This is a genomic window from Brachybacterium horti, from assembly GCF_054777615.1.
This window is the reverse complement of sequence record NZ_BAAHAM010000001.1, coordinates 329,340-554,645: the sequence shown is the minus strand read 5'-3', so window position 1 is coordinate 554,645 and position 225,306 is coordinate 329,340. Positions and strand designations below refer to the sequence as shown.

Here is a 225,306-nt window from a genome sequence, read left to right as displayed (position 1 = left end):
CACCGGCACCGACCCGGTCGCGGTGACCGCGCACGGGGCGAACCCGTCGTGGAGCGTCTACGCCGGGGACGCGACCGTCACCTGCACCTTCGAGATGGCGGGGGCGGACGGCACGGGCTCGCTGTTCGTCTACAACGGGTCCTGGAACGCGCGGGGCCTGCCCACCTACTGGAACAGCGAGTGGCGGATCGGTGCGGAGCAGGGCTCGGCGACCTGGGACGGCACCGGTGCGCCCGTGCTCGGCACGGAGGACGAGGAGCGCACGCGGGAGCTGCAGTCCGCCCTCGAGCAGGCGCTCGCGACCCCGGAGCCCGACCAGATCGACGCCTCGATCATCGAGTTCGCGACCGCCCTGCGCGAGGGCCGCACGCCCCTGTGCGAGGTGCACGAGAACATCCTGAGCTTCGCGATGGTCGAGGCGGCGGTGGCCTCCGTGGAGCGGGACGCCCGGGTGGTCATCGACGAGCTGCTCGAGGAGGCCCGCGCGGAGGCGATCACCGCGGAGCTCGATCCGGACGCGCGGGCGATCATGCAGGGCTGGGGATCGGTGCGCGAGGCGCTCACGGCCCGCTGACGCTCAGCCCTCGGTCGCGAGAGCCCTTTCGCGGTCCTCGTCGGCCGGGACCCCGGGGGCGTCGGCCGGCGGGGCGGCGGCGAGCTCACGGCGGTAGGCGCGCACCGAGTGGACGACGGCCGCGGCCCAGACCACGGCGACGACGCCGAGGGACAGCAGTCGCACGTCGTCCGGCGCGTCGACGAGGTCGCTGCGGAGGATCGTGCGGACGTTGGTCAGCACGATGATGCCGCCGACGAGGGAGCCGAGCACACGCGGTGGGACGAGCCGCACGAGCCAGGCGGCGATCGGGGCCGCGATGAGGCCGCCCGCGAGCAGCGCGAGCACCCAGGTGAGGTCGATGCCCGCGGTGCCGAGGCCCACGAGGAAGCCGAGCGAGGCGGCGACGGAGATGACGAACTCGCTCGTGTCGATCGAGCCGATCACCTTGCGGGGCTCGATGCGACCGCTCGCGAGCAGCGCCGGGGTGCCGACCGGGCCCCACCCGCCGCCGCCCGTGGCGTCCATGAAGCCGGCGACGAGGCCGACGGGGGCGAGGAAGCGGCGACGCAGCGGCTTGCCGAGGTTGCTGCGGTCGATCCCCTTGAAGGTGAAGCGCACGAGCACGTAGACGCCGAGCGCCAGCAGGATCCCGGACATGACCGGGGCGGCGACCTCGGTGGACAGCCAGGTGAGGAACGTGGCGCCCGCGAAGGCGCCGATCGCCCCGGGCAGCGCGATGCGGCGCACGACCTTCCAGTCCACGTTCCCGAACTTCCAGTGCGAGAGGCCGGAGGCGAGGGTGGTGCCGATCTCCGCGAGGTGCACGGTCGCGGAGGCGGAGGCCGGATTGGTGCCGATCGCGAGGAGCAGCGTGGTCGAGGTGACGCCGTAGGCCATGCCGAGGCTGCCGTCCACGAGCTGGGCGCCGAGCCCTACCAGGGCGAGCAGGATGAGTCGTCTCATCGATCAGGTCCTTCCGGGGCGAGAGCTGTCCACTCGAGGGAGTCTCCTCGATGCGGCCCGATAGGACAATAGTGCAGACATGACGCGTCATAAAGAACGCTGATGGGGCGTGGGGCGCGGCGGGCGAGGCGCGTCCCTGTCGCGAGGAGTGCCCTGATGCGGGGCCCGGAATGCAGAGAACCCGGGACATCGTCGCCGATGTCCCGGGTCCCTCGTCGGTGCGCCCGGAGGGATTCGAACCCCCAACCTTCTGATCCGTAGTCAGATGCTCTATCCGTTAAGCTACGGGCGCCTGCCAGCTGCGCTGACCTGGAATACATTACCGGCCCGCCCGGGGCGGCGCCACTTGAGCGGCCATGAGTCGGCTCACATCCGCGGCGCCGCCCGGGTCCCGACCGCCGTCGGGACCGCTCAGGGGCCGGTCGCGGGGCTCAGGAGCCCCAGGTGCCCTGGCCGTTCCCGCCCTGCTGACCGTTCCCGCCCTGGCCCGGCTGGGGCGGGTTCTGCCACGGCTGCTGAGGGGCCGGCGGCGGGGACTGCTGGCCGCCCTGCTGCTGCCAGGGCTGCGCGCCCTGCTGGCCGGGCTGCTGGCCGAACGGCTGCTGCCCGCCCTGCTGGCCGAACTGGTCCTGACCGCCCTGCTGCGGCGGCTGCCCCCACGGCTGCTGACCCTGGGGGGCCTGCGGGGCCTGAGGCGCGGAGCCCTGGCCCACGGCCGGGGAGCCCGGGGCGGCGGGGGCGCCCGGGTAGGCGGCGGCGCCGAAGCCGGCGGGGGCCACGGGAGCCTGCGAGAAGCCGTTGCCGCCGCCGTTCTTCTTGCGGCGCGAGCGGACCACGAAGAACACGATCGCCGCGATCACGAGCAGGGCGAGGAAGCCGAGCACGACCAGGATGATGATGACGACGAGCCACGGGAAGCCGCCGGACTTCGCGGTGATGTCCACGCCCTGCGAGAGGTCGACGATGTCGGTGTAGACGACGGTGTTGCCGTCGATCGTGCCGCCCTGGGAGCTGGTGACCTCACCGGGGAAGGAGAAGACGACGTTCACCTGGAACTGGTCCGCCTCGGGGAAGACCGCGAGGTCCTCCTCGGTGATCGGGGAGCTGCCCATGTTCATGACCAGATGGAGCTCGCCGCCCTCTTCCGTGAGCTGGATGTCGGAGGTGAAGTCGGCGCTGGTCACAGTGCCCTCGATCGTGCAGCCCCACATGCCGTCCGCCTCGTACGGCTCCCAGGTCGCGGTGCCGAAGCCCCCGGACTCCTCGGACTCCGAGCTCGCGCAGAACTCCTCCGCCGAGGAGTAGTACTCCTGGACGACGTCGGTGTTGACCGCGAGGTCCATCGAGACGTCGATCGTGTCGACGTCCTTGACGTCGAAGGTCGCATCGAGCTTGCCGCAGCCGGCGAGAAGCAGGAGGAACGGCAGCATCAGCAGCGCGACCAGCCGCCGCCTGCGTGAGGAGAGGGTGTGCATGAGGAGCCCCTGGGGAAAGGTGTCGGCACGGACGCGCCGAGCGGCGGCCGCAGCCTCAGCCTAGCGAGAGACTCGCCACTTCGCCCTGGGGAGAACTCCCCATCATGGACAGGTGTCCACTCCTCGGGCTCCCGGGATCACTTCCAGAACATGAGCATGCCGCCGCCGGTGAGCATCACGCCGAAGCCCACGGCGAGGTTCCAGTCGCCGATCGGCAGGGGCAGCGTCGCCGAGGACAGGTAGTAGACCACCAGGTAGAGCAGGCCCAGGATCAGCAGGACGACCGCCGTCGGAGCCAGCCACACCGGGTTCGGGGCCACGGCGGCGACGCGGCGCCGGTTCGTGCGGGCGGTCTCCGCGGCGGCGCTGCGGCGGGGCGAGGAGGAGCGCGTGGCGTCCTTCGCCTCCTCGGGCACCTCGGGGACGGGGGCGCGGTCCTTGGCCTTCTTCGCGCCCCTGCCCTTCTTCGCTCGCGCGGCCTTCGCCGTCGCGGCGTCCTTCTCCGCGTCCTCGTCCGTCTCGGCGAGGTCGTCCACGTCGTCGGTGTCCACGTCATCGGCGACGTCGGCAGTGGAGTCGGCGTCGTCGGAGCCGGCGGCGTCCTCGGTGACCGTCGCACGACGGCGGCCGCGGCGCACGGGATCCTTGGCGGAGGCGGCGGTGGAGGCGGTACCGGACGCAGGGGAGGTCGTGCCCGACTCGTCGCCCGTGTCCGCGGCGCCGCCGTCGGCGGCGTCCTCGGCAGCGTCCGCGGTGTCCGCCACGAGGGCGTCCTGCTCCTCGGGCGCCGGGGCGGCGGTCCTCGCCTTCGCCTTCGCGCGGGCGGACTGCTTCCTCGTGCTCCTCGCCATCGGGCGCTGCTCCTCGGATCGGGGTCGTGCGGGCGTGCCGCGCGGGCTCGACGGGTGCGAGCCGTGACCTAGGGTAATGGGCGTGCCTGGAGGGCGCGACGAGAGGAGGCGGCATGGCGAGCGAGGAGAGCACCCCCGCACCGGACCCGGACGCCCCGCGGCGCCCCTTCGGCGGCCGGATCGGCGTGGCCCTCGTCATGGCGCTGTGCGGCGTGCTGTTCGTGACCACCGCCCGCCTCGCCGGCGGCGACTCCCTGCGCGACGACTCCGGGGACGTCGCCTCCGTGCTCCGCGAGCGGGACGTGGAGATCTCTCGCCTGGGTGACGAGGCGCGCACCAAGCGCGAGGCGATCGACGGCCTCACCGCGCAGGGCGCGGACGCCGAGACCGAGGCCCGCACGCAGGTGCTCACCGACGAGGTGGGCCTCAGCGAGGTCTCCGGTCCCGCCCTGCGGATCACCCTCACCGACGCGCCGACGGGCGTGCTCGGCTCGATGGACGGCGTCGAGCCCGACGACCTCGTCGTCCACCAGCAGGACATGGAGTCCTTCATCAACGCCCTCTGGGCCGGCGGCGCCGAGTCGATGATGCTCATGGACCAGCGCGTGGTGGGCGGCAGCGCCTTCCGCTGCGCGGGCAACACGCTCCTGCTCGAGGGCCGGGTCTACTCCCCGCCGTTCGTCATCACCGTGATCGGGCCGACGGACCGCATGCTCGCCGCCCTCGACGCCGATCCCGGCGTGACCGTGTACCGGGAATGGGTGGACTACGTGGGCCTCGGCGAGAAGATCGAGACGCTGGACACGACGACGCTGCCGGCCTACGACGGCTCGCTCTCCCTCGACGCCGCGACCACGACGCCCTGAGGCACGGGGCCGGGCCCTGCCGCGAGGCGCTCAGGAGGAGGCGAGCAGCGGGGCGAGACCCCGCGAGCGCTCCTCCGCGTCGATCCCGTCGCACATCTCCAGGAAGCGCGCGAGCATGAGATGCCCACCCTCGGTGAGCACGGACTCCGGGTGGAACTGCACGCCGTGCAGCGGCAGCTCCCGGTGCGAGAGGCCCATGACGACGCCGTCCGCGGTGCGGGCGGTGACCTCCAGGACCTCCGGCACCGACTCCGGCAGCACCGTGAGGGAGTGGTAGCGGGTGACCGTCAGCGGGCTCGGCTCCCCGGCGAACACGCCGTGGCCCTCGTGCTCGATGACGCTCGTGCGCCCGTGCATGAGCTGCTCCGCGTGCGCGACCGTCCCTCCGAAGCGCTCGCCGAGCGCCTGATGGCCCAGGCACACCCCGAGCATCGGGACCACCTGCTCCGCGCAGCGGCCGATCACGTCGAGGGAGCGGCCCGCGGTCCCGGGATTGCCCGGACCGGGGGAGACGAGCACGCCGTCGAAGCCCGTGAGGTCCACGGCGCCGTCGGCCGTCTCCGGCACGGCGTCGTTGCGCACCACGGTGCAGGTGGCGCCCATCTGCTCGAGGTAGCCGACGATCGTGAAGACGAAGCTGTCGTAGTTGTCGATCACCAGCACGCGCGCGCCGCGCCCGGGCTCAGCCGTTGCCATTGCCGTTGTTCCCGTTCCCGTTCCCGTTCCCGTTGCCGTTCCCGTTGCCGTTCCCGTTGTTGCCGTTCGACGTCGTGGTGGGCGCCTCGGTCGTCGTCGGGTCCGCCGTCGTCGGCTCCTCCGTGGTCGGGGTCTCCGTCGTGGGCGCCTCTGTCGTCGGCTCCTCCGTGGTGGGGGTCGGCGTCGGCGTCGCCTCCGGGCCCGTCGAGACGATCACCGTGATCGTCGAGCCCGCGTCGACCTTCTCGTCGGCCTGCGGGTCCGTGCGGATCACGCTGCCCTCGTCGATCGAGTCGGAGGACTCCGTGTCCCCACGCTCCACACCGAAGCCGGCGTCCTCGAGGATCGTCTTGGCGTCCTCGTAGGAGCGGCCCGTGACGTTCGGGACCGCGACCGGCCCGGGGGCCGTGGCGATCGTCAGCTGGATCGTCGCGCCCATCTTCGCCGAGGAGTCCTTCGGCGGGGTCTGGTCGGTGACCGTGCCGGCCGTCGCGTCCGAGGACTCCGCCTCGGTCGTCTCGACCTGGAAGCCGATGTCCTCCAGGCGCTTGGTCGCCTCCTCCTCGGTGAGGCCCTCGACGCTCGGCACCGTGTAGCTGCCGGTCGCGACCCACACCTGGACCTCGTCGCCGGGCGTCGCGGAGGAGCCGGCCTGCGGGCTCGAGCGGGTGACCGTGCCGGCCTCCGCCTTCACGGCGTCCTCCTCGCCCGCGACGGTCATCGTCAGCCCGACCTCCTCGAGGGCCGCGCGCGCATCGTCGCTCGACTTCCCCGTGAGGTCCGGGACGTCCACGGGGGCGGGGCCGGAGGAGACCACGACGTTCACCGTGGAGCCCTTCGTGACCTCCTGCCCGGCGCCCGGGTCCGAGGAGATGACGGTGTCCTCGTCGACGTCGGCGGAGGCCTCCTGGGTGTACTTCCCCTTCAGCCCCGCCTCCTCCAGGCTCTGCGCCGCCTCGTCCTGGGTCTGCCCCTGGAGGGTCGGCACGGCGACAGTGGCGGAGGCCTGCTGCGCCCACGGCTGCCAGAACCACAGCAGCACGCCGAGCACCGCGAGGACCGCGAGGACCACGAGCGCGATCAGCCACCACGGCTTGCGGCGCTCGTCCTCCTGGACCTCGTCCGCCGAGCGGGGCGTCACCTGGCCCGTGGCCGGGCCGGACGCGGCACCCGCCGCGCCCGCACCGGCGAGGGCGGCCCCCGCGGGGACCGCGGCCTGCGCGGAGGTCACCGCGGGCAGCGCCTCGGTCTCGTCGCCGACGGGCCCGAGGACCGTGGTCGCCGGGGTGTCGTCCCCGGGGCCGGTCGCCGCGCCCACCGGGACGGCGCCGTCCACGAGCTTCGGCTCACGACCGGCGACGGCCGCTGCGATGTCCCGCGAGAGCGCGACCGCGCTCGGGTAGCGCTGCTCGCGGTCCTTGGTCAGGCCCGTGAGGATCACGGCGTCCAGCGCCGGGGTGATGCTCGGGTTGATCGCCGAGGGCGCCACCGGGTGCTCGCGCACGTGCTGGTAGGCGATCGAAACGGGGGTGTCCCCCGTGAAGGGCGGGCGGCCCGTGAGCATCTCGTAGAAGACGCACGAGGCGGAGTAGATGTCCGAGCGGGCGTCGACCAGCTGGCCGCGCGCCTGCTCGGGGGAGAGGTACTGGGCGGTGCCCATGACGGCCTGGGTCGCGGTCATCGCGCTCGTGGCGTCCGCGACGGCGCGGGCGATGCCGAAGTCCATGACCTTCACGGTGCCCGCGTCGGTGATCATGACGTTGCCGGGCTTGATGTCGCGGTGCACGATCCCCGAGCGGTGCGAGTACTCCAGCGCGCTCAGCAGCGCCGCCATGATCTCGCCCGCGCGGTGCGGGTCCATGGGGTGCTCGGGATCGATGTGCTCGCGCAGCGTGGTGCCGCGCACGTACTCCATGACGATGTACGGGATCGTCACCTCGGCGCCCGTGACCGTGGTGTGGTGCTCCTCGCCGGTGTCGTACACGGCGACGATCGAGGGATGGTTCAGTGCGGCGGCACTCTGCGCCTCGCGGCGGAAGCGCTCCTGGAACGAGTCATCGCGCGCGAGGTCCGAGCGCAGCACCTTCACCGCGACGGTGCGGTGCAGGCGCTTGTCCTCCGCCAGGAAGACCTCCGCCATGCCCCCCTGGCCGAGGATCCGCCCGAGGGAGTAACGGCCCCCCAGAACCAGACTCTCTCCGCTCACTCCACACCCGTCCTCGTGCCGTGGCCGCTCCGGGCCGATCGTCCCATCGTAGTGCGTGGGCGCTCCGCCCCCGGCCTGTTCAGGCCCGGTGCGAGCAGGCCCACTGCGGCGCCCTGCGCCGCCCCCGCGGCGGGGACCGGCAGCCAGCCCATGCCGCCCGCGACCGCGGCCAGCACGACGACGAGCAGGATGAGGAGCAGCACGAAGCCCGGCAGGGACATGCCCATGACCTTGCGGCCCGTGACCGAGCCGCGGCTCGTGCGCTCCGTGCGGTCGGTGCGCTCGCGCCGACCCGCCTGGTCCTGACCGGCGGCGGCTCCCGCCCCCGACCGGCCGGCCCCTGCCGCCGGAGCCGCCGGCGAGGGCGAGGCCGCGGAGCGCAGGGCCGGCGCCGAGCTCGCCGAGGAGGCGGACAGCGCCGACGGACCCGAGGCGCCCGAGCGGTGGCGGATGCCGCGGCCGCGGCCCGAGAGCGGCAGCGGCATCGCGGCGGTGCGGGTGGGCCCCGTCGCGTGCGGGCCCGTGCCGGGGCTCCCCGAAGGTGAGGTGGCCGAGGCGGCCGCGGCGCCGCGACCGCGCGCCGCGGCGCCGGTCGGGTTCTCGCCCGTCCAGTCGTGGTCCTCGACATGGGTCACCGGGATCGCGCCGGTCGTGAAGCGGGGCTCCTCGCCGCGCTGGATCGCCTCGAGGATCCGGGCGACCGCCGCCGCCGAGCGGGGACGGTTCGCGGGGGCCTTCGCGAGGCACATCATCACCAGGCGGCGCAGGTCCGGGTGGATCCCCGAGGGGAGCTCCGGCGGCTGCTTCTTCACCTGGGCCATCGCGATCTCCACCTGGCTCGAGCCGGTGAAGGGGCGATGCCCCACGAGCATCTCGTAGGCGACGATGCCGAGCGCGTAGATGTCGGAGAGCGAGGTGGCCTGCTTGCCCATCGCCTGCTCCGGCGAGAGGTACTGGGCGGTGCCCATGACCAGGCCCGTCTTCGTCAGCCGCGCCTGATCGGAGCTGCGGGCGATGCCGAAGTCCGTGATCTTCATGGACCAGTCGTTCTTCTCGTCCACGAGCACGTTCTCGGGCTTCACGTCACGGTGCACCACGCCCTTGGAGTGGGCGGCGTCGAGCGCCCGGGCGAGGTCGATGAGCACGGGGATGATCCGCCGCTCGGGGAGCCCGCCGGGGTTCTCCTCGATGATGTCGGAGAGCGGCCGGCCGGGGCAGAGCTCCATGACGATGTACGCGCGGCCCTCGAGCTCGCCGTAGTCGTACAGCGCGGCGATCGCGTCGTGCGAGAGCGCGGCGGTGTGCCGCGCCTCCGCGCGGAAGCGCTTGAGGAAGCCCTCGTCGAAGGCGTACTCCTCGCGCAGCACCTTGATCGCGACCTCGCGGTCGAGCTCGGTGTCCACACCCCGCCACACCTGGCCCATGCCGCCGGTGGCGATCAGGCTCCTCAGCTCGTACCGTCCCTCGAGCACCAGTCCCGCTTCGGTCCTCATGGCTGGATCACCGCCTCCATCACGTCACGGGCGATCGGCGCGGCGGTCCGCGAGCCGTAACCGCCCTCCTCGACCACCACGGCCACCGCGACCTTCCTGTCGTCCTGCTGCGCGTATCCCACGAACCACGAGTGGGCGGTGCGGCCGTCGCCCCACTCGGCGGTGCCGGTCTTGCCGCCCACCTCGGCGCCGTCGATCTGGGCGGCGGTGCCCGTGCCCTCGCTCACCACGCCCTCCATCATCTGCCGCATGAGCGCGGCGTTCGAGGCGCTCAGCGGCCGGCCCAGCTCCTTGGGTGTGAGCTCGGAGATCGTGGAGAGGTCCGAGGTGCTGACCTTCTGCACGAGCTGCGGCTGCATGACCGCGCCGTCGTTCGCCATCGCGGAGGCCACCATGGCCATCTGCAGCGGCGTCACGCGGTCCTCGTACTGGCCGATCGACGTCGTCGCGAGCTGCGAGGCGTCGAGGTCATCCCCGATCGTCGAGGGGGTCACCGAGAGCGGGATCGAGAGCTTCTGCCCGAAGCCGAACTCCTCGGCCGTGGTGCGCAGCTGGTCCTCGCCGACCTCCTGGCCCAGCAGGGCGAAGGAGGTGTTGCACGACTGCTCGAGCGCCGCCTGCAGCGTCGAGGAGTCGTCCGGCCCGCAGGCCTCGGTGCCGCCGCCCGCGTGGTTGTTCATCACGGAGCTGGACTGCGGGAGCGTGTAGGTGCCCGGGCCGGGGATCTGCGTCTCCGGCGTGTAGCCGCCGGACTCGAGCGCCGCCGCGGCCGTGACGAGCTTGAAGGAGGAGCCCGGCGGGTAGAGGTCGCCCGCGATCGCCCGGTTGGTGAGCGGGCGGTCGGGGTCGTCGTTGAGCTCCGACCAGGCCGCCTGCACGTCCTTCGTGCTGTGCGAGGCGAGGTCGTCGGGGTCGTAGCTGGGGGCGGAGACCATGGCGAGCACGGCGCCCGTCTCCGGGTCCAGCGCGACCGCCGCGCCCTTCTTGCCGTCGAGAGCGTCGTAGGCGGCCTCCTGGGCCTTCGCGTCGATCGTGAGCTCGACCGTCGCGCCCTGCCCCTGCTTGCCGGAGAGGATGTCGGAGATGCGCTGGTAGAACAGGGCATCCGCGTCCCCGGAGAGGGTGTCGTTCAGGGCCCGCTCGAGGCCCGAGAAGCCGTAGACCACCGAGTAGTAGCCGGTGACCGGGGCGTACATCGCGCCCGGGTCGTAGCTGCGCAGGTAGCCGTAGGAGTCGTCGGAGCGCGCGGAGGAGGCGATCGCGGTGCCGTCCACGACGATCGGCCCGCGGTGGCGGCCGAACTCGTTGTAGATCGTGCGGACGTTGCGGCCGTCGGCGTTTAGGCGGCCCTGGGCGACCACCTGGAAGTAGGTGGTGGAGGTGAACAGCAGCACGAAGAGCACGCTGACCACGAGCCAGAGATGGCGCAGGGGACGGTTCATGCGATCGCCTCCGCGGGGGAGCCGCCGGCCGGGGCCGGGGAGGGGGCGCCCGGCACCTGCCGCGCGGCCGGGCGGCGCGCGGCGTCGGAGAGCCGCACGAGGATCCCGGCGATGATCCAGTTGCACACGAGCGAGCTGCCGCCCGCGGCGAGGAAGGGCAGGGTCAGGCCCGTGAGCGGGATGACCCGGGTGACGCCGCCGATGACGACGAACACCTGCAGCGCGATGACGAAGCCGAGGCCAGCGGCGAGCAGCGTGCCGAAGCCGTCGGAGATGCCGACGGCGGCGCGGAAGGCGCGCTCGACGAGCAGCAGGTAGAGCAGCAGCAGGGCGAAGGCGCCCACGAGGCCCAGCTCCTCCGCGAGTGCGGAGAAGATGAAGTCCGACTCCGCGAAGGGCACCACGTTCGGGCGCCCCTCGCCGAGGCCCGCGCCCGTGATGCCGCCGTTGGCGAGGCCGAACAGGCCCGCGTTGATCTGACCGCAGCGGTCGAAGTTCTCGCTCGAGAGCGGGTCCAGCCAGCAGGTCAGGCGCGTGCGCACATGGCTCATCTGGGTCGCGGCGATGACCGCCGGCGGCAGGAACAGGACCGCGCCGATGACGAGCCAGGAGAGGCGGTCCGTCGCGACGTAGAGCATCGCGACGAACAGGCCGAAGAACATGATCGAGGTGCCGAGATCGGTCTCGAACACGAGGACCGCCATGGCGAAGGCCCAGGCCACGAGGATCGGGCCGAAGTCCGCCCAGCGGGGGAGCCGGATCCCGAGCACCTTGGGGCCCGCGAGCGCGAGCGTGTCGCGGCGCGAGACGAGGTACCCGGCGAAGAACACCGCGAAGCAGATCTTCGCGAGCTCCGCGGGCTGGAAGCTGTTGCCGGCGATCGAGATCCAGATCTTCGAGCCGTAGCGCGAGGAGCCCAGGCCGGGGACGAGCGGGGTCAGCAGCAGCACCGCACCGGTCACGGCCGCGATCCAGGTGTAGCGGCGCAGCCAGCGATGGTCCCGCAGGGCCACGAGCAGCGCGGCGCACAGGATCACTCCGAGGCCCGCCCAGAGCATCTGGCGGTCCGCGACGGCGCTGCTGCGGTCCTGGTAGAGGATGCGCGCGGAGTCCACGCTCGCGATCACCGCGATGCCCAGCAGGTTCAGCAGCACGACGAGCGGCAGGATCACCGGATCCGCGTACGGCGCGCGCCACATGACCACGGCCTGCAGCACGACGGCGACCACGAGGGCGCCGACGGCGTGCTCGACCAGGCCCGGGGGCAGCTCGTCGAAGCGGCCGAGCCAGACGAGCGCGTAGGCGGTCACGCCGATCGCGACGGCGGCCAGCAGCAGCAGCGCCTGGGTGATGCGCCGCGGCCGTGCGGTGTAGGAGACGATCGTGGCCATGTCAGCCGGCCTCGCCGGAGTCGCTGCCGTCGGAGGGCGAGCCGGTGCCCTGCGGGTCCACCGGGATGTCCGTGATCGCGGACTGCTCGAGGCGGCCCACGATCTGCTCGGCGGCGTCGCGGTTCGCGGCGGTGATCGTCGCCTCGACCTGCTGGCGGGTCACCTCGGGGAGGTCCGCCATGGCGACGTCGGTGACCTCGACCTCGGAGGACAGCGAGATCGGGCCGAGGTCCTGGGAGAGGCCCTGGTAGACGACGACGTGCGTGCCGTCGGAGCCCACGTAGTACTGCCGCTGGCTCCACGCGTACCCGGCCCACAGGGCGCCGGCGAGCAGCGCGACGAGCAGGGCGACGGCGACGAGCACGGGCCACGGGCTGCGCCGCGGCGGCTCGTCCTCCGCGAAGTCCTCGTCGGCGTAGGGGAACTCGGGCTCGTCCCGCGTGAGCGCGGCGGCCTTCGCGGCCGGGCCGGAGGCGGTCGTCGGGGCGTGGCGGGTGCGTGCTGCGGAGCCCACGATCTGCGGGGTCGTCGAGGGCGCCTCCTCGCCGCGGGGGAGGTCGTCGAGGTCGATGACGTCCGCGATGATGCAGGTGATGTTGTCCGGTCCGCCGCCCTTGAGGGCGAGCTGGATCAGGGCGTCCGCGCACTCGCCCGGGTCCTCGATCTCCTGCAGGGTCGCGTCGATCGTGTCGAGGGAGACGAGTCCCGAGAGGCCGTCGGAGCACAGCATCCAGCGATCGCCCACGTGGGCGGGGCGCAGGGAGAGGTCCAGCTCCGGGTCCGCGTCGACGTCGCCGAGCACGCGCATGAGCACGGAGCGCTGGGGGTGGCGCTCGGCCTCCTCCTCGGTGAGGCGGCCCTCGTCGAGGAGACGCTGGACGAAGGTGTGGTCCTTGGTGACCTGCGTGGTCTCGCCCTCGCGCAGCAGATAGGCGCGCGAGTCGCCGATGTGGGCGAGCGCGAAGCGGCCCTCGAGCCGCAGCAGCGCGGTGATCGTGGTGCCGAGCCCGGCGAGCTGCGGCTCGTCCCGGGCGCGGCGCAGGATCTCCTGGTTCGCCTCGAGGACGGACTCCTCGAGGGTCGCGACGATGTCCGAGGCGGGGGTGTCCGCGTCGAGGCGGGCGAGGTGGCCGATCGCGACGGAGGAGGCGACGTCGCCGCCGGCGTGGCCGCCCATGCCGTCGGCGACCACGAGCAGGTGGCTGCCGGCGTATCCCGAGTCCTGGTTGTTCGAGCGGACCAGGCCCACGTCCGAGCGTGCGGCGTAGCGGAGGGCGATCGTCATCGGGGGCCTCGTCTCAGTTCGATCTCGGTGCGGCCGATGCGCACCTGGGCGCCGGGCCGGAACGGCACCGAGCCCTCGATGCGGCGGCCGGACACGAGGGTGCCGTTGGTCGAGCCGAGGTCCTCGACCACCCATTCGTCGTCGCGCTGGAACACGCGCGCGTGGCGGTTGGAGGCGTAGTCGTCGTCGAGCACGAGCGTGCACTCGGGCGCGCGGCCGATGAGCACCGGGGTCGAGCCGAGGGTCAGCGACGTCCCGCGCAGCGGGCCGGCGGTCACGACGAGCGTCGTCGCGGTCACCGCGGGATCGGTGCGCGTCGCGCCGCCGCCCGCGGTGGGCGGTGCGCCCGCCGCGGAGGGCCGCTGCTCACGGCGCGGGTCCTTGCTCGAGCGGGTCACGACGGTGGTGCCGAAGAGGTCCCCGCGCAGCACGATGACGACCGCGATGACGAAGAGCCACAGGGCCAGCACGAAGCCGAGCCGCAGGGCGACGATGGTCAGTTCGCTCATGCGTCGCTCACCAGCTCTCCGGCGCGCCGGCCGGGAGCAGGACGGTGAGCCGGGTGCGTCCGATCTTGACCAGCGAGCGGTCGTGGAGGACCACGGGCGTGCGGATGCGCTCGCCGTCCACATGGGTGCCGTTGGTCGAGCCGAGGTCGGTGACGACGAGCGTGCCGTCGGCCTCCGTGCGCAGCTCGATGTGGTGCCGGGACACGCCGGTGTCCTCGAGGATGATGTCGGCGTCGCCGCCGCGGCCGATCACGGTCACGGGACCGGTGAGCAGGTACTGCTGGCCGTCGATCTCGACGATCGGGTGGCCGCCGGCGCCCGCGCGACCGGCCGCCGTGGCGGGTGCGACGCTGCCGCGCTCGGTGCGGGACTCGGTCTCGAACCGGCCGGGACGCACGTCGTCGTCCTGCGCGAGGTCGACGTGGACGGGGCCGACGAACATGTAGCGCTGCTTCTCGGCGTGCTCCATGAGCACGCGCACGAGCTCCTCGACGAGGGTGTCCTGCCACGAGGAGAAGCGCTCGAAGTCCTGGCTGTGCAGGTAGACGGTGTAGGCGTTCGGCGCGAGGGTGCGCACGCGGTCCATGACCTGGATCTGGTCGTCGCACTCGCGCTTGAGTCCCTGGGCGAGGTCCAGCGGCTTGAGCTGTCCGCGCCCGGGGGAGAACACGCTCGTCACCCCGCGGTCGAGCCCGCGCTCGATCCGGTCCAAGATCCCCACGGTGAACCCTCGCTGTCCTCGTGCCATCGGTGCTCCGCCGGCCCGTGCCGCGCGGGGCTGTTCGCCCCCCGATCGTAGCGTGCAGGTGGGGGCGCGGAGCGGGGGCCGCGCGGCAGGACGGCGAGGGAATCGTGCAGGCCTCGTGAAGGAGGGGCCCCATGGAGGAGGAGCCCCGCCGTGCGGCGGGGCTCCTCCGGGTGTCCCTCGGCCCGGACTGCCGGGAACGGGGCGAGGGACGGTCGTGGCGCGGTCAGCGCACGAGGACGCGGCGGTCCTTGACGATCCAGTTCTCCCGCCACAGCAGATCCGTGGCGGCGGTCGAGATGCGGGCGCAGCCGTGGGAGGCGGGGTAGGGCGGGATCGAGGTGGATCCGTGGATGGCCCAGCCGCGATCGTAGTAGCCGGGACGGTAGAGCCGGCCCAAGGAGCCCGTCTGCCAGCCGGCGCTGTGGAGGCGGTACATGCGGAAGCTGCCCTTGGGCGTCGTCGCCGTCTTCCAGCGGCCTCCCGAGTAGTAGCGCTCGCCGCTGCCGGTGGAGGTGTTGAAGGTCCACTTCACGCGGCCGCCGGTGTAGCAGATGAGGATCTGCCGCTTGAGGTCGATGTCGAAGGAGGAGCCGCTCGTGACGGCGCTCCTCGGCTTCTTCTTCGCGGCGATCGCGGCCTGGGTCTTCGCGCCGACGACGCCGTCCTTGCCGAGCCCGGCGACCTTCTGGATCGCGTAGACGGCCTGCTCGGTGACGTGGCCGAAGCTGCCGTCCGCCGTGCCGCACCAGTAGCCGAGGCTGTTCAGGTTCTTCTGGAGCGTGGTGACGGCGGAGCCGCGGGAGCCTTTCCTGAGCACCGGGGCGGCGAGCGCCGTGCCGGTGCCGAGCGTGAGGCCCGCGCCGAGGGTGCCGACGCCGAGCAGGATCAGCCCGCGCCGTGACGTGACGGGGAGCTGATCGACCGGCGGGGCCGGGTCGGACTCCGACGGCAGCGGCCGCGCGGAGAGATGGATGAGCGGACGGTTCATGATGGTCTTCCCCCTGTGATGCCAGTATTGCCTGGGTCGTCCGGGATCTCCGGTCCCCTCGGACATCATGCACGAGGCGCACTCGGGTCAACAAGGGGTAAAAAGTTCCCGGTCAGCAGGTTTCTGGTCAGTAGTCGAGAATTCCCCAGGTGCGGGGCCCGAGCGAGCCCGGATCACGATTCGGCCACCGGCCGCCGCGCCCGCCCCGCCGTCTCCCGCTGTGCGATCATCGCCCGGTGGAGAACGTCGCGCCCCCGCCCCCCGAGCCGCTGCCCGCCCCGCACGAGCTCGGGCTGAGCGACGCCGACGCCGTGCTGTGCACGGAGGGCGACCCCGCCCGGGTCCGCCCCCTCGCGAGCGTCTCCAAGCCGATCACCGCGCTCGCCGCGCTCGTCGCGGTGGACCGGGCGCTGATCGACCTCGAGGACGCCGTGGACCGCGAGGGCGTCCCCGCCGGCGCGACCGTGCGCCACCTCCTCGCCCACACCGCCGGCCTTCCCTTCGAGGGCGCCGAGGCGATCGCCGAGCCCGGCACCCGCCGCATCTACTCCAACGCCGGCTTCGAGGTGCTCGGCGCGGTCCTCGAGGACGCCACCGGCCACGACCTCCCCGACTGGGTCGAGCAGACCGTCCTCGCGCCGCTGGGCCTCACCGACCTCGAGGTGGACGGCTCCCCGGCCGCCGGCTACCGGGGCAGCGTGCGCGACCTGCTCGCCGTGGGCCGCGAGCTGCTCGCCCCCACGCTCCTGCCGGAGGATCTCCACCGGGAGGCGACGACCGTGCAGTTCCCCGGGCTCGACGGCATCCTCCCCGGCTACGGCCGCCAGCGCCCCAACGACTGGGGCCTCGGGTTCGAGATCCGCGGGAGCAAGCACCCGCACTGGACCGGCTCGCGCAGCAGCGAGCGGACCTTCGGCCACTTCGGCCAGTCCGGCTCCTTCCTCTGGGTGGACCCCGAGGCGGGTCTCACCGCCGCCTACCTCGGCGCGGAGCCCTTCGGCCCCGCCCACGTCGCCGCCTGGCCCGGCCTGACCGACGCCCTGCTCGCGGACGCCCTGCCCGGGGAAGGCGGAAAGTGAGCACCGCGCTCGACCTCCTCGACCGTTTCGGCTTCGAGGCCGCCGCGATCGTCATCGGCCCCGAGGGAGTGCGCGCCGCCCGCGGCGACCTCGACCGCGTGCGCCCCTGGCGCTCCGTGACCAAGACCGTCACCGGCACCGCCTGCGCGATCGCCCTCCAGGAGGGGCGTGCGCACCTCGAGGACCCGGCCGGCCCGCCCGGTTCCACCCTGCGCCACCTGCTCGCGCACGCCTCCGGCTACTTCTACGAGTCGGACTCGACGCTGCAGGCGCCCGGGCTGCGCCGCCACTACTCGAACCACGGGATCGACGAGGCGGCCCGCCACGTCGAGCGCGCCGTCGGCCGCGACTTCGGCGACTGGGTGCAGGAGCGGGTCGCGGACCCCCTCGGCATGACCGGCCTCGACTGGACCGGCTCCGCCTCCGTGGGCGCCCACGGCGCGCTCTCGGACCTCGCCCTGCTCGCGGGGGAGCTGCTGCGGCCCACCCTGCTCGAGGCGCCGTGGATGCGCGAGCTCACCACCCCCCAGCTGCCCGAGCTCGTGGGCATCATGCCGGGCTTCGGCAAGCAGGACCCGAACCCCTTCGGCCTCGGCATCGAGGTGCGCGGCCACAAGTCCCCGCACTGGACCGGGAGCGGGAACTCCCCGGAGACCTTCGGCCACTTCGGCATGCGCGGCACCGCCTTCTGGGTGGACCCCGTCGCGGACCTCGCGCTCGTGGTCGGCACCTCGCACGACTTCTGCGACGCCCACCGCGAGGTCATGCCGCGGCTGGCCGACGCCGTGCTCGCCGAGCACCGGCGCTGACCTCAGACGTTGTGCACGAGCGGGCCCTCCGGGTCCCGCCACCCCCGGATCACCTCGAGCATCCGCACCAGGCGCACCGTCGCGGCGACGTCGTGCACCCGCAGCAGCCGGGCGCCGCGCTCGACGACCCAGGCGGCGGAGGCGAGCGACCCCTCGAGGCGCTCGGCCGCCGGGAGGCCCAGCGACTCCCCGATGACGTCCTTGCGCGAGAGCGCCGCGAGCACGGGATGGCCGAGATCGGCGAAGCGCTCCCAGCCGCGCAGCACCTCGAGGGTCTGCACGGTGGACTTGTTGAGGTCCGGGCCGGGGTCCACGACGATCCGCTCCGGGGCGATGCCCGCCGCGAGGGCCTGCTCCACGCGCACCGCGAGGAAGTCCCGCACCTCGGCGACGACGTCCCCGTAGACGGGATGCGGGTGCGCCCGGCGGGGCTCGGCGAGCGAGTGGGTGATGACGAGGGAGGCGTCCGTGCGGGCCACCACGCCGGCCAGGCGCGGGTCGGAGAGCCCCGTCGTGTCGTTGATGAGATCGGCGCCCACGGCGATCGCGGCATCCGCGACGTCGGCGTGGAAGGTGTCCACGGAGAGCAGCACATGGGGCAGCTCGCGGCGCAGGCGCTCGAGGACGGGGACCACGCGGTCGATCTCCTCGGCCACCGGGACCGGCTCGCCGGGCGCGAACTTCACGCCGCCCACGTCCACGAGGTCCGCCCCCGCCGTGCCCGCCGCGAGGCCCGCCGCGACCGCCTTCTCGAGGGAGTCGGTGCGGCCCTGGTCGAAGAAGGAGTCCGGGGTGCGGTTGACGATGCCCATGACGAGCACCCGGCGATCCGTGGACGGCAGCGGCCGCGGGCGGAGGGGGCCGACGTGGTCGGGGGTCGGCGCGGGCGCCGGCACGACGGTGACATCGGGGCGTCGGTCCTGGGTCATCGGTCATTCCTCTGCTGTTCATGACGGCGGGAGTCCGTCTTTGACGGCCTGTCGCCCTGCATTACGTTAAGAGCGGACGCTCTGCTCCTCGATCCGGCCGAGGGCGTCCCGCGAACGCCGGGAACCGACCTATCGGAGGTATCGAACCATGAAGATCGTCGTCGCCGGCGGAGACGGATTCTGCGGCTGGCCCACCGCCCTCTACCTCTCACAGAAGGGCCACGAGGTCACGATCGTCGACAATCTGGTGCGCCGCGAGATCGACGAGGAGCTCGGCTCGAACTCCGTGACCCCCATCCTCCCCCTCGAGGAGCGCGTGCAGGTCTGGAAGGAGGTCTCCGGGAAGGACATCGCCGTCGTCATCGGCGACCTCACCGACTACGAGACCGTCTCGCACCTGTTCGAGGACCTCCAGCCGGAGGCCTTCGTGCACTTCGCGGAGCACCGCAGCGCCCCCTACTCGATGATCGACCGCGAGCACGCGATCGAGAACCACCGCAACAACGTCGAGGGCACCCTCAACGTCCTGTGGGCGATCAAGGACCACGCGCCGGACTGCCACCTCGTCAAGCTCGGCACCATGGGCGAGTACGGCCAGCCGAACATCGACATCGAGGAGGGCTGGATCGAGATCGAGCACAAGGGCCGCAAGGACCGCCTCCCGTTCCCCAAGGCCCCCGGCTCCTTCTACCACCTCACGAAGGTGCACGACAGCGACAACATCATGTTCGCGTGCCGCGTCTGGGGCGTCCGCGCGACGGACCTCAACCAGGGCGTCGTCTACGGCCTCGAGACCGACGAGACCCGCCTCGACCCGCGCCTCGTGAACCGGTTCGACTACGACGCCGTGTTCGGCACCGCCCTGAACCGCTTCATCATCCAGGCGGCGATCGGACACGACCTCACGGTCTACGGCAACGGCTCCCAGACCCGCGGCTACCTCGACATCCAGGACACGGTGCGCTGCATCGAGCTGGCCTGCCTGAACCCCGCCGACCGCGGAGAGTTCCGCGTCTACAACCAGTTCACCGAGCAGTTCTCCGTGCTCGAGCTCGCGCAGAAGGTCCAGAAGGTCGCCCGCGACCTCGGGATGCAGGCGGAGATCGCGAACACCGAGAACCCGCGCGTGGAGAAGTACGACCACTACTACAACGCGGTCAACACGAACCTCCTGGACCTGGGCCTGGAGCCGCACCTGCTGACCGACGAGCACCTCGCCGAGGTCCTGAAGGTCGCCCAGCAGAACACCGAGCGCGTCAAGCGCGAGCTCGTCATGCCCACCGTCACCTGGAAGTGACGACCGCCCGGTGAGGATCGCGATCGTCACGGAGACCTTCCTGCCCTCCGTGGACGGCGTGGTGACGAGGCTGCGCCACGCCGTCGAGCGCTACGTGGACCTCGGTCACGAGGTCATGGTCATCGCGCCGGACCTCGGCGTGACCGAGCACCACGGGGCGCGGGTGGTGGGCGTGCGGCCGGTGACGCTGCCGTTCTACAAGCATCGGCGCTTCACCCTGCCGAGCCCCACCGTGGACGGCATCATCCGGGGCTTCCACCCGGACGTCGTCCACGCCGCCCAGCCGATCCTGCTCGCCTCCTCGGGGGCCTTCGCCGCGCACCGCCAGCGGATCCCGCTGGTCGCGAGCTACCACACCCACATCCCGCGCTACCTGGACCTGTACCGGGCGTGGCGGTGGGGCAAGCCCGCCGTGTGGTGGCAGATCCGCCGCAACCACGCCCTCGCGGACGTCAACATCGCGACCTCGGAGACGATGCGCGCCGAGCTCGCCGAGCACGGCATCGAGAACCTCCACGTGGTCCGACGGGGCGTGGACACCCACACCTTCCACCCCTCCTTCGCGAGCGACGCGATGCGCGAGCGGCTCACGCAGGGGCACCCGGAGAAGAAGCTCCTGGTGTTCGTGGGCCGCCTCGCCGCGGAGAAGGAGATCCACCGGCTGCGGCCGATGATGGACCGCCGCGACGACGTGGCCCTCGCGATCGTGGGCGACGGGCCGTTCCGCGGGGAGCTCGAGCAGCTCTTCCGCGGCACCTCGACCGTGTTCCCCGGGTTCATGGAGGGTGAGGAGCTCGCGAGCGCCTTCGCGAGCGCCGACGCCTTCGTGTTCCCCTCCGTCACCGAGACCCTGGGTCTCGTCATCCTCGAGGGCATGGCCTCCGGGCTCCCGGTGGTCGCCGCCCGCTCCGGCCCCACCCTCGAGCAGGTGACCGACGGCGTGGACGGGCTGCTCTTCGACTCCGGCGACGAGGCCTCCCTCGACGCCGCCCTCGAGCGGCTCGGCGACGGCGACCTGCGCACGCGGATCCGCGCCGCGGCCCGCGCCGAGGCGGAGAAGTACTCCTGGGAGGCGGCGTCGGACGACCTGCTCGGCTACTACGAGATGGCGATCGCGCAGCACGGCTGAGGCACGGAAAGAGACAGCACGGACCGAGGCCCGGCCCCGCATGGTGCGGGACCGGGCCTCGGTGGAGGGCGCCGGCGTGGGCCGGGCCGGGGGCAGGATCAGCGGAAGGTGACGAACCCGGTGGGGTTGCCCCAGATCTCGCGCTCGACGACCTGCTGCTTGGAGCCGGAGGCGTCGATGATCTCGCCGTCGCCCGCGTAGATCGCGACGTGGCCGGGCCAGGTGACGAGGTCGCCCGGCTGCGCCTCGGACTGGGAGATGCTGCGGCCCTGGTCGGCCAGCTGGCCGGCGGTGCGGGGCACGTCGATGCCCGCGGCGCTGTACGCGTAGTTCACGAGGCCGGAGCAGTCCATGCCGCCGAGCGAGGAGCCGCCCCAGGAGTAGGGGGTGCCGATCGCGGAGCGGGCGGCGTCGACGATCGTCGAGCCGCTCCCGCTCGAGTCCGAGGAGCTCGACGGCACGACGGTCGCGCCGGCCGGGGTGCCGTTCGTGGAGCCGGAGTCGGAATCGGCGGAGCCGCCGTCGAGCGCGGCCCGGGTGTCGGCGCCCACGACGCCGTCGGTCGCGATGCCGGCCCCGGACTGGAGGTCGATGACCGCATCGCGGGTCAGGGAACCGAAGAAGCCGGTCTCGGGGAGGTCGGCGCCCTGCGCGTTGAGGGCCTCCTGGAGGTCCTCCACGGCCCGGCCCGAGTCGCCCCGGCGGAGGGTGTCGGAGGACGCCGTATCGGAGGCCTGCTCCGCGGACTCGTCGGAGCCGGAGGCCTGGGCGGGGGCGGAGGTCGCGGTGACCGCGGCCTCGTCGGAGCCCGCGAGCGCGGAGTCGTCGGCCAGCGCGGCGGTGCCGCCGGCGAAGGCGGTGCCGACGAGGACGGTGCCGAGCACGGCGCTCCCGCCGACCGCGTGCGCCGCACGGCGGGAGGCGGTGAGCGGGGTGACGGCGCGGCCGGCGGCGCGGTGGGTGTTCTGGAGCGTCATGGGGGTGGTGATTCCTTCGTGGCGATGCTGTGGGTCTCTCGCGTCCCTCGACGCGATGCTCGCTCCGGTCACGGGCGACATGCGGTGACGTCGAGGGTGGGGCCCGGGCGTCCGGGGAGCGGTCATCCACGCTAGGAGCCGTGCCGGCGGACCTGAAGCGCGTTGAACGAGCCGCATCGAGCCGTTGAACGGGATTTGACCCGCAGCAGCCGCCATTGACGCGGCGGTGGTCCGGCTTGACCTCCCGGCATGGCGTGCGCCATACGGGGCGGCGTCCGGGCGGTGGGGGACAGGGGGAGGGGAGCGGCCCCGCCGGCGACTCCCTCGCGGGCCTCCCCGTCGTGTCGGACGTCGTCGACGTGCTCCGCGAGAACGCCCTCCGCGACGTGGTGATGGATCGCTGCGTGAGGATCGAGCTCGCGCGCTCCCCCGGCGGGCTGCGCCCGGCCCGAGCCGCGGGTCAGTCGGCGACGCGGATCCCGAGCTGCTCGGCGAGCTGCGGCGCGAGATCGATCAGCTGCGCGGGGCCCACGGTGGCCCCGCGCAGTGCGTCCACCCCGTGCACCACGCCCGGGCGCACCTCGCGCAGGTCCACGTCGACGCAGGTCGCGCGGTCCATCGTGAGCTCGTCGATGCGGCAGTCCCGCAGCGCCACCCGGGTCAGCCGCGCCTCGGTGAGGTCGAGGCTCGTGATCGTCGCGTCCTCGATGAGGACGTCGGTGAGCTCGGCGCCGCGCAGGCTCAGCCAGTCGACCTTGCCGCCGCTGATCAGCACCGAGCTGAGCGCGGCGCCGTCGAGGGCGAGCGCGCCCACCCGGGGCGAGAGCAGCTCGACCTCGCGCCAGGAGCCGTCGGTCGCCCGCAGCTCGGAGGCGCGAGGACGGTCCAGACGGCAGCCCACGATCCGGGACCCGCGCAGGTCGACGCCGGTGAGGTCCGTCCCCTCGAGGAGCAGGGAGTCGGCGAGCTCGTCCGACCGCAGGGCCTCGGGGCCCGCCGGCTCGAGGACGGTGGCGTCGAGGGCCGTGAGCGCGGGGGCGCGGAGGCGGGAGCGGGCGCGGCGGGGGAGTGGAGGCATGGGCCCGATCCTGCCATCCGGGCCCGACGGGACGCTCCGGCAGGATTCGAACCTGCGACGTACTCCTTATGGGGGAGCTGCTCTACCGGCCTGAGCTACGAAGCGATGCCACCACCGTGCCCGATGCCGGGCTCACCTGGCCAGCGCCCCGTCATCTTCTGTCGCGGACCCGGCGATCGTTCCTCCCCATCGCCTGCTTGTCCACCGTCGCGGGTGGTCCGCTGCGGGCGGGCGTGACCCGGCGGAGGCTGGGGACATGACCGAGCACGCGCAGGATCCCGAGCACCCGGCAGGCGAGCCGCCGCCGGATGCCGGCGGGAGCCTGCCCGGCCCAGCGCAGGGACCGGCGCCGCAGGATCTCGCCGCCACCCTGGGCGACCACGCGCATGCGCTGCTGGGCGTGCTCCTGGACAGCGAGGGCACCTTCGACGCGGGCGTCCACCCCAGTGCGCACTTCACGGCCCTGCTGCAGCGCATCGTCGAGCTCCGCGGTGTGCTCGACGCCCTGGCCCCCGCGGCGCAGACGGCGATCGCGGAGGCGACCCGGCGCGAAGAGCGGGACGCCCATGCCACCGCCGAGGGCGATCATGATCAGCGCACGATGCGCAGCACCGACCGCGGCGCGGACCAGGCCGCCGCGCGGGAGGTCTCGATGGTCACGCGGCAGTCGCCCGCGCGGGCCGTCTGGTCCCTCTCCGCCGCGCAGCGCCTCGTCCGCTCCCTGCCCTCGATCCACGAGGCGGTCGCCGTGGGCGGCATCGGCGCGGAGGCCGCGCTGCGGGTCGCGAGCGCCGTCCGGGTGCTCGACGAGGACGGTCGCGCACAGGTGGACCAGGCGCTCGCGGCGCGGCTCCCGTACCTCGACGCCGCCTCGACACGGCAGTGGGAGGACGAGGCCGCCGCCGCGGTCGAGGCCGCGGATCCGGAGGGTGCTGCCCGTCGTCACCTGATCGCGCGCCGGCGGCGGCATCTGAGGGTGCACCGGCGGCAGGACGGCATGGCCTCGGTGACCCTGCACCTGCCCGCCGTGGACGGGGCGCTGATCGGCAAGCGGTTCGCGCTCGAGGCGGAGCGTCGGCGGGCGTCGGGCGACCGCACCGGGCACGGCGCCCTCATGGCGGACCTCGCCTCCACGGTGCTGCTGGGCGGCCCCGTCGCGGTGCCGAGCGTGATGCCGTCGTCGGAGACGGAGATGGGACCGGAGGTGGAGACGGTACCGGAGGCGGGACCGGAGGCGGAGACGGCGCCGGAGCCGGTGTCCGCGCCGGAGCCGGTGTCGGCGGCGGTGGAGGACTCGGCGCCGGGATCGGAGCCGTCACCGGAGGGCACGGAGGGCACGACGGAGGCCGAGGACGAGACAGCGGCGCCGGGGGCGGGCCCGTCGGGCTCCCCGCCCCGGGTCACCCTGGAGATCGGCGTGCTCATCACCGAGCGCACGCTCCTCGCGCCCGAGTCCGGGGACGTCGCGCACCTCGAGGGCTACGGCGCCGTCCCTGCGGAGGCCGTGCGGGAGCAGATCCGACGGGCGCTGGACCCACCTCCACCCGGGGAGTCGGACCCCTTCGGGCTCGCGGGGGCGAGCGTGCGCACCGTGTTCCGGCGCCTGTTCACGCATCCCACGACCGGCGAGCTGATCGCGGCCGACTCCCGTGCTCGAGCCTTCCCCGCGGGGATGCGACGCTTCCTCACCTGGCGCGACACGACTTGCCGCGGGCCGTTCTGCGACGCGCCCATCCGTCACATGGACCATGTGCTGCCGTATGCGGAGGGCGGGGCGACGAGCCTGGACGACGGTCAGGGCGGCTGTGCGTACTGCAACCTCGGTCGTGCGGAGCAGACGAGGTCGGTGGCGCGCGCGGAGGACGGCTTGCCCGGGCACCGCGTCTCCTGGAGGAGCCGCAACGGGGTCACCCGGGTCACGGGACCGCGGGCGCTCACCCCGCCCGTGCAGGCGCCTCCGCCGTCCGGCCCGGACTGACCCTTTCCACGCGGACTGACCCGTCCCCGCGCGGGGAAGCCCTCACGAAGCTGCAACGTGTTTCAGGCAGACCATCGAGGGAAAGGGCTTGCCGACAGGCGCGAGGTATGGAAACGTTTGCAGTCCCAGGCTCCGCGGCACCACGCTGCACCCCGCGTCATCGAGGACACGAACAGACATGACCCTGCGCACCGATTCCCTCACCGCCGACGTCACCCGCACCAGCGACGGCAGCACGCTCCTGCTCCGCGCGAGCGACGCCGCCGCCCTCGCCGGGTTCGACGGCGAGCTCAGCGCGGACGGCGGGGACCACCTGCTCGCAGGCCCGCTCTCCCACGAGAACGCCGTCGCCCTGCGGGCCGTGATCCCCGCGCTCCGCCCGCAGCTCGTCACCGGTCACCGCACCTCCGTGGGCACCGGCGACCGGCTCGGCCTCGCCACCGCCGGCCAGGCCGCCGCCTTCGCCGCGGTCGGCGGGGACGTGCTGCCCGTGCTCGCCCAGCAGTCGATCCGCGAGATGGACCGTCTGGGCCGCAGCGCCCGCGAGGTCATGGACGAGGCGACCTTCGGTCTCGTCGAGGCGGGCTGGGACCGCGGCTACGGCGCGGACTGCGACCACATCAAGACCACCGAGGGCATCGACCGGGGCCTCGACGCGGGCTTCACGATGTTCACCCTCGACCCCGGCGACGCGGTCCAGGACGTCACCGTCGGGGCGACCCTCGAGCAGGCGCTCGCCCTGCCCTGGGATGTCCTCGAGGACACCTGGGAGGGCACCCTCGCCCGTTACGCCGGCATCCGGGTCGAGGTCGCGCCGGGCCTCGTCCTCGAGCCGGACGAGCAGGAGGTCCTCACCGCCGTCGTGAAGTACGCGGGCGCGGTCGCGGAGGCCATCGGGCTGTACCGCCACCTCCGCGAGGGCGCCGCGCGCGCCGGGTACGAGGTCGAGGCCGAGATCGCGGTGGACGAAACCGCGTGGCAGACCTCCTTCTTCGAGCACTACTTCCTCGCCGCGGAGCTCCGCCGGCTCGGCGCCGAGTGGTTCAGCTTCGCCCCCCGCTACGTCGACGGGTTCGAGAAGGGGCTGGAGTTCCTCGGCGACCACGAGGAGCTGCGCAGCAACCTCGCCGCGCACCACGCGATCGGCGAGCTGTTCGGCGGCTACAAGATCTCGCTGCACTCGGGCTCGGACAAGTACTCGATCTACCCGCTCGCCGTCGAGGCCACCGAGGGCCTCGTGCACCTCAAGACCTCCGGCACCAGCTACCTGTGCGCCCTCGAGGTCGTCGCCCGGCATGATCCGGAGCTGTTCGCGGAGATCTGGCGGATCTCGCGTGCCGCCTACGCCCGCGCCGCCGCGTCCTACCAGGTCTCCGCGCAGGTGGAGAACACGCCCGACTCCCTCGAGGGCGTGGACCTGCTGGCGCTGCTGGAGGGGGCCGACGGCAGGCAGATCCTCCACGTGGGCTACGGCGACGCGCTGACCACCGAGCTCGTGGACGGCACGCCGCTCGTGGAGCGTCTGCGCGCGGTGCTCCGTGAGCACCACGTGGACTACGCGGCCGTGCTGGTCCCGCACCTGAGCCGGCACCTCGAGGCCTTCGGGACCGTGGCCGCCCGCTGACCCTCAGCTCGCGGCGGCCGCCCGTGCCGCCGCGGGCAGGGCCTCGGCGATCCGGTCGATGACCTCGGGAGTGTGCGCCGTCGAGACGAACCAGGCCTCGAAGGCGGAGGGCGGCAGGTAGATGCCGCTGTCGAGCAGCGAGTGGAAGAACCGCGTGAAGGCGGCGGTGTCCTGCGCCTTCGCGTCCTCGTAGGTGCGCACCGGCTCGCTGCGGAAGAACACCGAGAACAGGGTCCCGGCGGTCTGGATCACGTGGGGGACACCCGCCGTCGTGAGCGCCTCGGCGACGAGCTGCTGGAGCGCCACGGAGGCCCGGTCCAGTTGGGCGTAGGCGGCGTCGTCGAGGCCCGCGAAGGTCGCGAGCCCGGCGGCGGTCGCGAGCGGGTTCCCCGAGAGCGTGCCCGCCTGGTAGACGGGGCCGGCCGGGGAGAGCAGGTCCATGAGATCCGCCCGGCCGCCGAAGGCGCCCACGGGGAGACCGCCGCCGATCACCTTGCCGAAGGTCATGAGGTCCGGCGTCCAGCCCTCGCCGTCGATGCCGTAGTAGCCCGCGGCGCTCGCCCGGAAGCCCGTGAGGACCTCGTCGCTGATGAGCAGGGCGCCGGCGCCGTGGACGATGCCCGCGAGCTCGCGGTGGAAGCCCTCCGGCGGGGTCACGACACCCATGTTGCAGGGGGCGGCCTCGGTGATGACCGCGGCGATCTCCTCGCCTCGGGCGGCGAACAGCTCGCGCACCGCGTCGAGGTCGCCGTAGGGCAGCACCACGGTGTCCTTCGCGGTGGAGGCCGTGACACCGGCGGAGCCGGGCAGGGCGAAGGTCGCGACGCCGCTGCCGGCCTCGGCGAGGAGGGCGTCGACGTGCCCGTGGTAGCAGCCGGCGAACTTCACGATCACGTCACGGCCGGTGGCGGCGCGGGCCACACGCAGCGCGCTCATCGTCGCCTCGGTGCCGGAGTTGACCAGGCGCAGCCGCTCGATCGGGCCCACGCGCCGCGCGATCTCCTCGGCGAGGGAGACCTCGCCCGGCTGCGGGGCGCCGAAGGAGAGCCCGTGTCCGGCGGCCTCGCGCACGGCCTCGACGACGGCGGGGTTCGCGTGACCCAGGATCATCGGGCCCCAGGAGCCGACGAGGTCCACGTACTCGCGGCCGTCGGCGTCGGTGAGCAGGGCTCCGGAGGCCGAGGTGAGGAAGGGCGGGGTCCCGCCCACGGAGCCGAAGGCCCGCACGGGCGAGTTCACGCCGGAGGGGATCACGCGGCGGGCGCGGGCGAAGAGCTCCTCGGAGAGGCCGGTGGGGGTCGAGGTCATGGCGGGCTCCTGTGTCGGGTGCGGCGGCGGGGTCGGGTGCGGTGGCGGGATGAGGCGGCGGGGTGCGGTGGCGGCCGAGCTCAGAGGAACTCGCGGAGCCCCTCGGGCAGGCCGTCGCGGAACCACCCGGCGACCTCACTCGCGTGGTAGGTCAGCACGGTGCTCGCGCCGGCGCGGCGGAAGGCCAGCAGCGACTCGAGGATCGTGCGCTCGCGGTCCAGCCAGCCGTTCGCGGCGGCCGCCTCGATCATCGCGTACTCGCCGGAGACCTGGTAGGCGCCGACGGGCACGGGGGAGGCCTGCGAGATCTCCTTGAGCACGTCGAGGTAGGGCATGCCGGGCTTGACCATGACGAGGTCCGCGCCCTCGGCGACGTCGAGCTCGAGCTCGCGCAGCGCCTCGCGGCCGTTGGCGGGGTCCTGCTGGTAGGTGCGGCGGTCGCCCACGAGGGAGGAGTCCACGGCCTCGCGGAAGGGGCCGAAGAACGCCGAGGCGTACTTCGCGGTGTACGCGTAGACGACGGTGTCCTCGTGGCCGGTCACGTCGAGCGCGTCGCGGATCGCCGCGATCTGCCCGTCCATCATCCCGGAGGGCCCCACGAGGTGCGCCCCCGCCTCCGCCTGGGCGACGGCCATGTCGCGGTAGCGCTCGAGGGTGGCGTCGTTGTCGACGCGGCCGTCGGCGTCGAGGACGCCGCAGTGGCCGTGGTCGGTGAACTCGTCGAGGCAGAGGTCCGCCATGACCACGGTGTCGTCGCCGAGCTCGGCGCGGAGCCGGGCGAGGCCCTGGTTGAGCACGCCGTCGGGATCCGTCGCGCCGGAGCCGATCGCATCCTTCTCGGTCGGGACGCCGAACAGCATGATGCCGCCGACCCCGCGCTCGACGGCCTCGGTCGCGGTGCGCGCGAGGGAGTCCAGGGAGTGCTGGGCGACGCCGGGCATGGAGGTGATCGGGCGGGAGTCGCTCCCGGTGAGGTCCTCGGCGACGAACATCGGCAGCACGAGGTCCGCGGGGCGCAGGGTGTGCTCGCGCACGAGCGAGCGCAGGGCGGAGGTGGAGCGCAGGCGACGGGTCCGCTCGACGGGCAGCGGGCCGGTGGGCAGGGAGGTGCGGGCGGCCGACGGGGTGCGGGGCTGGGACGGGGTGGTCATCGATCCTCCTGGGGGTCGTCGAGGGTGGTCTGTGATGCGGGGCCGGGGCCGCGCAGCGCCTGCTGCACGGCGGCGGCGAGGTGGGTGTCGTCCGGGGCGTCGGCCTGCACGCTCACCGTGAGGCCGGCCTCGCGGGCGGCGTCGGTGGTGGGCGCGCCGATGGTGACGACGGCGGTGCCGGGGCCCACCCCGATGCCGGCGACGTGGCGCGCGATCATCGGGCTGGTGAGGATGACGGCGGCGTAGTCGCCGTCGCGGAGCGCCGCCGCGACGGCGGGTGGTGGGGTGAGCTCCTCGGGGCGGTAGGCGGTGACCTGGTCGACCTTCTCGACCATGTCACCGAGCGCCTCGAGCCCTCGGCGCACGGTCGGGGCGGCGGCCGCCGAGGCCGGGAACAGGACCCGCGCGAGGGCGGTGCCGCTGTCGGTCGGCGATGGGCCCGTCGGCGTCGGACTCGCGAGCGTCGGGAACTCCGTCACGAGCGCGGCGCCGGCGCCCGCGGCGACGTGGTCCACGCGGATCCCCGCCTCCCGCAGCTCGGCGGCGGTGCCGGGGCCGACGGCGATGACCAGCGTGCCCGCGGGCACCACGATCCCTTCCGCCGCGCCCTGCCGCTCCCGGACGGTGAGCAGGGCGCCGACGGTGGTGCGGCTCGTGACGACGAGATGGGTGTACCGGCCCGCCGCGAGAGCGTCCAGGGCCGTGCGCAGCGCGGGGGAGTCCTCCGCGGTGAGCGCGAGCAGCGGGTGGTGGTCGACGCGCACTCCCTGCGCCCCGAGCAGCGCCGCGAGATCCCCGCCCCGCCCGAGGGGGCGGGGGAGGAGCACCGGGCGGGGCGTCACAGCGCGGTCGCCTCCGCGAGGATCGTGCCGGCGCCGCGGTCGAGGAGGTCGCGGGCGAGCTCCTCGCCGAGCTGCGCGGCCGACTCGCCGTCGCGGGCGCTCCGCTCGCCCTCCACGACGCGGGCGCCGTCGGTCGAGATCGCGAGCGCCCGCAGGTGCAGGGCGCCGTCCCGCTGCTCGGCGAAGGCGGCGACGGGGGCGGAGCAGCCGGCCTCGAGGGTGCGCAGCAGCGCCCGCTCGGCCGTCACGGCGTCACGCGTGGCGGCGTCCTCGTGCCCGGCGAGGGCCGTGGCGAGCCAGGGCTCCGTGCTCTCGCGGGTCTCGACGGCGAGGGCGCCCTGGGCGGGCGCGGGGAGCATGACCTCGACGGGCAGCAGCTCGCTGATCGACTCCTCCTTGCCCACGCGGCGCAGGCCGGAGGCGGCGAGCACGACCGCGTCGAGGTCCGCGTCGGCGCCGAGCGCGCGGGCGAGGCGGGTCTCGACGTTGCCGCGGATCGCGACGACCTCGAGGTCGGGGCGGGCCCGGAGCAGCTGCGCGGCGCGGCGCGGGGACCCGGTGCCCACGCGCGCCCCGCGGGGCAGCTGGTCGAGGGTGCGGCCGCCCGCGGCGCAGAGCGCGTCGCGGGGGTCCTCCCGCGCGGGCACGCAGGACAGGGCGATGCCGGGCGCGGGGGCCGTCGGCAGGTCCTTGCAGGAATGGACGATGACGTCCACGTCCCCGTCCAGGAGCGCCTGGCGCACGGCGGTGACGAACACGCCCGTCCCGCCGATCCGGGCGAGCGGACTCGTGCGGTCCACGTCGCCCTGGGAGCGCACGTGCACGAGCTCCACCTCGCGGTCGGTGCCGGCCACGAGGGCCTCGCCCACGAGCCCGGACTGCGTGAGGGCGAGGGACGAGGCCCGGGTGCCCAGGCGCAGAGGTGACCTTCCTGAATCTCCCGTCACCGTTCAGCGCCCGCCTGCTGCTGTCCGGCGCGCCGGACATCCTCGGCGGAGTCCACCCCACTCGTGGTGGGACGACACAGCCTCCCGACGCAGCAGTTCGCTCCGCAGACATCGGGGGTCGATCCGAAGTCCGTCACCTCCTCGCGCGGGAAGGCGGGATCCAGGCGCTCCTGGACGAGATCCGCGAGCGCGGACACGAACCGAGGATCGGTCCCCGAGGTCGCCACCCTGCGGAACGCGAGCCCGTGCTCGGCCGCGGTCTCCTTCGCCTCGGTGTCGAGGTCCCACACCACCTCGACATGGTCGGTGACGAAGCCGATCGGGACCACGACGACTGCTTCGACAGGGTGCTCCGTCCCGCTGTCGCCGGTCTCCGCGAGCCTGGTGATCACGTCGTTGACGTCCGGCTCGAGCCACGGGATGTGGGGAGCGCCCGAGCGTGACTGGTAGACGAGCTCCCACTGCGGCGCAACAGGCGCGTCGTCGTCGATCTGGTCCATGACCCAGCGGCACGCGGCGAGGTGCTGCTCGACGTACCAGCCGCCCGAGCCCTCGACGCGCGTCTCCTCCGGGCCCGAGGCCTCGGCCATGGACAGCGGGACCGAATGCGTGGAGAACAGCACCCGGACGTTCTCGGCATCGTGGCCCTGGGCGGCGAGATCGTCGAGCGCGCTGCGCAATCCGTCGAGCACGGGCTCGAGGAACCCGGGGTGGTTGAAGTAGACACGGGCCTTGTCGATGGTGACCTCGCCGGCCAGCCCGGTCTCCTGGAGGACCATCCCGAAGTCCTCGCGGTACTGACGGCACGAGGAGTAGGAGGAGTATGCGCTGGTGACCAGCGCCAGCGCATGGCGTCTGCCGTCGGCGTGCAGCGCGCGGACGGCATCGGCGTGGTACGGCTCCCAGTTGCGGTTGCCGAAGTAGACGGGCAGATCGATGCCTCGGCGCGAGAGCTCCTGCTCCAGCGCGGCGATGAGCTGACGGTTCTGCGCCGTGATGGGGGACCGCCCGCCGAGCGCACGGTAGTGCCCGGCGACCTCTTCGAGCCGCTCGTCGGGGATGCCGCGCCCTCGGGTCACGTTGCGCAGGAACGGGATGACGTCGTCCTGGCCGTCCGGACCGCCGAAGGAGGCGAAGAGGATGGCGTCGATGTCGCGCGGCTCGGCCCGGCGGGTGTGCGTCGCGGAGCGGGGATCGACGGTCAGAGGGGTGGTCAGGTGCTGATCGGTCTGGGACGGAGTGGTCACGGTGTCCTCGTGGGGGAGTGCTGGAGGTCGGAGGTCAGGCGAGCAGGGCGGCGACGTCCGCGAGGGAGGCGAGGCGGCGACCGGCGTGGAAGGGGAGCTCGTCGCGCACGTGCAGACGGGCATCGGAGTAGCGCAGGTGGCGCATCATGTCGACGAGGTCGTGGAGGTCGTCCGCCTCGAAGGAGAGCAGCCACTCGTAGTCGCCCAGGGAGAAGGCGGCGACGGTGTTGGCATTGACCTGAGGGTAGTCGCGGCCCAGGAGGCCGTGCTCGCGCAGCATGCGCCGGCGCTCCTCCTCGGGCAGGAGGTACCACTCGTAGGAGCGGACGAAGGGGTAGACGGTGATCCACTCCTTGCGGTCCAGCTCGGGGTCGATGAAGGCGGGCACGTGGCGCGAGGCGAACTCGGCGCGGCGGTCGACGCCCACGGCGGCCCACGTGCGCTCGAGGAAGCCGCCGGCGGCGGAGGACTCGAAGACGCGGATCGCGGCCTGCAGGGCGGCGGCGTCCTCGGAGCGGAGCCAGATCATGACGTCGGCCTCGGCGCGGAAGCCGGTGAGGTCGTAGTAGCCCAGCAGGTGCGCACCGAGCTCCTCGATGCGGGTGGAGACCGCGGCGAGGGCGTCCTCGATGCGGGCGGCGGTGGTGGTGCCGTCCTGGGTGAGGCCCGCGAGACGGCGGTAGACGGTGTAGCTCGTGTAGTTCGTCGTCGTGAACTGGTCCGAGGGACCCTCGGCCGTGGGAGCCGTCGAGGAGAGGGGAGCACTGGTCATGAGGGGTTTCCTTCCGCGGTGGTGGACGAGGACGTGGTGGACGAGGTGGTCGTGGTCGAGGTCGAGGCGCGGACGATCGCCGCGATGCCGGTGCCGGCGCGCCAGGTACCGGCGAGGCCGAGGCCTGCGTGCTCGGGACGGGCGAGCAGCGCGGTGACCTCGGTGAGGGCCTCGGCGTGGCCCGGCCGGGCCTGGCGCATGGCGCGGTCCCAGTCGATCACAGCGCTGCCGAGGAGGTCCTCCCGGCGCAGCCGCGTCCCGAGGATCACGCTCGCGTCCGCGAGGGCGAGGTCGACGATGTCCGACGGGTCGGGGAGGGTCTCGCCGGGCCGGCCGTAGGACAGGCGCAGCACGTGCGGGGAGCGGGCCTCGGGCAGGGCCGCGCGGGCGGCCGCCTGCACGTGCTCCCATTTCGCGCTCACGTGGGTGAGAGCCTTGGCGCGCACACCGGCGGTCCTGGGGGCCACCAGCGCGCCGGTGCCGGCGGGGAAGGCGTCGAGCGCGGGGGCGTCGACGACGAGGGCGACGAGGCGCACCGCTGCGGCGGGGGCCTGGGGGATCGCGGCGGAGAGCGTCGGGGCGGCACCGGCGAGCAGGTCGCGCGCGGCGTCCGGAGGGACGGCGAGCACGAGCTCCTCGGCGCTGACGGACTCGGTGCCGAGCGCGACCGTCCAGCCGCCGTCGGCCTCCCGGGAGATGCGCCGGGCGGGCGTCTCCGTGCGGATCTCGCCGCCGCGCTCCCGGATCTCCGCGGCGAGGGCCTCGGGCAGCGCACCCATGGTCGGAGCGAGCGAGCGGACCCGTGTGCCGGGGCTGCCGCGGCGGGCGGACTCCGCGGTGATCGCGCGCACGGCGGCGGTGAGCGAGACGTGCCGCGAGAGGCCGGCCGCGAGCTGCGGGGACGCGCTCGCGAGTTCGAGCGTGCGGGGATCGGCGGAGTGCACGCCGCCGACGATCGGGGCGACGAGCCGCTCGGCCACGCGGGCCCCGCAGCGGGCGCGGATCACGGCGTCGACGCTCGCGCCGGGGCGGGAGCCGATGCGGGCGGGGAGCAGCGGCTCGAGCGCCGCACGCAGCGAGCCCGCGAGGCCCAGCACGGCCCTGGCGTCCCGCGCGAGGGGGCGGGACGGGACGCCGAGCACGGAGCCCGATGGGGCGGGGTGGGTGCCGGCGTCGGAGACGATCCGGCTGCCGAGCCCGGCGCGCGGGGTGACGACCGCCGGGGACCCCGCGGCATCGGGCGCCGAGCCGTCGAGCCCCAGCTCGCCGAGCAGCGCGTCGACGTGCCCGCCGGCGACGGAGTACGCCTCCGCGCCCGTGCTGAGCGGGACCCCGGCGACGTGACCGGCCGCGATCGCCCCTCCGAGGGCGGGACCGGCCTCGAGCAGGAGGACGGAGCGGCCCGCGCGGGCGGCGGAGCGCGCGGCGAGCAGCCCCGCGAGGCCGCCGCCGACGACGACCGTGCGGGCCTCGCGGGTGCGGCCGGCCACCTGCCCCTGATCGGTCATCGCTGAGCGTGCAGGAAGGCGACGAGGTCGGTGAGGACCTGCGGGTCCGTCTCGGGCGGGACGCCGTGGCCGAGGTTCACGACGTGGCCGCTCGCGCCGGCGCCGGCCGCGAGCACCGCGCGGGCCTCCGCGAAGCGCACCTCCTCGGAGGTGAAGAGCACCGCGGGGTCGATGTTGCCCTGCACCGGGGTGCCCTCGGGGAGGATCTCGAGCGCCTCGTCGAGCCGCATCCGGTGGTCGACGCCGACGACGGTCGCGCCGGCCTCCTGCATCGGGCGCAGCAGGTGCGCGGCGCCCACGCCGAAGTGGATCCGGGGGACGGGGAGGTCCGCGACGGCGCCGAGCACCTCGGCGGAGTGGGGGAGCACGGCCTCGCGGTAGAGGTCCGCGCCGAGCGCGCCCACCCACGAGTCGAACAGCTGCACGGCGGAGGCGCCCGCGAGCACCTGCGCGCGCAGGAAGCGGCCGGAGAGCTCGGCGACCCACGAGGCGAGGCGGTGCCAGGTCTCCGGCTCGGTGCGCATGAGCGCGCGGGTGCGGAGGTGGTCGCGGCTCGGACCGCCCTCGACCATGTAGCTCGCGACGGTGAACGGTGCGCCCGCGAAGCCGATGAGCGGGGTCGTGCCGAGCTCGGCGACGGTCAGGCCGACGGCCTCGCGGATGGGGTCGAGCGCCGCCTCGTAGTCGTCGCCGAGCGGGGGCAGCGCGTCGACGTCGGCCGCGGTGCGGATCGGGTGGTCGAAGACGGGGCCGACGCCCGGTCGGATCTCGACGCCGAGCCCGGCGAGGCGGGCGGGGACGACGATGTCGGAGAAGAAGATGCCGGCGTCCACGTGGTGGCGGCGCACGGGCTGCACGGTGATCTCCGCGGCGAGCGCGGGGGTGACGCACGCGTCGAGCATCGCGGTGGTCCCGCGGGCCTCGCGGTACTCGGGCAGGGAGCGCCCGGCCTGTCGCATGAACCACACCGGGGCGGAGGTGTCCTCGCTCTCACTCCGCTCCCCGCGCAGATGCATCAGGAGTGGCGCATCGCTCACGCCGCCGTCGGCGACGGGTCGCGCGGCGGGATGGGAGGCGGGCGGGAGGGACGGGGCGGCCGTCCGGGAAGACGCCCCCACCTGCGGGAGCGTCGGGACGGGGGTAGGTTCTGACGCGCTGTCGCGAAAAATCTGCTCTGACGTGCTGTTCTGTGCCATGACGCCCCTATTGTGCACACCTCGGCGCGGGCATGCTCCCAGGGGCGCCCGGTCCAGGCCGCGGGCCTAGACTGCGGCCATGCTCGCTGCCCTCCGCGCCTCCCACGAGCACCTCGATCTCGATGTGCTCGACGCCCTCACACAGGACGCGGACACCCTTCCCGCCCGCATCGCGGAGCTCAACGCCGCGAGCGGGGCGCTCGAGGGATGGGCCGTCGTCTCCACCTGCAACCGCCTCGAGATCTACCTCGACGCCGTGCGCTTCCACGACGGCGTGGACCTCGTGATCGACGCCGTCTCCGCCGCGTCGGGCCTGGACCGCGAGATCGTCTCCCTCTGCTTCGAGGCCGCGATGGGCGACGCGGTCGCCCGCCACCTCGACGAGGTCACCTCGGGGCTGCGCTCCGTCGTCCTCGGCGAGGCGGAGATCGCCGGGCAGGTGCGCGCCGCCTACGAGGCCGCGCGCCGCACCGGCCACACCACCTCTCTCCTGCACGACCTCTTCCAGCACGCCTTCCGCTGCGCCAAGCGCGTCGCCACCCAGGCGCCGATCGGCGCGTCCGGCCGCTCCGGCGCCGCGGTCGCGATCGACCGCGCTGCCGCGGAGCTCGGCGGCATGGAGGGGCGCAGGGCGCTCGTGGTCGGCACCGGCGCCTACGCGCGCCTCGGCGTCGCCGAGCTGCTGCGCCGCGGCGCCGAGCGCATCCAGGTCCACTCGCCCTCGGGCCGCGAGCTCGGCTTCGCCCGCCGCCACGGCATCGAGGCCGTCGGCGCGGAGAGCCTCGAGCAGGCGATCGCGGAGGCGGACCTCGTCGTCGCCTGCTCCGGCCGCGGCACGAGCCTGTTCCCGGACCGCTTCCTCGGCGCGGGCCGCACCGTCGTCCTCGACCTGGCCCTGCACTCCGACCTGCACCCCCTCGTGCGGCACCTGCGCGGCGTGACCGTGCTGGGCCTGCGCGACCTCGAGGTGGGGACGGACGACGCCGACCCGGCCCTGCTGCTCGCCCAGGACATCGTCGAGGAGACCGTCGAGGCCTTCCGCGTGCAGCAGGAGGTGCGTCGCGTGGACCCGGCGATGGCCGCCCTCCGCCGCCAGGTCGCCGACACGGCCGATGCCGAGATCGACCGCCTGCGCCAGGACGTCGACGGCGAGACGGCCGACGTCCTCGAGCGCAGCATCCGCCGGATCCTCGCGAAGGTCATGCACGACCCCTCCGAGCGCGCCCGGCACCTCGCGCAGACCGGCCAGGCCGACGCCTACGTCGAGGCCTTCCACACGATCTTCGGCATCGACATCTCGGGCGAGGGCGTGAGCGCCGCCGCGGTGACCGGTCGCGCCGGCGCCGCCGAGGACGACCCGATGCACACCGCCGGGTGGATGCGCGTGGACCTCACGGTCCCGCCGTCCTCCGCGCGCGATCTCGCCCAGGCCGCCGTGCGCCGCGGGATCTCAGCGACGACGCCGGAAGAGGCGACGACGGCCTGAGCGCGGGGGTGCCGGCTCGTCCGGCACCCCGGGGTCGTCGGGCTCGTCTGCCTCGTCGGTCTCGTCCTGCTCCTCCGTCTCGATCCAGACGTCGGTCCAGCCCACGTCGCTCTCGTCCCGCGGGCGGTACTCGCCCCGCGGCGCCAGCTGATCGGCGACGTCCGCGATCTCGATCTGCTCGGGCGCCCGCACCTCCTCGCCGCGGTGCGGCACCGGGCAGGTCCAGAAGTAGGGACAGCCGGGGCATCCGGCGGTCTCCTCGCCGGGCGTCGCCTCACGCTGCTGCTGGACCGAGTCGACCTGCTGCAGCATCCGCAGCCGGGAGTCGTACGGGTTGATCTCCATGCTCAGGGCCTGCCCGTGACGGGGACGGCGGCGCGGACGGCCGCGTCGACCGCCGCCGCGAGCGCCCACGGGCTGGGCTCGGCCGCCTCGCCGTGGACGGTGAGGCCCTTCGCCTGGGCGGCGCCCGTGGCCTCGTGGTGCACGGTGATCACCCGGATGTCCCGGTGGATGCCGAGGTGCCCCGCGAGGGAGGCGAGCAGCGTCGTGGGCAGCACGACCGCGCTGTACCCCGCGAGCCGCAGGTCCCGGACGACCTGCGGGTCCAGGCTCGTGGTGCGGGGCCGGTAGCCGACGACCGCGGTCACCCGGTGCCCGGCGCGCTCGAGGGAGGTGCGCAGGGTCGGCGGGAGCAGGGCCGAGCCGAGCAGCAGCAGCTCGGACGGCCCGGCTGCCGCGCGGTCACCGGCAGCACCGCCGCCCGCAGGACCGACGGCCTGCGCGATCGAGGCCTCGGCGTCCGAGGCGGTCGCGGTGGGGGTGATGCCGCCCGCCCGGAGCGCCTCCGCCGTCTCGAAGCCGGCGGAGACGACGCGCAGCCCGGGCGGGAGCGCGGAGCCCGTCCCGAGCACGTCCTCCACGAGCAGCTGGGCCGAGAGCGGCCCCTCGACCACGACCTGCGCGTAGCGGCCCTCGACGAGGTCCTCGAGCGCGAGCCGGGTGTCCGCGTCCCGCTGCGGGCGCAGCTCGAGGAAGGGGCAGTGGTCGATCGTGTACCCGCGGGACTGCAGCGCCTCGATGAGCGGGACCCCGTGCCCCGCGGCGGAGGGGACGAGGACGGGGAGGGCGCTGGCGGCGGTCATGGCACCATTGTGCCGTGACCAGTCCCGCCCAGCGTGTCCACGACGCCACCCACCGCCTGCTCGAGCTGCTCGAGGCCGGCGAGTCCACGACCGAGGAGGCCATGGCCGTGCGCGGCGAGCTCGCCCTCGCCACCGCCGAGGCCGGTCACCTCGAGGACGCCTGGTACCAGGCGGAGGAGCTCGTCAAGGACGCCCAGCGCGGCAGCGGCGGCGACCCGGACCACCCGGCGATCGCCGAGGCCCGCGCGGTGCGCGACGAGGTCGAGCGGATCGCGATCGCCCGGGACCGGGAGAGGAATCCCACCTGAGTCCGGCCGCCGCCGTCCTCAGCCGCGCAGGAAGGCCGCGCAGGCCTTCTGCAGCAGCAGCGGGTCCTCGACCGCGCACATCTCGCGCGCGGAGTGCATCGACAGCAGCGTGATGCCGACGTCCACCGTCGTGATCCCGAGCCGGGTCGCCGTGATCGGGCCGATCGTCGACCCGCAGGGCATGGCGTTGTTCGAGACGAAGTGCTGGTGGGGCACGCCCGCGTCGTCGCAGGCGGCGACGAAGGCCGCGATGCCCACGGCGTCGGTCGCGTAGCGCTGCTGGGCGTTGATCTTCAGCATCGGCCCCTCGCCCAGCCGCGGACGGGTCACGGGGTCGTGGCGCTCGGGGTAGTTCGGGTGCACCGCGTGGCCGGCATCCGCCGAGACCACGAGCGAGGAGGCGAAGGCGCGTCGGCGCGAGGCGTCGTCCCCGCCGAGCGCCGCGTGCATCCGCACGAGCACGTCCTCGAGGAACGGCCCGGCGGCGCCCGAGCGGCTCGCGGAGCCCACCTCCTCGTGGTCGTTGGCGACGAGGAGCGCGATCGGGTCGCCCTCCTCGCGGGGGCCGTCGGCGACGGAGAGCAGGGCCTCGACCTCCGCGTGCACCGAGGTGAGGTTGTCGAGCCGCGCCGAGGCGAGGAACTCCTCGTGGGCGCCGAACAGCGCGGGGGCCTGTGCGTCGACGGTGACGACGTCGAACCCGGCGACGTCCTCCGCGTCCACGCCGGCCTCCGCCGCGAGGATCGCCATGACGTCGAGCCCGCCCTGACCGCCCTGGCCCGCCTGACCCGCCTGACCCTCGAGGCCCAGGACCGGCTGCAGGTGGCGCTGCGGGTCCAGGACCAGCCCCTCCTTGTTCACGGCGCGGTCCAGGTGCACGGCGAGCTGGGGGATGCGCAGCAGCGGGCCGGTCGCGGTGAGCACGGTCGTGCCGTCCCAGAGCGTCAGCCGGCCGGCGAGGCGCAGCTCGCGGTCCAGCCACGAGTTCAGCAGCGGCCCGCCGTAGACCTCGACGCCCACCTGGGCGACGCCCTCCCCGCCGCCGTACCGGGGCGTGGGCTTGAGCTTGAGGGCGGGGGAGTCGGTGTGCGAGCCGACGATCCTCCACGCGCTGCGGGAGTCGGACCCCTCGGGGGCGGACCACGCGATGATCGAGCCGTCGCGGATCACGTAGCGCTCGCCGGCGACGTCCTCCGCGGTCCAGTCCTCGGTCTCCAGCAGGCTCCGGAAGCCGCCGGCCTCGAGCCGTCGGGCGGCCTCGGCGACGGCGTGGTAGCTCGAGGGCGAGGCGGTGACGAAGGCGCCCAGGTCGAGGGCGACGTCGCGGGCCTGCGAGGAGGGGCCGGAGGGACCGGTGGAGCCGGACGGGCGTGCGGGATGCTCAGCGGTGGAGGTCACGACCTCATTGAACCATCGGTGCCGCGGCAGGGGAGCAGGCGCAGGAGCTTCGCGTCGCCCTCCTGCGCGACGACGACCCCGACGCCGGAGGAGGAGAGGTCCGTCATCCCGGACATCGTGTCGCGGCGGTCCCAGAGCTCCTCGGGCCCGAAGTCCAGGGCGTACTCGACGCCCTCCTCGTGCATCGCGTCGCACACCCGCGGGTCGTGCCGCGCCTCGTCCAGCCGGTCGTGCAGCAGCTTCGTGGAGCGCGGCACCTCCTCGGACATGTACAGGCTCGTCACCTCGCGGTCCGCGAGCGCGTAGACGAGGGAGCTGCCGTTCCAGGGGTTGGTCGCGACCACGGCGTCCGGAGGCACGATCCCCGGCACCTCCGCGAGCAGCGCGCGCTCGTCCGGGGAGAGCAGCTGTCGCCCCTGCCACTGCGGGAACGCGCCGCGCTCCGCCTGGCCGGTCGCGGGGGAGGCCCAGGAGACGGCGAGGACGAGCGGTGCGACGAGCACGCCGAGCGCCCCGATCGCGGTGAGCACGGACGCCGGCACGCCGCGCGCCGCCGCCCGGTCCCGGAGCGCCCGCCCGATCGCCTCGAGGCCCACGGCGAGCAGGGGCACGGCGAGCACCACGGTCAGCGCGGAGATCCGGTGGTTGTCGCTGTAGAAGGGCCCGGTGAGCAGGTAGCGCAGGTCCCCCTCGGGCAGGGAGCGGGCGGTGACGTCGGCCGCGACGGCGATCAGCCACGGGGCGAGCAGCCAGCGCGAGCGGCTCCGCAGCACGACCGCGAGGACGGCGGCGAGCAGGACCAGCGCGAGCGGAAGGAAGGCCTGCGCCGAGTTCGGGGTCAGGGTGAGCACCTGGCGCACCGCCTCGCCGGGGCGCGCGGTGGGGTCCCAGGAGGAGGCTCCGCGGGAGGGGCGCGCGATGCCCCACCCGACGAGACCGGCGGCGAGGGCCAGCAGCGCGAGGCCCGCGGTCGCCGCGAGCCCCGCGGGGGAGTCCGTGTCCCCGCGGCGGAGCGAGCGCACGCGCATCCCCACGGCGACGAGCGCCATCGGCAGCCCGAGCAGGATCGCCGCGAGCGCCCCCTGGGGGTGGGCGAGGGTGACGGCGAGCAGGGAGGCGATCAGGATCGCGGCGAGCTGCGCGGGATCGGGCCGGCGCGCGGCGGGGGAGAGCGCGAGCAGGTGCGCGGCCCCGAGCAGGAGCGTGGGCAGCAGCACGATCGAGAGCAGGTAGGGCAGCAGCAGTCCCCAGCTCATGAGCTCGAGCGGGAAGGCTCCGCTGATCCCGGCGAGGGCCCCGGCGAGGCCGCCGGCGGCCCGCCCGCCCGAGGTCGCGGAGGCGACGAGGGCCATCAGCCCCAGCGGCCACACGAGGCAGCCCGCCGCGAGCATGAGCACGTTCGAGGCGAGGGCGACGTCCTGCCCCGAGAGCTGGGCGACGAGGCTCGCGGCCTGGTGCCACAGCGCCGGGTAGTAGCCGGACTCCCCGGGCAGTCGGGTCATCCCGCCGACGACCCCGGAGGAGGCGTCGTGCAGGCGCATCACGTGCCGCACGGCGCTGAGGTGGAAGACGTTGTCGAAGGTCTGGCTGACGGCGTCCACCGACCCCATGCGCCGCAGCTGCAGCACCAGCAGGCTCCCGCCGCCGAGGAGCAGTCCCGCGGCGGGCGCGAGCGCGGCCCGCAGGCCCTCGCGCCCCGTCGGCAGGGGCGGAGGCGCAGGACGGCCTGCGGCGCCCAGGTGGCGGGGGCGCGGCCTCGCGCGCCGACGGTGCAGCTCGCGCGCCCCGAGCACGACCCCGGCGAGCAGGATCCCGAGGGCCAGCGGCACGAGCAGCGACCAGTCCGCCCGCAGTTCGTGCCCGACCTCCGCGGAGAGCGCGATGACGGCGAAGGAGAGTACGGGCAGCACCGCGCACAGCACGAGCCCGCGCATCCTCAGGGCGAGCGCGAGGGGCAGCCCCGGCAGGACCAGCACCGCGATCGTGGCCATCACGGCGAGGAGGGTTCCGGCGGGCAGGTCCATCTCAGGATCCTCCTTCCGCGCGCTCCTCTGCTCCGAGAGGGCCGCCGGGGCCGTCGAGGACCGCGGTCGCCGCGGGGGCGAGGGTCAGCTGCGTGAAGCGCTTGGTGAGGTGGTCGTCGTCCATGTACACGTAGGTGTCCCCGAGCACGGGGGAGCAGCGGCCCTCGGGGCAGATCTGCGCGCTGAGGTCCAGGAACGTGAGGCTGCCGCCGCCCTCGGCGGGGGTGAGGCCCGCCGCCGGGTTCTCCGGGGCGAGCTTCGCGGAGGCGTCCGCGCCGCACGCGGCGTCGGCCTCGAGCGGGGTGCCGTCGGCCCCGATCACCGCCTCCGCGCACGCGTACTGGTCCTCGGTCCAGCGCGGGGTGTCGCGAGCGCTGATGACGTCGATGCCGCGCGAGGTGAGCTCCTGCACCGCGGTGACCATGCCCTCCGGCGTGGTCTCCTCGGCGGAGTCCGGGACAGTGCGCGTGGAGGTCGTGAGCACCACGTCGGGCTGCACCGCGTCGAGGTAGGAGAGCACGTAGTCGTTGTACCCCGAGCAGTACCGGCTCTCCTCGGTGCCGGGCACGAAGTCGCAGCTGTCCATGTGGAGGTTCACGACCTGCAGGTCGTGCTCCTGGGCCCAGGGCAGGATCGCGGGGATGTACTGGCGGGCGTGGGAGCTGCCGACGACGACGAGCAGCCCGGCGTGAGCGGTGCCGTCGGGCAGCAGCTGCTGGCAGGGGACGTGCCGGAAGGTCGTCGAGGGGGCGAGGTCCCCGGCGCAGGACTCGGGCAGGTTCGGCCACTGCGAGCCGAGCTCCCAGCCCTGCGGCAGGATCTGGGCGGGCGCCTCGGTGAGCACCGCGTCGGTGGGCTCGGCGGGGGCGGCGGTCGTCGCGGGCTCCGCGGACGCCTCGCGCTGGAGCAGGCCCCACCAGGTGCCGGTCGTCCCGGCCACGAGCGCCACGCTGAGTCCCACGGCGGCGAGCGCGCGCCAGGGCCGGGCCTCGAGCCAGGCCGAGCGGCGGATCGGCGCATCCACGAGCCGGGTGAGGCCCCAGGCGAGGAGCACCGCGGCGGCGAGCAGGACCAGCCCGTCCAGCAGACCGGCGCGCTGGTGGCCGCTCACGTGCAGCCACAGCACGAGCATCGGCCAGTGGACGAGGTAGAGCGCGTAGGAGATGTCGCCGACGAACGCCGCGGGCCGGGTCGAGAGCAGGCGGTCCGCGCCCCACCGTGTGCCCGAGTGGCCGGCGACGACGACCGCGCCCGCCGCGATCAGCGGCACCACGGCGATCCAGCCGGGGAACTGCGAGGACACGTCCAGGACGATGCCGACGGCGAGCAGCCCCGCGATGCCCGCCCATCCGGAGAGCGCCCGCAGCCCTCGCAGCCGCGGGGCGGTGTCGTCCTCCGGTCGGGCCGCCCCGGTGAGGCGGTCGATCGCGGGCAGGGTGAGGGCGAGCAGGGAGCCGGCCGCGAACTCCCACAGCCGGGCCAGCGTGTCGAAGTAGGCGACCGGCTGCTGGATCGCCGTGGAGTGCACCGACCAGGCGAGCGAGGCCGCGCCGATCACGAGCATGAGCACCGTCAGGGGGCGCCGGACCCCGCGGCCGCGGCGGGCGAGCGGGAGCGCGAGGGCGAAGAGCAGCGGCCACAGCACGAACGCCTGCCCCTGCACGCTGAGGGACCAGAAGTGCTGCAGCGGCGAGGCGGCCCCGGCGTCCCGCGCCTGGTAGTCGACCTGCAGCTGCACGAGCACGAGGTTCTCGACGTAGCCGGCGGAGGCCACCGCCTGCTGCATGATCGAGGGCCAGGAGGAGGCCGGGAGCAGCAGGCCCGTCCCCAGGAGGACCAGCAGGATCGTCACCGCGGCGGGCGGCAGCAGCCGCTTGAAGGTGTGCAGCCAGTAGCGGGGCACGCCGAGCGGGCGGCCGCTCTCCAGGCGGCGCACGAAGGTGCCGGTGAGGAAGAAGGCGGAGAGGAACAGGAAGACGTCGACGCCGCCGGAGACCCGGCCGAGCCAGATGTGGTAGACGGCGACGAGCCCGAGGGCGACGGCGCGCAGGCCGTGCAGCTCGGCGCGGAAGGCGGGCCGGGCGCGGGGCCGCTCGGGGAGCCCCGCCGGCGCCGGGGCCGGGTCGTCCCGCGGAGCGGCTGCTCGGTCCGGCGTCTCCTCCCGCCCGGAGACCGACTCGGCGGTCGACCAGGCGTCCTGGGCCTCCTGCTCGACGTGCGCCTCGATCGGGCCCTGCAGCCAGTCCTCGAGCGCGGTGGCGCGCGGTGCGAGGGGCGGCGGGCTCAGCCAGTCCCCGAGCCGCGAGCGGGGCGCCGTACGGGGCTCGGGCTTCTGCTCACCCTGCGTCCAGTCCTCGAGCGCGTCACGCGGCGGGGCAGACCGATCGGGGCGCCCGCGCGGTGCGGGCGCCCTGTCGTCGTCGGGCGAGCGGATCGTCAGCTCTCAGGCGCGGGCCGGAGCGCAGGCGGGGCGGTGCCCGCCGCTCAGGGGCGGCCCAGGGACTGGTAGGTCCAGCCGGCGTCGCGCCACTGCTGGGGGTCCAGGACGTTGCGGCCGTCGATCATGTGCGCCGTGCCGACGACCTCCTTGAGGGCGACGGGGTCGAGCTCCTTGAACTGCGTCCACTCGGTGAGCAGGAGGACGAGGTCGGCGTCCTTCGCGGCGGCGTAGGCGTCCTCGGCGATGGCGAGGTTCGGGCGCTCGGCGTGGACGCGCTCGTTGGCGGCGGGGTCGGTGACCACGACGTCGGCCCCGCGGCCGGAGATCTTCGAGGCGATATACAGCGCGGGGGACTGGCGGGTGTCGTCGGAGTCGGGCTTGAAGGCGGCGCCCAGCACGGCGACCCTCTTGCCGGTGAAGCTGCCGCCCAGGGCCTGGCGGGCCATGTTCACGACGTGGTCGCGGCGGCGGTTGTTGACGTGGTCGACCTCGCGGAGGAACCCGAGGGCCTCGGTGACGCCGAGCTCACCGGCGCGGGCCATGAAGGCGCGGATGTCCTTGGGCAGGCAGCCGCCGCCGAAGCCGATGCCGGCGCGGAGGAACTTCGGGCCGATCCGGTCGTCCAGGCCGATCGCCTCGGCGATGACGGAGACGTCGGCGCCGGTGGCCTCGCAGACCTCGGCGACGGCGTTGATGAAGGAGATCTTCGTGGCGAGGAAGGAGTTCGCGGAGACCTTCACGAGCTCGGCGGTCGCGTAGTTGCCGACGACGAGGGGGGTCTCGACCTCGAGCATCGGCGCGTACATCTCGTCGAGGACCTCGCGGGCGCGTGCGGCCTCGGTGGGGTCCTCGGGCAGGCCGTAGACGATGCGGTCGGGGTGCAGGGTGTCCTTGACGGCGAAGCCCTCGCGGAGGAACTCGGGGTTCCAGGCGAGCGGGGCGTCGGAGCCGCCGGCGCGGAGGCGCTCGCGCAGGGAGGCCGCGGTGCCGACGGGCACGGTGGAGCGGCCGAGGACGACGGCCGTGTCCGAGAGGTGGGGGAGGAGGGAGTCGACCGCGGCGTGGACGTAGGTGAGGTCCGCGCCGGCGCCGTCGATCTGCTGGGGGGTGCCCACGCAGATGACGTGCGCGGTGTAGTCCGCGGCGTCGGAGTAGTCGGTGGAGAAGCGCAGGCGGCCGGACCCGAGGGCCTCGGTGAGGACCTTCTCGAAGCCGGGCTCGTGGAACGGGGCGATGCCCTTGTTCAGGTCGTCGATCTTCTTCTGGTCGACGTCCAGGCCGAGGACCTCGTGCCCGATCGAGGCCATCGAGGCCGCGTAGACGGCGCCCAGGTATCCGCATCCCACGGTCGTGATTCGCATGGGTGGAATGGTAGTCGCAGACGGCGACCGTACGATGTCACCGTTCCCGACCCGCCAGGGTCCCCGCCGCATCCCGACCTCGCCAGGAGCCCCGATGACCGTCGCCGACGCCCCTCCCTCCTGGCTTCCTTGGAGGACGGAGGGCCGGACCGACGGGCTGACGGGCCAGCGCGTCCCCTGGACCGTCCTCGCCGTGCTCGCTGTCCTCGCCGTCCTCGCCCTGAACAGCTACATCGCACTCGGAGCGGTCACCCCGTCCTTCCCTTTCGATGAGGTCACGCTGCTCGAGTACGCCAAGTACTTCGCCGAGGGCGGCGGGACGATCACCCCGGTCGAGGGGGCCGGATACTTCCCGGGATGGGCGATGGTGCTCGCACCGCTGTGGTGGCTCACATCGAATCCGGGCGTCTTCTACTCGGCTGTGATCTGGATCGGTGTCGCCGTGGCAGTGATCACGATCGTGCCGATCGCTGCGACGGTTCGTCGCTTCGGGCTCCCGTGGCAGGAAGCGGTCGTCGTCGGCGCGATCGTCATGAGCATGCCCTCGCGCGCCGTGCAGTCGGACTACACGATGAGCGAGAAGCCACTGTTCCTCGCCATCGCCTGTCTCATGCTCGCCGCGGTGCGGCTCTGGGAGCGTCCCACGATGTCGCGGGCCGCGGTGTTCTCGCTGCTCGCCGTCGCGACCGGGTTCCTGCACTCGCGCGCGACGGTGCTGCTCGTCGCCTGTCTCATCTGGCTCCTGCTGTTCGCCCTTCGCAGCTGGCGTGCGAGCCTCGCGGGGCTCGTCGTCGCGGCGCCCCTGGGCTGGCTCACCTACCGCTACGCGATGTCCCTGAACGAGGAGCTGCTGCAGGGCCGCTTCAAGCAGGGCCTGAACCTCACCGAGAACCTCTCCACCGCCCGGCCCTCGATCATCCTGCGCGTTGTGCTGGGGCAGAGCTGGAACCAGACCGTGGCCACGCTCGGGATCTTCGTGATCGGTGCGGTGGTGCTGCTGTGCCTCATCGGCCGGGAGCTGCGTCGTCACCGTGCGATCGGGCCTGCGAGCCTGCTCGGAGCCATGTTCCTGGGGATCTTCCTGGTCTCGGTCGCCTCGTGGGCGAACGAGGAGTCTTTGTACCTCGCCGACTGGCGGCGCCTGGACGCCTGGATCTACGGGCGGTACATGGAGCCCGTGACGGCGCTCATCGTCGCTGTGGGCCTCGCGGCGCTGCTGCGGGGCCTGCGCACCTCGGTGCTCGCCGTCGCTGCGCTCGCGGCCTTGGCGATCATCGTCCCCACCGTGTACTGGGTCGCACCCGACGCGCCCACCTGGGGATACGTGACCCCCGCTCACATCGGAGGCGTCATGCCCTGGTCCGGGCTGCTGCCCCAGTCGGACAAAGACTCCTGGACCTGGGGTCTCGTCCCCACGCTCACCAACGCCAATCGCTTCTGGGCGGTGCCCTCGCTGAGCACCGTGGTGGCGCTCGCGGTCCTGCTCGCGCTGAGCCTCCGCCCGGGTCGACGGGTGCCGACGGCCGTCACCGCGGTAGCCCTGCTCGTGGCCGCCGGGGTGGGCACCGTCGCCTCGGACCCGGCGACCGACCGCTTCCAGGAGCGGGAGGGCGGGGTCCCGGCGATCGCCGTGGAGGTCTCCGACATCGAGAGCACGTACGGGCCCCAGTCGATCGACTACGACCGCACCTGCAAGCCGAGGGGTGTGAACAACGCCGTGGTCCAGAACTACGTGAGCTACTGGATCCTGCCCACCTCGATGGACGTGGTCTTCGATCCGGCCGACATCGAGGCGGACGTCGTGCTCGGCTGCGAGGACTGGCCGCAGGCGCAGGCGCTGGGCGCCGTGCCCACCACCGGCGAGGTCACCGACGGCTTCCGCGTGTGGGTCATGCCGGGTGCGCTGCAGGACGAGATGCGGGCCGACGGCCGTCTCGCGACCTCGGGGTCCTGAGGATCAGGACGACCACCGTCACCGCGGTCACCGCCGCGGCGAGCACGGCGACGGCGAGCAGGGGCAGGGCAAGGTCCGGCCGCAGCTCCGCCTGGTCCGGGGCGGAGACATGCGGTCGCGCGAGCAGGAACGCAGCGACCTGCCACCAGGCCACGACGGCCCAGACGCCGAACAGCAGCGGAGCGGCGCGGCGGAGCCCGCCCAGCCCCCAGGCCACGAGCAGGCAGGTTGCCGTCAGGATCGGCAGCGAATATCGCGGGAACAGGTTGCCCGCCTCCTTGGAGACGTACACGAACTGCATGAGGAGGAGGAGCCCGGTCAGCGCGGCCAGCAGCAGCACCCCGGGCAGGAGGAACGCGGGGGCCGTGCCCGCGCTCTCCAGGTCGTCCCCGGGCACGCGGCGCCGACGGCGGTCCGCGACGGCGGCGGCGGCGGCGAGGAGCACGCCCAGCGCGGCGGGAGCCACGAGCAGTCCCCAGAGGGTGATTCCTCCCGGGGTGTTCTCGGGGGAGAGGACCCCCAGCAGCTTCGCCCAGTACACCGGGTCAGTGACGACCTCGGGCACGGAGGGGGGATCGGTGCGGTCGGTGTGCGCCATCGCCCAGTCGGGATGGCCGCCGGAGACGGAGCCGGTGAGGCGGAGGTTGCGCAGGTAGAACCACCCGGCCGCCGCGATCATCGCGAGGCCGGTGAGCGTGGGACGCAGCAGCCACGCGACCCGTGAGAGGGGACCGGGGGCGACGAGCCCGCGCAGCACGAGGGCCATGAAGACCACGAGGACCAGCGGCATCAGCGCGAGCCGCGTCGTCGCCGCGCAGACCGCCGCGATGCCGAGCACCCACCAGGTGCCGCCGCGGGCGGCGGCGTCCGCGGCACGGGGGAGCGTGATCAGGCGCAGTGCCGCCCCGATCACGATCGTGATCTCGAGGGCGGCCACGTCGTCGTTGTAGATCGCGCTTCCCACTCCCATCACCCACGGGGAGGAGGCGGCGACGAACCCGGCGATCCACGGGATCCAGCGGCGACCGCCAGCGAGCGGGCGGGCCGCCCACATGACGGCCGCGCACAGTGCACCGGCGATCACGGTGTTCATCACGCGCCCGGCCATGCCTGCCATGTAGGGGTGGCCCGCGTCGTACAGCGGCCCCACCACGGGGGCGAGCAGCAGGTAGAACAGGGGCGGGTGCTGCGAGGTCCACTGCACGGGCGGGCGCGTGCCCCAGGGCAGCTGCACCTGCAGGCCCTCTTCGAAGACCGGCAGGTCCCCGTGCCACACCTGCACCGCGTAGTCGAAGTGCGCCATCTCGTCCCCCGAGGAGAACAGCGGGGTGAGGAAGCTGCGGGCGGTGGTCGCGGCGAGCACCATGACCAGGATTCCCGCGGTCACGGCGGCGTCGGCGGACAGGAAGCGGCGCACGGGGTGGCTCCTTGGGCGGTACGGGGCGGGACCGGCTCAGCGTACCGAGCCCGGCGACCCCACTCGGTGGTGGCCGGGGTCACGACATGCGGGTGACGACCGCTACGGCGACCCCCTGGGGTGACCTGGATACACTGACCCGGTTCCGCGCAGTGCCGGGGGCCGTCGGCGGAAGCGCCCGCGGGACCCGGTCACGTCCACGACAAGGTGATGTCCCCATGAAGGTCTTCGTCCAGATCCCGTGCCTGAACGAGGAGCAGACGCTCCCGCTCGTCCTCGACACGATCCCCAAGGAGCTGCCCGGCGTCGACTCCGTCGAGGTGCTCATCATCGACGACGGCTCCACGGACCGCACGATCGAGGTCGCGAAGGCGCACGGCGTGAAGCACTTCGTCATCCACGCCCGCAACATGGGCCTGGCGCGCTCCTTCCGTGACGGCGTGGACTACGCCCTCGCCCACGGCGCCGACATCGTCGTGAACACCGACGGCGACAACCAGTACAAGCAGGAGCGCATCGCGGATCTCGTCGCGCCCGTCGTCTCCGGCGAGGCGGACATCGCCATCGCGGACCGCCAGACCAAGAAGATCGCGCACTTCTCGCCGTTCAAGAAGGTCATGCAGCAGGTCGGCTCGCAGGTCGTGAACATCGCCGCCGAGACCGAGCTGCCCGATGCCGCCTCCGGCTTCCGCGCCTACTCCAAGGCGTCCCTGCTCCGCCTCAACGTCATCACGCAGTTCTCCTACTGCATGGAGACGATCATCCAGGCCGGCAACAAGCGGCTGCGGATCGCCTCGGTCGCGATCGACACGAACCCCAAGACCCGTGAGTCGCGGCTGTTCAACAACATCTTCCAGCACATGGCGAAGTCCGGCTCCGCGATCGTGCGGGCCTACCTCATGTTCAAGCCGCACCACGTGCTGGGCTGGATCGCGGCGGTCACCGGGGTCATCGGCCTGATCCCGTTCGTGCGCTTCCTGGTCTACGCGATCATGGGTGAGGGCGGCGGCCACATCCAGTCGCTGATCTTCGGCCTGATGCTGCTCACCTGCGCGTTCATGACGCTCGTGCTCATGATCATCGCGGACCTCCAGCGCACCAACCGGGTGCTCGTGGAGGAGGCCCTCGAACGGATCAAGCTCGTCCAGTACGGGACGCCGAACAACCCGCTCGTCGGCTCCGGCGAGACGGTGCCCACCTCCACCGGGCCCGTCGCCACCGGCTGGGTCGACGGGGAGCCGCGCGAGCTCGACCCCGCGCAGCACACCGGACCCGTCACCGATGACGCGATCGTGGACCAGTGGGCGACGGCCGTGGGCCGAGAGTCCACGGCTCCCCGCCGCGACGCATGAGCCGCCTGCTCGGGTTCGGCACCTACGACCGTGACCAGCACCCCCGCGTCGGGGTGCTGCTGGACGGTCTGGCCGCGAGCGGCTGGGAGGTCACGGAGCTGAACCGCCCGCTCGGGCTGAGCACCGCGGAGCGGGTCGAGCTGCTGCGCAAGCCGTGGCTGCTCGGGAAGCTCGCGCTGCGACTGGGCTCCCGCTGGGCGGGCCTCGCGGCCGGCAGCCTGCGCCTGCGCGGCCGACGGGCGCCCGACGCGATCGTCGTGGGCTACCTGGGCCACTTCGACGTGCTGCTCGCTCGGGCCCTGTTCCCGCGCACCACGATCGTGCTGGACCATCTCATCTTCGCGGCGGGCACCGCCCAGGACCGCGGGGAGAGCGGCGGCCTCAAGCTCGCCGTGCTGCGGGTCCTGGACCGCCTCGCGACCTCCGCCGCCGATCTGGTCGTCGTGGACACCCCCGAGCACGGCGCGCGGCTCGCCCCCGCCGTCGCGGATCGCGGCGTCGTGGTGCCCGTCGGCGCCCCCGAGGACTGGTTCGCCGCCGCGGAGGCTCCGCGGGCCCCCGCCGGCGAGGAGCTCTCCGTCGTCTTCTACGGCCTGTTCACCCCGCTCCAGGGGACCCCCACGATCGCCCGTGCCCTGCGCCTGCTCCACGAGGAAGGGGCGCCGGTGCGCGCGACGCTGATCGGCGGCGGCCAGGACCTCGAGGAGTGCGAGGAGATCCTCGAGGGGGTCGACTCGGTGACCTGGAGCTCCTGGGTGCCCGCGGCGGAGCTCCCGGCCGTGGTCGCCGCCCATGACGTGTGCCTCGGCATCGTCGGCACCTCCGCGAAGGGGCAGGACGTCGTGCCCAACAAGGTCTACCAGGGCATCGCCGCCGGCTGCGCCGTGGTCACCTCGGACACCGCGCCCCAGCGCCGGGTCCTCGGGGACGCCGCCGTGCTGGTGCCCGCGGGTGACGAGGTCGCGCTCGCCGCGGCCCTGCGCCGCCTCGCGGAGGATCCCGCCGCCCTCGCGGCCGCGCACCGCGCCGCCGCCGCGGCCCGCGACGCCTTCCACCCCGCGGCCGTCGTCGCCCCGCTCCGGGACCGGCTCGCGGCGGAGGCCACCCGATGAGCCGCGTGCTCGAGGTGCTGCGCTCCCGCGCCGTGAAGGCCGGGTTCCTCGTCGTCGCGCTCGTGCTCGCCGTCTGGGCGGTCGTCTCGCAGTGGGACGAGATCTCCTCGGCGCTCGTCTCGATGGACCCGCTGCTCCTGGTCGCGGCGCTCGCCCTGGGGCTCGTCTATGTCGTCCTGACGATGCTGTCCTGGCGGGCGGTGCTCGCCGACCACGGCACGCCGCTGCCCATGAGCTCCGCGGCGCCCGTCTTCCTCGTCTCACAGCTGGGCAAGTACGTGCCCGGCGGGGTGTGGAACATCGTCGCCGCGGCGGAGATGGGTGCGGACCACCGGATCCCGCGCCGACGCAGCGTCTCCGCGATGCTCGTGACGCTCCTGATCTCGATGGTCACGGGTCTCATGCTCGCCGCGATCTCGATGCCCTTCTCCCCGCCGGCCCTCGCGGACCGCTTCGGCTGGGTGCTGGTGCTGCTGCCGCTGTTCGTCATCGTGCTGCTGCCGCCGGTGCTGGGCCGCATCGTCGCGCTCGCGCTGCGCGTGACCAAGGGGGAGCCGCTCGAGCGCCCTCTGCGCTGGCGCGGCATCGGCGCGGCCGTGGGCTGGCAGCTGCTCGCCTGGATCGTCGCGGGCCTGCAGGTGTGGGTGCTCGCGGTCGGAGTGGGCATGGAGGCGGACGCCCGCTCGGTGCTCCTGTGCATCGGCGGCTACGGCTTCGCATGGGTCGTGGGCTTCCTCGTCGTCGTGGTGCCCGCGGGCGCCGGGGTGCGCGAGTCGATCCTCGCGATCATGCTCGGCGCGAGCCTGTCCACGGGCGGGGTGCTGGCCGTCGTGCTGCTCTCCCGCGTCGTGCTCACCCTCGCGGATCTGCTCCTGGGCGGTCTGGGTCTGCTGCTGTCGCGCCGGGCGCGGGCCGCCCGGGAGGCGGCGGCGGTGGGGACGTCGGATCCGACGGGGCCGACGGGCGCGGACGCCCGCTGAGCCGGTCCGCGGCGGCGCCCGCCGCGAGCGCCCCCGCGGCGCCCGCCGCGAGCGCCCCCGCGACGCGGACGAGGGCGCCGTCGTCCCGAGGGCGGCCGCGGTCATCGGAGCGCGCCGCCGGCCCCCGCCGCACGCTCCACGGCGCGATCCCGCGAGCCCGTGCCGTGGGACCATGTCCCGGTGACCCCTGCAGACGCCACCGCCCCCGCGGCCCCGACGGGCGCCGCCTCCGCCGTCCCTCCGCCCTCGGCGCATCCCGGGCGCGCGGGCACCGGCTTCGCCGTCACCGCGCAGAACGGCGAGAAGGCCCGCGCGGGGGTCATCTCCACGCCGCACGGCGAGATCGCGACGCCCGCCTTCATCCCCGTGGGCACCAAGGCGACCGTGAAGGCCGTGCTGCCGGAGTCGATGACGGAGCTGGGCGCGCAGGCTCTGCTCGCGAACGCGTACCACCTCTACCTCCAGCCGGGGCACGACCTCGTGGACGAGGCGGGCGGGCTCGGCGCCTTCATGAACTGGCCCGGTCCCACGTACACCGACTCGGGCGGCTTCCAGGTGATGAGCCTCGGCGCCGGTTTCAAGAAGGTGCTCTCGAGCGAGTTCTCCGGCGGGGAGAAGGCTCGCACGGCCTCCGGTGAGGACGATGCCGTCGCCGAGGGCAAGGAGCGTCTCGCGCACGTCGACGACGACGGCGTCACCTTCCGCTCCTTCATCAACGGCGACGTGCACCGGTTCACGCCGGAGATCTCCATGCAGATCCAGCACGGTCTCGGGGCGGACGTCATGTTCGCCTTCGACGAGCTGACCACGCTCATGAACTCCCGCGGCTACCAGGAGAGCGCCCTCGAGCGCACCCGGCTCTGGGCGATCCGCTGCCTCGCCGAGCACGCCCGGCTGAGCGCGGACCGCACCCATCGGCCCTACCAGCAGCTGTGGGGCGTCATCCAGGGCGCCCAGTACGAGGACCTGCGCCGGAAGGCGGCGCGCGACCTCGGCGCGATGGACGTCGAGGGCTGGGGCTTCGACGGGTTCGGGATCGGCGGGGCGCTCGAGAAGGAGAACCTGGGCACGATCGTGGGCTGGGTGACCGACGAGCTGCCCGAGGCCAAGCCCCGGCACCTGCTCGGCATCAGCGAGGTCGACGACCTCTTCACCGCGGTCGCGGCGGGGGCGGACACCTTCGACTGCGTCTCCCCGTCCCGCGTGGCGCGCAACAGTGCGGTGTACACGCGCACGGGCCGCGTGAACCTCACCGGCTCCCGCTACCGCCGGCAGTTCGCCCCGATCGACGAGACCTGCGACTGCTACACCTGTACGCACTACACGGCGGCGTACGTGCACCACCTGTTCCGGGCCAAGGAGATGCTCTCCTCGACCCTCTGCACGATCCACAACGAGCGCTTCGTGGTGCGGCTCGTGGACCGGATCCGCGCGGCGATCACCGCCGGCGAGCTCGACGCCCTGCGGGAGGAGACCACCGGCGCCTACTACGGCACCCCGCGGTGACCGAGGCGGACGTCCCGGACCCCGGCAGCGCACAGGGGCCCGAGCGCTCCTGGGCATCCCCGGACGACGGCTCGTCGCGGCCGGACCCGGTCGCCTGGACGGGCGCGGCGGTCGTGCTCGGGGCGCTCGCCGGGGTGTGCGCCCTGCTCGGCGATCATCTGCTGCTGGGTGTGCTGCGCATCGCCGCGGGCGTCCTCGTGGGTCTCGCGGCCGGGGCCGGCCTGGTGGCGCTGCTGCGGGTCCGGGGTGCGCTGCTCCTGCCCGCCGCGGCGGTGCTGGCGCTCGCGGTCGCGACGGCGCTCACGGCGCCGGCGCTCATCGCCGCCCGCGCCCCGTCGCTGGACTCGGCCGCCCTCGCCCGGATCGCCCCGCTCGGCGACGGCGACACGGTCGTCGGCCTCGGCGCGGCGGGCGCCCCCGTGCTCGTGCGCCGCGCCGCCGGGGGAGGGCAGCTGCTGAGCGGCACCCGTGTCCATGCGGTGGAGTCCGGGGCCGGCGAGGCGCTCGCCCTCTCCGCGGACGGGACCCGTCTGCTGCGGACGAGCGAGGCGGGCACCACCGTGCTCGATGCCGGCGGGGGCGGGGAGCCCGTCGCCCTCGCGACGCTCCCGGGGCCGGTGCTCGCCCTGGCCGGGGACGTGGCCGTGGCGCGCGTGTGCGAGGCGGGGTCGTGCCTGCTCACCGGGTACGACCTGGCCGAGGCGCCCTCGGCGGATGCCGTGCCGGAGCCGCTCTGGCAGGTCCTCGACGGGGACGCCTCGACGACGCCGCGCGGGCCGGACCCGGGCACGGGCGGCCCTGCCGCCCCGGCGATCGCGGTCGACGACGCGCCCGCGGGTCTGCTCGACGCGATCACGGCCACGGGCGTGGTGCCCGCGGTCCCGCTGCGCTTCGAACGGGCCCAGGGATGGGTGCAGCTGGACCCGACGACCGGCTTCCCGGTGGGCCGGGTGCTCGCCGGCCCCGAGGACCCGTGCCGCATCGCCGCGACCGATCCGGTCCCCGGCGACACGGAGCCCGTCGTGCTCACCCTGTGCGCGGGGGAAGATGGCGCGCTCACCGCGACCGCGACCCGGGACGGCGAGGAGCTCTGGACCTCGGACCCGTCACCCGCGGGGGAGTGGACGGTGCGGATGGAGGACGGCCGGGTCCTCGCGAGCGGGACCGAGGCGGGGTCCGGCGCGACCGGCGAGATCGTCGCCTCGGAGGCGGGCGGGGCATGGTCCCGCCCCGGCGGGGCCGGGGTGGAGCAGGCGAGCGCGTTCACGAGCCGGGTGGGCATCGACGGCTCCCGCATGGTCGTCACGAACGATCAGGGCCAGCTGCTCGCCTACGACACCGCGACCGGGGAGAACACGTGGAGCGCGCCGCTCGCCTCCCCGCTCGAGGACCTGCGCGGCGACCTCGCGGCGGGCACCGTCGCGGTGGTGACGTCGGCGCCGCGGGAGCGGTCCCTGGACCCGCGCTCGGGGGTGCGGGTGCGCACGATCGACGCGGCGAGCGGACGGCTGCAGCTCGACCTCGTGGCGCGTGACGGCGACGAGGTCGAGGGCGTGCACGCGCTGGGTGACGGTCGGGCGCTCGTGACGACCGGGGATGCCGCCTACCTCCTCGGCCCGTGAGCGCGGGCCGTGGGGGCGCCGGGTGTCAGGCGCGCTGGGCGACCCAGCGGCGGATCATGATCGCGCCGGCGAGGAGCGCGCCGCAGATCACGAGCCAGCGGATCGCCTCGAGGACCGCCGAGATGATCGCGACGGCGGTGTACGCGTCGTAGCCGGCGTTCGCGACGATCACCTGCGTGATGATGCGGAGGATCCAGGAGGCGACCACGCCCAGCAGGAGCGCCGCGACGATGACGATCGCGCCGGTGCGGCCGCGGCCGGTGCCCTGGACGATCGTCATGATCGCGAGGACCAGCAGCGCGATCGAGAGGATGCCGTTCACCGCGAGGGCGAGGAGCGCGAGGATCCCGCCGATCCCGGCGGTGACGAGGGCGGCGTCGGAGTCCCCCGAGGAGGCGCCGATCGCACCGGCGGCGAAACCGGTGGAGAAGCCGATGATGTCGACCAGGGCGCGCACGGCGACCACGGCGATCGTGAGGATCAGGATCCACGTCGCGTACGCGGCGACCTTCTCCTCCGGGCTGCGCGTCACCGGGGCCCACTGACCCTGCGGCGCCTGCCCCGGCTGGGCCCACTGCCCCTGGGGCCCCTGCCCCGGTTGGGCCCACTGCCCCTGCGGTGCCGGCTCCTGGCCCTGCGATCCGTACCCCTGCGTCATGGTGCTCCTCCGTGTCCCCGGGACACGAGCGCGCCCCCGCGCCCAGCCTATCGGCCGGTCACGGGGGCGCTTCACCCCTGTGCACGGGGCGGGACGCCTGCTCGGGTCAGGCGCCCGGGGTGAGGCGGAAGCCGAAGCTCCGCTCGGAGGCGTCCAGCACGTACTCCTGCAGCGGCGCGGGGCCGCAGGCCGCGGAGCCCACGCCCTGCAGCGCCGCGGAGAGCGTCACCCAGGTGCGGCCGTCGGCCTCGAGCGCGCCGTCGTGGTCCTTGCGGTCGAGCTCCGCAGTGGACCAGGGCCGCACGGCGAGGCCCAGGCCCTCCGGCGCATGCAGCGCGAGGGAGCCGGCCTCGCCGCGCAGGTCCGCGGCGACGACGCGGTCCCGGTTGCCGTTCTCCTGCGGGAACACGTACCGCACCTGCAGGTCCTCGAGGGTCGAGGTCCACAGGCCGACGGTCGCGCCGCCGCCGGTGTCCGGGTAGGACTCGTGCGGGCCGGCGCCGTCGTAGGCGACCTCGTCGAGGCCGCCCGGCAGGGCGAGGGTCCAGCCCACGCGCGGCAGCGGGAGGTCCGCGGGCCAGTGCGCGGCCGGGGTGACGGTCACGGCCGCCTCGACGGCGGTGGCGTCGCCGCGCCAGGTGGTCGTGACGTCCGCGCCGAGGGAGCTGCCGTCCAGGTCCAGCCGGGTGCGGACCACGAGCGCCTCGCCCTCCGCCGTGAGCGAGACGAGGCGGCGGCGGGGCACGTCCAGACCGATCCGCTTCCAGCGGGCCTCGAGCGGGTAGTGGGTGCGGGCGCGCTCGTTGTCCACGGGGGCGCGGTAGAGGTCGACGTCGCTGTGCTCGACCTCGAGGCCGCCCAGGGCGACCAGGCGACCGAGGTCGTCGAAGCGGGCGGGGCCGAGTGTCCAGGAGCCGTCCTCCTCCCGGACCGGCGCGGCGGCCGCGCCGAGGGCGGGCACCGCGGCCGCGCGGGCCGCAGGGTCCACGTGGTCCGCCGCGACGATGAGGTGGTCGGCGGGGACGGGCCCCTCGGCTTCACGGGTCAGCAGACGCACCACGGTGACGCCGGCCTCCGCGGCGGGCAGCGCGAGCGTGCCGCTCTCGCCGGGGGCGAGCGCGGGGAGCTCGAGAGCCTGCCAGGTCAGCTGGCCGTCCACGGAGACCTCGGCCCGCAGGTGGGAGAGGTCGCGGAAGGCGTGGCGGTTGGTGAGCGTCGCCGAGCCGGCGCCCACCTCGAGCTTCACGGGGGAGTAGTGGTGCTTCGCGTCGAGCAGCGCGGGGGAGGGCGTGCGGTCCGGGAGCACGAGGCCGTCGGCCACGAAGTTGCCGTCGTGCAGGCGCTCGCCGAAGTCGCCGCCGTAGCCCCAGATGCGGTTCCCGGCGGCGTCGGTCGTGACGAGGCCGTGGTCGATCCACTCCCAGATGAAGCCGCCCTGCAGCGAGTCGAACTCGTCGGTCAGCGCCATGTATTCCTTGAGGGAGCCGGCGCCGTTGCCCATCGCGTGCGCGAACTCGATCCACAGGAAGGGCTTGGTGAGGGCGGGGGCGTCGTCGAAGCCGTCGTCGGCCGCGTCGAGGCCGAGGGCGCGCAGCATGCCCACGAGGCGCTCGCGGAACTCCGGGCTGAGGGACTTCTCGCCGATCTCGCGGCTCTCCTGCACCGAGGGGTACATGAGGGAGAAGAGGTCCGCGTCATCGGTGCGGTAGTCCTGCTCGTAGAGCACGGGGCGGGTCGCGTCGGCGTCCCGCACCGCCTGGATCATCGCGGTGGTGACGGAGCCGGTCGCGGCCTCGTTGCCGATGGACCACAGCACGATCGAGGCGTGGTTGCGGTCGCGGCGCACGAAGCGGTCGGTGCGCTCGACGAGCGTCTCGAGGAAGCGGGGGTCGTCCGCGGGCCGACGGGCCGCGCCGGTCGGGTCCTCGCCCCAGGTGGAGTCGGCGTGGAAGCCGTGGGCCTCGAAGTCGCCCTCGCAGATCACGTACAGGCCCTGCTCGTCGCACACCTCGAGGAAGCGCTGGTGGGGCGGGTAATGGGAGGTGCGCACGGCGTTGAGGTTGTGCCGCTTCATGAGCGCCACGTCGAGGTCCTGGTTCCGCGGGTGCTGGGTGCGGCCCACGTGCTGGTCGACCTCGTGGCGGTTCACACCGCGGAAGACGACGCGCTCGCCGTTGACGCGCAGCACGTCGCCGTCCACGACGACGCGGCGGAAGCCGAGCTTCAGGCGCACGGTCTCCGCGCCGGAGTCGGCGGTGACGGTCGCCTCGTACAGGGAGGGGATCTCCGCGCTCCAGGGGTCCACGGGGCCGACGGGAACGGGGGCGCCGTCCGCCGGGACCTCGAGGTCGAGGGCGGGGATGCGCACGGTCGCAGGCACGGGGGCGCCGTCGGCGTCGGTCGCGAGCGCCGTGAGGGTGCCCTCGCCGGTCGCGGGGTCGTAGTCGGCGTGGGTGACGAGGTCGTGGATGCCGCCCGCGGGGCGCAGCAGCAGGTCCACGCTGCGGAAGATCCCGGACATCCACCACATGTCCTGGTCCTCGACGTAGGTGTTCACGGACCACTGGACGACCTGCACGTCGAGCCGGTGCTCCGCGGCGCCGTCCCCACCTGCGCCGGCGAGCGCGTCGGTGACGTCGAACTCCTGGGTGAGGCGGCTGCCGGAGGTCACGCCCACCTCGGCGCCGTCGATCAGCACGTGCGCGGAGGAGTCGACGCCCTGGAACCGGAGCAGCACGCGGCCGCCGGCGGCGAGGGCCCCGGCCCAGTCGGCGGGAACGGCGAGCGGGCGGGAGTAGTGCCCGGTGGGGTTCTCGTCCGGGACGTGGGGGACGTCCACGGGGATCGGGTAGACGACGTTCGTGTACTGCGGGGCGCCGTAGCCCTGCAGCTGCCACAGGCCGGGGACGGTGATCGGGGCGGGCTCACCGAGGTCGGAGCCGTCGGCCCGGGTGCCGTAGCGGAAGTCCCAGGTGCCGTCGAGGCTCACCTCGGGGGCGTCGGTGTGCAGGTGGGCGCGGCCGCGCAGGCGGTTCCGGCCCGCGGGGAGCTCCTCCCACCACGGGGCGGTCTGTGGAGTGGGGGTGGTCATCGTGCGGCTCCTCGTCGAGTGCGGTGGGACAGGGTTCGTGAACGTTCCCGAGGAACAGCGTAGACCCTCGCGCCGCCCCGTCGGGCGACGCCGACCGCCCGCGCCGTTAGACTCGCTCCTCGTGACCTCGCCTGCGCCCGACGACCGGTGGACCGACCGCCGCCATGACGCCGTCGCGGCCCGCAAGGACGCCTACGAGCAGCTCCGCCGCGCCAGCACGTGGCGCCTGCTCGCCGCGACCAAGGCCCCGGCGGTGCTCTCGATCCTGCAGGCGACCTTCCCTCCCGGCGACCGCCGCCTGCCCCGCTCCGAGCTCGTCGCCCGCGTGGGCGCGCACGTCGGCCTGCTGCGCGACGAGGATCCCGCGCCCGAGGACGGCGCCGTCACCGGCCGCACCGCTGGGGACTACGTCGACACCTGGGTGCGCGAGGGCTACCTCACGCGCCGCGACGACCAGCAGCACAGCGAGACGACCTTCGAGCCGAGCCCCGCCACGATCGACGCGATCCAGTTCATCGCCTCCCTCGAGGACCACCGGCCCACGACCACCCAGTCCCGCCTGACCCTCGTCATCCAGCAGTTCGACCGCCTCGCCCAGGAGACGGAGACGGACCGCGACGTGCGCCTCGCGGATCTGCAGCGGCGCCGCGAGCGGATCGAGCAGGAGATCCGCGACCTCGCCGAGGGCGAGCTGCTGCTGCCCAGCGCCGAGGCCTCCGCGGACCGCCTGCGCGACATCCTCCAGATCGCCGGCGAGCTCTCCGGCGACTTCCTCCAGTACCGCGAGGACCTCCGCGCCGTCGACCTCCACCTGCGCGAGCAGATCCTCTCCCCGGAGACCGCGCGCGGCGAGATCCTCGAGCAGCTGCTCGCGGGCGACGACCTCCTCGGCCAGTCCACCGTGGGCCGCACGTTCACGGCCTTCTTCCGCATGCTCAACGACCCCGTGCAGACGCGCGAGGCGCAGGAGCTCGTGGACCGCCTCCTCGAGCGCGACTTCGCCCGGGACCTCGACCGCACCGAGCGCGAGCGGCTCGCGAACGTGTTCAGCGACCTCTACGAGCCGGCGCAGGAGGTGCTCGACGTCAAGACGGAGCTCTACCGCTCCCTCGCCCGGTTCGTGCGCTCCCAGGACTTCCGCCAGCACCGCGTGCTGCTCGAGGTGCTCCAGGAGGCGCAGGGGCTCGCCCTCGCGCAGAAGGACGAGGTCCCCACGCGCACCCCGTTCCCGCTCGAGCTGGACCTCTCCCGCGTCCTGCTCTCCTCCGTCTCGCAGCAGCGTCTGAAGGACCCCACCGACCCGGGCGCCCCCGCGGAGGCCGAGGTGCACGACGCGACCGCGCTGAGCGTCGAGGTGCTCCAGGACCTCGTGCGCACGAACGACATCGACATCGTGGGCCTCACCGGGCACGTCAACGCCGTGCGCGGCTCGGGCGCGCAGGGAGGTCAGGCCTCGATCGGGGACGTGCTCCGGGCGCGCCCCGCGGAGCAGGGCCTCGCGAGCGTCATCGGCCTCATGTTCCTCGCGACCCAGCACGCCCAGCAGCGCGAGGGCTCCACGGAGATCGTCACCTGGCGGGAGCTGGACGGGAAGGACTACGCGGCGAAGGTGCCCGCCTACTACTTCCTCGAGGACGTCCCCGTCGACTGACGCAGCGAGCGCGCGAGCGCGGCGAAGACGAGCGCGCACAGGGCGTGCACGGCCAGCACGATGACCAGGGCGTGGTCCGCCGCGCCGCCGTCGGCCCCGGCGAGGCTCCGGAACAGCCCGCCGAGCACCGCGACGCCCAGGGTCAGGCCGAGCTGCTGCGCGGTCGCGAGGAGGCCGCTCGCGATCCCGGCGGCCCACTGCGGCGCCTGCGAGAGCACCGTGCTCAGCAGCGGGCCGAACATGAGGGCCTGTGCGGCGCCCAGCGGCACGAGGCCCCACTGCAGGGCCATCGGTGAGGAGTGGCCGGTGAGCACGAGCGCCGCGAGGGCGAGGAGCGTGAGGGCCTGCGCCACGGCCGCCCGCGTCATGGTGCGCGGCCCCGCGCCGGGCAGGAGCCGCGGCAGCAGCGCGGAGGCGGTCACGAAGGCGATGCCGAAGCCGAGCACGAGCAGGGCCGGGCCGAGGGTCCCGCCGTCCGTCCGCAGCTGGGCGAAGGAGGTCACCTCGTAGAGGAAGGCGCCGTAGGTGACGAAGAACAGCAGGGCCATGAGCAGCCCGCGGTGCACGACGGGCAGGGCGAGGGCCGAGGGCGGGACCACGCCGAGGCGGCCGGCCCGCTCGGAGCGCCGCTGGAGCATCCAGAACGCGGCGAGGGCGAGGACGCCGGCGGCGAGGGAGAGCAGGGTCCACAGCGGCCAGCCGACGGAGCGGCCCAGGGTGAGCGGGATGACGAGCAGCAGGAGCGTCGACCCGAGCAGCGCGGCCCCGCCCGCGTCGAGGGCGAGCGGGGCCGAGGAGCGGGTGCGGGGCACGCGGGGGAGCCCGGCCGCGCCGATCAGGGCGATGAGGCCGATGAGCAGCTGCACGGCCCGCCATCCGAGGTGCTCGGGCAGGGCGCTCGCGACGAGCCCGGCCATGAGCTGACCGACGACGGTGCTCACCCCGGCGACGGCTGCGAAGAGCATGAGGCCCGTGGTGCGCAGCGGCTCGGGGGCCGCGGCGCGGATCGTGGAGAGCACCTGCGGGGTGAGCAGGCCCGCGGCGATGCCCAGCAGCACCCGCAGGACGACCGCGGCGTGCAGCGTGGGGGCGAAGGTCGTGAGGACGCTCACGAGCACCATCGACAGGGAGCCCACGAGCAGCAGCCGACGGCGGCCCCAGCGGTCCCCGAGCCGGCCCGCGATCACGAGGCTCGCGGCGAAGGCGGTGGTGTAGGCGGCGAGCACGAGCTGCTGGCCGGAGGCGTCCGCGCCGAGGTCCCGGCCGATCGGGTCCGCGAGCACGTTCGCGGAGCCGAAGACGATGTTGACCGGCGCGTACGCGAGCAGCAGCACGGCCAGACCGCCGCGCGTGAGGGTGCCCGCGGCGGGGTCGGGGTCAGCGGCGGGGCCGGTGTGCGGGGCGGGCGCCGCGAGGGCCGGTGGGGTGGGGGCGGGAGCGCGGAGGGAGGACGACATGCCCCGACCCTCCGCCCGCGCGGATCCTGGGACCAGGAGTGCGCTCATACGGGTATCACCACCACCTGGATAGCGGGGTCCGTGGGGTCCAGACTGGCCCGGTGCCTGATGCAGAAGCCTCCGTCACCCGCCGCAAGGAGCTCGGCGCGTTCCTGCGCGCCCGCCGCGAGAAGGTGACGCCGCAGCAGGCGGGGCTCCCCGGCTCCGGCCGCCGGCGCACCCCCGGCCTGCGCCGCGAGGAGGTCGCCCAGCTCGCCGGGATCGGCACCACCTGGTACACGTGGCTCGAGCAGGGGCGCGCGACCGGCGTCTCGGACCAGGTGCTCGACGCGGTCGCCCGGGTGCTGCGGATGACGGCCGCGGAGCGACGCCACCTCGCGGTGCTCTCCGGCCGGGCCCCCGCGAAGCGGACGCCGCTCATGGAGGTCCGACCCGAGCACACGGCGCTGCTCGAGCAGCTGCTGCCCTTCCCCGCGGCGGTGCAGACCGACGCCTACGACCTCATCGCCGCGAACCGCACCTACCGCCACCTCTTCGGCGATCTCGACGCGCTCCCCGTCGAGGACCGCAACTGCGCCTGGCTGCTGTTCACGGACCCCGGCTGGCGCGGCGCCCTCCCTGCTCCCGGACATCGTGGCCCGCCTGCGCGGTCGGCATGCCGAGCACCGCGGCCGCGGCCGGGTCGACGAGCTGGTCACGCGCCTGCAGGGCACGTCGGAGGACTTCGCACGGCTCTGGGAGCGCGGGGACGTCGCCGACGACCGCTCCCGGCTGCGCCGCTACCGCTCCCCTCGGGCGGGGCTGCTCACCGTGCACTTCCAGAGCCTGTGGCTCGACCCCGACCGCGGCTCCCGGATCGTGGTCATGGTCCCGGCGGACGACCTCACCCGCGAGCGCCTGGTGCGCCTCGCGGCGGCGGTCGCGGAGGACCCGGCCTGGACGGCCCCGCTCGCGGTGGCCGACGGCGCCTCCCTCGTCGGCTGAGCAGCGGCCGGGGAGTCAGCCCTCCTCGAGCTCGGCGAGCGCCGGTGCGGCGTCGGCGCGGAGCTGATCGAGGTCCGCGCCGAAGCGGCTCATCCGGCAGCCGAGCCCGTTGGGCTTGATCTCGATGCCCTCGGCCTCCCAGTGCGGACGCGCCCGGGCGAGCAGGGGATGGTCGCCGCTCGCGTTCGTCACCCGCCACCACGCGACCGACGATCCCCAGGTGCCCATGATGCGGCCCACGAGGCGCGGGCCCACGCCGACGATCGCCCCGACCTCGCCGTAGGCGACGACGCGGCCCGGCGGGATCGCCTCGACCACGCGCAGCACCCGCTCGACGGTGAGGTCGTCCATGCGGGTGCGCGGGGTGGTCGGCCGACGGTCGCTGGGCATGGGGGGAAGTCTGGCACGCGGGGGAGGACCGGACACGGACGAGCGGCACCCGTCCTGCCGGGGCAGGGCGGATGCCGCTCGTGGTGCGCCGGGTCCCGCGGTGCGGGCTCAGCGGTGTCGGATCAGCGCCGGGGCTGGTCGCCCTCCTCAGGAGGGATCACGCCGTCGGTGCCCTCCTCCGGAGCGCGGAACTCGGGCGACCGGTCGTCGGTCCGACCCTGCCCCTGGCCCAGGTAGTCCTCGTCCTCCCGGAGGAACTCCGCCGGCTCTGCGCCGAACTGGCCCTCGCCGTAGGGGGAGACGCGGGCCTGCTGGTCGCCGTACTGCGGCGCCTGCTCGCTGTACTCGCGGCTCACACCGTCGTACTGCGGCAGCGACGCGGAGGAGCCGTCCGTGGCGGAGGCCCGCTCGGCACCGGTCGACGCGTCCCACTTGGCCTTGTCGCCGGACGCCCCGCGATCGTCGGCCGTGTAGTCCTCCTGCACGGTCTCGAAGACCGGGGTGGAGCCGGCGGAACCGCCGACGTTCCCGTCGCCGTCCTCGCGCACCTCCGCCCAGCGCTGCTCGGAGCCGTTCTGCCCGGCGGTGCCCTGACCGTAGGAGCTCTGCTCGTACGAGCCCTGAACGGAGGGGCTCTGACCGGCACCGTACGCGGCGGACGAGTCCTGCTCGGTCCCGCGGACCTCGGCGCCTTGGCCCTCGCGGGTGGACTCGCCCGAGGCGCCGGCGAGGCCGGCCCCGCCGACGGCTCCGGCTGCCGCACCGGCACCGGTCGGGGTCGTCCCGGACTCCACTGGGCGGGCCTCGCCGGAGGCGGTGTCGCCGCCGAGGTCGCCCTGCGGGTCGCGGATCACGTCGGGGTTGTCCGCGGCGGAGCCGTACCGGGTCTCGTCGCGGTCGCCGTCGGAGCGATCCTGGCCGTCCAGCGCACGACCCTCCTGCACGAGCCCGTCCTGCTCGCGTGCGGAGCGGTCCTGAGGATCGCGGCGATCCTCGAGGCCCTGTCGTGTGCCGTCGGCATCGCGGTCCTCACGGTGGTCACCGTCCTCGCGGTGATCCCGGTCGGCGCGGTGGGAGGCGGCGGCACCGGCGGCGACGCCACCAGCGGCCCCGGCGCCCACGGCGGCGGTCGCGCCGCGGCCGCTCCCGTCGCGCTCCGTCTCGTCACGGCCCGCACGGTCACGGTCCGTATCGTCACGGACGGCGCCGTCACGAACGGCGTCATCACGAACGGCGTCGTCACGAACAGCGCCGTCACCGACGGTCGCATGGCGGCGGTCGTCCTGACCCTCCGGACGGTCGCCGAGGGTGCGGTCCTGCTCGGCGCGGCGGTCACCCTCGAGCCGACGGTCGTCCTCGGAGCGGAGCCCGTCCTCACGGTTCCCGAGGTCTCCCTGCGGGTCGCGGATCACGTCGGGGTTGTCCGACGCGGAGCCGGCGGCGTAGCCCCCGGCGGCACCACCGGCAGCGCCCGCTGCGGCGGCGGTCCCTGATCGGCCCGTCCCGTCGCGACCGGAGCCGTCGCGATCGGTCGAGGTGCGGTGCTGCTCGGTGCTCTGTGCGCTCTGGGTGCCCTGGGCGCCGCCGTCGATCGGACGGTCCTGCCCGCTGACGGCCCGGTCCTGCGTCGTGCCCTCGGCGACGGGCTCCTGGGCATGACGCCCGCGGTGCTCCTCATGGCGCGAGGCGGCGGCCCCGGCGGCGGCGCCGCCCACCGCCCCGGCGCCGAGGCCCACCGCGGCGGCGGTCCCGGCGCCGCTGCTGTGGCGGTGCTGGTCCTGGTCCTCGCGGGTCTGCTCTGCCGTGCGGCCGGTCCCGGCATCCGTGCGGTCGTCGACGGAGCTGTCGACGGCGGCGTCCGCCGTGGTCTCGCGAGAGGTCCCGACCGTGCGGTCCTCCGCACGCGTGTCGCGGCCGTCGGCTCCGGTCACGCCGGCCTCGGAGCCCGTGGGAGCGGGCTCTGCGCGGTGGTCCCGGCCCTGCGAGGCGGCGACCGCGGTCGCGCCACCGGCGCCCGCCCCGGCGGCCGCCGCGGTCCCGGCACCCGAGCCGTCACGCTCCGTGCGCCCGGCATCAACCGTGCCGTCGGTGCGGCCGGACGCCTTCTCGGGATCCTCGACATCGGGGTCCAGGCGATCCGCCTCGGCGAGCTGCTCCTGCACCGCCGAGCGGTCCTGCTCGACCGCGGTGCGCTGCTTCTCCGCCTCGGCGCGTCGGCGCTCGGCGTTGATCTGCTCCTGCTCGGCCTCCTTGGCCTTGCGCTCCGCCTCGAGGCGGGAGCGGTCCGCATCGAGCTCGGTCTCGCGGGCCTTGAGGTCGCGCTCCTTCACGGCGGCCTCGTCGGCGCGTGCCTTCTCGCGCATCTCCGCGGCCCGCTGGCGGTCCGCGGCCTCCTGCGCCTCGCGGCGCTTCCGGGCGCTGCGCGCACCCAGGACGATGAGGAGGATGATCAGGAGGATCACCACCACGGCGATCACGATGATCAGGGGGACAGAGACGTCTGACATGGCTGCTCCTTGCCGTCGGTCCCCGGCCCGGCCGGGACGGGGATTCCTGCGGGATGCCCCCTGATTCCACCAGATCACGTGGCCCGGGTCACGCTTTCGACACAATCGGCTGCTCATCCGCCCGGCGTGTACCCCAATGCCCGCCGGTAGGGTAGGGCGCTGTGACGAGCACCGGATACCGCCCCGAGCCCGGCGAGCAGGATGACCTCGACCAGGCCGTCGACGCCCCCACCGCCCCCGGCGGCGCCCTCGTGGACGAGTCCCGCCGGGTGCTCGTGCACCTGCTGCAGGGCCCCTTCCTCGACGGCCGCCGCGACCCGAACCGCTACGGGCAGCTGCTGCGGGACCGCGCGGCGATCGAGCGCCGGCTCGCCGACCTCTTCCTCGAGCTCGTCGTGGACGACGACGCGCAGGTCGCCTTCGTCCGGCAGAGCGAGGACGACCCCGACGCCCCCAAGCTGCTGCGGCGGCTGACCGGCCTGAACCGCCTGGACTCCGTGCTGCTGCTCGTGCTGCGGCAGATGCTGCTCACCCAGTCCTCGCGCGGCCAGCGCACCGTCGTCTCCGAGGCGGAGATCCAGCAGGCCCTCGCCGCCTACCGTCGCACCACCTCGACGGACGAGGCCGGCTTCGCCAAGGAGGTGCGCGCCTCGATCGCGAAGGTCCAGCGCGCCGGCCTGCTCGACGAGCAGGGCACGGACTACGAGGTCTCCCCGGTGCTGCGGCTCATGATCGGACCGGACGTGGCGCGCGAGTTCATCGACCTCTACCGGCAGGCGGGCGTCGGCGGGCTCGACGACCCGGCCGACGCCGATGGCGCGGGGGAGGACGGCGACGGCGACGAGGACGCCTCCGCCCAGGAGACCCCCGCGGCGCCCTGATCGCCGGGGGCCGTCGCAGATCTCGCGGACGTGATCCGGGCCGCATTCCGCGTGGGGCCCGACGCTGTGACGGGCACCGATGCCCGGAACGGGTGCTGAGCACGGGATTCCTGAACGAACTCCAATTGAGCACATCAGACGTTGCGTAATAAGGTCAGCCTCACCTCATCCTCTTCCCGAGGGTGCCGAGAGAAGGACTGTCCATGTCGCGCTCGTTTCCGCGCCGCTCCGTCGTGCTCACCGCCCTCGCCGTGCCCGCGCTGACCGCGCTCGCCGCCTGCAGCGGCGGCTCGACGACCACCTCCGCCGACGGCGGCAGCTCCGCCTCCGACGGCGGCTCGGCCGCGACCGGCAGCTTCCCCGCGACCGTCGAGCACATCTACGGCACCACCGAGATCGCCGCGGAGCCCACCCGCATCGCGACCGTCTCCTGGGTCAACGGCGACACCCTCCTCGCCCTCGACATCGTCCCCGTCGGCATGCCGATCGTCGAGTGGGGCGCGAACGACAACAAGTCCACCGACTGGATCGACGCGAAGCTCGAGGAGCTCGGCGCCGCCTGGGGCAGCGACAAGGCCCCCACCACCTACTCCGAGGCCGACGGCGTCAACACCGACGAGATCGCCGCGCTCACCCCGGACCTCATCGTCGCCGCCTACTCCGGCCTCACGCAGGAGGAGTACGACACGCTGAGCAAGATCGCGCCGACCATCGGCCCGCTCGCCGCGGGCTACACCGCCTCCTGGAGCGACGTGCTCACCGCCGTCGGCACCGCCACCGGCCGCAGCGACCGGGCCAAGGAGCTCGGCGAGCAGGTCACCGCCGATCTCGCGAAGGTCGGGACCGACAACCCCGAGGTCGGCGAGTCCACCTTCATCGCCTCGAACCTCTCGCTGACGGACCACACGATCAGCATCTACTCGGGCGACGACACCCGCCCCCGCTTCTTCACCGCGCTCGGCATGACCCAGGCCGAGGTCGTCACCGAGAACACGAAGGACGCGAGCACCTTCTACTTCGACTGGTCCGCCGAGCGCGGCGACGAGCTCGTCTCCGACGTCATCTACACCTGGGCCTCCGCCGGGGACACCGTCGAGACCTTCCAGAAGGACTCCCTGTTCCAGCAGATCCCGGCCGTCGCGAGCGGCGCCCTTGTCCTCACCACGGACGACCACCAGACCCTCTCGATCTCCGCGGCGAGCGTGCTGAGCCTTCCGTGGGCGATCGAGAACGTCGTCCCCGCCGTCGTCGAGGCCGCGAAGACGGCGCAGGCCTGAGACGTGCCCTCTCGCACCACCGTGCTCGTGATCGCCGGGAGCGTCCTCGCCCTGGCGATCGCGTGCGCGCTCTCCCTCATGGTGGGGGCGCGGACGGTCCCCCCGGGCACGGCGTGGCAGGCCCTCGTGGCCTACGACCCGACGCTCGCGGACCACGCGGTGGTGCACAGCCGGCTGCAGCGGACCCTCGCGGGCCTCGCCGTCGGCATCGCCCTCGCCCTCGCCGGCGCGGGCCTCCAGGGCATGACCCGCAACCCGCTCGCCGATCCCGGCATCCTGGGGCTGAACAGCGGCGCCGCCGCCGCGGTCGCCCTCGGGGTGTACCTGCTGGGCCTCGGCTCCGTCACCCAGTTCATGGTCGCCGGCTTCCTCGGCGCCGCGGTCGCCGCGGTGATCGTCTACGCGATCGCCTCCGCCTCCCGCTCCGGCGCCACCCCCGTCACCCTCGCGATCGCGGGGGCCGCCGTCACCGCGGGGCTCGGCTCCGTCGTGAACGGCCTCGTCATCCTCGACCAGGGCGCCCTGGACCGGATGCGCGCCTGGCAGGTGGGCACCCTCGGAGCCCGCGACCTCGGCGACCTCGCCCGGGTGGCACCGTTCCTCGTCGCCGGCGTGCTCGTGGTGCTCGGATCCGCGCGCGCCCTCAACGCCCTCGCCCTCGGGGACGACGCCGCGACCGGGCTCGGCGTCCACGTGGGCCGGGTGCGGACCGTCCTCGGCATCGGGATCGTCCTGCTCGTCGGCTCCGCCGTGTCCCTCGCGGGCCCCGTCGGCTTCCTGGGCCTCGTCGTCCCGCACGCCGTGCGCCTCCTCGCCGGCTCCGACCACCGCCGCCTGCTGCCGATCTCGCTGATCGTGGGGCCCGCGGTGCTGCTCCTGGCCGACGTCGCCGGCCGCGTCGTCGCTCCGCCCGCGGAGGTGCAGGTGGGCGTCATGACCGCGCTGCTGGGCGTGCCCGTCTTCCTCGTCCTGCTGCGCACCCGGAAGCGGGTGGCCCTGTGAGCGCCCGCCGCCGCCTCCTCGTCCCTCTCGCCCTCGCGCTGGTCGTCGCGGGCCTCGTCGTCGTGCGCGTCCTCGTCGGCACGCCGATGGTCTACGCGGACCTCGCCGTGCGCGCCGTGCTCGGCGAGCAGATCCCCGGGGTCTCCTTCATCGTCATGGACGACCGCCTGCCCGCCGCCGTCGTCGGGGTCCTCGGCGGCGCCGCCCTCGGGCTCTCCGGCACCGTCTTCCAGACGATGCTGCGCAACCCCCTCGCGAGCCCCGACGTCATCGGCGTGACCCTCGGCTCCTCCGCCGCGGCGGTCGCCGGGATGGCGCTCGTCGACGCCCAGGGCCTCGCCCTGTTCTGGTGGACCCTGCTCGGCGGGCTCCTCACCGCGCTCCTCGTCCTCTGGGTCGCGCAGGCGCACCGCCGCGGCGGGCACGGCGCCGGGGGAGCGGGAGCGGTCGACGACCGCTTCGTGCTCGTCGGCATCGGCGTGGCCGCCGCCCTCCTCGCGCTCGTGCAGTACCTGCTCAGCCGCATGGAGACGAAGAAGGCGGGCGACACCATGCACTGGCTGGTCGGCTCGCTCTCCGGGGCCACCTGGCCGCGGGTCGCGGTGCTCGCCGGAGCGCTCGTCGTCCTGGTCCCCGTGCTCGCGGCGCTCGTGGGCCGCCTGCGGATCCTCCAGCTGGGCGACGACACCGCCGCGAGCCTGGGCCTGCCCGTCCCCGCCACACGCATCGCGCTCGTGCTCGTGGGCGTGCTGCTGAGCTCCTTCACCGTCGCGGTCGCCGGCCCGCTGGCCTTCGTCGCCTTCCTCGCCGGGCCCATCGCGCGGCTCCTCGCCGGGCGTCCCAGCTTCGTCCTCGCCGCGCTGCTCGGCGCGGTGCTCGTGCTCGCGGCCGACGTCGCGGGCCAGAACCTCTTCGGCCGCGTCGAGATGCCGGCCGGCGTCATCACCGGAGCGCTCGGGGCGCCGTTCCTGCTGTGGATGCTCATGCGCTCCTCGACCACCGGCCGCGGAAGGTGATCCCATGGCCCAGCTGACCGCCTCCCACCTGCGACTCGCCTACGACCGCCGCGTCGTCGTCGAGGACCTCGACCTCGCCCTGCCCGAGGGGAGGGTGACGATGATCGTCGGCGCGAACGGCTCGGGGAAGTCCACGCTGCTGCGCGGGCTCTCCCGGCTGCTCCCACCGCAGAAGGGACAGGTGCTGCTCGACGGGCAGGACGTCCACGCCCTGCGCGGCAAGGACCTCGCCCGCCGCCTGGGCCTGCTGCCGCAGTCGCCGATCGCCCCTGACGGCGTGACCGTGCGCGAGCTCGTCACGCGCGGCCGCTACCCCCACCAGGGGCTGTTCCCCCAGTGGACCGACGAGGACGAGCAGGCCGTCGCCGAGGCGCTCACCCTCACCCGCACCGAGGAGCTCTCCGACCGCCTGCTCGACGAGCTCTCCGGCGGGCAGCGCCAGCGGGCCTGGATCGCCATGGCCCTCGCCCAGCGCACCGACGTGCTGCTGCTCGACGAGCCCACCACCTACCTCGACGTCACCCACCAGCTCGAGGTGCTCGACGTGGTCCGCGAGCTCAACCACCGCCGCGGCACGACCGTCGGCATCGTGCTCCACGACCTCCAGCTCGCCGCCCGCTACGCCGACCACCTCGTGGCCGTGCGCCAGGGCGCCATCCACTCCCAGGGCAGCCCCGCCGAGGTCATCACGGCGGAGACCGTCCGCGAGGTCTTCGCCCTCAACGCCCTCATCTCACCCGACCCCGTCACGGGCACCCCGATGGTGCTGCCGCTGACCCGAGAGACGCCCCCCGACTCCCAGGAGGACAGCATGACCGCGACCGAGAGCCCCGCCCGATCCGACGCCGCCGTGCGTGTCCCCGCCCTCGAGGCCAGCCCCCAGCTCGCCTTCTCGCTCACCGTCGCCGCCCGGCGGATGGTCGGCGCGAACCTCGTGCGCCTCACCTTCACGAGCCCCGACCTGCGCCACCTCGGCGTGGGCGGGCCGCTGCTGGACGTGCGCGTGAAGCTCATCGTCCCGGCGCCCGGGAGCACCACGGACCACTTCGCGGCGCTGCGGCCGACGGCGGTCTCCGATCCCTCCGCCTTCGACGGCTGGTACCGCGACTGGCTGCAGGTGGACCCCGCCGAGCGCGGCTGGATGCGCACCTACTCGGTGCGGGCGCTGCGCGGCGCGGGCCACCCCGGGAACGTGGGCCCCGACCCGGAGCTCGACATCGACATGGTCCTTCACCTCGAGGAGCCCGTCGTCGAGGGGACCGGCGTCGCCGCCCGCTGGGCCGCGTCCGCCCAGGTGGGCGACGAGATCACGCTGCTGGGCCCGAACACCCACCTGGTGGGCCCCGACTACGGCGGCATCGAGTTCCGCCCCGGCACGGCGCGCCGCCTCCTGCTCGCGGGGGACGAGACGGCGCTGCCGGCGATCTGCGCGGTCATCGAGTCGCTCCCGGAGTCGTTCACCGGTCACGCCCTGATCGAGGTGCCCGACGCGGCCGACGAGCAGCGCGTGCCCACCCGATCCGGCGTCGAGATCACGTGGCTCGCCCGCGGCGACGCCCCGCACGGCACCGTGCTGGACCCGGCCGTGCGGGCCCTCATCGAGGAGCGGCCCGAGCTCTGCCGGGACTGCACCGTGGGCGTGCCCTCGACCACGGGGGAGTTCGAGGAGGTCGACGTCGACGAGGCGATCCTCTGGGAGACCACCGAGGGCCAGGGACCGTTCTACGCCTGGCTCGCGGGGGAGGCGAAGGTCATCACGACCCTGCGCCGCCACCTCGTCAAGGAGATCGGCGTGGACCGCAAGCAGGTCTCCTTCATGGGCTACTGGCGCCAGGGCCGCGCCGAGGGCTGAACCCGTCGGTCGCGGCGGCACGGGGACGCGCGAGACTGGTCCCATGAGAGCCGTCGTCATCGAGCAGTTCGGGGTGCTCCCCGCCGTCCGCGAGGTCCCCGCGCCCGCCGCCCCCGCCGGGGCGGTGGTGCTCGACGTGGAGGCGACGGGCCTGTGCCGCTCCGACCACCACGCCTTCACGGGGCATGACGGAGACGTCACGCTCCCGCACGTGCCCGGCCACGAGCTCGTGGGCCGGGTCGCGGCGCTCGGCGAGGGCGTCCGGCGGGTGCAGGTCGGCGACCGCGTCACGACGCCCTTCGTCGAGGGCTGCGGCCGCTGCCGCTGGTGCCGCGAGGGCGCCTCCCAGGTGTGCCCCGACCAGACCCAGCCCGGCTTCACGCACGACGGCTCCTGGGCGGAGCAGGTCGTCATCCGCGCCGCGGACCACAACCTCGTGCCGGTCCCCAAGGATCTGCCCGCGGAGGCCGTCGTCACCCTCGGCTGCCGCTTCGCGACGGCCTACCGGGGACTCACCGCCCGCGCCGGCCTGCGCGCGGGAGAGGGCGTCGCGGTGATCGGCTGCGGCGGCGTGGGGCTCTCCGCGGTGATGATCGCAGCCGCGCTCGGGGCGCGACCGATCGCGGTGGACGTCGACCCGGGAGCGCTCGCGCTCGCCCGCGACCACGGCGCCGAGGTGCTCGTGGACACCTCGGGCCTCGACGCCGCGCAGGCCGCGGCGGCGATCGTCGAGGCCGCGGGGGAGCGTCCCACCGTGACCGTCGAGGCCCTGGGCCGGGAGCAGACCACCGACGCGGCCCTGTTCGCCCTCGCCCCGCTCGGCCGGCACGTGCAGATCGGCCTGTACGCGGCGCCGCCGCGGCTCGCGATGCCGCGGGTGATCGGGCAGGAGCTGACGGTGCTCGGCAGCCACGGCATGGCCGCCGCCGACTACCCGGGCCTGCTCGAGCTCGTGGTCTCCGGGGCGCTGCGCCCGCAGGATCTCGTCACGCGCACCCTCGATCTCGAGCAGGCGGGGGAGGCGCTGCTCGAGCTCGGTGAGCGCACGCGGCCCGGGATGACGATCATCCGGCCGTGACCGGCGGGCGGCGTTCCAGCGCCGCGCGCAGGCTCTCCTCGAACGGGGTGCGGGTCTCGCCGAGCTCCTCGCGAGCGGGCAGCAGCGCGCGGTCGACGCCGCGGGCGCGGGAGCAGAGCGAGCCGGCGAGGACCGCGCGGTCCCTCGGCCTGCCCGGGGCCTGATCCGGACCGGTACCCTTCCAGGGTGACTTCCGCGACCGACACCGCCCAGGACGGGCTCGACCTCCCGGGCGTGCCCGAGGGTGCGAGCGCCCCGGACGAGGGCCCCACCGATCCCCAGCACCCGCACCCGGGCCAGTGGCGACTGACGCACCTGCAGGTCTCGAACTGGGGCACCTTCCACGGCACCCACGACCTCGCGATCTCGCCCAAGGGCTTCTTCCTCACCGGCGGGCCGGGTACGGGCAAGTCCACGCTCCTGGACGCGATCAGCGCCCTGCTCACGCCTCCGCGCACGCTGCAGTTCAACGCCGCCGCCTCCGATGCCGGCCCGGCGCGCTCGAAGTACCGCCGCACCGTCGCGAGCTACGTGCGCGGCGCCTGGGCGATGCACTACGACCAGGCCACCGGTGAGTTCAGCCAGGAGGTGCTGCGCGACCGCAGCACCCTGTCCGTGGTCACCCTGCGCTTCTCCGACGGCCGCGGCGGGACCGTGCAGCTCTCCCGCCTGCTGCTGCTCCACGCCGGTCACAGCGCGGACAGCGACGTCAAGAGCCTCTACGTCATCGCGCGGCAGCCGCTCGACGTCGCGGACCTGCGCCCCTTCGTCTCCACCCAGATCGAGGGCAAGGCGCTCGCCGCGGCGTTCCCCGGCACCGAGACCTACCGACAGTTCCGTGAGTACCGCGCCGCCTTCTGCCAGCTCCTCGGGATCCCCGACGAGAAGGCGCTCGGCCTGCTGCACAAGATCCAGTCCGCGAAGGAGCTCGGCGACGTCAACGCGCTGCTGCGCGACTACATGCTCGACGAGCCCCGCACCTTCGACCTCGCGGACCAGGCGCTCGCCAACTTCCACAACCTCTCCGAGGTCCACGAGGCCCTCGTGACCGCCCGCGAGCAGCGGGACCTGCTGCGCGGCCTGCGGGAGAACCACACCTCGTGGACCGAGATGCGCCGCCGCGGCGGGGAGCTCGTGGACCGTCGGGCGGACATCGACGTGTTCGCCGCCCAGCACCTCGTGCGCCTGCTCTCCGGCGAGGAGGAGCGGCTCCAGCTGGACCGCGACCGCCTCACCGCGCAGCAGCGCCGGCTCACCCAGGACGTCGCCGAGGCGCGCGGGGACCTGTCCCAGCTCAAGGAGCAGCGCAAGCGGGCCGGCGGCGGCGAGATCGACGACTGGAAGCAGCAGATCGCCGGCCTCGAGGTCGAGCGGGAGCGGCGCCGCGAGCGGGCCACCGAGTTCTCCGCCCAGCTCGCGACCGTCGAGCTGCGCTCCCCGGCCGGTGAGGACACCTTCCTCGCCCTCCAGCGGGAGGTGCAGGCGCTGCGCGCCTCCCTCGAGGAGGAGGAGCGCGGGGCCGACGCCGCGCGCTGGGAGGCGGAGGCCGCGGTGCGCGAGCTCGGCACCCAGCTCCAGCGCACCCGGGAGGAGCTCGCCTCGCTGAGCTCCCGCGCCTCGAACCTGCACTCCGAGGACGTGGCCCTGCGCGACGCGATCGCGCAGGAGGTCGGGGTCGCCCCCACCGAGCTGCCCTTCGCGGCGGAGCTGCTGCAGGTCAAGGCCGGGGAGGAGGAGTGGACGGCCGCCGCTGAGCAGGCGCTGCGCGGCCTCGCCCGCTCGATCCTCGTGCCGGACCGCGTCTACCGGCAGGTCGCGGCCGTCATCGACCGCACGAGGCTGCGTCGTCGCATCTCCTACAACCGCATCAACACCGACCTCCGTCGGCCCTCCCGTGGGATCGACGAGCGCTCCCTCGCCGCGAAGCTCGACGTCAAGGACGGCGAGTTCCACGCCTGGCTGAGCGGGGAGATCGCCTCCCGCATGGACTACACGTGCGCGGAGAACCTCGAGGAGTTCACCCGGCTGGGCCGCGCGGTGCTGCGCTCGGGCCAGATCAAGCACTCCGCCTCCCGCCACGAGAAGAGCGCGGACCGCCAGATCAACGACCGCTCGCAGTGGGTGCTCGGCTTCGACAACCGTGCCAAGCGCTCGGTCTTCGAGGCGGAGCGCACGCGCGCCGAGCAGGCCCTGTTCGAGGCGCAGGCACGCCGGAAGGACGTCGAGACGGAGGCCGGGCGCCGCCGCGAGCGGCTCTACGCCCTGCAGGCGATCAGCACCGTCTCCTGGGACGACATCGACGCCGCCTCCGTGGCCCGGCGCGTGGCGAACCTGCGGGACATGGTCCGCGCGGCGGAGGACGGCTCCGCGGCGCTCACCGAGCTGGCGCGCCAGATCGACGAGGTCGAGGCGAGCATTGCCGAGAGCGACGAGGAGCTGCTCGAGGTGGTCCGCACCGCCGGCCGCCTCGGCGAGCAGGCCGAGCGCGCCGCGGAGCGCCTCGCCGAGGCCCGCGAGCGCCTCGAGGGAGCGACCCTCGCCCCCGAGGTCGAGGAGGAGCTCTCCGAGCGCTTCGCCGCGATCGCGCCGACGATCGTCCTGTCCACGATCGACCAGGTCACCAAGGACGCCTCCGCGACGCTCGACGCGGAGCTCATGGACCTCACCCGGCGCACCTCGCGCGCGGAGGAGGACATGCGCACCGCTATGCGCGAGTTCGTGCGGCGCTGGCCCGCGCAGGCCGGGGACACGGTCGCGACCCTCGAGGGGGTCGACGACTTCCTCGCGATCCTGCAGCGGATCGAGGAGGAGAAGCTGCCCGAGGTCGAGGACCGCTTCTTCGAGTTCTTCACCGGGAACACGCTCGGGGACGTGCAGGCGCTCGCGACCGCGATCGCGCGCGAGCCCGCGGAGATCCGCAAGCGGCTGCAGCGCATCAACGCCCTGCTCTCGCAGGTGGAGTTCCACTCCGGTCGCTTCCTGCAGCTGTCGATGCGGCCCGTGCACCTCGCCGCGCTCGACGAGTTCCGCGCGGCGCTCGAGGACGCGGTCACGGGCTCCACGCTCAACGACATGAGCCGCGACCGTGACCTCGCTGAGGAGCGCTTCCTCTCGCTGCGCCACCTCATGGACCTCATCGGCGCCGCCCGCACGCGGGACGACCAGGTCTCCCGTGCGATCCTCGACGTGCGCCGCCACGTCCACTTCCACGCCGAGGAGGTCGACGCCGAGGGGACCGTGGTGCACGCGCACGAGTCCGGCGGTCCGCTCTCCGGCGGCCAGAACGAGCGCCTGACGACCTTCTGCCTCGCCGCGGCGCTGCGCTACCAGCTGGCCGGCACCGGCCAGGAGGTCCCGCGCTACGCCCCGATCATCATCGACGAGGCCTTCTCGAAGGGCGCCGGCAAGTTCATCACCGCGGCGATGGAGTCCTTCCGCCACTTCGGCTTCCAGGTGCTGCTCGCGAACCCGGGCAAGAACCCGCAGGCCCTCGCGCCGTTCATCGGCGGCGTCGGCGTGGTCTCGATCCGGCAGGACCGCTACTCGCAGGTGGCGCCCGTCGAGTTCGTGCCGGTCCCCGGGTGAGGCCGGGCGCTCGGGCGCCATGGGGAGAACTCCCCATGGCCCGCCCCGGCCGCCGTCGATACCCTGACCGCTTCCCCCTGCCCGGCGCCGCGCCGGGAGGGGGCCGCGGCGCAGCGCCTCCCGGCGCCGGCCAGGAACGGATCACGAACGGAGTCGCCGCATGACGACCGCGCCGAGCACCGTCGGGACCCCTGCGCAGGCCGCGGTGCACGACCGGGTGCGGGAGCTGCTCACGGCGGCGGGCCGCGCGCTGCTCGCCGAGCAGCCGTCGCTCCAGGGCTTCGAGGACGCCCGCCCCGAGCGGGACCGTCCCTCGGGGGAGAGCGCCGAGGGAGCCCCGACCCTCGTGCACGTGAGCGCGCTGCTCGCCGCCCGCCGCGCCCCGGATCCGTCCCCGGCGGCGGCCGACGCGCTCGTCCGCGCGGTGGACGTCGTCGCCCGTCGGCGCCGCTCCGCCCCGGGCGCGTCCCGCACCCGCCACGGGATCCGCCACGTCGTGTGGGAGCTCGAGGACGGGGACCGGCTCGAGCTCGTGCTCGGCGTGCGGGCCGCGCTGCGCGTCATCAGCGCGCCCTTCCTGCCCTCCCCCGAGGAGGCGGCGCCGACGAGCCCGGCGGCGGTGCTCAGCCCTTGCGCACCGTCCCGCTGATCCTGCTCAGGGCCGCGAGCGGGATGTCGATCCAGTCCGGTCGGTTCCGGGACTCGTAGAGCGCCTCGTAGACGGCCTTGTCCGCCTCGAAGGCGGCGAGCAGCACGCGGGTCGCCGGGTCCTGCGGGGGGATGCCGGCGCCGGTGAGGTAGCCGTCGAGGAAGGCCTCCCGCGCCGCGTGCGCCCAGCCGGAGGCGTCGGTGCCGTGCTCGCGGGCCGTGACCGCGGCGGCGTAGTCGAGGCTGCGGAGCATCCCGGCGACGTCCCGCAGCGGGCAGTCCTCCCGGAGGCGCTCGGCGAGCGGGCGCAGCGGCTCGCCCTCGAAGTCCAGCAGCACCCAGCCGTGCCCGGGCGCGGCGAGCACCTGCCCGAGGTGCAGGTCGCCGTGGATCCGTTGCATCGCGGGCCAGGGGACCTCCGCCGCGCGGTGCAGCAGGGTCCCGAGCGCCTCGACGTGCGCGGCGACGGTCGGCACGGAGGAGGCGACGTCGGTGAGGCGGCCGCGCATCTGCGCGAGCATCCGCCGTGCCTCCGTGTCCCCCGTCGGCACGGTGCCCAGCGCGAGGGCGAGGTCCGCGTGGACGCGGGCGAGCACCGTGCCGAGCTCGCGGAGGGCGGCCTCGTCGAGCCGGCCGGCGGCGGCCTCGCGCAGCATCGTGCGCCAGGCGTCCTCGACGCCCGGCAGGAACTCCTGCGCCACGAGGGCGTGGGTGCGCCGCTCCCCGAAGGAGATCTGTGCGGAGCCGAGCACTGCCGGCACGTGCGGGCTGCCGGCGGAGGTCAGCGCGGACTGCAGGATCACGTCGGGGTTCTCGCCGTCGCCCAGGAGGCGGAACACCTTGAGGATCACCGGGGTGCGGCCGGTCTGCTCGTGGATGAGGGAGGTGTTGGACTGCTCGCCGCTGAGCACCCGGGAGGAGGCGCCGGGCCCGGCCGGCGGTGCCGCCTGCGCGGACCCCACCATCGGCGCGGGGTCCGCGAGCAGCCGCAGCCCGGGCCCCAGCGCCCCCGAGCCCTCGGCGAGCACGGCGAGCACGGCGTCCCGGCCGGCCGGGAGCGCGAGCGCGTCGGCGACGGCGACCTCCTCGGTCCTCGTCACGAGGGCGTCCTCGTCCGCCTCGGCGTCCGGGGCGAGCAGGGCGAGGGGCACCTGGTAGCGGGCCCGGCCCCCGCGGCCGTCGTCCACGGCGAGCACGGTCCACAGCACGGCGAGGTCGGCCCGCACGCGCAGCCCTGCCCAGGCCTCGACCTCGACGTCGAGGGTCTGGGGAGCGGGGCCGGCGGGGCGGTGCGCGAACCAGCGCCGCGTGGGCAGCCAGGCCCCGAGCGGGTCGCGGAGCTCATCGAGCAGCGTCTCCGGGGCGGGCAGCGAGGTGAGGTCGAGGCGTCCGCGAGCGGCATCGGTGGCGGAGGCGGCGGCCGAGGCGTCCATGCGGCCCATGCTAGGGCGGCGACCGGCCCGCGGGGTGCGAACCCCGCACACCGGCCGGTGCGCGCACGCCGTCCGGCCTCGGCCCGGGCGCCCTTGCTACCCTGGCCCGGTGCTCGATCCGATGCCGTGCTCCCGGTCGTCCGCCCGGCCGCGCGGCGACCGGCGCGGCCCCCTGGTGCGCGTCGCCGCGACCGCGGGCGCGACGCTGCTGCTGGGCCTCTCCGGGATCCTCCCGGCCTCCGCGCTCGGCGAGGACGGCACCTTCCCCCTCCCGCTCGAGTCCTCGAGCATCTCCGTGCTGCCGGACGCCGTCACCTCGGTCCCGCTCGACGCGCTGATCGACGACGCGCAGCAGGACCAGCTCGACGAGTCCACCGCACGCCTGGTGGTGCCGCCCTCCCTCGGCGAGACCGACGCCGCGGCGATGGCGGTCTCCGAGGACGGTCGCACGCTCACCATCTCGGGGGAGGGGACCTGGTCGCTGCTCGGCACGACCCTCGTGTTCACCCCGGACGACGGCGTCACGGCCCCCACCCTGCCCGTCGCGATCACCGTCGGCAGCATCCACGGCACCCGCTCGGAGCCCGCGGAGCTGAGCCCGACGGTGCTCGACGTCGCCTCCGTCGCGAAGCACTCCGCCGCGGGCGTCGACGTGCCGGTGGAGCTCGGCCTGACGGTGCCCTCGGGCGGCGGGGTCCGGATGACGCTCGACGGGCTGACCGCCCGGTCGAGCCTCTCCTCCGACGGCAGCCGCCTCGTCATCCCCGAGCAGGGCGGCTGGCAGCTCTCCGCGGACGGCTCACGGGTCACGTACTCCCCGGGCTCCACCCGGCTCGGCTACCAGCCCACCCCGGTGCGCTTCGTGGCCCTCGACGCCGAGGGCGCGCCGGTCGGGGCGACGGAGGTCGAGCTGACCGTCCCGATCATCTCGGACCTCAACTGGTCGGCCCCCTACGGCCAGGAGATCCGCTACTCGGTCTCCGAGGGGCAGCAGTACGTGGACCTCTCGACCCTGCGGCTCGAGCCGCCCGAGGGCGGGGAGGGTGTCGAGCTGTCCCAGGACGGCACCCGCGCGGTGGTGCCCGGCCAGGGGGTCTGGACGCTCGACCGCAGCGCGGGGGCGGTGCGCTTCACCCCGGAGAGCGCGGACGTCCACGTCACCGTCCCGATGACGGTCACGGGCACCGACGACCAGGGCAACGACGCGTCCCCCGGGGTGCTCTCCACGGCCTACCCGATCCTCCAGGACCGCTCCCAGGCGGCGACGCCGGGCAGCCCCGTCGTCTTCGACCTCTCCTCGGGGACCCGCGACCTCAGCGCGGACTCCCTCCACCTGGACGAGGCGGCGCTGCCGGACGGCGCGACGCTCTCCGCGGACGGTCTGACGGCGCAGCTGCCGGGGGTGGGGACCTGGACCCTGGACCTCGACGCGCTGACCCTCACCTTCGAGGCGTCGGAGGAGAGGACCGGGGTGGAGAGCGCGGTGACGGTCGCCGGCACGGGCATCTACGCCGACAACACGGCGACCGGGCTGTTCACGGCGCGGATCGTGGATGCGGTGCCGGTGCTCCGCGACGACGCCGAGCGGACCGGCACGGGCACCCCGCGCACGATCGACGTGCTCGCCAACGACACGGCCGGGACCGCGGCGGCCCCGCTCGTCGCCTCGAGCGTGCGGCTGCGCTCGCTCGACGCGACGAACCTGCAGGACCTCGACCAGTTCACGGGCAAGCGCCTCGTGATCCCGGGGGAGGCCACGTACACGGTCTCGGCCAACGGCTCGATCACCGTCACCCCGGTCCCGGGGTTCACGGGGGCGACGGAGGCGATCGAGTACACGGTCGAGGACGAGGACGGCGTGCCCGCGAGCGCGACCCTCTCGATCGAGGTGGATCCGGGCGGCGCGGTGGTCGACGGCGCCCGCACCGAGCCGAGCGGGATCAACTCGCTGCTGGTGGGTCTCCTGCCGAGCTCGCAGAGCACCTCGGTGGTGTTCGGGACGATCGTGCTGCTGCTGGTCTTCGGCGGCGGGGTGTCCCTCGCGATCGGCCTGCGCATGGAGCGGGACCGCCGCGACTGGGAGGACTGATCAGCCGCAGCCCTCGGGGGTCGCGACCGGCGTCCCGAGCGCCTTCTCCGCGGCGCCGCTGCCGGCGAGGTCGGAGAAGCCGTCGCCCAGCAGCAGGTCCACGCTCGCGTCGTCCCGACCGTCGAGCGTGAGCTCCGCAGCGCCGACCTGCGCGAGGACCGACTGCGCGGCGAGATAGCCGGAGGGCCCGTAGACGATCACGGCGGCGCCGGAGGCCTGCGAGGTGTTGCCGACCTTCCCCGCGGTGTAGCCGCGATCGGCGAGGGACTCGGAGACGCGGCCCGCGAGGCCGCTCCGCCCGGTGCCGTTGAGGACGTTCACGGTGACGTCCTCCGGCGCGGCGGGCACCGCCCCCGCCTCGGGGCAGGTCACCTCCGGCTCGGCCCTGCCGAAGGTCTTCGTGGCGATGACGCCCGGGGCGGGGTTCGGCGTCCGCAGCTGTCCGATCGCGTACGCACCCACCCCGAGCAGCAGGACGGCGGCGACGGAGAAGACCGCGATCTGGGTGATGCGGAACCGCCGGGTGCGGCGGGCGCGCAGGTCGCGGCGTCGGACGTCGTCGGCCGAGCGGCCGTAGGGGTGGGTGCGGTGCGGATCGGACATGGTGGCCTCGCGGGGTCCCGGGTCAGTCCAGCGGGCGGTACCGGATGCCGAAGGCGTCCAGCCGCGGGAGGTGGGCGCGCAGCCGCTCCTCGAACTCGTCCCAGCTCTGCTCGGGGGAGCCCCAGGCGCGCTCGGCGAGGGCGCACACGCGCGGGAACGCCATGTACTGGACCTGCTCCGCGTCCGGGAGGTACTCGGACCACAGCTGGCCCTGGATGCCGAGGACGAGGCGCTCCTGCTCCTCGGTGATCTTCTTGGGCAGGAGGCGGCCGGTGTAGACGTCCTTGACCGTGGTGAGGCCGCCGATCGCGAGCGGCTCCTCCTCCGGATCGGCCTGGTAGTGGTCGAAGTAGAGCAGGTCCGAGGTGGCCACGATGGTCTGGAAGCCTCGCGAGACGGCCTCGGTGACGCCGGCCGGGCTGCGCCAGTTCATGATGACGGTGTCGTCGGGCAGGTGCGTCTCGAGCACCTCGTCCCAGGCGAGGACCCGCTTGCCGCTCTCGGCGAGGACCTCGGAGGCGAACTGCGTGAAGCGCCCCTGGATCTCGGAGACCCGGGTGAGCCCCCACTCGTTCATGCGGCTGCGGGCCGCGCTCGAGCGCTCCCACTCCCCGCGCGGGACCTCGTCGCCGCCGATGTGCACGTAGGGGGCGGGGAAGATCTCCGCGACCTGCGTGAGCACGTCGCGGACGAAGTCGAAGGCCTCGTCGGAGACGCCGAGCACGTGGTCCGAGATCCCCCAGACCTGGCGCACTTCGAGCTCGCGGTCGGGGACGTTGCCCAGCTGCGGGTAGGCGGCGATCGCGGCCTGCATGTGGCCGGGCAGGTCCACCTCGGGGACGATCATGACGCCGCGGCGACGGGCGTACTCGACGAGCCCGCGCAGCTCCTCCTGGGTGTAGGAGCCCTCGTGGACGGTCTCGTCGAACTCGAGGCCCTCGGCCATCTCGCCGTGGCGGCCGACGACGGTGCGGGTGCGGCGCGCGCCGATCTCCGTCAGGCGCGGGTAGCCCTTGATCTCGATGCGCCAGCCCTGGTCGTCGGTGAGGTGCAGGTGCAGGACGTTGAGGCGGTGCAGCGCGAGGGCGTCGATCATGGTCTCGACCTCCTCGACCGGCAGGAAGTGCCGGGAGACGTCGAGGTGGAGCCCGCGCCAGGCGTACTTCGGGGAGTCGGCGATGGTCACGCAGGGGATCGAGCCGCCCGCGCCGGTGACGATCTGCGCGAAGGTGTTGCGGCCGTCCGCGAGGGCCGCCTCGCTGCCCGCGGTGAGGCTCGCGCCCGAGGGGGAGATCGACAGCGTGTACTCGGTGCGGGGGAGCTCCTCGGACAGCCCCACGGAGAGGCCGTCCCAGGGATCGGTGGTCTCCCAGGTGCCCGCGCTCCAGATGACCGAGCGCGGGAGCGGGACGAGGGCGATGGGATCCGGCATGGACATGTCTCCTGAGACGGCGTCGTTCCTGGCGAGAGGCTTCAGTCTGCCACGTCGCGCGCATGGTCGTGACGACGGCCACACGGGTGCGCCCCGGGCATGGCGGAGCCCCGGTCGGCGGACCGACCGGGGCTCCGGTCACGGCGTCCTGCTCCTTCCCGGTGACGCGTGCGCGTCGAGCAGGCCGTCGTGGTCCCGAGCGGGCTCGGGAGTCTCGTAGGGCCTCCGCGTCAGCGGTAGGTCACGAAGACGTGGGGGGCGCTCCAGATCGAGCGCTCCATGACCCGCTGGCGCGAGCCCGAGGCGTCGATGATGGTGCCGTTGCCGGCGTAGATGCCGATGTGCCCGTAGTCGTTGCCGGTGAAGGCGACGAGGTCGCCGACCTTCGCCTCGGACTGCGAGATGATCCGGCCGCCGAAGGTGTACCCCTTGGCGGTCTTGCGCGACAGGTCGATGCCGGCCTGGTTGTACGCGTGGTAGACGAGGCCGGAGCAGTCGAAGCCGGTGGAGGGGCTGGAGCCGCCCCACTTGTAGCCCACGCCGATCTGCGCGCGGGCGGCGGAGACGATGGCCTGGCCGTCGAAGCTCGAGCCGACCTCGTCACGGCTCGTGCCGCGATCCGAGCCCGTGGAGCCGATGCGGACCCCGCGGTCCAGGGCGGACCAGGTCTTCGGGCCCACGACGGTGTCGACGCGGATCCCGGCGGCGGACTGCAGCGAGCGGACCGCGGAGGCGGTGCCCCTGCCGAAGACGCCGTCGACCTTGAGGTTCGCGCCGGCCTCGTTGAGCGAGGACTGGAGGGTGCGCACGGCCGATCCGCGCGAGCCCTGGCGCAGCAGGGACGAGGAGGAGCCGGACGAGCTCGAGGAGGAGGCGCCCTTCTTCTCGGACCCGTTGAGGGCGGCCCAGGTCTGGGGGCCCACGACGCCGTCCACCGCGATGCCCGCGGAGGACTGGGCGCTCTTGACCGCGCGGAGGGTCCTCGAGCCGAAGACGCCGTCGGCGGAGATGCCGGCGCCCTGGTCGTTGAGGCTCCGCTGGAGGCTCTTCACGGCGTCGCCGCGGGCCCCGAGGCGGAGCTTCACGGAGGAGTAGGACGAGCTGGTGGCCGGAGCGGCGACCGGGGCGGTCACGGCGCTGCGGACGGTGCTCGCGGCCGGTGCCGGGGCGGCCTGGGCGGAGGGTGCGGACTGGAGGGCCCCGGTCGCGGTGACGGCGCCGAGGACGGCGACGCCTCCCACGCCCTTGCCCACCGGGACCGCGAGTCCTCGGTAGTCGATGACGGCACGGCCGGTCGCCCGGTGCGTGCCTCGTGATGCGGTGCGGAACATGTCCGTCGAGCTCCTTCTCCGTCGCCGCACAGGCTTCACCGGCACGGGGGAGCTGCCGGCCTGCGCCCGTCACCCAGGGAAGCGGAGGAAGCGTCCTGGGCGGTGACGGGAAGGCGGCACCCGGGACGGGTGCCCGGTGGAGGCGGCACCGCCACCCACCGTAGGTGGCGTTCTCAGGGTTCCCCCAGGGAGTTTGCGTCGCACGCGACCTTATTTGACGAAGCTTTTACTCGATTTCTCGAACTACCACCGTGTCGTTCAGTCGAAACGGGCATCGTCGTGTTAATTACACGGGTGTCATTCGCTCGCGGTGAGAGGGGCGTGCTCGGGATGTGGAGAAGCTGCGGTCGCGAGCTGGGAGCGGGCTGACGGCGCTCGCCGCCGGCATCGGGGCCGACGGGGCCGACAGGGTGGGCGGGGCCGGCAGGGTGGGCGGGGCCGGCAGGGTTCCGGGCAACAGGAAGGCCCGGGGCCCGCATCCTCGTGGATGCAGGCCCCGGGCCCGGTGGTCGGGGTGACAGGATTTGAACCTGCGACCTCCTCGTCCCGAACGAGGCGCGCTACCAAGCTGCGCCACACCCCGGTGCGGATCCTCGCCTCAGCGAGTCACCGATCAGGAACATTACCAGTGCTCCGGGCGTGCGCGGGACTCAGTCGGGCCGTCGGGCCCGCAACGTGAGCAACGTCGCCTCCGGTGGTGTGAACAGACGGTAGTTCGAATAGGGGCTCGCCCCCATCCCGGCGCTCACCGTGAGCGGGACGCCCTTCCAGGTGGAGAGGCCGCGGGCCTGCTCCCGAGGGATGTCGCAGTTGGTCACGAGGGCGCCGTAGCCCGGCAGCCGCAGCTGCCCGCCATGGGTGTGGCCCGCGAGGACCAGCTCCGCGCCGTCGGCCACGAAGGCGTCGAGCACACGGCGGTAGGGCGCATGCGCGACGCCGAGCCGCAGCACGTTCCCGTGCTCCGGGGCGGGGGGCTCCACGGCGGCGGGATCGGGGAAGCGGTCGCGCTCGAGATGGGGGTCGTCGACCCCGGCGAGCCGCACCTCGAGCCCGCCGAGCTCGATCGTGGCCCGGGTGTTGGTGAGATCCTTCCAGCCGAACTCCCCGAGCCGCCGCGCGAGCTCCTGCGTGGGCAGGTCGCCGTCCGTGCGCTCGGTGAGGCCCGCGGGGCGGGCATCGGGGAGGAAGTAGCGCAGCGGGTTCTTGCGCACGGGCGCGAACATGTCGTTCGAGCCCATGACGAAGGCGCCCGGCCGGCGCAGGAGCGGCTCGATCGCCTCGGCGAGCACGGGGACGGCCGCCGCGGAGGCGATGTTGTCCCCGGTGTCGATGACCAGGTGCGGCCGGTAGGTCGCGAGGTGGCGCAGGAAGTCGAGCTTGCGCGACTGGTCCGGCACGAGGTGGATGTCGCTGATGTGCAGCAGGCGGATCGTGCGGGCGCCGGGCGGCAGGATGCGCAGCTCCTGCTCGCGCACGGTGTACCTGTGGATCTCGACGTGGCGCGCCCACACGTGGGCGGCTGCCGCCGTGGCCGCCGCGGCACCGGCGGTGCCCAGGGCGGCCAGGGGGAGGGCGCGCATCAGCCCTTCCCGCTGGACTGGCGGATGGTGACCGTGCTGCCGGGGGCGAGCTTCGTGCCGGGCGCGGGATCCGTCCCGATGACGTACCACTGGCCCACCGTCGCCGAGGGCTCCCGGACGACCTTCGTCGTGTAGCCGGCGGCCTGGAGCGTGGACTGCGCCGCGCTGAGGTAGTTCCCGGAGACGTCCGGCACCGTGCCGGTCTCGGCGGGCTTGCCCGCGGCCGTGTTCGGCGCCGCTCCCGAGGGGGCGGCGGGGAACGCCTCGTTGGGCAGACCCTCGGAGGCCTTCGTCATGTACTCCTGCCAGGTGGGCAGCGAGACCGTGTTGCCCCAGACCTTGCCGCTCTGGAGGACCTCGCCGTCCACCGAGAAGCCGGCGGGGCGCACGTTGGCGTTGGGGTGGCCGAACCACACGGCGGTGGACATCTGGCGGGTGAAGCCGACGTACCAGGTGTGGAACTGCGAGCCGGAGGTGCCGGTCTTGCCGCCGGCGTCGTGGCCCGGGATGACCTTGCCCTTGCCGGTCGCGCGGGGATCGGTGAGGTCCTGCTCGAGGGTCCAGGCGATCTCGTCCGCGACGGACTTGTCCATGACCTGGTCGCACTTGGAGCCCGTGGTCTCCATCGTGTCGCCGTTGCGGTCCACGACCTCGTTGATGCCGGTGGGCTTGCAGTAGGTGCCCTCCGCGGCGAAGGTCGCGTAGGCGGAGGCCATGTCGAGGGCGGAGATGCGCAGCTCGCCGAGGACCACCACGGAGGGGGCCAGCTCGGTGCCGTACATCTCGTCGATCGGCATGTCCCAGGTGGTCTGGTCGTACGGGTTGTAGGTCGCGGGGATCGCGCCGAGGTCGCGCGCGGTGTCCGCGATGTCGCACAGGTCGAGCTGTCGCGCCATGTTCGCGTAGGCGGTGTTCACGGAGAACTTCGTCGCGTTGAGGACCGTCTCCATGGAGGAGAGCGGGACGGAGACGGCGTTGTCCGGGTTGTAGCCGGCGGTCTCGTACCAGCGGCCGCGGTTCAGGCACTTCGCGGGGAAGGTCTTCATGACCTCGCGCTTGGTGCCCACGGTGTCGTAGATCGACTTCCCGCTCTCGAGCCACTGGGCGAGCACGAAGGGCTTGAAGGTCGAGCCGACGGGGAAGCCGCTGCCTCCGCCGAGGGACTTCGGGACGTTGTAGTTGATCGCGGTCTCGCCGGCGCCGGCGTCGGCGTACGGGTTGAACGTGCGGTTCTCCGCCATCGTGAGGATCTTGCCGGTGCCGGGCTCGACCGTGACGATCGAGTGGCCGAAGCCGCTCGCGGAGTCCGCGGGGACCTTCCGGTTGAGGATCTCCTCGGCGTCCTTCTGGAGCTTCGGGTCCAGCGTCGTCTTGATGGTGAGGCCGCCGCCGTAGAGCAGCTTCCGCCGCTCCGCGGCCGTCGGCGCGAAGGACTGGTCGTTCAGGAGGGTGCGGGTGACGTAGTCGCAGAAGAACCCGCTGCCGTCGGCGGAGGCGCAGCCGGCGCGCACCGTCTTGATCTTCAGCATGTCCTCGACGGGCTGCTTCGTGTACTTGTCGTAGTCCGCCTGGTCGATGTAGCCCTGGTCGAGCATCGTCCACAGCACCTCGTTGCGGCGCTTCTGGCCGGCCTCGGGGTGCTTCACCGGGTCGTACTGGTTGGGGCCGTTCGTGATGCCCGCGAGCAGCGCCGCCTCACCGGGGTTGAGGTCCTTCGCGCTCTTGGAGAAGTAGTGCTGGGCGCCCGTCTCCACGCCGTACTGGGAGGGGCCGAACTGGGCGACGTTGAGGTAGCCGTTGAGGATCTCGTCCTTGCTCCACTTCTTCTCGAGCGAGATCGCGAGCTTCGCCTCGCGCAGCTTGCGGCCGTAGGTCTGCTCGGTCGCCGCGTCGATGTCCTCCTGGTCGCCGCGCTGGACGGCATCCATGAGCAGGGCGTTCTTCACGTACTGCTGGGTGAGGGTCGAGCCGCCCTGGGTCGAGCCGCCGCCCGCGTTGCTCGCGAGGGCGCGCGCCATGCCCTTGGGGTCGATGCCGCCGTGCTCGTAGAACCGCTTGTCCTCGATCGCGATCACCGCGTGCTGGATGTTCGGGGAGATCTCCTCGAGCGGGACCATGATGCGGTTCTCGGTGTAGAAGGTCGCCAGCAGCGAGCCGTCCGAGGCCTCGATCCGGCTCGCCTCGTTCAGCGGCTCGACCTCGAGCTCGCTCGGGTACGAGTCGAACAGCGTCACGCCGTCCTCGGCGACGGCCGAGGAGGCGGAGACCGCCGGGAGGAAGAACGCCGCCAGCAGGACCCCACCGAGGAGCGCCACGGCCACGAGGCCGAGGAGCAGGTAGAGGGTCTGGGCCAGGGCGACGGGGAGCGAGCGGGCTCCCTCGGGGCGCGAGGACGTGGAACGGGCCATGCTCCCTACAGTACGGCGGGCCCGTTCCCAGGTTCCATCTGCCATGCCCGCCTGGACGGAATCTTCACGAAGGCTCCCTGTCCCCGGGGAGCGGGAGCGGCGCCCGAGGTCGTGCCCGACGGACCGATCGAACGGGGCCCGCTTTTGCGCTGTGGCATGGGTCTCCCTAGAGTGAGGGGGAAGCCGACGGATCGACGGAGATCCATGAAGGGGGAGGATCGATGACGATCGGGGCCACCGGGGTCGGGGACGACCAGAGCTGGGCCGCACGCGGGGCGTGCGCGGGGATGGACCCCGACGAGTTCTTCGTCCAGGGGACGGAGCAGAACCAGATCAAGACCGCGTGCGGGCGCTGTCCCGTGCGCACGCAGTGCCTCGCCGACGCGCTCGACAACCGCATCGACTTCGGTGTGTGGGGCGGCATGACCGAGCGCGAGCGCCGCCGCCTGCTGCGCCGGCACCCCGAGGTCAGCAGCTGGACCGCGCTGCTGCAGCGGGCCACCAGGGAGGCGGTTGGCAGCTGAGCCGCCCGCCGCGCAGGGCGCGGCGCCGGTAGGCTCGCCCCATGAGCGCACCGACCCGCTGGGAGTACCTGACCGTCCCGCTGCTGATCCACGCGACCAAGCAGATCCTCGACAACTACGGCGAGGAGGGATGGGAGCTCGTGCAGGTCGTGCCCGGCCCCAATCCCGAGTCGCTCGTCGCCTACATGAAGCGGCCCCTCGACACGGCCGGGGCCTGAGCCGTGACCGCCGCCCCCGCCGGGCGCATCGCCGCACGCCTCGAGGCGCTGGGGCTCGCCCTGCCGCCCGTCGCCGCGCCCGTCGCGGCCTACGTGCCCGCGATCCGCACCGGTGACCACGTGCACACCTCCGGCCAGCTGCCCTTCGTGGACGGCGCCCTGCCCACGACCGGGAAGGTCGGCGCCGGGGTCGACCCGGAGGAGGCCGCGCGCCTCGCCGCGATCAGCTGCCTGAACGCGCTCGCCGCCGTGGCCGACCTGCTCGGCGGGGTCGCGGCGCTCGACGCCGTCGTCCGGGTCGTGAAGGTCACCGGCTACGTCGCCTCCGCGCCGGAGTTCACGGGCCAGCCGGCCGTCATCAACGGTGCGAGCACGCTGCTCGGCGAGATCCTCGGCGAGGCGGGCACGCACGCCCGCAGCGCCGTCGGCGTCGCCGTGCTCCCGCTGGACTCGCCGGTCGAGCTGGACCTCCACGTCGAGCTCGCGCCCGGGACCGTCTGAGATGGGCCCGGAGCCGCAGCGCGAGCCCGCGGCGCCTCCGGTCGAGCTGCGGCTGGTCCGGGCCGCGAACCCCGGGGCGATGACCCTGGACGGCACGAACTCCTACGTGATCGTCGACGGGGAGCGCAGCTGGGTCGTGGACCCCGGGCCCCGGGACCCGGAGCATCTCGCGGAGCTGCTCCTCGCCTCCGCGCCCCGGCCCCAGGGGGTGCTGGTCACCCACCGCCACCTCGACCACACCGCGGGCGCGGCGACCCTCGCCCGGCAGCTCGCCGCGCGCAGCGGCCTCGAGGTGCCGCTGTGGGCCGCCGATCAGGACGCGGTCACCGGCTCGCGGCCCCTGCCCTCCACCTTCGAGGGGGACCACGGGACCGTCGCGCACGTCATCCATCTGCCCGGCCACACCGCGGACTCCGTGGGCGTGCTCGTGGACGGCGGGCGGCTCCTCAGCGGCGACACGCTGCTGGGCGGCGGCTCCTCGACCGTCATCGTGCCCGACGACGGCGGCACGATCCACGAGCACCTGCAGTCCCTCGCGATCCTGCGGGCCATGGCGGTCGACGGCCGGATCAGCGCGATCCACCCGGGCCACGGGCCCGCCGCCGAGGGGCCGCTGGACGCGCTCGCCCTCGTGGAGACCGCGATCGCGCATCGCGAGGAGCGGATCGAGCAGGTGCGCCGCGCACGCCGCGCCGGGGTGCTGACCCTGGACCGCCTGGTGCGCGCGATCTACGGCACGGAGCTCCCGCCCGAGCTCGAGAAGGGTGCCCGCTGGAACCTCCGCGCGACCCTCGAGCATCTCGCCGCCGGGCGCTGAGGCGCCGCGCACCTCTCGGGTTTTCCTGCCCCCGTCCCCGGACGGCACGAGCGCCCGCCCCCCGTGAGGAGGACGGGCGCTCGTGCGTGCGAGGGGTCAGCGGGCGCGGCGGCGCAGGCGCTCCACGTCGACGATGAGCACGGCGCGGGCCTCGAGGCGGATCCAGCCGCGCGAGGCGAAGTCCGCGAGGGCCTTGTTCACGGTCTCGCGGGAGGCGCCGACCAGCTGGGCGAGCTCCTCCTGGGTGAGGCCGTGGGCGACCATGACGCCGTCGTCCGTCTGCCGGCCGAAGCGCTGGGCGAGGTCGAGGACGTTCTTGGCCACGCGGCCGGGGACGTCCGCGAAGACGAGGTCCGCGAGGGACTCGTTGGTCTTGCGCAGGCGGCGGGCGAGGGACGCGAGCAGGTGGCGGCCCACCTCCGGGCGCTGCGCGAGCACCCGGTAGAGATCCTGCTGGGAGAGCGAGTACAGAGTGGACTCGGCCACCACGGTCGCGGTCGCGTTGCGCGGGGCGGGGTCGAAGAGGGAGAGCTCGCCGAGGGTCTCGCCCGGGCCGAGCACCGCGAGCAGGTTCTCGCGGCCGTCGCCCGAGGCGTGGCCCACCTTCACCTTGCCGGCGCCGATGATGAACAGGCGGTCGCCGGGATCGCCCTCGCGGAAGATCACCGCGCTGCGGTGGTAGTCCTCCTGCTTCATCGACGCGAGGACGGCCTGCTTGCCGTCCTCGTCGAGAGCCGCGAACAGCGGCGACGACCGTACGATGTTCTCGTCCACGGGTCCTCCTGGTGATCGGGTCCCGGAGCCGCCGGGACCGTGCCTGTGCCGATCGTGACGGCGCTCCACCCCTCGGTGGTCGCAGTCACATCATGGGGGAACACTATCGCGCCCGGCGCCCCCAGACCCGCCGCCCCGCCAGACCGAGGAGCCGAAACGATGTCCCAGGCCGCCCCGCGCCGCACCCCTGCGGGCTCCCGGACGGTCCCTCGGGGAGCGGCCGACGCCGCCGCCGTGAGCCTGCGCCTGGCCGCTGAGCACCCTGGCGCACGCACCGAGCTCGACCATCGGGACGCCTTCGAGCTGCTCGTCGCGACGGTGCTCTCGGCGCAGACGACGGACGCGAGGGTGAACAGCCTCACGCCCGCGCTCTTCGGGCGGTGGCCCGGTCCCGCCGCCCTCGCGGCCGCCCCCGAGGAGGAGGTCGCCGCGCTGCTGCGCCCGCTCGGCATGGGCCCCACGCGCGCCCGGCGCGTCGTCGGCCTCGCCGCGGCGCTGCTGCGCGACCACGGCGGCGTGGTGCCGGACGACCAGGCCGCCCTCGAGGCTCTGCCCGGGGTGGGGCGGAAGACGGCGCACGTGGTGCGCGGCGCCTGGTTCGGGCACGAGCTGCTCGCCGTGGACACGCACGTGGGGCGTCTCGCGCGCCGGCTCGGCTGGACCGCCGCGACGGATCCTCGCGCGGTGGAGGAGGACGTCGTGGCCCGGGTCGCCGCCGACGGCGCCCCGGGCGAGCTCACCCGGCTGGGCCTGCGCCTCATCCTCCACGGCCGACGGGTCTGCACCGCCCGGGCGCCCCGCTGCGAGGACTGCGTGCTCGCGGACCTCTGCCCGAGCGCGGGAGCCGCCGCATGACCGGGGGAGCGGGGCTGCCCGCCTTCCTCTCGGGGATCGCGGAGCGCGCCGCCCGCGGTGACGAGGTGCTCGTCGCGGACGTCGGTCGCCCCGACGCGCCCCTCCTGCCGCCGCGCGAGGAGGCGCGGCGCAGCGCCGTGCTCGTGCTGCTGAGCGGGACCACCGCGGAGGACGCGGAGCTCGTGATCGAGGAGCGCGGCCACCGTCTGCGCTCGCAGCCGGGCCAGTTCTCGCTGCCCGGCGGCGCCATGGACCCCACCGACCGCGACGAGGTGCACACGGCGCTGCGGGAGGCGCAGGAGGAGACGGGCCTGGTCGAGGGGGCGGCGTGCGTGCTCGGCGCGTTCGCCCCGATCGGCATGCCCTGGCGGCGCCAGTACGTCACGCCGGTGCTCGCCTGGGCGCCCGAGCGGCCGGTGCTCGGCGTGCAGGACCCGGTCGAGGTCGAGCGGGTCGTGTGGGCGCGGCTCCAGGGCCCCGGCTCCCTCGGCGATCCCGCCCGACGGCTGCGCGGCCGGCTCGACGGGATGGACGTCGGCCCCGCCTTCGACCTGCCCGAGCAGGCCTTCGTCTGGGGGTTCACCGCGCTGATCCTGGACCGTGTCCTCGTCGAGCTGGGTCTTCCGTCGGTGCCCCCGGATGCCCCCGCCCGGGAGGTCCCCGCCGAGCGCCGGAGGCAGCGTCCGGACCCCGCACCGGGACGGCGCGTCCCGGGGAGCGCGGGCCTGTAGACTCGATCGGCGGCGGCCCCGTGGGCGGCCCCGCCACGCCCGCGTCCCCGACGCGGGCCTCTCCAGTGACCAGCCCCCAGACCCCAGGACAGGACGGGATCAACGTGCCACGCGGCAAGGTGAAGTTCTACGACGCCGAGAAGGGCTTCGGCTTCATCCTCGATGACGAGGACGGACAGAGCGTCTACGTCCACGCGACCTCGCTCCCCGAGGGCGTGACGACGCTGCGCCCCGGCGCGCGCGTCGAGTTCGACATGGTCGACGGCCGTCGCGGCCCGCAGGTGCTGTCCCTGCAGCTGCTCGAGCCGGCGCCCTCCGTGTCCCGTGCGCGCCGACCGAAGCCGGAGGAGATGGCCACGATGACCGAGGACCTCATCAGGCTCCTGGACGACGCCTCCAACGGCCTGCGGCAGGGGCGCTTCCCCGACCGCGGCCATTCCCAGAAGATCGCCACCGTGCTGCGCGCCGTCGCGGACAACTTCGAGGCCTGAGACCCATGACCCAGCCGACCACCGCATCCCGCCGTCCCCGCACCGCGAAGCCGAAGCTCGACGCCGTCGCGGCCGCCGCGATCGAGCAGGCCCGCGAGGCCCTCGTGGAGGTCACCGAGCCCGGGCAGGTGGGCGAGCACCTGCGCGCCGAGCCCGCCGGTGAGCGGCTGGTCACGCACGTCTTCGACTGCACGATGCCCGGCTACCGCGGCTGGTCGTGGGTCGTCGTCCTCAGCCGTGCGCCCCGAGCGAAGGCGGCGACCGTCGCCGAGACGGCGCTGCTGCCCGGCGAGGGCGCGCTGCTGGCCCCCGCGTGGGAGCCGTGGGCGGAGCGTCTGAAGCCCTCCGACGTGGGCGCCGACGACCTCCTGCCCTTCCAGGAACAGGACGTGCGCCTCGAGCAGGGCTACGAGGCCACCGGCGACGAGGACGAGGACCGCGTGGCCCAGTGGGAGCTGGGTCTGGGCCGGGAGCGCGTGCTCTCGCCCGAGGGGCGCGCCGAGGCCGCCGAGCGCTGGACCGAGGGCGAGTTCGGCCCGCGGCAGACCTCGCACCGCGGCCGCCGCGGCACGGTCACCGCGACCTGCTCGAGCTGCGGCTTCCTGTCGCTGCTCTCGGGATCGCTGCGCACCGAGTTCGGGGTCTGCACGAACGAGTGGTCCCCGGCCGACGGTCGCGTGGTGCACCTGGGCTACGGCTGCGGTTCCCATTCGCAGACCGGCCAGGAGGAGACCGATCACGAGGCCGCGCGCGGCGCCGGCGTCGTGATCGACGAGCTCGAGGCGGACCTCGAGCTCCAGCAGCCCACCTCCGACGAGCAGGCTGCTGACGAGTCGGCTGCTGACGAGTCGGCGTCCGGCGAGCAGGCCGCTGACGAGCCCGTCGTCGTGGACGCCCCCGCGGAGCCCGTGACCGAGGTGCCGGAGTCCGACGAGCAGGTTGCCGATGAGCCGGCCGCCGCCGATGAGGCCGTCGCTCCCGGCAAGGGTGAGGACTCCGCCTCCTCCGAGGACACTGACCGCACCGAGGAGCCTGCTCCCGCGGAGGAGTGAGCGGGGCCGGGACCGGCTCGGCGCGCTGCTCCACCGGCCGGTCATCCCCGGCGGCGGGTCAGCGCAGCGAGACGGCGACGCGGGACAGGAGCGCCTCGATCGCGAGCAGCGGCGGCACGTTCCCCGCGATCCGTGAGCGCGCGCCCAGGACCGCCTCGAGCAGACCGAGCGTGGTGTGCGCCGAGCCTCCGCCCGCTGCGTGCTCGATCTCCGGCGTGACCTCGACGTTCACGAGATCGCTGCCGGACCCCAGCTGGCGCGTGAGCACGTCCCGCAGCACCGAGTGGGCATCCAGCAGATAGCGGTCCAGCACGTCCCGCACGAGACGGGTCTGGCGTCGCTTCGCGTCCTCCTCGAGCTGGCGCAGCTGGCCGCGCAGCGCCGGCGGGACCTTGCCGTCCTCGATGCCCGCCGAGCGCAGGAACCGCTCCTTCTCCTCGGTCGCGACGAGGTCCGCATGCTCCTTCGCCTCCGCGGTGGCACGGTCCACGAGCGCCTGCGCGGCGAGCACCGCCTGGCCCGTCCCGCGCAGCCCCAGCAGGCTCCGGGCGGACTCCTCCCGCGCCGCGAGGGTGCCCTCCTGGGTCGCGTAGCGCAGGGCGAGGCCGATGTGCCCCTGGGCGGCGCGGGCCGCGCGCACGGCGAGGTCCTCGGGGATGCCGTCCCGCCGCTGCAGCAGACCGGCGACGACCTCCGCGGAGGGGACGGTGAGGGTCACGAGCCGGCAGCGGGAGCGGATCGTGGGGGCGAGATCCTCCGCGGAGGGGGCGCACAGCATCCACACCGTCGCCGGGGGCGGCTCCTCGATGGACTTCAGCAGCACGTTGAAGGTGCCCGCGCTCATGCGGTCGGCGTCCTCGACGACGATCACGCGGTGCCGCCCCGTCGCGGGGGAGCGCTGCGCGGTCATGACGAGGGAGCGCACCTCCTCCTTCGCGATGGAGAGCTTGTCCGTCGCGACGACGGTGACGTCGGGGTGGGTGCCCGCGAGGACGGTGCGGCACGCGGTGCACTCCCCGCAGCCGACGCCCTGCTCGCACTGGAGCGTCGCGGCGAAGGCGCGCGCGGCGGTGGAGCGGCCGGAGCCGGGCGGCCCCGTCACGAGCCACGCCTGGGCGAGGGACGCCTGACCGGTGGCCGCGCGGTGGAACTGGACGACGGCGGCCTCCTGGCCCACGACGTCCTGCCACACGGCGCCCACGGCCGGGGCGCTCACAGCTCGTCCCGGTGCTTCGCAGGGACGGGCTGCTCGAAGGTCGGGTCGAACAGCTGCAGCACGCCGGAGACCTTCTCGAGCACCTGGGCGTGCACCTCCTCCTTGGGCAGCGCCGCGTCGATCACGGCGAAGCGGTCGGGATCGTCGGCCGCGAGCTGGAGGAACTGCTCGCGCACCGCCTCGTGGAACTCGAGCCCGGCCCGCTCGAGGCGGTCCATCTCCCCGGGCGCGCGACGCTCCGCGAGCGCCGCCGGGGGCAGGTCCAGCAGGATCGTGCGGTGCGGCAGCAGGCCGTCCACCGCCCACAGCGACAGGGCGGCGATCTCCCGGGCCTCCAGCTCGCGACCGGCCCCCTGGTAGGCGACGGAGGAGTCGAGGTACCGGTCGCCGAGGACGAGGCCGCCGCGCGCCAGGTGCGGGCGGACCCTCGAGGCGATGTGGTGGGCGCGGTCCGCGGCGTAGAGCAGGGCCTCCGCCCGCGGGTCCACGTCGTCCCCGTGCAGCACGAGCTCGCGGATCTGTGCGCCCAGCGACGTGCCGCCGGGCTCACGGGTGGTGAGCACGAGGTCCTCGTCGACCATCCGGTCGTGGATGAGGTGGTCGCGCAGCATGGACATCTGCGTGGACTTGCCCGCGCCGTCGCCGCCCTCGAAGGAGATGAACACGCCGCGGCGCGGCGGCCGCGGGGCGGGGACGGTGAGGGCAGGGGGCAGGCCTCCGGGCATCATCGGGCGGCCTCCCCGGGGTAGACGACGCCCAGCTCGGCGCGCACCGCGTCGAGGGTGTTCATGACGGAGAGGGTGTCCGCCCAGCTCATGAGCGGGGACTCGAGATCCCCGGCGGTGATGCGGCGGGCGGCCTCCGCGATCTCGTAGGCCATGCCGTCCCCGCCGATCCCCGGCGCCTCGAAGGAGGCGCTGCGGCCGTCGAGCAGGGTCACGGTGAGCGTGGTGGGCGCGAAGAAGGCGCCCGCGAGGCGCGCCTGCCCCGCGGTGCCGCTGATCACGGCCTCGGTGGGCGTGCGGGCGCGCAGGGTGGTCCCCAGCCGGGCCCGGCCGCGCTCGCCGCGGGCGAGGATGCCGACGTATCCGTCGACGCCCGTGGGGGTGAGGTCGCCGCGCACGGCGAGGTCGGTGAGGTCGCCGAGCACCATCTGGGCGAAGGAGACGGGGTACACGCCGAGGTCGAGCAGCGCGCCGCCGCCCAGCTCGGGGTCGTTCATGCGGTGGGAGGGATCGGTGGGCATCGACTGCCCGTGATCGGCGGCGACCTCGATGATCTCGCCGAGCAGCTTGGACTCGAGCACCTGGTTCAGCACGTCGTAGTGCGGCAGGAAGCGCGCCCACATGGCCTCCATGGCGAAGACGCCGCGCTCCCGCGCGAGGTCCAGCAGTTCCGCGGCCTGGCCGGCGTTGAGCGTGAAGGCCTTCTCGACCACGACGGGGATCCCGGCCTCGAGCACGGGGCGCGCGAGCTCCGCGTGCTGGGCGTGCGGGGAGGCGACGTAGACCGCGTCGACGCCGCCCGCGGCGAGCATCTCCTCGACGCTCGTGAAGGCGCCGTCGGCCCCGTGCTCCGCGGCGAAGGCGCGGGCGCGCTCCGCGGAGCGCGAGACGACGGAGACCACCCGGGAGGCGGTCGCGCGGTGCGCGGTCTCCGTGAACTGGGTGCCGATGTGGCCGGGGGAGACGACACCCCAGCGCAGACCCGGCGCGGCCGCCGGCTCGGGGGTGCGGGGTGCGGGGAGCACGAGCGGCTCCCCGGGCGTGTTCTCGCGCGAGCTCATGCCCCTAATCTACCGAGCCGTCCCGACGTCCGTGCGGGACGTGGGGACGGCTCGGTCCTGGGGAGGGGAGGCCCGGCTCAGCCCTTGACGGCGCCGGAGGTCATGCCCCGCACGAGGAAGCGCTGCAGGGAGAAGAACACGATCATCGGCACCACCATCGAGATGAAGGCGCCGGCGGTGAGCAGCTCCGTGCCCTGGCCCTGGGTGCCGAGCATCTGCTGGAGGTCCACGATGATCGTCTTGTTCGCCCCGCCGCCGATGAACAGCTTCGCGATGAGCAGGTCGTTCCAGACCCACAGGAACTGCAGGGTCGCGAACGCCGCGATCGCCGGGGAGGACATGGGCGCCACGAGCCGCCAGAAGGTCTGGAAGTGGCTCGCGCCGTCGATCTTCGCGCTCTCCACGACGGAGCCCGGCAGGGTCGCCATGTAGTTGCGCAGCGTGTAGACGGCGAGCGGCATGCCGAAGCCGGTGTGCAGCAGCCACACCGCGACGAACTGGCCGTTGATGCCCAGGCCGCGCGGCCCCAGGAGGTCCAGCATCGGCTGGAAGGCCACCTGGATCGGCACCACCATGAGCGCGACGATGACGATGAACAGGAGGTCCTTGCCGCGGAACTCCATGAAGGTGAACGCATAGGCGGCGAAGGCCGCGAACATGATCGGCAGCACCGTCGCCGGCACCGCGACCACGATCGAGTTCACGAGCGAGGTGCCCATGGAGGCGCTGCCGAGCACCTGGGCGTAGTTGTCGAGGGTCCACCCGCCCTGGGTGAGGGCGCTCCACCAGCCGCTCGTGGCGGCGGCCTCGCGGGTGCGGAAGCTCGTCACGAGCAGGCCGAGGGTCGGCACCGTCCACAGCAGCGCGAGCAGCGGCATGACGATCATCGCGAGCGGGGAGCGCCGACGGCCGTCGGCCATGGTGCCCCGGGTCGACGCCGTCGGAGCGGGGGTGCGGGTCGTCGCGCTCATCGTCCTGCCTCCTGGGCCCGGAAGCTGCGCACCTGGTACACGAGGATCGGCAGCACGAGGATCAGCAGCACGACCACGACCGCGGAGGCCTGGCCCGCCTGCTGGTCCGTGAACAGCTTGCGGAAGAACAGGTTCGCGATGACGTCCGTCGAGTACAGGCCGTTGGTCGTCACGTAGATGACGTCGAAGACCTTGAGCACGAGGATCAGCACGGTGATGAAGACCGCGAGCAGGGTCGCGCGCACCTGCGGGAAGATGATCTGCCAGAAGATCCGCGCCTCGCTCGCGCCGTCCATCCGGCCCGCCTCGATCGTGTCCTCGGGGACCGCCTTGATCGCGGAGCTGAGGAGCACCATCGCGAAGCCCGTCTGCAGCCAGATGAGGATCACCATGAGCAGCAGCGAGTTCAGCCGCGCCGAGTCGAGCTGGTACCACGGCTGCGGGTCCCCGCCGAGGGCGACGACGATCGCGTTGAGCAGTCCCGTCTGCCCGCTGCCGGGGGCGTTGTACGCGTAGACGAGGCCCCAGATGGTCGCCGCGCCCACGAAGCTGATCGCCATCGGCAGGAAGATCAGGGACTTCGCGATCTTCTCGCCCGTGGGGGAGAGCTTGTCCGCGAGCACCGCGACCCCGAGGCCCAGCGCCACGGTCGCGATCGGCACCACGATGATCCACAGCAGGTTGTTCAGCAGGGCGGACCAGAACTCCCCGCTGCCGAGCACGGCCGTGTAGTTCGACAGGCCCGCCCACTCCGTGGAGTCCGCGTTCGCGAAGGAGTAGACGACGGTCTGCACCGTCGGGTAGAGCAGCAGCAGGGCGATGAGGCTGAATCCCGGCAGCAGGAAGGCGTAGGGGATCACGCCCTCGGAGAAGCGGGAGGGGAGCCCCTCGACGCACATGTTGAGGAAGCGGAAGAACAGCACGGACCCGCCGATGCCGACCACGAGCCCCAGCAGCCCGATGACGACGCTCGAATTGCCGAACCACTGCGGGTAGTAGGCGAAGGCGAGGAAGATGTTGCAGGCGAGCCACGCGGTGAGCACCATGCCCACCGCGCCGACCACGAGCCGCACGGGCCGGGCGGGGGAGCCGGCCCGCTCCTCGCGCGCTGCGACGGCGGTGGTCACTTCGGCCACCCCGCCTCGATCTCGTCGCACACCTGCTGCGAGTCCTTCGAGCCCTTGAGCCACTCGACCATGCCGGTCCAGAAGGAGCCGCCGCCCACCGCGCCCGGCATGACGTCGGAGCCGTCGTAGCGGAACACCTGCGCGCCGGAGGCGATCTCCGCGACCTGGCGGGTGATCTCGTCCGGGTACTGCGAGGCGTCGAAGGTGGTGTGGGGGCTGAGCCAGCCGCCCGCCTGCGCCCACGGCCCGCCGAACTCCGGCGAGCTCAGGAACCTCATGAGCTTCACGGAGTCGTCGTTGAGGGTGAACAGCGCCGCGAGGTCGCCGCCGCCCAGGATCGGCTGGCCGTCGAAGCCGCCCTCCCAGGTGGGCATCGCGAAGACCCCCACCTCGGAGTCGAGGTTCTTCTGCACGTCCTCCGGGAAGAAGCCCGTGACGAAGTTGCCCTGGCGCACGTACATGGCCTTCGGCGGGTCCTCGAACAGCGGCAGCGGGGCCTCGGAGAAGGGCGTGTTGAGGATCGTGTCCGTGCCGCCGAGCACGTTGCCCTCGCCCTTGAGCAGGTCGCCGAGGAGGTCGAAGACCTGCACGACCTTCTCGTCGTTGAAGGGCATGCGGTGGTAGATCCAGTCGTCGTAGACGTCCGGGCCGTGGACGCGGAGCATGAGCTCCTCGATCCAGTCGGTGCCCACCCAGCCGGTGGCCTGGTCCGCGGCCCAGCCGTCGGACCACGGGGTGATGCCGTCGGCCTTGATCTCGTCCGCGATGCCGTACAGCTCCTGCATGGTCGCGGGCTCGGCGGAGTACCCGCCCTCCTCGTACGCGGCCTTCGGATACCAGATGAGCGACTTGCAGGCCATGCGCACGGGGGCGCCGTAGACCCGGCCCTGCAGCCGTGCCGAGTCGAGGAAGCCGGGGATGAGCGTGCCGTCGAGCGCGTCGTAGTCGAGGTAGACGTCGATCGGGACCACCTTCCCGCCGCGCGCGAGGTCGAAGAGCCCGCCCGGCTGCGGGAACAGCGCGACGTCCGGGGCGTCGCCGGAGCCGACCCGCTGGCGGATCGTGTTGGTGAAGTCCGTGTCCGCCGTGTACTGCACGGTGACCCCGGACTCCTTCTCGAAGTCCTCGAGGGAGGCGAGGAAGGCCTCCTGCTCCTGGCCGCCGAAGGCGCCGAGCACCGTCACGGTCCCGGAGCCGGGCACGTCGCCCTCGGTGTACTTCTCCGCCGTGGCGGTCGTGCCGCCGGAGGAGTCCGGGTTCTGGAGGCAGCCCGCGAGCCCTACGGCGGCGGCCGCGGTCGCGGCCCCCGTCATGGCCGCGCGCCGGCTGAGGCGTCGTTGCATCATCACTCCTTCGTGGGAGGGCCGTCGGTGAGGTCACTGTAACCGTGCCCGCGCTCGGAAGAGGTCTCGGATCGGCGACGATCCCGCAGGTCGCACGGACGCACGCAGGGCGCGGAGCCTCAGCTCCGCGCCCTGCGCACCGGGGAGGCGGCGACCGACCGGTCGATCCTCACCCCACCCCCGCCGTCACTTCTTGGCGGTGGTGCTCTTCTTCCTCGTCGTGGTCGTCCGACGGGCCGGCTTCTTGGCCGGACCCTTCGCACGCTTCTCCGCGAGCTTCTCGATCGCGACGTGCTCGGTGATCTCCTCGACCTTCTCGGTCGCCCGGAGGGACACGTTCGTCGTGCCGTCGGTGATGTACGGGCCGAAGCGGCCGTCCTTGATGACGATCGGCTTCTCGCTCGTGGGATCCGTGCCGAGCTCCTTGAGCGGCGGCTTCGCGGCCGCGCGGCCGCGGGTCTTGGGCTGCGCGTACAGCGCCTTCGCCTCGTCGAGGGTGATGGTGAAGATCTGCTCCTCGGTCTCCAGGGAGCGGGAGTCGGTGCCCTTCTTGAGGTACGGGCCGTAGCGGCCGTTCTGCGCCGTGATCTCCGTGCCGTCCGCGTCCGTGCCCACCACGCGCGGCAGGCTCAGCAGCGCGAGCGCCTCCTCGAGGGTGATCGAGGAGAGGTCCTGGGACTTCAGCAGCGAGCCGGTGCGGGGCTTCGGCTGCTTGGACTTCGGGACCTTCTTCTCGCCCTCCGCGGGCTCGGGCAGCACCTCGGTGACGTAGGGGCCGAAGCGGCCGTCCTTCGCGACGATCTCGTGCCCGCTCGCCGGATCGGTGCCGAGCACGCGGCCGTCGTCCTTGGCGCGCTCGAGGAGCTCCTTCGCGGCCTCGACGGTCAGCTCGTCGGGCGCGAGGTCGTCGGGGACGTTCGCGCGCTGCGGGTCCGCCCCCTCGATCAGCTCGCCGTCCTCGCCGCGCGCCGCCCGCTCGACGTAGGCGCCGTAGCGGCCCACGCGCAGGGTGATCCCCTCGCCGATCTCGATCGAGTTGATGGCGCGGGCGTCGATGTCGCCGAGGTCGTCGACCATCGGCTTCAGACCCAGCGGGCCGTCCTCGCCGGTGCCGTAGTAGAAGGAGCGCAGGTAGTCCGCGCGGGAGAGGTCGCCGCGGGCCATGCGGTCCAGCTGCTCCTCCATCTGCGCGGTGAAGTCGTAGTCGACGTAGGTCTCGAAGTGCTCCTCGAGCAGGCGCACCACGGCGAACGCGACCCAGCTGGGCACGAGCGCGGTGCCGCGGCGCAGCACGTAGCCGCGGTCCTGCACGGTCGCGACGGTCGAGGCGTAGGTCGAGGGGCGGCCGATGCCGCGCTCCTCGAGCGCCCGCACGAGCGAGGCCTCCGTGTAGCGGGGCGGCGGGGTGGTCGAGTGGCCGTCGGGCGTGAGGTCGCGGGTCTCGAGCTCCTGGCCCTCGCTCATCTGCGGGAGGCGCTTGTCGCCGCCCTCGTCCTCGCCGCCGTAGCGGCTCGCGTCGCGGCCCTCCTCGTAGGCGGCGAGGAAGCCGCGGAAGGTGATGACGGTGCCGGCGGCGCGGAAGGTCGCCGTGCGGTCGTCCTTCGCGAGGGTCAGCTCGACGGTCGAGGTGGTGCCCTTCGCGTCGGCCATCTGCGAGGCGACGGTGCGCTTCCAGATCAGCTCGTAGAGGCGGAACTCGTCCCCGGAGAGCTGGCCGGCGACGTCCGCCGGGGTGCGGAAGCGGTCCCCGGCGGGGCGGATCGCCTCGTGCGCCTCCTGCGCGGACTGCGACCTGTTCTGGTAGACGCGCGGCGTGTCCGGCACGTACTGGGAGCCGTACAGCTCCGAGGCCTGGGCGCGGGAGGCCCGGATCGCCTCGGAGGACAGCGTCACCGAGTCCGTGCGCATGTAGGTGATGTAGCCGTTCTCGTAGAGCGACTGCGCCACCCGCATCGCCTGGCGCGCGCCGAGGCGCAGCTTGCGGCTGGCCTCCTGCTGCAGCGAGGAGGTCGTGAAGGGGGCGGCGGGGCGACGCGTGTACGGCTTCGACTCGAGGCTCGTGACCTGCGCCGGGGCGCCCGTGAGCGCCTCGACGAGGACCCGAGAGGAGTCCTCGGTGAGCACCACGGCGCCGTGCGAGCGGGGCTTGAGGGATCCGTCGTCGGCGAAGTCGGAGCCGGAGGCGACCCGCGAGCCGTCGACCGTCTGCACCTTGGCGGTGAAGGCGCTCTCCTCGGTCGCGAAGGTGCCGGTCACGTCCCAGTAGTCCGCGGCGACGAAGGCCATGCGCTCGCGCTCGCGCTCGACGACGAGCCGCGTCGCGACGGACTGCACGCGGCCCGCGGAGAGCGAGGGCTTGATCTTGCGCCAGAGCACGGGGGAGAGCTCGAAGCCGACGAGGCGGTCGAGGATGCGGCGCGTCTCCTGGGCGTCGACGAGGCTGCCGTCGATCTCGCGCGTGTTCGACAGCGCGCCCTGGATCGCGTCCCGCGTGATCTCGTGGAAGACCATCCGCTTGACGGGCAGGGTCTTCTTGGGCTTGAGGGTCTCGAGCAGGTGCCAGGCGATCGCCTCCCCCTCGCGGTCCTCATCGGTGGCGAGGTAGAGGTCGTCGACGTCCTTGAGGGCCTTCTTGAGTTCGGCGACCGTCTTCTTCTTGTCCGCGCTGACGACGTAGTAGGGGTCGAAGCCGTTCTCGACGTCGACGCCGAACTTCCCGTACGGCCCCTTCTTCATCTCCGCCGGCAGGTCGCGGGGCACCGGGATGTCCCGGATGTGCCCCACCGAGGCGAGGACGATGTAGTCGTCCCCGAGGTATCGGCCGATGGTCCTCGCCTTCGCGGGGGACTCGACGATCACCAGATGCCGTCCGCCAGTCACGGTTCGCGTTCCTTCCTCGCCGCGCTCAGGCGGCCCGTCGTCCCGGGAGCGGGATCCGTACCCATCGGGCTCCCGGCGAGTGCTCACGGTACACGTTCGCCCCGGGGGCGCTCCGGGACGTGCGGGACCCGCAGGACCAGCACGAGCGCGAGCCACAGAGCGGTCCCGCCGCAGACCAGCGCCGCCGTTCCCGTGTACCCGGCGGACTGCTGGGCCGCGTCCTGCAGGTCGAGCGGCAGCGAGAGCGAGGCGAGGGTGAGCAGGCCGACGATCGTCGCGACGAGGCCCACGAGGGCCAGCAGCGCCGAGGCGGCCGAGTCGAGCACGCCGTGGCGGGGTCGGCCCGCGACGGCCGGGGCGCCCGCGCGGCGGCGGCCGCGGGCCGAGGCCCGGGCGAGACGGGAGCGGCGCAGACGGGAGTGGGTGCCGTCGACGCACAGGACGAGGAACGTCCAGGTCGCGACCACGAGGATCGCGCCGACCACGTCGCTCGGGCGGTGCCAGCCGAGCACGAGCGTCCCGATGCCGGCGCCGGCCGTCCAGACCGCGCCGAGCAGCGCCACGAGCCAGCGCGCGGCGCCCGAGGCGAGCACGAGCGCGACCGCGGCGCTCGCCGCGAGGGCCGTGTGCCCCGAGGGGAAGGAGTTCGGCGTCACGTCGATGCCGGGGCCGAGCGCCTCCCGTACGACCACGAGATGCTTGACCACCTGCGTGGTCACGTTCGCTCCCGCGACGAGGGCCGCGAGCGGCACGAGCAGGCCGGGCCGCCGCCGGATGAGCACCAGCACGACGGTGAGCACGAGCACGCCGATGATCACCGGCACGCTCACGCTGCCCACGGCGAGCTCCGCGAGGGCGGAGAAGCGGTCCTCCTGCGACTGCGCACCGGAGAGGATCAGCTGGTCCAGCCGCTGCCCGCTCGCGGTGCCGACGGCGAAGCGGGCGAGCGCGACCGTCGCGACGACGCAGGCGGCCGCGACGAGCAGCGAGAGGATCGGCGCGACGACGCCGCCGCGCACGCGGACGCGCTCGGGCGCCGCGGGCGGCGCCGCGACGGGCTCGTCGTGCGTCGTGGGGTCGGTGGGCTCGGCGGGTGTCGTCACAGGCTCAGCATCCCGGTCGTGACCAGCTCGCGGATCTGCGGGAACAGCGTCTCGCGGGCCTGGTCGGGGTCGGTGTCGGTGAGGGCGCAGACGGCGGAGACGGTCTGGCCCAGGGTGAGGGTGCCGTCGAGGGCGCCGACGGTGGCGGCGAGCAGCTGGTCCGCACGGACCGCGCGGGCGAGGCCGGCCCCCTGGACGAGCTCGATGAGCGTGGGGTCCCAGGCGCCTGGGGTGAGGTGGCGCCGCTCGACGACGTCCGCCGCGCGCACGGGGCGGGAGGCTGCGAGGGCGTCGTCGTCGATCCCGGCGAGGACGTCGATCATCGTGAGCGAGGTGCTCAGGTGGGAGGAGAGGGTGCCCGAGCCGGTGCCCGTCGCCTCCTCGCTGCGCAGGATCCCCGGTCGCGGTGCGGACCCGTGCTCGGGCCGGCGCAGGAGCAGGTAGCCGAAGCCCACGCCCTCCACGCCGCGCGCGGCGAAGTCGTCGAGCCAGGCTTCCTGCATGTCCTGCCAGCGGGGGTCGCGCTCGGTGACGCCGCCGTCGCGGCCCCAGGTCTCGGCGTACTGGGCCGGGTCCTCGGTCTCGCGGAGGATCACCCAGGCGTCCACGCCGTCGGCGCGAGCGGGGTCGAGCCAGGCGCGCGGGTGCGCGTCCGTCGCCTCGCCCGTGGGAACCTCCCAGTTGCCGAGCATGACGGCGCGACCGCCGGGGGCGAGGTGCGAGGGCAGCGCGCCCAGCAGCTCGGCGAGCAGGGTGTCCCCGGCGCGGCCGCCGTCGCGGTAGGTCCAGGAGCCCTCGGCGCCCGCGGTGCGGTCGTGCGCGAGCGCCGTGTCCCGCGGGGTGATGACGAAGGGCGGGTTGGAGACGACGAGGTCGAAGGTCTCCCCGGCGACCGGCTCGAGCAGGGAGCCGTGGCGCAGCTCGATCGGGGCGGCGCCCTCCTCCGCGTTCAGGGCCGCGTTGAAGGCGGCGACGGCGAGGGCCCGCTCGGAGAGGTCCGTCGCGACCACCCGGCGGGCGTGGCGGGCGGCGTGCAGCGCCTGGATCCCGCCGCCGCAGCCGAGGTCGAGCACGGAGCCCACCTCGTCCCGGGGCGTGATCCGGGCGAGGGTGAGGGAGGCGCCGCCCACACCGAGCACGTGCTCGCCGCGCAGGGGCCGCCCGGTCGCGAGCTCGGAGAGGTCCGAGGCGATCCACCAGGCGATCTCGCCGGCGTCGTCCTGCGCGGAGTAGGGGGAGAGGTCGATCGCGGCGCGCAGCAGAGGCTCCCCGTCGGCCGCGTCCTCCTCGTCGCCGGCGGGGACGAGGATCCCCAGCTCGAGGGCGCCCTCCGCGCCGAGCGAGGGGAGGGCGGCGTCGATCAGCGGGCGGGGGACCGCGGCGCCCAGGGTCAGCACCGAGAGCAGCACCGCGAGCGGATCCGTGCGGCCGCGCAGGACCCGACGGGCAGGGACGGGGTTCTCGCGCCGCAGGGCGGCCACGGCGAGCGGGCCGTAGAGGTCCTCGGTCGCGGCGATCGTGTAGTGCGCCGCGAGGAGGTCGGCGCGCAGGGCGCTGACCAGGGGTGGGATCACCCGCGGCGGGGCGTCCAGGACGTCGGTCTGCATGGCTACGATTGTGCCCCAGCGGGCCCGACCGGGACGTCCGGACATCGGGGGATCCCGCGAAGATCCTGTGAGGAGGAGCATGCGTGCAGGGCAGGCGGACGATCTCCTCCGCGACCTCTCCCTGCCGCTGACCCGTCGCGGCTGCCTCACCCATGTCGAGCACCTCCCCGAGCGGGAGGGGAGGCGCGGAACGTTCCCGGAGTGGACGGACCCGCGGCTCGTGGAGCATCTGGCCGCGCGCGGCATCACCGCGCCGTGGACCCATCAGGAGCAGGCGGCGACGCTCGCCCACGAGGGGAGGCACGTGGTGCTCTCCACGGCGACCGCCTCCGGGAAGTCGCTGGCCTACCTGCTGCCCGTGCTGAGCGCCGTGGGCGCGCGCGAGCTCGACCACTCCGCGCCGCGGGCCACCGCCCTCTACCTCGCCCCCACCAAGGCGCTCGCCGCGGACCAGCTCACGAACATCACCGCGATGGCGGACGGCGCCGGGATCCGCGACGCCCGGGTCGCCGTGTACGACGGCGACACCCCGACCGAGCAGCGACGGTGGATCCGCCGGCACGGCTCGGTGGTGCTCACGAACCCGGACATGCTGCACTTCGGGATCCTGCCGGGGCATGAGCAGTGGGCCTCCTTCTTCCGCGCCCTGCGCTACGTCGTGATCGACGAGTGCCACAGCTACCGGGGCGTGTTCGGCAGCCACGTGTCCCTCGTGATGCGGCGGCTGCGGCGCATCGCCGCCGCCTACCGGGCCGAGCCCACCTTCGTGCTCGCCTCGGCGACGACCGCGAACCCGGAGCTCTCCGCGTCCCGGCTCGTGGGGGAGGACGTCGTCGCGGTGACCGAGGACGGCTCCCCGCGGGCCGGGCTCACCGTGGGGCTGTGGGAGCCGGGCACGCGCGAGGCGGCGATCGACGGTCGCCCGCTCGAGGACGGTGCAGGACCCCCCGCTGCCCCCGATTCCCCGGGGCCCCGCCGCAGCGAGGAGCCGCTGCGGCGCTCCGCGACCTCCGAGGCCGGGGCGCTGCTCGCGGACCTCGTCGCGGCGGACGTCCAGAGCCTCGTCTTCGCCCGGTCGCGCCGGGGCGCGGAGCTCGTCGCGAGCGGTGCCCGGCGGCTGCTCGAGCAGCAGGCGGAGCAGCACGGATCCGGCGCGCTCGCGGATCTCGCCGGGCGGGTGAAGGCATATCGCGGCGGCTACCTCGCCTCCGAGCGCCGCGCCCTCGAGGACGACCTCCGCTCCGGGGAGCTGCGCGCGCTCGCCTCGACGAACGCGCTCGAGCTCGGCATCGACATCGCGGGTCTCGACGCGGTGATGATCGCCGGCTGGCCCGGCACCCGCGCCTCCCTGTGGCAGCAGATGGGCCGCGCGGGGCGGAAGCAGACGGGGCCCGGGGCGCTCGCCCTGTTCATCGCGCGGGAGGACCCGCTGGACACCTACGTCGTCCACCATCCCGAGACGGTGTTCGGGGCGGAGGTCGAGGCGGCGGTGTTCGACCCCTCGAACCCGTACGTGATGACCCCGCACCTGTGCGCGGCGGCCTCGGAGCTCGCGATCAAGGACGGCGAGGAGGGGATCTTCGGGCCCACGGCGCGGGAGCTGCTGACGACCCTCGCCGCGCGCGGCGTGCTGCGCCGCCGCCCCACCGGCTGGTACTGGACGCTCAGCGAATCGGCCCATGACCTCACCGACCTGCGCGGCAGCGGCGGGGAGCCGGTGCGGATCGTCGAGGCGGGCAGCGGCGCGCTGCTGGGCACGGTGGACGCCGCGAGCGCCCACACCCAGGTCCACGACGGCGCCGTCTACCTCCACCAGGGCCGCTCCTACGTGGTGGACCACCTCGACGTGGACCAGGCGGTCGCCATGGTGCACCGCGAGGACCCCCTGCACTCGACGCATCCGCAGTCCCAGTCGACGATCCGGATCCGGCAGGCGGACCGCGAGGTCGAGTGGGCCGACGGCGTGCGGCTGTGCTTCGGCACGGTCGACGTCACGGACCAGGTCACCGGCTACCAGGTGCGGGACGTGTTCACGCAGGCGGTGCTCGCCCAGCATCCCCTGGACCTGCCCGCCCGCACCCTCACCACGAAGGCCGTGTGGTGGGTCGTGCCGAAGGCCCGCACCGACGCCGCCGGCATCCCCGACGAGGAGCTGCCGGGGGCGCTGCACGCCGCGGAGCACGCCGCGATCTCGATGCTCCCGCTGCTCGCGACCTGCGACCGCTGGGACATCGGCGGGGTCTCCGCCGCGCATCACGAGGACACCGGTGAGCCGACGATCTTCGTGTACGACGGCGCACCGGGCGGTGCGGGCTTCGCCGAGCGCGGGGCCGACGACGCCGCGGCCTGGCTGCGGTCCACGGCGGACATGATCGCCGAGTGCCCCTGCGAGAACGGGTGCCCCGCGTGCGTGGTCTCCCCGAAGTGCGGCAACGGCAACGAGCCGCTCAGCAAGCCGCGCGCCGAGGAGCTGCTGGCCCTCCTGCACCCCTGAGGCCGCCGCGCTCACGGCAGCTCCGCAGGGCCGGGGCCCGCCCGGGAGCGGGCCCCCATCGCGCCGAGCGGTGCGGCGTCGACCTCGACCCGGACCAGCACGTCCCAGCCCTGCACCTCGCAGGAGACGAGACGCGCCTCGTTGCGGGCGGCGGCCTCACCGGCGACCGCGCACGGGTCGCCGCTCGCCGCGGCGAGGGAGTCCGCCCCGGCGAGGGAGGCGAGGTCCGCGGCGGTCTCCGCCCGGGACTGGGCGAGCAGCCCCGCGCCCAGCAGTGTGAGGCCGGCGACCGCGGTCGTCATCGCCCCGGTCCAGGCGAGCACCCCGGCGGCGCCGGTGCTCATGGCCGACCTCCGCCCGCTCCGTCCTCGCCTGTTCCGCCGCCTCCCGCTCCCGCGCCGCCTTCGAGCAGCTGCGGCTCGAGGTGGGCCTGCGCATCGGCGCGCAGCTCCCAGCGGGCGCCGCCGAGCAGCGGGGCGTCCGCGCGATAGGTGCGCCGCGCCTCGACCCGCACCCAGCTGCCGTCCCCGCCGATGCTCACCGTGGTGCCCTCGCCGCCCAGGCGCTGCGCGACCTCGGCGGCGGTGCCCGGGTCCTCGCCGCGCGCGAGCTCGCGGGCGGCGCCGCGGGCCGCGCTCTCCAGGCGCACCTGGGCCCCGATGCCGAGGCCCGCGGCGAGCAGCACGGCGACCATCGCGACCACCACGGGCAGCACGATCGCCGTCTCCGCGGTGGCGGATCCCTGGTCCTCCCGCAGGCGGGAGGACCAGGGCCGCCGTGGCATCAGGACCCCTTGGACAGGGCCGAGGTGATGATGCCCATGAGCAGCTCGCGGACCTCGCCAGATGCCAGCAGGGCCACCAGCACGGCGGCGAAGCCGCAGGCGGCGAGCACGGTGATGGCGTACTCGGCGGTCGAGGCGCCGGTCTCGTCCCGCAGGGCGCGGTCCAGTCGGGAGCGCAGGCGCTCCAGGGTGAGGGACATGGTGTCCTCCTTCTTCTCGGTGACGGCGGAGGCCGTCGGGGTGACGCCGGCGGGTGCCGGCGCCGGGCGGGCCCGGGAAGGGCCCGCCCACCGGGGTGTCCCGGTGGTCGTGGGGGAGCGGTGCGGGCTCACAGCGCCCCGCCGCTCAGTCCGACGGTGCCGCCGAGCAGCGACATGACGGTGGGGACGATGCCGAGCACGACGAAGGCCGGCAGCAGCGTCACCCCCGTGGGGACGACGAGCGTGACGCCGAGCCGGGCCGCGCGCTCCTCCGCCGCCCGTGCCTGGCCGCGGCGGGCATCGCGAGCGGCGGAGCGGAGCACCGGGGCGAGATCCGCGCCGGACGCCTCGGCGAGCGCGGCGGACTCACCGAGCGGGGCGAGGGCCGGGGGCAGGGTGCGCGCGGCGAGGTCGACGGGGATCCCGGCGCGCAGGGCGGTCGCGAGGCGGGAGAGGGCCTGCCGCTCGGGGGACTCGGTGAGCGCCTCCGCGACGGCGGCGCAGGACTGCGCGAGCGGGAGGCCCGCCCCGAGGGCGCCCGCGACGAGCTCGAGCAGCACGGAGGGGTCCACCCCGGTGCTCCGCGCCGGGTCCGCGCGCTGCAGCAGGCGACGCATCCACCACCAGCCGGCGGCGGTGAGCAGCACCCCGAGGACCAGCAGGACGCGCCCCGCGGTGGTCGTCGCGAGCAGTCGCAGCGGGTCCCCGCCCAGCAGCATGCCGAGGCCCAGCCCGGCGAGCGGCAGGACGAGGAGGATGCGCGCCGTGGAGCGGGGGCCCGCGAAGGCCGTGCGTCGGGAGGAGGCCGCGTCGTGGAGGTCCCGCAGCGCCTCCGCGAGGGAGCGCAGCACGGCCGCCGTCGGTGCGCCGGTGCGCTCGCAGACGGCGAGCGCCGCCCCGAGGGAGGCGACCGGGGCGGAGCCGCGCAGGGCGCCCGGCGCGCTGCGGCGGGGGTCGGCGCCCGCGGCGGCCGCCCGGGCGAGATCGGCCAGGTCACCGGGCGGGAGGCTCCGGGCGACGGCCGCCCAGGCGCCTCGGAGGCTCGCCCCGGTCGCGAGCACCGTCGCCAGCCGCTCCACGAGACGGGCGAGATCGAGCGTCCCGGCGCGGGCGGGGCGCGGGGCGGACGGTGCCGCCGCCTCGCGGGCGACGGGGGAGGGCGCGGGCAGCAGCCAGGCGAGCAGCGCCATCGCCGCGATCATGAGGCCGACGACGATCACGGCTCCCGCCTCCCCACGGTGCCGGCCGGAGCAGGAGCCGGAGCCGGGGCGAGGCGGGCGGCGAGGGCCTCCGCGCCCGGTCCCTCGAGGATCCGCTCGCCCGCGGTGCGCAGCGCGGTGCGGGCGACGAGCACCCCCTGGTCGTCCCTCCCGAGCACGGCGATCTCCTCGAGACGCCGCACACCGTCCCGCCTCCCGAGGTGGACGACGACCTCGAGGGCGCTCGCGACCTGGGCGGCGAGAGCATGGCGGTCGAGCCCGCCGAGGGCGCCGAGCGCCTCGAGCCGCGCGGGGACGTCGGCCGCGGTGTTCGCGTGGACGGTGCCGCAGCCGCCCTCGTGCCCGGTGTTGAGGGCCTGCAGCAGCTCCCGGATCTCACCGCCGCGGCACTCGCCGAGCACGATGCGGTCCGGTCGCATCCGCAGGCTCTGGCGCACGAGGGCCGTGAGGTCGACCCCGCCGGCGCCCTCGGTGTTGGCGTGCCGGGACTGCAGGTGCACCACGTGCGGGTGGGCGATCTCGAGCTCGAGGACGTCCTCGACGACGACGATCCGCTCGTCGGGGAGCGCAGCCTGCAGCAGCGCCGCGAGCAGGGTCGACTTGCCCGTCCCCGTGCCGCCCGTGACGAGGAAGGGCACACGGGCGCGGACGATCGCGAGCAGCACCTCCTGCACGGCGGGGGAGAAGGCCCCGTGGGCCGCGAGCGCGTCGAGGTCCCAGCGGCGACGGCCGGGCAGGCGCAGGGAGATGATCGCGCCGCCGGGGGAGAGCGGCGGCAGGACGGCGTGGAAGCGGATGCCGGAGGGCAGATGGGCATCGGCCCAGGGCACGGCGTCGTCCAGCCGGTGACCGCCGGCCGTCGCGAGGCGCACCGCGAGGTCACGGGCCTCCGCGGCGGTCAGGTGCACCGCCGTCCGCCGCAGCCCCTCCGCGTCGTCGCGCCAGACGGAGCCGTCCTCGTTCACGAGGAGGTCGGTGACACCCTCCGCGGCGAGCCCCTGGAGCGGGCCGAGCCCCTCGACGTGGTCGCGCACGGTCTCGGTGAGCTCGAGCATGGTCGCCGCGCCCACGACGACGCCGGCCTCCGCGAGCACCCGGGCGATCCGGGGCACGTCCACCGGCCCGGGCGCCTGGACCAGATCCGCGCGGACCCGGTCCAGGAGGTCGGCGCTCGCGGCCGCGGCGGTCATCGCGCGCCGCCGTCCCGGAGGTCCTCCAGGAGCTCCTGGCAGACGCGGTCGGCGCCGCGGCGGCGCACGTCGAGCAGGGGGACGGCGCCGCGCGGGGAGTCGCGGAAATCGGCCGCGAGGGGCAGGCCGAGGTCGGCGGCGACCTCGCCGGGGGTCAAGGGCCCGCGGCGGCGGACCACGAGCGCGGCGAGGCCGGGCGGCAGGTCCCACCGGTCCAGGCGCCGGGCGGCGGCGCGGACGGCGTGGTCGCTCGCGGGGACGAGCACCAGGAGCCGGTCCAGCTGCCGAGCGGCGGCGGGCACGAGGTCCGCGCCGAGATCGACGACGACGGTCCCGCCCCGGGGTCGCAGCGCGGCGAGGACGCCTGCGAGCGCGGGGGCGCTCGCGCCGGCGCCGTCGGACCCGCTCGTGAGCAGCCGGACACCGTCCACCCGGGGCAGGGACTCGCGCAGCGCCTCGCCGTCCTCGACGCCGAGGGCGGCCGCCTCCCGCCATCCCGCGCTCTCCGTGGGCGGCGCCTCGACGAGCAGGTCGAGGCCCCCGCCCAGCGGATCGGCGTCCACCAGCGTCACGTCCCCCTCGGGCCCGGCGCCGCCGGAGCTCCGGGAGCGGCCGGCGGCCCCGGCGAGACGGGCGGCGAGGCTCGAGGCACCGGCGCCGCCGCAGCCCCCGGCGACGCCCACGACGAGCGCGGCGTCGTCGGGCCTGCTGAGGGCGGCGAGCTCGGCGAGGAGGCGATCGGACCGGGCGGGGAGGGCGAGGACGGCGCGGGCCCCGGCGGCGAGCGCCGCCTCCCACACCGCGGAGGGCACGGCGGACTCGTCGACGGCGTCGGCGACGACCAGCAGCGGGAGCGGACGATCGGCGCGCGGGGGCCCGGCGAGCAGCGCGGCGGGGTCGAGGACCTCGCAGGCGGCGGCCGCGGAGTCGTCCTCGAGGAGCGGGGAGCCGACGGCGGTCGCATGGTCTCGCACGAGGTCGCGGAGGTGGGGGTCCGCTCCGCGCCAGCGGATCCGGGCACCGCCGGTGCCGGGGCGCGGGAAGCGCGCGGCGCGGCGCGGGTCGACGGCGCCGTGGCCGTGGTCGGTGCTGGCGGTGAGGAGAGCGGAGTCGCTGGTCATGGCGACATCGTGGGCGGTGGTGCGCCGCGATGGGGCCCGGTGGGCGTCGCTGTGGACGGCGGCGCGATGGGGAGGAACCGTGCCGCCGCGCCTCCCCGGCGGGCCCCTCGTCCCCCGTCCACGGGAGTGCTTGCGCCCCCGGCGGGCCGGGCGTAGTGTGACGTGGACAACGACGAATATCGGCACCGGAACCCACGTGCGACTGGTCCCCGCAAGCGGACCGGCTGTGAGGCGTCGACAGCGCCACCGCAGCCAGACGGTTTTCACGCCTGATCCCGGTGCCGGAACGTCGAGGAGCGGCGGCCGCACAGCGGACCGCCGCTCCGTCCTGTCAGGCCCCGGTCATGCCTCGGGGCGCTGACGCCCGCGACGTCGATGCCCCGAGGGTGCCCCGCTCAGAGGTCGAGGTCGACGACCACCGGCGCGTGGTCGGAGGCGCCCTTGCCCTTGCGCTCCTCACGGTCGATGAAGGAGCCCGTCACGGCCTCCTGCGCCGCCGGCGAGGCGAGCACGAAGTCGATCCGCATGCCCTCCTTCTTGGGGAAGCGCAGCGCCTGGTAGTCCCAATAGGTGAAGGTGCCCGGGCCCGGGTGCTCGGGACGCACCACGTCGGCATAGCCCGCGTCGACGACCGCGCGGAAGGCGGCCCGCTCGGGCTCGGTGACATGGGTCTTCCCCTCGAAGAACGCCATGTCCCAGACGTCGTCGTCCTGCGGGGCCACGTTGAAGTCCCCCACGAGCACGGTGCGGGAGCGCGGATCCGCGGCGAGCTCGCGCGCACCCTCGGCGCGCAGGGCGTCGAGCCAGCGCAGCTTGTACGGGTAGTGGGGGTGGTCGAGCTCGCGGCCGTTGGGGACGTACAGCGACCAGATCCGCAGACCGCCGCCCTCCGCGCCGGCGCCCACGGTCGCCCCGAGCGCCCGGGCCTCGACCACGCCCGTCTCGTCCTCCGGCCAGGTGGGCACGTCGGGCAGCTGCAGGGCGACGTCCGTGAGCCCCACGCGCGAGATGACGGCGACGCCGTTCCACTGGTTCAGCCCGTGCGCCGCGACCTCGTAGCCGGCGGCCTCGAGCGGGGCGAGGTCGAGCTGGGCGGGCTTCGCCTTGATCTCCTGCAGGGCGAGCACGTCCACCTGATGGCGGTCCAGGAAGGCCACCACCCGATCCATCCGGGCTCGCAGGGAGTTGATGTTCCAGGTCGCGATGCGCATGGGCCGATCCTACGGGCCCGCCCCGACCGCCCGGCAGGCCCCGATCGACCCGTCGCGTCACCCGCGGGCGCGGGACGGCTCTAGGATCAGCACATGGCGCGCGCACTCGTCACCGGATCCACCACCGGCCTGGGCCTGGAGTTCGCCTGGCAGCTGGCCGGGACCGGGCACGACCTCGTCCTGGTGGCGCGGGACGAGAACCGGCTGCACACGGTCGCCGAGCAGATCCGCGACGTGCATCCCGTGCAGGTGGAGGTCCTGCCCGCCGACCTCTCCGACCGCCCCCGCCTCGACAAGGTCGCGATCCGCCTGACGGACCCCGTGGAGCCCGTGGACCTGCTGGTCAACAATGCCGGCTACGGTCTGCGCGGTGGCTTCCTCGAGATCCCCGTCGAGGACCACGAGCGGCAGATGGACACCCTCATGCGGGCGGTGCTCGTGCTCTCCCACGCGGCCGCCGGGTCGATGGTGCAGCGGCGCAAGGGCGCCATCATCAACGTCAGCTCCCTCGCCGGCTACACGACGGCCGGTCCCTACGCGGCCTCCAAGAGCTGGGTCACCGTGTTCACCGAGTCCCTCGCCATGGAGCTGCAGGGCACGGGCGTCACGGCGACCGCGCTGCTGCCGGGGTTCGTCCAGACCGAGTTCCACGAGCGCGCGTCGATGCGGATGGACGGCCTGCCGCGCATCACGTGGCTGAAGGCGCCGTTCGTTGTCGAGCAGGCGCTCAAGGACGCCTCGAAGGGCGCCGTGCTGTCCATCCCCTCGGTGAAGTACCGCACCGCCGGGGAGGTCTCACGGATCGCCCCGCGCTCCATGGTCCGGGCGCTGACCTCCCCGAACTGGTACGGCCGCATGCAGCAGAAGGCCGTGCGCAAGGCCCGGCGCCGCGCCTCGAAGCGGGACCTGCACGCGCCGTGGCAGCGCGACGACGTCCCCTGATCGGGGACCGACCGCCCGGCCGGGACCGTCTACCCTGGGGCGCATGTCCGAGCCTGCCGCCTCCGCCGCCCCCGCCCCTGATCTCGCCGCCGATCGCGAGCGCCTCCGCGAGCTGATCCGCGACCTCGCCGTGGTGCGCGGTCGCGTGACCCTCTCCTCCGGTGCGGAGGCGGACCACTACGTGGACCTGCGCCGCATCACCCTGCACCACGAGGCCTCGCCGCTCGTGGGTCGCATCATGCTGGACCTGCTGCGCCGTGAGGGCCTCGTCCCCGGCGTCGAGGCCGTGGGCGGTCTGACCCTCGGCGCGGACCCGGTGGCGACCGCGATCATGCACGCCGCCGCGGCCGACGCCGATGCCGCGCCGATCGACGCCTTCGTCGTGCGCAAGGCGCAGAAGGCCCACGGCCTCCAGCGCCGCATCGAGGGCCCCGACGTCACGGGCCGCCGCGTGGTCGCCGTCGAGGACACGTCCACCACGGGCGGCAGCGTGCTCACCGCGTGCGAGGCGCTCACCGAGGCCGGCGCCGAGATCGCCGCGGTCGCCGTGATCGTGCACCGGGCCGACGCCTCCCGCGAGGCCGTCGAGAAGGCGGGCTACCGCTACCTCTCCGCGTACGACATCTCCGAGCTCGAGATCTGAGCGCACGCACCCCCGACACGACGGAGGGGCCGACGGGGACACCCCCGTCGGCCCCTCCGTCGTCGGTGGGCCGCTGTGCTCAGACAGTGCTCGACCGTCTGATCTCCTACCGCTCGTTCCTCGCAGTACGTCGATCAGACAGAGTCAGCGCCGAAGGTGTCGCAGGCCTCGACGGTCCCCTCCTGGTAGCCCGTCATGAACCAGTTCTGCCGCTGCTCCGAGGAGCCGTGGGTCCAGGTCTCGGGCTGCACCTGCCCGCCGGAGACGTCACCCTGGATGTGGTCGTCGCCCACGGCGGAGGCAGCGGAGAGGGCCGACTGGATGTCCTGGTCCGTGAGCGGCTGCAGCATCGTCACGCCGTTGTCGTCGGTCGTGGTCGAGGCGTGGGTCGCCCAGACGCCCGCGTAGCAGTCCGCCTGCAGCTCGAGGCGCACGCCGCCGGACTGCGGACCGGTCTCCTGATGATCGACCTTCGACATCGTCCCGGAGAGGTTCTGGATGTGGTGGCCGTACTCGTGGGCGACCACGTACATCTTCGCGAACTGGCCGCCGTCGGCCCCGAAGCGGGACTGGAGGTCGCCGAAGAAGCTGTCGTCGACGTAGATGGTCTGGTCCGCCGGGCAGTAGAACGGGCCGACGTCCGAGGTCGCGGCGCCGCAGCCCGTCTGCACCTGATCGGAGAAGACGACCGCCTGCGGCTCGCGGAACTCGATGCCGGAGTCCGGCCCGAGCTGCGCCCAGAGGGAGTCCGCGGACTCGACGACGCCCTGCACGAGGCACTTGTCGTCGGTGTTCGCGTCCTCGCCCGTGCTGCACTGCTCGAGCGCGTCGCCCTCCCCGGAGGAGGCGGCCTCGGTCTGGGTGCCCCCGCCGCCCAGCAGGTCCATCGGGTTCCCGCCCATGAGGGTGAAGACGATGACGATCACCAGCAGCAGGCAGCCGCCGCCACTGCCCAGGGCGATGCGACCGCCGCCCCCGCCGCGGGGGAGCATGCCGCCCCCGCCGCCGCTGCGTGTGTTGCCGGACTGGATCTCGGCATCAGGATTGAAGGTCATGGGGGCAGGGTAGACGGCAGGGGCCCCGAGGGGGGAGCGTTCAGGCGCTCCATCTACCATGGGGACGGATCGCGGCGCCGACCCGTCGCGCGAGCATCGACCCTCGAGGAGAGGATCCCTGCATGAATATCGTGGACTGGGCCGTCGCGACGATGGACCGACTGGGAGGTCTCGGCGTCTTCCTGCTGATCTTCCTCGAGAACATCTTCCCGCCGATCCCCTCCGAGGTGATCCTGCCGCTCGCGGGTGTCGCCGCCGCCGGCCCGGAGCACACCTTCGTGGTCATGCTGCTGTGGTCGATCGCGGGCTCCCTCGTGGGCGCCTGGGTGCTGTACGGGCTGGGCCGGCTGCTCGGGCCCGAGCGGCTGCGCCGGATCTTCCTCGCCCTGCCGTTCGTGCACGTCGAGGACTACGAGAAGACGGTCGCCTTCATGGACCGCCACGGGCACAAGGCGATCTTCTTCGGCCGGATGGTGCCGGGCGTCCGCTCCCTCATCTCGATCCCGGCGGGCCTGTACGCCATGCCGTTCGGGGTGTTCAGCCTGCTCACGGTGCTGGGCAGCGGGATCTGGAACGGCATCTTCCTCACCTTCGGGTACGTCCTGGGGAGCAACTGGCACATCATCGAGCCGTACACCGACGTCTTCTCCAACGTCATCTACGCGGTCATCGTCATCGCCGTGATCGTGGTGGTCGTGCGGATCCTGCTGCGCGAACGCCGGCGTCGCACCCTCGGCCTGCCCGACCCCGACGACGCGGTCCGCGAGCAGGAGCACGAGCAGGGCACGTGAGCACCCCGGACCCGCGCGAGGTGGGCCTCGGCCCGCATCCGGAGCCCTGGCCGGAGGACGACCGCCTCGACCCCGAGCTGCTCGCCCACGGCGACCGGCGCAACGTCGAGGACCGCTTCCGCTACTGGCGACGGGAGGCGATCGTCGCGGAGCTCGACGAGCACCGCCACCCCCTGCACGTCGCGATCGAGAACCTCGAGCACGACGCGAACATCGGCTCGATCGTGCGCACCGCGAACGCCTTCGCCCTCGAGGCCTTCCACATCGTGGGCCGACGCCGCTGGAACCGGCGGGGCGCGATGGTCACCGACCGCTACCAGCACGAGATCCACCATCCCGATGCGGCGCACCTCGTGGCCTGGGCGCGCGAGGCGGGCAGACCGCTCGTCGCGATCGACCTCGTCCTCGGGGCGATGCCGATCGAGCGCACGCCGCTCCCGCGGGACGCGGTCCTGCTCGTGGGGCAGGAGGGGCCGGGCCTGAGCGCGGAGCTGCTCGCTGCGGCGGATCTCGTCGTCGGCATCACGCAGTTCGGCTCGACCCGCTCGATCAACGTCGCCGCGGCCGCCGCGATCGCGATGCACACCTGGGTGCAGCAGCACGCGGAGATCCCCGAGGGTCCGTTGCGCTGAACCGGCTCCAGGGACGGACGCGCACCGTCCGTGCCAGGGTGCCTATGGGACAATGTGAGCGATAGGACGACTGTGCGCTGCGCCCTCTGCGCCGACCGTCGTCGCCAGTCGCTTCAGCGAAGGAGAATGCCTCATGGCAGTCGCAACCCCGGACCAGTACGCCGAGATGATCGACCGCGCGAAGGCGGGGAAGTTCGCCTACCCGGCCGTCAACGTCTCCAGCTCGCAGACGGCCATCGCCGCGCTGCAGGGCTTCACCGAGGCCGGCTCCGACGGCATCATCCAGGTGTCCTTCGGCGGCGCCGAGTACCTCTCCGGCTCGACCGTGAAGGACCGTGTCGCCGGCTCCCTCGCGCTCGCCGAGTTCGTGCACGCCGTGGCCAAGAACTACCCGATCAACGTGGCCCTGCACACCGACCACTGCGCCAAGGAGGTCCTGCCCACCTGGGTGGAGCCCCTCCTCGAGTGGGACCTCGAGAACCGTGTGAACAAGGGCCTGGACCCGCTGTTCCAGTCCCACATGTGGGATGGCTCGGCCGTGCCGGTCGACGAGAACCTCGAGATCGCCGAGCGCCTGCTCGAGAAGACCGCCGCCTCGAAGAAGATCCTCGAGATCGAGGTGGGCGTCGTGGGCGGCGAGGAGGACGGCGTCTCCGCCGACGTCGACGAGTCCAAGCTCTTCTCCACCCCGGAGGACGGCCTGAAGACCGCCAAGGCCCTCGGCCTCGGCGAGAAGGGCCGCTACCTCACGGCCCTCACCTTCGGCAACGTGCACGGCGTCTACAAGCCGGGCAACGTCAAGCTGACCCCGTCGATCCTCAAGGACATCCAGGACGCGGTGGGCAAGGAGTACGGCAAGGAGAAGCCGTTCGACCTCGTCATGCACGGCGGCTCCGGCTCCACCCTGGCGGAGATCCAGGAGGCCGTGGACAACGGCGTCATCAAGATGAACATCGACACCGACACCCAGTACGCCTTCACCCGCCCCGTGGTCTCGCACATGTTCGAGAACTACGACGGCGTGCTGAAGATCGACGGCGAGGTCGGCAACAAGAAGGCCTACGACCCCCGCGCCTGGGGCAAGAAGGCCGAGGCCGGCCTGGCCGCTCGTGTCGTCGAGGCTTGCGAGAACCTCCGCTCGGCGGGCACCCACGCCTGAGCCGGGCCGTTCGCGGCAGAAGGCCCCCGGAGCGCTGCTCCGGGGGCCTTCCCCGTTCGTGCGGGGTGAGCGTCAGGCGCTCACCAGCGGTTGCCCGCGGCGCGGCCCATGACCCGGCGCAGGGCCGGCAGGACGTCCGCGAGGAAGATGCCGGCGATGATGATCCCGCCGATCATGAACAGCATCGACGAGCCGCCCGAGCCGATCGGGTAGGGCAGGGACAGGAAGCCGAGCAGCACCGCGACCCCCGTCAGCACGCCCCAGAAGACCTTGGACCGCTTGTCCGCGGCGGTGTAGGCGTCCGCCCGGAAGCGCAGGGCGTTCACGAGCGCCCAGATCTCCACGAGGAACAGGAGCAGGGCGAGCACGGCGAAGATCCAGAGCTGGGCGGAGGCGATCATCGGCCCAGGATACGGTCCCTCCCCGAGCGCGGGCTCCGAGGGATCAGCGCCGACGGGACGGGTCGGAGCGGTCCGTGATGAGCAGCTCGAGCGCCTCGGTCGTCGCGGGCGGCTCGACGGCGCGCATCTCCCGGGTCATCGGCCGCGGGCCGATGGAGTCGCCGTCGGCGGCGATGAGCAGGCTCGGCAGGAAGCGCTTGGCATCCTTCGCCTCGAGCCCCGTGGCCTGCAGCAGGTCGATCGCGAGCGCGCGCAGCTGCACCACGAGGGTCACGCCCTCGAAGTGCCCGGCGCGGCCGGGGCGCACGCCCTTGTCGTTCTTCAGCAGCACCTCGGGCGTGAGGTAGGCGGTGAACAGGCGCAGCCGGCGGCGCACCTCGGTGAAGTCGACCTCCTGGTGGCCGACGGCGGAGCGCAGCGCCGCGACGGCGTCCTGCGCGGCGAGCAGGGCGTCGGCGAGCGTGGAGTGGGGGTCGCCGTCGACCGCCTCGAGGAACTCGACCTCGTGGCGGGCGATCACCCGGATGTTGCGCATGGCCCGGTCCGAGCCGACGAGCAGGTGGCGCAGCCGGCCGATCTCGTCGGCGTGCCGCAGGCCGGTGGGGGAGAAGGTGGCCATCTCGTTGGCGGCGTCGTTCGCGAGCCGCCACTCGTCGGTGTACTTCTGGGAGGTGTCGCGCACGGAGCGCAGGGCGGCCCGCGCGACGCCGGTGTCCCCGGAGCGCGCGGCGAGCGAGAGCGAGACCAGGGTGTTCTCGAGCTCCCGGTAGAAGGAGCGCGCGGCGCGGCGCTGGGCCCGACGGGGATCGCCCGAGAGCAGCAGGTGGATGACGATCGCGACGGCGGCGCCGGTGAGCGCGTCGAGCACGCGGCCGCCCGGGGACATGGTCGGCGTGATCGGCATGATCATGACCAGCAGCGACTGGATCGACATCTGGAAGCCGAGCACGACGGAGCGGTCGATGAAGCGGGCGAGCATGCCCGCGACGAAGACGACGACCGCGATCTGCCAGGTGCCCGAGCCGATCGTCGCCCGGGCGACCTCGCCGAGCACGACGCCCATCATCACGCCGCACGAGATCTCGACGACCTTGCGCATCTTCTTCTCGGTGCTGAAGCCGATGATGATGAAGGCGACGATCGAGGCGAAGAACGGGTGGGCGTGGCCCCAGATGAGGCCGCTGACGAAGTAGGCGGTGGCCGCGGCGACGGCGGCGCGGCCGATGCTCAGCGCGTCGACCCGGCTGCGGCTGAAGCCGTCGTGGAAGTGGCGCTCGACGCCGCCGCGCAGGCGCTCGCCGAGCGGCAGCGCCTGGGTGGGGGTGTCCGTGCCGGAGCGGCGCGCGGTCATGGTCGCACCGGGTCCTTCCCGCGCATGTCGAGCAGCTCGTCGAGGTCGAAGGTCTCGCCGTCGCGGGCGCCGCGGCCCACGACGAGCGCGGCGGGGGAGGGGTCCGGGGTGACGCCGCGGAGGCGGCTCAGCAGCGATCCGTCCACCCGCATGACGTAGAAGCGGCCCTCGGTGTCCACGGCGATCGAGCGGTCATGCTTGAGGTACCAGCCGTGCAGGGAGGTGCGCACGCTGCCGGAGCCGGTGTGCGGCTGGGCGCGCAGCGGGAGCGGGGCGATGCCCGCCTCCTGCCAGCGGCCGATCGCGGCGCGGAGCTTCGCGGTGGCGCGCTCGTGCTCCTCCTGGCGGGTACGGCGCAGGGCGTCCTCCTGGGCGGCGAGCACCTCGCGCCGGTGCGCGCTCCACGCCTGCTGCCCGCCGTCACCGTCCATGGCTGCCATCATCCCTGCCTCACCGGGCCCGCGGGCCGGATCAGAGCTTCGCGGTCGCGGGGCGCTGCCCGTGCTCGCGGGGGACGACGATCGGCTCCTGGGTCGCGTCCAGCCAGAGCGTGGTGGCGTCCTCGCCGGTGCCCGCGAGGGTCACGGCGAGGTGCAGCGGGGCGTCGAGCGGGACGGCGCGGCGCACGACCGCGAGGGCGATGGGGCCGAGGTCCGCGTGCAGGGCGGCGGAGGTCACGGTGCCCACGACCTTGCCGTCGGCCCCGCCCAGGCGCACCTCGCCGCCGGGGGTGACGGGCACGTCCTGCGAGCCGTCCACGTGCAGCATGACCAGGCGCCGCGGCGGCTGGCCGAGGTTCATGACCTTCGCGACGGTCTCCTGGCCGCGGTAGCAGCCCTTGGCGGTGTGCACCGCGGTGCGCAGCAGGTCCAGCTCGTGGGGGATCGAGCGCTCGTCGACCTCGCGGGCCTGGCGGGCGCGGTGGTCGGCGATCCGCAGGGCCTCCCAGGAGGACATGCCGGCCAGGTGCTCCGCCTGCCAGGGCAGCGCCTCGAGGGCGGCCGCGTCGAGCACGGTGAGCATCGCGCCGGAGGGGTCCTCCGGGTCCGGGCCGTAGGCGACGCCGCCGGGGGCGACACGGGGCCAGCGGTCGTCCCACACGGCGACGGGCTCGGGCAGCTGGAGCCCGGAGCCGGCGAGGACCTCGCCGGCGGGGGCGAGCGCGCCGAGCACGCGGAGGTCGTCGCGGTCGGTGATCTCGACACGGGCGGCGAAGCGCATCATCTCGAGGTACCGGCGCAGCCCGGCGCGGGCGCCGGCGTCGGTCACGAGGAGCACGGACTCCTCGCCCGTGACGACGGCGGAGGCGAGATGCTCGACGCGCCCCTGCGGGGACAGCACCGCGAGGCTCGCGCCGGTGCCGACGGGCACGCCGGTCAGCACCTGGGAGGAGATGGTGGTGAGCCAGCTGCGGGCGTCGGCTCCGCTCAGCTCGAGCACCTCGAGCTGGCCGAGGTCCACGACCGCACGACGGCGCAGGAGCCGGCGCTGCTCGCGCAGCGGGGCGCCGTAGTGCTCGGGGACCGCGGCGTCCGGCCCCTCGCCGAGCACGGCGGAGGTCGAGAGCAGGGGGCGCACGGGGCGGTCGAGCACGGCGGGGTCAGGCACGGTCGAGCTCCAGGGAGAGGTACGGGGTGAGCTCGTCGCTCGCGCCGGCGCTCTCGTCGCGGCGCTCCCACAGCCACATGAGGCGGCCGCCCACGTACCCGAGCATGCGGGTCGCGGCGAGTCGCGGGTGGGAGACGCCCACGGCGGGGGCGGGCCCGTCGTCCCCCGCGAGGGCGAGCTGGATGCGCGGACCGCGCACCTCGCCGGCCCAGGGGCGGGCGTCGTCGCCGCTGTCGAGCTCCGCGGTGAGGGCGTAGGAGAGGGTCGCCTCGGGGGAGCCGGGCTTCGCGGTGCGGGCCCGCTCGAGGTCCTGGCCGGGGAGCGGCTCGCCGACGGTCCAGACGCCGCTCTCGCGCAGCAGCAGCGAGCGCTGTCCGCTGCCGGAGGGAGCGGGCGCGGCCGGCTCCTCCTTCGCGAAGGCGCTCGTGGGCGGGAGCGGGGCGGGGGCGTCGATCACGTGGATCACCGAGGTCCACGCGAGGGTGCCGTCCTCACGGGGCTCGCATCGCAGCTGCTGCTCCACACGCTGGTCCGCGGCGTCCTCGCCGTGGTGGACCGCGCCGGAGCCCTGCCACGAGCCCACGAGCCACGCGAGCGGGTAGAGCGACGGGGGGAGGGACGGGTCGAGCGTGATCGGCACGACGGCCTCAGCGGCGGTCGAAGAGGCGGGTGAGCACGAGGACCGTGAAGGCGAGCGTGCCGAGCCCCACGAGCACCACGAGCACCAGGAAGAACAGGGAGAGGAAGGACATGCCCCGCAGTGTATCGACTCCGCGGCCGCTCAGGGGTTCAGGGGCGGGTGCTCAGGTGAGCATCGCCGCGGCGAGGTGGGCGATGACGCCCGCGGTCGCGACGGGCCCCGCGGCGACTCCGAGGGCGGCGACCGGCTCCCGGGCCACGAGGGAGGAGCCCAGGAGCAGGTGGGTGCAGCTCGCGGCGACCGCGACCAGCGCGCCGAGACCGACGGCCGGGAGCGCGGCCATGGCACCGAGCTGCACGGCGAGCAGGGCGGTGATCCCCGTGCCCGCGAGGACGGCGAGGAGCGTGCGCGAAAGCACGGGCAGCGAGGTCGCGTCCAGGAGCAGGGTCGCGGCGAGGCCGGTGGCGATCGCGGTGACCAGGAGCGAGCCGCCGCCGGCCGTCGAGATCTCCTGGGCGATCGGCCAGCACGAGGCGACGGCGGCGAGGAGCACGCCCGCGACGGTGCCGGTGAGCGAGCTCGTGAGGTCGTGGCGGTCGCTGCGCAGCATCTGGTGGCCGAAGGAGGCGAAGACGCCCACCGCGGTCACGACGAGCAGGGAGGTCACGGGGGTGAGCCTCTCGGGCGCGAGCACCGTGAGCGCGGCGCCTGCGATCCCGGAGCCCGCGACGACGATCCGGGTGCCGCGCGGCGAGGGCAGCTCGAGCAGGTCCGGCCAGGCCGCGCCGAGCAGCAGCGCTAGGCCCCCCGCGACGACCGCCATGAGGACGGGGGAGAGGGGGCCGGTGAGGGCGACCAGGGCGATGAGGAGCGCCAGGGCGGCACCGAGGGGTGCGCGCTCGGGTGCGGTCATGCGGGACTCCTCAGCCTGTCGGTGGCCTTCTCGGTCGGGCCCGGGACGTCGTCGGGACGCGCGCGGGGCGGGGTCGCGGCCGGCCTCCGACGGGGCGGCGGTCGGGCGCTACAGTGGGCAGTCTACGAGCGCCCGCTCCCCGGGGCGGCATCGTGCGCATCGGAAGGACCACATGATCACGACGGATGCCCTGTCGGCCCAGCGGCGCGGCGCGATCGAGTCGCTGCTGACCGCCGTCATCGCACACGACGGGATCTCCCCGCTCGACGAGGCGGCCCGGCTCGCCCTCCGCGGCGAGGGGGCGACCCATCTCCTGATCGAGGACGGCGCCGCCGTCACCGGCTACGCGAGCCTGCTCGAGGACGGGACCGTGCAGGGCATGGTCCACCCCGCCCACCGCCGCGCCGGGCTCGGCACCGCGCTGCTCGCGGCCGTGCTCGAGCGGCGACCCGACGCCGGGGTCTGGGCGCACGGGGCGCTGCCCGGCGCCGTCGCCCTGCTCGAGGGCCGGGGCCTGCGCCAGGAGCGGCTGCTGCTCGTGCTGCGCCGCCCGCTGGACGCCGAGCACCCGCTGCCCCCGGTGCCCGCCACGGACCTCCCGGGGGTCGAGGTGACCTCCTTCGAGGCGGTGCGCGACGCCGAGGACTGGGTCGCCCTGAACGCCGCGGCCTTCGCCTCCCACCCCGAGCAGGGTGCGCTCACCCGGGCGGACCTGGACGAGCGCCTCGCCGAGCCCTGGTTCGACCCGGAGGACATGGTCCTCGCACGCACCCCGGAGGGCCTCGCGGGCTTCGTCTGGGTCAAGCGGGAGGAGACTGCCGACGCGGAGCTCCCTGACGCGGAGATCTATGTCGTCGCGACGGCGCCGTCCGCGCAGGGCCACGGGGTGGCCGGGCATCTGCTGGGCACCGCCCTGCGGCGGCTCGCGGAGCGCGGCGTCCCCGGCGTCGAGCTCTACGTCGAGGGCGACAACGCCCCCGCGCTGGCCCTGTACGAGCGCTGGGGGTTCGCCGTCTCGGGCCGGCACCTGCAGCTGCGCCGGGCGACGGAGGGCTGAGGGTGCGCGTCGCCCCCGGGACCCCGCCGCCCGTCCTCGCCGCCGGCGCCCTCGCCTGGCGCGAGGGCGCCTCCGGCGTGGAGGTCATGCTGGTGCACCGTCCCCGCTACGACGACTGGTCGGTGCCCAAGGGCAAGCTCTACAAGGGGGAGACCTTCCCCGCCGCGGCCGTGCGGGAGGTCGCCGAGGAGACGGGCTACCGGGTGCGGCTGCACCGCCCGCTCCCCGCCTCCGTGTACCTGCTGCCCGACGGCCGCACGAAGATCGTCCAGTACTGGACGGCGACGGTGCGGGCGAAGGTCGCGCCCGGCCCGGAGAACCCGCGCGAGATCGACGAGGTGCGCTGGGTGGACCTCGACGAGGCGACGGCCCTGCTCACCCGGCAGAGCGACGTGGTGACGGTCGAGTCGCTGCGCCGCCACCTCGACGCCGACGAGCTGCGCACGGTGCCGATCATCATCCAGCGGCACGCGGCGGCCGTCTCCCGTGCGAAGTGGCGCAAGGGGGAGAGCAAGGGAGAGAAGAGCAGGCCGCTGAGCGGCAAGGGGAAGAAGCAGGCGCAGGCCCTGCCGCCGCTGCTGGACGCCTTCGATCCGTCGCGGATCCTCTCGAGCCCCTGGAAGCGATGCCGGACGACGGTCGAGCCCTTCGCCAAGGAGGCGGGGCTGGACGTGCGCACGAAGGCCGAGCTGACCGAGGCCGGCCATGCGGACCGGCCCTCGCGCACGGCCGCCGTGGTCGAGCGGGTCATGCACGAGGCGCGCGCGACGGTCGTGTGCACGCACCGCCCGGTGCTGCCCACGATCATCGAGTCGGTGCGCCGGGTCTCCGCCCGCGGGGCGGCGCTCGAGCTGCCGCGCCAGGACCCGTACCTCGCCGCGGGGGAGGCGCTCGTGCTGCACACGACGCCCTCCGGCAGCGTCGTCGCGATCGAGCGACATCTCCCGAACATCGGCTGATCGGACGGGGCGGGCGTCCCCGCACGGCCGGTAGCATGCGGGGCTGGACCCCGGGGCACCACCGATCCGGGGACGAGGGGAGACGGGGCGACGATGAGCGACGGACACAGCGGCGGCCAGGGCGGCGACGGGAGCTGGGGGTACGGCACCTCCGATCCCTATTCCTCCTCCGACCCCTACGGCTCCTCGGATCCCTACGGCTCCACGTCCTCCGGCTCGGCCCCGGACCCCTACGGCGCGTACGACCCGTACGCGACGACGAGCTCCGCCACCGGCGGTGAGGACCAGCTCGCCTCGCCGGGCTTCGGGCCGGAGTTCGGCGGCTCGCCCGTCGCCGCGCCCGCCGACGCCGCCTACGCCACCCCCGCCTCCGCGACGGCGGGCTACGGCATGCCCGCCTACGCGGTGGCGCCGCCCACGGCCGGCAGCGCGATCGCCGCGCTCGTGCTGGGGATCCTCTCCCTCACGCTGTGCCAGGGCATCGTCGGACCCGTCGGCCTGATCTTCTCGATCATCGCCATGCGCCAGACGGCGCCCGGGGCGGTGCCCGTGCAGGGCGGTCGAGGTCTCGCGATCGCGGGTCTGGTGACGTCGATCCTCGGCACGCTGCTCCTCGCCTTCTGGATCGTCTACATCGTCCTCATGTTCGTGCTCGTGGCGACGGTCCCGACGGACTACTGACGCCCGCCGCAGGTCCTGTGACCGGACCGTGACCAAACCTGTGACGTAGACGATTCGTGCGTCTGGCCTGCACGTTCATGTAGATACGGATCCCGTTCACCCGATGTTCATGCGCGTGGGGGAACCCCGTCACCTCCCCTCCCTACCGTCACTGCCGTCAGACCTCCAGACCTTCGACGGAACAGTCCGGGCTCCGGCCCCCGAAAGGACTCGCAGTGAACGTTCGCCAGAACAAGCTCGCCTCCCTCGCCGCGCTCGGCCTCTTGGGCGGGCTCGCCCTGACCGCCTGCGGCGGCGGATCGGACACCGGCTCCACCTCCGGCTCCGGCTCGGACAACGGCGGCGCCGCGGCGTCCGGCGACTACGCCTCGCTCACCGGCAGCCTCGCGGGCGCCGGCGCCTCCTCGCAGCAGAACGCCCAGACCGCGTGGACCGAGTCCTTCATGGGCCTCGTCCAGGCGCAGGGCGGCTCGCTCAACGTCACCTACGACTCCGTGGGCTCGGGCACCGGCCGTGAGCAGTTCCTCTCCAACCAGGCCGCCTTCGCGGGCACCGACGCCGCCCTCACCGAGGAGGAGCTCGCCTCCTCCAAGGAGGTCTGCAACGGTGAGCAGGCGTTCGACCTGCCCGTCTACATCTCCCCGATCGCCGTCGTCTTCAACCTCGACGGCGTCGACTCGCTGAACCTCTCCCCGGAGACCATCGCCGGGATCTTCTCCGGCAAGATCACCAAGTGGAACGACGAGGCGATCACCAAGGAGAACCCGGACGCGACCCTCCCGGACCTCGACATCGTCCCCGTGCACCGCTCGGACAAGTCCGGCACCACGGAGAACTTCACCGAGTACCTCTCCGAGACCGCGGGCGACGTCTGGACCGACGGCCCCGTCGAGGAGTGGCCCACCTCGGGCGGCCAGTCCGGTGAGGGCACCTCCGGCCTCATCTCCACCGTCGAGGGCGGCAACGGCACCATCGGCTACGCCGACGCCTCGCAGGCCGGCAATCTCGGCACCGCCGCGATCAAGGTCGGCGAGGAGTACGTCCCCTACTCGGCCGATGCCGCCGCCAAGGCCGTCGACGCCTCTCCGCGCGAGGAGGGCCGGGAGGACCACGACATCGTCGTGAAGCTCGACCGCACGACGACCGAGTCCGGCGCCTACCCGCTCGTGCTCGTCTCCTACCTCGCGGTCTGCGGCTCCTACGCCGATCAGGCCACGGGCGATGCGGTGAAGTCCTACGCCTCCTACATCGTCTCCGCCGAGGGCCAGAAGGCCGCCGCGGACAACGCGGGCGCCGCCCCGCTCTCCGACGAGCTCTCCTCCGAGGCGCAGGCCGCGATCGACGCGATCGCCGTCGGCTGACATCCTGCACACTGCGCACACCGCCGTGCCGCCGGGCCGTTCCACGACCCGGCGGCACGGCCGCGCTCCCCGTCCCGTGATCCTCGAGGAAGGCCCATCGTGAGCAGCACCGACGTCGCCCCGGATGCACCGGAGGCGCCCGAGCAGTCCTCCCTGAGGAGCGGCGGCCGTCGCTTCGGCGACACCCTCTTCTCCACCCTGAGCGTCGGATCCGGGATCCTGATCTTCGTGACGCTCGCGCTCGTCGCGATCTTCCTGACCGCGGAGTCGATGCCCGCCTTCCGGGAGAGCAAGGAGCTCGCCGGGATCTTCGGCACCGCCGATCCCGCCTTCTCGCTGATCGGCGGGGTCGCGCCGTACATCTTCGGCACGGTGCTCGCGGCGCTCATCGCGCTCGTCATCGCGATCCCCGTCTCGATCGGCATCGCGCTGTTCATCTCGCACTACGCGCCCCGCCGCATGGCCGCCGGGCTCGGTTACATGATCGACCTGCTCGCGGCCGTGCCCTCCGTGGTCTACGGCCTGTGGGGCGGCGTCTGGCTCGTGCCCCGCCTCGAGCCGCTGTACGTCTTCCTCAACCAGACCCTCGTGTGGCCCTCGTGGGTGCCGCTGGTCCCCTCCGGCGAGGCGATCATCCCGCTGTTCGCCGGCGATCCCACCGCCCCCATGCGCAACCTGGCCTCCGCCGCCGTCGTCCTCGCCGTGATGATCCTGCCGATCATCACCGCCATGGCCCGCGAGGTGTTCCTCCAGGTGCCGCGGCTCCAGGAGGAGGCGGCGCTCGCGCTCGGCGCGACCCGCTTCGAGGTCGTCAAGACCGTGGTGCTGCCCTTCGGCCGCTCGGGCGTCGTCGCCGCGTCGATGCTGGGCCTCGGCCGCGCCCTCGGCGAGACGATGGCCGTGCTCATGATCCTCGCGCCGGGCGCCACCTTCTCGTGGCACATCCTCGAGGTCGGCATGCACAACACGATCGCCGCGAACATCGCCTCCAAGCAGGCGGAGTCCTCCGGGGCGGACATGTCCTACCTGATCTACACCGGCCTGGTGCTGTTCGTGCTCACGTTCATCATCAACGCGATCGCCCGGTGGATCGTCTCCCGCACGACCGTGAAGGGCTGAGGTCATGAGCACCGCCACCACCACTGCGAGCACCCTCTCCGGGGCACGGGCCGCCGAGCGCCGTCTGCCCCTCTGGCACCTGCTGCTGACGGGCGCCGCCTCCCTCGTGCTCGCCGCCCTGGTCCTCGCCACGTTCGGGAACCTGTCGATCGTGGGCGTGATCCTGCTGGGCTACGTCCTGCACCTGGTCGTCACCTACGTCTACTCGCGGGTCCGCGAGGGCCGGCGCTGGGCCGCGGACCGCGTGGTCATGCTGCTCGTGATCGGTGCCTTCGCGATCGCGCTGTTCCCGCTGCTCTCGCTGCTGTGGAAGGTCATCGTCGAGGGCGGCTCGCGGGTCGTCAAGGCCGCGCCGCAACCCTTCGCCTTCTGGACCTCGGACATGTCCGGGGTCATCGGCGGGGCCGACGCCGGCGGCGTGCTCCACGCCGCGATCGGCACCCTGCTCATCACCTTCTGGGCCTCGGTCATCTCGATCCCGATCGGCCTGTTCACGGCGATCTTCCTCGTGGAGTACTCCTCGACCGGCTGGAAGCGCACCCTCGCCAAGGGCGTCACCTTCCTCGTCGACATCATGACCGGCATCCCGTCGATCGTCGCCGGCCTGTTCGGCCTGGCCCTGTTCCTCGCCTTCATGCCGGACCAGAGCGTGCGCATGGGCATCATGGGCTCCGTCGCCCTGTCCCTGCTCATGATCCCGACGGTGGTCCGCTCGAGCGAGGAGATGCTGCGCCTGGTGCCGCTGGACCTGCGCGAGGCGGCCTACGCGCTCGGCGTGCCGAAGTGGCTCACCGTGGTGCGGGTCGTGCTGCGCACCGCGATCGCGGGCCTCACCACGGGCATCACCCTCGCGATCGCGCGCGTGATCGGCGAGACCGCGCCGCTGCTGCTCACGGTCGGCATGGTCACCGGTGTCAACTGGAGCATGTTCGACGGCCGCATGGCCACCCTGCCGACCTTCATCAACCAGCAGTACCGTGCCGGCAAGGCCAACTGCATGAGCGACACCGTCACCAACGTGGTCAACGGCGACGTGTACTCCTGCTCGATCACGACGAACATCGACCGGGCCTGGGCCGCCGCGCTCACCCTCATCGTGATCGTCATGGTGCTCAACATCATCGCCCGCCTCATCAGCCACTACTTCTCCCCGAAGCTCAGCCGCTGAGGCGGCGGGACCGCGAAAGGACACACGAGATGGCAGCCCCCCAGCCCATCACCGTCGAGGACCTCAACATCTACTACGGCGACTTCCTCGCCGTGGAGGACGTCAACGTGACGATCCAGCCGCGCTCGGTGACAGCGCTCATCGGCCCCTCCGGCTGCGGCAAGTCGACGTTCCTGCGCACCCTGAACCGGATGCACGAGGTGATCCCGGGCGCCTACGCGAAGGGCAACGTCGAGATCAACGGCGAGAACATCTACGCCCAGGGCGTGGACCCGGTGAACGTGCGCCGCCGCGTCGGCATGGTCTTCCAGAAGGCGAACCCGTTCCCCACGATGTCGATCCGCGACAACGTGCTCGCCGGCGTGAAGCTCAACAACCGCCGCATCAGCAAGCGCGACGCCGACGAGCTCGTGGAGTCCTCGCTCAAGGGCGCGAACCTCTGGAACGAGGTCAAGGACCGCCTCGACAAGCCCGGCATGGGCCTCTCCGGCGGTCAGCAGCAGCGCCTGTGCATCGCCCGCACCATCGCGGTGCGCCCCGAGGTGGTGCTCATGGACGAGCCGTGCTCGGCCCTGGACCCGATCTCGACCCTCGCGATCGAGGACCTCATCCATGAGCTCAAGGACAACTACACGATCGTCATCGTGACCCACAACATGCAGCAGGCCTCGCGCGTCTCCGACCGCACGGGCTTCTTCAACATCGCCGGCACCGGCAAGCCCGGCCACCTCATCGAGTTCGACGACACCGAGAAGATGTTCACGAACCCGGAGAACAAGCAGACCGAGGACTACATCTCCGGTCGCTTCGGGTGAGCGGAGGCGGGACTCCCCCTGGGAGGAGCCCCGCCTCACACCACGGTCTGACGTCGGCCCCGGGAGATCGATCCCGGGGTCGACGCGCGTCCCGGTGGCCGCGACGGAAGCTCGTGCCATGACCACAGCGATCCCCTCCACCTACCGCTCCCCGTCCGAGCCCGATCCCTCCGCCGGCCCCGGCACCGGCCCTGCCGTGCTCTCCGCCCGCTCCCTCGTCCGCGACTTCGGGGACGCCGGCCGGAAGGGCCCCACGACCCGCGCGCTCGCCGGCGTGGACCTCGACATCGCCCGGGCGGACTCCCTCGCGATCATGGGCCCCTCGGGCTGCGGCAAGACGACGTTCCTGCACGTCCTCGCCGGGATCCTCCGCCCCTCGGCGGGCGCCGTGCACCACGACGGCACCGACCTCTCCTCGCTGCCCGACGCCGCGCGCACGCGGCTGCGGCGCAGCGCCTTCGGCTTCGTCTTCCAGGAGGGGCGGCTGCTGCCCGAGCTGACCGCGCTCGAGAACGTGATCCTGCCGCGGATGCTCGCGGGCACGCCGCGCCGCACCGCGACGGCGGACGCCCGCGGCTGGCTGGACCGGCTGGGTCTCGCGGGGATGCACGACCGCCGTCCTGGCCAGCTCTCCGGCGGCCAGGCGCAGCGCGTCGCGATCGCCCGCGCCCTCGCCGGTCGTCCCCAGGTCGTCTTCGCCGACGAGCCCACCGGCGCCCTGGACCAGGCCACCGGCCGGTCCGTGCGGGAGGTGCTCGTGGGCGCCTGCCGCGACTCCGGCGCGAGCCTCGTCATGGTGACCCACGACCCGCAGGTCGCCGCCGTCTGCCGGCGCACGGTCGCCATGCGCGACGGCGTCATCGTCCAGGAGTTCCAGCGCACGGGGGAGGCACGATGAGCGTCCTCGCCGCCGCGCCGCTGCTGCTGCGCCGACGCAGCGCCCTCGCGGACACGCTGCCCGTCCTCGCCTTCGCCGCCTCCACCGCGATCACCTCGACCGTCCTCGGCGGGCTGCTCGCCTTCGTGGGCCGCATGCCCGCGGATGCGCTGGGGCCCTCCGCCTCGGCGGAGGACTCGATCATGGGCATGCTCGCCTTCTGCGCGCTCACGGCGAGCGTGCTGCTGGTGCCGAGCGCCGTCGGCTTCGGCGGGGCCGCCGCGCGGCTGTCCCTCGCCCGCCGCGAGCGGGACCTCGCCGCGATGCGCCTGGTGGGCGGGACCTCCGCCCAGGTGGGCGGGATCGCGCTGCTCGACGTCGCCGCGCAGGCGCTGCTGGGCTCCGTGCTCGGCGTGCTCGCGCACCTCGCGGTGACCCCCGCGCTCACCGCGCTCGACTTCGGGATCGCCCCGTTCACCGTGGGGGAGCTGCTGCTGCCCGTGTGGGCCTACCCGCTCGTGGTGCTCGGCATCCTGCTGGTCGCGCTGGGCTCCGCGGCGGTCGCGCTCGCCGGGGTCGTGCTGAGCCCGCTCGGGGTGGCGCGGGAGTCACGCACCGTGCGGATGAGCCTGCTGCGGCTCGCGGTGTGGGCGGTGCTGATCCTGCTGCTGGTCGCCGCGACCCAGCTGGCCCAGGTCGTCTCCGCGGTCGCGGGTCTGGCCGGGATGCTGATCATCATGATCGTGCTGGTGGGCGGGGTCGTCGCCGGGGTGAACGTGGTGGGCCCGCTCGTGGTGTGGCTGCTCGGCCGAGCTCTCGCAGCCACGGCCCCGACCGCGGGGCTGCTCGTCGCCGCTCGCCGCCTCGCCGCGGATCCCCGCGCCGCCTGGCGCACCGTCTCCGGGATCACGATCGCCCTGGTCGTCGCCGGGCTGCTCACGGTGATCTCGAACCTCGGCGAGGCGTCGACGCCGGAGGAGGCGATCCTCATGACCGCGATGAGCACGGGCGGCCTGCTCACGCTCGCGATCGCCGCGGTGCTCGCCGCGATCTCCACGGGGATCACCCGCACCGCGCAGGTGATCGACGAGATGCCCGTGCTGCGGGCCCAGCACGTGGCCGGCGCGCAGGTGGGTCAGCTGCAGCGGGCGCGCATGCTGCAGGCGCTGCTGCCCGTGCTGCTGAGCTCCGTGCTCGCGGCGGGGACGGCCCTGCTGGTCGTCGTCGCGACCGTCGGCGCCTCGACGCCGGACCCCGCGGCGCTCGTGCAGTACGTGGCGACCGTGATCGGGGCGTACGTGCTCGTGCTCGGCGCGGTCGCGGTCTCGGCGCCGCTCGTCCGCCGCGGCGTGCGGGTCTGATCGGGAGGCGGGGATCCCCGCCTCCCCATCGCGCGCCCCGCCCCACTACGCTGGACGCCATGGAGATGCAGAACCAGGTCGTCACCCCCGCCGAGGTGCCCGAGGGCGCCCACCTGATCGACGTGCGCGAGCAGAACGAGTGGGACGCCGGGCACGCCCCCACGGCGACGCACCTCGCCGCGAGCGGGCTGCTCGAGAAGCTCGACGAGCTGCCCGAGGACGGCGACCTGTACATCGTGTGCCGCTCCGGCGGCCGCAGCGCCCAGGTGACCCAGTGGCTCAACGGCAACGGGTACGACGCGATCAACGTCGTGGGCGGTATGGACCTCTGGTTCGAGTCGGGCCTGCCGATGGTCTCCGACGGCGAGGGCGAGCCGTACGTGCTCTGAGCCCCGCCGTCGGCCGGCCGCGGAGCCGGACTACAGCGGGAGCACGTCCTTGACGAGGCCGTAGCCCACGAAGGCGAAGGCGTCGATGAGCGTGTGCGCGACGATCAGCGGCGCGGTGCGCCGGGTGCGGCGGAACCACTGCGCGAACACGAGCCCCATGACGAGGTTCGCGACGCCCGGGCCGAGGCCCTGATAGGTGTGGTACGCGCCGCGGATCAGCGCGGAGACCACGACGATGCGCCGGCCCGACCAGCCCAGGCGCTCGAGCCGTTGCACGAGATAGCCGACCACGACCACCTCCTCGATGATCCCGTTCTTCAGGGCCTGCAGGAGGAGCACCGGGATCGTCCACCAGTGCGCGTCGAGGGCCGCGGGGATCACCTCGACCGTGATGCCGAGGGCGCGCCCCACGAGGTAGAAGGCGAGGCCGGGAACGCCGATCGCCGCCGTGATCGCGACGCCCTGCCGCAGGTCGCGGCCCGGCCGGCGCAGGTCCAGCCCCAGGTCGCCGAGCGCCTGGGCGACGCTCCCCGCGGTGAGCGCGAGCAGCAGCACCGCGAGCGCCGCCGGCACGAGGGTGAAGCCGATCGAGAGCAGCTGGTAGAGCAGGTCGAGCCACGGGTCGCGCGCCTGCGAGGTGTTCAGCGAGGTCGACTGCCCGGCGAGCGGTCCCGCCGCGAGGGCCTGGACGAGCGCGATGAGCGAGTAGACGGCGCTGCGGCCCAGCGACAGCCCGAGCACGATGAGCAGCTCGGCGCGCAGCAGCCCCCGGGTGGGGGAGACGGGTTCCATGGGGCACATGCTCCCACCCACCGTCTAGCGTCAGGAGCAGCGGCGGCACCGATGGCAGACTCGAGTCATGAACGACAGCACTGCCCTCCCGCGCGTCCTCGTCACCGGTGCGAACCGGGGGATCGGTCGCGAGATCGCGCTCGCCCTCGCCCCGGACCACCACCTCGTGCTCGGCGGCCGCGACGAGCCGGCGCTCGCCGCGCTCGCCGCGGAGCTCCCCTCCGCGGAGACCTTCGTCGCCGACCTCACGGATCCCGCCGCGACCGCGGCCGCCGTCGGCGCCCTCGACCTCCCCGGCGGGCTCGGAGGCCTCGTGCACTCCGCGGGCGTGCTCGTCAGCGGCCGGGTCGAGGACCTCTCCACGGCGGACTGGACCCGGTCGCTCACCGTGAACGTCACCGCCGTCGCGGAGCTGACGCGGCTGCTGCTGCCGGCGCTGCGGGAGGCCCGCGGCACCGTCGTCACGATCAACTCCGGCAGCGGCTACACCGCCAAGGGCGGAGGCGGCGCCTATGCGGCCTCGAAGTTCGCGCTGCGCGCCCTCACCGACGCGCTGCGCGACGAGGAGCGCGCCCACGGCGTGCGGGTCACCTCCGTGCACCCGGGCCGGGTCGCGACGGACATGCAGCGCCAGCTGCGGGACTTCGAGCAGGGCGAGTACCGCGAGAGCGACTACGTCGACCCGGCGACGGTCGCCGCGACCGTGCGGCTCGCGCTGGACCTGCCGGCCGAGGCGAGCATCGACGAGCTCAGCGTCCGCCCGCGCTGAGCGCGCGGCGGGGCCTCACTTCATGAGCCGCTTCACGGCGGCCATGATCTCCGCCATCTTGCGGTCCAGCTCCTCGGAGTCCCCGGACTCCGCGGCGTCGTGCACGCAGTGGTGGATGTGGTCGTCCACGAGGCCGAGCGCCACCGACTGCAGCGCCTTCGTCGCCGCGGAGACCTGGGTGAGGACGTCGATGCAGTAGGTGTCCTCCTCGACCATCCGGCCGATCCCGCGCACCTGCCCCTCGATGAGCTTCAGCCGTCGCAGGTAGGCGGCCTTGGAGTCCTGGTACCCGGGATCCCCGTGCGTGCCGTGGTCGCCGTGGGCGGCCGCCTCCGGAGCGGTCATGACGCGGTCGACCCCCCGGTGCCGCCCCCGACGGGGTCCTCGTCGAGGTGGCCGACGAGGCGCGCCGCGTAGCCGACGTAGGTCGCGGGGGAGAGGGCCAGCAGGCGGTCGCGCTCGGCGTCGGGCAGTCCCAGGCCCTCGATGAACTCGCGCATGCCCTCGCCGGTGACGCGGTGGCCGCGGGTGAGCTCCTTGAGCCGCTCGTAGGGGTTGTCCATGCCCGTGGTGCCCTGCACGCCGAGGGTGCGCATGACGGACTGGACGGCCTCGCCGAGCACCTCCCAGTTGCCCTCGAGGTCCGCCGCCATGGCGTCCGGGTCCACGTCGAGGCCCGCGAGGCCCTTGCGCAGGTTCGCGATCGCGAGCAGCGAGTGGCCCAGCGCCGTGCCGATGTTGCGCTGCGTGGTCGAGTCGGTGAGGTCGCGCTGGAGGCGCGAGGTGACGAGGGTCTGCGACAGCGAGTCCAGCAGGGCGCCGGAGATCTCGAGGTTCGCCTCGGCGTTCTCGAAGCGGATCGGGTTGACCTTGTGGGGCATGGTCGAGGAGCCGGTGCCGCCCTGCGCGGAGAGACGCTGGCGGAAGTAGCCCTGCGAGATGTAGGTCCAGACGTCCGTGGCGAGGTTGTGGAGGATGCGGCCGGCGCGGGCGACGTCCGCGTAGATCTCCGCCTGCCAGTCGTGGGACTCGATCTGGGTGGTGAGCGGGTTCCACGTGAGGCCGAGGTGCTCGACGAAGGTGCGCGAGACCTCCTCCCAGTCCGTGCCCGGCACCGAGATCGCGTGCGCGGCGTAGGTGCCGGTCGCGCCGTTGATCTTGCCGAGGATCTGATTGGCGGGGATCCGCCGCGCCTGGCGGCTCAGGCGGTGCACGAACACCGCGAGCTCCTTGCCGAGCGTCGTCGGGGTCGCCGGCTGACCGTGGGTGCGGGAGAGCATCGGGACCTCCGCGGTGTCCCGGGCGAGCTGCGCGAGGTCGCCGATGACGGCCTCGTAGGCGGGCAGCCACACGTCGTGCACGGCCCCGCGCACCATGAGCGCGTAGGAGAGGTTGTTGACGTCCTCACTCGTGCAGTAGATGTGCACGATCTCGGCGAGCGGCTCGAGGCTCGTGCCGGCGAGGCGGCGCTTGATGTAGTACTCGACGGCCTTGACGTCGTGGACCGTCTCGCGCTCGATCTCGGCGTGCTCGGCGATGCCCTCGGCGCCGAACTCCTCGGGGATGGAGCGGAGCAGGGCGCGCTCGTCCTCGGTGAGGGTGCGCAGGCCCGGGATCGCCTCGCGGTCCAGGAGGTGGATGACCCACTCGGTCTCGATGACGAGCCGCGCCCGGTTCAGGGCCGCCTCGGAGAGGTGGTCCACGAGCGGGGCCACCTGCGAGCGGTAGCGCCCGTCGAGCGGGGTGAGGGCGATCGGGGGAGTGATGTCCGCGAAGGAGTGAGCCATGGGGGTGATTCTCCCAGAGGTGCGGGCCGCCGTCGGCCCCTGCCCGGGTGTCGGGCCGGGCAGGGGCGGATGGGCAGCGGAGGGCGGGCTTCCCGGGTCAGGCGTCCTCGCGGTCGCCGATCCCCGTGACGGCCTCCACGATCGCGGAGAGGATGCCGATGATGACGCCCGCCAGCAGCGCCCACCAGAAGGTGTCGAAGGCCAGCGTGAGGCCGAACAGGCCGGAGACCCAGCTGGTCAGCAGGAGGATCAGCGTGTTGATGACGAGCTGGAACAGGCCCAGCGTCAGGCACGTGATCGGCAGGGCGAGGAGGGACAGGATCGGCTTCACGATCGTGGTGAGGATCGCGAGGATGAGGGCGATCGCCGCGATCGTGAGCACCTGGGTGAGGATCGAGGCGGAGTCGTCCCCGAGGTGCATGCCGGGCAGGATCAGGGCGGTGACCCACAGGGCGAGGGACGTGACGATGATGTGGCCGAGGAATCGCATGCCCCCATCATCGCCGTCGGCCCGGGCGGGCGCACGGGGGATATCCCCGTGCCGGGCCCTCGATCGCGCTGCGAGGATCGGCGCATGAGCGTTCTCTCCCGCCATCTGGTCGTCGACGGCCGTCGTGTGCACCTGCTGGGGTCCGTCGGCTCGACGCACGGGACGGCGGTGGGGGACCCGGAGGGGGGCCTCGTGCTGCTCGAGCCGGGGCTCGGGGCGGGGGCGGCGAGCTGGGGAGCGGTGCTCGACGGCCTCGCGGCGGCAGGGGGCGTCGGCCCGCTGCAGGTGCTCGCCCACGACCGTGCCGGCTACGGGGCCAGCGACCCGGCGGGCGGCCCCCGGGACCTGGGTGCGCTCGTCGCCGAGCTCGGCGCGGTCGTCGAGGCGGTGCCCCACCGGCGGCTCGTGCTCGTGGGCCACAGCTGGGGCGGACCCGTGGTGCGAACGCTCGCCGCGGCCCTCGTCGCCCAGGGGCGCGAGGTCGCCGGCGTGGTGCTCGTGGACCCGGCGGACGAGCTCGCCGACCTGTACTTCACCCCCACGGTCGAGGTGATGAACCGCGTGCAGGGCCACGCGATGGTGCTGCTGGACCGGGCGCACCTGCTGCATCGGCTCCAGCGTTCCGCGACCCGCGGACTGCCCGAGGCCCATCGCGAGCAGGCCGCCGCCTCCGTCACGACCGCCGCGGCGGCGCGCACCGTGCGTGAGGAGGCCCGCCACATCACGCGCGGCCTGCGGCATCTGCGGCTCGACCCGCCGGACCTCCGCGGGGTGCCGCTCACGGTCATCTCGGGCAGGCGCCCCGAGGGGCTCGGCCGGCGGCTGCGGGACGAGCTCACCGCGGCGCACCGCGAGCGCGCCGCGCCGAGACCGGGCGCAGGTGCGGGCCGGTTCGTCGCCGCGGAGCGCTCGGGACACCTCGTCCCCGTCGACCAGCCCGAGCTCGTGGTCGAGGAGATCCTGCGGCTGCTGGGCTGAGCGACACTCTCCGCTCCTCGCGCCCCACGGACGCGGCGGTCGGCAGGGTCGGGACGGCATACCCTGACGGCATGCCCGACCAGCCCTCCCAGCCCCAGCCTGCCCAGCCTCAGCCTGCCCAGCCCGTCGAGTCGATCCGCGTACGGCCCGCCCTCGAGGCGCTCCCCACCTACGTGGCCGGCCGGCCCCCGGCCGACGACGGGCGCCGCCGCTTCAAGATCTCCTCGAACGAGTCGCCGTTCCCGCCGCTGCCGGAGGTGCGGGACGCGGCGATCGCGGCGATGTCGGGCACGAACCGGTACCCGGACGCGGCCGCGCTGCAGCTGCGCGAGGCGCTCGGTGCGGAGCACGGCGTGGACCCCTCCCAGGTGGTGCTCTCCACCGGGGCGGTCGCCGTGAGCGGCGACCTCGTGCGGGCGGTCGTCGGCGACGGCGACGAGGTCGTCTTCGCCTGGCGCTCCTTCGAGGCGTACCCGATCCTCGTGGGCTCGCACGGCGGGACCTCCGTCCCCGTGCCGCTCACCGACGCCTTCGAGCACGACCTCCCGGCGATGGCCGCGGCGATCACCGAGCGCACCCGGCTCGTGCTGCTGTGCACCCCGAACAACCCCACCGGCGTCTCGCTCACCACGGAGGCGATCGAGGAGTTCCTGGGGTCGGTGCCCGAGGACGTCGTCGTCGCGATCGACGAGGCCTACCGCGAGTTCCACGACCCGCGGACGGTGCTGGACACCGCCGCGCTGTTCCGGCGTCACGGGAACGTCGTGGTGCTGCGGACCTTCTCGAAGATGCAGGGCCTCGCGGGCCTGAGGATCGGGTACGCGATCGCGCACCCGCGTCTCGCCCGCGCGCTGTCCCAGGTGACGGTGCCCTTCGGGGCGAGCCTGCCGGCGCAGGCCGCAGCCCTCGCGACCCTCCGGCCCGCCGTACGGGAGCGGCTCGACGAGCAGGCGGCATGGATCCGCTCCGAGCGCGAACGGGTGCAGTCGGCCCTCGCCGCGCAGGGCTGGGAGCTCCCGGCCTCGCAGGGCAACTTCGTCTACTTCCCGCTCGGTGAGGACTCCGCGGCCTTCGCGGCCTTCGCCGAGGAGCGGGGGGTCGTGCTGCGCAGCTACGGCACGGACGGCGTGCGTGCCTCCATCGCCGAGGCGGAGGCGAGCGATCTGCTCATCTCTGCGGCCGCCGCCTGGCGGGAGCGCGCCGACCAGCGCTGAGCCTCTCTCCCCGGGAGTGTCATCCCCGGGGAGGCCGGTGACCGGCGAGGAGCCTCTCGAGGGCGGCCCCGAGCGGATGCACCGGGGCAGGCGTCCGGCGGCGACGGAGGTGTGCCCGCAGTCTCCCCTGGGTCGAGGAGCCGTGCGACGACGAGACGGACGGCGCGCGTTCCGGCGGCAGGGGGCGGACCAGCGGGCGCGGCCCGGTGACGCGAGTGACGCCGCTGTGCCCGGTCCATGCCACGCGGTGCGCGGGCGGACTCTGCTGCGCGGTGCCGCACGGCGGATCGGCATGCTCCGCCGCCGCACCGATCGTCTCGACCCGCGCGAGCTGCTGCTCCTTGCCGTTGCAGTGCGCGCAGAGCTCCTGGCCGTTCCTCGCGCTCGTGGGCCCGCCCCGTGCGTGAGGGTGCACGTGGTCGTGCTGGCGGGCGGCGGCGTTGCAGAACGGACCACGGCAGGAGGTGTCCCGCCAGGTGAGGAAGCGACCGAGCGCCGCCGGGAACGCCCGGCCCTGGGACTCCACCGCGACGAGCTCGCCGCTCGTGGGATGCGTGTACAGGCGTCGCAGCACCGCGCGCACCGCGGGACCGTCGGCCCCGAAGGGGTCGGCGACGGGGTGGTCGACGGAGGACGGTGCGGGCGGCGTCAGGCAGGCGCGCAGCTGCTCGCGGATCGCCTCGGGCGGGACGGCTCCGTAGCCGGCGATGCGGGCGGGATCCCCGGCCTCCGGCAGCAGCAGGGCGCGGTCGGTGATGATGACGCCGACGTCGAGCTCGACCTGCTCCATCGCGCCTTCGCGTCCCAGCACGGTGTCCACGAGGGAGTCCGCCATGATCGCCACGTGGCCGTCCGAGGCGCCGTCGGCGCGACGACGCTCCGCCTCGAGGGAGAGGCGCTTGTGCACGAGGTGCGCGTCGACCGCGGGCAGCAGGGCGGAGAACCGGGCCATGCCGTCCGCCCCCGGGGTGAGCGTGACGGAACGGTTGCGACGGGCCCGGCGATGGCGCAGGGTCGCGCCCTCGGGGTCGAGGCCCGCGATGATCCCGTGGGCCTCGTCCCTCCAGTCCCGCAGCCCGGCGCCGTCGAGGTAGGGCAGGCGCTCACCGAGGGCCGCGTCCACCTCGCGACGCTGCGCGGAGGTGACCGTCGCGGTCTCCGTCGCGAGCGCGGTGGCGACCTCGGGGGAGAGGAGGTGGCGGGCGAGCGCGGTGCGGACCTGCGGCATCTCCTCGACGAGCCGGTGGGCCACGGCGAGGGCGCGCCCGGCGTGCGCGGGGGAACGGCGGGAGATCAGCGAGAGGTCGCGGCGCGCGATCGCGGCGGCGCGGTCCTCGAGCGCGGTGGGTGACGGGAGCGCGGCCTGCTCGTGCGCGGCCTCGTCCCGGGCGCGCGCCTCGACCTCCCGGCGGGTCTGCGTCTCGAGGGCCACGGCCGTGCGCGCCTCGAGCACGTGGAGCGCGGCGCGCAGGTCCTGCTGGACGGCGAGCAGGTGGACGAGGGTGCGGGAGCCCGCCTCCGCTGCGGTGGTGGGCGCCTCGGGGGTGAAGAGCTCGCCCGGCTCCGCGGCGAGATCGGCGAGGCAGTGCGCCACGTCCCCGAGCAGGTGGCCGAGTCCCGCGAGGTCGCCGTCGCGCAGGCTCGCGGCCGTGGCCCGGAAGGGCGTGGGGCCCTCCTGGGTGGTGGGGGAGCGGGACGTCGTCGACATGCCTCCATTCTCCCGTGGGCGAGTCGATTTCGAAAGGGTGTACGACGAATCTGTGGACAGGTATCCGTGGACAGATGGCGACATCACTCGAGGTCAGTGGGTGTACCCGATGTCAAGGGCTGTACCGTGAATGTGGATGGATGGGTCGTGGGGAGGAAAGGTCGGACCTTGGGGTGCGGAGGGAGGGGTGTGCGGGAGCGGCGGGGTGGCGGAGGGCGACGCGGAGGTGGTCACCGGTGAGGCGCGAGCGGCTGCGCCGCTACCCTGGGAGCGTCGGACGAGGTGGATCGGCGCGCGCCGCGCAGGCCCTGCGCGGGGACGGCGCCGGCAGGGGAGGACTGCATGGTGCGGGGTGCCGCGACGAGTGCCCGGGAGCAGATGCCCGCACGGCTCGGGGGTCCGCGTGCCCACCTCGTCTGGATCGTCGCGATCCTCGCCTATGCGATCGCGGTCCTGCAGCGCACCACGATGGGCGTCTCCGGCCTCGAGGCGACCGAGCGCTTCGGCACCTCCGCCACGATCGTCTCCACCTTCGTCGTCCTCCAGCTCCTCGTCTACGCGCTCGCCCAGATCCCCGCCGGCCTGCTCCTGGACCGCTACGGCTCCCGCGTCACGCTCGTCGCCGGGGCGCTGCTCATGGGGAGCGGGCAGCTGCTGCTCGCCCATGCGGACGTCGTCGGCACCGCGATCCTCGCCCGCGTGGTCGTGGGTGCCGGGGACGCGCTGACCTTCTCGAGCGCGATCCGGCTCGTGCCCGCCTGGTTCCCCGCCTCCCGCGTCCCCGTGCTCACGCAGCTCACCGGCATCCTCGGCCAGGTCGGCCAGATCGCCTCCGCGGTGCCCTTCGTCGCCCTGCTCGGCGCGGCCGGGTGGACCACGGCCTTCACGGGCGCCGCCGGGATGAGCGCCGTCGCCGCGCTGCTCGTGCTGCTGCTCGTGCGCGCCGTGCCGCCGGGTGCGCCGCGGCCGCGGGCCTGCCAGGACCTGCGACGGATGCCGCTGCAGGTCGCGCGGATCGTGCGCCATCCCTCGACCCAGCTGGGCTTCTTCTCCCACTTCACCGCCGGCTTCCCCGGGATCGTCTTCGCGATGATGTGGGGCTACCCGTACCTGACGGCCGGGGAGGGGCTGAGCCGTGCGGCGGCCTCGGGCGTGATGACGGTGCTCGTGGTGGTCTCGATCGTGGGTGGCCCGCTCGTCGGTGCGCTCACCCAGCGCCATCCGCTGCGCCGCTCCACGCTCGTGCTGCTCATCGTGCTCTCGATCGTGCTGCCGCTCACCACGCTCGTGCTCTGGCCGGGGCCGGCCCCGCTGTGGCTGCTGCTGATCATGGTCGCCGGGTTCTCCGTGGGCGGCCCCGCCTCCTCGGTGGGCTTCGACTTCCCGCGCACGGACCTCGCCCAGCACCGCCTCGGCACGGCGACGGGCGTCGTGATCATGGGCGGCTTCATCGGCGGGCTCGTGGCCACGCTGCTGATCGGCGTGCTGCTGGACCTCCAGCGCCCCGCGGGCGACTACGACCTCGAGGCCTTCCGCCTCGCCTTCGCCGTCCAGCTGCCGCTGCTCGCGCTCGGGGTCGCGGGGATGCTGATCTCCCGCTGGCGGCTGCGCCGGCGGATGGCCGCGCGCGGCCTCCAGGTGCCGCCGTGGCGCGAGGTCTGGCGCAGCGGACGCTGGCGCCGGCTGTGAGCGCGGGCGTGGGGCCGACGCTGCACCTCACCGTGGGGCTCCCCGGGACCGGCAAGACGACCTGGGCACGGGCCTTCGCGGCGCGGCACCGGCTCCTGCGGCTCACCCCGGACGAGTGGATGAACCCGCTCTTCGGGGCGTCGGACGTCGACGGCAGCCGGGACGTGCTCGAGGGTCGCATGATCTGGACCGCCGTGCAGGTCCTGCGCGGCGGCTCCTCGGTCGTGCTCGACTTCGGATGCTGGTCCGCGGAGGAGCGGTGGTCGCTGCGGGCGATCGCCGCGGCCGCGGGGGCCGGGTTCCGCTTGGAGTCCTTCTCCGTCCCCGAGCCCGAGCGGCGACGCCGGGCCGACGAGCGCTTCCGCGCCGCCCCGCACACGACCTTCGCGATGTCCGACGCGGACCACGACCGGTACCTCGCCCTGTTCACGCCGCCCACGGCGGACGAGATCGCGGGCACCCCGTTCCCGGCGCCGCCCGTCGGCCATGCGACGTGGACGGCGTGGACGGACTCCCGCTGGCCGGGGCTGGGCGACATGGGGGCGGGAGACCCCTTGCCTCCGTCCCCGCACGTGCCGTAGCGTTCCCCCGACACTTTATTTCAAGGAGGAAGTATGTCGTTCACGCTGGGCATCATCGGGATCGGACAGTTCGGGTCCCACTTCGCGGAGCTCTTCTCGGCCCATTCCCACATCTCCGCGGTCTACGCCGTGGACGACGTCCCCGAGCGCATCGACGCGCTCGAGCAGCGCCCCGAGCACGCCGTGAGCTTCGCCGGCCGCTTCAGCTCCGTCGAGGAGCTCCTCGCCTCCGACGTCGACGCCGTCGCGATCTTCACCCAGCGCTGGACCCACGGGCGCATCGCGATCGCCGCCCTCGAGGCCGGCAAGCACGTCTACTCGGCCGTCCCGATGGCGATCGAGGAGGCGGAGATCCGCGAGATCACCCGCCTCGTCGAGGAGACCGGGCTCGTCTACATGATGGGCGAGACCAGCCAGTACAACGCCGCCGTCGTGCTCGCCCGCCGGATCCACCGCTCCGGCGCCTTCGGCGAGGTCTTCTACGCCGAGGGCGACTACGTCCACGACATGGATCTCGGCTTCTACGACGCCTACAAGTACTCCGGCGGCGAGGGATGGAAGTCGACCGCCTCCTACCCGCCCATGCTCTACCCGACCCACTCGATCGGCGGGATCCTCGGCGTGCTCGGCGAGCGCCACGCGGTGTCCGTCTCCTGCATCGGCCGGCCGGACACCCGCGGCGACGGCGTCTTCGACAAGGCCGTCTCCCAGTTCGACAACGACGTCTCCAACGCCTTCGCCCTGTTCGAGATGGACAACGGCGGCGCCTTCCGCACCAACGAGCTGCGGCGCGTGGGCTACCCGAGCCACAAGCGCGAGTCCCGCTTCCGCTTCTTCGGCGAGGAGGCGAGCTTCGAGGAGACCGTCGACGTCACCTACTGGCACGACAAGGAGACCGTCCTCGAGGTCACCGAGCTCGTCGCGACCGGCAGCACGATGAGCCTGGACGACCCGCGCCTGGCCGACGTCTCGCCCACCCTGCGCGACGCCTTCGTCGCCGGCGCCTCGCCCGCGCACCACCAGTCCCGCCTGCCCGCCGAGTTCCAGGGCATGCCCAACGGTCACGAGGGCGCCCACCACTTCCTCGTGGACGACTTCGCGCGCGCCGTCTCCGGCGGGCACCAGCCCGTCGTCAACGCCTGGCAGGCCGCGCGCTACACGCTCCCCGGCGTGATCGCCCACCAGTCGATGCGCGCGGGCGGCGTCCGCCTGGAGATCCAGGACCTCGGCGACTGCCCGCTGCCCGTCGTCGACCTCGACGCCGAGCAGGAGACCCTCGACAAGGCCGCCCTCGAGGCGGCGGTCGCGGGGCAGCGGCCCCGAGCCTGACGAGCTCGATCCCCCGACGGCGGGGAGGAGGGGAGCCTCCTCCCCGCCGTCGTGCACCCGCCGTCTGTAGCATCGGCGCGCATGGAACCGGACCTCCGCAGCATCGCCCAGCACGCCCTCCTCTTCTCGAGCAACCGGCAGGAGGCGCTCGACGCGGCGCTCCTCGCGCGGCTCGGCCGCTACCGGTACAGCCTCGACCTCGCCGGCAAGCGCCTCACCTTCCGCGGCGAGGGCGGCGAGGTCTCCGGTCGGGCCGACGTCATCGCCTCCGTCCCCGCGGACCCGCAGCGCCTCCGCTGGGGCTGGTCCCCGCTGCTGGCGGACGTCGTCGGCACCGATGAGCTCGCCCATCGCCTGCAGGACGTCGGTCGTGAGCGCGACCTCCCCTCCCTCGTGCAGGAGGAGGTGCCCTACGAGGTCGCCCCGGACGAGGACCGCGACGACGTCATCTCCTCCCTCGCCCATGCCGTCGGCCGTGTCGCGGTCGAGGTCCTGGGCCCGGAGACGCTCTACTACACCTTCCCGACCGACGGCGTCTCCCGGGCGGTCGTGGCGCTGCGGAACCTGGATCTCGAGCTGGCGCCGATCCGTCTGGCCGACGTCGCCGCCGCGCTCGGCCCCGAGGTCGTGGCGCTCGACGACGCCGCCTGGGCGCTCGACGGCCTCGCCGCGAAGGTCCCGGCCTGGAGCGCCCGCCGGGAGCACCGCCTCGATGGCGACGTGGACGTGGTCACCGACGAGGAGGGCCTGCGCCTGGTGCTGCGGACCGAGCGTGATGACCGCGGCCGGACCCTGCGGATCCTCGTCGGCACGGAGCACGTCTGACGCGCCCTGCGGGTGTGTCGGGAGTCGTGATCGCTTGGAACCTACGCCACCGTAGGTTAGTCTCTCCGCCGTGAGCGTGTTCCAGACGACGATCCCCGCCGTGGCCGACCAGGAGCCGATGATCCAGCTCCTCGCACCGGACGGCACACGGACCCCGCACGACGAGTTCGACGCCGTCCTCGACGGCAGCGCGGGCGGGGGCGGTGACGACGACCTCCAGACCCCCGAGCGCCTGCGCGGCTACTACCGCGACATGGTGATGATCCGCGCCGCGGACCTCGAGGCGACGAGCCTCCAGCGGCAGGGCCAGCTGGGCCTGTGGGCGAGCGCCCTGGGGCAGGAGGCCGCGCAGATCGGCGCCGGCCACGCGTCCCGCGCCCACGACTACCTCGTGCCCACGTACCGCGAGCACGGCGTCGCGTGGGCCCGCGGCATCGAGCCCTGGCGCCTGCTCGAGATGTTCCGCGGCATCAGCCACGGCGGCTGGGACCCCGCGGAGCTGCGCACCCACCCGTACATGATCGTGCTCGGCTCCCAGGCCCCGCACGCCGTCGGCTACGCGATGGGCCTGCAGCGCGACGGCCTCGTCGGCACCGGCGACCGGGACACCGACACCGCCGTGCTCGCCCTGTTCGGCGACGGCGCCTCGAGTGAGGGCGAGGTCGCGGAGTCCTTCACCTTCGCCGCCTCCTTCCAGGTCCCCACCGTCTTCTACACGCAGAACAACCAGTGGGCGATCTCCGTCCCCACCGCCGTCCAGTCCCGCGTGCCGCTCGCCCAGCGCTCCCGGGGCTGGGGCATTCCCTCCGTGCGCGTGGACGGCAACGACGTGCTCGCCGTCATGGGCGCCGTGCGCAGCGCCCTCGACGCCGCCCGCGCGGGGGAGGGCCCCCGCTTCATCGAGGCCGTCACCTACCGCATGGCCGCGCACACCACGAGCGACGACGCCTCCCGCTACCGTCCCGGCGCCGAGGAGCAGGAATGGGCGGAGAAGGACCCGATCCCGCGCCTGCGACGCCACCTCGAGCAGCTCGGCGAGATCGACGAGGACTACGTGAAGCGCTGCGACGAGGAGGGCCACGACCTCGCGATGCAGCTGCACCACCACATCCACGGCATGGAGGACCCGGACCCGGTGATGATCTTCGACCACGTCTACGCCGAGCCCCACCCCGTCGTGGACGCCGAGCGCGCGCAGTACCTCGAGTACGCCGCCCAGTTCGAGGACGAGGAGACCGCGCGATGACCGAGACCCGCTCCGGGCACGCCACGACGCTGCCCATCGCCAAGGCCATCACCGCCGGTCTCCGCGACGCCATGCGCGCCGACGACCACGTCATGCTCATGGGCGAGGACATCGGCCGCCTCGGCGGCGTGTTCCGCGTGACCGACGGCCTCTTCGACGAGTTCGGCGCCCTGCGCGTCGTCGACACGCCGCTCGGCGAGGCGGGGATCGTCGGCACCGCCGTCGGCCTCGCGATGCGCGGCTACCGGCCCGTCGTCGAGATCCAGTTCGACGGCTTCGTCTTCCCCGCCTTCAACCAGATCACCACGCAGGTCGCGAAGATGCACTACCGCACCGGCGGCCGCGTCGCCCTGCCGATGGTCATCCGCATCCCGCACGGCGGCGGCATCGGCGCCGTCGAGCACCACTCCGAGAGCCCCGAGGCGCTCTTCGCGCACACCGCGGGCCTGCGGATCCTCGCCCCCGCCTCCGCGCAGGACGCCTACTGGATGACCCGTCAGGCCATCGAGTCCGAGGACCCGGTCATCATGCTCGAGCCCAAGAAGCGCTACTGGATCAAGGGCGACGTCGACCCCGACCACCGCCCCGAGCTGTCCCCGTGGCAGGCCCGCGTGCTGCGCGAGGGGACCGACGCGACGCTGCTCGCCTGGGGGCCGAGCGTGCCGCTCGCCCTCGAGTCCGCCGCCGCCGCGGAGGAGGACGGCACCTCGCTCGAGGTGATCGACCTGCGCTCCCTCGCGCCCCTGGACCTGCCCACCATCACCGACTCGGTGCGCCGCACCGGCCGCCTCGTCATCGTCCACGAGGCGCCCGTGACCGGCGGCCTCGGCGGGGAGATCGCCGCCCGCGTCGCCGAGGAGTGCTTCTACCACCTCGAGGCGCCCGTGACCCGGGTGGGCGGGTACTCCACGCCGTACCCGCCCGCGCGCACCGAGCACGCCTACCTCCCCGACCTCGACCGGGTGCTCGATGCGGTGGACCGCGTCCTGCAGCACTGAAAGGATCACCGCCATGAGCTCCCAGCCCACCCCGTCGCTCGTCACGATCGACCTCACCGATCCCGGTGAGGGCCTCACCGGGGCGGAGATCCTCGACATCAAGGTGAAGCCCGGTGACACCGTCGCCATCAACGACCCGGTGATCGAGGTCGAGACCGCCAAGAGCGCCGTCGAGCTCCCCAGCCACGTCGCCGGCACCGTCACCCGCGTGCTCGTCGCCGTGGGCGACGAGGTCGCCGTGGGCGCCCCGCTCATCGAGGTCGACACCGCGGGCGGCGCAGCGCCCTCCGGCGCAGCGACGCCCGACGTCGACACCGAGGTGCCCTCGCCCGAGGAGCCCGCGGCCGCGGCGCCGGACCCTGCCGACGCCGAGCCGAAGAACCTCGTGGGCTACGGCGCGAAGGAGGCCCCGCAGCGCCGGCGCCGCCGCCCCGCGGCCCAGGAGGAGCAGGCGGGGGACGAGCAGTACCCGGCCGAGCGCGCCCTCGCGAAGCCGCCCGTGCGCAAGCTCGCCCGCGACCTCGGCATCGCCCTGTCCTCCGTGATCGCGACGGGCCCCGGCGGCACCGTCACCCGCGAGGACGTGCTCGGCGCCCAGCAGCGCGCGATCTCCGGCACGACCTCCGGCGAGAGCGACGCCGACTTCTTCCCCGAGGAGTCCCCGCAGGTCCCCGAGGGGCTCGGCGGCGCCATGAAGTCCGTCCGCGACCAGCCCTTCGCCGGCGTCACGAGCGACGAGCGCACCACCCGCGCGCCCATCCGCTCCGTGCGCAAGCGCACCGCCGAGGCGATGGTGGCCTCCGCCTTCACCGCCCCCCACGTCACCGTGTTCAACGAGGTGGACATCACCGCGACCTGGGACATCGTCCAGCAGCTGAAGGCGTCCCGGGAGTGGAAGGACGTCAAGGTCTCCCCGCTCGTCGTGGTCGCCAAGGCGCTGCTCGTCGCGATCCGCCGCAACCCCGAGGTGAACGCCTCCTGGGACGAGGCCGCCGGCGAGATCGTCTACAAGCACTTCGTGAACCTCGGCATCGCCGCGGCCACCCCGCGCGGGCTCATCGTGCCCAACATCAAGGACGCGCACCTCATGACCCTGCGCGAGCTCGCCGACGCGATCGACGACCTCGCCCGCACCGCCCGCGCCGGCCGCACCCCGCTCTCGGCGACCCGCCAGGGCACGATCACCATCACGAACTTCGGCGTGTTCGGCATCGACTCGGGCACCCCGATCCTCAACCCGGGCGAGTCCGTGATCCTCGGCGTGGGCGCGATCAAGGAGAAGCCGTGGGTGGTGGACGGCCAGATCGTCCCCCGCCGCGTCGTGCAGCTCGCCGCGAGCTTCGACCACCGCCTCATCGACGGCGCCCTCGGCGCGGAGCTCCTGCGGGACGTCTCCGCGGTGCTCGAGAACCCGAGCATGGGCCTGGTCTGGGGGTGACCGGCGCCCGGTCCGGGGCCAGCCTGGGTCCGGTCGCGATGAGCATCGGTACCCTGATCCGGTGACCTCGACCCCTCCAGCCCGCGACAGCTCCGCGCGCCGCGACGACCCGCGGATGCACACGGTCGAGATGGCCGCCCTGCAGCTCGACGAGGTCGAGGCCTCGCGGGTGCTCGGCTCCGGCCCCGTGCAGCCCGGCGGGCTCAGCGCGCGGCGCACCGCCCTGCTCGTCGGCATCGGCGGCGCCGTGGGCGGCGGGCTGCGGTACCTGATCACGGTCATCGCGCCGACCGTCACGACGCCCACCCTCGTCGAGGTCCCCTGGGCGACCCTCTGGTCGAACGTCATCGGCTGCCTGGCGCTCGGCGCGCTCACCGGCGTGCTCGAGGTGCGCCGCGCCCCGGCCTGGACGATGCCGCTGCTGGGCACGGGTCTGTGCGGCGGCTTCACGACGATGTCCGCGGTGGTTCTCGAGGGCTCGGCGATGCTCGGCGCGAACTTCCCGATCCTGGCCCTCGCCTACGGGATGCTCACCCTCTCCCTGAGCCTCGGTGCCGTGGTGCTGGGCCTGCTGATCGCCCGCCGGATCGCCCGCCCCGTCGCGGACCCGGCGCTCCACGACGGCTCCCGCACCCCCGCCGCGCTGCCGGGCCCCGGCGCCCGGGTGTGCACCGCCGAGTCGCCGGTGTCGCCGGGGGAGGGGGAGGTGCGATGATCACCGCGCTGCTGGGCCTCGGAGGGCTCCTCCTCGTCATGATCGGCGCCGGCATCGGGACCGTCGGCCGCTGGGCCTTCGCCGAGCACGGACCGCGGCTCCTCGCCCGCCGCCTGCCCGAGGTCGACCTCGCCGTCGTGCGCCCCTGGATGACCTGGACGGCGAACGTCGTCTCGAGCTTCCTGCTGGGCATCGTCGTCACCCGCCTGGGCGCCGCGACCGGCGGCGCCGGCTACGTGTTCCTGCTGCTCGGGACCGGGCTCTGCGGTGGTCTCTCGGTGCTCTCGACCGCCGCGATGGACGTCGTGGACCTCGTGCGCCGCGGCACCGCCTCGATCGCGCTGGGCTATCTCATGCTCTCCGTCGGCGTCTCGATGGCCTTCCTGTGGCTGGGGCTGGTGATCGGCTCGTGAGCACCCGTCCCCATCCCGGCGCGCTCCTCGCCGCCGGCGGCGTCCTCGCGCTCGTCGCCGTCGTCTCCGTCCTCGCGGCCGACGCCGCGGGCGGCGGCGCCCTCGCCCTGCTCGACGCGGGCGCCGTCGCCCGGCACGGCGGCCCCGTCGCCTCCCTCATCGCCGATCTCGCCGCCGCGGTGCTGCTGGGCGGCGCCGTCGTCGCCGGCTGGCTGCTGCGCGAGGACGAGGACCGCGTGCGCGCCATGGCCCTCGTCGCGATCGCCGGCGGCGTCACGACGCTCGCCCGCGGCGTGTCCCTCCTGTTCTCCTACGCGGTCGCCACCGGGCAGGCCGTGGGCAGCGCGCGCTTCGGCTCGGACCTGCTCGTCTTCGTCTCCACCGACCTCGGGGTCTGGCTGGTCACGGCCGTGGTCCTCGCGGCGATCGCGACCACGGCCGCCGCGACCGGATCCTCGGTGGGCCTCGCCCGCACGGTCGCCGTGCTCGCCGGGCTGCTCGCCTTCAGCGCCGCCATGACCGGGCACGCGGCGGGGGACTCGAGCCACGAGGTCGCGACCTCCACGATGCTCGTGCACCTGCTCGCCGTGGGCGTCTGGCTCGGCGGCCTCGGCACCCTCCAGCTGCTCCCCGAGCGCTCCCGGGACGACGCCCGCGTGGTGCACGGCTACTCGCACCTCGCGCTCGTGTGCTGGATCGCCCTCGCCCTGAGCGGGGTGTGGGCGCTCGCGGTGCGGATGAACGGCCCCGGCGACCTGCTCACGAGCGCCTACGTGCAGATCGGCCTCGCGAAGGCGGCCCTGCTGATCGCCCTCGGCGTGCTCGGCGCCCTGCAGCGCCGCGAGCTCGCGACCGCGGGGACCGTCTGGGCGCGGGGCTCCGTCGCCGCCTACCGCCGCCTCGCCCTCCTCGAGCTCGTGCTCATGGCGCTCGCCGTCTCCCTCGCCGCGGCCATGAGCTCCTCCCCGCCGCCCGCCGAGCAGTCCACCCCGCCCTCGGGCCCCGCGGGTCTGCTCACGGGCTACGAGCTGCCGCCCGCGCCGGAGCTCCCCGCGCTGCTCGCCCAGTGGCGCCCCGCGCCCTTCCACCTGGCGCTCTGCGCGGTCGTGCTGCTCGTGTGGTGGCGCGCCGCCGCCCCGGCCCGCCAGCGCCGCGCGACGGTGCGCCTGCTGCTGGGGCTCGGGGCGCTGCTCGTGCTCACGCAGGGCCCCTTCGAGGTCTACGCGACCGTCGCCTCCTCCGCGCACCTGCTGCAGCACGTGCTGCTCGCCGCGCTCGCCGGGGTGCTGATCGGCAGCGCCCTCACGGTGCCCGAGCGGTGGCGCGCCCTCACCGGGCGGGCGCAGCTGCTGCTCCTGCTGCCCGCCGCGGCGCCCCTGCTGCTGGTGGGCGCCGCCTACGGGGTCTCACCCGTGCTGCGCCTCGCCCTGGACTCGCATCCCGCGCACCTCGCCCTGCAGCTGATGTCGCTGCTCGCCGGGGTGCTGCCGGTGCTCGCCGTGCGGGCCTCGACACGGCCGCTCCTGCTGGCCGCCGTGCCGCTCGCGCTCACCGCGGCGGGCGTGGCCGCGCTGCTCGGCACCGACGTGCTGCTCGCGGCGAGCTGGTTCGGCGCGACCGGACGCACCTGGTGGGCCGACGCCCTCGCCGATCAGCGCCGCGGCGGCGCCGCGGTGCTGGGCGTGGCCCTGCTCACCGCGATCGCCGCCGTCGTGACGCTGCTGCTCCGCCGCTCGCGGATCAGGAGAGCAGCGAGCGCACCGTCCGCAGGCGCGCGAGGAGCTGCTCGCGGTCGGTGAACGGCACGAGCCGCTCGCCGGTGCCCTCGACCGCGGTGGGCCGACGGGCGCCGCCGCCCAGGAGCGACCCGAGCCGGCCGCGCAGGCCCTCACCGCCCGGGGCCGGGGCCGTCGGGACCGCGGAGTCCGAGCCCGCGCGCAGGCGGCGGAACTGCTCGATCCCCGTCGACCCTGCGGCGCCGTCGAGGCGGGCGCGCAGGAGGTAGGCGGCGACGTCGGCCTGCTCCACGAGCACCGGCAGCACGCCGCCGGTGACCCGCTGCTGGCCGAGCACCACGAGGTCGTCGCGGCCGCGCGGGAACGCGCCGAGGAAGAGGTCCAGGTCGCCGCTCGCCGTGCGGGGGACGACGCCCTCGGGGAGGTGGCCGGCGCCGGTCTCGTAGCCGGTCGCGAGGATGATGAGATCCGCGGCGACCGGGCCGAGACCTGCGACCACGGGACGGCCGTCCTCGACGCCGGTCACGGCGCCCACGGGGGTGATGCGGCCCTCGCGCACGCGGTCCAGGACGTCGTCGGAGACGATCACGGAGTCCTCGAGCAGCGGGGCGGTCGGGGCGGGCAGGCCGACGGAGGCCGGATCGCCCGCGGCGCGGGAGACGACCGCCTCGGCGATCCTCCCGTTCAGGCGGCCCAGCACTGCCGGCTCGCGCGCGGCGAGCACGTCGCCGGGGGTCCCGGCGATGCGGCGCGGCACCACCCAGTGGCCCGTGCGGACGGACCACTGCACCTCGAGGGCGCGGCGGGCGGCGTCCACGGCGATGTCGGCCGCGGACTGCCCCGAGCCGACGACGAGCACGCGCTGCCCCTCGAGGCCGTCCGCCCCGTTCCACTGCGAGGAGTGGATGACCGTGGTGCCGTGGCCCACCTCCGACGCCCATGCGGGGCGGTGGGGGCGCTCCGCGATGCCGTGCGCGGAGACGACGGCGCCGTAGACGTGGATCTCCCCGGTGGAGAGCTCCACCTGCCACACGCCGTCCTCGAAGGGGCGCGCCGAGCGCACCTCGACGCCGGGGCGGAAGTGCGCGGTGAGGTCATGGCGCGCGGCGTAGGCGCGCAGGTACTTCGCCATCTGCCCGGGCGTGAGGAACTCGGGGAAGGACACCGGCTGCAGCATGTCCTCGTACTGGGTGCTCTCGCGGGAGGAGACCATCTCGAGCGCGGGCCACACCGGGGAGTCCTCGCGCTGCAGGTTCCAGATGCCGCCCACGTCCTTCGCGCGGTCCACGAGGTCGAAAGGGACCTCGAGCGCCTTGAGCGCGGCCGCGGCGGCCAGTCCCGCCGGACCGGCACCGATGACGAGCACCTTCGCGCGCGTGGGGACCGGATCGTGCGGGTCGTGCTGCTCGGGCATGGAGAGCCTTTCGGATCGAGGAGCGGGCGGGCCCATCCTAGACGCCCGCGGTGGCCGCCTCCCGGGCCAGCTGGAGCGCGCCGGGGAGGCCGTCGATCGCCTCGCGGTGCTCGCGGCCCGCGGCCTCGAAGCCCGTGACGAGCTCGTCGTGGATCGGCCCCGGGGTCGCGAGCACCGAGCCGGCGAGCACCACCGGCAGGTCGAGCGCCGGATCGATCTGCCGCACCGTCTCCGTCACGTGCCGCACCACCGAGTCGAGGATGTCCCGCGCCGTCGGGTCCTCGGGGACCGTGCCCGGCAGCGGGGCGAAGCGCCCCAGCTCGGCGAGGTTGCCCGGAGGGGCGATGCGGGCGATCGCCCGCGCGAGGTCGTCGCGCACGTCGCCGGTGGGCGAGGGCGGCAGCAGGCCGTCGCGCAGGTCGAGGTCGAGCATGTCGCCCAGCCGCTCGGTGAGCAGCGTGCGACGGCCGCGGCCGTCGATGTCCGCGGCGACGACCTGCAGGGTGCGCCGTCCGATCCACACCGCGGAGCCCACGTCCCCCAGCAGGGGACCCATGCCGTCCCGCCGCGCGACGACCCGGCGGTCCTCGATGCGCACCGCGACGGCGCCCGTGCCGGCCCGGACGAGCAGACCCGAGTCGCCCACGCCGCCCGCGAGGAACGACGTCAGCAGCCCGCGCCCCACGACGATCCGGGAGGCGGGGATCGCCGGGCGGGCGAGCGGGGAGAAGAGGCCCTCGCCGAGGGACTGCGCCTCCTCGAGCTCCGTGTGGGCGAGGCCGTGCACGCCGAGGGACACGGCGACCAGGTGCGGGGGAGCGCCCCGCTCCTCCCGCAGCGCGTCGATCGCGCGATGGGCGGTCGCGCCGAGGAGGTCGAGCTTCTGCTCGGGGCGGGCCCCGGGCGTCGCCCCCGGGCCGTCGAGGTCGAGGACGGGAGACGTGCCCGCGGCGACCGGGGCGAGCACCACCCGGCTGCGGGTCGTGCCGATGAATCCCGCGAGCACGAGCGGGGCGCTCGACGAGGGGCCGGAGGAGGGGGTGACGGGGTCCATGGGCTCTCCCTGCGCAGTCCTATCCTGAGCGGGACGCACGTCCCGAGGAGGTGGGCACATGATCGCACGGTCAGCAGGGGATCCCGTGGCCGGGGAACCCGCTCCGGGGACGAGCCCGCTCCCGCTCGCGGCCCGCCTCCCCGCCACCGATCCGCTCGGCGCCCTCGAGCGGATCGCCGCCCGTCCCGTGCACCCGGCCGTGCTCGAGCTGCCGCCCGTGGACCCCGGCCCCTGGGCGGAGCTCGCCGCCGCGGCCCGGGAGGCCCTGCCCGGGGCGCTGCTCGCCGTGCGCGCGCAGGAGGACCCGACGGCGGGGGAGCCGACGGAGGCGGGGACCACGGCGGGGGCGGCGCTCCTCCCCTCGGCCGCGGCGCTGGGCACCGTCGACGACGTGGACGCGACCCGCGCCCTCGGCGACGCGCTCGGCGACCTGCTCGCGGGACTCGGCATCGACGTGCTCCTCGGCCCCGTGCTGCACGTGGCGAGCGGACCCGACCCGCTCGTCGGCACCGCCGCCGTGGGCCGGGACGGGGACCTCGTCGCCCGGCACGGGCGCGCGCTCGCCGCCGGCGTGCGGGACGCCGGGATCGCCGCCTGCGGGCTCGCCCTGCCGGGCCTCGGCGGGATCCCGTGGGCCGACGCGGCCGGGGACCGGCCGAGGGCGGGGGTGCCCCTCACCCCCGCCCAGTGGCGCGACCACCTGCTCCCGTGGGCGATCGCCCCGTGGCTCGACGCCGTCCTCGCCGCCCCCGTCGCGGCCTCCGCCCTCGGCGAGGGGACCGCCGCCCTCGCCCCCTGGCCGCTGCGGCTGCTCGAGGAGTCCGCCCACGCCCCCTTCCACGGCCTGCTCGTCGCCGGTGACCTCGCCGTCGCCGCCGCCCGCGACGGCCTCGACCTGCCCGCGGCGGTCCTCGCCGCCGCCCGCGCCGGGGCGCACGTGCTGCACGTCGGCGACCCGTCGGCCCTGGCCCCCGCCGCCGCGGCGCTCCGGGAGGCCGAGCGCACCGGGGAGCTGCCCCCGGAGCTCCTCGCCCGGCGCACCGGGGCCGCCGCGGAGCGGCTCGCCGCGCTGCGCGCCCGGCGCCGTTGGCTGCCCACCCCGGATCCCGCGGCGGCCGCCGCGGTCCTCGCGGCGCGCTCCGCCGCCCTCGCCCTCCGGGCCGTGCGGGCGCGCCGCGCCGCCCTCGACCTGCGCCCCGTCGCCGTCGTCGACCTCCGCGCGCAGGCCGGCGCGGCCGCGCTCGTGGACGCGCTGCGGGCGCGCCACCTGCAGGCGGAGTCCCCGCTCTACGCGGCGGATCTCGAGGCCGCGCCGCAGATCCTCGCGGTCACCGGCCGCGGGAGCCGGGACCCGGGGGAGACGGAGCGCCTACGCGCCCTGCTCGCGGCGCGGCCGGACGCGATCGTCGTCCACACGGGACCGCGCGAGACCCTGCCCGAGGCCGAGCGCACCGTGAGCGCCCTCGGCGCCTCGAGGACCATGCTCGACGCCGCCGTCGCCGCCCTCCTCGGGGATCGACCGGCCTGACCGGGGAGTGCGCGCGGGTCACGCGGAGAACAGCGGAAAAGAAGTGGAGCGACGGGACGGACGGTCGTACCGTCGTCCCCATGCGTCTGTGACCCGCCCCCGTCCGTGCCCGCTTCCCGCACCCACCGGAGCAGATCCATGTCCCAGAACGCCTCCTCCCTCGCCGCCCTGCACCTGCGCGCGGAGGGCATCTCCCACGCCTTCGGCGACCGCCGCGTCCTCACCGACGTGAGCCTCACCGTGCCCGCAGGCGTCCCCACCGGCCTGCTCGGCGAGAACGGCTCCGGCAAGTCCACCCTGCTGCGGATCCTCGCCGGCGAGCTGCACCCCGACGTCGGCACGGTCGACGCCCCCGGCCCCGTCGGCATGCTCCACCAGGAGCTGCCCCTGGACCCCGAGCGCACCACCGTGGACGGCGCCGTCCAGGACGCCCTGCGCCGCGCCCGCCGGCTCGAGCGGGAGCTCACCGCCGCCGGGGAGGCGCTCGCCGAGGTCGGCGAGGGCGGGCCCGCGGGTGACGCGGGCGCCGGCGCGGCCGCGGCGCGCTACGACGAGCTGCTCGCCCGCGCGACCCTCGCGGACGTCTGGAACGCGGAGGTCCGCGCCGCGGAGGTCCTCGCCGGCCTCGGCCTCGCGGGCCTGCCGGGGGACCGGCTGATCGGCCGGGTCTCCGGAGGACAGCGCGGACGCCTCGCCCTCGCCCACCTGCTCATCACCCGCCCCACGACGCTCCTGCTCGACGAGCCCACCAACCACCTCGACGACGAGGCCGCGGACTACCTCGCGACCCTGCTCGGGGAGCATCCCGGGCCCGTGCTCATCGCGAGCCACGACCGCGCCTTCCTCGACGCCGCGACCCGCGGCCAGCTCGACCTCGACCCCGCGCCCCGCCCGCTCGAGGAGGAGCCCGGCGGGCTCACCGCCTATACCGGCACCTTCACCGACCACCTCCACGCCCGGCTCGACGCCCGCGAGCGCTGGGAGCTCCGCTTCCGCGACGAGCAGGAGGAGCTGAAGCGCCTGCGCACCCAGCTCCAGGACTCCCACCAGGTGGGCCACGAGGGCCGCGGTCCCCGCACCGAGGCGCGCGCCTCGAAGAAGTTCTACTCGGACCGCAACGCGACCGTCGTCTCCCGCCGCGTGCGCGACGCCGAGCGCCGCCTCCAGGAGCTCGAGCGCACGCAGGTGCGCAAGCCCCCGGCCGAGCTGCACTTCACCGGGGTGCCCGGGGCGAGCCGCGCCGACGGCGGCGTGCTGCTCTCCGCGGCCGACGCCGCCGTCGAGGCGCGGCTCGCCCCCACCTCGGTGAGCCTGAGCGCGGGGGAGAAACTGCTCATCACCGGCCCCAACGGCAGCGGGAAGTCGACCCTGCTCGCCCTCCTCGCGGGGACCCTCGAGCCCACCTCCGGCACCGTCTCGACGACCTCCCGGCGGGCCCTGCTCGCCCAGGACGAGGAGGTCGACGAGGACACCACCGTGCGCGCCCTGCTCGGCGGCCTGCCCGGCGAGGCCGCCCCCGAGCTCATGGGGCTCGTCCACCCGCGTGACCTCGACCGGCCCCTGGGACTCCTCTCCCGGGGCCAGCAGCGGCGCGCCGCCCTCGCCGCCCTGCTCGCCGACCCGCCCGGGCTGCTCCTGCTCGACGAGCCGACCAACCACCTCTCCCTCGACCTCGCGACCCGCCTCGAGCGGGCCGTGCAGGACTGGGAGGGCACCGTCGTCATCGCCTCCCACGACCGCTGGCTGCGACGGCGCTGGAGGGGACGCACGCTCGAGATCGGCGACGACGCCCCGTCATGACCGTTCACGTTCCTGGCCGCTGAGCACCGGCGCGGGCGAGGCTGTGCCGCATCCGGCATTCCGCCGCCCAGCACCCCTGGAGGAACGTTGACCGACACCGCCGCTCCCGGCCCGCGCTTCGAGACCCTCGCGATCCACGCGGGGCAGGAGCCCGATCCCACCACCGGCGCCCGCGCGCTGCCGATCTACCAGACCACGAGCTACGTCTTCGACAGCGCGAAGACCGCCGCGGACCGCTTCGCGCTCGCCGAGCTGGGCCCCATCTACACCCGCATCACCAACCCCACCCAGGAGGCGGTCGAGAACCGCATCGCCGCCCTCGAGGGCGGCGCGGCCGCGCTGCTCGTCGCCTCCGGCCAGAGCGCGATCACGCTCTCGATCCTCACGGTCGCCCAGGCGGGGGACAGCGTCGTCGTCTCCCCGAGCCTGTACGGCGGCACCCACAACCTCTTCAAGAACACCCTCTCCCGCCTCGGGATCGAGCCGGTGTTCGTCGAGGACCCCGACTCGCTGGACTCCTGGCGCGCCGCCGTCCGGCCCAACACCAAGGCCTTCTTCGCCGAGACGATCCCGAACCCGCGCCAGGACGTGCTCGACATCGAGGGCGTCTCCGGCGTCGCCCACGAGGCGGGCGTCCCGCTCATCGTCGACAGCACCATCGCGACCCCGTACCTGCTGCGCCCCCTCGAGCACGGCGCCGACGTCGTCGTCCACTCCGCCACGAAGTTCCTGGGCGGGCACGGCACCACGATCGCCGGTGTCATCGTCGACGGCGGCACCTTCGACTACGCGGCCGAGCCGGAGTGCTTCCCGCTGCTCAACGAGCCCGACCCGAGCTACCACGGCCTCGTCTACACCTCGCTGGTCCCCGCGCTCCCGCCGTACGCGATCCGCGCCCGCGTGGCCCTGCTGCGCGACCTGGGCCCCGCGATCGCCCCGCACAGCGCCTTCCTCATCGCCCAGGGCCTCGAGACCCTCCCGCTGCGCGTGCAGCGCCACGTCGAGAACGCCCAGAAGGTCGCGGAGCACCTGACCACGACGAAGGGCATCGTCTCCGTCGCCTACGCGGGCCTCCCGGACTCGCCCTACTTCGAGCGGGCGCAGAAGTACCTCCCGCTCGGCGCGGGCTCGGTGCTGGGCTTCACCCTCGAGGGCGGCCTCGAGGCGGGCACCGCCTTCGTCGACGCCCTCGAGCTGCACTCGCACGTCGCGAACGTCGGCGACGTGCGCAGCCTCGTCATCCACCCCGCCTCGACGACGCACTCGCAGCTGAGCCCCGAGGAGCAGCGCGCGGCGGGCGTCGAGCCGGGCTTCGTGCGCCTCAGCGTGGGCATCGAGCACATCGACGACATCCTCGCGGACCTCGACCGCGGCTTCGCGGCGCTCGGGCTCTGAGGAGCGACCACCCGGGCCGCGCGGGGTGGGTGCCTCGGCACCCGCCCCGCGCGGTCGATACGCTGGGGACATCATGAGCCGACCCCCCGCCTCCGCCCGCCCGCAGCCGCTCCCGTCCCCGCTCGCGAGCTGGCCGCCCGCGTGGACCCCCGCGGCCGTCGTCTTCGACTGCGACGGCCTGCTCGTGGACACCGAGTCGCGCTGGGTCGTGCTCCAGGACGCGTACCTCGCCTCCCACGGCGCCGCCTTCGACGAGGTCACGCGCCGCGCGGTCACCGGGCAGTCCGCGGAGGTCGTCGTCACCACGATCGCCGAGCACGTCGGCAAGGAGCCGCTCCTCGTCGCCGACGAGCTGTTCGCCGCGCACCGCGAGGACGTGACCGAGCAGGAGCCCCCGCTCCCCGGCGCCGTCGAGATCGTGCGCGCCGCCGCCGCGGCCGTCCCGGTCGCCGTCGCCTCCAACTCCCCGCGGGACCTGCTCGACGCGAAGCTCGCCGCGATCGGTCTGCTCGACGTGGTCGACGCGACCGTCAGCATCGACGACGTCGCCCACGGCAAGCCGGCCCCGGACCTCTATCTCACCGCCGCCGCGGCCCTCGGCGCCGCGCCGGGCGACTGCCTCGCCCTCGAGGACTCGGAGGTGGGCGGCCGCGCCGCGACCTCCGCGGGCCTGCACCTCCTCGCCGTGCCCTCCGTCCCCGGCCAGGCGCCGGAGGCCCCGCGCACCCTCGCCTCCCTCGAGGACCCCGTGCTGAGGGAGTGGGTCGCCGGATGGGAGCGCCGCCGATGACCGCCGACGCCCCCCGCCCCGTCCCGGACCGCTTCCGCGCGGCCTTCGGCGACTGGACCCCGCAGGCCGTGGTCTTCGACTGCGACGGCCTGCTCCTGGACACCGAGACCGTCTGGCAGAGCGCCCAGGACGCCGTCGTCGCCCGGATCGGCGCCGTGCTGCTCCCCGAGGACGGCGAGGTGCTCCACGGCTCGACGATCGAGGTCGCCGCCGAGGTCCTCGCCGCCCGCTCCGGACGCGAGGAGCCCGCCGTGCTCGCGCTGCTGCGCCGCGAGTTCGACCGCGAGCTCTCCGGCGGGATCCGCCTCATGCCCGGCGCCGAGGACACCCTGCGCGAGGCCGCTGCCCGGGTGCCGCTGGGCTGCGCGTCGAACTCGTGGCTCGAGGCGCTCGAGCACAAGCTCACCGCGGGCGGCCTGCGGGACCGCTTCACGGTGCTCGAGGCCTCCGACACCGTCGAGAACCCCAAGCCCGCCCCGGACATGTACGCCGCCGCGGCCCGCGCCCTCGGCGTGGAGCCCGGCGCCGCCCTCGCCCTCGAGGACTCCGGGACCGGGGCCCGCGCCGCCCGGGCCGCCGGGCTGCGCCTCATCGCGGTGCCCGTCGCCGGCGCCACGGCGCCGCCGGCGGACCTCGTGCTCGGCAGCCTCGCGGACCCGGAGCTCGCCGCCTGGATCCGCACCTGGTGACCCAGGTCGCGCCCGGCGGCCCGCAGATGACACGGATGTGACGCACTCGTCCGCCCCCGGGCGCGTCGTGTCCGCTCCTGGTGGATGAGTTGGCCACCGTCCAGGCTCGCGGTGTTCACTGGTCCCCATGACGACCCCCGACGACGCCTCCCGGCCCCTCACCGCCCGTGCGCACGGCTCCGCCCTCCGGGGCCGCGGCTGGCTCAACACGGGCGGGGCGGACCTCAGCCTGGAGGACCTGCGCGGCAAGATCGTGCTCCTCGACTTCTGGACCTTCTGCTGCGTGAACTGCCTCCACGTCCTCGACGAGCTGCGGCCGCTCGAGGAGAAGTGGGCGGAGGAGCTCGTCGTCATCGGCGTGCACTCCCCGAAGTTCGAGTTCGAGAAGGACCCGGTCGCGCTCGAGGCGAACATCGAGCGCTACGAGGTCACCCACCCCGTGCTCGACGACCCCGAGCTGCTCACCTGGACCGAGTACGGCGCCCGCGCCTGGCCCACCCTCATGGTGCTCGACACACAGGGTCGCATCGCCGGCAACCTCTCCGGTGAGGGGCACGCCGCGAACCTCGACCAGCTGATCGGCCGCCTCGTCGCCGAGGGCGAGGCCGACGGCTCCCTGCGCCGCGGGCCCGCCCCCACCGTGCTCGCCGAGCGCGTGCCCCAGACCCTCCGCTTCCCCTCGAAGCTCGCCGCCCTGCCCGACGGCCGGCTCGTCGTCTCCGACGCGGGCCAGCACCGGCTCGTCGTCTTCGAGGTCGACGGCGCGACCGTCGACGAGGTCATCGGCGAGGGCCGGCGCGGCCGCACCGACGGCGACGCGGAGACCGCGCAGCTCGCCGAGCCCAACGGCGTCATCGCCCTTCCGGAGGAGATCGCGGAGGAGGTCGGCTACGACCTGCTCGTCGCGGACACCGCCAACCACCTCCTGCGCGGTGTGAAGGTGGGGCAGGACCGCCTGCTGCGCCCCCGCACCGCCACCGAGGTCACGACCGTCGCCGGCACCGGCGCGCAGTGGATGCAGGGCGAGCCGCTGCCCCGAGGCGAGGGCGACCCCCGCAGCTTCTCCCTCTCCACCCCGTGGGACCTCACCTGGTCCCATGCGCTGAACCGGGCCATGATCACCATGGCCGGCATCCACCAGATGTGGACCTTCGACCCCGTCACCGGGGCGCTCATGGTGCTCGCCGGCACCACCCAGGAGGGCCTCGTCGACGGCCCCGTCGTCAGCTCCTGGTGGGCGCAGCCCTCGGGCGTGGACGAGCTCGCCGACGGCCGTATCGTCGTCGCGGACTCCGAGTCCTCGGCCGTGCGCGTCATCGACCCGCAGACCATGACCGTCTCGACGCTCGTGGGCAAGGGCCTGTTCGACTTCGGCCACGTCGACGGCCCGGCGGAGGACGCGCGCCTGCAGCACCCGCTCGGCGTGACCGCCCTGCCCGACGGCCGGATCGCCGTCGCGGACACCTACAACGGCGCGATCCGCCTGATCGACGAGCACGGCGCCGAGGACGGCTCCGCGACCGTCGTCACCGTCGCGACCGATCTCGACGAGCCCTCCGGCGCGATCGTCGGCCCGCCCGTGGACGGGATCGGCCAGCTCGTCGTCGTGGAGTCCGGTGCCCACCGCGTGACCTGGGTGCCCGTCGCGAAGGCCGCCGAGCGCGTCCTGGACCACGGGGCCCAGCGCTCCGAGCGCCCCGCGACCGAGGTGGGCCCCGGCCCCCTCACCGTGCGGGTCCTGTTCACCCCGCCCGAGGGGCACAAGCTCGACAACTCGCTCGGCCCCTCGACCCAGGTCACCGTCTCGACGACCCCGCAGACGATGATCACCGCGGGCAGCGGGGTCGGCACCGACCTCGAGCGGACCATCGAGCTGGATCCCGCGTACACCGAGGGCGTGCTGCACATCAACGCGCGCGCCGCCTCGTGCGATGCGGACCCGGCCGTCGAGTTCCCCGCCTGCCACATGCACCAGCAGGACTGGGGGGTGCCGATCCGCGTCGTCGAGGGCGCGCCCACCACCCTGGACCTCTCGCTGCTCGCCTGACCCCTCCCGGAAGCTGATCGTGGACCTCATCACCGACTTCCCGCTCGGCGACGACCTCGCCGTCGCGCTGCTCATCCTCGGCGTCCTCTCGATCGCCTCGCTCGTGGCGGGGGCCGTCGTGCCCTCCCGGCTGCGGCGCGACGAGGACGGCGCGGAGATCGACCCCGAGCTCGGCCTGCGCCTCGGGCGCGGGCTCAGCGCGGGCGGATCCGTGATCCTGTGGATCGGCCTCCCGCTCGTGCTGCTCGCGCTCCTCCTGCCGGGGGACACGGACCAGCGGATCCTGCGCTCCGCCCTGATGCTCGTGGGCCTGCTGCTGGGTCCGCTCGCCGCGTGGCGCGGCACCGCCGTGCAGATCGCGGCGCTCGGCCTGGACGAGGAGCGCCGCGGGACCCTGCTGCCGCGCCTCGGCGCGCTGACCGTCGCCGGGGCCCTCGCGCTCGTGGTGCTCCCGGTCTCGCTGTCCCTGTGGTTCCTCCAGCAGGCGGCCTCCGCCCCGCTCGTGGCGCTCGCCGCGGGCGCCGCCGTCTCCGCCCTCGCCCTGCGCGCGACCGCCGTCACCGCGGACGCCGCGGGCGATGCGGCCGCCGTGCTCGTGGGCACGGACGAGCACGAGCTCGCCGTCGACGCCGAGGACAACCTCGGCGCCCCGCTGCTGCGCTCGGCGCGGATGGCCCGCCGCGGCGGCGGCCTCGCCGCGGACCTCGTCGCCGTCGCCGCCGCCCTCGCGGCCCTCGGCCTGCAGATCGGCCTGCCCGTGCTCGCGGGCGAGGCGGTGCTCGTGGTGCTGCTCGCGCTCGGCACGTCCCTGCTCGTCGCCCTCGCCTCCGCCCTCTGGCCGGTCGTGCGCGGGGAGGGGCCGATCGCCGGGCGCCTGCGCCTGGGCGCTCTCGCGCCCGCCCTCGCCGGCGGCGTCGGCGCCGTGGTCGCCGCTGCGCTGTGGCTGCCCTCGGCGTACAAGAACCTGCGCTTCGACCAGGTCGGCATGGGCAAGTTCACCGACACCGCGATCGCGGGCAACGAGCCGATGGCCCGCACCGATCTCGAGCCGCAGATCGAGTCCGCGGTCACCGACATGTCGCAGTGGATCTCCGCGACCGACGACTCCCGGGACGCCGGCGCCTTCCTCGACGTCCTCACCCTGTACACGATCTCCCCGGCGACCGTGGTCGCGGGCGCCCTCGCGCTCGGCGCCCTCGTGGCCCTCGGCGTCGTGCTGCTCGGCGGGACGCTCGCGGACCGCCACGGCGGGAGCGTGCTGCGCGCGGCCCGCACGAGCCGCACCGGCGGGGCCCTCGGCACCGTCGCGGGCCTCGGCTCCGCGGCCCTCGTCGCCGCCTCCGCCCTGGGCCTGGTGGTCCTCGTCGCGGCCGTGATCAGCGTGCTCTCCGCCGGGATCCCCGCGCTCGCCCTCGCCCTGCTCGTCCATGCGGGCCTCGGCGCCCTCGTCGTCGTCAGCGGCTTCGGGGCGTCCTTCCTCGCGACGACCCTGCTGGACCGTCCCGGCGCGGACCGCGAACGGCGCGAGGCGGCCACCGCCTCCGCGACCGGCCCCCGCCTGGCGCTGCTGCTCGCCGCCGTGCTCGGCGGCCTCGCGGCCGTCGGCCCCGTCGTCACGACCGTCCAGGTCGCCGCCCGCGCCTCCTCGGTGTGGGAGGAGCGGGCGCTGCACGCGGTCACCCCGCAGTCCGTGACCCTGCTGGGCGGCCTCGCCCTCGGCATCATGGCCGTGCTGCTGGTCCTCGCCTCGCTCGCCGACGCCGCGCGCCGGGCGGGCGCCCTCGCCGTGGTCGCCGCGCGCGCCGCGCTGCTCGAGGACCAGGACCGCCTGAGCGTCGGCGACCTGCGCGACGGCTCGCGCCGCGCCGCCGTGCCGGCCCTCGCCGTCGCCCTGCTCGCCCCCGTCGTCGCCGCCTACGGGCTGGGGCCGAGCGCCCTGGCCGGCTACGTGGTCGGCACGGCGCTCACCGCGGCCGGGCTCGGCGTCTGGGCGATCGGCTCCGCCGCGACGCTCGAGGGCGCCGCGGACACGATCGCCGCGGGCCGTTACGGCGGTCCCGGCTCCTGGGGCCATTCCGGCGCCCTCGGCGGCGCCGTGCTCACGGGCGTCCTGCGCTCGACGCTCGGCGCGACCGCCGCCCCGCTGCTGCTGGTCGGCGCGCTCGCGGGGGCCCTCGTGGTCTCCTCGCCGGTCGCGATGATCACCGGCGGCACGAGCCACTACCTGCGCTGGGGCGTGGCCGTCGTCGCGATCGCGATCGTCGTCGTCACCTGGGTGGTCGCCGCGACCGCTCCCGAGGTCGATCTCGAGGACGGGGAGGGCGAGGTCTCCGCGCCGCTCTTCGGCCGCCGGGACGACCGCGACGACGAGGAGCTCGAGACCATCGACTCGATGAGCTGGGAGAGCGACGAGGACCGTCGCTGACGGCCTGCGGGATCAGGCCGTGGGATCCGCGCCGAGACCGCGCAGGACGAAGTCCTCGAGCGCCTCGGGGGAGTAGCGCCGGGCCGTCGGTCCCACGACGAGGCCGTTGACGATCCGCACCGTCGCGTCGACGTCGAGCGCGGGGGAGAAGGAACCGTCGGCCACGCCGTCCCGGACGATCGTGCGCAGCACCTCCTCGATGAGCACGACGTGCTCCCGCATCCGCGCCGCGTTCTCCGCCGTGAGGGCGGTGCGCATCGTCGAGGACTGCGGCATGTGGAAGGTGAGGGACAGCTCGAGCTGGGTGCGCACGTAGCTGCGCACCGCCTCGACGGGGGAGGGGGCGCCCGCGGTCGAGGCGCGGAGCTGCTCGATGTACCCGGCCGTCTCGTGCATCGCGTACGCGACCAGGAGCGTGTCCTTGTCCGGGAAGTGGTTGTACATCGCGGTGCGACCCACCCCGGCGCGCTCGGCGATCGCCGAGAAGGTCACCGCGTCGAAGTCCTGCGCCTCGAGGAGCTCGCCGAGCGCCGCGAAGATCTTCTCCCGGGTGCGCTCGCGGTGCTCCTCGAGCGAGCCTCCGATGATCTTGGGCATCACGCCTCCGGGGTCGTGGGGCCCACGCCCCCGTGTACGCAGGAACCGCAGGCCGATGGCCTGCGGTTCCTGTCCGAGAGCGGGTGACGGGAATCGAACCCGCGCTGTCAGCTTGGGAAGCTGAAGTTCTACCATTGAACTACACCCGCATGCGCCGGCATCGGCCGACGACCTCCGAGAGCATACCCCGTGCCCAGGCCGCGGCGCGAATCGGACGCCGGCTGACGACCACGACGGGGCGGGCTAGGCTGGCACGCGTGCTGCTGAGCGACCACGACATCCGGACCGAGATCGAGGGCGGGCGCGTGCGCCTGGACCCCTTCGACGCGCAGATGATCCAGCCGGCCTCGGTCGACGTGCGCATCGACCGCTTCTTCCGGCTCTTCGACAACCACAAGTACGCGATGATCGACCCGTCGGTCGAGCAGGAGGAGCTCACGCGCGAGGTCGCCGTGGACCCCGACGAGCCGTACATGCTCCACCCCGGCGAGTTCGTGCTCGCCTCCACCTACGAGCAGGTGACCCTGCCGGACGACGTCGCCGCGCGGCTCGAGGGGAAGAGCTCGCTCGGCCGCCTGGGCCTGCTGACCCACTCCACCGCGGGCTTCATCGACCCGGGCTTCCAGGGGCACATCACCCTCGAGCTCTCGAACATGGCGACGCTCCCCGTGGCGCTGTGGCCGGGCATGAAGATCGGGCAGCTGTGCTTCTTCCGGCTGTCCTCCGCCGCGGAGAGCCCCTACGGCAGCGAGGGCAACCTCAACCGGTACCACGGCCAGCGCGGCCCCACCGCCTCGCGCTCGCACCTGAACTTCCACCGCACCCGCATCCCCCTCCAGGAGGAGCAGTGACCGCTCGCACCTCCCACCGCCTGCAGCTCCCGCGGGACACCGCGCCGGAGGACGTGCTGACGATGATCACGAACGTGCGCCCCGCGGCCTCCCACCGTGAGGACGGCGCGCTCGACCTCGGAGACGGGGCGCTGCTCGTCCCGGACACCTCGCCGCGCGGCGCGGGCCGCTGGACCCTCGAGGTCGACCGGGACCGCGAGGACCCGGCCCCCGAGGGCGGCGACGACCTCCGCGGCTACGGCCGCGCCTTCCCCGAGGGCCTGCCCTTCGGTGCGGAGCGCGAGGCGCTGGACCTGCTGTGGTCCCTCGCGCGGCGCCTGCACGGCGCGGTCGTCACCGACGGCGGCGTGCGGCTGGAGCCGCACCCCTTCCACGTCCGCGACCTCACCGTGGTGAGCCCGCACGCACTCGCCCCGGAGTCCCTCGCGCAGCTCCTCGCGCCGCTCGAGCCCGAGGCGGAGCTCGACGAGGTGCCGGACGGCGCCGCCGCCGCCGGCTACAGCGTCACGATCCCTGTGGGGGAGGGCGAGGAGATCGCCCTGCGCGTGGGACGCAGCTCCGCTCCCACGGCCCTCGCGCGGCTGGGCTGGATCGACGGGGCCGTGGACTACGCGATCGTGCACCTGCCCGCGGATCCCGATGAGGAGGAGACCGAGCTGCCCGACGCGGCGACGGAGGAGCGCTGGATGGCGGCCTACCGCCGGATCGGGCTGCTCGCGGGCCTGCTCGTCGAGAGCGTCGGCGGCTACGTCGTGGACCTCGAGGGCTTCCTCGTGGATCCTGCGGACCTCGTCTGAGCCCTCCTCCTCAGACCGCGGCGGAGGCCGCGCGCCCCGCGCCGCCCAGGCGGATCGGCACGAAGGCCAGCAGGCCGATCGCGATGACGACGACGATCCCGAGGATCCCGGTGCGGGTGTCCTGCGCGATCCAGACCACGAGCGCGAAGGCCGCGGTGCCGAGGAAGCCCAGCGCCCGGCCCGTCGTCGCGTAGAGGCCGAAGTTCTCCGTCTCCCGGCCGGGCTGCGAGAGGCGCGTGAGCAGGTTCCGCGAGGCGGACTGCACCGGGCCCACGAAGAGGCAGATCGCGAGGCCCGCGATCCAGAACACGAGGGTCGCCGGCAGGAAGAGGACCACGAGGCCGAGGACCACGATCGCCGCGCAGCCGCCGATGATCACCGGCCGCGGCCCCACGGCGTCGTCGATCCTTCCGCCCAGGAACACCCCGATCCCGGCGACGAGGTTCGCGGCGATGCCGAAGACGATCACCTCGACGGTCGTGAAGCCGTACGCGTTCGCCGCGAGCACGCCCGCGATCGAGAACACGGCGCCCAGGCCGTCGCGGTAGATCGCCGAGGCCACGAGGTACTGCAGCATGACGGGCTCCTCGCGCACCGCCCGCACCACGCGACGGGCGATGTCGGCGTAGCCCTGCCAGGGCGTCCACCGCGCCGCGGGCTCGAGGGCCTCGTGCCGGGGCGCCCACAGCAGCAGCGGCAGGGTCAGGGCGAGGATCCACAGCGCGACGAACACGGGGATCGCCCGCAGGTTCCAGCCCGCCTCGCCCGTGATCCCGAGCAGGCCCGTGCCCGGCATGACGAAGCCGACCAGCACGACGCCCAGGCACACGATCGAGCCCCAGTAGCCCACCGCCCACGCGGTCCCCGAGACGCGGCCGCGGTTCGCGGGCGTGGAGATCTCCGGCAGCACCGAGTTCACGAACACCCCCGCGAGCTCGCTCGTCACGACGCCGAGCGCGATGAGGACCGCGCCCCAGACCAGGAAGTCCGCGTCCCGGGCGACCGTGGGCATGAGGGCGACGATCGCGACGGTCGCGAGCGTGGTGATCCGCAGCAGGGCGTTGCGCACCCCGCCGCGGTCCGCGAGGTTCCCCAGGAGCGGGGCGAGCAGCGCGATCGCGACCGCGCCGACGGCCTGCCAGGTGGTGAGGACCTGCGAGCCGTGGTCCTGCGCGGCCTTCACGGCGGCGTCGCCCACGGCGCCCTCCGCGGCGACGGCGCTCGCGACGTAGGTCGAGAACACGAAGGTGAGGATCACCGAGCTGAAGGCGGACATCCCGCCGTCCCAGAGCGCGAAGGCGGTGACCGCGCGGCGCAGGGAGCGGGGGGCGGCGGGGCGCGAGGTCGCGGGCATGGGGTCACTGTACGAAGCCCGCGGGCGCCGGCGCAGGATGCCCGTGTTCGCCGAGAGTGAGAAGTGTCCCGGACGGCGGGAGGGGGCGGACCCCGGACAGTAGACTGGACGAGGCCCTTTCCCCCGCGATGGACGGAGACCGCATGCTGTTCATGCTCCTCGCCCATCTGCTCGCCGCGCTCCTCGCGCCGCTGCTGGTGAGGATGCTGGGCCGCAACGCCTTCTACCCGCTCGCGTTCGTGCCCGCGGGCTCCGCGCTCTGGCTCGCCACGGCCTTCGACCCGGCGTCCCTCGCGAGCGCCCCGGTCGACATCTCCGCGGACTGGATCCCGGCCTTCGGGATCGGGCTCGCCTTCCGTGTGGACACGCTGAGCTGGGTGCTCGCGCTCATCGCGACCGGGATCGGCGCGATCGTGCTCCTGTACTGCGCCCGCTACTTCAAGGACACCGAGCCCGCGCTGGGGCGCTTCGCCGGGGTGCTCACCGCCTTCGCCGGCGCGATGGTGGGCCTCGTCCTCGCGGACGACGTCATGGTGCTCTACACCTTCTGGGAGCTCACGACCGTCTTCTCCTACCTGCTCATCGGGCACTACCAGGAGAAGCAGTCCTCCCGCCGCGCCGCGATGAACGCGCTCGTCTCGACCACCGCGGGCGGCCTCGCGATGTTCGTGGGTCTGCTGATGCTGGGCCAGGCCGCCGGGTCCCTCCGGCTCTCCGCGATCCTCACCGACCCGATGTGGTCCGCCCCCGGCCCGTACCTCGTCACCGCCGTCGTGCTCGTGCTCGCGGGCGCCATGTCGAAGTCCGCGCTCGTGCCCACGCACTTCTGGCTGCCCGGCGCGATGGCCGCGCCCACCCCCGTCTCCGCCTACCTCCATGCCGCCGCGATGGTGAAGGCCGGCGTGTACCTGATCCTGCGCCTCGCCCCGGCGCTGTCCGTGCTCGACGTGCTGCAGGTCGTCGTCTCGGTGATCGGGGCGGCGACGATGCTGCTGGGCGGGTGGCGCGCCCTGCGGCAGACGGACATCAAGCTCCTGCTCGCCTACGGCACCGTCTCCCAGCTCGGCTTCCTCGCCGCGATCGGCGCCCTCGCCACGCAGGACGCGGTGCTCGCGGGGCTCGCGATGCTCGTCGCTCACGCCGTGTTCAAGGCGCCCCTGTTCATGGTCGTCGGGATCATCGACAAGAAGTTCGGCACCCGTGACCTGCGCGTCCTCTCCGGGGTGGGGCGCGCCGTGCCCGTCGTCGCCGTGATCGGCATCGTCTCGGCCGCCTCGATGGCCGCGGTGCCGCCGCTGCTGGGCTTCGTCGCGAAGGAGTCCGTGTACACGGCGCTCTGGTACGGCGGCGCCTACCAGCGGGGCCTGCTCGTCGCGCTCGTCGCGGGCTCCGTGCTCACCGTCGCCTACTCGTGGCGCTTCGTGCAGGGCGCCTTCGGTCGCTCCGCCGGTGCCCCGCGCGCCCGCACCCCGCAGATCCCCGTGCTGTTCTGGCTGCCGCCTGCCGCGATCGCGGCGCTCTCGGTGGTGCTCGTCGCCCTCGCGGGGCCGCTCGAGGACCTGCTGGCCGGCGCGGCCGCGGTGCTGCCGGAGCAGGAGACCCACGCCCACCTGCTCGTCGTGCCCCACCTGGGGGTGCCGCTCCTGGCGTCCGTGGTCACCCTGGGCCTCGGCGCGCTGCTCGCGGTCGCCGCCCGCCCGGTGCAGCGGCTCCAGCGTGCGGTCTCCCCGATGACCTGGGCGCGCGAGGGGCTCCAGGAGTTCCTCGACGCGGAGCGCCTGTTCCGCCGCACGATGCGCGGCGTCGACGCGCTCGCCGTCGCCGTGACCCCGCTGTTCCAGCGCGGCTCCCTGCCGTACACGCTCGGCACGATGCTCGTCGTGATGATCGCGCTGACCGTCCCCGTCGCGCTCACCCAGGCCCCGCTGCCGCAGAACCTCGTGCCCTTCCACTCGCCGGTCGAGCTGCTCGTGCTCCCGGTCGCCGCGCTCGCCGCGATCGGCGCGGCCCGCTCCCGGCGCCGGCTGCGGGCCGTCTTCCTCATCTCCGTCACCGGCTACGGCGTCGCCGTCCTGTTCCTCGTCTCCGGTGCCCCGGACGTCGCCCTCACCCAGGTGCTCGTCGAGACCGCGATGACGGTCGTGCTCGTGCTGGTCCTGCGCCGCCTGCCCCTGCACTTCTCGCGCCGACCGCTGAGGATCGGGGCGATCGGGCGCTGGGGGATCGCGATCGGCACGGCCGTCACCCTCTGCGGCGCGGCGCTCTACGCGGCCGACGCCCGCTACCTCGACCCGCTGGGCCCCGAGCTCATCGAGCCCGCCTACACCTCCGGCGGCGGGCACAACGTCGTCAACGTGACCCTCGTCGACGCCCGCGTGTGGGACACCTTCGGCGAGATCACCGTGCTGCTCGTGGTCGCGACCGGCGTCGCCTCCCTCATCTTCGTGACCCGCCGCGAGCAGGGCATCTCCCGCGTGCGGGACCTGACCGCGGGCGCCTCGATCTGGCGCCGCCACCCGGACACCCCGCTCCCGCAGAACGTCCTGAACTTCGACGCCCGCACCGACGAGGTCACCGGCGCGAACCGCTGGCGCACCTGGCTCTCCGCGGGCCTGACCCTCGCCCCCGAGCGCCGCATGGTGATCCTCGAGGTCATCACCCGCCTCGCCTTCCCGGTGATGATGATGTTCTCCGTGTACCTGCTCATGGCGGGCCACAACCTGCCCGGCGGCGGGTTCGCGGGCGGCCTCGTCGCCGGTCTCGCTCTGACCCTGCGCTATCTCGCGGGCGGCCGCTACGAGCTCACCGAGGCCGCGCCCGTCCAGGCGGGCCTCGTGCTCGGCACCGGCATGGCGATCGCCTCCGCCGCCGCGGTGCTGCCGCTGCTGTTCGGCGGCACGATCTTCCAGACCGTCACCCCGGTCCTGCACGTGCCGCTGCTGGGCGAGGTCCACCTGCCGAGCGCCCTGCTCTTCGACGTGGGCGTGTACCTCGTGGTCCTCGGCGTGATCCTCGACTTCCTGCGCACCCTCGGCGCGCAGATCGACCAGCAGCAGGAGGCGGAGTCCGATGTCCGTTAGCCTCGCCCTCCTGCTCACCGCCGGCGTGCTCATCGCCTGCGGCGTGTACCTCGTCCTCGAGCGCACCCTCACCCGCGTGGTGCTCGGCTTCGTGCTGCTCGGCAACGGCGTGAACCTGCTGTTCGTCGTCGCGGCCGGCCGTCCCGGCACGCCGCCCTTCGAGGGCACGGCGGAGCCGTCGGAGATGACGGACCCGCTGCCGCTCGCGATGGTGCTCACCGCGATCGTCATCTCGCTCGGCGTGACCGCCTTCGGCATGGCCCTCGCCTACCGGGCCTGGCAGCTCTTCGGCCACGACGAGGTCCCCGACGACGTCGAGGACCGCCGCGTGCTGCGCCGCAGCCGCCGCCGCAGCGGGGACGCCGACGACCTCCCGTGGTCGCAGGCCCTGAGCGAGGAGGCGCGCCGCGGTGCGCTGCGCCGCTCGCAGGAGGCGGGCCGGCCCGAGGACCCGCTGGGCGACGACCTCTCCGGCGCCGAGGACGTCCCGCAGGACGCGACCGAGGCCGACGAGGGCGAGGCGCGACCCGCGCGCCGGCCCGCCGGGGCCGCGGGTGCGCGCGACGAGCCCGACGGACCCGAGGACCCCGGCGGCCCCGACGAGACCGACAGCGCGCCGACCACGGGGGATCCCGCCCAGGCGCCCGGCGCCGGGCCCGCCGTCGAGACCGACCACCACCACCGCGACGGCAGAGGGGAGGCCTGAGACATGGAGCTGCTCCTCGCCCTCCCCGTCGTCCTGCCGCTCGCCGGGGCTGCCGCGACCCTGCTGCTGCGCCACCGCCACAAGGTCCAGCTGTGGCTCGCGATCCTCACCCTCGCCGCGATCCTCGCGGTCGCGATCGCGCTCATCGCGCTGGTCCCCGGGAGCGGCGTGCTCGTCCTCCAGATCGGCGACTGGACCCCCACCCAGGGGATCGTGCTGGTCGCGGACAGGATCACCGCGCTCATGCTGCTCGTCTCGAGCGCGGTGACCCTCGCGGTGCTGCTCTACTCGAGCGGGCAGACGGTCGCCGAGAACTCCGAGCGCACCCCGGTCGCGATCTACCACCCCACGTACCTCGCGCTGGTCGCGGGCGTTTCCATGGCCTTCCTCGCGGGGGACCTGTTCAACCTCTACGTGGGCTTCGAGGTGCTGCTCGCCTCGAGCTACGTGCTGCTCACCCTGGGCGGCTCCGCGAGCCGCGTGCGCGCCGCGACGACCTACGTCATCGTCTCGCTGCTGAGCTCCGTCATCTTCCTCTCCGCGATCGCCGCGATCTACGCCGCGACCGGCACCGTCAACATGGCGATGCTCGCGGTGCGGCTCGACGGCCTGCAGGAGGGCACGCGCATGGTGCTCGAGCTGCTGCTGCTCGTCGCCTTCGCGATCAAGGCCGCGATCTTCCCGCTGAGCGCATGGCTGCCGGACTCGTACCCCACCGCGCCGGCGCCCGTCACGGCGGTCTTCGCGGGCCTGCTCACCAAGGTCGGCATCTACGCGATCCTGCGCCTGGAGACGCTGCTCTTCCCCGCCTCGCAGCTGTCGAACCTGCTCCTCGCGGCCGCCGCGCTGAGCCTCGTGATCGGCATCCTCGGCGCGGTCGCGCAGACGGACCTCAAGCGCGTGCTGTCCTTCACCCTCGTCTCCCACATGGGCTACATGCTGCTGGGCCTCGGCGTGAGCACCCGCCTGGGCATGACGGCGACGATCTTCTACGTCGCCCACCACATCACCGTGCAGTCCACGATGTTCCTCGTCGCGGGTCTCATCGAGCAGCGCGGCGGCACCACGAACCTCGCGCGGCTGGGCGGCCTCGCGAAGGCCGCGCCCGTGATCGCGGTGCTGTTCTTCGTGCCCGCCATGAACCTCGCGGGCATCCCGCCGTTCTCCGGCTTCATCGGGAAGGTGGGGCTCGTCGAGGCCGGCATCGCCTACGACCGGCCCGCCGGCTGGATCCTGGTGGGGGCGAGCGTGCTGACGAGCCTGCTCACCCTGTACGCGATCGCGAAGATCTGGAACCGCGCCTTCTGGCAGGCGCCCTCGGAGGACGTCGTCGCGAACGACCATCCCGTGCCGCGCGTGATGACGGGGGCGACCACCGCCCTCGTGGCCTTCTCGGTGGGGCTCACGCTGGTCGCGGGCCCGCTCATGACCTACTCCGACGAGGCCGCCCGCGCCGTTCTCGAGCGCACCCCGTACGTCTCCGCGGTGCTCGGTGACGAGGCCGCCGGCGAGCTCCAGTACCGCATCGACGACGCCGGCGAGAAGGTGGTGGAGCGATGACCCGCACGTTCGGTGACCTGCGCCGCTCCTGGGTGGGGCTGCTCCTGGCGGTCGTCGTGTGGTGCCTGCTGTGGGGCGCGGTCGACCTCAAGACGGTCCTCGGCGGCCTGCTCGTCGCGGCACTCGTCATGGTGCTGTTCCCGATGCCGCCCGTCGGCCACGAGCTGACCCTGCGGCCGCTGCGCTTCGCGTCGTTCCTCGTGCGCTTCCTCGCCGACCTCATGGTCTCCGCGGTCCAGGTGGGCTGGTACGCGATCCGACCCGCGGGACAGCCGCCGAGCTCGGTGATCGCGGTGACCCTCGCGAGCCGCTCCGACTTCTTCCTCACCATGACCGCCGTGCTCGCGACCCTCATCCCCGGCTCCGTCGTGGTCGAGGCGCAGCGGGCCACGGGCACCCTCTTCCTCCACGTCATCGGTGCGGCGGACGAGGAGCAGGCGGAGGCGCAGCGCGAGGCGACCCGGGCGCAGGAGCGGCGGCTGCTGCTCGCCCTCGCCCGCCGCGAGGTGCTCGAGGAGGCGGGACTGCGATGACCCCCGTCGACATCGCCCTGCTCGTGCTCGGCGGCGTGCTCGCCCTCACCGCGATCGCGGTCGTGGTGCGCATGATCATCGGCCCCACGATCCTGGACCGCGCCGTCGCCACCGACATGCTCGTGGTGCTGCTGGTGCTCGCCCTCGCCCTGTACACGGCGCACGCCCACGCCGCCTGGGCCGTGCCCTCGATGCTCACCCTCACGGGCCTCGCCTTCATCGGCACCGTCACCTTCGCGCGCTTCGTGGCGCGCGAGGACCCGGCACGCGCGGGCCGGCGCACGCACGGGGAGGCCTCCTCGACGGGCGGCTTCCGGGCGCTCGACCTCGAGCAGCCCGGGAGGGTCGCCGTCGGGGACGACGGCGAGGGCCTCGCGGGGGAGGCCGGCGGCACCGCCGACGGCGCGAACACCTGGCAGGACGTCGAGGTGGGGGAGGAGATCCCCGTCAACGCCCACGAGGACGCCGACGGCGGACCGGGGCCGGAGGCCGGGGACGGCCCCGGGGCCGGTGGCCCGGACTCCCACGATGACCCGGGCTCCCACGATGCCCTCGACGACGAGGACGACGAGCTCGTGGAGGGCTTCGGCCGTGAGGAGGGCCCGCGATGACCGCGCTCGAGATCCTCGCCGTGGCGCTCATGTCCCTCGGCGTGCTGCTCACGGTCGTCGCCGCCGTGGGCCTGCACCGCTTCGACGGCGTGCTCGCCCGCATGCACGCGACCTCGAAGCCGCAGACCCTGGGCCTCATGCTCGTGTTCGGCGGCGTCGCCCTGCTCGTGGGCTCCTGGCCTCTCGCGGGGATGCTCGTGCTCGTGCTCGTCGCGCAGATGCTCACGGTCCCCGTGGCGAGCACGATGGTGGGCCGCGCCGCGTTCCGCCGCGGCTTCGTGCGCGGGGGCGAGTACGCGATCGACGAGCTCACCCCGCGCCTCGCGGACGCGGGCGACGAGGACGACGACGAGGACGGCTTCCTCGACGAGGGCGACGACCCGCACGAGGGCCTCGCGGCGCAGGCGGAGGACCACCGCTTCCCCGAGAACGTCGTCGCCGCGGAGGACGCCGCGGGCGCCGTCATCGACCGCAACTGGGACGAGCCCGAGGACGAGGACGACGACCTCGGTCCCGACCCCGAGAGCTACGACCTCGACCTGGGCGACGAGACCGAGCGCGAGGCCGAGGAGGTCGCGGAGCGCGACGCGCGCCGCTGAGCCCCTCCCGGCGCGGGATCGACGAGGTCCGTCAGAAGAGCCCGCGGGCGGTGCCGTCGGCCTCGACCCCCATGCGCAGGGCGGCCGGCTCCTTCGGCAGCCCCGGCATGGTCATCACCGCGCCGGTGAGCGCGACGACGAAGCCCGCGCCGATCCGCGGCACGAGGTCGCGCACGTGGAGCGTGTGGCCGTCCGGGGCGCCGAGCGCGGTCGGGTCCTCGGAGAAGGAGTACTGCGTCTTCGCCATGCACACGGGGAGCGTGTCCCAGCCGTGGCGCCGCAGCATCCGCAGCTGGGCGGGGGCGCGGTCGGTCAGGAGCACCTCGCCCGCGCCGTAGACCTCGGTCGCGATCGTGCGGATCGAGGCCTCCACGCCGTCGGCGGGGTCGTAGAGCGGGCGGTAGTCCGAGCCCTCCTCGAGCACGGCGAGGACCTCTTCGGCGAGGGCGCGCCCGCCCTCGCCGCCGGAGGCCCACACCTCGGAGAGCGCCGCCCGGCATCCCTGCTCGCGGGCCCAGTCGAGCACCGCGTCGATCTCGGCCTCGGTGTCCGTGGGGAAGCGGTTCAGGGCGATGACGGGCTCCAGGCCGAAGCGCCGCAGGTTCTCGACGTGGCGGCGCAGGTTCGCGGTGCCGCGCAGAGCGGCGTCGACGTCCTCCGCGGCGAGGTCGTCCTTCGCGACGCCGCCGTGCATCTTCAGCGCCCGCACCGTCGCGACGAGCACCGCCGCGTCGGGGTGGAGGCCGCCCAGGCGGGCCTTGATGTCGAGGAACTTCTCCGCCCCGAGGTCCGAGCCGAAGCCGGCCTCGGTGACGACCACCTCGGAGAGGTCCAGGGCAAGGCGGGTCGCGGCGAGGGAGTTGCAGCCGTGGGCGATGTTCGCGAAGGGGCCGCCGTGCACGAGTGCGGGGGTGCCGCCGAGGGTCTGCACGAGGTTCGGCAGCAGCGCGTCCTTGAGCAGCAGCGTGATCGCGCCCGCGACGCCGAGGTCGCCGGCGGTGACGGGGGAGCGGTCGAAGCGGAAGCCCACGACGATCCGGGCGATGCGGCGGTCGAGGTCGGCGACGTCAGTCGCGAGGCACAGGATCGCCATGATCTCCGAGGCGACGACGATGTCGAAGCCGTCCTCGCGCGGCACGCCCTGGGTGGGGCCGCCGAGGCCGACGACGACATGGCGCAGGGCGCGGTCGTTGACGTCGACGACGCGCCGCCACTGGACACGACGGGGATCGATGCCGAGCTCGTTGCCCTGGTGGAGGTGGTTGTCCACGAGGGCGGCGAGCGTGTTGTTCGCGATCTGGATCGCGTGGAAGTCGCCCGTGAAGTGCAGGTTGATGTTCTCCATCGGCACCACCTGGGCGTGGCCGCCGCCGGTCGCGCCGCCCTTGACGCCCATCACGGGGCCGAGCGCCGGCTCCCGCAGCGCGACCATGGTCCGCTTCCCGGCGAGGGAGAGGGCGTCGGCGAGGCCCACGGTCGTCGTCGACTTCCCCTCGCCCGCGGGGGTGGGGGACATGGCGGAGACGAGCACGAGCTTCCCCGTGCCGCCCGACGGGGTCACGCGCGAGCGGTCCACCTTCGCGATGTGGTGGCCGTGGGGGATCAGCGCCTCCTCGGGGATGCCCGCGCGGGCGGCGATCTCGGCGATGGGGCGCAGTGTCGCGGCCTGGGCGATGGCGAGATCCGGGTTCTCGGACGGCATCGGTTCCTCTTTCTCGGGACGGAGGTGGTCCTGGGACGGCGGCGGCGCCGGCGGGTGGCCGGCAGTCCTCACCCTAGGGTCGTGGCGCGGGGCGCGCGGCGGCTTCGCCGGGTTCCGGCCCGGTGGTCCCGGTGGTCCCGGTGGTGCCGACGGTGTCGGGTGCGCCGCATCGCGGCGGGGACGTCTCGCACGCGGGTCGCGGGCATGGGTATGCTCGGCCCGGGCAGCTCGCTGCCCCGGGCCCCCATCGTCTAGCGGCCCAGGACACTGGCCTTTCACGCCGGCGACACGGGTTCGAATCCCGTTGGGGGTACTGCTATCGACGCAGGTCAGGCAGAATGTCGGACCCCTCCGGTGGTCTTAGGAGCACAGCCCAGGACACAGGAGGGGCCGATATGGCCACTATCGAGACTCGCCAGCGACGGCCAACGAGTACCGCCGGATCCTCTCGCGTAGCGGCCTCGAGCGGGACTTCGCAATCCTCCCCGTCGAGCTGATCGACAAGGCTGGCATCGAGAAGTGGGTCCGCACGCGCTCCACGCAGGTCTCCCCGAAGACCCTCCGCAACGTGCACGACCTGCTGTCGACGATCCTCGGCCACGCCCTCGAGCGGGGACAGGTCCCCGTGAATGCAGCGAAGGGCGTCAGGCTCCCGAAGGCCGAGCGTGCCGAGCTCGAGATCCTCACCGACGGGGAGTTCCTTGCACTGCACGCCGCGATGAGCGACCGGTACAAGCCGCTCGTGTGGCTGCTCGCCGCGACCGGCATGCGCTGGGGTGAGGCGACCGCCCCGCAGTGGCGGGACGTGCATGAGACGCATATCGACGTGCGGCAGGCGTGGAAGCACGACGAGGAGGGGCACAAGAGGATCCTCGGGACGCCGAAGACTCGGCAGGGGCGCCGGCGGATCGAGACGACGAAGGCGGTCGTCGAGTCGTTGGGGGAGCGGGGCGCTGCGGGTGACTTCGTGTTCACGAACACGCGTGGGAAGCCGATCGTCTACCACACGTTCCACCGGTCCCTCTGGTCGCCTGCCGCGTCGCGTGCCGGCATCGACCCGGCTCCGAAGACCCACGGGCTCCGGCATGTGCGTGCGGCAGCTAGAGGTTCGTCGTCGGCTGGCGGTCCTGCCTCTGTGGCGGTGGACCGCTCTCCGGTGGGCACAGGACGTGGGAGTGCCGGGACTGCGGGCGACAGGAGGTCCTCGGATGCACGGGCCCGTCTGCGGCGATCCACGGGTGACGAGGGTGGGGTGTCGCGCGTAGCCTCACGGGATTGACTGCGACCTCTTCGACTGCACCGCACCCGGGACGGTGCCGATGGTCCTCGCCCTGCGACTCGAGGACGGGGAGCAGGCGATCATGGTGTGCGACTGGCACGCCGACTGGGTGGCACGGATGGAGTGCGCCGAGCGGGCACAGCAGCTCGCGCGAGTTGTGGATAACTACAGTGGTGTAGTTCGTCGCCAAGGTGTTGTGGCACCTGTCCTGGGGGCGCTTCCGGGGACCCGCCGGGGCGCCTGACGTCTTGCATACCTGCAGGTCACAGGAACCATGAGGCTTCTACCATAAGAACGCGACATGCGCCCGGGTCCGTGAAGCACACTAACGACACGGTGTGGACGCCGGGATGTCCCCCCTGTGGACAACCGCCTACGCCGCCGAAGCTACTGAAGGAGCTGTTGATGTCCAACGATGCTCAGAATCTCATCGACGCGATCGGGACGATGGTCGAGCACGCCTTCGGACGGTCGACCTTCCGTGACCTCACGGCATCGATCAACCAGGACACCCACGAGGTGGTCTTCGACATCGACCTGAGGAACGACTCGCGATCTGCGCAGCACGACGTCATCCGCACGATGATGAGCAGCGTCTACCCGATCTTCGAGAAGGATGCGGTGTCCTTCACGTTCATCTTCTCTGAGCATGACGAGGCGCGTGCGCGCGCCGAGGCGCAGTTCGAGCTCGCCGTCGTATGACGGGACCCCCGCTCGCCTGCGCTGAACACATCGAACGCGCTCGGTACCACGAGCGTGTGGGAGATGCGTTGAGAGAAGCTGATGGAGATAGTTGGGGCGCAGTCTGCTAGTTCTACTCCGCGTTCCACCTAGCCCGCGCCGCCGTGACGACCGATCCGATATGGGACGACTTCGTAGCGTTGAAGGAAGCGCACGCCGATCTCGTGCCGGAAGACCGGGGAGTGACCGCGCACAACGTTCGCAAGGGTGGAGGTCGACGGTTCGGCCTGAAGGCATCGTCAGAATCCTGTACCCGGACATCGGAGTCACGTACCTGCACCTGCACGGGGCCAGTGTCGGTGTCCGCTACGAGAGGGGGATCCTTTCCACCGTGGAGGATCTCCACCAGGACCTCATCGATGTCTCGACCTACTTCACCACGAGCACCCAGACCGATCGGCTCGTAGAGCTCCGTAAACGTCTTCTTGCGCCAGCAAGACACTGACTGGACGCACGAAAGCGCCCCCACCCTCCCGTAGGAGAGTGGGGGCGCTTCATTGCCACTGGGGTCAGGAGTTGACGGTCCGCACGTCCTCGGGGGAGCTCTCGGTCTGAGAGTCCGTCGAACGTGCGGAGCGGGCGGCAGTCTTGACGTAGGCACCGTCCGTGCCATTGCGACGCTGGAAGGTCTTGGTAACCCCGTCGATGACGATGGAACGCTCGGTCCAGAAGTTCAGCTTGCCGCAGAAGCCATTGGGCTGGCGGAAGGAGTTCGTGGTGACGTGGAAGTTGCCCAGGAAGACGCGCTTAATGCCGTCATTGCCCCGTGTCGTCGCCTTCGGATCGATCGCACAGGTGTAGCTCCAGCGGTAACCGGTGTAGGTGAGACCGTCCGGCTTGACCGCAGTTCCGACGCGACCCTGATAGTTCCAACAGGAGGAGTGGCCGCTTGCGTTGGACCATGCGATCGCTGTGTTGCCGGTGGTGGCGTGGTCGCCGAGAACCCAGTAGGTGATCGTTGCACCGGTCACGGACTTCACGTTGTCGGTGTCGTAAAGGTAGAGGCCGAACGGCGCCCCGTCAGGGGTGGTGCCGGTGGCGATCGACGTGACCTCGATCGTCGTGTTGGCGCTACCGCAGGAACCTGCCTCGTAGGTGTTCCTCACCCAGCCATTGAGACCGGGGTCCTTCCGGATGGAAACTGCGACGGCTGGTGCGGCGACCGCGGTGATCACGGTGGGGGCTGTCCATGCTGCTCCGCGGGCGAGCGTGCGTCGGCTGATCCGCGGGTCTCGTTCGTGGCTCATGAGCGGCAAGCTACTGATCCGCCGCCACCCCCTTCCACGAAACGGACAAAGGTGTGAAAGGGGTCACATGGGGTGCATATTCCGTCGACTGCATGAACTTTCGAGCACGTCAAAGGTCTGACTGTCCAGGCCTCTGGGAGCGTGCTCACCTCAATGAATACTGTCAGTCCAGCCCTCAGGCGTCAGGTTGAGAATTGTGACCTGGATCACCTAGGTTCGCGCCGAGATCGAAGCCCTGCAATTTCTTGCATTCGAGTATGGCGGGCCCACCAACGCACGAAGCAGAAAGTTCCCAGCTCGACGGTCATCGGCGTCCTGCGTCACGGTCAGCGAGGTCATCCTCGCGGCGGCGCTCCTCGGCCGCCCAGTACGACGAGAACCGTGCCGAGCGGCGAGGGCACTCGTGCACGAGGACGTCAGCCGTGGACGGCGCGGATGACCTCCCCCTCAGGGATGGTGTCGTGACCGGGGCCGGCGACGACGTCACCGTCGGCGCGCTGCTCGACGACGTCGACGGACGGGGTGACCTTCGCGCGGGTGATGATCGCGGCGGTGATCGGTGCGGCTGCGGCGAGGACGGCGACAATCGCGGAGACGAGGGCGGCGATGCCGCCGGCCGTCAGGGCGGGCTCACGGGTGGGGGTGACGGCACGGCGGGAGTTTATGAGGGGTCCTTTCGGGAGACGTGGACGTAGGGCGAGAGGGTGCTGGGGACGGGGATGACGGTTATGCCGGGCACGTGCTCGGAGATCCACGCGTACATGTCGCGGATGTGGGAGATGGCGAGCCACCGCAGGTCCCGCTCGACGGAGATCTCCTTCTCGATCTTCTCGATGCGGGCGAGGTCCTTCTCCCGGTCGTCCTTGAGGCGGTTCAGCTCGGCCCGCAGCTCGGCGGTGAGCTCCTTGAGCCCTTGCATGGCGGTGGACTCCTCCGCTACATCGGCATCCCGGACCCCCTTCCGGCGCGAGGAGACCGCGATGATGAGCCCCGCGACGGAGCCACCGGTGAAGAGCGCGAGGATGAATCCGACCGCGTCGCTGTTCATCCAACCGCCTCCCGGAGGTCGACCAGCTTCCTGGCTTCACGGTCGATGTAGAGCAGCATGCGGATCCGGCCGACGACCAGGAACGCGAGGAGTGCGAGGAGCAGCGCCCGGGGCCCGGACCCGTGCGAGTCTCCGAAGGTGGCCTGCCAGGACAGGTGGTCGTAGACGACGATCCCCCCGAGCGCGAGGATCAGGCCGGGGATCTCGATCTGGTAGGAGCGGATCGCGTGGGCGAGAGCGGTCGCTGCGGAGCCGACGGCGAGCATGATCCCCCACATGATGGTGAGGGTCAGGCCGATGCCCTGGTACGACTTCGGCGGGTCGACGAGGACCCACACGCCGGCCACGGCCCCTCTCAGCCATCCGAGGATCATCGCCGCCCGCCAGATGCGCAGGTTCGGCACGGGGTACGGGGAGGAGAGCATGACGTCACCCCCGCTTCTTGAACGCGCCGGGGTCGGTGTTGATCGCGCGCTGCATGGCCTTGGCGAGGTCTGCGTCGCCGTATCCGTCGACCGGCTTCACGCTCAGGTTCCGCTGCACGGCGCGGAGGAGGTTGGATCCGCCGCCGCCGCCGCGCTTGATCACGGAGTCCTTGATCGCGGGGAAGGCCGTGTCGATCGCCTTCACCTGCCCGTCGATCACACCGTCGACGAACGTGCCCTCATGCTTCTGCCAGGCGCGGATGTCGGCGGCGTCGAGGGCGCCGTCCTGCTTGAGACCGAGATGTCCCTCGAGCGCCTTCGCCGACGCGACGACGAAGACCCCGTCCACGGCGAGCTTCGAGGACGTGACCGGCTTCGCGACGGACGCGCCGCCACCCCCGGTGCCGAGGGTGGGGGCGGACATGGTCGTCGGCCCGGGGAACCCGTCGGCGGTGAGGCCGGCGGCGGTCTGCAGGCGCTTCACGCCGGCGACGGTCGCCGCGTCGATGGCCCCGGTGGCGGTGACCCCCGCGGCCTTCTGGATGGTCTTCACGTCGTCGGTGGTGACGCCGTAGAAGGGGCGCACGAAGCGGATCCGGCCCCGCTTCCACAGGGACGTCCGGTCGTTGGTCGCCACGGTCCCGCCGTCGGCGACCGACCCCGCCCCGCCGGATGTGTTGCCGCCGAGCATCGAGTCCGCCGTCGACCCGCGCGTGAGCAGCACCTGCGTGACGACGTCACCCGTGGTGGCCTCGACGATCCACGCCTTCAGATCCACGCCGAGACCCCCTCCGCCGTGCCAGTACCGCGGTCCGTGCGGATCGTGACCGTGTCGCCCGTCGAGATGGACCCGAAGTCCGTCAGGATCGGGAAGACCCGCGAGCCACCGATAAAGAGGTCCTGCTGCCTGGTGTCGACGATGAACGTCTCCCCGTCAGTGAGAGCACGTGGCGCCGTCACGGACCACGAGCCGATCGAGATCTTCGGCCCAGCGGCCGTCGGGCCGACCATGGTCACCCGAGGGTAGGAGCGAGTGTTCCCCGCGTTGCGGACGCTCACGGACTGGTTCAGCTCGAGCTCGTCGATCGAATGGATCAGCGGGTCCGGGAGCATCACCGTCACCGTGTACGTCGCGATGCGATCCGTTCGAATCCCGTTGGGGGTACTGCTCGTAGGACTGCGAGGGGCGTCACAGCAAAAGTGGTCATGACCCCCCACGGACGTCCGGTAGAGTTATCCGAGTCGAGAGGCCGCGAGGCGGAACGACGAATGGCCCTGTAGCTCAGTTGGTTAGAGCGCCGCCCTGTCACGGCGGAGGTCGCCGGTTCAAGTCCGGTCAGGGTCGCCGCGCACAGAAGGCCCCGGAGCATCACTCCGGGGCCTTCTGCATGCCCGGGGAGGTCGTAGGGTCGAGGGATGAGCACCCCCGTCAACCACCGGATCCGTCTCGCCTCCCGTCCCCACGGCGTGCCCGCGCCGGAGGACTTCGTCCACGACTCCGCCCCGCTGCCCGTCGCCGGCCCGGGGGAGGCGCTGCTGCGCACCCTCCACATCTCGCTGGACCCGTACGTGCGCGGGCGCATGAGCGACGCCCGCTCCTACGCGGCCCCCATGGAGATCGGGGACGTCATCGTCGGTGCGACCGTCGCCGAGGTCGTCGCCTCGGAGGCGGAGGGCCTCGCGCCCGGCGAGATCGTCCTCGGCTACGGCGGCTGGCAGGAGTACAGCGTCGAGCCCGCCGCGACGCTGCGACGCATCGACCCGGCCGTCGCCCCCGTCACCACCGCCCTCGGCGTGCTCGGCATGCCCGGCTTCACCGCCTATGCGGGCCTGCGCGCGATCGGCAAGCCCCAGCAGGGCGAGACCCTCGCGGTCGCCGCGGCCGCGGGGCCCGTCGGCTCCGCCGTCGGCCAGATCGCCCGCCTGCGCGGCGCCCGGGCGATCGGCATCGCCGGCGGCGAGCGCAAGGTCGAGCACCTGCGCGGCCTCGGCTTCGACGAGGCCCTCGACCATCGCGCCCCGGACCTCCCGGACCGCCTCGCGGCCGCCTCCCCGCGGGGCATCGACGTGTACTTCGAGAACGTGGGCGGCGCCGTGTGGGACGCCGTGCTGCCGCTGCTGAACGAGTACGCTCGTGTGCCCGTGTGCGGCCTCGCCGCCCAGTACAGCGCCACCTCGCTGCCGGAGGGGCCGGACCGCTCGGGGCAGCTGCTGGGGCAGGTGCTCTCGCGGAGCCTGACCCTGCGCGGCTTCATCCAGCGGGAGTTCCGCGAGGAGATGCACGAGGACTTCCTGCGGGAGATGACCGCCTGGGTGCAGGACGGCTCCGTGCGCTACGCGGAGGACGTCACCCGGGGCCTGGACCGGGCGCCGGAGGCGTTCGTCGGCATGCTGCGCGGGGACAACCTCGGCAAGGCCCTCGTGACCCTCGGCTGACCCTGGACCGGCACCCGACGGGCCGGCGCGGGGCGACCGTCGAGTCCGTGAGGGTGGTGTGCCTTACATCGTCGGCCGTCGGTTGGGAGCGGGGCGTGAGCCCTGCTAGTCTGTTCCTCGGTCGCCCCGCGACCACGGCCTGACGGCCACGGCTCTGTAGCTCAGTTGGTAGAGCGTTCGACTGAAAATCGAAAGGTCACCGGATCGACGCCGGTCGGAGCCACCACGGAAGGCCCCCTGCAATGCAGGGGGCCTTCGTCGTGTCCTGGCCAGGTCGTGTCCGGGGCCCGATCGCGCAGGGTCCCGGCCTCAGTCCTCGGGCCGCAGCCGTCCCTCGAGGTCCGGCCAGGGGATCCGGTGCCGCGCCGTGGGGGAGAGGGCCTTGGTGAGGAGGGCGTCGGCGACGATGATCCCGTCCCGGGACAGCTCGACGATGCCCACGCGGTGCAGCGCCTGCGCCGTGCCCGCGTCGAGCGTCCACACGCCCGCGAGCTCGCCGATCCCGCGCTCCACGAGCCGCTCCTCGGCGGCGCAGTAGTCCGTGGGAGCGCCCACGGGATGGCCGAGCAGGGATCGGGGCTGCACGAGCTCGAAGTCCTCGTCGAGGGGCTCGAGGTGACCCACGGTCTCCCCGTCCTCGCGGGTCGCCGCCACCCAGTGCGCTGTCGTGTCCATGGGGAGAGCCCAGGGGCGAGCAGGGTGCGAGGTGCCCGCGGGCAGGTCGCTCAGCCGCGCGCGCAGCTCGGCGATCCGCTCCGCGGCCCAGGCACGGCCATCGGGGAAACGGTCCTCGGGGTCGAAGCGCCAGCTGGCGGCGATCGCGAGCACGAGGGTGCGGCAGTCCGCCTCGAGCTCGCGGTCCGCACCCCGGTAGTGGGCGACGACCTCGGGCGGGGCGTGCGCGAGATCGAACTCGACGGGCCCGCGGCAGCAGGTCTCGAGGTCGATCACCCGCGGGCCGTCCGGTCCCAGGACGAGGTTCCCCGGGTGCGGCTCGCCGTGCAGGAGCTGCTCGGCGGCGCCGCGCGCGAGCACCCGCCGCTCGGCGCCGTCGAGGGCCTCCCGCAGCAGCATGCGCTCCGCCGGCGGCAGCGCGGGGGAGCGGGCGGGATCGGCGAGGAGCGTCCGCGCCTCGGCCACCCGGTCGGTGTAGCGCGGGGCGCGGAGGGCCGCGTCCCGCATCGCCGCATGGAGGCGGGAGAGGGCCTCCGCCACCACGGCGGGATCCGCGTGCTCGGCCGTCGGCCCCGGGACGTGCTCCCAAAGCGTCACCGCCCACGACCCCTCGACCTGCACGCGCGGCGGCGTGCGCGGATCGGGCAGGGCCATCGGCGCCCCGGCCGCCGCGAGGGACAGGGCGAGGTCGATCTCCGCCTGCAGCCGCGCCACGGTGGCCTCGGGATCGGGCGGCAGCGGCACCGTCCGCGCGACGACGCCCGCCGGATGCACGAGCACGGTGACCGTGTTGGAGTCGTGCAGCACCTCCGCGCGCAGCGACCCCAGGGTGCCGGACCCAGGATCCGACGGCAGGACCGCGCAGCGGGCGACGACGGCCCTCGCGGCCGCGACCGCCGCGGCCGTGCGCTCCCGTGCGCGCTCCGCCTGTCCCATGGGCGGCACGCTACCCGTCCAGCCGCTCCGGAGCCGTGCGTGGTTCGATACCGGCATGATCGAGATCAGCCGCGCGGACTTCGAGGAGGCGGTGGACGACGCCCTCGACTCGCTGCCGGACGAGATCGCCCGCACCATCGCGGAGTCCAACGTCGTCATCCTCGTCGAGGAGGAGCCGGAGCCGCGCGGCGACGGCACCGAGCTGCTGGGCCTGTACGTCGGCATCCCCCTGGACCGTCGCAGCGTGTTCGACGGCTTCCGCGAGCCGGACCGGATCTTCGTCTACCGCGGGCCCCTGCAGCGTCACGCCCGCAGCCGCGAGGACCTCGTGCGGCAGATCGCGGTCACCGTGCTGCACGAGCTCGGGCACCTCTTCGGCCTCAGCGAGCAGCGGCTCCACGAGCTCGGCTGGGGCTGAGACCCGGGCCGCCCCGTGACGGCTCAGTCGGGCAGGTCGACGTCGAGGTCGCTGAGCCCCGCCTCGTGGGCGATGATCGCGATCTGCACGCGGTTGGTGCAGTCGAGCTTCGCGAAGATCTTCGAGACGTGCGCCTTCACGGTCGCCTCGCTCATGAACAGGCGCATGCCGATCTGCGCGTTCGACAGCCCCGCGCCCACCGCGCCCAGGACCTCCGTCTCGCGCTCCGTGAGCTGGTCCAGCCCCGGGTGGCGGTCCTGGCGGGAGCCCGGGTTCGCCTCCGAGAAGTGCGAGAGCATCCGCTTGGTGACCGTCGGCGCGAGCATCGCCTCGCCGCCCGCGACCACGTGCACCGCGCGGGCGAGGTCCTGCGGCGGCGTGTCCTTGAGCAGGAACCCGCTGGCCCCCGCCTCGAGCGCCTGGAAGACGTACTCGTCCATGTCGAAGGTGGTGAGCATGATGATCTTCGGCGCCTCCGCGAGCGCCACGACCGCCTTCGTCGCGGCGATGCCGTCCAATTGCGGCATCCGCACGTCCATCAGCAGCACGTCGGGCCGGTGGCGGTGCACGAGGGTCACGGCCTCGGAGCCGTCCTTGCCCTCGCCCACCACCTCGATCCCGGGATCGGCGCCGAGGATCATGGCCAGCCCGGCGCGCACCAGGGAGTCGTCGTCGATCAGTCCCACGCGGGTCACGTCGCCGGCCATGGGATCACCGCCCTCACTTCGAATCGTCCGTCGTCGGTGGGGCCGGAGGTGATGGTCCCTCCCGCGTGCAGCACACGCGTCTCGATCCCGGACAGGCCCATGCGGGCGCCCGGCAGATCCGAGGTGAACCCCTGGGGAAGAACATTACTGACCTCGATGATCAGCTCGGTCCCGGGCTCGCCGATGAGCGCCACCCGGGAGTCGGTGAGCCGCGCGTGCTTGTGGATGTTCGTCAGCCCCTCCTGCACCACCCGGTAGGCGGTGCGCGCCAGGGCGTCCGGCACCGGGTCGTCGATGAAGTCGAACATCTCCACGCTGATCCCCGCCTCGCGGGAGCCGGCGACCAGGGCGCGCACGTCCTCCCAGGTGGGCTGCGGGGCGAGCGGCGCCTCCTCGCCGTCGCCGCGGAGCACGCCGAGCACCTCCCGCAGCTCGTTGAGCGCGGCGGCGGCGGTCTGCCGGATGAGCCCGGCGGAGGCCTGCACCTGCTCCCGCTCGAGGTTCGGGTTCACCTCGAGGGCGCCGGCCTGCAGGGCGACCAGGGAGATCTTGTGGGCGACGATGTCGTGCATCTCGCGGGCGATGCGGGTGCGCTCGGCCCGACGGGCCTGCTCCTCCGCGAGGCCGCGACCGGACTCCGCCTGCTCCGCGCGCTGGCGCAGCTGCCCCAGCAGCAGGCGCCGGGTCGCGGTGTACATGCCCGTCGCGGTCGCCGCCGCGACGACGAGCACGCTCGTGAGCGCACCGGTCACCGAGAGCATCGTGTCGCCGAGGAACAGCGTGGGCATCGCGCCCGCGACCCCCGCGACGGCCGCGATGAGCACCGTGCGCAGCCGCGAGGCGCTGCGCGTCGCGTAGGCGTAGGTGCCCACGACCATCACCACGAGGGAGCCGGCCAGGGCGTTGAGGGCGAGCACGAGCGGCAGCAGCCAGGTCCAGCGGCGCCAGCGCCACAGCAGGGCGGCGCCGAGCACGAGCGTCACCGCACAGGCCAGGAGATCGGCGCGCCCGGTGCGCAGCACGAAGGTCAGCATGGTCTCGAGGAGGACGAGGAGGGCGAGGCCCACCTCCTGCCACCGGCGTCTGACCGGCATCCCCAGCTCGTCCATCCGCCCAGCCTATCGGCGCTGAGAGCGGTGCGGCGCGCCCGGCGCCCTAGGATGTGCGGGCCCGCAGGACGGTCCTCGCGACCGTCCCGACACCCACCCGACCCCCGCTCGTCCCCCGCCCGTCCCTCGCCCGTCGACTGCGCCGGCTCGTCCCCGCCGGCGCGCAGGAGCCTCCATGAGCAGCACCCTCCCCGCGTCCCGCCGCCCCCTCGCCCGGCTCGGCGTGCTCGCCGCCGCCGCGCTCCTCGCGGTCACCGGCTGCACCCCCGGAGGGGGGTCCGACGGGGCCGACGCGTCCGACGGCGGCGCGGACCAGGGCGCCGCGAGCACCGGGACGGCCGCCGCGGAGCTCGCGGACCTGGGCACCTCCCACGCCGCGGATCTCGACGTCGACCCGGCCTCGGACCCGGCCTACGCGCAGTACTACGACCAGCAGATCGACTGGGGCGCCTGCGAGGACGTGAGCGGCTCCGTCGGGCTCGAGTGCGGCACCCTCACCGTGCCGCTCGCCTGGGACGACCCCTCCGCCGGGGACGTGGAGCTCGCCGTCGCCCGGCAGGGCGCGACCGTCGACGCGAAGGGCTCGCTCGTCGTCAACCCCGGCGGCCCCGGCGGGTCCGGGGTGGACATGGCCGCCCAGGCGGATGCGTACTTCTCCGCCGACGTCATGGCCTCCTACGACGTGGTCGGCTTCGACCCGCGCGGCGTCGCCCGCTCCCAGGGCATCGACTGCCTCACCGACGAGGACCTCGACCAGATGCGCGCCGACTCCTTCGACCTCCTCACCGAGGGCGGCGAGCGGGCGCAGCACCCGTGGGTCGAGCGCCTCGCCGAGGGCTGCGCGGACGATCCCGGCTCCGCTGAGCTGCTCCCGTACCTCGACACGGCCTCCTCGGCGCGGGACCTGGACGTGCTCCGCGCGGCCGTCGGCTCCGAGCAGCTCGACTACTTCGGCTACTCCTACGGCACCTTCCTGGGCTCGACCTACGCGGGCCTTTACCCCGAGCGTGTGGGGCGGATGGTGCTCGACGGCGCCGTGGACCCGACGCTCACCGCGGACGACTTCAGCGCCGGCCAGGCGGGCGGTTTCGAGCAGGCCACCCGCACCTTCCTCGAGGACTGCCTGAAGCAGGGAGAAGGCGAGTGCCCCTTCACCGGCGACGTCGACGCCGCCGCCCAGCAGCTCCTGGACCTGTTCGAGAAGGCCCAGTCGGACCCACTGCCCACGGACGACCCGGATCGCCCGCTCACCGGCGCCCTCGCCCGCTCCGCCGTGCTCATGCTCATGTACGACGACAGCTCCTGGCAGTACGGCCGTGAGGGGATCGCCGCCGCGCTCGACGGGGACGGCCAGATCCTGCTGAACATCGCGGACCAGTCCGCGAGCCGCAACCGGGATGGCAGCTACAGCGGAAACGGCAACGAGGCCATCACCGCCGTGAACTGCCTGGACCGCCCGGGTCTCGCGAGCGAGGAGGAGGAGACCGCCCTCGCGCAGCAGCTCGCGAAGGACGACCCGGTGTGGGGCTCCTCCTTCTCCTACGCCGCCACCACCTGCGGCTACTGGCCCGAGAAGCCGGTGCGCGAGCCCGCCCCCGTCACGGCCGACGGCGCCGCCCCGATCGTCGTCATCGGCACCACCGGCGACCCGGCCACCCCCTATACGTGGGCCGAGTCCCTCGCCGACCAGCTCTCCTCGGGCGTGCTGCTGACTTTCGAGGGCAACGGGCACACCGCCTACGGCCGCTCGGGCGGCTGCATCGAGGAACAGGTGGACGCCTACCTGCTCGAGGGCACCACCCCCGCGGAGGGCACCCGCTGCTGACCCCGCGCGGCGCCGGGTGTGACCTGCGGCGGGATCCGCCCCGGCGTTTTGCGCCGGGGGCCGGGAGTCGCCTACAGTGATCCGGTCCGCCGTGATCGGCGGTGACGCCGCCTTAGCTCAGTCGGTAGAGCGATTCACTCGTAATGAATAGGTCGCCGGTTCGATTCCGGCAGGCGGCTCCACAGGTCAGGACCCGGGACGACCCCCACGGTGTGTGCGCCGTGGGGGTCGTTCGCGCTCGTCGTGTGTTCGTCTGGTCCAGGGGGTTCGCAGGCGAGACCGTGCGACGCACCCTCGGCCTCCCGGGATGCGTGCAGGCCTCCACCGTCCCGTCGGGAGTGAGGGCGCCCTCGCGACCGTCAACAGCGGCTGTGTGCGCGGCGGGTGGTGCGCGAGCGTCGACGGCGGCGTCGCACGACCGATGCCGCCACCAGGACGAGCAGTGCGACCGATATGCCGATCAGCAGGATCTCGAGGGCGGGGTTGTCGTCGGTGAGCGGCGAGGCGCCGATCGCGAAGGCGATGGCGGCGACGGCCAACGGGCACCGCGGGAGCAGCTCGGACCTCGTCGACGTGGGGTCGGGCTGATGCCTGCTCAGGTGCCGGCTGGGGTCGGGCCGCCCGGATGGCGGTCGGTCGACCGCCCGGTCGATCCCGCCCTCGCCGGAGCCGGACAGCTCGTGATGGCAGTAGCCTCGACGCCACGCGACCCCAGGAGGCCGACATGGACCGAGAGAAACTCACGCTGGCCGTCACCCAGGCCATCGACGCACGCAGCAGCGAAGGTTCGCACGACCCCGCCGACTTCGACATCGACGCGATCGTCGACGAGCTGATCCGACGGGCCCCTGAGGGCACGGTCCAGGAGCTCGACGGCGCTGACTACTGGGACATCATCGCGAAGCATCGTCGCCGACCATGATCCCGGACCCGATGGACGTCACCGACACCCGTCACGAGCAGGCCGGCCGGTGCAGGTTCTTCACCTGTGAGAACCGCGCCGTCGCCGAGGTCGAGCTGCCCTACGCCGACGGCTTCCGACGAGTTCCGCTGTGCGCGTTCCATCATGACTGGGTGCTGAAGATGGACCACGGTTCGCCGTCCTGAGCCCCACGGCCCGAACTGCCGGCGCTCGCCCGGGCGCGTCTCGGACGCCCATGGTCTCCCCGTCGACACTGACCGCAGACGCAGGGACGTGCCCCACCCTCCGTGAGGAGAGCGGAGCACGCCCCGCGAGTGCGATGAGGTCAGATCAGGAACGAGTTGCCCCTGACCAGCCTCCGCCACCGGCGACCGAGGCCCACATGGTCACCCGCGGCGAGGCCGGCCATGGCGATGAGCACCGCCGCCATGATGACGTGGTCGTCGTAGAGCGGGTTCGTCGTCATCGGAAACGCCGCCAGGTACATCAGCAGGTACATGGCCGTGCCGCTCACGGCGGCGATGCGCATGCCGATGCCGAGCAGCAGCGCGACGCCGATGCCGAGCAGGCCGAGCATGAAGAGGGCGTCGGTGAAGGGGTTCAGGCTCAGCCAGAACGTCCAGAATCCGGCGAACGGATTACCTGCCTCGATCGACCCGCCCAGGAATCCTGAGGTGGGGGAGCCGCCGTTGAGCCACGCCCTCTCCGCGGGAGTCGAGAAGCCCAGACCGAACAGCTTGTCCAGGAACGCCCACAGGAAGGTGAAGCCGAGGAGGATCCGAACGATTCCCAGTGCGGTGAAGCCCCAGGGCGACGGCTCGGTGTGGAGAGCCTGAGTGGTGGAGGCGGGGATGGTGGGGGTCGGGGATGCGGTCACAACGGACTCCTTGAGAGGTGACCGAGGGCGGTAACTCCGCTTCGGATACTTCGAAAGTACCGGTCAGGGCAACTCCCGACAGGGCCTTAGGGCCCGTCGAGCGCTCACGCGGCGTCCTATCCTGAGGAGGGTCCTCATGCATCGCAGGGCGAGGGCCGTGCATCCTTGTCAGCTCGGCACCCTCGCGTCCCGCCCCCATGCCTCGGCGGCGTCCGGGCGGTGCGTCCTCCTGACGCGGCGCGGAGCGGTGGTCGGGTGATCAGTCCCGGCCGCCCTGCTCGCGGCGGTCGGGAGGCAGGGCCACAAGGCCCGAGGTGAAGGCGCGCACCGTCAGCGCGACGCGCGACCGGCATCCGAGCTTCGCGTTCAGCGCGGTGACGTGCGACTTCACGGTGGACTCGGTGACGCCGAGCTCCTGGGCGATCTCAGCGTTCGAGCTCGCCCGGCACACGGCGGCGAGCACCTCCTGCTCGCGCTCGCTGAGGCCCAGGGCCGCGGCGGCGTCGCCGTCGGCGTCCCGGTCCTCGGGATCGGTGGGCGCTGCGGCGGCGATGTTCGCGGCGATGACCGGCGAGAGCACCGTCACCGCCTCCTGTCGGGCGGCGCGGACGGCCGCGACGATGGCCGTCGCCGTGGTCGTCTTCAGGAGGAACCCGGCGGCGCCCGCGCCGAGCGCGGCGCGGGCCTGATCCTCGGTGCCGAAGGTGGTCAGCACGAGCACGGAGGTGTGCGGTCGGCGCTCGACGATCGCCGACGTGGCGGCGATCCCGTCCATGCCCGGCAGGACGAGGTCCATGAGCACGACCTCGGGCTCGAGCTCCTCGATGCGCGCGAGGGCGGCCTCCGCGGTCTCCTCGACGGCGACGACCTCGAGGTCCTCCTCCCGGTCCAGGTAGGCCGCGAGCGCCTCCCGCACGATCGGGTCGTCGTCGCACACGAGCACCCGGGTGCTCGGGGCGGGGGAGGAGGCGCTGCGCGGCATCAGGCGGCGTCCGTGAGCGCCGGGATCGCGAGACGGGTGAGGAACATGCGGCCGTCGCGCTCCGTGTGGAGGGTGCCGCCCACCGCGGCGAGGCGCTCGGTGATGCCGGTCAGGCCGTGGCCGCCGGAGAGCGCGGTGGGCCGGTCGTCGTCCACCGCGTTCAGGACGATGATGTCGACGCCCGCCCCGAGGCCGGGCGGAGCCGTGGCGGCGCGCGGGGCGTGATCCGGGGCGTCCTCGATCTCGACGAGGATCGCGACGGGGGCCTCGCGGTCACCGTGGCGCAGCACGTTCTCCTCGATCTCCGTGAGGCAGCGGCGCACCACGGCACCCGGCCCACCCGGGATCGCCTCGGCGCCCGCGGCGTGGAGGTGCACGGTGAAGCCGTCGCCGGCGAGCCGCCCGCGCAGCGTCTCGAGCGCCTCCGCGAGCGGGGCCTCCTCGGCGACCGTGGGGGACGGGGTCCCCCGGGTGGCGACGGCGGGTGACGTGGCGGAGGCGAGGCCGGCCTGCTCCTCGCGCAGCTCCTCGAGGAGCGAGCGCAGCTGGTCCGTGCCCTCGCGCGCGGTCGCGGAGATCCGGCGCAGGGGAGCCCGGTGCTGCTCGCCCGGCTCCCGCGGGGCGGACTCGGCGAGCATGACGACGCGGGCCATCGCCCGGACCCCGGTGTCGTGGAGCTCGCGGGCGATCGCGCGGCGCTGCTCGGCGAGCTCGGACTCGGCCCGAGCACGCTCGGCGACCTCGCGCTGCACCTGCGCCCGGCCCCAGCTGCCGCCCAGCAGGGCGGCCACCTGGAGCGTCATCCAGCCGATCGTCTGGGCGAGGACGACGTCGAGGTGCACGCCGCGCAGCACCTCGGCCGCGGCGGGCGAGGCGACGTGCCACAGCGCGACCGCGACCGCGAGACGGGGGCGGCCGTGCGCGGCGAGGGCGGCGATCGCGAGCGGGCTCGCGAGGATGCCGGTGCCGATGTGCGCGGGGCCGAGTCCCAGGGCGAGCGTGAGGACGCCGCCCGTGAGAGCCGCGGCGGTGACCGGGCGGCGCAGGGCGAGGCCGCCGGAGACGCTGAGCGCGCCGGCGACGGCGAGGGAGGCGGGGCCCATGCCGTCGGCCACGGGGAGCGTGCCGCCGAGCAGCAGGAGGGTGACGACGACCGCCGCGGCGCGGCTGTCGAGGCGCGGGAGCCTGCTCACCGCCTGCGCGTCCCGGCCGTCGGGGGAGTCCGCACCCGGCCCCGTGCGGGGGCGTGCGGAGGCCCCGACGGGTCGTGGTGTGTGCTCGATCACTCGGCAAGGGTAATGCTGATAGAAGTCTGATCGAAGTTTGTGTCGGGACTGTGGATGAACGCCGCTGTCTGGAAGATGCCCGTTTCTTGATCAAGTCCAGAGAGCTGGGTACAGTCGGGGTCATGTCCACCGCTGACCACTCCACCGCCCTGCGCGCCGCGGGACTGCGGGTGACGGCGCCACGGCTGGCCACGCTCGAGGCCGTCGAGAAGCTGCCTCACGCCGATGCCGACGCGGTCGCGCAGTCCGTGCGCTCGACCCTCGGCACCATCTCCCGTCAGGCCGTCTACGACATCCTCGGCGCCCTCACCGAGGCGGAGATCCTGCGTCGGGTGTCGGTGGGAGGCCGGAGCATGCTCTACGAGATGCACCGCCACGACAACCACCACCACCTCGTCTGCACGCGGTGCGGCCGGCTGGAGGACGTCCCGTGCGCCGTCGGCCACGCCCCCTGCCTCACCCCGCAGGAGGACCACGGCTTCGAGATCGAGGTCGCCGAGGTCGTCTACCGCGGTGTGTGCACCCGCTGTCGGAGCGAGCGCTCCGTGGACGCTCCCCCGGCCGCCGCCCCCGCAGGCGCCACCCCCCGCGGCTGAGCGCCGCCCCACAGACCTGCCCTCCGGGGCAGCCCTTCCCGACCACCGTCCGACCGAAGGAGAAGCCCATGACCCACCTGGATCCCACGGCCCACCACGATTCGTCGCTGCCCTCGACCACCGAATCCGGCGCCCCCCGCGAGAGCGACGCCCATTCGCTCAGCGTCGGCGCCGACGGCCCCCTGCTCCTCCACGACGTCGCCCTCGTCGAGAAGCTCGCTCGCTTCGACCGCGAGCGCATCCCGGAGCGCAGCCCCCACGCGAAGGGCTCCGGCGCCTTCGGCGAGCTCGAGATCACCGAGGACCTCTCCCAGTACACGAAGGCCGGGCTCTTCCAGAAGGGTGCGAAGACCCCGATGCTGGCCCGCTTCTCCACCGTCGCCGGTGAGCTGGGCTCGCCCGACACGTGGCGGGACGTGCGCGGCTTCGCGCTGAAGTTCTACACCGGCGAGGGCAACTTCGACATCGTCGGCAACAACACCCCGATCTTCTTCCTGCGCGACCCGATGAAGTTCCCCGACTTCATCCACAGCCAGAAGCGCCTCCCGGACTCCGGCCTGCGCGACAACACCATGCAGTGGGACTTCTGGACCCTCTCCCCGGAGAGCGCCCACCAGGTCACCTACCTCATGGGCGATCGCGGCCTGCCCAAGTCCTGGCGTCACATGAACGGCTACTCCTCCCACACCTACCTGTGGGTCAACGAGGCCGGCGAGAAGTTCTGGGTCAAGTACCACTTCCTCACCGAGCAGGGCCTGGAGTTCCTCACCAACGAGGAGGCCGGCGAGCTCGCGGGCTCCGACGCGGACTACCACCGTCGCGACCTCTTCGACGCGATCGCGGGCGGCGAGTTCCCGTCCTGGCGCGTCGAGGTGCAGCTCATGCCCTACGACGAGGCGAAGGACTACCGCTTCAACCCCTTCGACCTCACGAAGACCTGGTCGAAGAAGGACTACCCGCGCATCCCGCTGGGCCGGTTCACGCTGAACCAGAACCCCACCAACCACTATGCGCAGATCGAGCAGGCCGCGTTCAGCCCCTCGAACACCGTGCCGGGCACCGGCGTCTCCCCGGACAAGATGCTGCTGGGCCGCGTCTTCTCCTACCCGGACGCGCAGCGCAACCGCCTCGGCACGAACTTCAACCAGCTGCCCGTGAACCGCCCGCTCGTGGACACGAACTCCTACGACAAGGAGGGCGCGATGGAGTTCCTGCACAGCGGTGACGCCCCGGTGTACGCGCCGAACTCCTTCGGTCGCGCCTACCAGGAGGCGCAGGGGCCCGTGGACAATGGCTGGGAGGCCGACGGCGCGCTCGTGCGCTCCGCCTACTCCCTGCACGCGGAGGACGACGACTTCGGTCAGGCGCACACCCTGATCCGCGAGGTCATGGACGAGGCCGAGCGCGGCCGTCTCGTGGAGACCGTCTCCGGTGCCCTCTCCACGGTCCAGGAGCCCGTGCTCTCGAACGCCTTCCAGTACTGGAAGAACATCGACCAGGAGGTCGGTGCGGCGATCGAGGCGGCGGTCAAGGCCGGCCTGGAGGAGCAGGTCCCCGGCGCCGATCCCGTCGACGAGTGATCTGACCTCACGGCCCGACGCGCAGCGGCCCGCCTCCGGAAGGAGGCGGGCCGCTCGCGTTCGTCAGGGTCCGGCGCTCAGATGACGAGCACCTCGGAGGGGGAGGAGAGCAGCAGCTTCTGCACGGTCAGTCCCATGAGGTGCCGGCCCAGCTCCCGCTGCCGGCGGATCCCGAGCACGAGCAGCTCGGCCCGCTCCTGCTCGACGACCTGCAGCAGCACGTCGGCGATGTCGTCCTCCGTGCGCTCCTGGCGCACCTCCACGCGCACCGCGGCGCCGCGCAGGTGATCGGCGGCGATGTCCAGCTGTCCCTCGTCGGCGTGCCGGGGATCGTCCTCGACGCCGTCGCGCACCACGTTGACCAGGATCAGCGGGCCGCCGCGGCGCTCCGCCTCGGTGCGGGCCGCGTCGAGCGCCGCGAACCCCACGTCGGTGGGGATGAATCCGACGACGACTGCCATGACCACTCCTGGGGTGCTGCTCGGGGACCGGGGCGCCGCGACGGTGCGCGATCTGCCCCGATCCTACGGCGTGCGCGGGGGCGGGCGGTCCGGGGTCCGCTCCCTTCCCGCCGGAGCCGCGGGAGCCGGGCTCAGACCTCGGCGTCGGGGAGGACGACGTCGGAGCGGGTCTGGCCGGAGAGCTTCTGGATCTCGTCCATGATCCGTGCCGTCAGCAGGCGGCGACGGGCGCCCTTGCTCAGGCTCGGATCGATCTCGGCGACCTCGATCGGACGGCCCACGCGCACGGACACCGTGCCGCGCACCTTCCGCCACGGGACGGAGAAGATCGACGGGGTGTTCTTCACGCCCACCGGCACCACCGGGCAGCCGGACTCGATCGCGAGCCATGCCGCGCCCTGCTTCCCCGGGTGCAGCAGGCCGTCCTTGGAGCGCGTGCCCTCGGGGTAGATGCCGAACCCGTGCCCCTCGCGCAGCACCTCGAGGCCCGCCTGCAGTGCGCCCTTGCCGCTCGAGAGCGCCTCCCGGTCCAGCGGCACCGCGCCCACCTGCTCGAAGAAGGTCTTGAGGATCCAGCCCTTGAGGCCGGGCTTCTTCCAGAAGTCGTCCTTGGAGACGAAGTGGACCTCGCGGTCGAACACGACCGGGATGAGGAAGGAGTCGACGTTGGCGAGGTGGTTCGCCGCCATGACGTACCCGCCCTCCCGGGGCACGTTCTCGAGCCCGGTCACGCGGGGCTTCCAGAACAGGCGGACATAGGGGCGCACCAGGGCGCGGGCCCCGTAGTAGAACGCGGTGGGCACGGTACCTCCAGGAGGGGTCGACGATCGGGGACACCGTACCGCCGCGGGCGCTCCCGGGCCGTGCGGGACCGCCCCGTGAGGGCCCCGGTGTGTGTGGTAGAACAGGCGCAGCGCCCGCGCCGGCCGTGCGCGGCGCCCCGGGCCGGTGAGGCCCCACGGCGACCGCACGCGGTCCGGGCGCCCGCCCCGCCCAGCCCGAGGAGCTCCCCCGACATGCCCAAGACCCTGAACATCGCCGTCATCGGCGCCGGGACGATGGCCCAGGCGGTCCATCTGCCGGTGCTGCGACGGCGCTGGGACCGCTTCGCCGTCACCGCGCTGGTGGACCACTCCGAGCGTCGGCGCCGCGAGTCCGCGGAGGTCTGGGGCATCGCCGCGGAGAAGCGGTACGCGACCGTCGGCGAGCTCGTCGACGCGATCCGCTCTCGCGCGATCACCGTGGACGCCGCACTGCTGTCCACCGACGGTCTCCACGTCGACGACCTCCTGCAGCTCCTGCGCCGCGGTGTGCCCGTGCTCGTGGAGCCGCCGCTGGGCTACTCCGCCGCGGAGATCGCGAAGATCGCGGACTTCGAGCGGATGACCGGCCGGAACCTCGTGATGATGGCGTACCCCCAGCAGTACGACGACTCCGTGGGGCGCATCGCCGAGCAGATCGCCGTCAAGGACGTGCGGATGATCGAGCACCGGGTCCTCATGCCTGCGAGCCAGCCGCTGTTCGGCGGCGCCCACGTCACCACCTCGGCCTACGACCTGCCGGCGGAGCAGCGCAGCGAGCGCCGCAACGCCCTGCAGGAGGCAGTGGTCGCCGGCAGCGGCGAGAGCGCCACCCAGCGCGACCGCGACCTCTACGTCAAGGGTCTGCTGACGGGCGTGGCCCATCAGCTCTCCGTCATCGAGTCCGTCTACGGCCCGCTCACCGAGCTCACCGCCGTGCGCCACTGGCCCAAGGGCGTCATCCCCGGCTCGATCGAGCTGCTCGGCGAGCTCGAGGGCGGCGCGCACGTGCACCTCGTGTGGCACTACCTGCCCTTCGCCCCCGAGTACTCCGAGACCCTGCAGATCCTCTCCGCGCGCAAGCGCCTGGACCTCGAGCTGTTCGCCCCCTCCCACGGGGACCGCCGCTCCACCCTGCACCTGCGGGAGAAGAAGTCCGGCGTCGTCACCGAGGTCGCGACCGTCGCGGGCTTGGGCTCGGCGGAGTCGATGTGGGAGGCGTTCCACGCCTTCGTCGAGAAGGGCGAGGCGCCGATCTCCGGCCCCGCCTCCGCCCAGCAGCAGGTGGCGCTCCTGCGCAAGGTGCTCGCCGCGATCGTCGAGGCCGACGGCCGCGACATCGACGCGGTCGTGGAGAAGGAGGAGCCGGAGGCCGACGCCCCGGTGGCCGCGGAGGAGGGGACCGGGATCGAGGTGGTCGCCCCCGCCGCTGCCGCCTCGACCGTCACGGAGCCTGCCGAGCTTACCGAGGCTGCTGAGCCTGCCGAGCCCCCTGCTCCTGCGGAGCCCGTCGTGCTCCCGTCGGAGCCGTCCCCGCTCGCGGGCGAGCCCACCGAGGTCCTCCCGGACCTCTCCAGCGAGGCCGAGCCGTCCACGCGCACCGACGGCATCGTCGATGCCTGGTCCGTCGAGGGCGTGCCGAGCGAGGGTGAGCCGGTCGAGGGCGAGCCGGTCGGGGACGACGTCGCCGCCTCCTCGTCGTCCGAGGATCCCGCGCTCCCGCACGAGTCCACCGGTCCGATCCGCTCGAGCTGGCCCCCGGCCGCCGCCGGATCCGCCGAGGGCCCCGCCTCCGATGCCGCCGAGCCGTCGACGGGGGAGGGGTCCGCGCCGGACGCCGGCCGCTGACCGGGCACCTTCCCCACACCGTCACAGGGCGCCGCACCCCCGGGTGCGGCGCCCTGCGACGTGTCGGCCCCGCGCCGTCGGCGGGCGTGCTGGGGACGGTCTGGGGACGGCCGGGGGAGCCCGGGGGACGACACGCCGGGACACGCCGAGCGGATCACGATCCTCGCCGGGCGACGGACCTCACGTCGAGCCCCGGGGTGCTGCTCCCGGAGGGGTCCGTCCCCACCGGCGGAGGGCCGCCCGGACCCCCGTCCACAGGCCCTCAGGGCCCGCATCCTCGGGGTTCGTGCGTGGTGGGCGGCGCGCTGTCGTCCTCGTCCACCGCCGTCCCCCGCCATCCACATCCCCTCCACAGGAGTGCTGTGGATGACAGACATGTAGTTCAGTACATCTTGTGGTCTCCCCAGCCGGGCACCACTAGGTGTAGTGTTGGAGAGGTCGCGGTGATCCACCGCAGAACCGCCGGACGGGCCCCTGATCAGGGGGCCTCGCCGGAGGGATCCCACCCCGCTCACCGCATGAACACCGCTCCTCGCGCCGCCTCGGCGCGGCGCTCGAGAAAGGCCCTCTTCCCGTGGACATCACCGTGTACTCCAAGCCCCTCTGCGTCCAGTGCGACGCCACCAAGCGCGCCCTGAACAAGGCCGGCGTGGCCTACGACGTCGTCGACGTGACCGAGGACGCCGAGGCCCTCGCGCACATCAAGTCGCTCGGCTACGTGCAGGCCCCCGTCGTCATCACCGGTGAGGACCACTGGTCCGGCTTCCGCCCGGACAAGATCAAGGCGGTCGTCGCCTCGGCCGGCGCCGCGGCGCCGCGCCGCACCGCCGCCGTCTGACGACCCGGAGGGAGGAAGGCGTGTCCGCCCTCGTCTACTTCTCCTCGGTGTCGGGCAACACCCACCGCTTCGTCGAGAAGCTCGGGCTCCCCGCGCAGCGGATCCCGCTCTACCCCAAGGAGGAGCCCCTCGTCATGGACGAGGAGTTCGTCCTCATGGTCCCGACCTACGGCGGGGGCAACGGCCGCGGAGCCGTCCCCAAGCAGGTCATCAAGTTCCTCAACGACCAGCGCAACCGGACCCTGATCCGGGGCGTGATCGGTGGGGGGAACACCAACTTCGGCGAGACCTACTGCCTGGCGGGGGACATCATCTCCGCCAAGTGCCAGGTCCCCCACATGTACAAGTTCGAACTCCTGGGCACGCCGCGCGACGTGCAGCGGGTGCACGACGGATTGGAAGAGTTTTGGCGACACTGACCGAGATGCCAGCGGTCGAGCACCACAAGCAGCTCGACTACCACGCGCTCAACGCGATGCTGAACCTGTACGGACCGGACGGGAAGATCCAGTTCGACAAGGACCGCCTCGCCGCGCGGGAGTACTTCCTGCAGCACGTGAACCCCAACACGGTGTTCTTCCACTCCCTCAAGGAGAAGCTCGACTACCTCGTCGAGAACGAGTACTACGAGCAGGCCGTGCTCGACCAGTACGACTTCTCCTTCATCGAGTCGCTCTCCGAGCAGGCGTACGCGAAGAAGTTCCGCTTCCCGACCTTCCTCGGCGCGTTCAAGTACTACACCTCGTACACGCTGAAGACGTTCGACGGGAAGCGCTACCTCGAGCGCTTCGAGGACCGCGTCCTCATGGTCGCCCTCGCCCTCGCGCGCGGTGACGAGCAGCTCGCCCGCGACCTGGTCGACGAGATCCTCGACGGCCGCTTCCAGCCCGCGACCCCCACCTTCCTCAACGCCGGCAAGGCCCAGCGCGGCGAGCTCGTCTCCTGCTTCCTGCTGCGCATCGAGGACAACATGGAGTCGATCGGCCGCTCGATCAACTCCGCCCTGCAGCTGTCCAAGCGCGGCGGCGGTGTGGCCCTCCTGCTCTCGAACATCCGCGAGTACGGCGCGCCGATCAAGCACATCGAGAACCAGTCCAGCGGCGTCATCCCCGTGATGAAGCTCCTCGAGGACTCCTTCTCCTACGCGAACCAGCTCGGCGCGCGCCAGGGCGCCGGTGCCGTGTACCTGCACGCGCACCACCCGGACATCCTGCGCTTCCTCGACACCAAGCGCGAGAACGCCGACGAGAAGATCCGCATCAAGACCCTCTCCCTGGGCGTCGTGATCCCGGACATCACGTTCGAGCTCGCGAAGAAGAACGAGCCGATGTACTTGTTCTCCCCGTACGACGTGGAGCGCGAGTACGGCAAGCCCTTCGCGGACGTCAACGTCACCGAGAACTACCGCGAGATGGTCGACAACCCGCGCATCGCGAAGAAGAAGATCAAGGCGCGCGAGTTCTTCCAGACCCTCGCCGAGCTGCAGTTCGAGTCCGGCTACCCGTACATCATGTTCGAGGACACGGTGAACCGGGCCAACGCCATCCCCGGCAAGGTCACCCACTCGAACCTGTGCTCGGAGATCCTGCAGGTCGCCACGCCGTCCACGATGAACGACGACCTCAGCTACGACGAGCTGGGCCGCGACATCTCCTGCAACCTGGGCTCGCTGAACATCGCCAAGGCGATGGACTCCCCGGACTTCGCCCGCACCATCGCCACCTCGATCCGCGGCCTCTCCGCCGTCTCCGACACCTCGGACATCGAGTCGGTGCCCACCATCGCGGAGGGCAACCGGAAGTCCCACGCGATCGGCCTGGGCCAGATGAACCTCCACGGCTACCTCGCCCGCGAGGCGATCCACTACGGATCCGAGGAGGGCCTGGACTTCACCAACATGTACTTCTACGCGGTGACCTACCAGGCGATCCGCGCCTCGATGGAGATCGCCAAGGAGCGCGGCGAGGTCTTCTACGACTTCGAGAACTCCGCCTACGGCACCGGCGAGTACTTCGACAAGTACATCGACGGCGAGTGGGTCCCCCGCACCGAGAAGATCCGCGCGATCTTCGAGGCCTCGAGTGTGCACCTGCCCACCCCGGCGGACTGGACGCAGCTGCGCGAGGACGTGAAGAAGCACGGCATGTACAACGCCTACCTGCAGGCGGTGCCGCCCACGGGCTCCATCTCCTACATCAACGGCTCGACCTCCTCGATCCACCCGATCGTCTCCAAGATCGAGATCCGCAAGGAGGGGAAGATCGGCCGCGTGTACTACCCGGCGCCGTACATGACGAACGACAACCTCGAGTACTACGAGGACGCGTACGAGATCGGCTACGAGAAGATCATCGACACCTACGCCGAGGCCACGAAGCACGTGGACCAGGGCCTGTCGCTGACCCTCTTCTTCCCGGACACCGCCACCACCCGCGACGTCAACAAGGCGCAGATCTACGCCTGGCGCAAGGGCATCAAGACCCTCTACTACATCCGCCTGCGGCAGATGGCCATCGAGGGCACCGAGGTCGAGGGCTGCGTGAGCTGCATGCTCTGAGGTCCCTCCTCCGCCGACGGGCGGGTCTCCCCACGGGGAGGCCCGCCCGTCGGCGTCCGTGACGTCCGTCCACAGCGCGCGAAGCACCGAGGCGTCCGTGCTGATCCCGGTCGCGGTGATCGGGGAGCTCATCCTCTGGGGAGCAGTTCTGCTCATGACCGGCTATCGCAGCGTCATGCCGCTGTGGGTCTACCCGTCCTGGCTGCGTCCGCAGCGTCGCGCCGAGCGGGAGCGGCTGCGCGCGGACGACCACTGAGCCCTGCGCGAACGCCGACCCCGCTGGCGCGGCGCGCTCAGCCCTCCTCGCGGGCTCCGGACCGACCGGCGGTGAAGCGGCGGGTGGCCGCGAGGTCGAGATCGCCGAGGCCCGCGTCGACGAGCTCGTCGTAGGCGGCGCGCAGGGCCGGGAGCAGAGTGCCCTGGGTGCCGGTTGCCTCCGCAGTCTCCGCCGCGAAGCGGAGGTCCTTGACCATGTACTTCGCGACGCCGCTCGGGGAGTCGTCGCCGGTCGTGAACTTCTCGCGGCGCGCCCGGAGGAACGCGGATCCCGCGTAGCCGCCGCCCAGCACGTCGAAGAGGGTCTCGAGGTCGATCCCGCTGCGCTCGGCGAGCACGGTCACCTCGCCGAGGGCGAGCGCGGTCGCGCCGACGATGAGCTGGTTGCAGGCCTTGGCGACCTCGCCGGCGCCGAGCGGGCCCAGGCGCACGGGAGTGCCGCAGGGGGCGATCAGGCGGGCCGCGAGGGCCGTGTCCTCCTCGGCGCCGCCGAGCATGATCGACAGGGTGCCGGCGCGGGCGCCGTCCTCGCCGCCGGAGACGGGGCAGTCCACGACCCGCACGCGGCCGTCGGTGCGGGAGCGGAGGTCCGCGTCGAGGGCGCGCACGGCGACGGGGGAGGAGGTGGAGCCGATCATGAGCAGGAGGTCGCCCGCGCCGGCGAGCAGGCCGTCCTCGCCCTCGAGCAGGGGCTCGAGCTCGGGGAGGTCCGGGAGCATGACGAGCACGGCGGTGCTGGCCGCGGCGAGCTCGCGCGGGGTGGCGGCCCAGGCGGCGCCCTGGTCGGTGAGCTCGGGCCGAGGCCGACGGGAGCTCACCGTGAGCGCGCCGTGGGCGGCGAGGAGGTGCTCGGCCATGGGCAGGCCCATGGCGCCGAGGCCCAGCACGCCCACCGTCGGCGCCGGGCCGTCCGGAGCGGAGGCGGGTGACACCGGCTGGGGCGTCGGGGCGGGGAGGAGGACGTCGTCGTGGCTCATGGCACGAGGTTACCGCGAGACCAAACAGTAGAACAGTGTCCAATATGTTGAACACGCGCTAGGGTGGAGCCGACCCTGTTGCCGAACCGGCCTCGCCGCAGAGGACCGAGCGAAGGAGCTCCCGTGTCCACCACCTCTCCCGCCCCCGCCGTCGGTGATCGCGCCGCCGCGCCCACCGACCGGCTCCGCGTCGTCATCGCCACGGACCTCCCCGAGGACCTCTGCCGCCGCATCGAGGAGGCGCAGCCCCGCGTCGAGGTCGTCCGCGATCATGCGCTCTACCGCCCCCGCCGCGGCCCGGCCGACTGGTCCGGCGACCCCGCCCACGAGCGCACCGCCGAGCAGCAGGCCGCCTTCGACGCGATGGTGGACTCCGCCGACGTGCTCTTCTCCCTGCCCGACGTCGACCCCGCCGCGCTCGCCCGCACCGTCGCCGCGAACCCGCGCCTGCGCTGGGTGCAGGCCATGGCCGCCGGCGGCGGCTCGCAGGTCCTCGCCGCCGGCCTCGACCGCGAGGCCCTCGACCGCATCACCTTCACCACGACCGCCGGCGTGCACGGCCGGCCGCTCGCCGAGTTCGCCCTCTTCGGCGTGCTCGCCGGAGCCAAGACCCTCCCGCGCCTCGGCGCCCAGCAGCGGGCCCACGAGTGGACCGACCGCTGGGAGATGCAGCATCTCGACGAGATGACCGTGCTCGTCGTGGGCCTCGGCGGCATCGGCCGCGCGTGCGCCTCCCTCTTCCACGCCGCGGGCGCGCGCGTGCTCGGCACGACCCGAAGCGGCGAGGCCGTCGAGGGCGTCGACGAGCTCGTGGCGATCGACGACCTCGCCGCCGCGGCCGCCCGCGCGGACGCGATCGTCGTGACCCTGCCCGGCACCGCCGCGACCGAGGGCCTCGTGGGCGAGGAGGTGCTCGGTGCCCTGCGTCCCGGCACGATCGTGGTGAACGTCGGCCGCGGCACCGTGATCGACGAGGTCGCGCTCCACGCCGCCCTCGAGGACGGCCGTGTGGGCTTCGCCGCCCTCGACGTCTTCGCGACCGAGCCGCTGCCGGAGTCGAGCCCCCTGTGGGATCATCCCCGTGTCCTGGTCAGCCCCCACACGGCGGCGCTGTCCTCGCGCGAGGAGGAGCGGATCGTGCGGCTGTTCGTGGACAACCTCGACCGCTTCCTCGACGGGCGGGAGCTGCGCAACGTGGTGGACACCGTCGAGTTCTACTGATCGACCAGGAGTGCCCATGAGCGCCAGCACCACCCCCGAGGGGCGCGACCCCTCACCCGCCGTGAGCCGTGCGATGGGGGTGCTGCGGGCGCTCGAGGCCGCCGGCGCCCCGCTGACCCTCTCCGAGGTCGCCCGCGGCCTCGGGATCGCGAAGTCCTCCGCCTCGAACATCTGCCAGGCCCTCGAGGCGGAGGGCATGATCCAGCGTGCCGAGAGCGGCTACCGCCTGGGGCTGCGCACCGCGGAGCTCGGCGGCGCCTTCGCCGCCCAGTTCAACCAGGTGCGCGAGTTCTACGCCGTCGTCGAGGCGGATCCGCTGCTGCGCGGCCAGGTCGTGCAGGTCGCCATGCTCGACGTGCCCGACGCGATCTACCTCGCCCGCCACGAGGGTCGCCGCGAGCGCCTCGGCACGCCGCTCGGCTCGCGCCTGCCGCTCGTGCACTGCGCGGTCGGCAACGCCATGCTGCTCGCCATGGGTGATGCCGAGGTCGAGGAGGTCCTCGGGGCCTCGACCTTCACGCCCTCCACCGAGCTGTCCGTGCGCACCCCGCAGCAGGTGCGCGAGAAGATCGCCGCCGCCCGGGAGCGCGGCTACGCGATCGACCGCGGGGAGTCCTTCGCCGGCGTCCACGGCGTCGCCGCGCCCCTGGATCCCTGGCAGCCCGGTGACCCCCGCATGGCCGTCGGCGTCGCCCTCAGCGCCGCCGAGGCGGACGAGGGCACCGTCGCGGGCATCGGCGAGGCCCTCGTGGGGATCGCCGCCCAGCTCACGAACCCGCTCTCGCGCCGCCCGTCCTGACCTCCGGCCGGCCCTCCGGCGTCGCGGCCGTGGATCCACAGGAAACCCGTTCGTTCAACCTGTTGCACAGCGTTCAGAATTGAGTACAGTGGGCGTCACCCGCGGCGCACGCCGCCCGCATCCGACGCCCTTGCCCGCTTCGGTCGCATCGAAGGAGATGCCATGAGCTCGACGACGAACTCCCCTCACCCCACGGGGGCCCCGCAGCCCGACGCCACGGACCCTGCTGCCGCCGCTGCGTCCGCTGACTACGCCGCGAACCTCCGCCGCGCCACGCTCTCCTCGAGCATCGGCAGCGCGATGGAGTACTTCGACTTCGCGATGTACGGCCTCATGACCGCGCTCGTGTTCAACACACTGTTCTTCCCCGAGGGCAACCCCGCGATGAACACCGTCGCCGCCTTCGGCATCTACGGCGTCGGCTTCGTCGCCCGCCCCTTCGGCGGACTCATCTTCGGCACCCTCGGCGACCGCCTGGGCCGCAAGTGGGTCCTCGTGATCACGGTGCTGCTCATGGGTGGCGCCTCCACCCTCATCGGCGTGCTGCCCACCTTCCATCAGGCCGGCTACCTCGCCCCGATCATGCTCGTGGTGCTCCGCCTCCTGCAGGGACTCGGTGCGGGCGCCGAGCAGGCCGGGGCCACCGTGCTCATGGCCGAGTACTCGCCCGTGCGCCGCCGCGGCTTCTTCTCCGCCCTGCCGTTCATCGGCATCCAGGGCGGCACGCTCCTCGCCGCGCTCGTCTTCTCCCTGCTCACCCTCATGCCCGAGGAGTCCTTCCTCGCCTGGGGCTGGCGCCTGCCCTTCCTCGCCTCGTTCGTGCTGATCATCATCGCGCTGTTCATCCGCTCCCACCTGCGCGAGACCCCCACCTTCGTGCACCTCGAGAAGCACGAGCAGGTCGCCGAGCGTCCCCTGCGCGAGATCTTCACCCGCGGCCGCGCCGGGGTCGTCGTCGGCATCGGCCTGCGCATGGCGGAGAACGGCGGCAGCTACATGTTCCAGTCGCTCGCCCTCGCCTTCGTGACCTCCGCCGCGATCGGCATGGACCGCGGCACCGTCACCTGGGGCGTCACGATCGGTGCGCTCATCGGCATGATCACGGTCCCGCTCTCCGGCCACCTCTCCGACCGGTTCGGCCGCGTGCCCGTCTACCGCGCCGGCGCCGTCTTCATGCTCGCCTACACCTTCCCGGCCTGGTACCTGCTCTCCTCCGCGGGGGAGGGCGTCGCGGTCGCCGTCATCGCGATCGGCATCGGCGTCGCCGTGAACACCATGCTCGGCCCGCAGTGCGCGATGCTGCCCGAGCTCTTCGGCGCCAAGCACCGCTACCTCGGCGTGGCCATGGCCCGCGAGATCTCCGCGGTGCTCGCCGGCGGCCTCGCCGGCGTGCTCGGCGCGGCGATGCTCGCCTGGACCGGCGGCAACTGGACCGTGCTCGCCGTCTACATGGGCACGCTCGCCTCAATCACCGTCGCCTCGACCTTCCTGGTCCCCGAGACCCGCGGCCGTGACCTGCTCCGCACGGAGGACGCCCTGCGCATCTCCTGCGACGAGCACGACCACGACGTCCCCGACGTGCCCGCCGCGGCTCTCGCCCAGGTCCCCGCACAGGATGCGGTGCCGACGGACGGCGCCATGGACGGCGGCCGCGCGTCCGTCGGCCCCGAGACCGCCGGGGCGGGCCGGACCCCGCTGCCGACGACCGCCGGCTGACGGCACCTGCCCCCTGGGGCGCAGGAACGCCGGAGGGCGCTGGGAGATCTCCCAGCGCCCTCCGGCGATCGTCGTGCACCTCGAGGGTGCTCCGCTCAGGAGCGGCGGCGGTACCGCTCGGAGCTGCGGGTCGTGGGCAGCAGGGTGTCCGCCTGCTCGAGGGACAGTCCGTTCGTCTCCGGCAGGAACAGCTTCACGAACAGCAGCGAGATCACCGCGAAGGCCGTGAAGATGCCGTACGCGAGCCCCAGCGACACGTCCGCCACCACCGGGAAGGAGGTGCTGACGATGAAGTTCGCGATCCAGTGCATGCCGGTCGCCACGCCCATCGCCTTGCCGCGCAGGCGGGTCGGGAAGATCTCGCCCAGCAGCACCCACAGCACGGGGCCCCAGGTCGCGCCGAAGAAGACCACGTAGAGGTTCGCGGCGACCAGCGCGATCGGGCCCCACGCCCCCGGCAGGGACGGTGCGCCGTCCACCTCGACGGACTGCGAGAACGCGACCGCGAGCGTCGCGAGGGTGACGATCATGCCGCCGGATCCGATCAGCAGCAGCAGGCGACGGCCGATCCGGTCCACGAGACCGATCGCGATGAACGTGACGGCGATGTTCACCAGACCCGTCACCACGGAGATCGTGAACGAGTCGGACTCGGTGAAGCCCACGGACTGCCACAGGGTCGTGGAGTAGTAGAAGATCGCGTTGATGCCCACGAACTGCTGGAGCATCCCGGCGGCGATGCCGACCCACACGATGGGCTTCAGGCCCAGCAGGCTGCCCTTGAGGGAGCCCGAGCGGCCGATCTCCTCGTCCTTGAGCGCCTCGCGGATGTCCCGCAGCTCGCGGTCCATCTCCTCGGGGGCGACGATCGTCGCGAGCACCTCGCGGGCCTTCTCCTCCTTGCCCTTCATCATGAGGAAGCGCGGGGACTCGGGGATCACGAGCGCGACCACGCCGTAGACGACGGCGGGCACGGCGCCCACGAGGAACATCCAGCGCCAGGCCGGCAGGCCCAGCCAGAGCTGCTGGGCGGCGCCGCCGGCACTGTTCGCGAGCACCGCGTTGGACAGCAGCGCCGCGAAGATGCCGATCGTGATCGCGAGCTGCTGGAGGGAGGCGAGGCGGCCGCGGATCTTCCGCGGCGCGATCTCCGCGATGTACGTGGGGGCGGTGACCGAGGCGATGCCGATGCCGAGGCCTCCGATGACCCGCCAGATCACGAGATCCGCGACGCCGAAGGCGAGGCCCGCGCCGATCGAGGAGGAGAGGAACAGGACGGCGCCCACGAGCATCACCGGGATGCGGCCCCAGCGGTTCGCGAGACGGCCCGCGAAGTAGGCGCCCACCGCGCAGCCCAGGAGGGCGCTCGCGACCGCGAAGCCGGTGATCGCGGGGTCCAGGCCGAACTGCCCCTCGATCGCGCCGACGGCGCCGTTGACCACGGAGGAGTCGAAGCCGAACAGGAACCCGCCGAGGGCTCCCGCGATGGCCAGCGCGAGCACGCGCGCGCTCAGCGCCTTCGCGCCGGGGGCGGGGGAGTCGGGCGGCTCCGCGACGGTGCGGCGGGGTTCAGTGGACACGGAGGGCTCCGATGCTCGGGGACGTCTGGCACGACGACGGATCGGGGCGACCATGCGGATTCCCCCGAACCGACTGTGGCGGCGACGAGGATAGACCCTCCGACGGGGGCTCTGCGAGGCGGTGTCAGCGGGCCGACAGAGGGGGCCGGTCCACTCCGTGGCCGTGAACGTGCACATCTTGGTGTGACGGGAGTAGGTTCGACCGAGCGGTCCCTCCCGCCGCCCCGTGCCCCTTCCCTCCCATCGATGCGAGACACATCATGACTGCGCCCGACGACGGCCGCACGCCGTCGCAGCCCGTGCCCGATCCCGAGCCCCGGACCTTCACCGGCCCCATCCCCACCACGATGACCGGCGGCATCCCGGTGCTCGAGGACCTCGCCGACCGCGACCTCGCGCACCTCCCCAGCGAGGCCGAGTACGCCCGCACCCGCTCCAAGGTCACCGTCATGGTGATCGTCGTGCTCACGACCCTCAGTGCGATCGGCCCCCTCGCGACCGACATGTACATCCCGGCGTTCCCGGACGTGACGAGCGACCTCGGCACCACGGCCGCCCTGCTGCAGCTGACGATCACCGCCTTCTTCGTCGGCACCGCGGGAGGCCAGATCGTCGCCGGCCCGCTCTCGGACCGCCTCGGCCGCCGCGGGCCGCTGCTCGTCGGCATCGTGCTGTGCCTCGTCGGCTCGATCGTCTGCGCGCTCGCCCCGAGCATCCAGGTGCTCCTGATCTTCCGCGTGCTGCAGGGGATCGGCGGCGGCTTCGGCATGGTGCTGGGCCGCGCGGTCCTCATCGACCTCACCGACGGCCCCGAGCTGTTCCGCACCATGAACATCATGCAGGGCGTGGGCGGCGTCGCCCCGATCGTCGCCCCGCTGCTGGGCGGGCTGATCCTGCTGGTCGGCCAGTGGCGCGAGGTGTTCCTCGTGATCGCCGCGATGTCCCTGATCTCGCTGATCGGCGTGCTCCTGCTGATCCCCGAGTCGCTGCCGCGCTCCCGGCGCCACAGCGGCGGGTTCCGGCTGTTCCTCACGAGCACCGGGGACCTCCTGCGCCGCCCCCAGTTCACCTCGTACATGATGGTCAACGCGTTCTCCGCGTTCTCCCTCATGGCCTACGTCGCCGCCTCCTCCTTCGTCATGCAGGAGATGCTCGGCTTCAGCTCGCAGGAGTACTCGGTGCTCTTCGCGATCAACTCGGTGGGCATGATGGCCATGTCGCTCACCTCCGCGAGGCTCTCCGGCCGCGTGGCCCCGCGCACCCTCGTGAAGGTCGGCCTCTCGGTGACGTCCGTCGCCTCCGTGAGCCTGCTGATCGGCGCGCTGCTGCTGGGCACCCCGGCGTGGATCGTCATCCCGGGGTTCTTCCTCATGGTCGCCCCGCAGGGCCTCATCTTCGGCAACGCCGGCGCCCTCGCCTCGCGCGAGGCGCTGGACCGCGCGGGTACCGGCTCCGCCCTGCTGGGCCTCGGCTTCTCGTTCTCCGCCTCGATCGCCTCGCCGCTCGTGGGTGTCGCGGGCACCGAGTCCGCCGTGCCGATGGGCATCGTCATGGTCGTCGGCGTCGCCGCCTCGGTCACGTGCCTCGTGATCGCCGGACGCACCCGGCACCGCGCGACGGCCTGAACCGCCCCGCCCCTCAGCGGGCGGGGCGCCGCTCCTCGGGTCGCTCGAGCGCGGAGTTCAGCGCCCACAGCGCCGCGTAGAGCACGCCGGCCACGGGCCAGATGATCCAGGTGCGTCCCCAGTCGCCGGTGAAGAAGCTCCACGCGAGGTAGACGCCCGCGAAGACCGGCCAGTACACCGCGGCGATCGCGCGGACGGCGGGCGAGGAGCTGTTCTCGAGCGACTCCTCGGCGGTCTCGGTGGCGAGCAGCGTCTCGGCGACGTCGGAGGACCAGCTCGTGGAGAACATGAAGGCGATGCCGAGCGCGACCATGACCAGCGTGCCCACCACGCCGTAGAGCGGCAGCACGCTGCTGCTGTCGCCGTCCGCCGCGAAGGCGGTGAGCACCACCGGCGCGGCGGCGAGGATCCACAGCGTGGTCGCGACGGCGCCGCCGATCGCGCGGGTGCGGGCGTGCTCGGTGCGGAGGTCCGCGGCGTAGCGACGCACCTCGGGGGAGGGGCGTGACGTCCCCTCGGTCACGTCCTCGAACCCGGCGAGCCGGGCCCCACGGACGGTCATCAGCACCACGCCGGCGGCGACCACCACCAGCAGCAGCACGAGTCCGATCCCGATCGCCCAGGGGGCCGGCTCGGGGACGACCGTGCCGTGCACGGCGATCGCGAGCATCAGGGGGACGGGGCACAGCACGAACAGCACGATCGAGGCGGCCGAGAAGCCCTGGACCCCGCGCGCGGCGGCGGCGTACTCCTGCGCCCGCGGGAGGTCGAGCGCGGGGCGATCCTCGGCGGCGGGGTGCGCGGCGCGGCCCAGCTCGCGGTCGATGCCGAGCTCGCCGGCGACCTCCTCGAGGCTGCCGAAGTCCGCGATGACGCGGCCCAGGGCCTGCGACTCGGTCAGGCCCTCGCCCATGAGGCCCTGCACGGAGTCCTCCATCATGTCCCGCAGCTCGATGCGGGCCTCCCGCATGCGGGCGGTGTCGGGGTAGGGCGCGAAGAGGGTGTCGAGATAGGAGTCGATGACGCTCATGACGGGACCTGGTCCTGTTCGTGGGAGGGCTGAGCTGCGGAGGAGGGCTGCGCGTCCCCGGTGGGGACGGCGAACTGGTCGACGAGGGCGCGCGTGCTGCGCCATTCGTCGCGCTTGAGGGCGAGCTGCTCGTGGCCCTCGACGGTGAGGGCGTAGTAGGTGCGGGGCTTGCCGGTCTCGGAGAGCTCCTCGTGCGCATCGAGGAGACCCTGGGCCTGCAGGCGCTTGACCGCCGTGTAGAGGGTGGTCTGCTTGATCGTGTACTCGCCGGAGGAGCGGCGCTCGAGCGTCTTGGAGATCTCGTAGGCGTAGGAGCGCCCGTGCTCGAGGATCGCGAGCAGGATCAGATCGATGTGCCCGCGGATCGCGTCGGCTCCGATCATCGGTCCTCCTCGTCGTGACGGCGGGGAGGACGTCTCCCTGCTACGGCGACCGTACTACGGCAGACGTACTACGGCAAGGGGGCAGGGTGGGATGGGGAGCGTCGGCGGTCGCGGACCGAGGGTGACGGATCCGAGGCCGACGGACCCGCGGCCGACGGGCTCAGGCCCGTCGGTCTCACGCTGTCCGGTCGCGCCGCCCGTAGGTCATCCGCCGCAGCAGGGCCTCCGCCGGCCCGCGCCGCCCGTGCGCCTCGAGCCAGGCCGCGAGCGGCAGCGAGGCGAGCCAGATCAGCAGGGCGATGCCCACGGCCGCCGCCGTCCCGAGGTGCCCGCCGAGGCCCAGACCCCACGAGGCCATGATCGGCGCGAGCAGCAGGGACTGGAACAGGTAGGAGCTCAGCGAGCGCTGGCCCACCGCGGCCAGTGCGAGCTCCACGCGCCCCGGCGCCCGGCGCCGGGGCGGGACGTCGACGTCGGCCGCGACGCCGATCGCGCGCTCGGCGGGCAGCAGGTCGCGGTCCGCGCCGCGTGCGGGGGCAGGGGCCTCCGCGCGCGGCTCACGGCCCTCGAGCCGCAGCGCGAGCAGGCCGAACGCCGCGGCATAGCCCGCCCCGCAGGCGACGCCCGTGAGCGAGGTCAGCGCGGTGAGCATCCACGGGGCGGCCGCAGGCAGCGGCATCACCCCGGCGACCGCGAGCGCCTCCGGCACCCCGCCCAGCCAGCCGATGCCGATCCCGGCCACGGCGACCCGGCGCAGCAGGCCCGTGTGGCGCCACGGCTCGTCGAGGATGCGGCGCCGCGCCGCGAGCCAGCCCACGAGGATCGGCAGCGGAGCCGTCGTGAGCGCGGCGATCGGCGTCATCGCCGCCCACAGCGAGAGCCGGTACAGGACCGAGGGCAGGTACGGCTCCCCGTACGCGAGGGGCCGCGCCGTCCCGGTGCCGCCCTGCTCCATGCTCGCCTCCATCGGGGCCAGGACCTCCGGCGGGGCGAACAGGGACAGCGTCACGCCCGCGAGGATCGAGACCAGGGCGCCCAGCGCCATGAGGGCCGTGAGGACGGTGACCCAGATCCGCAGGGTGCGGGTGGTCCGGCCGAAGAACCACCACACGAGCACGAGGCCCGCGAGCGCGTAGGTGCCCAGGATGTCGCCGTAGAACAGCAGCGCGGCGTGCAGGAGTCCCAGCAGGAGCATCGCCCAGTGCCGGCGCTGCAGCATCGTCCGCACCGCCCGCGGGTCCATCCCGCGCTCCGCCCGGGAGCGGGCGAACTGCACCATCCCGTAGCCGAACAGCATCGCGAACAGCGGCATCGCCCGGTGGTCGACGGCGATCGTCATGATCACCTGCACCGCGGTGTCGAGCGGGCCGGTGGCCGGCACGTGCGGGGTCATCCCCGCGGACTCCGCGGTGCCCCACAGGTACCAGGAGACGTTCGCGACGGCGATCAGCGCGAGCATCAGCCCGCGGGCGACGTCCGGTGCGAGCGAGCGGGCCGCCCGGACGGGAGGCGCGGGGGCGTCGGAGACGGAGGGGAGGGGCGCGGGGTGGGGGTCCATGGTCGGTCCTTCATCGGGAACGGCGGCGGTGGACGAGCTCCCACGGTAGGTCGCGGGACCCGCCGCACGCCCCCGACCTCGGTCTTCCCGTGGGACACCCTGGGGCGGGTGGGAAGCCCCACTGCGCCATGGCCCGGCGGGCCCGCTCCGGGCCGCCGCGCCCGCCTAGACTGGCGACGATCAACTCCCAGACGTGACAGTGAGGCTGCGGTGAACGACCACCTGAAGACGACCGTCCAGGCGATCAACTGGAACCGGATCCCGGATCCGAAGGACCAGGAGGTCTGGGATCGCCTGACCGGCAACTTCTGGCTCCCCGAGAAGGTGCCGCTCTCCAACGACATCCAGTCGTGGGGCCGGCTCACCGAGCAGGAGCAGACCCTCACCATGCGCGTGTTCACGGGGCTCACGCTCCTGGACACGGTGCAGGGCACGGTCGGTGCGGTCTCCCTGATCCCCGACGCGGTGACCCCCCACGAGGAGGCCGTGTACACGAACATCGCGTTCATGGAGTCCGTGCACGCGAAGTCCTACTCGCAGATCTTCTCGACGCTCTCGAACACGAAGCAGATCGACGACGCCTTCCGCTGGAGCGAGGAGAACTCCGCGCTGCAGAAGAAGGCCGGGATCGTCATGGGCTACTACCAGGGCGACGACCCGGAGAAGCGCAAGATCGCCTCGACCCTGCTCGAGTCGTTCCTCTTCTACTCGGGCTTCTACCTGCCCATGCACTACTCGAGCCACGGCCAGCTCACGAACACCGCGGACATCATCCGCCTGATCATCCGTGACGAGGCCGTGCACGGCTACTACATCGGCTACAAGTTCCAGAAGGCCTACGAGCAGGCCTCCGCGGAGCGCCAGGCCGAGCTCAAGGACTACACCTTCTCGCTGCTCTTCGAGCTGTACGAGAACGAGGAGGAGTACACGGAGGACCTCTACGACCCGGTGGGCTGGACCGAGGAGGTCAAGACCTTCCTGCGGTACAACGCGAACAAGGCGCTCATGAACCTCGGCTTTGAGGCGCTCTTCCCGGCGGACCAGGTCGAGGTGAACCCCGCGATCCTCGCGGCGCTCTCCCCGAACGCGGACGAGAACCACGACTTCTTCTCCGGCTCCGGCTCGAGCTACGTCATGGGCAAGGCCGTCGACACGGACGACGAGGACTGGGACTTCTGATCCTCCGGTGATCACCCCCTCGCGCGCGGACGGCGTCGGACCAGCGGGTCCGGCGCCGTCCGTGCATGTGCGCCTGCTCCCGGTGGCCACCGACGCCGACAGGGCCCTGCGGGCGCAGGTCGCCGCGCTGCTCGGGGGCGCCGGGGCCGGTGGGCCGGCCGGGGGGATCACGCCGGCCGACGTGCGCACGGGGCGGCTGTGCCCCGCCTGCGGCTCCTCGTCCCATGGGCGTCCCTGGGTGCGGGTGACGGGGCTCGCCGGCGGGTGCGGGGTGAGCCTGTCCCGGTCGGGGGCCCACCTGCTGACCGCGGTGCACCTCGGAGGCGGGATCGGCGTGGACATCGAGGAGATCGCCGCGGTCGATGCCCGCTGGGACCCGTCGCTCGTCCTCGCGCCGGGGGAGGAGCACCTCGCCCGCACGTCGGTGGGCCGGGCCCGGCTGTGGGCAGGCAAGGAGGCGGTGCTCAAGCTGCTCGGCACGGGCCTGCGCACGCCCATGCCGGAGGTCGCCCTCACCGACCACGACGTGCGCCCGGTCGCGGCGCCGCCCGGCTTCGTCGCCGCGATCGCGCTGCCGGGCGGGCCGCCGCTCTGAGTAGCGGCCCGCGGTTGCGTTGCCCGTCGGCCCGCCGGGCTGAGCCGCGGCGCGGTCGGGACGTCATCGCGCAGATGCGGCCCGTATGCGGGGGACCTGCGCGATGACGTCCCGTGGCCTCCGGGGGTACGGGACCTCTTCGTACGGGTCGAGCCCCAGGAGCGGACATGCGGTCGAGGAGGTCCCGCAGCCCGGCCGACGGAGCGGCGGGGCCGACGGGGCGACCCGGCAGGGCGGGCCCGGCCGACCGGGCCGACGGGGGCCCGGCGCGTCGTCAGGAGCGGCTGAACAGTCCGTGCAGCCCGCGATGGGTGGGCTCGCGCGCCTCGGGCTCGTCCGGCAGCTCCGGCAGCTCGCGCTCGTGCAGCCAGGCGCCGAACAGGTCGGAGAGGTCGTCGTCCCCGGCGGCGGCCTGGGCGTGCTCCTCGAACATCTCGGTGGTGACGGAGCCGCCCGAGTGCTCCGCGATCCACGAGGAGACCAGGGCGAAGAAGGCCTCGTCGCCCACGCGGCGGCGCAGCGCGTGGACCGTGAGCGCGCCCCGCTTGTAGACGCGGTCGTCGAACATGAGCTCGGGGCCCGGATCCGCGAGCAGCAGGTCCTGCTTCTTGCGGGCGAGGCCGGCGTGGTGGCGGCGCGCCTCCTCGGCGACGCTCGCATGCCCCGTCTCCTCCGCCCACAGCCACTCGCAGTAGCAGGCGAAGCCCTCGTGCAGCCAGATGTCCTGCCAGCGGGCGAGGGTCACGGCGTTGCCGAACCACTGGTGGGAGAGCTCGTGGGCGACGAGCCGCTCGGACTCCCAGTCCTCGCCCACGAAGTTCTTCCCGAAGGTGGACAGGCCCTGCGACTCGAGCGGGATCTCGAGGTCGTCGGCCGTGATCACCGCCGTGTAGGAGGCGAAGGGGTAGTCGCCGAACAGGCCCGCGAAGAAGGCGATCATCTCGCCCTGCCGGCCGAAGGTCGGCGCGAGGTCCCGCTCGCCCACCCCGGAGGGGACGAGCGTGCGCACGGGCACCGGGCCGCCCTCGTGCTCGACCGCCGTGTACCGGCCGATCTGCACGGTCGCGAGGTAGGTCGGCATCGGCACGTCCTGGCGGTAGGACCAGGTGGTGACGGCACCGCTGCGGCGCTTCCCCTCGAGCTCCCCGGCGAGGGCGACCCAATGGCTGGGCGGGGCGGCGACCCGCATCGTGTAGGTGGCCTTGTCGTCCGGCCGGTCGTTGCACGGGTACCAGGAGGGCGCGCCGTGGGGCTGCGCGGCGACGATGACGCCGTCCGTCAGCTCCTCCCAGCCGGCGCTGCCCAGCACCTTCGAGGGCACCGGGTGAGGCTTTCCCGCGTACTTCACGTGCACGGTGAGCTCCTCGCCCTCGCGCACGGGGTGCTTCACGGTGAGCGCGCCGCCCTCGTGGGTGTGCTTGGCGGGCTTCCCGTCGACCTTGACGGCGCGGACGGTGAGTCCGCGCAGGTCCAGGCGCAGCGACGGGGCGTCGGCGAGACCGCGGCAGGTGAGGGTCGCCTCGGCGTCGAGCCGGTTCGTGTCGACCTTGTAGACGAGGTCGAGGTCGTAGTGGAGCACGCCGTAGGAGGCGTCGCCGTGGCCGGGGACGTACGGGTCGCTGCCGCCGCGACCGCCGTGGTGGTGGTTGCTCTGCGAGCTCATCCGCTCTCCTCTTCCGCCCAGGGGCTGATGGGGTTGCCGGTCCAGCGGGTGCCCGGGGGCACGCGCTCGCCGCGCATGACCAGCGAGACGGGCCCGACGGTCGCGTGGCGGTCGATCCGGGCGGCGGGGAGGATCACGCTGCCCGGACCCAGGGTCGCACCTGCGTCGAGGGTCACCGTGTCCATGCTCAGCACGCGGTCGTGGAAGAGGTGGGTCTGGACGACGCAGCCGCGGTTCACGGTGGCGCCCGCGCCGAGGGTGACGAGGTCTGTCTCGGGCAGCCAGTAGCTCTCGCACCAGACGCCGCGGCCGATGCGGGCGCCCATCGCCCGCAGCCACCACACGAGCGCGGGGGAGCCGGTCGTGACGCGGGCGAACCAGGGCGCGGCGAGCACCTCGGTGAAGGTGTCCGCGAGCTCGTTGCGCCACACGAAGGAGGTCCACAGGCCGTGCTCGCCCTCGCGGTGGCGGCCCACGACGAGCCACTTCGCGAGCACGGCGACGACGGCCGCGGCGATCGAGCCGGCGAGCAGCACGGGCCCGCCGAGCAGCAGGGCGGCGGCGAGGCCGTCGCCGGGCCGCACGAGCAGCGCGAGCAGGGTCGCGCCGACGGCCGCGTGCAGGAGCACAGCGAGCAGCAGCGGCACGATCCGGCAGGTCTCCACGAGGCCCCGGTACACGTGCAGGCGCCGTGCGGGCGCGTAGGTGCGGGACTCGTCGGCCTCGCCGCCGGTGCGGCGCAGCCTGCGCGGCGGACTGCCCATCCAGGAGCTGCCGGCTTTCGCCGCGCTCCGATGGGGTGCCGCGGAGAGCACCGCGACGAGCGACTTCTTGGGGACCTTTCGGCCGGGGGCGAGCATGCCGGAGTTGCCGACGAAGGCGCGGCGGCCCACCTTCACGCGCTCCACGCGGATCCAGCCGCCGCCGAGCTCGTAGGAGCCCACCATGGTGTCGTCCGCGAGGAAGGCGTGGTCGCCCACCTGCACGAGGCTCGGGATGAGCAGCACCGTCGAGGCCTCCACGCCCTTGCCGACCTTCGCGCCGAGCAGGCGCAGCCAGATCGGGGTGAGCGCCCCGGAGTACAGCGGGAACAGCCAGTTCCGGGCCTCGTCGAGGAGGCGCAGGGTGCCCCAGATCTGCACGCCGGCGGCGGAGCGCACGGGATGGTGGCCGGGGCGGATGCCGAGGGCGAAGAGGCGGGTCAGGACGAGCACGCCGACGCCGAGCAGCAGGTAGCCGGCGAGGGCGGCGAGCGGCAGCCAGGGGAGCGCGGCGAGGATCGCCTCGCGCAGGGACGCGGTGCCGTTCGCGGCGGGCAGCAGCACGGCGGCCCCGGCGAGCACGGCGAGACCGGGCAGGGAGCCGACGAGGAGCGCGACGAGCGCGTAGGCGGCGAGCCACAGCGGGCTGCGGGAGGGGTGCTCGGGGGACCAGGGGCCGCGGGCCCGGCCGCGACGGGACGCGGGGGAGCCGGACCAGAACTCGCCGGCGGGCACCTCGCCGAGCACGGCGCTGCCGGGGCCGACCTCCGCGTCGTGGCCGATGCGGGCTCCGGGGCCGAGGGTCGAGCGGGCGCCCACGCGGGCGTGCTTGCCGATGCGCACGGTGCCGATGTGCAGGGTGTCCCCGTCGATCCAGGTCCCCGCGAGGTCGACCTCCGGCTCGACGCTCGCGCCGGTGCCGACGTGGAGGCGACCGGTGACGGGCGGGAGGGAGTGGAGGTCCACATCGCGGCCCAGGCGCGCCCCGAGCAGGCGCGCGTAGAACGGGATCCACGGGGCCCCGGTGAGGTGGGTCGCCCCGAGCTCCTCCTGGACCCGCTCGGCGATCCACAGCCGCAGGTGCACGAGGCCGCCGCGGTGGTGCGTGCCCTCACGGACCCCGGCGAGCAGCAGACGGGCGAGGAGGGCCGCGATCGTCATCCGCACCGGCGGCAGCAGCACGGCGAGGGCGAGCGGGATCGTCACCGCGAGCGGGACCGCGGGCAGCCACGGCAGGTCCAGGACGGGCGCGGCGAGGGCGGAGGCGACGAGCAGCCAGGCCACCCAGCGCAGCGCGCCGAGCGCCCGCAGCGGCAGCAGCGCCACGAGCTGGGCGACCTGGAACCCGCGGCCGAGCGGCGGCACCTCCCGGTCGCTGCGGGCGGTCGCCACGCCCATCGACTCGACCGCGGCGGCGAGGCCGGCGAGGGTCGGGTGGGTGTAGACGTCGGCCACGGCGACCTCGGGGTGCTGCTCCCGCAGACGGCCCACGACCTGCGCCGCGGTGAGGGAGCCGCCGCCCAGGTCGAAGAAGTCCTCCGTGCCGGAGGTGACCCCCGCGCCGAGGACGTCCGCCCAGATCTCGGCGATCCAGGCGGCGGTGCCGTGGAGCGCGGAGCCGCCGTCGGCCCCGCCCGCGGACTGCGGCAGCGGCCAGGGCAGTGCGTCGCGGTCCACCTTGCCGGAGGTGCGGGTGGGCAGCTCGTCGACCACGGCGAGGCGCGGCACGAGGGCGGCGGGCATGCGCTCGCGCAGCAGGGCGCGCGCGGCGGAGGCGTCGTAGGCGGCGTCGACGGTGAGGTAGCCGACGAGGAGCTGGTTGCCGGAGGCGGTGCGGCGCACGGCGGCGGCCGCGGAGACGACGCCCGGCAGGCGCAGCATCTGGTCGTCGATCTCGCCGAGCTCGATGCGGCGGCCGCCGAGCTTGATCTGGTCGTCGGCGCGGCCCGCGAAGAGCAGGCCGGCGGGGTCGTTGACCACGCGGTCCCCGGAGCGGTACGCGCGCTCCCAGCCCAGCGTGGGCATCGGGGCGTACTTCTCGGCGTCCTTGGCGGGGTCGAGGTAGCGGGCGAGGCCCACGCCGCCGATGATCAGCTCCCCGGTGCCGCCCTCCGGCACGGGCACGCCCTGCTCGTCGACGACGGCGAGGTCCCAGCCGTCCAGCGGGAGGCCGATCCGCACGGGGCCCTGCCCGTCGAGCTGCGCGCCGCAGGCGACGACGGTCGCCTCGGTGGGCCCGTAGGTGTTCCAGACCTCGCGGCCGGGCGCCTGCAGGCGGGCGGCGAGCTCGGGCGGGCAGGCCTCGCCGCCCATGATGAGCAGCCGCACCTTCTCCAGGGAGGAGTTCGGCCAGAGCGAGACGAGGGTGGGGACGGTGGAGACGATCGTGATGGCGTTGGCCGTGAGCCAGGGGCCGACGTCGACCCCGGAGCGCACGAGGGAGCGCGGAGCGGGCACGAGGCAGGCGCCGTAGGCCCAGGCCAGCCACATCTCCTCGCAGCTCGCGTCGAAGGCGACGGAGAGCCCGGCCATGACCCGGTCCCCGGGGCCGATGGGCGCGTCCTGGAGGAACATCCGCGACTCGGCGTCCACGAAGGCGGCGGCGCTGCGGTGGGAGACGGCGACGCCCTTGGGCTTGCCGGTCGAGCCGGAGGTGAAGATGATCCAGGCGTCCTGGGCCGGGGTGACCGCGGCCCGTTCGCGGGCGGCGCGGCCGGCGCCGACGTCGGTCGCCGTGATCGCGAGCTCGTCGCCGATGACGGCGACGGCGGCGGACTCCTCGAAGACCACGCGGGCCCGCTCGTCGGGGTCGTCGGCGTCGACCGGCACGTACGCGCAGCCGGCGAGCAGGATCCCGATGATCGCGATGTAGAGGTCCGTGGTGCCGGAGGCGATGCGCACGCCCACGGCGTCGCCGGGGCCCGCGCCGATCGCGGCGAGGCGGTCGGCGACCTCGTCCGCGGCGTCGTGCAGCTCGCGGTAGGTGAGGGAGGTCAGTCCCGTGTCGAGGGCCGGGGCGTCGCCGTTCGCGGCGACGGTCCGGGCGAGGACGTCGACGAGGGTGCGCGCGGCGGGGGCGCGGTCACCGGCGAGGAGCTCGGGGAGGAGGGAGGGCACGGGGTCTGTCACCTCGTGATTGTCGCCCGTCGCGCGCCCCGGGGACAGGGAGCGTCCACGGGACCTGCCGTGCGGTGTGACCTGCGCATCCTGCAGTTCAGGAGGAGGTCATCCGCCGTGCGCTCGCCGTTCACCCGGGAGGCATGGGGAGGGTCGGGCGCAGGGGAGGGGTCAGCCCTCGGCGCGGAGCGGCCAGCCCTTCTCGGCGAGATGGGAGGCGAGGCGCGCCATGTCCTGCTCGGCGGGGAGCTCGTCGGTGTAGCGGGTGATGAGCGTGCCGGCGTCGACGGTGTCGATGTCCCCGGCGCGCGCGTCGTCGATCAGCCGCGCGGCGACCTCCTCGACCTCCTTGTCCGTGAGCCGGCGGCGCAGCAGCGCCATGAGCGGCACGCGGTCGGTGGCGGGGATGCCGTCGGGGTAGCCCTCGGTGAGCCAGGAGATGACCCGCTGGGCGGCGTTCGGGGAGGGGACCCCGAGCGCGGCGCCCTCGGCGGCGGGATCCGGGGGCGGGATCTCCCCGGTGGTGCCGGTGGTGACGGCGGCCGGGCCGACGGTGCCGCCGTCGGCGCCGCTGCCGGTGCTCGTGCCGGCGCCCGCGGCGGCCTCGTGGGCGCGGGCCACGGCGCGGAGCTCGTCGTCGTCGGGGGAGTCGCTGAGCGGCCAGCCGACGGCCGCGAGTCGACCGGCGACGCGGTGCACGTCCTCCGGGGTCGCGGCGGCGCGCTTGCGCTGCTCGATGCTCTCGTGGACCGCCTCGGGGGCGATGTGGCCGTCGGGGTTCTCGGTGATGACCGAGGCGACGATCTCGTCGACCTCGGACTCGCTCAGGGTGCGGGTGAGCAGCGCGAGGAGGGGGGTGTAGTCGCGGGGCGGGATGCCGTCCGGGTAGCCGGCGTGCAGCCAGTCCAGGACACGGCTGACGGGGTTGGCCATGCTCGGTCCGTTCCGGCTCAGAGGGGGAGCTCGATGCCCAGGTAGTGGCTGATCGAGCCCTTGGTGATGAACAGCAGGCCGTAGAGCACCACGAGCGCGACGACCGCGAAGACCGCCCAGGAGGCGTAGCGCGCGGCGGGGTTCGGCGCGGTGATGCTGCCGTCGGCGTGCTCGCCGCCGGCGCCGCGGTCCTGCAGCACGATGCCGAGGCTGAACAGGAGGGGGAGACCGGCGCCCAGCAGGATGCCGACGACGATCACGCTGAGGGTGCTGGTGGCGATCGAGGTGAGGTCGATGTCCATGGTCAGGCGTCCTTCCCTGCGGTGGCGAGCTCGGGCGCGAGCTCGGTGCCCTCACCCTCCCACTCGGCGTTGACGTTCGTGTGGTCGACCTTCTGCTGCTGCGAGCGGCGGTAGATCGCGCCGCCGGCGACCACGAGGATCCCGAAGACGAGGAAGGCGCCGCCGACGCCGCCCACGAGGTGGCCGACGAAGTAGGTCACGGCGCCGACGATCGCGGCGGCCGGGAGGGTCATGAGCCAGCCGACGACCATCCGGCCGGCGACGCCCCAGCGCACCTTCGCGCCGGGTCGGCCGACGCCGGAGCCGATGATCGAGCCGGTCGCGACGTGGGTCGTGGACAGCGCCATGCCGAGGTGGCTCGAGGTGAGGATGATCGCCGCGGAGGAGGCCTCGGCGGCCATGCCCTGCGGGGAGTCGAGCTCGACGAGACCCTTGCCGAGGGTGCGGATGATCCGCCAGCCGCCCAGGTAGGTGCCGAGCGCGATCGCGCCGGCGCACAGGACGATGATCCAGACCGGGAGGCCGTTGGCCTCGATCTCCTGGTCGGAGAGGGTGCCGTGGGCGATGAGGCCGAGGGCGATGACGCCCATCGTCTTCTGCGCGTCGCCCGTGCCGTGGGCGAGGGAGACGAGGGAGGCGGTTGCGATCTGGCCGTAGCGGAAGCCGCGCTCACGGCGGGCCTCGCGCACGCCACGGGTCACGCGGAACACGAGCCACACGCCGATCGCGGCGACGAGGCCGGCGATGAAGGGGGAGAGCAGGGCCGGGATGATCACCTTCGCGGTGAGGCCGGACCAGTTGATGCCGGCGGTCCCGAGCGCCGCGAGGCCCGCGCCGAGCAGGCCGCCGAACAGGGCGTGGGACGAGGAGGAGGGCAGGCCCAGGAGCCAGGTGAGCAGGTTCCACAGGATGCCGCCGACGAGGCCGGCGAAGATGATGAACATCGCCGTCTCCGCATCGAGGCCGGCCATGAGGGCGCCCGTGTCGGTGTCCTGGATCTTCAGCACCGAGGTGGTCACGGTGACCGCGACCTCGACGGAGAGGAACCCGCCGACGAGGTTGAGGATCGCCGAGAGCGCGACGGCGACCTTGGGCTTCAGCGCGCCGGTCGCGATGGAGGTCGCCATCGCGTTGCCGGTGTCGTGGAAGCCGTTGGTGAAGTCGAACGCGACTGCCGTGACGATCAGCAGCAGGAGGATGACGAGTTCTCCGGTCATGACGT

At 73.6% G+C, this 225,306-nt stretch carries 197 protein-coding genes, 8 tRNA genes and 1 pseudogene (1 of these 206 cut by a window edge); 103 read left to right on the top strand and 103 right to left on the bottom strand.

Annotation, left to right across the window (positions count from 1 at the left end):
* Positions 1-574: the final stretch of a Gfo/Idh/MocA family protein gene (locus ACYVAP_RS02695; protein WP_498859406.1), read on the top strand. Its footprint begins 671 nt before the window's first position; only the last 574 of its 1,245 coding nucleotides appear in the window; its start codon lies beyond the left edge, outside the window; its stop codon occupies positions 572-574.
* A gap of 3 nt (positions 575-577) precedes the next feature.
* Here the strand turns inward: ACYVAP_RS02695 and ACYVAP_RS02690 are convergent, their stop codons facing one another.
* The 4 genes from ACYVAP_RS02690 to ACYVAP_RS02675 form a co-directional block, all read right to left on the bottom strand.
* Positions 578-1,519 carry a sulfite exporter TauE/SafE family protein gene (locus tag ACYVAP_RS02690; protein ID WP_498859405.1) on the bottom strand — a complete coding sequence of 314 codons (942 nt, stop codon included), beginning with the start codon at positions 1,517-1,519 and terminating at the stop codon, positions 578-580.
* Between the two features lie 219 nt (positions 1,520-1,738).
* Positions 1,739-1,811, bottom strand: a tRNA-Arg gene (locus ACYVAP_RS02685).
* A 139-nt stretch (positions 1,812-1,950) separates the two neighbouring features.
* Positions 1,951-2,994 carry a FeoB-associated Cys-rich membrane protein gene (locus ACYVAP_RS02680; protein WP_498859404.1) on the bottom strand — a complete coding sequence of 348 codons (1,044 nt, stop codon included), beginning with the start codon at positions 2,992-2,994 and terminating at the stop codon, positions 1,951-1,953.
* Positions 2,995-3,131: 137 nt separating this feature from the next.
* On the bottom strand, positions 3,132-3,845 hold the full coding sequence (locus ACYVAP_RS02675) for a cell division protein CrgA (protein WP_498859403.1): 714 nt from the start codon (positions 3,843-3,845) through the stop codon (positions 3,132-3,134).
* A gap of 113 nt (positions 3,846-3,958) precedes the next feature.
* Between ACYVAP_RS02675 and ACYVAP_RS02670 the strand changes: the two genes are divergently transcribed.
* Positions 3,959-4,711, top strand: a complete 753-nt coding sequence (locus tag ACYVAP_RS02670) for a DUF881 domain-containing protein (RefSeq protein WP_498859402.1) — start codon at positions 3,959-3,961, stop codon at positions 4,709-4,711.
* Between the two features lie 30 nt (positions 4,712-4,741).
* Here ACYVAP_RS02670 and ACYVAP_RS02665 read toward each other — a convergent pair whose 3' ends face one another.
* From ACYVAP_RS02665 to ACYVAP_RS02625, 9 genes are all read right to left on the bottom strand, one after another.
* Positions 4,742-5,407, bottom strand: coding sequence for an anthranilate synthase component II (locus ACYVAP_RS02665; protein ID WP_264451033.1), 666 nt, complete (start codon positions 5,405-5,407; stop codon positions 4,742-4,744).
* Entirely contained in the window at positions 5,394-7,613 is a 2,220-nt protein-coding gene (gene pknB / locus ACYVAP_RS02660; RefSeq protein ID WP_498859401.1) for a Stk1 family PASTA domain-containing Ser/Thr kinase, read from the bottom strand. Before pknB ends, ACYVAP_RS02665 begins: the two co-directional genes overlap by 14 nt.
* Entirely contained in the window at positions 7,610-9,106 is a 1,497-nt protein-coding gene (locus tag ACYVAP_RS02655; RefSeq protein WP_498859400.1) for a serine/threonine-protein kinase, read from the bottom strand. Before ACYVAP_RS02655 ends, pknB begins: the two co-directional genes overlap by 4 nt.
* Positions 9,103-10,548 (bottom strand): peptidoglycan D,D-transpeptidase FtsI family protein, encoded by a 1,446-nt coding sequence (locus ACYVAP_RS02650; RefSeq protein ID WP_137769815.1) that lies wholly within the window; start codon positions 10,546-10,548, stop codon positions 9,103-9,105. The genes ACYVAP_RS02655 and ACYVAP_RS02650 overlap by 4 nt, the downstream gene beginning before the upstream one ends.
* On the bottom strand, positions 10,545-11,939 hold the full coding sequence (locus ACYVAP_RS02645) for an FtsW/RodA/SpoVE family cell cycle protein (protein ID WP_137769816.1): 1,395 nt from the start codon (positions 11,937-11,939) through the stop codon (positions 10,545-10,547). The genes ACYVAP_RS02650 and ACYVAP_RS02645 overlap by 4 nt, the downstream gene beginning before the upstream one ends.
* A 1-nt stretch (position 11,940) precedes the next feature.
* Entirely contained in the window at positions 11,941-13,224 is a 1,284-nt protein-coding gene (locus ACYVAP_RS02640; RefSeq protein WP_498859399.1) for a PP2C family protein-serine/threonine phosphatase, read from the bottom strand.
* Positions 13,221-13,733 carry an FHA domain-containing protein FhaB/FipA gene (locus ACYVAP_RS02635; protein WP_264451037.1) on the bottom strand — a complete coding sequence of 171 codons (513 nt, stop codon included), beginning with the start codon at positions 13,731-13,733 and terminating at the stop codon, positions 13,221-13,223. The genes ACYVAP_RS02640 and ACYVAP_RS02635 overlap by 4 nt, the downstream gene beginning before the upstream one ends.
* A 7-nt stretch (positions 13,734-13,740) precedes the next feature.
* Positions 13,741-14,454 (bottom strand): FHA domain-containing protein, encoded by a 714-nt coding sequence (locus ACYVAP_RS02630; protein ID WP_137769819.1) that lies wholly within the window; start codon positions 14,452-14,454, stop codon positions 13,741-13,743.
* Positions 14,455-14,704: 250 nt separating this feature from the next.
* Entirely contained in the window at positions 14,705-15,469 is a 765-nt protein-coding gene (locus ACYVAP_RS02625; RefSeq protein ID WP_264451038.1) for a L,D-transpeptidase family protein, read from the bottom strand.
* Positions 15,470-15,705: 236 nt separating this feature from the next.
* Here ACYVAP_RS02625 and ACYVAP_RS02620 point away from each other — a divergent pair, with 236 nt between their 5' ends.
* Both ACYVAP_RS02620 and ACYVAP_RS02615 read left to right on the top strand, forming a co-directional pair.
* A complete protein-coding gene (locus tag ACYVAP_RS02620; protein WP_498859398.1) occupies positions 15,706-16,548 on the top strand; it encodes a serine hydrolase domain-containing protein in 843 nt (280 codons plus the stop codon).
* Positions 16,545-17,357, top strand: a complete 813-nt coding sequence (locus ACYVAP_RS02615) for a serine hydrolase domain-containing protein (RefSeq protein WP_498859397.1) — start codon at positions 16,545-16,547, stop codon at positions 17,355-17,357. Before ACYVAP_RS02620 ends, ACYVAP_RS02615 begins: the two co-directional genes overlap by 4 nt.
* A 2-nt stretch (positions 17,358-17,359) precedes the next feature.
* Here ACYVAP_RS02615 and folP read toward each other — a convergent pair whose 3' ends face one another.
* Complete coding sequence (gene folP, locus ACYVAP_RS02610) at positions 17,360-18,286, bottom strand: dihydropteroate synthase (RefSeq protein ID WP_498859396.1); 927 nt, start codon at positions 18,284-18,286, stop codon at positions 17,360-17,362.
* Positions 18,287-18,434: 148 nt separating this feature from the next.
* Between folP and ACYVAP_RS02605 the strand changes: the two genes are divergently transcribed.
* Together ACYVAP_RS02605 and ACYVAP_RS02600 are read left to right on the top strand one after the other, a co-directional pair.
* Positions 18,435-19,583, top strand: coding sequence for an NAD-dependent epimerase/dehydratase family protein (locus ACYVAP_RS02605; RefSeq protein ID WP_137769824.1), 1,149 nt, complete (start codon positions 18,435-18,437; stop codon positions 19,581-19,583).
* A gap of 10 nt (positions 19,584-19,593) precedes the next feature.
* Complete coding sequence (locus ACYVAP_RS02600) at positions 19,594-20,712, top strand: glycosyltransferase family 4 protein (protein WP_498859395.1); 1,119 nt, start codon at positions 19,594-19,596, stop codon at positions 20,710-20,712.
* A gap of 98 nt (positions 20,713-20,810) precedes the next feature.
* On the opposite strand, the gene ACYVAP_RS02595 is transcribed toward ACYVAP_RS02600, so the two are convergent.
* The 3 genes from ACYVAP_RS02595 to ACYVAP_RS02585 form a co-directional block, all read right to left on the bottom strand.
* Positions 20,811-21,689 carry a C40 family peptidase gene (locus tag ACYVAP_RS02595; RefSeq protein ID WP_498859394.1) on the bottom strand — a complete coding sequence of 293 codons (879 nt, stop codon included), beginning with the start codon at positions 21,687-21,689 and terminating at the stop codon, positions 20,811-20,813.
* Positions 21,690-22,149: 460 nt separating this feature from the next.
* Positions 22,150-22,767 (bottom strand): pentapeptide repeat-containing protein, encoded by a 618-nt coding sequence (locus ACYVAP_RS02590; protein WP_498859393.1) that lies wholly within the window; start codon positions 22,765-22,767, stop codon positions 22,150-22,152.
* Between the two features lie 31 nt (positions 22,768-22,798).
* A tRNA-Met gene (locus ACYVAP_RS02585) sits at positions 22,799-22,872 on the bottom strand.
* Positions 22,873-23,023: 151 nt separating this feature from the next.
* Here ACYVAP_RS02585 and ACYVAP_RS02580 point away from each other — a divergent pair.
* Positions 23,024-24,745, top strand: a complete 1,722-nt coding sequence (locus ACYVAP_RS02580) for a DUF222 domain-containing protein (RefSeq protein WP_498859392.1) — start codon at positions 23,024-23,026, stop codon at positions 24,743-24,745.
* Positions 24,746-24,923: 178 nt separating this feature from the next.
* On the top strand, positions 24,924-26,369 hold the full coding sequence (locus ACYVAP_RS02575; protein WP_498859391.1) for a tagaturonate epimerase family protein: 1,446 nt from the start codon (positions 24,924-24,926) through the stop codon (positions 26,367-26,369).
* A gap of 3 nt (positions 26,370-26,372) precedes the next feature.
* Here ACYVAP_RS02575 and hemL read toward each other — a convergent pair whose 3' ends face one another.
* The 8 genes from hemL to hemE all read right to left on the bottom strand — a co-directional run bounded on the left by hemL (position 26,373) and on the right by hemE (position 35,160).
* A complete protein-coding gene (hemL, locus tag ACYVAP_RS02570) occupies positions 26,373-27,677 on the bottom strand; it encodes a glutamate-1-semialdehyde 2,1-aminomutase (RefSeq protein WP_498859390.1) in 1,305 nt (434 codons plus the stop codon).
* An 80-nt stretch (positions 27,678-27,757) separates the two neighbouring features.
* A complete protein-coding gene (gene hemB, locus ACYVAP_RS02565; RefSeq protein WP_264450532.1) occupies positions 27,758-28,828 on the bottom strand; it encodes a porphobilinogen synthase in 1,071 nt (356 codons plus the stop codon).
* The gene (locus ACYVAP_RS02560; RefSeq protein WP_498859389.1) at positions 28,825-29,670 is read right to left on the bottom strand and encodes a uroporphyrinogen-III synthase; all 846 of its coding nucleotides are present in this window, start codon (positions 29,668-29,670) and stop codon (positions 28,825-28,827) included. The genes hemB and ACYVAP_RS02560 overlap by 4 nt, the downstream gene beginning before the upstream one ends.
* On the bottom strand, positions 29,667-30,617 hold the full coding sequence (hemC, locus tag ACYVAP_RS02555) for a hydroxymethylbilane synthase (protein ID WP_498859388.1): 951 nt from the start codon (positions 30,615-30,617) through the stop codon (positions 29,667-29,669). The genes ACYVAP_RS02560 and hemC overlap by 4 nt, the downstream gene beginning before the upstream one ends.
* The gene (locus ACYVAP_RS02550; protein ID WP_498859387.1) at positions 30,614-31,864 is read right to left on the bottom strand and encodes a ferrochelatase; all 1,251 of its coding nucleotides are present in this window, start codon (positions 31,862-31,864) and stop codon (positions 30,614-30,616) included. Before ACYVAP_RS02550 ends, hemC begins: the two co-directional genes overlap by 4 nt.
* 34 nt (positions 31,865-31,898) lie before the next feature.
* Positions 31,899-32,636, bottom strand: a complete 738-nt coding sequence (hemQ, locus tag ACYVAP_RS02545) for a chlorite dismutase family protein (protein WP_498859386.1) — start codon at positions 32,634-32,636, stop codon at positions 31,899-31,901.
* Positions 32,633-34,144: a protoporphyrinogen/coproporphyrinogen oxidase gene (locus ACYVAP_RS02540; RefSeq protein ID WP_498859385.1), complete on the bottom strand. Its 1,512-nt coding sequence runs from the start codon at positions 34,142-34,144 to the stop codon at positions 32,633-32,635. The genes hemQ and ACYVAP_RS02540 overlap by 4 nt, the downstream gene beginning before the upstream one ends.
* A complete protein-coding gene (hemE, locus tag ACYVAP_RS02535) occupies positions 34,141-35,160 on the bottom strand; it encodes a uroporphyrinogen decarboxylase (RefSeq protein WP_498859384.1) in 1,020 nt (339 codons plus the stop codon). Before hemE ends, ACYVAP_RS02540 begins: the two co-directional genes overlap by 4 nt.
* A gap of 259 nt (positions 35,161-35,419) precedes the next feature.
* Between hemE and ACYVAP_RS02530 the strand changes: the two genes are divergently transcribed.
* Positions 35,420-36,826 carry a glutamyl-tRNA reductase gene (locus tag ACYVAP_RS02530; RefSeq protein ID WP_498859383.1) on the top strand — a complete coding sequence of 469 codons (1,407 nt, stop codon included), beginning with the start codon at positions 35,420-35,422 and terminating at the stop codon, positions 36,824-36,826.
* Here the strand turns inward: ACYVAP_RS02530 and ACYVAP_RS02525 are convergent.
* Both ACYVAP_RS02525 and ACYVAP_RS02520 read right to left on the bottom strand, forming a co-directional pair.
* On the bottom strand, positions 36,791-37,171 hold the full coding sequence (locus ACYVAP_RS02525) for a hypothetical protein (protein WP_498859382.1): 381 nt from the start codon (positions 37,169-37,171) through the stop codon (positions 36,791-36,793). The two genes, ACYVAP_RS02530 and ACYVAP_RS02525, sit on opposite strands and share 36 nt — an antisense overlap.
* A 2-nt stretch (positions 37,172-37,173) precedes the next feature.
* A complete protein-coding gene (locus ACYVAP_RS02520) occupies positions 37,174-37,971 on the bottom strand; it encodes a uroporphyrinogen-III synthase (protein ID WP_498859381.1) in 798 nt (265 codons plus the stop codon).
* 14 nt (positions 37,972-37,985) lie between these two features.
* On the opposite strand from ACYVAP_RS02520, the gene ACYVAP_RS02515 reads away from it, so the two are divergent.
* Positions 37,986-38,279 (top strand): hypothetical protein, encoded by a 294-nt coding sequence (locus ACYVAP_RS02515; protein ID WP_498859380.1) that lies wholly within the window; start codon positions 37,986-37,988, stop codon positions 38,277-38,279.
* 18 nt (positions 38,280-38,297) lie between these two features.
* Here ACYVAP_RS02515 and ACYVAP_RS02510 read toward each other — a convergent pair whose 3' ends face one another.
* The 4 genes from ACYVAP_RS02510 to ACYVAP_RS02495 all read right to left on the bottom strand — a co-directional run bounded on the left by ACYVAP_RS02510 (position 38,298) and on the right by ACYVAP_RS02495 (position 45,502).
* Positions 38,298-39,677, bottom strand: a complete 1,380-nt coding sequence (locus ACYVAP_RS02510) for a M18 family aminopeptidase (RefSeq protein ID WP_498859379.1) — start codon at positions 39,675-39,677, stop codon at positions 38,298-38,300.
* On the bottom strand, positions 39,674-41,701 hold the full coding sequence (locus tag ACYVAP_RS02505; protein ID WP_498859378.1) for a DUF6541 family protein: 2,028 nt from the start codon (positions 41,699-41,701) through the stop codon (positions 39,674-39,676). Before ACYVAP_RS02505 ends, ACYVAP_RS02510 begins: the two co-directional genes overlap by 4 nt.
* A 1-nt stretch (position 41,702) precedes the next feature.
* Positions 41,703-43,928 (bottom strand): acyltransferase family protein, encoded by a 2,226-nt coding sequence (locus ACYVAP_RS02500; protein ID WP_498859849.1) that lies wholly within the window; start codon positions 43,926-43,928, stop codon positions 41,703-41,705.
* 257 nt (positions 43,929-44,185) lie between these two features.
* Positions 44,186-45,502 carry a UDP-glucose dehydrogenase family protein gene (locus ACYVAP_RS02495; protein WP_498859377.1) on the bottom strand — a complete coding sequence of 439 codons (1,317 nt, stop codon included), beginning with the start codon at positions 45,500-45,502 and terminating at the stop codon, positions 44,186-44,188.
* A gap of 94 nt (positions 45,503-45,596) precedes the next feature.
* On the opposite strand from ACYVAP_RS02495, the gene ACYVAP_RS02490 reads away from it, so the two are divergent.
* Positions 45,597-47,456 carry a glycosyltransferase family protein gene (locus ACYVAP_RS02490; RefSeq protein ID WP_498859376.1) on the top strand — a complete coding sequence of 620 codons (1,860 nt, stop codon included), beginning with the start codon at positions 45,597-45,599 and terminating at the stop codon, positions 47,454-47,456.
* On the opposite strand, the gene ACYVAP_RS02485 is transcribed toward ACYVAP_RS02490, so the two are convergent.
* Positions 47,392-48,873 (bottom strand): hypothetical protein, encoded by a 1,482-nt coding sequence (locus ACYVAP_RS02485; protein ID WP_498859375.1) that lies wholly within the window; start codon positions 48,871-48,873, stop codon positions 47,392-47,394. The genes ACYVAP_RS02490 and ACYVAP_RS02485 overlap by 65 nt on opposite strands.
* A 218-nt stretch (positions 48,874-49,091) precedes the next feature.
* Between ACYVAP_RS02485 and ACYVAP_RS02480 the strand changes: the two genes are divergently transcribed.
* From ACYVAP_RS02480 to ACYVAP_RS02460, 5 genes are all read left to right on the top strand, one after another.
* The gene (locus ACYVAP_RS02480; protein WP_498859374.1) at positions 49,092-50,225 is read left to right on the top strand and encodes a glycosyltransferase family 2 protein; all 1,134 of its coding nucleotides are present in this window, start codon (positions 49,092-49,094) and stop codon (positions 50,223-50,225) included.
* Positions 50,222-51,337, top strand: a complete 1,116-nt coding sequence (locus ACYVAP_RS02475) for a glycosyltransferase family protein (RefSeq protein WP_498859373.1) — start codon at positions 50,222-50,224, stop codon at positions 51,335-51,337. The genes ACYVAP_RS02480 and ACYVAP_RS02475 overlap by 4 nt, the downstream gene beginning before the upstream one ends.
* Positions 51,334-52,317, top strand: a complete 984-nt coding sequence (locus ACYVAP_RS02470) for a lysylphosphatidylglycerol synthase domain-containing protein (protein WP_498859372.1) — start codon at positions 51,334-51,336, stop codon at positions 52,315-52,317. The genes ACYVAP_RS02475 and ACYVAP_RS02470 overlap by 4 nt, the downstream gene beginning before the upstream one ends.
* Before the next feature lie 180 nt (positions 52,318-52,497).
* A complete protein-coding gene (gene tgt, locus ACYVAP_RS02465; RefSeq protein ID WP_498859371.1) occupies positions 52,498-53,823 on the top strand; it encodes a tRNA guanosine(34) transglycosylase Tgt in 1,326 nt (441 codons plus the stop codon).
* A complete protein-coding gene (locus ACYVAP_RS02460) occupies positions 53,820-55,445 on the top strand; it encodes an outer membrane protein assembly factor BamB family protein (protein WP_498859370.1) in 1,626 nt (541 codons plus the stop codon). Before tgt ends, ACYVAP_RS02460 begins: the two co-directional genes overlap by 4 nt.
* A 25-nt stretch (positions 55,446-55,470) precedes the next feature.
* Here the strand turns inward: ACYVAP_RS02460 and ACYVAP_RS02455 are convergent, their stop codons facing one another.
* Positions 55,471-56,103: a hypothetical protein gene (locus tag ACYVAP_RS02455; protein ID WP_498859369.1), complete on the bottom strand. Its 633-nt coding sequence runs from the start codon at positions 56,101-56,103 to the stop codon at positions 55,471-55,473.
* A gap of 106 nt (positions 56,104-56,209) precedes the next feature.
* On the bottom strand, positions 56,210-59,194 hold the full coding sequence (locus ACYVAP_RS02450) for a glycoside hydrolase family 2 TIM barrel-domain containing protein (RefSeq protein WP_498859368.1): 2,985 nt from the start codon (positions 59,192-59,194) through the stop codon (positions 56,210-56,212).
* A gap of 121 nt (positions 59,195-59,315) precedes the next feature.
* Between ACYVAP_RS02450 and ACYVAP_RS02445 the strand changes: the two genes are divergently transcribed.
* Complete coding sequence (locus ACYVAP_RS02445) at positions 59,316-60,845, top strand: DUF3375 domain-containing protein (RefSeq protein ID WP_498859367.1); 1,530 nt, start codon at positions 59,316-59,318, stop codon at positions 60,843-60,845.
* On the opposite strand, the gene ACYVAP_RS02440 is transcribed toward ACYVAP_RS02445, so the two are convergent.
* Positions 60,815-62,302 (bottom strand): MFS transporter, encoded by a 1,488-nt coding sequence (locus tag ACYVAP_RS02440; protein WP_498859366.1) that lies wholly within the window; start codon positions 62,300-62,302, stop codon positions 60,815-60,817. The two genes, ACYVAP_RS02445 and ACYVAP_RS02440, sit on opposite strands and share 31 nt — an antisense overlap.
* Between ACYVAP_RS02440 and ACYVAP_RS02435 the strand changes: the two are divergent.
* Positions 62,266-63,286 (top strand): annotated as a pseudogene (locus ACYVAP_RS02435) (helix-turn-helix transcriptional regulator). The gene ACYVAP_RS02440 and the pseudogene ACYVAP_RS02435 overlap by 37 nt on opposite strands.
* A gap of 15 nt (positions 63,287-63,301) precedes the next feature.
* On the opposite strand, the gene ACYVAP_RS02430 reads toward ACYVAP_RS02435, so the two are convergent.
* Both ACYVAP_RS02430 and ACYVAP_RS02425 read right to left on the bottom strand, forming a co-directional pair.
* Positions 63,302-63,676: an MGMT family protein gene (locus ACYVAP_RS02430; protein ID WP_264449645.1), complete on the bottom strand. Its 375-nt coding sequence runs from the start codon at positions 63,674-63,676 to the stop codon at positions 63,302-63,304.
* A gap of 122 nt (positions 63,677-63,798) precedes the next feature.
* The gene (locus ACYVAP_RS02425) at positions 63,799-66,183 is read right to left on the bottom strand and encodes a hypothetical protein (RefSeq protein ID WP_498859365.1); all 2,385 of its coding nucleotides are present in this window, start codon (positions 66,181-66,183) and stop codon (positions 63,799-63,801) included.
* Positions 66,184-66,344: 161 nt separating this feature from the next.
* Between ACYVAP_RS02425 and ACYVAP_RS02420 the strand changes: the two genes are divergently transcribed.
* The 8 genes from ACYVAP_RS02420 to ACYVAP_RS02385 all read left to right on the top strand — a co-directional run bounded on the left by ACYVAP_RS02420 (position 66,345) and on the right by ACYVAP_RS02385 (position 77,523).
* The gene (locus ACYVAP_RS02420; RefSeq protein WP_498859364.1) at positions 66,345-67,064 is read left to right on the top strand and encodes a DUF4194 domain-containing protein; all 720 of its coding nucleotides are present in this window, start codon (positions 66,345-66,347) and stop codon (positions 67,062-67,064) included.
* A 203-nt stretch (positions 67,065-67,267) separates the two neighbouring features.
* A complete protein-coding gene (locus tag ACYVAP_RS02415; protein WP_498859363.1) occupies positions 67,268-68,341 on the top strand; it encodes a TroA family protein in 1,074 nt (357 codons plus the stop codon).
* A 3-nt stretch (positions 68,342-68,344) separates the two neighbouring features.
* Positions 68,345-69,343 carry a FecCD family ABC transporter permease gene (locus tag ACYVAP_RS02410; protein WP_137769866.1) on the top strand — a complete coding sequence of 333 codons (999 nt, stop codon included), beginning with the start codon at positions 68,345-68,347 and terminating at the stop codon, positions 69,341-69,343.
* A complete protein-coding gene (locus ACYVAP_RS02405) occupies positions 69,340-70,359 on the top strand; it encodes a FecCD family ABC transporter permease (protein ID WP_264449650.1) in 1,020 nt (339 codons plus the stop codon). Before ACYVAP_RS02410 ends, ACYVAP_RS02405 begins: the two co-directional genes overlap by 4 nt.
* Positions 70,360-70,363: 4 nt before the next feature.
* Complete coding sequence (locus ACYVAP_RS02400) at positions 70,364-72,211, top strand: SIP domain-containing protein (RefSeq protein WP_343904318.1); 1,848 nt, start codon at positions 70,364-70,366, stop codon at positions 72,209-72,211.
* Between the two features lie 43 nt (positions 72,212-72,254).
* Positions 72,255-73,289 carry an MDR/zinc-dependent alcohol dehydrogenase-like family protein gene (locus ACYVAP_RS02395; RefSeq protein WP_498859362.1) on the top strand — a complete coding sequence of 345 codons (1,035 nt, stop codon included), beginning with the start codon at positions 72,255-72,257 and terminating at the stop codon, positions 73,287-73,289.
* A 186-nt stretch (positions 73,290-73,475) separates the two neighbouring features.
* Positions 73,476-76,874: an ATP-binding protein gene (locus tag ACYVAP_RS02390; RefSeq protein ID WP_498859361.1), complete on the top strand. Its 3,399-nt coding sequence runs from the start codon at positions 73,476-73,478 to the stop codon at positions 76,872-76,874.
* A gap of 160 nt (positions 76,875-77,034) precedes the next feature.
* Positions 77,035-77,523, top strand: coding sequence for a hypothetical protein (locus tag ACYVAP_RS02385; protein WP_498859360.1), 489 nt, complete (start codon positions 77,035-77,037; stop codon positions 77,521-77,523).
* Here ACYVAP_RS02385 and ACYVAP_RS02380 read toward each other — a convergent pair.
* Positions 77,498-78,955, bottom strand: coding sequence for a maltokinase N-terminal cap-like domain-containing protein (locus tag ACYVAP_RS02380; protein WP_498859359.1), 1,458 nt, complete (start codon positions 78,953-78,955; stop codon positions 77,498-77,500). The genes ACYVAP_RS02385 and ACYVAP_RS02380 overlap by 26 nt on opposite strands.
* Before the next feature lie 109 nt (positions 78,956-79,064).
* Between ACYVAP_RS02380 and ACYVAP_RS02375 the strand changes: the two genes are divergently transcribed.
* The gene (locus ACYVAP_RS02375) at positions 79,065-81,044 is read left to right on the top strand and encodes an Ig-like domain-containing protein (RefSeq protein WP_498859358.1); all 1,980 of its coding nucleotides are present in this window, start codon (positions 79,065-79,067) and stop codon (positions 81,042-81,044) included.
* Here the strand turns inward: ACYVAP_RS02375 and ACYVAP_RS02370 are convergent, their stop codons facing one another.
* From ACYVAP_RS02370 to ACYVAP_RS02345, 6 genes are all read right to left on the bottom strand, one after another.
* On the bottom strand, positions 81,045-81,647 hold the full coding sequence (locus ACYVAP_RS02370) for a LytR C-terminal domain-containing protein (RefSeq protein ID WP_498859357.1): 603 nt from the start codon (positions 81,645-81,647) through the stop codon (positions 81,045-81,047). It abuts the gene before it with no gap.
* A 22-nt stretch (positions 81,648-81,669) separates the two neighbouring features.
* Complete coding sequence (locus ACYVAP_RS02365; protein ID WP_498859356.1) at positions 81,670-83,079, bottom strand: beta-N-acetylhexosaminidase; 1,410 nt, start codon at positions 83,077-83,079, stop codon at positions 81,670-81,672.
* Between the two features lie 230 nt (positions 83,080-83,309).
* Entirely contained in the window at positions 83,310-84,410 is a 1,101-nt protein-coding gene (locus tag ACYVAP_RS02360) for a C40 family peptidase (protein WP_264449659.1), read from the bottom strand.
* A 506-nt stretch (positions 84,411-84,916) separates the two neighbouring features.
* Positions 84,917-84,993, bottom strand: a tRNA-Pro gene (locus ACYVAP_RS02355).
* A 67-nt stretch (positions 84,994-85,060) separates the two neighbouring features.
* On the bottom strand, positions 85,061-85,990 hold the full coding sequence (locus ACYVAP_RS02350) for a metallophosphoesterase (RefSeq protein WP_264449660.1): 930 nt from the start codon (positions 85,988-85,990) through the stop codon (positions 85,061-85,063).
* On the bottom strand, positions 85,990-88,398 hold the full coding sequence (locus tag ACYVAP_RS02345) for a penicillin-binding protein (protein ID WP_498859355.1): 2,409 nt from the start codon (positions 88,396-88,398) through the stop codon (positions 85,990-85,992). Before ACYVAP_RS02345 ends, ACYVAP_RS02350 begins: the two co-directional genes overlap by 1 nt.
* 221 nt (positions 88,399-88,619) lie before the next feature.
* On the opposite strand from ACYVAP_RS02345, the gene ACYVAP_RS02340 reads away from it, so the two are divergent.
* From ACYVAP_RS02340 to ACYVAP_RS02325, 4 genes are read left to right on the top strand one after another with little or no spacing between them, the layout of a single operon-like run.
* Positions 88,620-88,922 carry a WhiB family transcriptional regulator gene (locus tag ACYVAP_RS02340; protein WP_498859354.1) on the top strand — a complete coding sequence of 101 codons (303 nt, stop codon included), beginning with the start codon at positions 88,620-88,622 and terminating at the stop codon, positions 88,920-88,922.
* A 41-nt stretch (positions 88,923-88,963) separates the two neighbouring features.
* Positions 88,964-89,140: a Sp36 family protein gene (gene sp36 / locus ACYVAP_RS02335; RefSeq protein ID WP_137769880.1), complete on the top strand. Its 177-nt coding sequence runs from the start codon at positions 88,964-88,966 to the stop codon at positions 89,138-89,140.
* A 3-nt stretch (positions 89,141-89,143) separates the two neighbouring features.
* Positions 89,144-89,641 (top strand): RidA family protein, encoded by a 498-nt coding sequence (locus ACYVAP_RS02330; protein WP_498859353.1) that lies wholly within the window; start codon positions 89,144-89,146, stop codon positions 89,639-89,641.
* A 1-nt stretch (position 89,642) separates the two neighbouring features.
* The gene (locus ACYVAP_RS02325; RefSeq protein ID WP_137769882.1) at positions 89,643-90,458 is read left to right on the top strand and encodes an MBL fold metallo-hydrolase; all 816 of its coding nucleotides are present in this window, start codon (positions 89,643-89,645) and stop codon (positions 90,456-90,458) included.
* A 96-nt stretch (positions 90,459-90,554) separates the two neighbouring features.
* Here ACYVAP_RS02325 and ACYVAP_RS02320 read toward each other — a convergent pair whose 3' ends face one another.
* Positions 90,555-91,232, bottom strand: coding sequence for a Crp/Fnr family transcriptional regulator (locus ACYVAP_RS02320; RefSeq protein ID WP_137769883.1), 678 nt, complete (start codon positions 91,230-91,232; stop codon positions 90,555-90,557).
* A gap of 159 nt (positions 91,233-91,391) precedes the next feature.
* Between ACYVAP_RS02320 and ACYVAP_RS02315 the strand changes: the two genes are divergently transcribed.
* The 4 genes from ACYVAP_RS02315 (at position 91,392) to ACYVAP_RS02300 (ending at position 94,361) form a co-directional block, all read left to right on the top strand.
* On the top strand, positions 91,392-92,087 hold the full coding sequence (locus ACYVAP_RS02315; RefSeq protein ID WP_137769884.1) for an endonuclease III domain-containing protein: 696 nt from the start codon (positions 91,392-91,394) through the stop codon (positions 92,085-92,087).
* Positions 92,084-92,818, top strand: coding sequence for an NUDIX hydrolase (locus ACYVAP_RS02310; protein ID WP_498859352.1), 735 nt, complete (start codon positions 92,084-92,086; stop codon positions 92,816-92,818). The genes ACYVAP_RS02315 and ACYVAP_RS02310 overlap by 4 nt, the downstream gene beginning before the upstream one ends.
* A gap of 104 nt (positions 92,819-92,922) precedes the next feature.
* Entirely contained in the window at positions 92,923-93,309 is a 387-nt protein-coding gene (locus tag ACYVAP_RS02305) for a cold-shock protein (protein WP_137769886.1), read from the top strand.
* Positions 93,310-93,314: 5 nt separating this feature from the next.
* Positions 93,315-94,361 (top strand): DUF3027 domain-containing protein, encoded by a 1,047-nt coding sequence (locus ACYVAP_RS02300; RefSeq protein WP_498859351.1) that lies wholly within the window; start codon positions 93,315-93,317, stop codon positions 94,359-94,361.
* Between the two features lie 58 nt (positions 94,362-94,419).
* Here the strand turns inward: ACYVAP_RS02300 and ACYVAP_RS02295 are convergent, their stop codons facing one another.
* The 9 genes from ACYVAP_RS02295 to ACYVAP_RS02255 all read right to left on the bottom strand — a co-directional run bounded on the left by ACYVAP_RS02295 (position 94,420) and on the right by ACYVAP_RS02255 (position 106,394).
* Positions 94,420-95,577 (bottom strand): DNA polymerase III subunit delta', encoded by a 1,158-nt coding sequence (locus ACYVAP_RS02295; protein ID WP_498859350.1) that lies wholly within the window; start codon positions 95,575-95,577, stop codon positions 94,420-94,422.
* Positions 95,574-96,305, bottom strand: a complete 732-nt coding sequence (tmk, locus tag ACYVAP_RS02290; protein WP_498859349.1) for a dTMP kinase — start codon at positions 96,303-96,305, stop codon at positions 95,574-95,576. Before tmk ends, ACYVAP_RS02295 begins: the two co-directional genes overlap by 4 nt.
* Positions 96,302-97,363, bottom strand: a complete 1,062-nt coding sequence (locus ACYVAP_RS02285) for a Gfo/Idh/MocA family protein (protein ID WP_498859348.1) — start codon at positions 97,361-97,363, stop codon at positions 96,302-96,304. Before ACYVAP_RS02285 ends, tmk begins: the two co-directional genes overlap by 4 nt.
* Before the next feature lie 77 nt (positions 97,364-97,440).
* Complete coding sequence (locus ACYVAP_RS02280; RefSeq protein WP_137769892.1) at positions 97,441-98,334, bottom strand: carbohydrate ABC transporter permease; 894 nt, start codon at positions 98,332-98,334, stop codon at positions 97,441-97,443.
* Positions 98,331-99,461, bottom strand: a complete 1,131-nt coding sequence (locus tag ACYVAP_RS02275) for a carbohydrate ABC transporter permease (RefSeq protein WP_498859347.1) — start codon at positions 99,459-99,461, stop codon at positions 98,331-98,333. The genes ACYVAP_RS02280 and ACYVAP_RS02275 overlap by 4 nt, the downstream gene beginning before the upstream one ends.
* Positions 99,458-100,804 carry an ABC transporter substrate-binding protein gene (locus tag ACYVAP_RS02270; RefSeq protein ID WP_498859346.1) on the bottom strand — a complete coding sequence of 449 codons (1,347 nt, stop codon included), beginning with the start codon at positions 100,802-100,804 and terminating at the stop codon, positions 99,458-99,460. The genes ACYVAP_RS02275 and ACYVAP_RS02270 overlap by 4 nt, the downstream gene beginning before the upstream one ends.
* A gap of 186 nt (positions 100,805-100,990) precedes the next feature.
* Positions 100,991-103,684, bottom strand: coding sequence for a type I DNA topoisomerase (topA, locus tag ACYVAP_RS02265; RefSeq protein WP_498859345.1), 2,694 nt, complete (start codon positions 103,682-103,684; stop codon positions 100,991-100,993).
* Positions 103,685-103,767: 83 nt separating this feature from the next.
* Positions 103,768-104,787: a phosphatase PAP2 family protein gene (locus ACYVAP_RS02260; protein WP_498859344.1), complete on the bottom strand. Its 1,020-nt coding sequence runs from the start codon at positions 104,785-104,787 to the stop codon at positions 103,768-103,770.
* Positions 104,784-106,394, bottom strand: a complete 1,611-nt coding sequence (locus tag ACYVAP_RS02255) for a class I SAM-dependent methyltransferase (RefSeq protein ID WP_498859343.1) — start codon at positions 106,392-106,394, stop codon at positions 104,784-104,786. The genes ACYVAP_RS02260 and ACYVAP_RS02255 overlap by 4 nt, the downstream gene beginning before the upstream one ends.
* A gap of 79 nt (positions 106,395-106,473) precedes the next feature.
* Between ACYVAP_RS02255 and ACYVAP_RS02250 the strand changes: the two genes are divergently transcribed.
* The gene (locus tag ACYVAP_RS02250) at positions 106,474-108,888 is read left to right on the top strand and encodes a DEAD/DEAH box helicase (protein WP_498859342.1); all 2,415 of its coding nucleotides are present in this window, start codon (positions 106,474-106,476) and stop codon (positions 108,886-108,888) included.
* 11 nt (positions 108,889-108,899) lie between these two features.
* On the opposite strand, the gene ACYVAP_RS02245 is transcribed toward ACYVAP_RS02250, so the two are convergent.
* The 7 genes from ACYVAP_RS02245 to ACYVAP_RS02215 all read right to left on the bottom strand — a co-directional run bounded on the left by ACYVAP_RS02245 (position 108,900) and on the right by ACYVAP_RS02215 (position 114,614).
* Positions 108,900-109,232 (bottom strand): Rv3654c family TadE-like protein, encoded by a 333-nt coding sequence (locus ACYVAP_RS02245; protein ID WP_498859341.1) that lies wholly within the window; start codon positions 109,230-109,232, stop codon positions 108,900-108,902.
* Entirely contained in the window at positions 109,229-109,672 is a 444-nt protein-coding gene (locus ACYVAP_RS02240) for a TadE family type IV pilus minor pilin (RefSeq protein WP_498859340.1), read from the bottom strand. Before ACYVAP_RS02240 ends, ACYVAP_RS02245 begins: the two co-directional genes overlap by 4 nt.
* The gene (locus ACYVAP_RS02235) at positions 109,672-109,872 is read right to left on the bottom strand and encodes a DUF4244 domain-containing protein (RefSeq protein WP_137769899.1); all 201 of its coding nucleotides are present in this window, start codon (positions 109,870-109,872) and stop codon (positions 109,672-109,674) included. Before ACYVAP_RS02235 ends, ACYVAP_RS02240 begins: the two co-directional genes overlap by 1 nt.
* A 128-nt stretch (positions 109,873-110,000) precedes the next feature.
* A complete protein-coding gene (locus ACYVAP_RS02230) occupies positions 110,001-111,092 on the bottom strand; it encodes a type II secretion system F family protein (RefSeq protein WP_498859339.1) in 1,092 nt (363 codons plus the stop codon).
* Positions 111,089-112,282: a P-loop NTPase family protein gene (locus ACYVAP_RS02225; protein ID WP_498859338.1), complete on the bottom strand. Its 1,194-nt coding sequence runs from the start codon at positions 112,280-112,282 to the stop codon at positions 111,089-111,091. The genes ACYVAP_RS02230 and ACYVAP_RS02225 overlap by 4 nt, the downstream gene beginning before the upstream one ends.
* Complete coding sequence (locus ACYVAP_RS02220; protein ID WP_498859337.1) at positions 112,279-113,403, bottom strand: CpaE-like family protein; 1,125 nt, start codon at positions 113,401-113,403, stop codon at positions 112,279-112,281. Before ACYVAP_RS02220 ends, ACYVAP_RS02225 begins: the two co-directional genes overlap by 4 nt.
* A gap of 395 nt (positions 113,404-113,798) precedes the next feature.
* The gene (locus ACYVAP_RS02215) at positions 113,799-114,614 is read right to left on the bottom strand and encodes an exodeoxyribonuclease III (RefSeq protein WP_498859336.1); all 816 of its coding nucleotides are present in this window, start codon (positions 114,612-114,614) and stop codon (positions 113,799-113,801) included.
* 93 nt (positions 114,615-114,707) lie between these two features.
* Here ACYVAP_RS02215 and ACYVAP_RS02210 point away from each other — a divergent pair, with 93 nt between their 5' ends.
* Complete coding sequence (locus ACYVAP_RS02210; RefSeq protein ID WP_137769902.1) at positions 114,708-115,556, top strand: SDR family NAD(P)-dependent oxidoreductase; 849 nt, start codon at positions 114,708-114,710, stop codon at positions 115,554-115,556.
* A gap of 43 nt (positions 115,557-115,599) precedes the next feature.
* Positions 115,600-116,199 carry an orotate phosphoribosyltransferase gene (gene pyrE / locus ACYVAP_RS02205; protein WP_498859335.1) on the top strand — a complete coding sequence of 200 codons (600 nt, stop codon included), beginning with the start codon at positions 115,600-115,602 and terminating at the stop codon, positions 116,197-116,199.
* A gap of 134 nt (positions 116,200-116,333) precedes the next feature.
* Here the strand turns inward: pyrE and ypfJ are convergent, their stop codons facing one another.
* Entirely contained in the window at positions 116,334-117,254 is a 921-nt protein-coding gene (ypfJ, locus tag ACYVAP_RS02200) for a neutral zinc metallopeptidase (RefSeq protein WP_498859334.1), read from the bottom strand.
* Positions 117,255-117,376: 122 nt separating this feature from the next.
* On the opposite strand from ypfJ, the gene ACYVAP_RS02195 reads away from it, so the two are divergent.
* The 3 genes from ACYVAP_RS02195 to fbaA all read left to right on the top strand — a co-directional run bounded on the left by ACYVAP_RS02195 (position 117,377) and on the right by fbaA (position 119,836).
* On the top strand, positions 117,377-118,045 hold the full coding sequence (locus ACYVAP_RS02195) for a DedA family protein (RefSeq protein WP_498859333.1): 669 nt from the start codon (positions 117,377-117,379) through the stop codon (positions 118,043-118,045).
* Positions 118,042-118,677: an RNA methyltransferase gene (locus tag ACYVAP_RS02190; protein ID WP_498859332.1), complete on the top strand. Its 636-nt coding sequence runs from the start codon at positions 118,042-118,044 to the stop codon at positions 118,675-118,677. Before ACYVAP_RS02195 ends, ACYVAP_RS02190 begins: the two co-directional genes overlap by 4 nt.
* 133 nt (positions 118,678-118,810) lie before the next feature.
* Entirely contained in the window at positions 118,811-119,836 is a 1,026-nt protein-coding gene (gene fbaA / locus ACYVAP_RS02185) for a class II fructose-bisphosphate aldolase (protein WP_137769907.1), read from the top strand.
* Positions 119,837-119,916: 80 nt separating this feature from the next.
* Here fbaA and ACYVAP_RS02180 read toward each other — a convergent pair whose 3' ends face one another.
* The 6 genes from ACYVAP_RS02180 to ACYVAP_RS02155 all read right to left on the bottom strand — a co-directional run bounded on the left by ACYVAP_RS02180 (position 119,917) and on the right by ACYVAP_RS02155 (position 124,749).
* Complete coding sequence (locus ACYVAP_RS02180; protein ID WP_137769908.1) at positions 119,917-120,237, bottom strand: DUF2516 family protein; 321 nt, start codon at positions 120,235-120,237, stop codon at positions 119,917-119,919.
* Positions 120,238-120,280: 43 nt separating this feature from the next.
* Positions 120,281-121,588, bottom strand: coding sequence for an FUSC family protein (locus ACYVAP_RS02175; protein WP_498859331.1), 1,308 nt, complete (start codon positions 121,586-121,588; stop codon positions 120,281-120,283).
* Positions 121,585-122,028, bottom strand: a complete 444-nt coding sequence (locus tag ACYVAP_RS02170; RefSeq protein WP_498859330.1) for a hypothetical protein — start codon at positions 122,026-122,028, stop codon at positions 121,585-121,587. Before ACYVAP_RS02170 ends, ACYVAP_RS02175 begins: the two co-directional genes overlap by 4 nt.
* 31 nt (positions 122,029-122,059) lie before the next feature.
* Entirely contained in the window at positions 122,060-123,196 is a 1,137-nt protein-coding gene (gene ygfZ / locus ACYVAP_RS02165) for a YgfZ/GcvT domain-containing protein (RefSeq protein ID WP_498859329.1), read from the bottom strand.
* A complete protein-coding gene (locus ACYVAP_RS02160) occupies positions 123,189-123,836 on the bottom strand; it encodes a heme-binding beta-barrel domain-containing protein (RefSeq protein WP_498859328.1) in 648 nt (215 codons plus the stop codon). Before ACYVAP_RS02160 ends, ygfZ begins: the two co-directional genes overlap by 8 nt.
* Positions 123,837-123,999: 163 nt before the next feature.
* Positions 124,000-124,749: a hypothetical protein gene (locus tag ACYVAP_RS02155; RefSeq protein ID WP_137769913.1), complete on the bottom strand. Its 750-nt coding sequence runs from the start codon at positions 124,747-124,749 to the stop codon at positions 124,000-124,002.
* 172 nt (positions 124,750-124,921) lie between these two features.
* Here ACYVAP_RS02155 and mshD point away from each other — a divergent pair, with 172 nt between their 5' ends.
* From mshD to ACYVAP_RS02105, 10 genes are all read left to right on the top strand, one after another.
* Positions 124,922-125,806: a GNAT family N-acetyltransferase gene (gene mshD, locus ACYVAP_RS02150; RefSeq protein ID WP_498859327.1), complete on the top strand. Its 885-nt coding sequence runs from the start codon at positions 124,922-124,924 to the stop codon at positions 125,804-125,806.
* A 2-nt stretch (positions 125,807-125,808) separates the two neighbouring features.
* The gene (locus ACYVAP_RS02145; RefSeq protein WP_498859326.1) at positions 125,809-126,765 is read left to right on the top strand and encodes an NUDIX hydrolase; all 957 of its coding nucleotides are present in this window, start codon (positions 125,809-125,811) and stop codon (positions 126,763-126,765) included.
* Positions 126,766-126,858: 93 nt separating this feature from the next.
* Positions 126,859-127,446: a DUF4190 domain-containing protein gene (locus tag ACYVAP_RS02140; RefSeq protein ID WP_498859325.1), complete on the top strand. Its 588-nt coding sequence runs from the start codon at positions 126,859-126,861 to the stop codon at positions 127,444-127,446.
* Between the two features lie 215 nt (positions 127,447-127,661).
* Positions 127,662-128,807, top strand: coding sequence for a phosphate ABC transporter substrate-binding protein PstS (pstS, locus tag ACYVAP_RS02135; protein ID WP_498859324.1), 1,146 nt, complete (start codon positions 127,662-127,664; stop codon positions 128,805-128,807).
* A gap of 99 nt (positions 128,808-128,906) precedes the next feature.
* Positions 128,907-129,926, top strand: coding sequence for a phosphate ABC transporter permease subunit PstC (pstC, locus tag ACYVAP_RS02130; RefSeq protein WP_137769918.1), 1,020 nt, complete (start codon positions 128,907-128,909; stop codon positions 129,924-129,926).
* Positions 129,927-129,930: 4 nt separating this feature from the next.
* Complete coding sequence (gene pstA, locus ACYVAP_RS02125; RefSeq protein ID WP_498859323.1) at positions 129,931-131,094, top strand: PstA family ABC transporter permease; 1,164 nt, start codon at positions 129,931-129,933, stop codon at positions 131,092-131,094.
* Between the two features lie 29 nt (positions 131,095-131,123).
* On the top strand, positions 131,124-131,909 hold the full coding sequence (gene pstB / locus ACYVAP_RS02120) for a phosphate ABC transporter ATP-binding protein PstB (RefSeq protein ID WP_264449693.1): 786 nt from the start codon (positions 131,124-131,126) through the stop codon (positions 131,907-131,909).
* A gap of 118 nt (positions 131,910-132,027) precedes the next feature.
* A complete protein-coding gene (locus ACYVAP_RS02115; protein ID WP_498859322.1) occupies positions 132,028-132,807 on the top strand; it encodes an ABC transporter ATP-binding protein in 780 nt (259 codons plus the stop codon).
* Positions 132,804-134,147 (top strand): ABC transporter permease family protein, encoded by a 1,344-nt coding sequence (locus ACYVAP_RS02110; RefSeq protein ID WP_498859321.1) that lies wholly within the window; start codon positions 132,804-132,806, stop codon positions 134,145-134,147. Before ACYVAP_RS02115 ends, ACYVAP_RS02110 begins: the two co-directional genes overlap by 4 nt.
* A 65-nt stretch (positions 134,148-134,212) precedes the next feature.
* The gene (locus ACYVAP_RS02105; protein ID WP_103384981.1) at positions 134,213-134,536 is read left to right on the top strand and encodes a rhodanese-like domain-containing protein; all 324 of its coding nucleotides are present in this window, start codon (positions 134,213-134,215) and stop codon (positions 134,534-134,536) included.
* A 30-nt stretch (positions 134,537-134,566) separates the two neighbouring features.
* Here the strand turns inward: ACYVAP_RS02105 and ACYVAP_RS02100 are convergent, their stop codons facing one another.
* Positions 134,567-135,328: a CPBP family intramembrane glutamic endopeptidase gene (locus tag ACYVAP_RS02100; RefSeq protein ID WP_498859320.1), complete on the bottom strand. Its 762-nt coding sequence runs from the start codon at positions 135,326-135,328 to the stop codon at positions 134,567-134,569.
* 67 nt (positions 135,329-135,395) lie between these two features.
* Between ACYVAP_RS02100 and ACYVAP_RS02095 the strand changes: the two genes are divergently transcribed.
* Positions 135,396-136,097, top strand: coding sequence for an SDR family oxidoreductase (locus tag ACYVAP_RS02095; protein WP_498859319.1), 702 nt, complete (start codon positions 135,396-135,398; stop codon positions 136,095-136,097).
* Between the two features lie 15 nt (positions 136,098-136,112).
* On the opposite strand, the gene ACYVAP_RS02090 is transcribed toward ACYVAP_RS02095, so the two are convergent.
* From ACYVAP_RS02090 to ACYVAP_RS02080, 3 genes are all read right to left on the bottom strand, one after another.
* Positions 136,113-136,442: a metal-sensitive transcriptional regulator gene (locus tag ACYVAP_RS02090; protein WP_462588555.1), complete on the bottom strand. Its 330-nt coding sequence runs from the start codon at positions 136,440-136,442 to the stop codon at positions 136,113-136,115.
* Positions 136,439-137,884: an adenylosuccinate lyase gene (purB, locus tag ACYVAP_RS02085; RefSeq protein ID WP_498859318.1), complete on the bottom strand. Its 1,446-nt coding sequence runs from the start codon at positions 137,882-137,884 to the stop codon at positions 136,439-136,441. Before purB ends, ACYVAP_RS02090 begins: the two co-directional genes overlap by 4 nt.
* A gap of 97 nt (positions 137,885-137,981) precedes the next feature.
* A complete protein-coding gene (locus ACYVAP_RS02080) occupies positions 137,982-138,374 on the bottom strand; it encodes a phage holin family protein (protein ID WP_498859317.1) in 393 nt (130 codons plus the stop codon).
* Between the two features lie 84 nt (positions 138,375-138,458).
* Here ACYVAP_RS02080 and ACYVAP_RS02075 point away from each other — a divergent pair, with 84 nt between their 5' ends.
* Both ACYVAP_RS02075 and ACYVAP_RS02070 read left to right on the top strand, forming a co-directional pair.
* Positions 138,459-139,352 (top strand): alpha/beta fold hydrolase, encoded by an 894-nt coding sequence (locus tag ACYVAP_RS02075; protein WP_498859316.1) that lies wholly within the window; start codon positions 138,459-138,461, stop codon positions 139,350-139,352.
* Between the two features lie 71 nt (positions 139,353-139,423).
* A complete protein-coding gene (locus ACYVAP_RS02070) occupies positions 139,424-140,566 on the top strand; it encodes an aminotransferase class I/II-fold pyridoxal phosphate-dependent enzyme (RefSeq protein WP_498859315.1) in 1,143 nt (380 codons plus the stop codon).
* 19 nt (positions 140,567-140,585) lie between these two features.
* On the opposite strand, the gene ACYVAP_RS02065 is transcribed toward ACYVAP_RS02070, so the two are convergent.
* The gene (locus ACYVAP_RS02065; protein ID WP_498859314.1) at positions 140,586-142,274 is read right to left on the bottom strand and encodes an HNH endonuclease; all 1,689 of its coding nucleotides are present in this window, start codon (positions 142,272-142,274) and stop codon (positions 140,586-140,588) included.
* A 342-nt stretch (positions 142,275-142,616) separates the two neighbouring features.
* On the opposite strand from ACYVAP_RS02065, the gene ACYVAP_RS02060 reads away from it, so the two are divergent.
* From ACYVAP_RS02060 to ACYVAP_RS02015, 10 genes are all read left to right on the top strand, one after another.
* Positions 142,617-143,963, top strand: coding sequence for an MFS transporter (locus tag ACYVAP_RS02060; RefSeq protein WP_498859313.1), 1,347 nt, complete (start codon positions 142,617-142,619; stop codon positions 143,961-143,963).
* Positions 143,960-144,544: a P-loop nucleotide/nucleoside kinase family protein gene (locus ACYVAP_RS02055; protein WP_498859312.1), complete on the top strand. Its 585-nt coding sequence runs from the start codon at positions 143,960-143,962 to the stop codon at positions 144,542-144,544. Before ACYVAP_RS02060 ends, ACYVAP_RS02055 begins: the two co-directional genes overlap by 4 nt.
* 33 nt (positions 144,545-144,577) lie before the next feature.
* A complete protein-coding gene (locus tag ACYVAP_RS02050) occupies positions 144,578-145,873 on the top strand; it encodes a Gfo/Idh/MocA family protein (RefSeq protein ID WP_498859311.1) in 1,296 nt (431 codons plus the stop codon).
* An 81-nt stretch (positions 145,874-145,954) separates the two neighbouring features.
* Entirely contained in the window at positions 145,955-146,698 is a 744-nt protein-coding gene (locus tag ACYVAP_RS02045; protein WP_498859310.1) for a DUF6882 domain-containing protein, read from the top strand.
* Positions 146,699-146,816: 118 nt separating this feature from the next.
* Positions 146,817-147,944, top strand: a complete 1,128-nt coding sequence (locus tag ACYVAP_RS02040) for a thiamine pyrophosphate-dependent enzyme (protein ID WP_498859848.1) — start codon at positions 146,817-146,819, stop codon at positions 147,942-147,944.
* The gene (locus tag ACYVAP_RS02035) at positions 147,941-148,942 is read left to right on the top strand and encodes an alpha-ketoacid dehydrogenase subunit beta (RefSeq protein ID WP_498859309.1); all 1,002 of its coding nucleotides are present in this window, start codon (positions 147,941-147,943) and stop codon (positions 148,940-148,942) included. The genes ACYVAP_RS02040 and ACYVAP_RS02035 overlap by 4 nt, the downstream gene beginning before the upstream one ends.
* A 13-nt stretch (positions 148,943-148,955) precedes the next feature.
* Positions 148,956-150,380 carry a dihydrolipoamide acetyltransferase family protein gene (locus ACYVAP_RS02030; protein WP_498859308.1) on the top strand — a complete coding sequence of 475 codons (1,425 nt, stop codon included), beginning with the start codon at positions 148,956-148,958 and terminating at the stop codon, positions 150,378-150,380.
* A gap of 61 nt (positions 150,381-150,441) precedes the next feature.
* Entirely contained in the window at positions 150,442-151,095 is a 654-nt protein-coding gene (locus ACYVAP_RS02025; protein WP_498859307.1) for a fluoride efflux transporter FluC, read from the top strand.
* The gene (locus tag ACYVAP_RS02020; RefSeq protein ID WP_264451404.1) at positions 151,092-151,508 is read left to right on the top strand and encodes a fluoride efflux transporter FluC; all 417 of its coding nucleotides are present in this window, start codon (positions 151,092-151,094) and stop codon (positions 151,506-151,508) included. Before ACYVAP_RS02025 ends, ACYVAP_RS02020 begins: the two co-directional genes overlap by 4 nt.
* Positions 151,505-153,307: a CopD family protein gene (locus ACYVAP_RS02015; RefSeq protein ID WP_498859306.1), complete on the top strand. Its 1,803-nt coding sequence runs from the start codon at positions 151,505-151,507 to the stop codon at positions 153,305-153,307. Before ACYVAP_RS02020 ends, ACYVAP_RS02015 begins: the two co-directional genes overlap by 4 nt.
* Here ACYVAP_RS02015 and ACYVAP_RS02010 read toward each other — a convergent pair.
* The gene (locus ACYVAP_RS02010) at positions 153,249-154,658 is read right to left on the bottom strand and encodes a flavin-containing monooxygenase (protein ID WP_498859305.1); all 1,410 of its coding nucleotides are present in this window, start codon (positions 154,656-154,658) and stop codon (positions 153,249-153,251) included. The two genes, ACYVAP_RS02015 and ACYVAP_RS02010, sit on opposite strands and share 59 nt — an antisense overlap.
* Before the next feature lie 37 nt (positions 154,659-154,695).
* A complete protein-coding gene (locus tag ACYVAP_RS02005; RefSeq protein WP_498859304.1) occupies positions 154,696-155,712 on the bottom strand; it encodes a BadF/BadG/BcrA/BcrD ATPase family protein in 1,017 nt (338 codons plus the stop codon).
* Between the two features lie 58 nt (positions 155,713-155,770).
* Here ACYVAP_RS02005 and ACYVAP_RS02000 point away from each other — a divergent pair, with 58 nt between their 5' ends.
* From ACYVAP_RS02000 to ACYVAP_RS01970, 7 genes are all read left to right on the top strand, one after another.
* On the top strand, positions 155,771-157,240 hold the full coding sequence (locus ACYVAP_RS02000; protein ID WP_498859303.1) for a glycoside hydrolase family 3 N-terminal domain-containing protein: 1,470 nt from the start codon (positions 155,771-155,773) through the stop codon (positions 157,238-157,240).
* 138 nt (positions 157,241-157,378) lie between these two features.
* Positions 157,379-159,040, top strand: coding sequence for an ABC-F family ATP-binding cassette domain-containing protein (locus tag ACYVAP_RS01995; RefSeq protein WP_498859302.1), 1,662 nt, complete (start codon positions 157,379-157,381; stop codon positions 159,038-159,040).
* 87 nt (positions 159,041-159,127) lie between these two features.
* On the top strand, positions 159,128-160,435 hold the full coding sequence (locus ACYVAP_RS01990) for an O-acetylhomoserine aminocarboxypropyltransferase/cysteine synthase family protein (protein ID WP_498859301.1): 1,308 nt from the start codon (positions 159,128-159,130) through the stop codon (positions 160,433-160,435).
* Positions 160,436-160,508: 73 nt separating this feature from the next.
* Complete coding sequence (locus ACYVAP_RS01985) at positions 160,509-161,225, top strand: HAD family hydrolase (RefSeq protein WP_498859300.1); 717 nt, start codon at positions 160,509-160,511, stop codon at positions 161,223-161,225.
* Positions 161,222-161,914 carry an HAD family hydrolase gene (locus ACYVAP_RS01980; protein WP_498859299.1) on the top strand — a complete coding sequence of 231 codons (693 nt, stop codon included), beginning with the start codon at positions 161,222-161,224 and terminating at the stop codon, positions 161,912-161,914. The genes ACYVAP_RS01985 and ACYVAP_RS01980 overlap by 4 nt, the downstream gene beginning before the upstream one ends.
* Before the next feature lie 127 nt (positions 161,915-162,041).
* On the top strand, positions 162,042-163,961 hold the full coding sequence (locus tag ACYVAP_RS01975) for a redoxin domain-containing protein (RefSeq protein WP_498859298.1): 1,920 nt from the start codon (positions 162,042-162,044) through the stop codon (positions 163,959-163,961).
* A 19-nt stretch (positions 163,962-163,980) separates the two neighbouring features.
* On the top strand, positions 163,981-166,386 hold the full coding sequence (locus tag ACYVAP_RS01970; protein ID WP_498859297.1) for a pyrophosphatase: 2,406 nt from the start codon (positions 163,981-163,983) through the stop codon (positions 166,384-166,386).
* 12 nt (positions 166,387-166,398) lie between these two features.
* Here ACYVAP_RS01970 and ACYVAP_RS01965 read toward each other — a convergent pair whose 3' ends face one another.
* Together ACYVAP_RS01965 and ACYVAP_RS01960 are read right to left on the bottom strand one after the other, a co-directional pair.
* Entirely contained in the window at positions 166,399-166,983 is a 585-nt protein-coding gene (locus ACYVAP_RS01965; RefSeq protein ID WP_264451483.1) for a TetR/AcrR family transcriptional regulator, read from the bottom strand.
* Positions 166,984-167,061: 78 nt separating this feature from the next.
* Positions 167,062-167,132, bottom strand: a tRNA-Gly gene (locus ACYVAP_RS01960).
* 108 nt (positions 167,133-167,240) lie between these two features.
* Between ACYVAP_RS01960 and dcd the strand changes: the two genes are divergently transcribed.
* Positions 167,241-167,834, top strand: coding sequence for a dCTP deaminase (gene dcd, locus ACYVAP_RS01955; protein WP_264451484.1), 594 nt, complete (start codon positions 167,241-167,243; stop codon positions 167,832-167,834).
* A complete protein-coding gene (locus tag ACYVAP_RS01950) occupies positions 167,831-168,631 on the top strand; it encodes a hypothetical protein (protein WP_498859296.1) in 801 nt (266 codons plus the stop codon). The genes dcd and ACYVAP_RS01950 overlap by 4 nt, the downstream gene beginning before the upstream one ends.
* Positions 168,632-168,641: 10 nt before the next feature.
* On the opposite strand, the gene ACYVAP_RS01945 is transcribed toward ACYVAP_RS01950, so the two are convergent.
* Positions 168,642-169,985, bottom strand: coding sequence for an MFS transporter (locus ACYVAP_RS01945; RefSeq protein WP_498859295.1), 1,344 nt, complete (start codon positions 169,983-169,985; stop codon positions 168,642-168,644).
* 143 nt (positions 169,986-170,128) lie between these two features.
* On the opposite strand from ACYVAP_RS01945, the gene ACYVAP_RS01940 reads away from it, so the two are divergent.
* From ACYVAP_RS01940 to mnhG, 6 genes are read left to right on the top strand one after another with little or no spacing between them, the layout of a single operon-like run.
* The gene (locus tag ACYVAP_RS01940; RefSeq protein WP_498859294.1) at positions 170,129-173,065 is read left to right on the top strand and encodes a Na+/H+ antiporter subunit A; all 2,937 of its coding nucleotides are present in this window, start codon (positions 170,129-170,131) and stop codon (positions 173,063-173,065) included.
* Positions 173,055-173,771: a Na(+)/H(+) antiporter subunit C gene (locus ACYVAP_RS01935; protein ID WP_137769952.1), complete on the top strand. Its 717-nt coding sequence runs from the start codon at positions 173,055-173,057 to the stop codon at positions 173,769-173,771. The genes ACYVAP_RS01940 and ACYVAP_RS01935 overlap by 11 nt, the downstream gene beginning before the upstream one ends.
* 3 nt (positions 173,772-173,774) lie before the next feature.
* Positions 173,775-175,331, top strand: a complete 1,557-nt coding sequence (locus ACYVAP_RS01930) for a proton-conducting transporter membrane subunit (protein WP_498859293.1) — start codon at positions 173,775-173,777, stop codon at positions 175,329-175,331.
* Entirely contained in the window at positions 175,328-175,864 is a 537-nt protein-coding gene (locus ACYVAP_RS01925; RefSeq protein ID WP_498859292.1) for a Na+/H+ antiporter subunit E, read from the top strand. Before ACYVAP_RS01930 ends, ACYVAP_RS01925 begins: the two co-directional genes overlap by 4 nt.
* Positions 175,861-176,475: an MrpF/PhaF family protein gene (locus tag ACYVAP_RS01920; protein ID WP_498859291.1), complete on the top strand. Its 615-nt coding sequence runs from the start codon at positions 175,861-175,863 to the stop codon at positions 176,473-176,475. The genes ACYVAP_RS01925 and ACYVAP_RS01920 overlap by 4 nt, the downstream gene beginning before the upstream one ends.
* The gene (gene mnhG / locus ACYVAP_RS01915; RefSeq protein WP_264451493.1) at positions 176,472-177,074 is read left to right on the top strand and encodes a monovalent cation/H(+) antiporter subunit G; all 603 of its coding nucleotides are present in this window, start codon (positions 176,472-176,474) and stop codon (positions 177,072-177,074) included. Before ACYVAP_RS01920 ends, mnhG begins: the two co-directional genes overlap by 4 nt.
* A 31-nt stretch (positions 177,075-177,105) precedes the next feature.
* On the opposite strand, the gene ACYVAP_RS01910 is transcribed toward mnhG, so the two are convergent.
* The gene (locus ACYVAP_RS01910; RefSeq protein ID WP_498859290.1) at positions 177,106-178,776 is read right to left on the bottom strand and encodes a formate--tetrahydrofolate ligase; all 1,671 of its coding nucleotides are present in this window, start codon (positions 178,774-178,776) and stop codon (positions 177,106-177,108) included.
* Between the two features lie 240 nt (positions 178,777-179,016).
* On the opposite strand from ACYVAP_RS01910, the gene ACYVAP_RS01905 reads away from it, so the two are divergent.
* The 3 genes from ACYVAP_RS01905 to ACYVAP_RS01895 all read left to right on the top strand — a co-directional run bounded on the left by ACYVAP_RS01905 (position 179,017) and on the right by ACYVAP_RS01895 (position 180,757).
* Positions 179,017-179,089, top strand: a tRNA-Glu gene (locus ACYVAP_RS01905).
* 255 nt (positions 179,090-179,344) lie between these two features.
* Positions 179,345-180,055: a tyrosine-type recombinase/integrase gene (locus tag ACYVAP_RS01900; protein WP_498859289.1), complete on the top strand. Its 711-nt coding sequence runs from the start codon at positions 179,345-179,347 to the stop codon at positions 180,053-180,055.
* Between the two features lie 405 nt (positions 180,056-180,460).
* Positions 180,461-180,757: a hypothetical protein gene (locus ACYVAP_RS01895; RefSeq protein ID WP_498859288.1), complete on the top strand. Its 297-nt coding sequence runs from the start codon at positions 180,461-180,463 to the stop codon at positions 180,755-180,757.
* A gap of 548 nt (positions 180,758-181,305) precedes the next feature.
* Here ACYVAP_RS01895 and ACYVAP_RS01890 read toward each other — a convergent pair.
* The 5 genes from ACYVAP_RS01890 to ACYVAP_RS01870 form a co-directional block, all read right to left on the bottom strand.
* Positions 181,306-182,043 carry a hypothetical protein gene (locus ACYVAP_RS01890; RefSeq protein WP_498859287.1) on the bottom strand — a complete coding sequence of 246 codons (738 nt, stop codon included), beginning with the start codon at positions 182,041-182,043 and terminating at the stop codon, positions 181,306-181,308.
* 661 nt (positions 182,044-182,704) lie between these two features.
* Entirely contained in the window at positions 182,705-183,091 is a 387-nt protein-coding gene (locus tag ACYVAP_RS01885; protein ID WP_498859286.1) for a hypothetical protein, read from the bottom strand.
* Positions 183,088-183,516, bottom strand: a complete 429-nt coding sequence (locus ACYVAP_RS01880) for a hypothetical protein (protein ID WP_498859285.1) — start codon at positions 183,514-183,516, stop codon at positions 183,088-183,090. Before ACYVAP_RS01880 ends, ACYVAP_RS01885 begins: the two co-directional genes overlap by 4 nt.
* A gap of 4 nt (positions 183,517-183,520) precedes the next feature.
* Positions 183,521-184,294: a peptidoglycan-binding domain-containing protein gene (locus tag ACYVAP_RS01875; protein ID WP_498859284.1), complete on the bottom strand. Its 774-nt coding sequence runs from the start codon at positions 184,292-184,294 to the stop codon at positions 183,521-183,523.
* Positions 184,285-184,629, bottom strand: coding sequence for a hypothetical protein (locus tag ACYVAP_RS01870; RefSeq protein ID WP_498859283.1), 345 nt, complete (start codon positions 184,627-184,629; stop codon positions 184,285-184,287). The genes ACYVAP_RS01875 and ACYVAP_RS01870 overlap by 10 nt, the downstream gene beginning before the upstream one ends.
* Before the next feature lie 158 nt (positions 184,630-184,787).
* Between ACYVAP_RS01870 and ACYVAP_RS01865 the strand changes: the two genes are divergently transcribed.
* From ACYVAP_RS01865 to ACYVAP_RS01855, 3 genes are all read left to right on the top strand, one after another.
* A tRNA-Asp gene (locus tag ACYVAP_RS01865) sits at positions 184,788-184,861 on the top strand.
* Positions 184,862-184,932: 71 nt separating this feature from the next.
* A complete protein-coding gene (gene curA, locus ACYVAP_RS01860; RefSeq protein ID WP_498859282.1) occupies positions 184,933-185,952 on the top strand; it encodes an NADP-dependent oxidoreductase in 1,020 nt (339 codons plus the stop codon).
* Between the two features lie 150 nt (positions 185,953-186,102).
* Positions 186,103-186,178, top strand: a tRNA-Phe gene (locus ACYVAP_RS01855).
* Positions 186,179-186,261: 83 nt separating this feature from the next.
* On the opposite strand, the gene ACYVAP_RS01850 is transcribed toward ACYVAP_RS01855, so the two are convergent.
* The gene (locus ACYVAP_RS01850; RefSeq protein WP_498859281.1) at positions 186,262-187,563 is read right to left on the bottom strand and encodes a phosphotransferase; all 1,302 of its coding nucleotides are present in this window, start codon (positions 187,561-187,563) and stop codon (positions 186,262-186,264) included.
* Between the two features lie 55 nt (positions 187,564-187,618).
* On the opposite strand from ACYVAP_RS01850, the gene ACYVAP_RS01845 reads away from it, so the two are divergent.
* Complete coding sequence (locus tag ACYVAP_RS01845; protein WP_498859280.1) at positions 187,619-187,981, top strand: metallopeptidase family protein; 363 nt, start codon at positions 187,619-187,621, stop codon at positions 187,979-187,981.
* Between the two features lie 23 nt (positions 187,982-188,004).
* Here the strand turns inward: ACYVAP_RS01845 and ACYVAP_RS01840 are convergent, their stop codons facing one another.
* Together ACYVAP_RS01840 and ACYVAP_RS01835 are read right to left on the bottom strand one after the other, a co-directional pair.
* Positions 188,005-188,688 (bottom strand): transcriptional regulator, encoded by a 684-nt coding sequence (locus ACYVAP_RS01840; RefSeq protein ID WP_498859279.1) that lies wholly within the window; start codon positions 188,686-188,688, stop codon positions 188,005-188,007.
* The gene (locus ACYVAP_RS01835; protein ID WP_498859278.1) at positions 188,673-189,797 is read right to left on the bottom strand and encodes a sensor histidine kinase; all 1,125 of its coding nucleotides are present in this window, start codon (positions 189,795-189,797) and stop codon (positions 188,673-188,675) included. Before ACYVAP_RS01835 ends, ACYVAP_RS01840 begins: the two co-directional genes overlap by 16 nt.
* A 175-nt stretch (positions 189,798-189,972) precedes the next feature.
* Here ACYVAP_RS01835 and ACYVAP_RS01830 point away from each other — a divergent pair, with 175 nt between their 5' ends.
* Together ACYVAP_RS01830 and ACYVAP_RS01825 are read left to right on the top strand one after the other, a co-directional pair.
* The gene (locus tag ACYVAP_RS01830) at positions 189,973-191,622 is read left to right on the top strand and encodes an alpha/beta hydrolase (RefSeq protein WP_498859277.1); all 1,650 of its coding nucleotides are present in this window, start codon (positions 189,973-189,975) and stop codon (positions 191,620-191,622) included.
* A gap of 106 nt (positions 191,623-191,728) precedes the next feature.
* A tRNA-Thr gene (locus tag ACYVAP_RS01825) sits at positions 191,729-191,804 on the top strand.
* 177 nt (positions 191,805-191,981) lie between these two features.
* Here the strand turns inward: ACYVAP_RS01825 and ACYVAP_RS01820 are convergent.
* Positions 191,982-192,161: an LPXTG cell wall anchor domain-containing protein gene (locus tag ACYVAP_RS01820; protein WP_498859276.1), complete on the bottom strand. Its 180-nt coding sequence runs from the start codon at positions 192,159-192,161 to the stop codon at positions 191,982-191,984.
* Positions 192,162-192,346: 185 nt separating this feature from the next.
* Between ACYVAP_RS01820 and ACYVAP_RS01815 the strand changes: the two genes are divergently transcribed.
* Positions 192,347-192,544, top strand: coding sequence for a hypothetical protein (locus ACYVAP_RS01815; protein ID WP_264451882.1), 198 nt, complete (start codon positions 192,347-192,349; stop codon positions 192,542-192,544).
* Between the two features lie 11 nt (positions 192,545-192,555).
* A complete protein-coding gene (locus tag ACYVAP_RS01810; protein WP_168198046.1) occupies positions 192,556-192,729 on the top strand; it encodes a hypothetical protein in 174 nt (57 codons plus the stop codon).
* Between the two features lie 140 nt (positions 192,730-192,869).
* On the opposite strand, the gene ACYVAP_RS01805 is transcribed toward ACYVAP_RS01810, so the two are convergent.
* The 3 genes from ACYVAP_RS01805 to ACYVAP_RS01795 form a co-directional block, all read right to left on the bottom strand.
* Positions 192,870-193,421 carry a hypothetical protein gene (locus ACYVAP_RS01805; RefSeq protein ID WP_137770022.1) on the bottom strand — a complete coding sequence of 184 codons (552 nt, stop codon included), beginning with the start codon at positions 193,419-193,421 and terminating at the stop codon, positions 192,870-192,872.
* 259 nt (positions 193,422-193,680) lie between these two features.
* Positions 193,681-194,403, bottom strand: a complete 723-nt coding sequence (locus ACYVAP_RS01800; protein WP_498859275.1) for a response regulator transcription factor — start codon at positions 194,401-194,403, stop codon at positions 193,681-193,683.
* A complete protein-coding gene (locus ACYVAP_RS01795; protein WP_498859274.1) occupies positions 194,403-195,689 on the bottom strand; it encodes a sensor histidine kinase in 1,287 nt (428 codons plus the stop codon). The genes ACYVAP_RS01800 and ACYVAP_RS01795 overlap by 1 nt, the downstream gene beginning before the upstream one ends.
* Positions 195,690-195,811: 122 nt before the next feature.
* Between ACYVAP_RS01795 and ACYVAP_RS01790 the strand changes: the two genes are divergently transcribed.
* Together ACYVAP_RS01790 and ACYVAP_RS01785 are read left to right on the top strand one after the other, a co-directional pair.
* Positions 195,812-196,285 carry a Fur family transcriptional regulator gene (locus ACYVAP_RS01790; RefSeq protein ID WP_137770025.1) on the top strand — a complete coding sequence of 158 codons (474 nt, stop codon included), beginning with the start codon at positions 195,812-195,814 and terminating at the stop codon, positions 196,283-196,285.
* A gap of 68 nt (positions 196,286-196,353) precedes the next feature.
* On the top strand, positions 196,354-197,865 hold the full coding sequence (locus ACYVAP_RS01785; RefSeq protein ID WP_343904369.1) for a catalase: 1,512 nt from the start codon (positions 196,354-196,356) through the stop codon (positions 197,863-197,865).
* Positions 197,866-197,942: 77 nt separating this feature from the next.
* On the opposite strand, the gene ACYVAP_RS01780 is transcribed toward ACYVAP_RS01785, so the two are convergent.
* Entirely contained in the window at positions 197,943-198,326 is a 384-nt protein-coding gene (locus tag ACYVAP_RS01780) for a universal stress protein (protein WP_498859273.1), read from the bottom strand.
* A gap of 131 nt (positions 198,327-198,457) precedes the next feature.
* Complete coding sequence (locus tag ACYVAP_RS01775) at positions 198,458-199,129, bottom strand: lysophospholipid acyltransferase family protein (RefSeq protein ID WP_137770028.1); 672 nt, start codon at positions 199,127-199,129, stop codon at positions 198,458-198,460.
* A 213-nt stretch (positions 199,130-199,342) separates the two neighbouring features.
* Between ACYVAP_RS01775 and ACYVAP_RS01770 the strand changes: the two genes are divergently transcribed.
* The 5 genes from ACYVAP_RS01770 (at position 199,343) to ACYVAP_RS01750 (ending at position 204,625) form a co-directional block, all read left to right on the top strand.
* A complete protein-coding gene (locus ACYVAP_RS01770) occupies positions 199,343-200,974 on the top strand; it encodes a Gfo/Idh/MocA family protein (RefSeq protein WP_498859272.1) in 1,632 nt (543 codons plus the stop codon).
* Between the two features lie 574 nt (positions 200,975-201,548).
* On the top strand, positions 201,549-201,812 hold the full coding sequence (gene nrdH / locus ACYVAP_RS01765) for a glutaredoxin-like protein NrdH (protein ID WP_168198047.1): 264 nt from the start codon (positions 201,549-201,551) through the stop codon (positions 201,810-201,812).
* Positions 201,813-201,832: 20 nt separating this feature from the next.
* Positions 201,833-202,231: a class Ib ribonucleoside-diphosphate reductase assembly flavoprotein NrdI gene (gene nrdI, locus ACYVAP_RS01760; protein WP_103384852.1), complete on the top strand. Its 399-nt coding sequence runs from the start codon at positions 201,833-201,835 to the stop codon at positions 202,229-202,231.
* A 5-nt stretch (positions 202,232-202,236) separates the two neighbouring features.
* Positions 202,237-204,369 (top strand): class 1b ribonucleoside-diphosphate reductase subunit alpha, encoded by a 2,133-nt coding sequence (gene nrdE / locus ACYVAP_RS01755; protein WP_264451510.1) that lies wholly within the window; start codon positions 202,237-202,239, stop codon positions 204,367-204,369.
* A gap of 97 nt (positions 204,370-204,466) precedes the next feature.
* On the top strand, positions 204,467-204,625 hold the full coding sequence (locus ACYVAP_RS01750) for a hypothetical protein (protein ID WP_498859271.1): 159 nt from the start codon (positions 204,467-204,469) through the stop codon (positions 204,623-204,625).
* Between the two features lie 37 nt (positions 204,626-204,662).
* Here the strand turns inward: ACYVAP_RS01750 and ACYVAP_RS01745 are convergent, their stop codons facing one another.
* Positions 204,663-205,622 carry an NAD(P)-dependent oxidoreductase gene (locus tag ACYVAP_RS01745; protein WP_498859270.1) on the bottom strand — a complete coding sequence of 320 codons (960 nt, stop codon included), beginning with the start codon at positions 205,620-205,622 and terminating at the stop codon, positions 204,663-204,665.
* A gap of 123 nt (positions 205,623-205,745) precedes the next feature.
* On the opposite strand from ACYVAP_RS01745, the gene ACYVAP_RS01740 reads away from it, so the two are divergent.
* The 3 genes from ACYVAP_RS01740 (at position 205,746) to ACYVAP_RS01730 (ending at position 209,358) form a co-directional block, all read left to right on the top strand.
* A complete protein-coding gene (locus tag ACYVAP_RS01740) occupies positions 205,746-206,843 on the top strand; it encodes a D-2-hydroxyacid dehydrogenase (protein WP_498859269.1) in 1,098 nt (365 codons plus the stop codon).
* A gap of 16 nt (positions 206,844-206,859) precedes the next feature.
* Positions 206,860-207,642 carry an IclR family transcriptional regulator gene (locus tag ACYVAP_RS01735; protein ID WP_498859268.1) on the top strand — a complete coding sequence of 261 codons (783 nt, stop codon included), beginning with the start codon at positions 206,860-206,862 and terminating at the stop codon, positions 207,640-207,642.
* A 162-nt stretch (positions 207,643-207,804) separates the two neighbouring features.
* The gene (locus tag ACYVAP_RS01730) at positions 207,805-209,358 is read left to right on the top strand and encodes an MFS transporter (protein ID WP_498859267.1); all 1,554 of its coding nucleotides are present in this window, start codon (positions 207,805-207,807) and stop codon (positions 209,356-209,358) included.
* A 95-nt stretch (positions 209,359-209,453) separates the two neighbouring features.
* Here ACYVAP_RS01730 and ACYVAP_RS01725 read toward each other — a convergent pair whose 3' ends face one another.
* On the bottom strand, positions 209,454-210,872 hold the full coding sequence (locus ACYVAP_RS01725; protein WP_498859847.1) for a sugar porter family MFS transporter: 1,419 nt from the start codon (positions 210,870-210,872) through the stop codon (positions 209,454-209,456).
* 326 nt (positions 210,873-211,198) lie between these two features.
* Here ACYVAP_RS01725 and ACYVAP_RS01720 point away from each other — a divergent pair, with 326 nt between their 5' ends.
* Positions 211,199-212,563 carry a multidrug effflux MFS transporter gene (locus tag ACYVAP_RS01720; RefSeq protein WP_498859266.1) on the top strand — a complete coding sequence of 455 codons (1,365 nt, stop codon included), beginning with the start codon at positions 211,199-211,201 and terminating at the stop codon, positions 212,561-212,563.
* A 13-nt stretch (positions 212,564-212,576) separates the two neighbouring features.
* Here the strand turns inward: ACYVAP_RS01720 and ACYVAP_RS01715 are convergent, their stop codons facing one another.
* From ACYVAP_RS01715 to ACYVAP_RS01705, 3 genes are all read right to left on the bottom strand, one after another.
* A complete protein-coding gene (locus tag ACYVAP_RS01715) occupies positions 212,577-213,593 on the bottom strand; it encodes a permease prefix domain 1-containing protein (RefSeq protein WP_498859265.1) in 1,017 nt (338 codons plus the stop codon).
* A complete protein-coding gene (locus ACYVAP_RS01710) occupies positions 213,590-213,976 on the bottom strand; it encodes a PadR family transcriptional regulator (RefSeq protein WP_103385104.1) in 387 nt (128 codons plus the stop codon). The genes ACYVAP_RS01715 and ACYVAP_RS01710 overlap by 4 nt, the downstream gene beginning before the upstream one ends.
* Positions 213,977-214,151: 175 nt before the next feature.
* Positions 214,152-215,534 carry a DUF418 domain-containing protein gene (locus ACYVAP_RS01705; RefSeq protein WP_498859264.1) on the bottom strand — a complete coding sequence of 461 codons (1,383 nt, stop codon included), beginning with the start codon at positions 215,532-215,534 and terminating at the stop codon, positions 214,152-214,154.
* Between the two features lie 210 nt (positions 215,535-215,744).
* On the opposite strand from ACYVAP_RS01705, the gene nrdF reads away from it, so the two are divergent.
* Both nrdF and ACYVAP_RS01695 read left to right on the top strand, forming a co-directional pair.
* Positions 215,745-216,713: a class 1b ribonucleoside-diphosphate reductase subunit beta gene (nrdF, locus tag ACYVAP_RS01700; protein WP_137770039.1), complete on the top strand. Its 969-nt coding sequence runs from the start codon at positions 215,745-215,747 to the stop codon at positions 216,711-216,713.
* A gap of 82 nt (positions 216,714-216,795) precedes the next feature.
* Positions 216,796-217,308, top strand: a complete 513-nt coding sequence (locus ACYVAP_RS01695) for a 4'-phosphopantetheinyl transferase family protein (protein WP_498859263.1) — start codon at positions 216,796-216,798, stop codon at positions 217,306-217,308.
* A 274-nt stretch (positions 217,309-217,582) separates the two neighbouring features.
* Here ACYVAP_RS01695 and ACYVAP_RS01690 read toward each other — a convergent pair whose 3' ends face one another.
* The 5 genes from ACYVAP_RS01690 to ACYVAP_RS01670 form a co-directional block, all read right to left on the bottom strand.
* Positions 217,583-218,971, bottom strand: a complete 1,389-nt coding sequence (locus ACYVAP_RS01690; RefSeq protein WP_498859262.1) for a M1 family metallopeptidase — start codon at positions 218,969-218,971, stop codon at positions 217,583-217,585.
* Entirely contained in the window at positions 218,968-222,861 is a 3,894-nt protein-coding gene (locus tag ACYVAP_RS01685; protein ID WP_498859261.1) for a Pls/PosA family non-ribosomal peptide synthetase, read from the bottom strand. The genes ACYVAP_RS01690 and ACYVAP_RS01685 overlap by 4 nt, the downstream gene beginning before the upstream one ends.
* A gap of 159 nt (positions 222,862-223,020) precedes the next feature.
* Positions 223,021-223,782, bottom strand: a complete 762-nt coding sequence (locus tag ACYVAP_RS01680) for a DUF3349 domain-containing protein (RefSeq protein ID WP_498859260.1) — start codon at positions 223,780-223,782, stop codon at positions 223,021-223,023.
* A 17-nt stretch (positions 223,783-223,799) separates the two neighbouring features.
* Positions 223,800-224,084, bottom strand: coding sequence for a hypothetical protein (locus tag ACYVAP_RS01675; protein ID WP_137770043.1), 285 nt, complete (start codon positions 224,082-224,084; stop codon positions 223,800-223,802).
* 2 nt (positions 224,085-224,086) lie between these two features.
* The gene (locus tag ACYVAP_RS01670; protein WP_343904384.1) at positions 224,087-225,301 is read right to left on the bottom strand and encodes an inorganic phosphate transporter; all 1,215 of its coding nucleotides are present in this window, start codon (positions 225,299-225,301) and stop codon (positions 224,087-224,089) included.
* Between the last annotated feature and the right edge of the window lie 5 nt (positions 225,302-225,306).

Bases quoted from the DNA above. Each gene is read 5' to 3' on its own strand.
- hemQ (WP_498859386.1), bottom strand. From the start codon at position 32,636: ATGACCAGTGCTCCCCTCTCCTCGACGGCTCCCACGGCCGAGGGTCCC.
- ACYVAP_RS02425 (WP_498859365.1), bottom strand. From the start codon at position 66,183: ATGTCAGACGTCTCTGTCCCCCTGATCATCGTGATCGCCGTGGTGGTG.
- ACYVAP_RS02415 (WP_498859363.1), top strand. From the start codon at position 67,268: ATGTCGCGCTCGTTTCCGCGCCGCTCCGTCGTGCTCACCGCCCTCGCC.
- ACYVAP_RS02255 (WP_498859343.1), bottom strand. From the start codon at position 106,394: ATGCAGACCGACGTCCTGGACGCCCCGCCGCGGGTGATCCCACCCCTG.
- ACYVAP_RS02665 (WP_264451033.1), bottom strand. From the start codon at position 5,407: ATGGCAACGGCTGAGCCCGGGCGCGGCGCGCGCGTGCTGGTGATCGAC.
- ACYVAP_RS02430 (WP_264449645.1), bottom strand. From the start codon at position 63,676: ATGCCCAGCGACCGTCGGCCGACCACCCCGCGCACCCGCATGGACGAC.
- ACYVAP_RS01870 (WP_498859283.1), bottom strand. From the start codon at position 184,629: ATGCTCCCGGACCCGCTGATCCATTCGATCGACGAGCTCGAGCTGAAC.
- ACYVAP_RS01890 (WP_498859287.1), bottom strand. From the start codon at position 182,043: ATGAGCCACGAACGAGACCCGCGGATCAGCCGACGCACGCTCGCCCGC.
- ACYVAP_RS01710 (WP_103385104.1), bottom strand. From the start codon at position 213,976: ATGATCGGAGCCGACGCGATCCGCGGGCACATCGATCTGATCCTGCTC.
- ACYVAP_RS02520 (WP_498859381.1), bottom strand. From the start codon at position 37,971: ATGACCGCCGCCAGCGCCCTCCCCGTCCTCGTCCCCTCCGCCGCGGGG.
- ACYVAP_RS02270 (WP_498859346.1), bottom strand. From the start codon at position 100,804: ATGCAACGACGCCTCAGCCGGCGCGCGGCCATGACGGGGGCCGCGACC.
- curA (WP_498859282.1), top strand. From the start codon at position 184,933: ATGAGCACCCCCGTCAACCACCGGATCCGTCTCGCCTCCCGTCCCCAC.
- ACYVAP_RS02170 (WP_498859330.1), bottom strand. From the start codon at position 122,028: ATGGCAGCCATGGACGGTGACGGCGGGCAGCAGGCGTGGAGCGCGCAC.
- ACYVAP_RS01920 (WP_498859291.1), top strand. From the start codon at position 175,861: ATGACCCCCGTCGACATCGCCCTGCTCGTGCTCGGCGGCGTGCTCGCC.
- ACYVAP_RS02215 (WP_498859336.1), bottom strand. From the start codon at position 114,614: ATGCGCATCGCGACCTGGAACATCAACTCCCTGCGAGCCCGGATGGAT.
- ACYVAP_RS01715 (WP_498859265.1), bottom strand. From the start codon at position 213,593: ATGAGCGTCATCGACTCCTATCTCGACACCCTCTTCGCGCCCTACCCC.
- ACYVAP_RS02240 (WP_498859340.1), bottom strand. From the start codon at position 109,672: ATGCCACGGCGGCCCTGGTCCTCCCGCCTGCGGGAGGACCAGGGATCC.
- fbaA (WP_137769907.1), top strand. From the start codon at position 118,811: ATGGCAGTCGCAACCCCGGACCAGTACGCCGAGATGATCGACCGCGCG.
- ACYVAP_RS02595 (WP_498859394.1), bottom strand. From the start codon at position 21,689: ATGACGCTCCAGAACACCCACCGCGCCGCCGGCCGCGCCGTCACCCCG.
- ACYVAP_RS02480 (WP_498859374.1), top strand. From the start codon at position 49,092: ATGAAGGTCTTCGTCCAGATCCCGTGCCTGAACGAGGAGCAGACGCTC.
- ACYVAP_RS02475 (WP_498859373.1), top strand. From the start codon at position 50,222: ATGAGCCGCCTGCTCGGGTTCGGCACCTACGACCGTGACCAGCACCCC.
- ACYVAP_RS01935 (WP_137769952.1), top strand. From the start codon at position 173,055: ATGTCCGTTAGCCTCGCCCTCCTGCTCACCGCCGGCGTGCTCATCGCC.
- ACYVAP_RS02395 (WP_498859362.1), top strand. From the start codon at position 72,255: ATGAGAGCCGTCGTCATCGAGCAGTTCGGGGTGCTCCCCGCCGTCCGC.
- ACYVAP_RS02235 (WP_137769899.1), bottom strand. From the start codon at position 109,872: ATGTCCCTCACCCTGGAGCGCCTGCGCTCCCGACTGGACCGCGCCCTG.
- ACYVAP_RS02690 (WP_498859405.1), bottom strand. From the start codon at position 1,519: ATGAGACGACTCATCCTGCTCGCCCTGGTAGGGCTCGGCGCCCAGCTC.
- ACYVAP_RS01850 (WP_498859281.1), bottom strand. From the start codon at position 187,563: ATGGGACAGGCGGAGCGCGCACGGGAGCGCACGGCCGCGGCGGTCGCG.
- ACYVAP_RS02095 (WP_498859319.1), top strand. From the start codon at position 135,396: ATGAACGACAGCACTGCCCTCCCGCGCGTCCTCGTCACCGGTGCGAAC.
- ACYVAP_RS01690 (WP_498859262.1), bottom strand. From the start codon at position 218,971: ATGAGCTCGCAGAGCAACCACCACCACGGCGGTCGCGGCGGCAGCGAC.
- ACYVAP_RS02385 (WP_498859360.1), top strand. From the start codon at position 77,035: ATGACGACCGCGCCGAGCACCGTCGGGACCCCTGCGCAGGCCGCGGTG.
- ACYVAP_RS02325 (WP_137769882.1), top strand. From the start codon at position 89,643: ATGGGCCCGGAGCCGCAGCGCGAGCCCGCGGCGCCTCCGGTCGAGCTG.
- ACYVAP_RS02020 (WP_264451404.1), top strand. From the start codon at position 151,092: ATGATCACCGCGCTGCTGGGCCTCGGAGGGCTCCTCCTCGTCATGATC.
- ACYVAP_RS01785 (WP_343904369.1), top strand. From the start codon at position 196,354: ATGACCCACCTGGATCCCACGGCCCACCACGATTCGTCGCTGCCCTCG.
- ACYVAP_RS02470 (WP_498859372.1), top strand. From the start codon at position 51,334: ATGAGCCGCGTGCTCGAGGTGCTGCGCTCCCGCGCCGTGAAGGCCGGG.
- ACYVAP_RS02035 (WP_498859309.1), top strand. From the start codon at position 147,941: ATGACCGAGACCCGCTCCGGGCACGCCACGACGCTGCCCATCGCCAAG.
- ACYVAP_RS02625 (WP_264451038.1), bottom strand. From the start codon at position 15,469: ATGAACCGTCCGCTCATCCATCTCTCCGCGCGGCCGCTGCCGTCGGAG.
- ACYVAP_RS02350 (WP_264449660.1), bottom strand. From the start codon at position 85,990: ATGCGCGCCCTCCCCCTGGCCGCCCTGGGCACCGCCGGTGCCGCGGCG.
- ACYVAP_RS01680 (WP_498859260.1), bottom strand. From the start codon at position 223,782: ATGGCCAACCCCGTCAGCCGTGTCCTGGACTGGCTGCACGCCGGCTAC.
- ACYVAP_RS01880 (WP_498859285.1), bottom strand. From the start codon at position 183,516: ATGCTCTCCTCCCCGTACCCCGTGCCGAACCTGCGCATCTGGCGGGCG.
- ACYVAP_RS02380 (WP_498859359.1), bottom strand. From the start codon at position 78,955: ATGGACGCCTCGGCCGCCGCCTCCGCCACCGATGCCGCTCGCGGACGC.
- ACYVAP_RS01815 (WP_264451882.1), top strand. From the start codon at position 192,347: ATGGACCGAGAGAAACTCACGCTGGCCGTCACCCAGGCCATCGACGCA.
- ACYVAP_RS01790 (WP_137770025.1), top strand. From the start codon at position 195,812: ATGTCCACCGCTGACCACTCCACCGCCCTGCGCGCCGCGGGACTGCGG.
- ACYVAP_RS02245 (WP_498859341.1), bottom strand. From the start codon at position 109,232: ATGAGCACCGGCGCCGCCGGGGTGCTCGCCTGGACCGGGGCGATGACG.
- ACYVAP_RS02340 (WP_498859354.1), top strand. From the start codon at position 88,620: ATGACGATCGGGGCCACCGGGGTCGGGGACGACCAGAGCTGGGCCGCA.
- ACYVAP_RS02105 (WP_103384981.1), top strand. From the start codon at position 134,213: ATGCAGAACCAGGTCGTCACCCCCGCCGAGGTGCCCGAGGGCGCCCAC.
- mnhG (WP_264451493.1), top strand. From the start codon at position 176,472: ATGACCGCGCTCGAGATCCTCGCCGTGGCGCTCATGTCCCTCGGCGTG.
- ACYVAP_RS02155 (WP_137769913.1), bottom strand. From the start codon at position 124,749: ATGACCGCACCCGAGCGCGCACCCCTCGGTGCCGCCCTGGCGCTCCTC.
- ACYVAP_RS02285 (WP_498859348.1), bottom strand. From the start codon at position 97,363: ATGAGCTCGCGCGAGAACACGCCCGGGGAGCCGCTCGTGCTCCCCGCA.
- ACYVAP_RS01940 (WP_498859294.1), top strand. From the start codon at position 170,129: ATGCTGTTCATGCTCCTCGCCCATCTGCTCGCCGCGCTCCTCGCGCCG.
- ACYVAP_RS01720 (WP_498859266.1), top strand. From the start codon at position 211,199: ATGACTGCGCCCGACGACGGCCGCACGCCGTCGCAGCCCGTGCCCGAT.
- tmk (WP_498859349.1), bottom strand. From the start codon at position 96,305: ATGATGCCCGGAGGCCTGCCCCCTGCCCTCACCGTCCCCGCCCCGCGG.
- ypfJ (WP_498859334.1), bottom strand. From the start codon at position 117,254: ATGACCTTCAATCCTGATGCCGAGATCCAGTCCGGCAACACACGCAGC.
- ACYVAP_RS02075 (WP_498859316.1), top strand. From the start codon at position 138,459: ATGAGCGTTCTCTCCCGCCATCTGGTCGTCGACGGCCGTCGTGTGCAC.
- pstB (WP_264449693.1), top strand. From the start codon at position 131,124: ATGGCAGCCCCCCAGCCCATCACCGTCGAGGACCTCAACATCTACTAC.
- ACYVAP_RS01910 (WP_498859290.1), bottom strand. From the start codon at position 178,776: ATGCCGTCCGAGAACCCGGATCTCGCCATCGCCCAGGCCGCGACACTG.
- ACYVAP_RS02030 (WP_498859308.1), top strand. From the start codon at position 148,956: ATGAGCTCCCAGCCCACCCCGTCGCTCGTCACGATCGACCTCACCGAT.
- purB (WP_498859318.1), bottom strand. From the start codon at position 137,884: ATGGCTCACTCCTTCGCGGACATCACTCCCCCGATCGCCCTCACCCCG.
- ACYVAP_RS02070 (WP_498859315.1), top strand. From the start codon at position 139,424: ATGCCCGACCAGCCCTCCCAGCCCCAGCCTGCCCAGCCTCAGCCTGCC.
- ACYVAP_RS01840 (WP_498859279.1), bottom strand. From the start codon at position 188,688: ATGGCCGGCGACGTGACCCGCGTGGGACTGATCGACGACGACTCCCTG.
- ACYVAP_RS01985 (WP_498859300.1), top strand. From the start codon at position 160,509: ATGAGCCGACCCCCCGCCTCCGCCCGCCCGCAGCCGCTCCCGTCCCCG.
- ACYVAP_RS02580 (WP_498859392.1), top strand. From the start codon at position 23,024: ATGACCGAGCACGCGCAGGATCCCGAGCACCCGGCAGGCGAGCCGCCG.
- ACYVAP_RS01995 (WP_498859302.1), top strand. From the start codon at position 157,379: ATGTCCCAGAACGCCTCCTCCCTCGCCGCCCTGCACCTGCGCGCGGAG.
- ACYVAP_RS02495 (WP_498859377.1), bottom strand. From the start codon at position 45,502: ATGCGAATCACGACCGTGGGATGCGGATACCTGGGCGCCGTCTACGCG.
- ACYVAP_RS02590 (WP_498859393.1), bottom strand. From the start codon at position 22,767: ATGCCTCCACTCCCCCGCCGCGCCCGCTCCCGCCTCCGCGCCCCCGCG.
- ACYVAP_RS01965 (WP_264451483.1), bottom strand. From the start codon at position 166,983: ATGCCCAAGATCATCGGAGGCTCGCTCGAGGAGCACCGCGAGCGCACC.
- ACYVAP_RS02115 (WP_498859322.1), top strand. From the start codon at position 132,028: ATGACCACAGCGATCCCCTCCACCTACCGCTCCCCGTCCGAGCCCGAT.
- ACYVAP_RS02050 (WP_498859311.1), top strand. From the start codon at position 144,578: ATGTCGTTCACGCTGGGCATCATCGGGATCGGACAGTTCGGGTCCCAC.
- ACYVAP_RS01975 (WP_498859298.1), top strand. From the start codon at position 162,042: ATGACGACCCCCGACGACGCCTCCCGGCCCCTCACCGCCCGTGCGCAC.
- ACYVAP_RS02040 (WP_498859848.1), top strand. From the start codon at position 146,817: ATGATCCAGCTCCTCGCACCGGACGGCACACGGACCCCGCACGACGAG.
- ACYVAP_RS01770 (WP_498859272.1), top strand. From the start codon at position 199,343: ATGCCCAAGACCCTGAACATCGCCGTCATCGGCGCCGGGACGATGGCC.
- ACYVAP_RS02655 (WP_498859400.1), bottom strand. From the start codon at position 9,106: ATGAGGACCGAAGCGGGACTGGTGCTCGAGGGACGGTACGAGCTGAGG.
- ACYVAP_RS01675 (WP_137770043.1), bottom strand. From the start codon at position 224,084: ATGGACATCGACCTCACCTCGATCGCCACCAGCACCCTCAGCGTGATC.
- ACYVAP_RS02090 (WP_462588555.1), bottom strand. From the start codon at position 136,442: ATGACCGCTCCGGAGGCGGCCGCCCACGGCGACCACGGCACGCACGGG.
- ACYVAP_RS01945 (WP_498859295.1), bottom strand. From the start codon at position 169,985: ATGCCCGCGACCTCGCGCCCCGCCGCCCCCCGCTCCCTGCGCCGCGCG.
- ACYVAP_RS01670 (WP_343904384.1), bottom strand. From the start codon at position 225,301: ATGACCGGAGAACTCGTCATCCTCCTGCTGCTGATCGTCACGGCAGTC.
- nrdE (WP_264451510.1), top strand. From the start codon at position 202,237: ATGCCAGCGGTCGAGCACCACAAGCAGCTCGACTACCACGCGCTCAAC.
- ACYVAP_RS02640 (WP_498859399.1), bottom strand. From the start codon at position 13,224: ATGACGATCGCCCTCCGCTACGCCGCACGCTCGGACGTGGGCCTGGTC.
- ACYVAP_RS02650 (WP_137769815.1), bottom strand. From the start codon at position 10,548: ATGAACCGTCCCCTGCGCCATCTCTGGCTCGTGGTCAGCGTGCTCTTC.
- ACYVAP_RS02250 (WP_498859342.1), top strand. From the start codon at position 106,474: ATGCGTGCAGGGCAGGCGGACGATCTCCTCCGCGACCTCTCCCTGCCG.
- ACYVAP_RS02310 (WP_498859352.1), top strand. From the start codon at position 92,084: ATGACCGGGGGAGCGGGGCTGCCCGCCTTCCTCTCGGGGATCGCGGAG.
- ACYVAP_RS01800 (WP_498859275.1), bottom strand. From the start codon at position 194,403: ATGCCGCGCAGCGCCTCCTCCCCCGCCCCGAGCACCCGGGTGCTCGTG.
- folP (WP_498859396.1), bottom strand. From the start codon at position 18,286: ATGACCCAGGACCGACGCCCCGATGTCACCGTCGTGCCGGCGCCCGCG.
- ACYVAP_RS02525 (WP_498859382.1), bottom strand. From the start codon at position 37,171: ATGGAGATCAACCCGTACGACTCCCGGCTGCGGATGCTGCAGCAGGTC.
- ACYVAP_RS02080 (WP_498859317.1), bottom strand. From the start codon at position 138,374: ATGCGATTCCTCGGCCACATCATCGTCACGTCCCTCGCCCTGTGGGTC.
- hemL (WP_498859390.1), bottom strand. From the start codon at position 27,677: ATGACCTCGACCCCCACCGGCCTCTCCGAGGAGCTCTTCGCCCGCGCC.
- ACYVAP_RS02100 (WP_498859320.1), bottom strand. From the start codon at position 135,328: ATGGAACCCGTCTCCCCCACCCGGGGGCTGCTGCGCGCCGAGCTGCTC.
- ACYVAP_RS02010 (WP_498859305.1), bottom strand. From the start codon at position 154,658: ATGCCCGAGCAGCACGACCCGCACGATCCGGTCCCCACGCGCGCGAAG.
- ACYVAP_RS01745 (WP_498859270.1), bottom strand. From the start codon at position 205,622: ATGAGCCACGACGACGTCCTCCTCCCCGCCCCGACGCCCCAGCCGGTG.
- ACYVAP_RS02065 (WP_498859314.1), bottom strand. From the start codon at position 142,274: ATGTCGACGACGTCCCGCTCCCCCACCACCCAGGAGGGCCCCACGCCC.
- ACYVAP_RS01835 (WP_498859278.1), bottom strand. From the start codon at position 189,797: ATGGACGAGCTGGGGATGCCGGTCAGACGCCGGTGGCAGGAGGTGGGC.
- ACYVAP_RS01980 (WP_498859299.1), top strand. From the start codon at position 161,222: ATGACCGCCGACGCCCCCCGCCCCGTCCCGGACCGCTTCCGCGCGGCC.
- ACYVAP_RS02060 (WP_498859313.1), top strand. From the start codon at position 142,617: ATGGTGCGGGGTGCCGCGACGAGTGCCCGGGAGCAGATGCCCGCACGG.
- pstA (WP_498859323.1), top strand. From the start codon at position 129,931: ATGAGCACCGCCACCACCACTGCGAGCACCCTCTCCGGGGCACGGGCC.
- ACYVAP_RS02575 (WP_498859391.1), top strand. From the start codon at position 24,924: ATGACCCTGCGCACCGATTCCCTCACCGCCGACGTCACCCGCACCAGC.
- ACYVAP_RS02490 (WP_498859376.1), top strand. From the start codon at position 45,597: ATGACCGTCGCCGACGCCCCTCCCTCCTGGCTTCCTTGGAGGACGGAG.
- ACYVAP_RS02280 (WP_137769892.1), bottom strand. From the start codon at position 98,334: ATGAGCGCGACGACCCGCACCCCCGCTCCGACGGCGTCGACCCGGGGC.
- ACYVAP_RS02000 (WP_498859303.1), top strand. From the start codon at position 155,771: ATGATCGCACGGTCAGCAGGGGATCCCGTGGCCGGGGAACCCGCTCCG.
- pyrE (WP_498859335.1), top strand. From the start codon at position 115,600: ATGTCCGAGCCTGCCGCCTCCGCCGCCCCCGCCCCTGATCTCGCCGCC.
- ACYVAP_RS02360 (WP_264449659.1), bottom strand. From the start codon at position 84,410: ATGTTCCGCACCGCATCACGAGGCACGCACCGGGCGACCGGCCGTGCC.
- ACYVAP_RS02505 (WP_498859378.1), bottom strand. From the start codon at position 41,701: ATGGACCTGCCCGCCGGAACCCTCCTCGCCGTGATGGCCACGATCGCG.
- ACYVAP_RS02635 (WP_264451037.1), bottom strand. From the start codon at position 13,733: ATGAGCGAACTGACCATCGTCGCCCTGCGGCTCGGCTTCGTGCTGGCC.
- ACYVAP_RS01845 (WP_498859280.1), top strand. From the start codon at position 187,619: ATGATCGAGATCAGCCGCGCGGACTTCGAGGAGGCGGTGGACGACGCC.
- ACYVAP_RS02140 (WP_498859325.1), top strand. From the start codon at position 126,859: ATGAGCGACGGACACAGCGGCGGCCAGGGCGGCGACGGGAGCTGGGGG.
- ACYVAP_RS02345 (WP_498859355.1), bottom strand. From the start codon at position 88,398: ATGGCCCGTTCCACGTCCTCGCGCCCCGAGGGAGCCCGCTCGCTCCCC.
- ACYVAP_RS01735 (WP_498859268.1), top strand. From the start codon at position 206,860: ATGAGCGCCAGCACCACCCCCGAGGGGCGCGACCCCTCACCCGCCGTG.
- hemE (WP_498859384.1), bottom strand. From the start codon at position 35,160: ATGCATCTGCGCGGGGAGCGGAGTGAGAGCGAGGACACCTCCGCCCCG.
- ACYVAP_RS02605 (WP_137769824.1), top strand. From the start codon at position 18,435: ATGAAGATCGTCGTCGCCGGCGGAGACGGATTCTGCGGCTGGCCCACC.
- ACYVAP_RS02540 (WP_498859385.1), bottom strand. From the start codon at position 34,144: ATGACCGATCAGGGGCAGGTGGCCGGCCGCACCCGCGAGGCCCGCACG.
- ACYVAP_RS02450 (WP_498859368.1), bottom strand. From the start codon at position 59,194: ATGACCACCCCCACTCCACAGACCGCCCCGTGGTGGGAGGAGCTCCCC.
- ACYVAP_RS01810 (WP_168198046.1), top strand. From the start codon at position 192,556: ATGGACGTCACCGACACCCGTCACGAGCAGGCCGGCCGGTGCAGGTTC.
- ACYVAP_RS01780 (WP_498859273.1), bottom strand. From the start codon at position 198,326: ATGGCAGTCGTCGTCGGATTCATCCCCACCGACGTGGGGTTCGCGGCG.
- ACYVAP_RS02400 (WP_343904318.1), top strand. From the start codon at position 70,364: ATGGCCCAGCTGACCGCCTCCCACCTGCGACTCGCCTACGACCGCCGC.
- ACYVAP_RS02005 (WP_498859304.1), bottom strand. From the start codon at position 155,712: ATGGACCCCGTCACCCCCTCCTCCGGCCCCTCGTCGAGCGCCCCGCTC.
- ACYVAP_RS01730 (WP_498859267.1), top strand. From the start codon at position 207,805: ATGAGCTCGACGACGAACTCCCCTCACCCCACGGGGGCCCCGCAGCCC.
- ACYVAP_RS02210 (WP_137769902.1), top strand. From the start codon at position 114,708: ATGGCGCGCGCACTCGTCACCGGATCCACCACCGGCCTGGGCCTGGAG.
- ACYVAP_RS02645 (WP_137769816.1), bottom strand. From the start codon at position 11,939: ATGGCCACGATCGTCTCCTACACCGCACGGCCGCGGCGCATCACCCAG.
- ACYVAP_RS02455 (WP_498859369.1), bottom strand. From the start codon at position 56,103: ATGACGCAGGGGTACGGATCGCAGGGCCAGGAGCCGGCACCGCAGGGG.
- ACYVAP_RS02300 (WP_498859351.1), top strand. From the start codon at position 93,315: ATGACCCAGCCGACCACCGCATCCCGCCGTCCCCGCACCGCGAAGCCG.
- ACYVAP_RS02440 (WP_498859366.1), bottom strand. From the start codon at position 62,302: ATGTCGTCCTCCCTCCGCGCTCCCGCCCCCACCCCACCGGCCCTCGCG.
- ACYVAP_RS02680 (WP_498859404.1), bottom strand. From the start codon at position 2,994: ATGCACACCCTCTCCTCACGCAGGCGGCGGCTGGTCGCGCTGCTGATG.
- ACYVAP_RS01930 (WP_498859293.1), top strand. From the start codon at position 173,775: ATGGAGCTGCTCCTCGCCCTCCCCGTCGTCCTGCCGCTCGCCGGGGCT.
- ACYVAP_RS01830 (WP_498859277.1), top strand. From the start codon at position 189,973: ATGAGCAGCACCCTCCCCGCGTCCCGCCGCCCCCTCGCCCGGCTCGGC.
- ACYVAP_RS02365 (WP_498859356.1), bottom strand. From the start codon at position 83,079: ATGCCGGATCCCATCGCCCTCGTCCCGCTCCCGCGCTCGGTCATCTGG.
- ACYVAP_RS02670 (WP_498859402.1), top strand. From the start codon at position 3,959: ATGGCGAGCGAGGAGAGCACCCCCGCACCGGACCCGGACGCCCCGCGG.
- sp36 (WP_137769880.1), top strand. From the start codon at position 88,964: ATGAGCGCACCGACCCGCTGGGAGTACCTGACCGTCCCGCTGCTGATC.
- mshD (WP_498859327.1), top strand. From the start codon at position 124,922: ATGATCACGACGGATGCCCTGTCGGCCCAGCGGCGCGGCGCGATCGAG.
- ACYVAP_RS02220 (WP_498859337.1), bottom strand. From the start codon at position 113,403: ATGACCAGCGACTCCGCTCTCCTCACCGCCAGCACCGACCACGGCCAC.
- ACYVAP_RS02530 (WP_498859383.1), top strand. From the start codon at position 35,420: ATGCTCGCTGCCCTCCGCGCCTCCCACGAGCACCTCGATCTCGATGTG.
- ACYVAP_RS02045 (WP_498859310.1), top strand. From the start codon at position 145,955: ATGGAACCGGACCTCCGCAGCATCGCCCAGCACGCCCTCCTCTTCTCG.
- ACYVAP_RS02195 (WP_498859333.1), top strand. From the start codon at position 117,377: ATGAATATCGTGGACTGGGCCGTCGCGACGATGGACCGACTGGGAGGT.
- ACYVAP_RS02175 (WP_498859331.1), bottom strand. From the start codon at position 121,588: ATGACCGCGCGCCGCTCCGGCACGGACACCCCCACCCAGGCGCTGCCG.
- ACYVAP_RS02370 (WP_498859357.1), bottom strand. From the start codon at position 81,647: ATGTCCGATCCGCACCGCACCCACCCCTACGGCCGCTCGGCCGACGAC.
- ACYVAP_RS01705 (WP_498859264.1), bottom strand. From the start codon at position 215,534: ATGGACCCCCACCCCGCGCCCCTCCCCTCCGTCTCCGACGCCCCCGCG.
- hemB (WP_264450532.1), bottom strand. From the start codon at position 28,828: ATGACCACCCCGTCCCAGCCCCGCACCCCGTCGGCCGCCCGCACCTCC.
- ACYVAP_RS02315 (WP_137769884.1), top strand. From the start codon at position 91,392: ATGTCCCAGGCCGCCCCGCGCCGCACCCCTGCGGGCTCCCGGACGGTC.
- ACYVAP_RS02180 (WP_137769908.1), bottom strand. From the start codon at position 120,237: ATGATCGCCTCCGCCCAGCTCTGGATCTTCGCCGTGCTCGCCCTGCTC.
- ACYVAP_RS02225 (WP_498859338.1), bottom strand. From the start codon at position 112,282: ATGACCGCCGCGGCCGCGAGCGCCGACCTCCTGGACCGGGTCCGCGCG.
- ACYVAP_RS01895 (WP_498859288.1), top strand. From the start codon at position 180,461: ATGTCCAACGATGCTCAGAATCTCATCGACGCGATCGGGACGATGGTC.
- ACYVAP_RS01925 (WP_498859292.1), top strand. From the start codon at position 175,328: ATGACCCGCACGTTCGGTGACCTGCGCCGCTCCTGGGTGGGGCTGCTC.
- ACYVAP_RS02675 (WP_498859403.1), bottom strand. From the start codon at position 3,845: ATGGCGAGGAGCACGAGGAAGCAGTCCGCCCGCGCGAAGGCGAAGGCG.
- ACYVAP_RS02110 (WP_498859321.1), top strand. From the start codon at position 132,804: ATGAGCGTCCTCGCCGCCGCGCCGCTGCTGCTGCGCCGACGCAGCGCC.
- ACYVAP_RS01885 (WP_498859286.1), bottom strand. From the start codon at position 183,091: ATGAACAGCGACGCGGTCGGATTCATCCTCGCGCTCTTCACCGGTGGC.